Origin of the sequence: Elizabethkingia sp. YR214 (genome assembly GCF_003058195.1) — a bacterium.
Taxonomy (GTDB): domain Bacteria; phylum Bacteroidota; class Bacteroidia; order Flavobacteriales; family Weeksellaceae; genus Elizabethkingia.
The window spans coordinates 173,014-403,699 of record NZ_QBUH01000005.1 but is presented as its reverse complement, the minus strand read 5'-3'; the positions used below and the strand labels follow the sequence as shown (position 1 = coordinate 403,699).

General features: G+C 35.7%; 209 protein-coding genes, 2 pseudogenes and 2 riboswitches (2 of these 213 running past the window's edge). Of the genes and pseudogenes, 101 read left to right on the top strand and 110 right to left on the bottom strand.

Annotation, left to right across the window (positions count from 1 at the left end; genetic code table 11):
• The 6 genes from C8J95_RS12565 to C8J95_RS12540 all read left to right on the top strand — a co-directional run.
• On the top strand, positions 1–1,158 hold the 3' portion of the coding sequence (locus C8J95_RS12565; protein ID WP_107808641.1) for a M28 family peptidase. Its footprint begins 312 nt before the window's first position; 1,158 of the gene's 1,470 nt are visible here — the last part of the coding sequence; the start codon falls outside the window, past its left edge; the stop codon is at positions 1,156–1,158.
• Between the two features lie 45 nt (positions 1,159–1,203).
• Positions 1,204–1,557, top strand: a complete 354-nt coding sequence (locus C8J95_RS12560) for a hypothetical protein (protein WP_107808640.1) — start codon at positions 1,204–1,206, stop codon at positions 1,555–1,557.
• A gap of 33 nt (positions 1,558–1,590) precedes the next feature.
• Positions 1,591–3,717 carry a S9 family peptidase gene (locus C8J95_RS12555; protein ID WP_107808639.1) on the top strand — a complete coding sequence of 709 codons (2,127 nt, stop codon included), beginning with the start codon at positions 1,591–1,593 and terminating at the stop codon, positions 3,715–3,717.
• Between the two features lie 22 nt (positions 3,718–3,739).
• A complete protein-coding gene (tpiA, locus tag C8J95_RS12550) occupies positions 3,740–4,498 on the top strand; it encodes a triose-phosphate isomerase (protein ID WP_107808638.1) in 759 nt (252 codons plus the stop codon).
• 36 nt (positions 4,499–4,534) lie between these two features.
• A complete protein-coding gene (gene prmA / locus C8J95_RS12545; protein ID WP_107808637.1) occupies positions 4,535–5,362 on the top strand; it encodes a 50S ribosomal protein L11 methyltransferase in 828 nt (275 codons plus the stop codon).
• Between the two features lie 61 nt (positions 5,363–5,423).
• The gene (locus tag C8J95_RS12540; RefSeq protein ID WP_255412800.1) at positions 5,424–6,368 is read left to right on the top strand and encodes an SH3 domain-containing protein; all 945 of its coding nucleotides are present in this window, start codon (positions 5,424–5,426) and stop codon (positions 6,366–6,368) included.
• Between the two features lie 87 nt (positions 6,369–6,455).
• On the opposite strand, the gene C8J95_RS12535 is transcribed toward C8J95_RS12540, so the two are convergent.
• Entirely contained in the window at positions 6,456–7,301 is an 846-nt protein-coding gene (locus tag C8J95_RS12535; RefSeq protein WP_107808636.1) for a M23 family metallopeptidase, read from the bottom strand.
• Positions 7,302–7,490: 189 nt separating this feature from the next.
• On the opposite strand from C8J95_RS12535, the gene C8J95_RS12530 reads away from it, so the two are divergent.
• The 3 genes from C8J95_RS12530 to C8J95_RS12520 are packed head-to-tail and all read left to right on the top strand — an operon-like array spanning position 7,491 to position 10,610.
• Positions 7,491–8,501 carry an NAD(P)H-dependent glycerol-3-phosphate dehydrogenase gene (locus C8J95_RS12530; protein ID WP_078404388.1) on the top strand — a complete coding sequence of 337 codons (1,011 nt, stop codon included), beginning with the start codon at positions 7,491–7,493 and terminating at the stop codon, positions 8,499–8,501.
• Between the two features lie 28 nt (positions 8,502–8,529).
• Entirely contained in the window at positions 8,530–10,011 is a 1,482-nt protein-coding gene (mqo, locus tag C8J95_RS12525; protein ID WP_078404389.1) for a malate dehydrogenase (quinone), read from the top strand.
• The gene (locus C8J95_RS12520) at positions 10,011–10,610 is read left to right on the top strand and encodes a DUF1684 domain-containing protein (RefSeq protein WP_107808635.1); all 600 of its coding nucleotides are present in this window, start codon (positions 10,011–10,013) and stop codon (positions 10,608–10,610) included. Before mqo ends, C8J95_RS12520 begins: the two co-directional genes overlap by 1 nt.
• A 97-nt stretch (positions 10,611–10,707) precedes the next feature.
• Here the strand turns inward: C8J95_RS12520 and C8J95_RS12515 are convergent, their stop codons facing one another.
• From C8J95_RS12515 to C8J95_RS12505, 3 genes are all read right to left on the bottom strand, one after another.
• Positions 10,708–12,075, bottom strand: coding sequence for an MFS transporter (locus C8J95_RS12515; protein ID WP_107808634.1), 1,368 nt, complete (start codon positions 12,073–12,075; stop codon positions 10,708–10,710).
• A gap of 17 nt (positions 12,076–12,092) precedes the next feature.
• Positions 12,093–12,923, bottom strand: a complete 831-nt coding sequence (gene kduI / locus C8J95_RS12510) for a 5-dehydro-4-deoxy-D-glucuronate isomerase (protein WP_107808633.1) — start codon at positions 12,921–12,923, stop codon at positions 12,093–12,095.
• A 118-nt stretch (positions 12,924–13,041) separates the two neighbouring features.
• Complete coding sequence (locus tag C8J95_RS12505) at positions 13,042–13,806, bottom strand: SDR family NAD(P)-dependent oxidoreductase (RefSeq protein ID WP_107808632.1); 765 nt, start codon at positions 13,804–13,806, stop codon at positions 13,042–13,044.
• A gap of 195 nt (positions 13,807–14,001) precedes the next feature.
• Here C8J95_RS12505 and C8J95_RS12500 point away from each other — a divergent pair, with 195 nt between their 5' ends.
• Together C8J95_RS12500 and C8J95_RS12495 are read left to right on the top strand one after the other, a co-directional pair.
• The gene (locus tag C8J95_RS12500) at positions 14,002–14,478 is read left to right on the top strand and encodes an N-acetyltransferase (protein WP_255412799.1); all 477 of its coding nucleotides are present in this window, start codon (positions 14,002–14,004) and stop codon (positions 14,476–14,478) included.
• A gap of 110 nt (positions 14,479–14,588) precedes the next feature.
• Positions 14,589–15,065 (top strand): GNAT family N-acetyltransferase, encoded by a 477-nt coding sequence (locus C8J95_RS12495; RefSeq protein ID WP_107808630.1) that lies wholly within the window; start codon positions 14,589–14,591, stop codon positions 15,063–15,065.
• Here the strand turns inward: C8J95_RS12495 and mtaB are convergent.
• A complete protein-coding gene (gene mtaB / locus C8J95_RS12490; protein WP_059322630.1) occupies positions 15,062–16,408 on the bottom strand; it encodes a tRNA (N(6)-L-threonylcarbamoyladenosine(37)-C(2))-methylthiotransferase MtaB in 1,347 nt (448 codons plus the stop codon). The two genes, C8J95_RS12495 and mtaB, sit on opposite strands and share 4 nt — an antisense overlap.
• A gap of 328 nt (positions 16,409–16,736) precedes the next feature.
• Between mtaB and C8J95_RS12485 the strand changes: the two genes are divergently transcribed.
• Genes C8J95_RS12485 through C8J95_RS12475 form a run of 3 tightly spaced genes read left to right on the top strand, consistent with a single transcriptional unit; the run spans position 16,737 to position 20,016 of the window.
• A complete protein-coding gene (locus tag C8J95_RS12485; protein ID WP_107808629.1) occupies positions 16,737–17,777 on the top strand; it encodes a UDP-glucose--hexose-1-phosphate uridylyltransferase in 1,041 nt (346 codons plus the stop codon).
• A gap of 2 nt (positions 17,778–17,779) precedes the next feature.
• Positions 17,780–18,940, top strand: coding sequence for a galactokinase (gene galK / locus C8J95_RS12480; RefSeq protein WP_107808628.1), 1,161 nt, complete (start codon positions 17,780–17,782; stop codon positions 18,938–18,940).
• A 14-nt stretch (positions 18,941–18,954) separates the two neighbouring features.
• Positions 18,955–20,016: an aldose epimerase family protein gene (locus C8J95_RS12475; protein ID WP_107808627.1), complete on the top strand. Its 1,062-nt coding sequence runs from the start codon at positions 18,955–18,957 to the stop codon at positions 20,014–20,016.
• Between the two features lie 149 nt (positions 20,017–20,165).
• Here the strand turns inward: C8J95_RS12475 and C8J95_RS12470 are convergent, their stop codons facing one another.
• Positions 20,166–20,948 (bottom strand): hypothetical protein, encoded by a 783-nt coding sequence (locus C8J95_RS12470; protein ID WP_107808626.1) that lies wholly within the window; start codon positions 20,946–20,948, stop codon positions 20,166–20,168.
• Between the two features lie 127 nt (positions 20,949–21,075).
• Between C8J95_RS12470 and glgP the strand changes: the two genes are divergently transcribed.
• Positions 21,076–22,728: an alpha-glucan family phosphorylase gene (glgP, locus tag C8J95_RS12465; protein ID WP_107808625.1), complete on the top strand. Its 1,653-nt coding sequence runs from the start codon at positions 21,076–21,078 to the stop codon at positions 22,726–22,728.
• 111 nt (positions 22,729–22,839) lie between these two features.
• On the opposite strand, the gene C8J95_RS12460 is transcribed toward glgP, so the two are convergent.
• Both C8J95_RS12460 and C8J95_RS12455 read right to left on the bottom strand, forming a co-directional pair.
• Positions 22,840–25,038 carry a glutamine synthetase III gene (locus tag C8J95_RS12460; RefSeq protein ID WP_107808624.1) on the bottom strand — a complete coding sequence of 733 codons (2,199 nt, stop codon included), beginning with the start codon at positions 25,036–25,038 and terminating at the stop codon, positions 22,840–22,842.
• A 101-nt stretch (positions 25,039–25,139) separates the two neighbouring features.
• Entirely contained in the window at positions 25,140–26,411 is a 1,272-nt protein-coding gene (locus tag C8J95_RS12455) for a Y-family DNA polymerase (RefSeq protein WP_107808623.1), read from the bottom strand.
• A gap of 249 nt (positions 26,412–26,660) precedes the next feature.
• Between C8J95_RS12455 and C8J95_RS12450 the strand changes: the two genes are divergently transcribed.
• Entirely contained in the window at positions 26,661–27,092 is a 432-nt protein-coding gene (locus C8J95_RS12450) for a hypothetical protein (protein ID WP_107808622.1), read from the top strand.
• Between the two features lie 131 nt (positions 27,093–27,223).
• Here C8J95_RS12450 and C8J95_RS12445 read toward each other — a convergent pair whose 3' ends face one another.
• The gene (locus tag C8J95_RS12445; RefSeq protein WP_107808621.1) at positions 27,224–29,005 is read right to left on the bottom strand and encodes a DUF4091 domain-containing protein; all 1,782 of its coding nucleotides are present in this window, start codon (positions 29,003–29,005) and stop codon (positions 27,224–27,226) included.
• A gap of 188 nt (positions 29,006–29,193) precedes the next feature.
• Between C8J95_RS12445 and C8J95_RS12440 the strand changes: the two genes are divergently transcribed.
• Both C8J95_RS12440 and C8J95_RS12435 read left to right on the top strand, forming a co-directional pair.
• Positions 29,194–30,330 carry an acyltransferase gene (locus C8J95_RS12440; protein WP_107808620.1) on the top strand — a complete coding sequence of 379 codons (1,137 nt, stop codon included), beginning with the start codon at positions 29,194–29,196 and terminating at the stop codon, positions 30,328–30,330.
• 68 nt (positions 30,331–30,398) lie between these two features.
• The gene (locus tag C8J95_RS12435; protein ID WP_107808619.1) at positions 30,399–32,645 is read left to right on the top strand and encodes a family 20 glycosylhydrolase; all 2,247 of its coding nucleotides are present in this window, start codon (positions 30,399–30,401) and stop codon (positions 32,643–32,645) included.
• Between the two features lie 63 nt (positions 32,646–32,708).
• On the opposite strand, the gene C8J95_RS12430 is transcribed toward C8J95_RS12435, so the two are convergent.
• From C8J95_RS12430 to C8J95_RS12415, 4 genes are all read right to left on the bottom strand, one after another.
• On the bottom strand, positions 32,709–34,109 hold the full coding sequence (locus tag C8J95_RS12430) for a TolC family protein (RefSeq protein ID WP_107808618.1): 1,401 nt from the start codon (positions 34,107–34,109) through the stop codon (positions 32,709–32,711).
• A gap of 1 nt (position 34,110) precedes the next feature.
• Entirely contained in the window at positions 34,111–35,268 is a 1,158-nt protein-coding gene (locus C8J95_RS12425) for an HlyD family secretion protein (protein ID WP_107808617.1), read from the bottom strand.
• 2 nt (positions 35,269–35,270) lie between these two features.
• Positions 35,271–35,600, bottom strand: coding sequence for a DUF3302 domain-containing protein (locus C8J95_RS12420; protein ID WP_107808616.1), 330 nt, complete (start codon positions 35,598–35,600; stop codon positions 35,271–35,273).
• 186 nt (positions 35,601–35,786) lie between these two features.
• On the bottom strand, positions 35,787–36,392 hold the full coding sequence (locus C8J95_RS12415) for a Crp/Fnr family transcriptional regulator (RefSeq protein ID WP_255412798.1): 606 nt from the start codon (positions 36,390–36,392) through the stop codon (positions 35,787–35,789).
• 118 nt (positions 36,393–36,510) lie between these two features.
• Here C8J95_RS12415 and C8J95_RS12410 point away from each other — a divergent pair, with 118 nt between their 5' ends.
• From C8J95_RS12410 to C8J95_RS12380, 7 genes are all read left to right on the top strand, one after another.
• On the top strand, positions 36,511–37,506 hold the full coding sequence (locus C8J95_RS12410) for an isoaspartyl peptidase/L-asparaginase family protein (RefSeq protein WP_107808614.1): 996 nt from the start codon (positions 36,511–36,513) through the stop codon (positions 37,504–37,506).
• Between the two features lie 21 nt (positions 37,507–37,527).
• The gene (locus tag C8J95_RS12405; protein WP_107808613.1) at positions 37,528–38,085 is read left to right on the top strand and encodes a hypothetical protein; all 558 of its coding nucleotides are present in this window, start codon (positions 37,528–37,530) and stop codon (positions 38,083–38,085) included.
• Between the two features lie 17 nt (positions 38,086–38,102).
• Entirely contained in the window at positions 38,103–38,765 is a 663-nt protein-coding gene (locus tag C8J95_RS12400; protein ID WP_107808612.1) for a copper homeostasis protein CutC, read from the top strand.
• A 2-nt stretch (positions 38,766–38,767) separates the two neighbouring features.
• Positions 38,768–39,388 carry an SGNH/GDSL hydrolase family protein gene (locus C8J95_RS12395; protein ID WP_107808611.1) on the top strand — a complete coding sequence of 207 codons (621 nt, stop codon included), beginning with the start codon at positions 38,768–38,770 and terminating at the stop codon, positions 39,386–39,388.
• Between the two features lie 214 nt (positions 39,389–39,602).
• Positions 39,603–40,898, top strand: coding sequence for a serine hydrolase (locus C8J95_RS12390; protein ID WP_107808610.1), 1,296 nt, complete (start codon positions 39,603–39,605; stop codon positions 40,896–40,898).
• Between the two features lie 94 nt (positions 40,899–40,992).
• Complete coding sequence (locus tag C8J95_RS12385) at positions 40,993–43,479, top strand: glycoside hydrolase family 2 protein (protein WP_255412797.1); 2,487 nt, start codon at positions 40,993–40,995, stop codon at positions 43,477–43,479.
• A gap of 349 nt (positions 43,480–43,828) precedes the next feature.
• Positions 43,829–44,737: an AEC family transporter gene (locus C8J95_RS12380; protein ID WP_107808608.1), complete on the top strand. Its 909-nt coding sequence runs from the start codon at positions 43,829–43,831 to the stop codon at positions 44,735–44,737.
• Between the two features lie 211 nt (positions 44,738–44,948).
• Here C8J95_RS12380 and C8J95_RS12375 read toward each other — a convergent pair whose 3' ends face one another.
• Complete coding sequence (locus tag C8J95_RS12375; RefSeq protein ID WP_107808607.1) at positions 44,949–46,328, bottom strand: alpha-L-fucosidase; 1,380 nt, start codon at positions 46,326–46,328, stop codon at positions 44,949–44,951.
• Between the two features lie 171 nt (positions 46,329–46,499).
• Between C8J95_RS12375 and C8J95_RS12370 the strand changes: the two genes are divergently transcribed.
• From C8J95_RS12370 to C8J95_RS12345, 6 genes are all read left to right on the top strand, one after another.
• Positions 46,500–48,635, top strand: a complete 2,136-nt coding sequence (locus C8J95_RS12370; RefSeq protein WP_107808606.1) for a S9 family peptidase — start codon at positions 46,500–46,502, stop codon at positions 48,633–48,635.
• Positions 48,636–48,770: 135 nt separating this feature from the next.
• Positions 48,771–50,435: a peptide MFS transporter gene (locus C8J95_RS12365; protein ID WP_107808605.1), complete on the top strand. Its 1,665-nt coding sequence runs from the start codon at positions 48,771–48,773 to the stop codon at positions 50,433–50,435.
• Positions 50,436–50,617: 182 nt separating this feature from the next.
• Positions 50,618–52,327 carry a peptide MFS transporter gene (locus C8J95_RS12360; protein ID WP_107808604.1) on the top strand — a complete coding sequence of 570 codons (1,710 nt, stop codon included), beginning with the start codon at positions 50,618–50,620 and terminating at the stop codon, positions 52,325–52,327.
• A gap of 130 nt (positions 52,328–52,457) precedes the next feature.
• Entirely contained in the window at positions 52,458–53,972 is a 1,515-nt protein-coding gene (locus C8J95_RS12355) for a peptide MFS transporter (protein ID WP_107808603.1), read from the top strand.
• Between the two features lie 32 nt (positions 53,973–54,004).
• Positions 54,005–54,538: a thioredoxin fold domain-containing protein gene (locus tag C8J95_RS12350; RefSeq protein WP_107808602.1), complete on the top strand. Its 534-nt coding sequence runs from the start codon at positions 54,005–54,007 to the stop codon at positions 54,536–54,538.
• Between the two features lie 73 nt (positions 54,539–54,611).
• A riboswitch (SAM riboswitch) is annotated at positions 54,612–54,707 on the top strand.
• 64 nt (positions 54,708–54,771) lie between these two features.
• A complete protein-coding gene (locus tag C8J95_RS12345; protein WP_107808601.1) occupies positions 54,772–57,552 on the top strand; it encodes a TonB-dependent siderophore receptor in 2,781 nt (926 codons plus the stop codon).
• Between the two features lie 51 nt (positions 57,553–57,603).
• Here C8J95_RS12345 and C8J95_RS12340 read toward each other — a convergent pair whose 3' ends face one another.
• From C8J95_RS12340 to gldC, 7 genes and pseudogenes are all read right to left on the bottom strand, one after another.
• Positions 57,604–58,329, bottom strand: a complete 726-nt coding sequence (locus C8J95_RS12340) for a YqjF family protein (protein ID WP_107808600.1) — start codon at positions 58,327–58,329, stop codon at positions 57,604–57,606.
• A 1-nt stretch (position 58,330) separates the two neighbouring features.
• On the bottom strand, positions 58,331–59,632 hold the full coding sequence (locus C8J95_RS12335) for a serine hydrolase (protein ID WP_107808599.1): 1,302 nt from the start codon (positions 59,630–59,632) through the stop codon (positions 58,331–58,333).
• A gap of 262 nt (positions 59,633–59,894) precedes the next feature.
• On the bottom strand, positions 59,895–61,319 hold the full coding sequence (locus C8J95_RS12330; protein ID WP_107808598.1) for a CCA tRNA nucleotidyltransferase: 1,425 nt from the start codon (positions 61,317–61,319) through the stop codon (positions 59,895–59,897).
• 14 nt (positions 61,320–61,333) lie between these two features.
• Positions 61,334–61,882: an L-threonylcarbamoyladenylate synthase gene (locus C8J95_RS12325; protein ID WP_107808597.1), complete on the bottom strand. Its 549-nt coding sequence runs from the start codon at positions 61,880–61,882 to the stop codon at positions 61,334–61,336.
• 71 nt (positions 61,883–61,953) lie between these two features.
• A pseudogene (locus C8J95_RS12320) lies at positions 61,954–63,105 on the bottom strand (cystathionine gamma-synthase); the annotation flags it as partial.
• An 11-nt stretch (positions 63,106–63,116) separates the two neighbouring features.
• The gene (locus C8J95_RS12315; RefSeq protein ID WP_107808595.1) at positions 63,117–63,653 is read right to left on the bottom strand and encodes a hypothetical protein; all 537 of its coding nucleotides are present in this window, start codon (positions 63,651–63,653) and stop codon (positions 63,117–63,119) included.
• 29 nt (positions 63,654–63,682) lie between these two features.
• Positions 63,683–64,009 (bottom strand): gliding motility protein GldC, encoded by a 327-nt coding sequence (gene gldC, locus C8J95_RS12310; RefSeq protein ID WP_107808594.1) that lies wholly within the window; start codon positions 64,007–64,009, stop codon positions 63,683–63,685.
• Between the two features lie 206 nt (positions 64,010–64,215).
• Between gldC and C8J95_RS12305 the strand changes: the two genes are divergently transcribed.
• The 4 genes from C8J95_RS12305 (at position 64,216) to C8J95_RS12290 (ending at position 66,382) form a co-directional block, all read left to right on the top strand.
• Positions 64,216–64,719, top strand: a complete 504-nt coding sequence (locus C8J95_RS12305) for a GNAT family N-acetyltransferase (protein ID WP_107808593.1) — start codon at positions 64,216–64,218, stop codon at positions 64,717–64,719.
• Between the two features lie 7 nt (positions 64,720–64,726).
• On the top strand, positions 64,727–65,518 hold the full coding sequence (gene nadE / locus C8J95_RS12300) for an NAD(+) synthase (protein WP_107808592.1): 792 nt from the start codon (positions 64,727–64,729) through the stop codon (positions 65,516–65,518).
• Positions 65,519–65,589: 71 nt separating this feature from the next.
• Positions 65,590–66,081: a ribonuclease domain-containing protein gene (locus C8J95_RS12295; protein ID WP_107808591.1), complete on the top strand. Its 492-nt coding sequence runs from the start codon at positions 65,590–65,592 to the stop codon at positions 66,079–66,081.
• A 13-nt stretch (positions 66,082–66,094) separates the two neighbouring features.
• Positions 66,095–66,382, top strand: coding sequence for a barstar family protein (locus C8J95_RS12290; protein ID WP_034871055.1), 288 nt, complete (start codon positions 66,095–66,097; stop codon positions 66,380–66,382).
• A gap of 113 nt (positions 66,383–66,495) precedes the next feature.
• Here C8J95_RS12290 and C8J95_RS12285 read toward each other — a convergent pair whose 3' ends face one another.
• Together C8J95_RS12285 and C8J95_RS12280 are read right to left on the bottom strand one after the other, a co-directional pair.
• The gene (locus C8J95_RS12285) at positions 66,496–67,722 is read right to left on the bottom strand and encodes a hypothetical protein (RefSeq protein ID WP_107808590.1); all 1,227 of its coding nucleotides are present in this window, start codon (positions 67,720–67,722) and stop codon (positions 66,496–66,498) included.
• A gap of 23 nt (positions 67,723–67,745) precedes the next feature.
• Positions 67,746–70,352 carry a TonB-dependent receptor plug domain-containing protein gene (locus C8J95_RS12280; protein ID WP_255412796.1) on the bottom strand — a complete coding sequence of 869 codons (2,607 nt, stop codon included), beginning with the start codon at positions 70,350–70,352 and terminating at the stop codon, positions 67,746–67,748.
• Positions 70,353–70,528: 176 nt separating this feature from the next.
• Here C8J95_RS12280 and C8J95_RS12275 point away from each other — a divergent pair, with 176 nt between their 5' ends.
• The 5 genes from C8J95_RS12275 (at position 70,529) to C8J95_RS12255 (ending at position 75,569) form a co-directional block, all read left to right on the top strand.
• Complete coding sequence (locus tag C8J95_RS12275) at positions 70,529–71,206, top strand: response regulator transcription factor (protein WP_107808588.1); 678 nt, start codon at positions 70,529–70,531, stop codon at positions 71,204–71,206.
• A 9-nt stretch (positions 71,207–71,215) separates the two neighbouring features.
• Positions 71,216–72,244: a cell wall metabolism sensor histidine kinase WalK gene (locus C8J95_RS12270; protein WP_107808587.1), complete on the top strand. Its 1,029-nt coding sequence runs from the start codon at positions 71,216–71,218 to the stop codon at positions 72,242–72,244.
• A 127-nt stretch (positions 72,245–72,371) separates the two neighbouring features.
• Positions 72,372–72,950 (top strand): hypothetical protein, encoded by a 579-nt coding sequence (locus C8J95_RS12265; protein ID WP_107808586.1) that lies wholly within the window; start codon positions 72,372–72,374, stop codon positions 72,948–72,950.
• A gap of 128 nt (positions 72,951–73,078) precedes the next feature.
• Positions 73,079–74,362 carry an alpha-amylase family glycosyl hydrolase gene (locus C8J95_RS12260; protein ID WP_107808585.1) on the top strand — a complete coding sequence of 428 codons (1,284 nt, stop codon included), beginning with the start codon at positions 73,079–73,081 and terminating at the stop codon, positions 74,360–74,362.
• Between the two features lie 16 nt (positions 74,363–74,378).
• A complete protein-coding gene (locus C8J95_RS12255) occupies positions 74,379–75,569 on the top strand; it encodes a S41 family peptidase (RefSeq protein WP_107808584.1) in 1,191 nt (396 codons plus the stop codon).
• Positions 75,570–75,572: 3 nt separating this feature from the next.
• On the opposite strand, the gene C8J95_RS12250 is transcribed toward C8J95_RS12255, so the two are convergent.
• From C8J95_RS12250 to C8J95_RS12240, 3 genes are read right to left on the bottom strand one after another with little or no spacing between them, the layout of a single operon-like run.
• Entirely contained in the window at positions 75,573–76,634 is a 1,062-nt protein-coding gene (locus C8J95_RS12250) for a serine hydrolase (RefSeq protein WP_107808583.1), read from the bottom strand.
• Between the two features lie 49 nt (positions 76,635–76,683).
• Complete coding sequence (locus C8J95_RS12245) at positions 76,684–79,563, bottom strand: aminopeptidase (RefSeq protein ID WP_107808582.1); 2,880 nt, start codon at positions 79,561–79,563, stop codon at positions 76,684–76,686.
• A gap of 1 nt (position 79,564) precedes the next feature.
• Positions 79,565–80,197, bottom strand: a complete 633-nt coding sequence (locus C8J95_RS12240; RefSeq protein ID WP_021346471.1) for an alpha/beta hydrolase — start codon at positions 80,195–80,197, stop codon at positions 79,565–79,567.
• Positions 80,198–80,396: 199 nt separating this feature from the next.
• Here C8J95_RS12240 and C8J95_RS12235 point away from each other — a divergent pair, with 199 nt between their 5' ends.
• Together C8J95_RS12235 and C8J95_RS12230 are read left to right on the top strand one after the other, a co-directional pair.
• The gene (locus tag C8J95_RS12235) at positions 80,397–81,347 is read left to right on the top strand and encodes an isopenicillin N synthase family oxygenase (RefSeq protein ID WP_107808581.1); all 951 of its coding nucleotides are present in this window, start codon (positions 80,397–80,399) and stop codon (positions 81,345–81,347) included.
• 143 nt (positions 81,348–81,490) lie between these two features.
• Positions 81,491–82,357, top strand: coding sequence for a RimK family alpha-L-glutamate ligase (locus C8J95_RS12230; RefSeq protein ID WP_107808580.1), 867 nt, complete (start codon positions 81,491–81,493; stop codon positions 82,355–82,357).
• Positions 82,358–82,477: 120 nt separating this feature from the next.
• Here C8J95_RS12230 and C8J95_RS12225 read toward each other — a convergent pair whose 3' ends face one another.
• The 3 genes from C8J95_RS12225 to C8J95_RS12215 form a co-directional block, all read right to left on the bottom strand.
• Positions 82,478–83,119, bottom strand: a complete 642-nt coding sequence (locus C8J95_RS12225) for a hypothetical protein (RefSeq protein ID WP_107808579.1) — start codon at positions 83,117–83,119, stop codon at positions 82,478–82,480.
• Between the two features lie 128 nt (positions 83,120–83,247).
• On the bottom strand, positions 83,248–84,543 hold the full coding sequence (gene tyrS / locus C8J95_RS12220) for a tyrosine--tRNA ligase (RefSeq protein WP_107808578.1): 1,296 nt from the start codon (positions 84,541–84,543) through the stop codon (positions 83,248–83,250).
• Positions 84,544–84,650: 107 nt separating this feature from the next.
• The gene (locus C8J95_RS12215; protein ID WP_107808577.1) at positions 84,651–85,958 is read right to left on the bottom strand and encodes a hypothetical protein; all 1,308 of its coding nucleotides are present in this window, start codon (positions 85,956–85,958) and stop codon (positions 84,651–84,653) included.
• A gap of 190 nt (positions 85,959–86,148) precedes the next feature.
• Here C8J95_RS12215 and C8J95_RS12210 point away from each other — a divergent pair, with 190 nt between their 5' ends.
• The 15 genes from C8J95_RS12210 (at position 86,149) to C8J95_RS12145 (ending at position 105,409) form a co-directional block, all read left to right on the top strand.
• Complete coding sequence (locus C8J95_RS12210) at positions 86,149–86,709, top strand: RNA polymerase sigma factor (protein WP_107808576.1); 561 nt, start codon at positions 86,149–86,151, stop codon at positions 86,707–86,709.
• On the top strand, positions 86,702–87,574 hold the full coding sequence (gene lipA, locus C8J95_RS12205) for a lipoyl synthase (RefSeq protein ID WP_065080739.1): 873 nt from the start codon (positions 86,702–86,704) through the stop codon (positions 87,572–87,574). The genes C8J95_RS12210 and lipA overlap by 8 nt, the downstream gene beginning before the upstream one ends.
• Positions 87,575–87,983: 409 nt before the next feature.
• On the top strand, positions 87,984–89,540 hold the full coding sequence (locus C8J95_RS12200) for a tetratricopeptide repeat protein (protein ID WP_107808575.1): 1,557 nt from the start codon (positions 87,984–87,986) through the stop codon (positions 89,538–89,540).
• 35 nt (positions 89,541–89,575) lie between these two features.
• Complete coding sequence (locus C8J95_RS12195) at positions 89,576–91,141, top strand: helix-turn-helix domain-containing protein (protein ID WP_107808704.1); 1,566 nt, start codon at positions 89,576–89,578, stop codon at positions 91,139–91,141.
• Positions 91,142–91,157: 16 nt separating this feature from the next.
• Complete coding sequence (locus tag C8J95_RS12190; protein ID WP_107808703.1) at positions 91,158–92,696, top strand: tetratricopeptide repeat protein; 1,539 nt, start codon at positions 91,158–91,160, stop codon at positions 92,694–92,696.
• 506 nt (positions 92,697–93,202) lie between these two features.
• On the top strand, positions 93,203–93,331 hold the full coding sequence (locus C8J95_RS18990) for a hypothetical protein (RefSeq protein ID WP_255412795.1): 129 nt from the start codon (positions 93,203–93,205) through the stop codon (positions 93,329–93,331).
• Between the two features lie 48 nt (positions 93,332–93,379).
• The gene (locus C8J95_RS12185) at positions 93,380–94,972 is read left to right on the top strand and encodes a hypothetical protein (RefSeq protein WP_107808574.1); all 1,593 of its coding nucleotides are present in this window, start codon (positions 93,380–93,382) and stop codon (positions 94,970–94,972) included.
• Between the two features lie 215 nt (positions 94,973–95,187).
• Positions 95,188–96,021: a dienelactone hydrolase family protein gene (locus C8J95_RS12180; RefSeq protein ID WP_107808573.1), complete on the top strand. Its 834-nt coding sequence runs from the start codon at positions 95,188–95,190 to the stop codon at positions 96,019–96,021.
• 3 nt (positions 96,022–96,024) lie between these two features.
• Complete coding sequence (locus C8J95_RS12175) at positions 96,025–97,272, top strand: CinA family nicotinamide mononucleotide deamidase-related protein (protein WP_107808572.1); 1,248 nt, start codon at positions 96,025–96,027, stop codon at positions 97,270–97,272.
• A 140-nt stretch (positions 97,273–97,412) separates the two neighbouring features.
• Positions 97,413–98,081 (top strand): head GIN domain-containing protein, encoded by a 669-nt coding sequence (locus tag C8J95_RS12170; protein ID WP_107808702.1) that lies wholly within the window; start codon positions 97,413–97,415, stop codon positions 98,079–98,081.
• A 153-nt stretch (positions 98,082–98,234) separates the two neighbouring features.
• Positions 98,235–100,298, top strand: a complete 2,064-nt coding sequence (locus tag C8J95_RS12165; protein ID WP_107808571.1) for a M13 family metallopeptidase — start codon at positions 98,235–98,237, stop codon at positions 100,296–100,298.
• A gap of 108 nt (positions 100,299–100,406) precedes the next feature.
• Positions 100,407–101,657, top strand: coding sequence for a DUF2264 domain-containing protein (locus C8J95_RS12160; RefSeq protein ID WP_107808570.1), 1,251 nt, complete (start codon positions 100,407–100,409; stop codon positions 101,655–101,657).
• A gap of 91 nt (positions 101,658–101,748) precedes the next feature.
• Positions 101,749–102,327: a hypothetical protein gene (locus C8J95_RS12155; RefSeq protein ID WP_107808569.1), complete on the top strand. Its 579-nt coding sequence runs from the start codon at positions 101,749–101,751 to the stop codon at positions 102,325–102,327.
• Between the two features lie 74 nt (positions 102,328–102,401).
• Complete coding sequence (locus C8J95_RS12150) at positions 102,402–104,474, top strand: M13 family metallopeptidase (protein ID WP_107808568.1); 2,073 nt, start codon at positions 102,402–102,404, stop codon at positions 104,472–104,474.
• A gap of 92 nt (positions 104,475–104,566) precedes the next feature.
• Complete coding sequence (locus C8J95_RS12145) at positions 104,567–105,409, top strand: S9 family peptidase (protein WP_107808567.1); 843 nt, start codon at positions 104,567–104,569, stop codon at positions 105,407–105,409.
• A gap of 67 nt (positions 105,410–105,476) precedes the next feature.
• Here C8J95_RS12145 and C8J95_RS12140 read toward each other — a convergent pair whose 3' ends face one another.
• The 12 genes from C8J95_RS12140 to cls form a co-directional block, all read right to left on the bottom strand.
• Positions 105,477–106,397 (bottom strand): M28 family peptidase, encoded by a 921-nt coding sequence (locus tag C8J95_RS12140; protein ID WP_107808566.1) that lies wholly within the window; start codon positions 106,395–106,397, stop codon positions 105,477–105,479.
• 1 nt (position 106,398) lies between these two features.
• A complete protein-coding gene (locus tag C8J95_RS12135) occupies positions 106,399–107,223 on the bottom strand; it encodes a flavin reductase family protein (RefSeq protein ID WP_107808565.1) in 825 nt (274 codons plus the stop codon).
• Positions 107,224–107,287: 64 nt separating this feature from the next.
• On the bottom strand, positions 107,288–107,674 hold the full coding sequence (locus tag C8J95_RS12130; RefSeq protein WP_107808564.1) for a GxxExxY protein: 387 nt from the start codon (positions 107,672–107,674) through the stop codon (positions 107,288–107,290).
• A gap of 33 nt (positions 107,675–107,707) precedes the next feature.
• On the bottom strand, positions 107,708–108,955 hold the full coding sequence (fahA, locus tag C8J95_RS12125; protein ID WP_107808563.1) for a fumarylacetoacetase: 1,248 nt from the start codon (positions 108,953–108,955) through the stop codon (positions 107,708–107,710).
• Between the two features lie 96 nt (positions 108,956–109,051).
• Complete coding sequence (locus C8J95_RS12120; protein WP_107808562.1) at positions 109,052–109,543, bottom strand: hypothetical protein; 492 nt, start codon at positions 109,541–109,543, stop codon at positions 109,052–109,054.
• A gap of 42 nt (positions 109,544–109,585) precedes the next feature.
• The gene (gene hppD, locus C8J95_RS12115) at positions 109,586–110,716 is read right to left on the bottom strand and encodes a 4-hydroxyphenylpyruvate dioxygenase (RefSeq protein WP_107808561.1); all 1,131 of its coding nucleotides are present in this window, start codon (positions 110,714–110,716) and stop codon (positions 109,586–109,588) included.
• A 62-nt stretch (positions 110,717–110,778) separates the two neighbouring features.
• Positions 110,779–112,053: an acetyl-CoA hydrolase/transferase family protein gene (locus C8J95_RS12110; RefSeq protein WP_107808560.1), complete on the bottom strand. Its 1,275-nt coding sequence runs from the start codon at positions 112,051–112,053 to the stop codon at positions 110,779–110,781.
• Positions 112,054–112,077: 24 nt separating this feature from the next.
• Positions 112,078–113,232, bottom strand: a complete 1,155-nt coding sequence (locus tag C8J95_RS12105) for a homogentisate 1,2-dioxygenase (RefSeq protein WP_107808559.1) — start codon at positions 113,230–113,232, stop codon at positions 112,078–112,080.
• Positions 113,233–113,744: 512 nt separating this feature from the next.
• The gene (gene murC / locus C8J95_RS12100) at positions 113,745–115,082 is read right to left on the bottom strand and encodes a UDP-N-acetylmuramate--L-alanine ligase (protein WP_107808558.1); all 1,338 of its coding nucleotides are present in this window, start codon (positions 115,080–115,082) and stop codon (positions 113,745–113,747) included.
• A gap of 15 nt (positions 115,083–115,097) precedes the next feature.
• On the bottom strand, positions 115,098–115,916 hold the full coding sequence (locus C8J95_RS12095) for a 1-acyl-sn-glycerol-3-phosphate acyltransferase (RefSeq protein ID WP_059324085.1): 819 nt from the start codon (positions 115,914–115,916) through the stop codon (positions 115,098–115,100).
• Between the two features lie 61 nt (positions 115,917–115,977).
• Positions 115,978–116,604 (bottom strand): CoA pyrophosphatase, encoded by a 627-nt coding sequence (locus C8J95_RS12090; RefSeq protein ID WP_107808557.1) that lies wholly within the window; start codon positions 116,602–116,604, stop codon positions 115,978–115,980.
• 125 nt (positions 116,605–116,729) lie between these two features.
• Positions 116,730–118,208, bottom strand: a complete 1,479-nt coding sequence (gene cls, locus C8J95_RS12085; protein WP_107808556.1) for a cardiolipin synthase — start codon at positions 118,206–118,208, stop codon at positions 116,730–116,732.
• Between the two features lie 94 nt (positions 118,209–118,302).
• On the opposite strand from cls, the gene C8J95_RS12080 reads away from it, so the two are divergent.
• Entirely contained in the window at positions 118,303–118,875 is a 573-nt protein-coding gene (locus C8J95_RS12080) for an NfeD family protein (protein WP_107808555.1), read from the top strand.
• A gap of 4 nt (positions 118,876–118,879) precedes the next feature.
• Positions 118,880–120,469 carry a flotillin family protein gene (locus C8J95_RS12075; RefSeq protein ID WP_107808554.1) on the top strand — a complete coding sequence of 530 codons (1,590 nt, stop codon included), beginning with the start codon at positions 118,880–118,882 and terminating at the stop codon, positions 120,467–120,469.
• A gap of 57 nt (positions 120,470–120,526) precedes the next feature.
• Here the strand turns inward: C8J95_RS12075 and C8J95_RS12070 are convergent, their stop codons facing one another.
• The 3 genes from C8J95_RS12070 to C8J95_RS12060 form a co-directional block, all read right to left on the bottom strand.
• Complete coding sequence (locus tag C8J95_RS12070) at positions 120,527–121,327, bottom strand: endonuclease/exonuclease/phosphatase family protein (RefSeq protein ID WP_107808553.1); 801 nt, start codon at positions 121,325–121,327, stop codon at positions 120,527–120,529.
• Positions 121,328–121,419: 92 nt separating this feature from the next.
• Positions 121,420–122,976 carry a ribonuclease E/G gene (locus tag C8J95_RS12065; protein ID WP_045180483.1) on the bottom strand — a complete coding sequence of 519 codons (1,557 nt, stop codon included), beginning with the start codon at positions 122,974–122,976 and terminating at the stop codon, positions 121,420–121,422.
• A gap of 222 nt (positions 122,977–123,198) precedes the next feature.
• Positions 123,199–123,495, bottom strand: coding sequence for an HU family DNA-binding protein (locus C8J95_RS12060; protein WP_009085358.1), 297 nt, complete (start codon positions 123,493–123,495; stop codon positions 123,199–123,201).
• A gap of 47 nt (positions 123,496–123,542) precedes the next feature.
• Between C8J95_RS12060 and mutY the strand changes: the two genes are divergently transcribed.
• From mutY to C8J95_RS12005, 11 genes are all read left to right on the top strand, one after another.
• The gene (mutY, locus tag C8J95_RS12055; protein WP_107808552.1) at positions 123,543–124,574 is read left to right on the top strand and encodes an A/G-specific adenine glycosylase; all 1,032 of its coding nucleotides are present in this window, start codon (positions 123,543–123,545) and stop codon (positions 124,572–124,574) included.
• Positions 124,575–124,720: 146 nt separating this feature from the next.
• A complete protein-coding gene (locus tag C8J95_RS12050; protein ID WP_107808551.1) occupies positions 124,721–125,641 on the top strand; it encodes a PfkB family carbohydrate kinase in 921 nt (306 codons plus the stop codon).
• A 42-nt stretch (positions 125,642–125,683) separates the two neighbouring features.
• Complete coding sequence (locus C8J95_RS12045; protein WP_107808550.1) at positions 125,684–127,525, top strand: peptidyl-prolyl cis-trans isomerase; 1,842 nt, start codon at positions 125,684–125,686, stop codon at positions 127,523–127,525.
• Between the two features lie 65 nt (positions 127,526–127,590).
• Positions 127,591–128,964 carry a peptidylprolyl isomerase gene (locus C8J95_RS12040; RefSeq protein WP_107808549.1) on the top strand — a complete coding sequence of 458 codons (1,374 nt, stop codon included), beginning with the start codon at positions 127,591–127,593 and terminating at the stop codon, positions 128,962–128,964.
• A 157-nt stretch (positions 128,965–129,121) separates the two neighbouring features.
• Positions 129,122–130,054 (top strand): nitronate monooxygenase family protein, encoded by a 933-nt coding sequence (locus C8J95_RS12035; protein ID WP_185124602.1) that lies wholly within the window; start codon positions 129,122–129,124, stop codon positions 130,052–130,054.
• A 609-nt stretch (positions 130,055–130,663) separates the two neighbouring features.
• Positions 130,664–130,840, top strand: a complete 177-nt coding sequence (locus C8J95_RS12025; RefSeq protein WP_370446831.1) for a hypothetical protein — start codon at positions 130,664–130,666, stop codon at positions 130,838–130,840.
• Between the two features lie 33 nt (positions 130,841–130,873).
• Positions 130,874–132,514, top strand: a complete 1,641-nt coding sequence (locus C8J95_RS18985; protein WP_255412793.1) for a hypothetical protein — start codon at positions 130,874–130,876, stop codon at positions 132,512–132,514.
• A gap of 460 nt (positions 132,515–132,974) precedes the next feature.
• On the top strand, positions 132,975–133,151 hold the full coding sequence (locus C8J95_RS18785; protein ID WP_164474706.1) for a hypothetical protein: 177 nt from the start codon (positions 132,975–132,977) through the stop codon (positions 133,149–133,151).
• Positions 133,152–133,192: 41 nt separating this feature from the next.
• A complete protein-coding gene (locus C8J95_RS12010) occupies positions 133,193–134,776 on the top strand; it encodes a fimbrillin family protein (protein ID WP_107808699.1) in 1,584 nt (527 codons plus the stop codon).
• A 355-nt stretch (positions 134,777–135,131) separates the two neighbouring features.
• A complete protein-coding gene (locus C8J95_RS18780; protein ID WP_185124601.1) occupies positions 135,132–135,308 on the top strand; it encodes a hypothetical protein in 177 nt (58 codons plus the stop codon).
• A 32-nt stretch (positions 135,309–135,340) separates the two neighbouring features.
• Positions 135,341–136,831: a hypothetical protein gene (locus C8J95_RS12005; RefSeq protein WP_107808547.1), complete on the top strand. Its 1,491-nt coding sequence runs from the start codon at positions 135,341–135,343 to the stop codon at positions 136,829–136,831.
• A 79-nt stretch (positions 136,832–136,910) separates the two neighbouring features.
• Here C8J95_RS12005 and C8J95_RS12000 read toward each other — a convergent pair whose 3' ends face one another.
• Both C8J95_RS12000 and C8J95_RS11995 read right to left on the bottom strand, forming a co-directional pair.
• The gene (locus C8J95_RS12000) at positions 136,911–137,198 is read right to left on the bottom strand and encodes a rhodanese-like domain-containing protein (protein WP_107808546.1); all 288 of its coding nucleotides are present in this window, start codon (positions 137,196–137,198) and stop codon (positions 136,911–136,913) included.
• A gap of 12 nt (positions 137,199–137,210) precedes the next feature.
• The gene (locus tag C8J95_RS11995; protein ID WP_107808545.1) at positions 137,211–138,014 is read right to left on the bottom strand and encodes a 5'-nucleotidase, lipoprotein e(P4) family; all 804 of its coding nucleotides are present in this window, start codon (positions 138,012–138,014) and stop codon (positions 137,211–137,213) included.
• A gap of 85 nt (positions 138,015–138,099) precedes the next feature.
• Between C8J95_RS11995 and queG the strand changes: the two genes are divergently transcribed.
• A complete protein-coding gene (queG, locus tag C8J95_RS11990; RefSeq protein ID WP_107808544.1) occupies positions 138,100–139,035 on the top strand; it encodes a tRNA epoxyqueuosine(34) reductase QueG in 936 nt (311 codons plus the stop codon).
• Between the two features lie 219 nt (positions 139,036–139,254).
• On the opposite strand, the gene C8J95_RS11985 is transcribed toward queG, so the two are convergent.
• Positions 139,255–141,300, bottom strand: coding sequence for a pitrilysin family protein (locus C8J95_RS11985; protein WP_107808698.1), 2,046 nt, complete (start codon positions 141,298–141,300; stop codon positions 139,255–139,257).
• Positions 141,301–141,304: 4 nt separating this feature from the next.
• A complete protein-coding gene (locus tag C8J95_RS11980; RefSeq protein ID WP_107808543.1) occupies positions 141,305–142,618 on the bottom strand; it encodes a pitrilysin family protein in 1,314 nt (437 codons plus the stop codon).
• A gap of 140 nt (positions 142,619–142,758) precedes the next feature.
• Between C8J95_RS11980 and C8J95_RS11975 the strand changes: the two genes are divergently transcribed.
• Positions 142,759–143,247: a DinB family protein gene (locus C8J95_RS11975; protein WP_107808542.1), complete on the top strand. Its 489-nt coding sequence runs from the start codon at positions 142,759–142,761 to the stop codon at positions 143,245–143,247.
• A gap of 29 nt (positions 143,248–143,276) precedes the next feature.
• On the opposite strand, the gene C8J95_RS11970 is transcribed toward C8J95_RS11975, so the two are convergent.
• Genes C8J95_RS11970 through C8J95_RS11960 form a run of 3 tightly spaced genes read right to left on the bottom strand, consistent with a single transcriptional unit; the run spans position 143,277 to position 145,816 of the window.
• Positions 143,277–144,257 carry a YafY family protein gene (locus C8J95_RS11970; protein WP_107808541.1) on the bottom strand — a complete coding sequence of 327 codons (981 nt, stop codon included), beginning with the start codon at positions 144,255–144,257 and terminating at the stop codon, positions 143,277–143,279.
• Between the two features lie 8 nt (positions 144,258–144,265).
• Positions 144,266–144,919, bottom strand: a complete 654-nt coding sequence (locus C8J95_RS11965) for a DUF1345 domain-containing protein (protein ID WP_255412792.1) — start codon at positions 144,917–144,919, stop codon at positions 144,266–144,268.
• Positions 144,920–144,943: 24 nt separating this feature from the next.
• Positions 144,944–145,816 carry a bestrophin family protein gene (locus C8J95_RS11960; RefSeq protein ID WP_107808540.1) on the bottom strand — a complete coding sequence of 291 codons (873 nt, stop codon included), beginning with the start codon at positions 145,814–145,816 and terminating at the stop codon, positions 144,944–144,946.
• Between the two features lie 158 nt (positions 145,817–145,974).
• Here C8J95_RS11960 and C8J95_RS11955 point away from each other — a divergent pair, with 158 nt between their 5' ends.
• Entirely contained in the window at positions 145,975–147,144 is a 1,170-nt protein-coding gene (locus C8J95_RS11955) for an MFS transporter (protein WP_107808539.1), read from the top strand.
• A gap of 132 nt (positions 147,145–147,276) precedes the next feature.
• Here C8J95_RS11955 and C8J95_RS11950 read toward each other — a convergent pair whose 3' ends face one another.
• Both C8J95_RS11950 and C8J95_RS11945 read right to left on the bottom strand, forming a co-directional pair.
• Complete coding sequence (locus C8J95_RS11950; protein WP_107808538.1) at positions 147,277–148,218, bottom strand: MBL fold metallo-hydrolase; 942 nt, start codon at positions 148,216–148,218, stop codon at positions 147,277–147,279.
• 4 nt (positions 148,219–148,222) lie between these two features.
• Positions 148,223–148,621: a hypothetical protein gene (locus C8J95_RS11945; protein ID WP_107808537.1), complete on the bottom strand. Its 399-nt coding sequence runs from the start codon at positions 148,619–148,621 to the stop codon at positions 148,223–148,225.
• Between the two features lie 217 nt (positions 148,622–148,838).
• Between C8J95_RS11945 and C8J95_RS11940 the strand changes: the two genes are divergently transcribed.
• Entirely contained in the window at positions 148,839–149,255 is a 417-nt protein-coding gene (locus C8J95_RS11940; RefSeq protein ID WP_107808536.1) for a hypothetical protein, read from the top strand.
• Between the two features lie 85 nt (positions 149,256–149,340).
• On the opposite strand, the gene C8J95_RS11935 is transcribed toward C8J95_RS11940, so the two are convergent.
• From C8J95_RS11935 to C8J95_RS11875, 13 genes are all read right to left on the bottom strand, one after another.
• Positions 149,341–149,859, bottom strand: coding sequence for a YceI family protein (locus C8J95_RS11935; RefSeq protein ID WP_107808535.1), 519 nt, complete (start codon positions 149,857–149,859; stop codon positions 149,341–149,343).
• A gap of 48 nt (positions 149,860–149,907) precedes the next feature.
• On the bottom strand, positions 149,908–150,726 hold the full coding sequence (gene ygiD / locus C8J95_RS11930) for a 4,5-DOPA dioxygenase extradiol (protein WP_107808534.1): 819 nt from the start codon (positions 150,724–150,726) through the stop codon (positions 149,908–149,910).
• 71 nt (positions 150,727–150,797) lie between these two features.
• Positions 150,798–151,142 (bottom strand): tRNA-binding protein, encoded by a 345-nt coding sequence (locus tag C8J95_RS11925; protein ID WP_107808533.1) that lies wholly within the window; start codon positions 151,140–151,142, stop codon positions 150,798–150,800.
• Positions 151,142–151,720, bottom strand: coding sequence for a DUF1572 family protein (locus C8J95_RS11920; protein WP_107808532.1), 579 nt, complete (start codon positions 151,718–151,720; stop codon positions 151,142–151,144). Before C8J95_RS11920 ends, C8J95_RS11925 begins: the two co-directional genes overlap by 1 nt.
• 39 nt (positions 151,721–151,759) lie before the next feature.
• Entirely contained in the window at positions 151,760–152,368 is a 609-nt protein-coding gene (locus C8J95_RS11915; RefSeq protein ID WP_107808531.1) for an alpha-ketoglutarate-dependent dioxygenase AlkB, read from the bottom strand.
• The gene (locus tag C8J95_RS11910) at positions 152,355–152,600 is read right to left on the bottom strand and encodes an Ada metal-binding domain-containing protein (RefSeq protein WP_107808530.1); all 246 of its coding nucleotides are present in this window, start codon (positions 152,598–152,600) and stop codon (positions 152,355–152,357) included. Before C8J95_RS11910 ends, C8J95_RS11915 begins: the two co-directional genes overlap by 14 nt.
• A 1-nt stretch (position 152,601) precedes the next feature.
• A complete protein-coding gene (locus C8J95_RS11905) occupies positions 152,602–153,315 on the bottom strand; it encodes a 2OG-Fe(II) oxygenase (protein ID WP_107808529.1) in 714 nt (237 codons plus the stop codon).
• A gap of 10 nt (positions 153,316–153,325) precedes the next feature.
• Complete coding sequence (locus C8J95_RS11900) at positions 153,326–154,171, bottom strand: methylated-DNA--[protein]-cysteine S-methyltransferase (protein WP_107808528.1); 846 nt, start codon at positions 154,169–154,171, stop codon at positions 153,326–153,328.
• Positions 154,172–154,231: 60 nt separating this feature from the next.
• A complete protein-coding gene (locus C8J95_RS11895) occupies positions 154,232–154,756 on the bottom strand; it encodes a DinB family protein (RefSeq protein WP_107808527.1) in 525 nt (174 codons plus the stop codon).
• Between the two features lie 126 nt (positions 154,757–154,882).
• Complete coding sequence (locus C8J95_RS11890; protein WP_107808526.1) at positions 154,883–158,377, bottom strand: DUF2723 domain-containing protein; 3,495 nt, start codon at positions 158,375–158,377, stop codon at positions 154,883–154,885.
• 151 nt (positions 158,378–158,528) lie between these two features.
• A complete protein-coding gene (locus C8J95_RS11885) occupies positions 158,529–159,263 on the bottom strand; it encodes a DsbA family oxidoreductase (RefSeq protein WP_107808525.1) in 735 nt (244 codons plus the stop codon).
• 66 nt (positions 159,264–159,329) lie between these two features.
• A complete protein-coding gene (locus tag C8J95_RS11880; protein ID WP_107808524.1) occupies positions 159,330–159,989 on the bottom strand; it encodes a hypothetical protein in 660 nt (219 codons plus the stop codon).
• 112 nt (positions 159,990–160,101) lie between these two features.
• Positions 160,102–161,004 carry a sulfite exporter TauE/SafE family protein gene (locus C8J95_RS11875; RefSeq protein WP_249080765.1) on the bottom strand — a complete coding sequence of 301 codons (903 nt, stop codon included), beginning with the start codon at positions 161,002–161,004 and terminating at the stop codon, positions 160,102–160,104.
• Between the two features lie 213 nt (positions 161,005–161,217).
• Between C8J95_RS11875 and C8J95_RS11870 the strand changes: the two genes are divergently transcribed.
• Entirely contained in the window at positions 161,218–161,895 is a 678-nt protein-coding gene (locus C8J95_RS11870; RefSeq protein WP_107808522.1) for a TIGR02117 family protein, read from the top strand.
• A 202-nt stretch (positions 161,896–162,097) separates the two neighbouring features.
• A complete protein-coding gene (locus tag C8J95_RS18980; protein ID WP_255412791.1) occupies positions 162,098–162,277 on the top strand; it encodes a hypothetical protein in 180 nt (59 codons plus the stop codon).
• 115 nt (positions 162,278–162,392) lie between these two features.
• Here C8J95_RS18980 and hisIE read toward each other — a convergent pair whose 3' ends face one another.
• The 19 genes from hisIE to C8J95_RS11770 all read right to left on the bottom strand — a co-directional run bounded on the left by hisIE (position 162,393) and on the right by C8J95_RS11770 (position 181,156).
• On the bottom strand, positions 162,393–162,980 hold the full coding sequence (gene hisIE, locus C8J95_RS11860; protein WP_107808521.1) for a bifunctional phosphoribosyl-AMP cyclohydrolase/phosphoribosyl-ATP diphosphatase HisIE: 588 nt from the start codon (positions 162,978–162,980) through the stop codon (positions 162,393–162,395).
• On the bottom strand, positions 162,971–163,729 hold the full coding sequence (hisF, locus tag C8J95_RS11855; RefSeq protein WP_107808520.1) for an imidazole glycerol phosphate synthase subunit HisF: 759 nt from the start codon (positions 163,727–163,729) through the stop codon (positions 162,971–162,973). Before hisF ends, hisIE begins: the two co-directional genes overlap by 10 nt.
• 76 nt (positions 163,730–163,805) lie before the next feature.
• On the bottom strand, positions 163,806–164,462 hold the full coding sequence (locus C8J95_RS11850) for an N-acetylmuramoyl-L-alanine amidase (protein WP_107808519.1): 657 nt from the start codon (positions 164,460–164,462) through the stop codon (positions 163,806–163,808).
• Between the two features lie 30 nt (positions 164,463–164,492).
• Positions 164,493–165,209 carry a 1-(5-phosphoribosyl)-5-[(5-phosphoribosylamino)methylideneamino]imidazole-4-carboxamide isomerase gene (hisA, locus tag C8J95_RS11845; protein ID WP_107808518.1) on the bottom strand — a complete coding sequence of 239 codons (717 nt, stop codon included), beginning with the start codon at positions 165,207–165,209 and terminating at the stop codon, positions 164,493–164,495.
• A gap of 10 nt (positions 165,210–165,219) precedes the next feature.
• Positions 165,220–168,417 (bottom strand): S41 family peptidase, encoded by a 3,198-nt coding sequence (locus C8J95_RS11840; RefSeq protein WP_107808517.1) that lies wholly within the window; start codon positions 168,415–168,417, stop codon positions 165,220–165,222.
• A 15-nt stretch (positions 168,418–168,432) separates the two neighbouring features.
• The gene (gene hisH, locus C8J95_RS11835; RefSeq protein WP_107808516.1) at positions 168,433–169,011 is read right to left on the bottom strand and encodes an imidazole glycerol phosphate synthase subunit HisH; all 579 of its coding nucleotides are present in this window, start codon (positions 169,009–169,011) and stop codon (positions 168,433–168,435) included.
• 90 nt (positions 169,012–169,101) lie between these two features.
• Positions 169,102–169,455 carry a four helix bundle protein gene (locus tag C8J95_RS11830; protein WP_107808515.1) on the bottom strand — a complete coding sequence of 118 codons (354 nt, stop codon included), beginning with the start codon at positions 169,453–169,455 and terminating at the stop codon, positions 169,102–169,104.
• A gap of 86 nt (positions 169,456–169,541) precedes the next feature.
• Positions 169,542–170,675, bottom strand: a complete 1,134-nt coding sequence (hisB, locus tag C8J95_RS11825; protein WP_107808514.1) for a bifunctional histidinol-phosphatase/imidazoleglycerol-phosphate dehydratase HisB — start codon at positions 170,673–170,675, stop codon at positions 169,542–169,544.
• Positions 170,676–170,722: 47 nt separating this feature from the next.
• A complete protein-coding gene (locus C8J95_RS11820; RefSeq protein ID WP_107808513.1) occupies positions 170,723–171,097 on the bottom strand; it encodes a four helix bundle protein in 375 nt (124 codons plus the stop codon).
• Between the two features lie 132 nt (positions 171,098–171,229).
• The gene (gene hisC / locus C8J95_RS11815; RefSeq protein WP_107808512.1) at positions 171,230–172,264 is read right to left on the bottom strand and encodes a histidinol-phosphate transaminase; all 1,035 of its coding nucleotides are present in this window, start codon (positions 172,262–172,264) and stop codon (positions 171,230–171,232) included.
• Positions 172,251–173,570, bottom strand: coding sequence for a histidinol dehydrogenase (hisD, locus tag C8J95_RS11810; RefSeq protein ID WP_107808511.1), 1,320 nt, complete (start codon positions 173,568–173,570; stop codon positions 172,251–172,253). Before hisD ends, hisC begins: the two co-directional genes overlap by 14 nt.
• Before the next feature lie 104 nt (positions 173,571–173,674).
• Positions 173,675–174,529: an ATP phosphoribosyltransferase gene (hisG, locus tag C8J95_RS11805; RefSeq protein WP_146165456.1), complete on the bottom strand. Its 855-nt coding sequence runs from the start codon at positions 174,527–174,529 to the stop codon at positions 173,675–173,677.
• 230 nt (positions 174,530–174,759) lie between these two features.
• Complete coding sequence (locus C8J95_RS11800) at positions 174,760–176,169, bottom strand: DHA2 family efflux MFS transporter permease subunit (protein ID WP_107808509.1); 1,410 nt, start codon at positions 176,167–176,169, stop codon at positions 174,760–174,762.
• Positions 176,170–176,246: 77 nt separating this feature from the next.
• Positions 176,247–177,485 carry a beta-ketoacyl-ACP synthase II gene (fabF, locus tag C8J95_RS11795; protein ID WP_107808696.1) on the bottom strand — a complete coding sequence of 413 codons (1,239 nt, stop codon included), beginning with the start codon at positions 177,483–177,485 and terminating at the stop codon, positions 176,247–176,249.
• Between the two features lie 118 nt (positions 177,486–177,603).
• The gene (locus C8J95_RS11790) at positions 177,604–178,488 is read right to left on the bottom strand and encodes a pirin family protein (RefSeq protein WP_107808508.1); all 885 of its coding nucleotides are present in this window, start codon (positions 178,486–178,488) and stop codon (positions 177,604–177,606) included.
• Positions 178,489–178,507: 19 nt separating this feature from the next.
• Positions 178,508–178,810: a GNAT family N-acetyltransferase gene (locus C8J95_RS11785; protein ID WP_059324029.1), complete on the bottom strand. Its 303-nt coding sequence runs from the start codon at positions 178,808–178,810 to the stop codon at positions 178,508–178,510.
• A gap of 21 nt (positions 178,811–178,831) precedes the next feature.
• The gene (locus C8J95_RS11780) at positions 178,832–179,806 is read right to left on the bottom strand and encodes a zinc-binding alcohol dehydrogenase family protein (protein WP_107808507.1); all 975 of its coding nucleotides are present in this window, start codon (positions 179,804–179,806) and stop codon (positions 178,832–178,834) included.
• Between the two features lie 72 nt (positions 179,807–179,878).
• Complete coding sequence (locus tag C8J95_RS11775; RefSeq protein ID WP_107808506.1) at positions 179,879–180,754, bottom strand: pirin family protein; 876 nt, start codon at positions 180,752–180,754, stop codon at positions 179,879–179,881.
• A gap of 51 nt (positions 180,755–180,805) precedes the next feature.
• Positions 180,806–181,156 (bottom strand): hypothetical protein, encoded by a 351-nt coding sequence (locus C8J95_RS11770; RefSeq protein WP_107808505.1) that lies wholly within the window; start codon positions 181,154–181,156, stop codon positions 180,806–180,808.
• A 138-nt stretch (positions 181,157–181,294) separates the two neighbouring features.
• Here C8J95_RS11770 and C8J95_RS11765 point away from each other — a divergent pair, with 138 nt between their 5' ends.
• Positions 181,295–181,816 (top strand): hypothetical protein, encoded by a 522-nt coding sequence (locus C8J95_RS11765; RefSeq protein WP_107808504.1) that lies wholly within the window; start codon positions 181,295–181,297, stop codon positions 181,814–181,816.
• Positions 181,817–181,834: 18 nt separating this feature from the next.
• Here the strand turns inward: C8J95_RS11765 and C8J95_RS11760 are convergent, their stop codons facing one another.
• The 4 genes from C8J95_RS11760 to C8J95_RS11745 are packed head-to-tail and all read right to left on the bottom strand — an operon-like array spanning position 181,835 to position 185,172.
• Entirely contained in the window at positions 181,835–182,917 is a 1,083-nt protein-coding gene (locus C8J95_RS11760) for a serine hydrolase (RefSeq protein ID WP_107808503.1), read from the bottom strand.
• Positions 182,918–182,951: 34 nt separating this feature from the next.
• Entirely contained in the window at positions 182,952–183,755 is an 804-nt protein-coding gene (locus C8J95_RS11755; protein ID WP_107808502.1) for a class I SAM-dependent methyltransferase, read from the bottom strand.
• Between the two features lie 3 nt (positions 183,756–183,758).
• A complete protein-coding gene (locus tag C8J95_RS11750) occupies positions 183,759–184,304 on the bottom strand; it encodes a CopD family protein (protein ID WP_107808501.1) in 546 nt (181 codons plus the stop codon).
• A gap of 40 nt (positions 184,305–184,344) precedes the next feature.
• Complete coding sequence (locus tag C8J95_RS11745; protein WP_078404666.1) at positions 184,345–185,172, bottom strand: S-adenosyl-l-methionine hydroxide adenosyltransferase family protein; 828 nt, start codon at positions 185,170–185,172, stop codon at positions 184,345–184,347.
• 114 nt (positions 185,173–185,286) lie between these two features.
• Here C8J95_RS11745 and C8J95_RS11740 point away from each other — a divergent pair, with 114 nt between their 5' ends.
• The 5 genes from C8J95_RS11740 to C8J95_RS11720 all read left to right on the top strand — a co-directional run bounded on the left by C8J95_RS11740 (position 185,287) and on the right by C8J95_RS11720 (position 189,870).
• Positions 185,287–186,246 (top strand): PhoH family protein, encoded by a 960-nt coding sequence (locus C8J95_RS11740; RefSeq protein WP_107808500.1) that lies wholly within the window; start codon positions 185,287–185,289, stop codon positions 186,244–186,246.
• A 62-nt stretch (positions 186,247–186,308) separates the two neighbouring features.
• Positions 186,309–186,803, top strand: coding sequence for an outer membrane beta-barrel protein (locus tag C8J95_RS11735; RefSeq protein ID WP_035589203.1), 495 nt, complete (start codon positions 186,309–186,311; stop codon positions 186,801–186,803).
• 150 nt (positions 186,804–186,953) lie between these two features.
• Positions 186,954–187,445, top strand: coding sequence for a hypothetical protein (locus C8J95_RS11730; protein ID WP_107808499.1), 492 nt, complete (start codon positions 186,954–186,956; stop codon positions 187,443–187,445).
• 133 nt (positions 187,446–187,578) lie between these two features.
• A complete protein-coding gene (locus C8J95_RS11725; RefSeq protein WP_107808498.1) occupies positions 187,579–189,147 on the top strand; it encodes a hypothetical protein in 1,569 nt (522 codons plus the stop codon).
• A gap of 132 nt (positions 189,148–189,279) precedes the next feature.
• Complete coding sequence (locus C8J95_RS11720) at positions 189,280–189,870, top strand: porin family protein (protein ID WP_107808497.1); 591 nt, start codon at positions 189,280–189,282, stop codon at positions 189,868–189,870.
• 46 nt (positions 189,871–189,916) lie between these two features.
• Here C8J95_RS11720 and uvrA read toward each other — a convergent pair whose 3' ends face one another.
• Positions 189,917–192,709 (bottom strand): excinuclease ABC subunit UvrA, encoded by a 2,793-nt coding sequence (gene uvrA / locus C8J95_RS11715; RefSeq protein WP_107808496.1) that lies wholly within the window; start codon positions 192,707–192,709, stop codon positions 189,917–189,919.
• A gap of 262 nt (positions 192,710–192,971) precedes the next feature.
• Between uvrA and C8J95_RS11710 the strand changes: the two genes are divergently transcribed.
• From C8J95_RS11710 to C8J95_RS11690, 5 genes are all read left to right on the top strand, one after another.
• Positions 192,972–194,774: a TonB-dependent siderophore receptor gene (locus C8J95_RS11710; protein ID WP_107808495.1), complete on the top strand. Its 1,803-nt coding sequence runs from the start codon at positions 192,972–192,974 to the stop codon at positions 194,772–194,774.
• Positions 194,775–194,877: 103 nt separating this feature from the next.
• Complete coding sequence (locus C8J95_RS11705; RefSeq protein ID WP_107808494.1) at positions 194,878–195,597, top strand: DUF2490 domain-containing protein; 720 nt, start codon at positions 194,878–194,880, stop codon at positions 195,595–195,597.
• A gap of 102 nt (positions 195,598–195,699) precedes the next feature.
• Positions 195,700–196,830, top strand: a complete 1,131-nt coding sequence (gene dnaN / locus C8J95_RS11700) for a DNA polymerase III subunit beta (protein ID WP_107808493.1) — start codon at positions 195,700–195,702, stop codon at positions 196,828–196,830.
• 161 nt (positions 196,831–196,991) lie between these two features.
• The gene (pheT, locus tag C8J95_RS11695) at positions 196,992–199,391 is read left to right on the top strand and encodes a phenylalanine--tRNA ligase subunit beta (protein WP_107808492.1); all 2,400 of its coding nucleotides are present in this window, start codon (positions 196,992–196,994) and stop codon (positions 199,389–199,391) included.
• A 138-nt stretch (positions 199,392–199,529) separates the two neighbouring features.
• Positions 199,530–199,964: an META domain-containing protein gene (locus C8J95_RS11690; RefSeq protein WP_059155382.1), complete on the top strand. Its 435-nt coding sequence runs from the start codon at positions 199,530–199,532 to the stop codon at positions 199,962–199,964.
• A gap of 49 nt (positions 199,965–200,013) precedes the next feature.
• Here the strand turns inward: C8J95_RS11690 and C8J95_RS11685 are convergent, their stop codons facing one another.
• From C8J95_RS11685 to C8J95_RS11665, 5 genes are read right to left on the bottom strand one after another with little or no spacing between them, the layout of a single operon-like run.
• Positions 200,014–200,253 carry a hypothetical protein gene (locus tag C8J95_RS11685; RefSeq protein ID WP_009085191.1) on the bottom strand — a complete coding sequence of 80 codons (240 nt, stop codon included), beginning with the start codon at positions 200,251–200,253 and terminating at the stop codon, positions 200,014–200,016.
• Positions 200,254–200,307: 54 nt separating this feature from the next.
• Positions 200,308–201,201, bottom strand: coding sequence for a 3-hydroxybutyryl-CoA dehydrogenase (locus C8J95_RS11680; RefSeq protein ID WP_107808491.1), 894 nt, complete (start codon positions 201,199–201,201; stop codon positions 200,308–200,310).
• A 59-nt stretch (positions 201,202–201,260) separates the two neighbouring features.
• Positions 201,261–202,151, bottom strand: coding sequence for a CME family extended-spectrum class A beta-lactamase (gene blaCME, locus C8J95_RS11675; RefSeq protein WP_107808490.1), 891 nt, complete (start codon positions 202,149–202,151; stop codon positions 201,261–201,263).
• Positions 202,152–202,160: 9 nt separating this feature from the next.
• Positions 202,161–202,703 (bottom strand): hypothetical protein, encoded by a 543-nt coding sequence (locus C8J95_RS11670; protein WP_107808489.1) that lies wholly within the window; start codon positions 202,701–202,703, stop codon positions 202,161–202,163.
• An 8-nt stretch (positions 202,704–202,711) separates the two neighbouring features.
• Complete coding sequence (locus C8J95_RS11665) at positions 202,712–203,674, bottom strand: Gfo/Idh/MocA family protein (protein WP_034869164.1); 963 nt, start codon at positions 203,672–203,674, stop codon at positions 202,712–202,714.
• Positions 203,675–203,847: 173 nt separating this feature from the next.
• Here C8J95_RS11665 and C8J95_RS11660 point away from each other — a divergent pair, with 173 nt between their 5' ends.
• Positions 203,848–204,495 carry a protein-L-isoaspartate(D-aspartate) O-methyltransferase gene (locus tag C8J95_RS11660; protein WP_107808488.1) on the top strand — a complete coding sequence of 216 codons (648 nt, stop codon included), beginning with the start codon at positions 203,848–203,850 and terminating at the stop codon, positions 204,493–204,495.
• 141 nt (positions 204,496–204,636) lie between these two features.
• Here the strand turns inward: C8J95_RS11660 and C8J95_RS11655 are convergent, their stop codons facing one another.
• Positions 204,637–205,020: an acyl-CoA thioesterase gene (locus C8J95_RS11655; protein ID WP_034869160.1), complete on the bottom strand. Its 384-nt coding sequence runs from the start codon at positions 205,018–205,020 to the stop codon at positions 204,637–204,639.
• 89 nt (positions 205,021–205,109) lie between these two features.
• Positions 205,110–205,239, bottom strand: a riboswitch (cobalamin riboswitch).
• Between the two features lie 29 nt (positions 205,240–205,268).
• Positions 205,269–205,700, bottom strand: coding sequence for an MliC family protein (locus C8J95_RS11650; protein ID WP_107808487.1), 432 nt, complete (start codon positions 205,698–205,700; stop codon positions 205,269–205,271).
• Positions 205,701–205,995: 295 nt separating this feature from the next.
• On the opposite strand from C8J95_RS11650, the gene C8J95_RS11645 reads away from it, so the two are divergent.
• The gene (locus C8J95_RS11645; RefSeq protein WP_107808486.1) at positions 205,996–207,975 is read left to right on the top strand and encodes a urocanate hydratase; all 1,980 of its coding nucleotides are present in this window, start codon (positions 205,996–205,998) and stop codon (positions 207,973–207,975) included.
• A gap of 66 nt (positions 207,976–208,041) precedes the next feature.
• Here C8J95_RS11645 and C8J95_RS11640 read toward each other — a convergent pair whose 3' ends face one another.
• The 4 genes from C8J95_RS11640 to ggt form a co-directional block, all read right to left on the bottom strand.
• Complete coding sequence (locus tag C8J95_RS11640) at positions 208,042–208,374, bottom strand: multidrug efflux SMR transporter (protein WP_034869152.1); 333 nt, start codon at positions 208,372–208,374, stop codon at positions 208,042–208,044.
• A gap of 70 nt (positions 208,375–208,444) precedes the next feature.
• The gene (locus tag C8J95_RS11635; protein ID WP_009085173.1) at positions 208,445–208,942 is read right to left on the bottom strand and encodes an ecotin; all 498 of its coding nucleotides are present in this window, start codon (positions 208,940–208,942) and stop codon (positions 208,445–208,447) included.
• Positions 208,943–209,305: 363 nt separating this feature from the next.
• Entirely contained in the window at positions 209,306–210,283 is a 978-nt protein-coding gene (locus C8J95_RS11630) for a sterol desaturase family protein (protein WP_107808485.1), read from the bottom strand.
• 143 nt (positions 210,284–210,426) lie between these two features.
• Positions 210,427–212,124 carry a gamma-glutamyltransferase gene (ggt, locus tag C8J95_RS11625; RefSeq protein ID WP_107808484.1) on the bottom strand — a complete coding sequence of 566 codons (1,698 nt, stop codon included), beginning with the start codon at positions 212,122–212,124 and terminating at the stop codon, positions 210,427–210,429.
• Between the two features lie 101 nt (positions 212,125–212,225).
• Between ggt and C8J95_RS11620 the strand changes: the two genes are divergently transcribed.
• Together C8J95_RS11620 and C8J95_RS11615 are read left to right on the top strand one after the other, a co-directional pair.
• Complete coding sequence (locus C8J95_RS11620; protein WP_107808483.1) at positions 212,226–213,194, top strand: NAD-dependent epimerase/dehydratase family protein; 969 nt, start codon at positions 212,226–212,228, stop codon at positions 213,192–213,194.
• Positions 213,195–213,950 (top strand): polysaccharide deacetylase family protein, encoded by a 756-nt coding sequence (locus C8J95_RS11615; protein ID WP_107808482.1) that lies wholly within the window; start codon positions 213,195–213,197, stop codon positions 213,948–213,950.
• A 62-nt stretch (positions 213,951–214,012) separates the two neighbouring features.
• Here C8J95_RS11615 and C8J95_RS11610 read toward each other — a convergent pair whose 3' ends face one another.
• A complete protein-coding gene (locus C8J95_RS11610) occupies positions 214,013–215,221 on the bottom strand; it encodes a metallophosphoesterase (RefSeq protein ID WP_107808481.1) in 1,209 nt (402 codons plus the stop codon).
• The gene (locus tag C8J95_RS11605; RefSeq protein WP_107808480.1) at positions 215,218–216,282 is read right to left on the bottom strand and encodes a 3-oxoacyl-ACP synthase III family protein; all 1,065 of its coding nucleotides are present in this window, start codon (positions 216,280–216,282) and stop codon (positions 215,218–215,220) included. The genes C8J95_RS11610 and C8J95_RS11605 overlap by 4 nt, the downstream gene beginning before the upstream one ends.
• A 113-nt stretch (positions 216,283–216,395) precedes the next feature.
• Here C8J95_RS11605 and C8J95_RS11600 point away from each other — a divergent pair, with 113 nt between their 5' ends.
• The 9 genes and pseudogenes from C8J95_RS11600 to C8J95_RS18975 form a co-directional block, all read left to right on the top strand.
• On the top strand, positions 216,396–216,965 hold the full coding sequence (locus C8J95_RS11600) for a hypothetical protein (protein WP_107808479.1): 570 nt from the start codon (positions 216,396–216,398) through the stop codon (positions 216,963–216,965).
• 10 nt (positions 216,966–216,975) lie between these two features.
• Complete coding sequence (gene ubiE / locus C8J95_RS11595; protein WP_034869134.1) at positions 216,976–217,701, top strand: bifunctional demethylmenaquinone methyltransferase/2-methoxy-6-polyprenyl-1,4-benzoquinol methylase UbiE; 726 nt, start codon at positions 216,976–216,978, stop codon at positions 217,699–217,701.
• A 125-nt stretch (positions 217,702–217,826) separates the two neighbouring features.
• Entirely contained in the window at positions 217,827–218,129 is a 303-nt protein-coding gene (locus C8J95_RS11590) for a hypothetical protein (RefSeq protein ID WP_107808478.1), read from the top strand.
• Positions 218,129–218,422 carry a cell division protein ZapA gene (locus tag C8J95_RS11585; protein ID WP_059324579.1) on the top strand — a complete coding sequence of 98 codons (294 nt, stop codon included), beginning with the start codon at positions 218,129–218,131 and terminating at the stop codon, positions 218,420–218,422. Before C8J95_RS11590 ends, C8J95_RS11585 begins: the two co-directional genes overlap by 1 nt.
• 244 nt (positions 218,423–218,666) lie before the next feature.
• The gene (gene rny, locus C8J95_RS11580) at positions 218,667–220,238 is read left to right on the top strand and encodes a ribonuclease Y (protein ID WP_045180292.1); all 1,572 of its coding nucleotides are present in this window, start codon (positions 218,667–218,669) and stop codon (positions 220,236–220,238) included.
• Positions 220,239–220,333: 95 nt separating this feature from the next.
• Complete coding sequence (locus tag C8J95_RS11575) at positions 220,334–221,395, top strand: SMI1/KNR4 family protein (protein WP_107808477.1); 1,062 nt, start codon at positions 220,334–220,336, stop codon at positions 221,393–221,395.
• A gap of 43 nt (positions 221,396–221,438) precedes the next feature.
• Positions 221,439–221,915 carry a hypothetical protein gene (locus C8J95_RS11570; RefSeq protein ID WP_107808476.1) on the top strand — a complete coding sequence of 159 codons (477 nt, stop codon included), beginning with the start codon at positions 221,439–221,441 and terminating at the stop codon, positions 221,913–221,915.
• A gap of 186 nt (positions 221,916–222,101) precedes the next feature.
• On the top strand, positions 222,102–223,196 hold the full coding sequence (locus C8J95_RS11565) for a glycoside hydrolase family 18 protein (protein WP_107808475.1): 1,095 nt from the start codon (positions 222,102–222,104) through the stop codon (positions 223,194–223,196).
• Positions 223,197–223,275: 79 nt separating this feature from the next.
• Positions 223,276–223,404, top strand: a pseudogene (locus C8J95_RS18975) (IS256 family transposase); the annotation flags it as partial.
• 9 nt (positions 223,405–223,413) lie between these two features.
• Here the strand turns inward: C8J95_RS18975 and C8J95_RS11555 are convergent.
• The 7 genes from C8J95_RS11555 to C8J95_RS11525 all read right to left on the bottom strand — a co-directional run bounded on the left by C8J95_RS11555 (position 223,414) and on the right by C8J95_RS11525 (position 228,386).
• On the bottom strand, positions 223,414–224,238 hold the full coding sequence (locus C8J95_RS11555; protein WP_107808474.1) for a hypothetical protein: 825 nt from the start codon (positions 224,236–224,238) through the stop codon (positions 223,414–223,416).
• Between the two features lie 257 nt (positions 224,239–224,495).
• Positions 224,496–224,975, bottom strand: coding sequence for an SgcJ/EcaC family oxidoreductase (locus C8J95_RS11550; protein WP_107808473.1), 480 nt, complete (start codon positions 224,973–224,975; stop codon positions 224,496–224,498).
• A 14-nt stretch (positions 224,976–224,989) separates the two neighbouring features.
• Positions 224,990–225,649 carry an NADPH-dependent F420 reductase gene (locus tag C8J95_RS11545; RefSeq protein ID WP_107808472.1) on the bottom strand — a complete coding sequence of 220 codons (660 nt, stop codon included), beginning with the start codon at positions 225,647–225,649 and terminating at the stop codon, positions 224,990–224,992.
• A 117-nt stretch (positions 225,650–225,766) separates the two neighbouring features.
• On the bottom strand, positions 225,767–226,342 hold the full coding sequence (locus C8J95_RS11540) for a Crp/Fnr family transcriptional regulator (protein WP_107808471.1): 576 nt from the start codon (positions 226,340–226,342) through the stop codon (positions 225,767–225,769).
• A gap of 5 nt (positions 226,343–226,347) precedes the next feature.
• On the bottom strand, positions 226,348–226,914 hold the full coding sequence (locus C8J95_RS11535; RefSeq protein WP_107808470.1) for a cysteine hydrolase family protein: 567 nt from the start codon (positions 226,912–226,914) through the stop codon (positions 226,348–226,350).
• 30 nt (positions 226,915–226,944) lie between these two features.
• A complete protein-coding gene (locus C8J95_RS11530) occupies positions 226,945–227,658 on the bottom strand; it encodes a DUF2071 domain-containing protein (protein WP_107808469.1) in 714 nt (237 codons plus the stop codon).
• Positions 227,659–227,684: 26 nt separating this feature from the next.
• Entirely contained in the window at positions 227,685–228,386 is a 702-nt protein-coding gene (locus C8J95_RS11525; RefSeq protein WP_107808468.1) for a hypothetical protein, read from the bottom strand.
• Positions 228,387–228,521: 135 nt separating this feature from the next.
• Here C8J95_RS11525 and C8J95_RS11520 point away from each other — a divergent pair, with 135 nt between their 5' ends.
• Positions 228,522–230,686, top strand: the 5' portion of a protein-coding gene (locus tag C8J95_RS11520) for an ATP-dependent helicase (RefSeq protein ID WP_107808467.1). It continues 154 nt past the right edge of the window; 2,165 of the gene's 2,319 nt are visible here — the first part of the coding sequence; it begins with the start codon at positions 228,522–228,524; its stop codon lies off the right edge, out of view.

The following is a 230,686-nucleotide window of genomic DNA, read 5'->3' as shown; positions in this document are numbered from 1 at the left end:
CATGATTTAAAATTATGGAAAGACTTTCTGGTAACAGAGCCGGTAAATGCTAATATCAATGCCGATATGCTATATGCAGGAAATGCAGAACCTGAAGATCTACAGAAATTAAATATCAAAGGGAAGGTTCTTGTTGTTAACAGCTCAGCAAAAGGGATAAAACAAGATATGTTTCTTTTCCAGAGACGTTATCCCGGATTTGTAAAGGCAAAATACTATAATACAGCTTTTAAGCTTGGAGCAAAAGCCATTGTATTTATTACAGATGATATTGCTGAAAAAAGCTGGGCCGAAGTTTACCCGCAGATGACAAGGGGACTTTATGGTGTTGAAGGCTTAAGAGAAAAAGTAGAAAATAACATGCCTGTTGTGTGGATTAGAAAGTCTGATGCAGACCGGTTAAAGAATAACACCAAAGTTTCATTGAACCTGATGACTGAGACTTACAGATATCCTTCTGTAAATGTCATTGGTAAAATTGAGGGTACAGATCCAAAATTAAAAAAAGAATATGTCCTGATTAGTGGGCACCAGGATCATGACGGGATAAGACATCCTGTGAAAAATGATACAATCTATAACGGTGCAGACGATAATGCCAGTACTTGTGTAGCAATGTTGGCAATGGCGAGAGCCTATAAATTACAGCCTGGTAAGAGAAGTATTCTTTTTGTTTTTCATGGTGCTGAAGAAAGAGGATTGCTAGGCTCCAGATGGCATGCATCACATCCTGTAGTGGCAAAAGAACAGATTGTAGCAGTCCTAAACGGGGATATGATTGGTAGGAACAATACTGATGAAGCTGCTTTGCTGGGTGGAAATGCACCACATAAAAATTCTGAAGAGCTTGTAAAGATGGCTGAGGACGCTAATAATGAAAGTACAAAATTCAGATACCTGAAAGACTGGGATTCTCCTGAGCATGCAGAATATTTTTACTTCAGAAGCGACCACCTTCCATATGCAAGGATCGGAATTCCTGCAATATTCTATACAAGCGTTTTACACAATCAGTATCATACACCCCAGGACGAATCTGAAAATATCAACTATAAGAAGTTATATAAGATGACGGAATGGATGTACAGAACTTCATGGAAAGTCGCCAATGAGGCTCAACGTCCGGGACTGATTCCGAATTTTTCTTTGGAAAGATAGAATATGGAATTTTAATAACTAAATTTGAACAAGAAACATATATAAATGACACATAAATCGAACAAATCAATCGCAGGATATCACCTGTTAATGATTTTATCTGCAGTAGATTATAAATTTCATCCCGGAGAAGAAAAAGTAATTAAAGAATATATAGAAGACGAGTTTCCTTTTTTTGTAAGCCTTGATGCTGAAACAGAAATAATAGCTAATCTAAGCCCTGGTGAATGGGAAAAACATTTTGAATTCCATGCACAGTGCTTTTATGATGATTCTACAGAAAAAGAAAGAAAAGATTTTCGCCAGTTTGCCAAAAAACTGATTAAAGCAAACGACGAAGTGAGTGAAGAAGAACACCAGTTCTATTCCCTGATGAAATCTATCTGGAAGATGAAATAATACCAGACAACACACAACACCAAAAGCGAATATATGAAAAATAAATACTTAGGATTAATACTTATGAGTACGACTATACTTCAGGCTCAGCAATTCCCTGATATAAAAGCACCAGTTGCCGAAAAGCAGGAACATATACGGGAAATTCACGGCGATAAAGTAAATGACCCTTATTACTGGATGATAGATTACTTCAAAAAAGGAGCTAACTCCGAAAAAGTTGTAGACTATCTGAAAGCTGAAAATACATACTGGACAGGGATGATGAAGGATACGGAGCCTTTCAGGGAGAAACTCTTCCTGGAAATGAAGAACCGCATCAAGGAAAAAGATGAATCTGTTCCTGTTTTCAGAAAAGGTTATTACTATTATACTCGTACAGACGCTGGTAAGCAATATTTTAAATATTGCCGGAAAAAAGGAGACCTTAAAGCTCCCGAAGAAGTACTTTTGGATGTGGATAAACTTGCCGAAGGACATGCTTATTATTCTGCGGTGGGCTTTAGTATAAGTCCGGATAATAATAAAATGATCTACGGAGTAGATGATGTATCCAGAAGACAGTACAAACTTTTCCTGAAAGATTTGTCTACAGGAAAAACCTCTGATCTGGGTATTATAAATACAACAGGGGGAGCAACCTGGGCAAATGATAACAAGACTATTTTCTATACAGCAAAAAATCCGGAAACCCTTTTAACGGAGAAAATCTTCAGACATAGCTTGGGAACTGATCCTTCAAAGGATGTGTTGGTATATGAAGAGAAAGACAAAAGTAACTATATCGGTGTTGGGAAATCCAAGAATGAGAAGTTCATTATGATTTCTTCAGGGGCTACAACTTCCTCCGAAATCAGGTATCTTGATGCAGATAATCCTGCAGGAACATTCAAGGTGTTCCAACCAAGAATAAAAGATGTGATATATGATGTTACGCCTTTAGAAGACAGATTCCTTGTCACAACCAACAAAGATGCCTTAAACTTTAAAGTTGTAGAAACTCCTTTGGACAAAACAGGAGTTGAAAACTGGAAAGACTTTATCCCGCACAGAAAAGATGTGCTAATGGAAGGGATTACAGAGTTCAAAAATTATCTGGTATTCAGTGAAAGACAGAACGGACTTTCGCAACTGGTGATCTATGACAGAAAAACTGGTAAAAAAGAGTTTCTGAAATTTGATGAACCTGCATATACCGTTTATTCATCCGGGAACCCAGAATATAATACCGATAATTTCCGTTTCGGTTATACTTCTATGATTACGCCGAGTTCTCAGTTTGAACAAAACCTGAAAACGGGAAAAAGAACATTGTTGAAGCAGCAGGAAGTCCTGGGTGGTTATGATAAAAATAATTACGAAACCGAAAGACTTTTTGCTACTGCAAAAGACGGTACTAAAATCCCGATTTCCATTGTTTATAAAAAAGGATTTAAGAAAGACGGACAAGCTCCGTTGCTGTTATATGCTTATGGTTCTTACGGAAGCTCTATGGATGCTACGTTCAGTAGTACAAGATTAAGCCTTCTGGACAGAGGGTTCGCTTATGCAATAGCACATATCCGCGGTGGACAGGAAATGGGAAGACAGTGGTATGAAGATGGTAAAATGATGAAAAAGAAAAATACTTTTACCGATTTTATTGATGCCGGAGAATACCTGGTGAACCAAAAATATACTTCTCCTAAACATTTGTACGCTCAGGGCGGAAGTGCCGGCGGTCTGTTAATGGGAGCTATTGTAAACATGAAACCTGAACTGTGGAATGGTGTAATTTCCCAGGTTCCGTTTGTAGATGTTGTCAATACAATGCTGGATGAAAGTATTCCGTTAACTACAAATGAATATGATGAGTGGGGGAATCCTAATAATAAAGAAGCTTATTTCTATATGAAGTCTTATTCTCCGTATGAGAATGTAGAGAAGAAAAATTATCCTAATATTTTAGTCACTACAGGCTTACACGATTCTCAGGTGCAGTATTTTGAACCTGCGAAATGGGTGGCGAGATTGAGAGATATGAAAACAGATAAAAATGTACTAATGCTGAAAACCGATATGGATTATGGTCATGGTGGAGCTTCCGGAAGATTTGACTATCTGAAAGATGTCGCTTTAGTATATGCTTTTATGTTCAAACTAGAAGGAATTAATAAATAACTTAACAAAACTTATATAAACTATGAGAAAGAAAATCGTTGCAGGAAACTGGAAAATGAATAAAAATTATACTGAAGCTCAGGAATTAATGCATGAGTTAGACAGATATAAAAAGCATAATGCTATCAACTGTGAGGTATACATTGCGCCACCAGCGCTTTATATAACCACTGCTAAAAATATTTTCCTAAATGATAATGTAGGTGTTTTTGCTCAGGATATGTCAGAACACACCAGCGGAGCTTATACTGGTGAGATTTCAGCTGATATGCTGGCTTCTGTTAATGCAACAGGTGCTATTATTGGTCACTCTGAGAGAAGACAATACCACGGAGAAACTGACAGCCACTGCAACAGAAAAGTGAAATTAGCTTTAGATAAAGGTCTTGTACCAATCTACTGTAACGGAGAAACTTTGGAGCAGCGTAAATCGGGACAGCACTTCGAGGTTATTAAAAACCAAACTGAGGTTGCACTTTTCACACTTTCAGCAGAAGAGATTAAAAAAGTAGTAATCGCTTACGAACCAGTTTGGGCTATCGGAACTGGAGAAACTGCTTCACCGGAGCAGGCTCAGGAAATTCATGCACATATCCGTTCACTTATTGCAGCTAAATATGGGCAGGAAGTAGCTGATGAAATTTCTATCCTTTATGGTGGAAGTGTAAAACCGGACAATGCAAAAGAAATATTCTCCAAACCAGACGTAGACGGTGGTCTTATTGGTGGAGCAGCATTGAAAATAGAAGATTTTACTGCAATTATTAAGGCTTTTGACTAAACTTAAGCTAACTTTGCCAATTGCAACATTTTATAAATGACACAATACTTAGAATTCGATTTTAAAATAGAACCTGTAGAGCCTTGGAATGAAATTCTGATGGCTGAACTGATAGAGCAGGGATTTGACAGTTTTACTGAGAACCCGGATGGGATCTTAGCTTATATTCAGGCGGAATTACTTAATGAAGAAGAGCTTAAAAATCAGTGGCTGCTGAATCATAATGATGTGAAAATTTCTTATACCTATAAGGAAATGCCTAACATCAACTGGAATGAAGAATGGGAGAAAAACTTCCAACCGATTAATGTAGAAGATAAAGTTTTAATCCGTGCAGAATTCCATGAATCACAAGGATTGGAAGAAGAAATTATCATTCAGCCGAAAATGTCTTTCGGAACTGGGCACCATGCTACTACATATCTTATGATCCAACAGATGATGGATATGGATTTCCAGGGTAAAAAAGTACTGGATATGGGATGTGGAACTTCTGTTTTAGCTATTTATGCTAAAAAGAAAGGTGCTTCAGATGTTTTAGGAATCGATATTGATGAATGGGCAGTGGAGAATTCCAGAGAAAATGCAGAACGTAATAATACACCAATGCGTGTAGAATTGGGAACTGCTGATAATCTGGGACAGGAAAAATTCGAGATTATTTTAGCGAATATTAACCGTAATATTCTTATCTCCGATATTCCGCGATATGTTGAGGTATTGGAACCGGGAGGTTCTTTATTGCTTTCAGGATTATGTTTCTTCGATGTAGATGATATTTTACAGGTCTGCGAAGAACAGAATCTTCAGTTGCAGAAGAAGTTACAAAGAGAAGAATGGGTTTCATTACTTCTGACTAAATAAAATAAAGCCGAATCTAGTAAGATTCGGTTTTTTCTTATCTTTGAGAGCATTAATGATGATTATGAAAAAAACAATTTATTATTTTTTAGCTCTTAATATTTCTACCTTATATTTTGCTCAAGAAACAGCTGCTGTCGAAGTTGCCGTAAAGGCACGGGATGCTGCGGATAAAGCTGCAGCTATTGCTGTACCAGTGGAAGAAGCTTATGAAAATTATATATTTCACAAAGAGGTTGGAAGTACGGCTAAAATTTTTGTAGATAAAACCAATATCAGAGATCTTCCGGGGCTTACAGGGAATGTTGTGGATGCTTTACCACAAGGGACTTCTGTGAAAATTGTTCAGGAGACCAATATTATAAACAAGATACAGGAAAGAAGTGCCCAGTGGTACAAAATCCAGTATAATGGAAAAGAAGGATATGTCTGGGGGGCCAATCTAAGTGTAGCCAATAAACTAGTGGACGGAAAAGAATTCCTTTTCGGAATTAGCGGAACTCAGAAGGTTATAGATATAGAGGGCATTAGTAGCAATGCACTAAAAGGAGAGGTAAGTGTTCTGGAAAAAGGAGAATTTTTAGGTTCCGGAGTTTTCAATGCAGGTACCATGGAAAATGTAGCAGGAGTTGAATTTAAGGTTGACAGAACTAAAAAATTCAAGAATATTGACTATATCATAGATGTATCTGTTTCCGGTGAAGCTTGTGGTATACCTACTTATAAACAAACCTACTTTATGAAAAAGGAGGGATTCTTGGTAGCCTTACCATTGTTACAATCTGTAGGAGATGCTGGCGCTTATTACCATTCAGAAGATTATAACTTTACCGGGAAAACGGCAAATCAGTTTGTCATGACAACAGAAGAGGCAGAAAATGCTAATCCGGATAATGATGAGTATAAAATGGATGGATTTACCAAAACGGCTGTCTATGAATGGGATGGAGACAGAGTTATGGAAATGAGTTCTTCAGTCAAAAAGTTTAAAGGAAAAAAACTACAATAAGTATTTAGTATAACCGGATATCAATCTGGTTAACGATATATAAAGAAAAACCCTCACAGATGTGAGGGTTATATTTTTTAGCTCGGTTTATTTTATTCCCAAAAATAATCTTGGATTAACCGGAGTGTTATTCTTATGTACTTCGTAATGAAGATGAGGTCCTGTGGAACGTCCGGAATTTCCTGACTTTGCAATAACTTCACCTACTTTTATTTGCTGATTAGGACTTACCAATACACTGGATAAATGTCCATATAAGGTAGCCAATCCGTTTCCGTGAGATACAATAATACAGTTCCCATAACCACCTTTCTGCCCTGCAAATATTACAGTTCCCTGTGCAGCACTTCTTACATCAGAACCAAAAGGAACGGCAATATCCAAACCTTTATGAAACTGCATAACTTCCGGATCCTGGGCTGGTTTTACTGTAGCTGCTGCAGTCTCTGCAGAATCTGTTTTAGGAAGGTTTACACCAGCCATCACAATTCTTTTGGGTGGAATAGGATTCTTTCTGACACCAAAGTTGGAAGAGATCTCTCCATTGGTTGGAATCCCAAGAGGAATTTGCTGAAGCTTCGTCTGATAATCTACAAGAGCTTGTGTATATCGGTTAGCCTGCTGGCTTAGGTAAATACCGTTTGAAAGATTTTCAGCATCCAAAGATTCAATTTGTGGAGCTTCAATATTATTAGACGTTAAAAAGTTAGAAAGACTTTTTACAACTCTGTCCAGTTGGGTAAGATTGTTTTTTACTTCCGTATAATCCAGGCTGTCCTTTTTGTCTTTAATCTGTACCAGATTCACCTGATAAACTTTATCATCTTTTTTATTCATAAAGTAAATCATAGTTACTGCCTGTACCAGAACAACAGCTAATAAACCATATATAGTATATCTAAGATTCCTACGGGACGAAAAAAAATGTTTCATATCTCTGAAATGTTAGGGAGGCAAAAATAAATAAAATATTATAAAAATTTGCCGGACAAAAGTTATATTATGTTGTCAATCTGTTAATTAATGTTAAAAAAATCAGCCCTTTTTCCTCAATAAATAAAGGCTAAAGTCTTGAATGGTTTGTCGGTTAAGTTGTATATTTGTGGAACCTAAATTCTAATAATGGCTAAGAAGAAATCCGGGAACGGTATTAGCGTCGGCGTTGTAGGGAGCGGGAGTTTTGCTACTGCAATAGTAAAGATGCTGACAGAAAACTGTAAAACGATTCACTGGTGTGTAAGAAACGAATTTGTAAAAGGAGCGATTGAATTAAAGAAGCATAATCCTTCATATCTTACAGCTGTACTTTTTAACCTGAAACAGTTGCAAATAACAACAGATATCAATGAACTGGTATCTGCATGTGATGTTATTATTCTGGCAACACCTTCCATTTATCTTGGTAAAACTTTAGCACCTCTGAATGTTGATCTTCAGGGAAAACTATTTGTATCCGCGATTAAAGGGATTGTGCCGGAACAGAATGATATTGTAGCACATTTCCTGAGAGAGAAATACAATATTGGTTTCAGAAGTCAGGCTGTAATTTCTGGTCCTTGTCATGCTGAAGAAGTTGCGATGGAAAGACTTTCCTATCTAACGGTATCGGCTGCTGATCAGGATAATGCTTTAAAAGTTGCGAAGCTTTTGGAGTCAGACTTTATCAAGGTAAGCCAGTCTTCGGATATCTTAGGAAATGAATACAGTGCAGTCCTAAAGAATATTTATGCAATTGGTGCAGGTATAGCAGCTGGTCTGGGGTATGGAGATAACTTCAATGCTGTATATGTTTCCAATGCAATCCGTGAAATGGAATTGTATCTGGATGCAATATATCCTGAACCAAGAGACGTAAACCAGTCTGCATTCCTTGGAGACTTACTGGTAACTGCATATTCTTTGTTCAGCCGAAACAGAATGCTGGGGAATTTAATAGGTAAAGGATATACTGTGAAATCGGCAATCCAGTCTATGAGTATGGTGGCGGAAGGTTATTATGCAACAAAAAGTATTTATGAAATCGGAAAGGAAAAGAAATTAAAGCTTCCGATTGTTAATACAGTGTATGAAATCCTTTATGAGGAAAAGAATGCTGAAAAGCAGTTTAAGAAACTAACAGCGAAACTTAACTAATTCTATAATATAAAATTGTTATAATAAAATGAATCCGAAACCTAAATACGATGTCGTTCTTATTGGCGGAGGTATAATGAGTGCTACTTTGGGTACTATGTTACACGAGTTTGACCCAAACCTGAAAATTGCACTTTTCGAAAGATTAAAAGATGTAGCCCGCGAGAGCTCATCTGCGTGGAATAATGCAGGAACAGGTCACTCTGCTTTTTGTGAACTAAACTATACTACTGAGAAGAAAGATGGTTCAGTAGATATTAGCAAGGCTGAAAAAATTGCAGAACAATTTGAAATTTCAAAACAATTCTGGGCTTATCTTATTAGCAAAGGATATATTGATTCTCCCAGAGAATTTATCAACTCCTGTCCGCATATGAGTCTGGTATTTGGAGAAAAAGATATTGAGTTTCTTAAAAAGCGTCATGATACAATGATAAAGTCCCATTTGTTTGAAGGGATGGAGTTTTCTGACAATCATGATAAGCTAAAAGAATGGGTTCCTTTAATTATGCGTTCACGTAATGCTTCTGAAAAACTAGCAGCTACAAGAGCAACAATGGGAACAGACGTAGACTTTGGGGCTTTAACCAAAAAGTTGGTAAAACACCTTGAAGAAAGTTCTAATGTTGAGGTATTCCGTTACCACGAGATCAAGGATATTGAAGATAACAATGGTAAATGGAGAATGAAAATAAAAGACAGGCTAAACAACCACCCTGTAGAAGTTGATGCGGATTTTGTTTTCATCGGAGCAGGAGGATATGCATTGCCTCTTTTAGACAGTTCAGGTATTGAAGAAAGTAAAGGTTATGGAGGTTTCCCTGTTAGTGGACAGTGGCTGGTAACTAAAGACCCTGAGCTTATCGCAATGCATCATGCAAAAGTATATACACAGGCTACTGTAGATGCACCACCAATGAGTGTGCCTCACTTAGACCTTAGAATTATTGATGGAGAGAAAGCATTGCTTTTCGGACCATTTGCAGGATTCTCTACAAAATTCCTTAAAAACGGAAGCTACCTGGATTTACCAGAAAGTGTAAACTTCAAAAATATCCGTTCTTTATTCGGTGCATGGTGGCATAACCTGTCACTGACGAGATACCTGATCAGACAGGTAACAATGAATAAAGACCAGCGAATTGCACACCTTAGAGATTTTATTAAAGATGCTAATGCCGACAAGTGGGAACTGATGGTTGCCGGGCAAAGAGTACAGATTATTAAAAAAGACGAGGCTGAAGGTGGTAAACTGGAATTCGGAACTGAGGTTGTAACGAATAAAAAAGGAAATATAGCATCTCTGTTAGGAGCTTCTCCGGGAGCGAGTACAGCAGCTTTTGCTATGATCAATATCCTTGAAAAATGTTTTGGAGACAAGCTTCAGAAAGAATGGAGAGACAAACTTCTGGAAATGGTACCTACCTACGGAAGAAAACTAAAAGATAATGCTGAGCTTACGGATAGAGTAAGAAACTATACAAAAGAAAAACTTGAACTGGAATACTAATGAAGTATTTATTAGTTTTTCTGCTGAGCATCTTTGCTTTTGGACAAAAAGCTGAGATTAAAGAGATTCAGAAATTTCAGGCTGACCTGAATGCTGAGTACAAAAATCCTGATGAAACCCCATTACGCGGAAATTTACTAAAGGATTTTAAAGCAATACCATTTTTTGATATTGATCTTAAATACAGTGTAAAAGCTAAGCTTTTTCCAACAAAAGATGCAGAGGTTTTTGAACTGCCTACATCTTCCGGGAAAACGAAAAAGTATAAAGAATATGGTACTATTACTTTTTCTTTGGATGGGCAGCAGTATTCACTAAAAGTATACCAGAGTCAGGATCTGATTAAAAGAGCAGGCTTTGAAGATCATCTTTTTCTGCCGTTCAGAGATGCAACCAATGAAAAAGAAACATATGGCGGCGGACGTTATATCGATTTAAAGATTCCTAAGAAAGATAATCTTATTATTGATTTTAATAAAGCTTATAATCCTTATTGTGCATATAATGCCTTCGATTATAACTGTCCCATTGTCCCTATAGAAAATAAACTTCCTGTGGAGATAAGAGCAGGAGTAAAGTATGAAGATATTTATCACTAAAAAAATTCCCGGATATTTCCGGGAATTTTTTTTGATTTAACATAGACTCAAAATCTTATTCTTCTGAATCTTTTGTGGTTATATATTATATTCTTTTCTATAAATCCGTAATAGGTTTGTATTTAGGAACAAGAAGTTTCATAATGCTCCAGGCCAGAATATAAGCAATAGCACAGTAAGTGAACATAATAGTATATCCAGTTTCTATACTGCCTTGTTTTTCGTAAAAATCAAATAGAGGACCTCCGATTTTTGAGATAATTACACCGCCAATTCCGCCTGCCATTCCACCAATACCAGTAACAGAAGCTACTGTTTTTCTTGGAAACATATCGGACACTGTAGTGAAGATATTGGCGCTCCACGCCTGATGTGCAGAAGCACCGAGGCCAATAAGGATTACCGGAACCCAATAGCCAAATGATCCTAAAGGTTGTGCAGCCAAAACAATTAAAGGACACAGAGCTATAAATAGCATTGCACGCATTCTTCCGTCATATGCCTGATAACCCTTCTTGATAAAATACATTGGAAACCATCCCCCGGATATACTACCTACCATTGTCATACTATACAATACAAAAAGAGGGAGAGCAAGTTCTTTTCCACTCAGATGGTATTGTCCTTCCAGATATTTAGGCAGCCAGAATAAGAAAAACCACCATACACCATCGGTAAGAAATTTTCCTGTAGCAAATGCCCAGGTTTGTTTATACTGCAAAAGTCTGAACCAGGGAACTTTTTTAGCAGCCTCAGGATTTTCACTTTGATCCACACTCTGGTCTACATCACTACGGATATAAGCCAGTTCTTCAGGAGATAGCTTCTTCTGCTTTTCCGGTGTTTCATATAACATAAACCAGAAAATAAGCCATAGAAAACCTATGCCTCCGATAATCATAAATGTAGATTCCCATCCATATTTTTCTGAGAGAACAGGTACTGTAAGTGGCGCTAAAATAGCACCGATATTACTTCCGGAATTAAAGATCCCTGTAGCTAAAGCACGTTCCTTTTTAGGGAAATACTCTGCTGTCGTTTTTATTGCCGCAGGAAAATTTCCGGATTCTCCAATCCCGAGTACGCCTCGTGCAATAACAAATCCTAGTATAGATACAGGAACACTTGCCAGACCAATCCAGCCCATCACAGAATTGGCAGCATTGCCAATATCTATGGCATGAGCATGCATCATGGCACCAAGGCTCCATATAATAATAGCAATTGCAAACCCCCATTTTGTCCCTAGTTTATCAATAAACCTTCCCGCAAAGAGCAAGGATATGGCATATACAAACTGGAAGACTGCTGTAATATTTCCGTAGTCGCTATTGGTCCATCCAAACTGATGGGTGAGCTCCGGAGCGAGAAGGCTGAGAACCTGGCGATCTAAATAATTAATTGTTGTAGCAAAGAATAAAAGACCACAAATTGTCCATCTATATTTTCCGATACTTTTTTCCATAATCTAAACGCTTATGGTTATAAAAGTACATCTAAGGGGGCTGGATCCATATCATCATATCGTTTATTTTCGCCACCCATGCCCCAAATAAATCCGTAATTGGAAGTACCGGCACCAAAGTGTACACTCCATGATGGTGAAATAACAGCCTCGTGATTTTTCATAATGATGTGGCGGGTTTCTGTAGTTTCGCCCATCATGTGAAATAATCTCTGATCTGTATTCAGGTCAAAATAAAAATAGATCTCAGTTCTGCGGGTGTGGGTATGTGCCGGAATAGAATTCCATACACTGCCTTCTTCCAGAACAGTAAGTCCCATTACGAGTTGGCAGCTTTGGATACCCGCCTCGTGTATGTATTTGTAAATTGTTCTTCTGTTAGATGTTTTACCATCCCCCAGTATTACAGGAGCAGCCTGTTCTTTCGTATATTTTGTTGTAGGATACTCCTTGTGTGCAGGAGCCGATAATAAATAATAGGTAGCAGGGTCTGCAGGATTGTCACTGGAAAAAGTAACTTTTTGTGCTCCTTTTCCTACGTACAGACAATCTAATTTCTCCAGTGTATACTTTTCGCCATCTACTTCTACTGAACCTTTTCCACCTACGTTAATGATCCCTAATTCTCTTCTCTGAAGAAAGTAATCTGCTTTTAGTTCTTCATGAGTTTTCAGTTCTGTCGTTTGTTGTACAGGCTTGGTTCCACCTATAATAAGTCTGTCGTAGTGTGAATATGTAAGGCTGATGTTGTCCTCTGTCATAAGGTTTTCTACCAGGAATTCCCGGCGTAAAGATGCAGTATCCATCGTTTTGACCTCGCGGGGACTGCTCTCAAATCTAATTTGCATGGTTGTAATGTTTTTATAGTTATTAGTTTTTATCGTAGTTACCAAGAATATTGTACTGATTACATAGTATCTCAATACATATTCCTGACTCTATTGCACAGCTGATTATAGAAAGAACTTAACGTCCCATCCATCCGCCGTCAACAGTAAGAATTGTACCGTCAACATAATCACTGGCTGAAGATGAAAGAAAGACTGCAGGACCTGCAAAATCTTCAGGAGTACCCCATCTGCTTGCAGGTATTCTGTCCAGAATAGCTTTGCTGCGCTCCTCATCGTTACGTAAAGCTTCCGTATTATCTGTGGCAATATAACCTGGTGCAATGCCGTTTACGTTTACACCTTTAGAAGACCATTCGTTGGACAAAGCCTTGACTAAACTGGCTAGAGCTCCTTTACTGGCGGCATAGCCTGGAACATTAATCCCACCCTGAAAACTAAGTAAAGAACAAGTAAATATAATTTTACCTTTTCCTTGATCGATCATTTTTTTACCTATTTCACGAGCCAGGATAAACGGTGTATCCAGATTGATATTGATTACAGAATCCCAGTATTCGTCAGGATGTTCGGCAGCAGGTTTTCTAAGAATGGTTCCGGCATTGTTGATGAGAATATCTATGCGGGGATGGTTGGAGTTGAGCTTCTGAATAAATTCATAGACATTATCCCTGTTTTCAGCATCCATTTTATAAAAATGGAAACTCCTTCCCAGTTTTTTTACCTCTTGCTCTATCTCAGAATCGGCTTCTATACTACGGGATGCAATAATAATATCAGCACCTGCCTGAGCAAGGCCTATAGCCATTCCGCGGCCAATACCTTTATTGCCTCCTGTGACCAGAGCAGTTTTACCGCTAAGGTCAAATAATTTGTTCGTCATGGTTGGTTTTAGTTTTTCCAAATATATAAATTAATTACGAAGTATGAACGACTAAATATAACCCCTATTAATTATTCATTATAATGTGATAAAAAGATAAATGTATATCGTCATAATAGATATTTTTAACAATTTGTTAAAATATAAAATGGATTATTAGTCTAAATTTGAGACTAAAATCTGATGACAATTAATATGGTTAAAATTCTTGAATACCAGACAGAACATTTTGCAGACCTTACCTCTTATACATTACCCGAAGAACAAGCTATGTTTTCCAGAATACCGGCAGAAGTACTAAATAATCCTAGGATAGATGATGAAACAGATCGGTTTTACTATACAATTATGTATAATGATAAAGCTGTAGGATTTTTTCTTCTGGAGTTTGCGCATGACAGATGGTACAAGCCCCAGGATGACACTGCCGCATTGTTAAGGTCACTTACTCTAAATCCGGAATTTCAGGGAAAGGGAATTGCTAAGGAAATGATGATGCAGCTTCCGGATCTGATAAGAAAACAGTTTCCTGATGTCAAAGAAATTGCTTTTGGTGTAAATTTTAAAAATACATCAGCTTATCAAATGTACCTGAAAGCAGGATATCAGGATTCAGGTGAAAGTTTTGACGGACCTAAGGGGCCACAACATATTATGGTGAAGGAATTATAACCTCAAAGTTTTATCCTATTAGATTGCTTATATATCCTGAAATACCGAATAATTTGAAGAAGTTTGAATTCTGGTTTTTGGGAATATCGTAAATTCGTTTAAAATATACCATGACAGAAATTGTTCCTTATAATAATGAGCATTATGAAGCGCTCACATCCTATGTGTTAGATGAAATGCAATCTCAGTTTTCGCGAGTGCCCAGAGAAATTCTGGACAATCCTGAAATAATGGAGAATAAGAGACGCTTTCAGTACACTATCTTACATGAAAATAATGTGGCCGGTTTTTTCTCCCTCGATTTTTCTTCAGATCTTCAGGATTACTCGGATAATGCTAATGCAGTATTGCTCCGTGCTTTGTCTATGAATCCGGAATTTCAGGGAAAAGGAATCGCTAAGTCAGCAATGATTATGCTTCCTGACTTTGTAAAACAACATTTTCCTGAGGTTGAAAAAATTGTATTTGGTGTAAATGCAACAAATGAAAATGCCTACAAACTCTATCTGAAAACAGGTTATCTGGATTCAGGAGAAATTTATGAAGGAAAAAGAGGACCGCAGTATATAATGGTAAAGGAGCTTTAGGCCTTTGCCAGAAATGCATCAAAGGCAGCCAGAATACTTACTGTTCCGTCAGCTTCTATTTTGTCCAATTTTACCAATTCGATTTCGTTAATGCTCAATGCATCAAAAGGTTTCTGAACACGAACATAGTTCTCTGTGTAGCCATACATCAAACCATCTTTGTTTTCATGTTCCCAAAGCACAGGTAATGTTTTACCAAGTTGCGTTTGATAGAAAGCCATTTTCTTTTTTTCAGAAAGTATACGAAGCATTTTGTTTCGTTTCTTTCTTTCACCAACAGGAACAACGCCTTGCATAGCCGTAGCTTCGGTGTTTTCTCTTTCAGAATAAGTGAAGACATGCAGATAAGAAATAGGAAGTTCATTCAGGAACTGATAGGTTTTCATGAATTCCTCCTCAGTCTCTCCAGGAAATCCTACAATAACATCAACTCCAATACATGCATCAGGCATTACCTCACGGATTTTAGAAACTCTGTTTCTGTAAAGCTGTGTAAGATAACGGCGCTTCATTTTTTTCAGAACTTCATCACTACCGGACTGAAGCGGAATATGAAAATGTGGTACAAAACTTTTACTCTCTGATACCAGATCAATAGTTTCGTCTTTCAGTAAGTTTGGCTCGATAGAAGAAATTCTGATTCTTTCGATTCCATTTACCTGGTTAAGTTCTTTTACCAGATCAAGGAAAGTGTGTTCGTGTCTTTTGTTCCCGAATTCACCTTTGCCATAATCCCCAATATTAACACCGGTTAGTACAATTTCTTTGATATCCTGACCTGCAATTTCTTGGGCGTTTTTAATAACATTTTCTACAGTATCCGAACGGGAAATACCTCTTGCTAAAGGAATAGTACAATAGGTACATTTGTAATCACATCCGTCCTGAACTTTAAGGAATGCACGGGTTCTGTCACCTATGGAGTAGGAGCCAATAAAGAAGTCCGCTTCCTCAATTTCACAAGAATGTATTTCTGCAAGATCTTCAGACTTCTCTAAATCGTTCAGGTAGCTAAGGATGTTAAACTTTTCTTTTGCTCCCAATACAAGATCTACACCTTCAATTCCTGAGATTTCTTCAGGTTTTAGTTGGGCATAACATCCAATAATAACAACAAGACCATCAGGATTAGCTTTTAAAGCTCTTTTTACAATCAGTTTGCATTCTTTATCTGCATTTTCGGTAACCGAACATGTATTGATCACAAAAACATTTGCCGCATCATCAAACGAGACCTTCTTATAGCCTGCATCTGTTAATTGACGGGCAATAGTAGAAGTTTCTGCGAAGTTGAGCTTGCATCCTAATGTGTGAAATGCAACTGATTTTAGACCTGATTCCATAATTAAAAACGAGAATGCAAATTTACGAAATAATTATAAAATTATACCGGGGCGCTTTTATACTTTAATGGACATACAAATTGCTTTATCACATACAAAAGAGATATGCAGCTAAATAGCTGGGTATTATTTATTATCTATGATTGATATTTATACCTCAAATTCATTGATAAGCCTCATGTTTATTGCTAGTTAAAAGCTCTGTATTCTAATATGTGTCTTGTTATTTTTTCTGTAAACTATTTAGAATATATAATTTTACCTTTTGTGGTTAACTTAAATTCGCTTTAATTAATTTATTACATTTGTTAAAACTATTAACCAAAACATGAACTTTGACTCTAACGTCCCGCATACCCGTGTCAACATACTAACGGGTGAAAAAGTATTAGTGTCGCCGCATCGTAATAAAAGACCCTGGCAGGGGCAAACTGAGGCGATATCTTCTGAACGGAGAAATGAATATGAACCGGAATGCTATCTGTGTCCGGGGAATAAAAGATCTGACGGTACTATTAATCCCGATTATTCAGATCATTTTTCATTTGTCAACGATTTTTCTGCTTTACTAAAGGATACTCCCGATCATCAGTCAGATGAAGAAGGACTTTTTCTGACCGAGAATATTAAAGGAATCTGCAAGGTACTTGCATTTACCCCAAGACATGATCTTACTCTTGCTACGATGGATGAAGCTTCTATTGAATCTGTTGTAGACTTGTGGCAAAAAGAGTTTGAAGAACTTCAGTCAAACGATTGGATTAAATACATCCAGATTTTTGAAAATAAAGGAGCTGTTATGGGATGCAGTAATCCACATCCACATGGACAGATTTGGGCCCAGAATACGATACCTGTTGAGCTGGAAAAAGAGTCTGTACAGCAGAAGAAATATTTTGAAAAACATCAGAATACATTATTAAAAGCCTATCTGGAAGCTGAACTAAAAAAACAGGAACGGATTATTTATGAAAACGACTCTTTTGTTGTTTTGGTTCCGTTTTGGGCAGCATGGCCTTTCGAAACAATGATTATAAGCAAACGTGCTGTGCAGAATATATCAGAGTTTAGTGAATCAGAAAAAAAAGACCTGGCAAAGGCTCTTAAAGTTTTAACGGTAAAGTACGATAATCTGTTCAAAACTTCTTTTCCATATTCAGCGGGAATTCATCAGGCGCCTGTTAATTCCGGAGACTTCCCGGAATGGCACTGGCATATGCATTTTTATCCGCCATTATTAAGATCAGCTACGGTAAAAAAATTTATGGTGGGCTACGAAATGCTGGCCAATCCACAGCGTGATATTACGCCAGAGCAGGCAGCTCAGCAATTAAGAGAACAATCTTTAACACATTATTTATCTGTTTAAACATGACAACAATTTCAAAACAATATATAACGGAGAAATTTGAAGAAGTATTTGGCCAGGAACCAGATGTTGTTTCAAAATCTCCCGGAAGAATTAATATTATAGGAGAACATACGGATTACAATGATGGATTTGTTCTTCCTGCAGCAATTGATAAATACAGTTATATTGCTATAGGGCATCGTAATGATGATGAAATTCATTTGTATTCTCAGTTATTTAATGAAAAACTGAGCTTTAAACTATCAGAGATTAAGGCATTAGAAAATTCCTGGGCCAATTATATTTTGGGTGTGGTGTATCATATTCAGAAAAATGGACATCAGCTAAAAGGTTTTAATATGCTGATTGATGGAGACGTTCCTTTAGGAGCGGGTGTTTCATCATCTGCTTCTTTGGAAAGTGCTGTGGCAGTAGCTCTGGATAAGATATTCGATCTAGGTTTGTCTAAATGGGATATGACTAAAATTGCACAAACTGCAGAACATACCTTTGCCGGCGTAAAATGTGGGATTATGGATCAGTTTGCTTCTGTTTTCAGTAAAGAAAATAAGGTGGCAAAGTTAGACTGCAGAAGTCTGGAATTTGAATACTTTCCTTTAGAGCTTGGTGACTATACTTTGCTTTTGCTTAATACCAATGTGAAGCACTCTTTGGCTTCTTCGGCTTATAATGAGAGAAGAGAAGCTTGTGAAAAAGCTGTGGAGATTATCAGTAAGGATTTTCATGATGTAAAATCATTGCGTGATGTAAATAGCCAGATGCTTCGGGAATATTTATATTCTGATTATCCGGAACTTTATGTTAAGGCAAGTTATGTTCACGACGAGAATCAGAGGGTAGAAGAGGTGTGTAAAGCTTTGGAAAAAGGAGATCTGGCAACAGTGGGTTTGTTCCTGTATGCATCTCATGAAGGTTTGAGCGAACACTATGAAGTGAGTTGTGAAGAATTAGATTTTCTGGTGGACGAAGTAAGACAATATCCGGAAGTATTGGGTGCAAGAATGATGGGCGGCGGATTTGGTGGTTGTACACTGAATCTGATAAAGAAAAGCTTTGTACCGGAACTTATTGCTAAACTAAAACCAGCTTATGAGGCTAAGTTTAATCTGGAATTAACTCCTATAGAAGTTGTACCTTCTGAAGGAGGACATGTTCTTTAAAATTTGCAATATTAATGAATCAAAGACCTGAATCACGGAAATTCCAAAAGGAAAAAGACGGGAAGAGTATAGACCTATTCCAGCTTAAAAATAAAAATAATACAGAAGTTTTTCTAACCAATTACGGCGCCAGAATTGTAAGCTTTTTGTTTAAAGACAAGAATGACAATCTTGTAGATGTCAATCTTGGACATGCAAGTATAGATGAGTACTTGGAGCCTAAAGGCAATTTTTACGGATGTGTGATCGGTAGAGTGTGTAACAGGATTGGTGGAGCTGAGTTTACACTAAATGGTAAAGATTATCAGCTAAATCCCAATATCCCAAATAATCTTCTGCACGGTGGAGAAAATGGTTTTCATACAAAGGTTTTCGATGTGGAAAGTACAGGAGATAACTTTGTGAGAATGTCTTATTATTCGAAAGATGGTGAAGAAGGTTTCCCAGGTAATGTAAAAGTAAAGGTTGCCTATACTCTGAATGAAGAAGATGCTTTGGAAATTTTATTCGAAGCCGAATCTGATGAAGAATCACCTTTTAATATTACCAATCATGCCTTCTTTAATCTCAACGGAGAAGGGAGTGGTGATATGTTAGGACATCAGCTTCAGATTTTTGCAGAAAAATATTTACCGGTAACAGAAAATGTAGTTCCAAATGGGATACTGGAACCTGTGGAAAATACACCATTTGATTTCAGGAATGTAAAAACTATCGGTCAGGACATTAACGCAGAGAACCATCAGGTCATTTTGGGCAGTGGTTTCGATCATACTTATGTACTGAAAGAAACATTTGATTCGGAGTTGCTGCATGCTGCAAAAGCAACCGGAGATCTTACAGGAATTGTTTTGGATGTGTATACGGATCAGCCAGGAGTACATTTATACACCGGGAATTTTATGGATGAAACACATACTTTAAAGTCTGGTAAAACAGATGGAAGAAGGGAAGCCTTTTGCTTGGAAACGCAACATTTTCCGGACGCTGTTCACCATGATCATTTTCCTTCAATTATCCTGAAACCGGGAGAAAAGTTTACTTCCACAACAGTATTCAAATTATCCAATAAATAATACTGCATCTTATCGATTTTACACCTTATAGGTTTCCAAAACCTATAAGGTATGTATATTAAAATAAAGCCTTGCCAAGGTTCTGAACCTTGGCAAGGCTTATTAGCGTTAAATAGCCTAAGGAGTTGAATCTTGACAAAGATTGTCAATTATTTAATATACATCATCTGGCTGTATAAATTCTCAATATGCAGAATTCGGCTAAAAGGACTTTTGATAGAGGAAAGCGATTTGTTATGATTGATGTAGCTATAGCGGGAGGCTAGGTTGTTCATGTTGGAAACCAGAACCAGCCAGCATTCATCTACATCCTTTTTATAGATTCGGAATTTTTTATTTTTTTTATAAATGGCCTGTGCTATTTTTTCAGAATTCAGTTCGTCAAACAATGACAGGTTGTAATCTAAAACAAGAAGAACACCTTTATTATAGGGTGTTCTTCTTATTTTTTGTACGTATTTAGACTTCTTATTGTCGGTAATACAGCTGATAATTTCCTGTTCTACCATTTCTGGTTTTTTATGGAAATCATTATCATGTTCATTTAAGCTTAGATAATAGATTCCGGAAAAATTTTGTTGAGTTTTTTCTAAATATTTTTCAATATTCCGGAAGATTTTAGAGATCTGAGTTTCTTTTTTCTTGAGTTCAAAATGATTAATAATTTCTGAAACTTCTAAGCCTATTTTTTTTTCCTTGTATTTTATAATAAAGTCGGGGCTTTCGCAGATTAAGTTTTCAATTTCAATTTCCGGAAAGTGGTGGAAAAGGGAAGTGATGAGCAGTAATTCCAGCTTTTTCTGGTATTCCTCTCTTTCAGACAGACGAGCCCTCTCAATCTGCTGGTACCAAAGGTTGAGGTTGTTTTGGTTAATGTTCTGGCTGTTTACACACAGTTCCAGACTTTTTTGTAAATCCTGAAACGAAATCATAGCTGGCTGAATTTCAATTCTCTACTGATATAAAGCTAAACATTTTTTTTCATATAAAGGGCTATGTGTCAAAATTTAAGATTAAATTCATATTGTATATTTGTAAACAGAATAATGAAAAAAAAATATGGATTTTAGAAATTTTGCTATTCCTTTTGAAATCAATCCTGAATATAAAAAACGCGTAGCTTACTTTTCCATGGAGTTTGCAGTAGATCAGCCCCTGAAGATTTATAGTGGCGGATTAGGCTTCTTAGCCGGATCGCATATGAGAAGTGCTTATACACTGAAACAAGACTTAGTAGGTATTGGAATTCTATGGAAATACGGATATTATGATCAGGCCAGAAATCAGGATCAGACGCTTAATGTAACCTGGACAGAGAAGAGTTATAATTTTCTTCAGGATACCGGAATAAAATTCCAGATAGATATCCACAGTGCCCCGGTTTGGGTAAAAGTATGGTATCTGGCTCCGGAAACTTTTGAAACAGCTCCTATTTTCCTTTTATCTACAGATATTCCGGAGAACGATTATATATCACAAACCATTACACATAGACTGTATGATGCCAATCAGGCAACTAAAGTGGCTCAGTATATCTTATTAGGAAAAGGTGGTGCGAAGCTTCTGGATGAGATGAATCTTGGGAGGGATATCTATCACCTGAATGAAGCGCATGGATTACCAGCAGCCTTCTATCTGCTGCAGAAGTACAAAGATCTGAATGAAGTAAAGAAGAAGTTGGTATTTACGACACATACACCTGAAGAAGCGGGGAATGAGAAACATGATTTCCATTTGTGTTATAATATGTCTTATTTCTCAGGAATCAACGAAGAGGAAGTACGCAGAGTCTCCAGAACGGATGGTGAAGTATTTAACCACTCTCTGTGTGCCTTGAGAATGGCACATATAGCGAATGGAGTTTCTAAGTTGCATGGTGAAGTTTCCCGTGAGATGTGGGGTAAATATTCAGGAATCTGTGATATTAAATCCATTACCAATGCTCAGGATTATAATTTTTGGGCAGATGAGAAGCTTTATGCCGCAAAGGATGGTGGGAATGCTGCAGAATTTGATGAACGTAAGAAAATAATGAAGTACAGAGGCTTCAAAATTGTATCCGACCAGACCGGAAATATATTCAATCCCAACGTTTTTACAATGGTATGGGCAAGACGTTTTGCAGGATACAAAAGAGCTGACTTGTTACTGGAAGATCAGGAACGTTTCCGCAGACTGATGGAAAATACACAATATCCGATTCAGATTATCTGGGCTGGAAAGCCTTATCCGTTGGATTATCCGGCTGTTTCTACCTTCAATCGACTGGTGGAAGAAAGTAAGAAATATAAAAATATGGCAGTGCTTACTGGTTACGAGATCTATCTGAGTAAGTCATTAAAGAGAATGTCTGATGTATGGCTGAATAATCCACGTGTGCCACGTGAAGCATCTGGTACCAGTGGTATGACGGCTGCAATGAACGGATCAGTAAACTTTTCTACAGATGATGGCTGGGTTCCTGAGTTTGCAAAACCCGGAGAAAACTCGTTTGTAGTTCCTAAAGCCGATTATAACAATATGAGTACTTACGATCAGGATATGTATGATCTGAATAAGCTCTATGATCTGCTGGAAAATGAAATCCTGCCAAAGTATTATGATCGTCCGGATGAATGGCGGAAAATTGTTCAGCAAGGGATGGAAGATGTACGTTATGCCTTTGCAAGTGACCGTATGGCAGACGAATATTACAAGGAAATGTATAACTAAGATACCACTATAAATTGCTAAAACCTGTAGGGGTACGAAAATAATTAATATAAACAAAAAACAGACTGCCAGCAGCAGTCTGTTTCCTCTATATAGATGTTAATTGGTGTATTAACGGGTGAACAAAAGTTCTCTGTATTTAGTTAATGGCCAAAGTTCATCATCAACCATCATTTCTAATGAATCAGAAGCTTCTCTGATAATTTCGAATAAAGGTTTTACTTTGTTGCAGTATGCTTCTGCCTGCTTATGGCTATCTTTTGTGTTCTTAGCTTTCTCTTTTTCTGTTAATAAGTTGTCTACACCAATTTTGATGTTAGAAACATTTGCAGAAATCTGAGTAATAAGACTGATTTGCTCTTTTGCTAAATTCTGGAATTCTTTGTCACCAAATATTTCCTTTAATCCTTTAACGTTCTCAATTAATCTGTTCTGATAATTAAGTGCAGCAGGGATAATGTGGTTTCTTGCAATATCAGCCAATACTCTCGCTTCAATATCGATAACTGTAGAGTATTTTTCGAATTTAATTTCGTTTCTTGCTTCAAATTCTCTGTGAGAGAAGATGCCTAACTCTTCATAAAGATCCGCAAATTTCTTATCCATTTCTTGTTTAAGAGCCTCAGGAGTAGTCTTTAAGTTATTAAGACCTCTCTTTTTTGCTTCTTTAGCCCAGTCATCGGAATAACCGTCACCTTCGAAAAGGATGTTTTTCAATTGCTTGATATATTCTCTAAGAACGTTGAAGATTGCTTCATCCTTCTTCAGTCCTTTTTCAATTAAAGCATCTACTTCTGCTTTGAATACTTTTAGCTGCTTAGCAGCGATAGCATTCATTACAGTCATTGGCTCTGCACAGTTTGCAGAAGATCCTACAGCACGAATTTCAAATTTGTTTCCAGTGAAAGCAAATGGTGAAGTTCTGTTTCTGTCGGTGTTATCCAGAAGGATTTCAGGAATTTTTCCGACAACGTTTAGTTTTAATTCAGTTTTCTCTTCAGGAGATAATTTTCCATCAGTTACTTTTTCCAGTTCTTCAAGAACAGAGAATAGCTGGGTTCCGATAAATGCAGAGATAATAGCTGGAGGAGCTTCATTTGCACCTAGTCTGTGATCGTTGCTTGCAGAAGCAATACTTGCTCTTAATAAGTCTGCATAATCGTGAACAGCTTTCAGACTGTTTACAAAGAATGTAAGGAACTGTAAGTTTTTCTTAGGATTTTTACCCGGACTTAGAAGGTTTTCACCTGTATCCGTAGCAAGACTCCAGTTGTTGTGCTTTCCACTTCCGTTTACACCAGCGAATGGTTTTTCGTGGAACAAAATGTGGAAATGGTGCTTGTGTGCAACTCTTGCCATAACATCCATTAATAAAGAGTTGTGGTCAACAGCTACGTTTACTTCCTCGAACATTGGAGCAAGCTCAAACTGGTTAGGAGCAACCTCATTGTGACGTGTAGTTACAGGAATCCCCAGTTTCATACATTCAATTTCCAACTCTTTCATAAAGTTCATTACCCTTGTAGGGATAGAACCGAAATAATGGTCGTCTAGCTGTTGTCCTTTTGCCGGAGAGTGTCCTAAAAGAGTTTTTCCTGTTAGTACAAGGTCCGGACGGGAAATATATAAAGCTGAGTCTACAAGGAAATATTCCTGTTCCCAGCCTAGGGTAGGCATAACTTTCGTTACGTTTTTATCAAAATAAGCTTTACATACATCAGTTGCAGCTTCATCAACAGCACTTAGAGCTCTTAATAGAGGGGTTTTGTAATCTAACGTTTCTCCTGTATAGGAAATAAAGATAGAAGGAATACAAAGTGTAGTTCCCATAATAAATGCAGGAGATGTTGGATCCCATGCAGTATATCCTCTTGCCTCAAAAGTATTTCTGATTCCTCCGTTAGGGAAAGATGAAGCATCTGGTTCCTGTTGGATAAGCATTCCGCCATTGAAACGTTCGATAGCTCTGTCTCCTTCAATCGGAGTAAAGAATGAATCGTGTTTTTCGGCAGTAGAACCAGTTAATGGCTGAAACCAGTGTGTATAATGTGTAACACCTTTAGACATAGCCCAGTCTTTCATTGCAACAGCAACTTGATCTGCAATATGACGCTGTATCTGTGATCCTTTTTTTATAGCATCCATAATAGAGTTGAATGCTTCTTTGGTAAGATATTCTCTCATGGTGTATTCTGAGAATACATTAGAACAGAATAGTTCTGAAAGTTTTCCGGGAACTTCTACGAAATTGTCTTGTCTGTAATTTCTGAAAGGAAGTTCAGCTAAGGCTTTAAATCTTAATGTTGACATTGTTGTGTTGGTTAAGTGGTGCAAATTTAAATATTTTTTGAAATAAAATAGCAATACCCCTATTTTTTTTAGGGGTGTTGTGTGAAATTTAACATTTGTTCTTATTGGAACCTGTAATCAGCTTCGGGTAGAGTGTTGTTTTTTAAGAAATCTTCATAGTTGGCGGAAAGCTTCTTTCTACCATAATTACTTTTGAAATCCAGATTTCCAAGACGAATTTTATCCTTTCCGTAGCGGCGATTAAGCTTGTCCATAGCTTCCATAATATTTTTGTGCCTGTCGAAGTGGTCTTCTTCAAAAAGGCTTATGAGTCTTTCGTCTTCCGGAACAAAATCATTAATCCATACACCAGCTCTTTTGTAATGATAGCCTTCAATAAATATTTCGTCCAGAAGCTTTGCCGCAATTTTAGCAAGATCTATTGAGGAGCTTACAGGATTTTGGAAATGAAATGAAATAGCATTTTTATATTCCGGAAGATCTTTTCGGAATCGGTTGGTACCTACAAATACAGTAAGTGCTTTGCAGCAACTCTTTTGTTTGCGAAGTTTCTCACCTGCTGAAAAAGCAAATGAACAAATGCGTTCCTGTAATTCTTCTTTGGTAGTCACCATTTCCATAAAACTTCGGGTAACAGCAATAGATTTCTTGCCGGAAGTATTAGAGGTTTCCAATTGCGGGATACCTTTTAGTTCATTTACAAGGCGAATACCATTTATACCCATTTCCTTGCGTATCCATGGTTCCGGTTTGCCCAGAAGATCATAAGCTTTATAAATGCCGGCATCTTTCATACGGGCACCCAATCTGCGGCCAATTCCCCATACATCTTCTATATTCAGCCATTTAAGAGCTTTTTCTATATCTTCTGACTTTTCCAGAATAAAGAGTCCTTCAAATTTAGCCGGATTTTTCTTGGCAATTCTGTTGGCGATTTTAGCTAAAGTCTTGGTTGGAGCGATGCCTACACTTACAGGGATACCTTCAGTGTTCATTACATCCTGTTTTAGTTTTATACAGTGGTCTGCAATATTGATGTATTTAAAACCTGAAAGATTGAGGAAGGCCTCGTCTATGCTGTAAACTTCTACTTCAGGAGCATATTTCTTTATGATATCCATTACATGCTGGCTTCTGAAATTGTATAATTCGAACTTCGCAGAGAGGCTTACTACATTATTTTCCTGAAAGAATTTTTCATATTTAAAAGTTGGAGCACACATGGGTATGCCCAGTGCTTTTGCTTCCTCGCTTCTGGATATAACACAGCCATCGTTGTTGGAAAGTACCACAACAGGTTTGTCGATCAGATCGCTGTCCAGCGCCCGTTCGCAGCTTACAAAGAAATTGTTGCAGTCGACCAGAGCAAACATGAAAATTTTTGTGCAAGTTAACTCGAAAAAACAAAATAAAAATAAAGTTGTGGATAAAAACCGATAGGTATTCTGAATGAAAAATTGTCTTTTGATAAGGAATTTTTGTGTGATATAATTAATGCAATTCCTGAATGATAATCTGTACTGGATACTAAAAAATATTATTTGGGTACAGTATTGATCTTAATGATTAATTTGTAATTTTATAATTATAAATATCTATTCTTAATTACATAAATATATAATATGAAAAAAAGTTTTTTTGCTATTGCTGCTATTCTTTCATTTAGTTTTACGTTGCAAGCACAAATGCAACCTGAGCATATCTTTTCCGGAGATCTACAGTCGGGTACAAGTACTAAGCAGGAGGTTGATCGTTTTGCAGGAAAATATTCCAGCGAGGGAGAGAAAACAGGAGTTCTGGCTTTTGATATTTTACAAAAAGGAACTAATATAGAGGGAGTAGCTAATTACAGTACTTTTGGGAAAAAAGCAAAAAAGCTAACCTGGTCTGTTAATGGATATGTGAAAGGAGGTGTGGCGTATATCAAATTCAAAGACAAGAAAGGTTCTGTTGTAGCAGAAGGAAGGCTAAATGTAGACGGGGAAGATACTATTGTTTTTAAACAAACCACATCATACGGATTAATACCTCGTTATTCAGTATTACTTAGATAATTTAATCTGTTTTTTGTTCCTGGCTGCCCAAGAAATAAAAAAATTGAGTATAAAATTTTATAAACCGCAAAAGGCTCAAAAAAAGTTCTGTATTTTCAGAAAAGACATTTGAACCTTTTGCAGTTAGTAATTTACTTAGTTAACGATTTAGAGATCTTGTTCAGTAGCTCTTTAGCTGTATTCAGATCCTGATTCCAGCCATCATGCCGTTTGTCATTATTGAGTTTACTGATAGCTAAATCCAGTGCATTGAGATTTCCTGTATCTTTCTTTGCTTTTAAAAGCTTTTTTACAATCGATATTTTTTCATAATCCTGTATGCCTTCTAGTAATCGCTCGTAGCGGATAGATCCTCTGGCTTGTGGATACACAATATACGTGTCTCCGGCAGGCCATGTTCTAAATCTTGAGTCTACCAATGGATTTTCTACCCAGGAATTGAAAGCCCAACGCAATGCACCATTATATCCTGCAGCCATTGCATACCAACCCATATAGGTAGATTCTGCGGGGTCCGAGAATGTAAACTGGTTAGGGAAATTATTGCCACAATAAACATAGAAAGTTGTATTCAGTCCTCTGGAATTTCGATCTTTTAAATCCTGAGATGATAATGGATGTTGTACAGCTGTACTTACGTCTTTGCTATCAGGATAACGTTTGAAGGTTTGCTGATTGTCTGCATAAGAAACGCCCAAAGCGGGTGCTACTTTTTTTATAAGTGCAAAGGCTGCTCCCATTTCATTCTTGTCTCTTTCGTCCAAAGCTATATTGGTGATTTCCAGCCAGCCTTTTTTCTTTTGGTGCTTTACGAAATCTTTGAGAAAAGGTTCCCAAATTTTTACAAATTCGTCCGTACCCGGTTTGGCTATAACATCAACAAATTTACCTGTAGCAGCATCTTTATAATGGATTTCGTTATTCCACGGAACAATAGAGTAGCAGTTGATCATTTTTTTGACACCCAGATCCATCATGAAGGAAACCCATTTATCAAATACGGTATAATCATAAGACCAGCTTCCATTTTTTTCCTTTGTCCAGATAATCATATCTTCATAAGGGTCCTGGGTCTGAACATGCCATGGATCTTTATTTAGAGTAGTGGTGATTACTTTCTGACCCAAATTAGCCAACATCTGCATTTGTGGCTTTAGGGCTTTGAAGTGTTCATCGCTCCAGGCTGGTACATTGTTAACACGAGCTACAGCTGAAGGATGTTGCCATTGGTCAAGATGGAATGTCCATTTAGAAGGTTCCGGAAGAACCATGTCGATAACATCCAGGGATATGTCGAGTTTCTGTTGTTTTGTAGTAGGAGAAGTGATCTGTACGTTAGCATTATAAGTACCTTTTTCTACATTTTTTGGGATTGTTATTGTAATCCATACAGGTCTCGCTTCTTTTTTTCCTATACTAAATGATGTAAGGTCATCCAGCATATCCGGAGATAAAGATGCGCTGAAATCCTGGGGCTTTCTCCATCCACATCCGGGACCAAATTCATCTGTTATAACATAACGTTCGAATCTGGCATAGCCTGAAGGCGCTGTTTTCTTTCCGTTTTTAGAGGTGAAATCGGATACCTGTACTTTGATATCTGAAATAGGATCAGTTGTCCATAGTAATACCTGAGCAGATAAACGTTCTCCTCTCCATCCTTTTAAGGATATAGTATTGTTCTTTATCATGACAGGAGCCTGATCTTTACTGTAACGTTTATCAATACTCACAAAAGAACTGTGCAAACCAGAGGAAATACCTTTCCAGGTTTCTTCAGCATTCTTTGTTTTCATAGAGGCTTCTGTAAAGGTCTGGCCTTTGTTCCATTCTGTCTGTTGGGCAGGTGTCATATTGGAAAACCCTGCAAGAGCACTCAGACAAAAAAGTGCATACAATCTTATCTCATTCATAATTAATTAAATGATCATGGTTTAGTCGGATAAAATTATAGAAAACCGTCTTATATAACAAATTGTTTTATAGTTAATGTGAAACATGAGTTTTTTTACCGAATTGTAATTATAAACAATAAACTAGGATAGTAAATTGGTTTTTCTTCCTTATTTTAGTAGACTTAAAAACTAATTAATCCGAAAATATGAAAACTCAGACAGGACGAGTCTATATTCCCTGGATAGACTTGCTGCGCATTGTTGTGTGCTTTATGGTAATTATTTCACACAGTTGCGATGCTTTTGTCGGATCTTTTGATAACAGTTTCAGCTTTCATACCGGAGTTTTCTGGGGAAGCCTTGTAAGGCCATGTGTTCCGCTTTTTGCAATGATGTCCGGAATTCTCTTATTTCCCGTAACGACAGATTTGTCTACATTTTACAAAAAAAGAATCGGACGTATTGTAATTCCTTTAATCTTCTGGTCCGTTGTTTTGCCTTTGCTGTTCTTCCTGTATCTTAATTATATAAAGGCAAGTAACAGTGTGGTTATTGATCTTTCTAATTTTACATGGCAGGCTACACTAAAAAAGATAGGAACATCAGTTTTTAATTTTAATTATGACACAACACCCTTGTGGTATCTTTATATGCTAATAGGTGTTTATCTTTTTATTCCGATTATAGGAGTATGGCTAAATACTGCTTCAGCTAAAGATATTCGCATTTTTCTAGCCTTCTGGTGTGTTTCACTTATTGCGCCATATATCAAGATGGCTGCTCCTTTGCTGGGGTATACAGGTAATTATGATAATGCAGGTATTTGGGGCGTTTGCAATTGGAATGAATTTGGAACTTTTTACTACTTTTCCGGCTTTTTAGGTTATATTATTCTGGCTTATTATTTGGTAAAATATCCGCTGAACTGGACGTGGAGTAAAACACTTTCGGTTGCTGTACCTTTGTTTATTACAGGATTTGCAATCACTTTTGCAGGTTTTCTGATTACCCAAAAGTATTTTCCGGCTAATTATGCCAATCTGGAAATTGTATGGTACTTCTGCAATATTAATGTCGCAATGATGACGTTTGCGATGTTCATTGTTTTTCAAAAAATCAATATCAAAGAATCCAAAATGTTGAAAAATATATCATCGGCAACATTTGGTATTTTTCTTTGTCATTTTATCCTGGTACAGGCGTTTACAGATGTATTTCTTCATTTGGATTTTCTCCCTGCAACTGTCAAAATTTTGGGTATTGCCATTATAAGCTTTCTAACAAGTTATGGGGTGACAATATTGCTAGGCTCTAATAAAATAACAAGTCGTTTTGTGAAGTAATCGGACTCTTGAGTTAATCGTTACTAAGAATAAAAAAAATTAAACTATCTTTGGTTAAAATCTGTAACATGAAAAAACTAAATTCCATGGTCCTGTTGGCTGCTTTATCTATGGGGACAGCAGCATACGGGCAAAACTCAATTATTCCCAAACCCCAGAAAATAACAGTTCAGCAATCTGCCTATAATTTTAATAATATTTCCATACAGTCTTCCAAAGCTATTCCGGAGGCAGTATACTTACAGAAACAACTGAAAAGTATTACCGGACAAGACTATAAACTATCTCCAAAAGCTAATGTAACTTTTACACTTCTGAAAAAAGATGCAAAACAGAAGGAAGGATACTATACATTAACCATAAATGATAAAGGGATTAATATTGCCGGATACGATAATCAGGGATTATTTTATGGTGTACAAACCCTTTTGCAGCTTGTGGAAGAGCATAAAGATGATCTGAAGATTCCTTACTTAGAGATTGAAGATTATCCAAAATTTGCTTACAGAGGAATGATGCTGGATGTAAGCCGTCATTTCTTCAATGCAGATGAAGTTAAAAATTATCTGGATTATCTTGCGGCTTATAAATACAATAAATTCCACTGGCATCTTACCGATGACCAGGGCTGGAGAATTGAAATAAAAAAATATCCTAAACTTACAGAAGTTGGCGCATGGAGAGATGGTTCACAGGTTGGCCGTTATACTGACATGAAGTTCGATGATAAAAGATACGGGGGTTTCTATACACAAGAGCAGGTTAAAGATGTTGTTGCCTATGCAAAGAAGCTTCATATCGATGTCATTCCGGAAATAGAAATGCCGGGACATGCTCAGGCAGCTTTAGCAGCTTATCCTAATCTGGCATGTACGGAAGGACCGTTTAAAGTTGGAAAGACCTGGGGAGTGATGGAGGATATTTTCTGCCCTAAAGAGGAAACTTTTAAGTTTTTAGAAGGTGTACTGGATGAGGTTATTCCACTATTCCCGTACCAATATATTCATATCGGTGGAGACGAAGCTCCGAAAAAACGTTGGAAGGAAAGTAAGTTTGCTCAGGATCTAATCAAGAAACTGGATTTGAAAGACGAACTTCACCTTCAAAGTTATTTTATAACCCGTATGGAGAAATATATTAACTCTAAGGGAAAACAAATTATTGGCTGGGATGAAATTCTGGAAGGAGGCCTTGCACCAAATGCAACGGTGATGAGCTGGACAGGTATTGAAGGTGGAATACATGCTGCAAAGACTGGTCATAAGGCTATTATGACACCTACGTCTACCAACTATTTTGACTACTATCAGGGAAGTCCGGATACCGAACCAATTGCTATTGGTGGTGACCTAAGGCTACCTAAAGTATATGCTTATAATCCGATCCCGAAAGAACTGACTCCAGAACAGGCGAAATATATCTGGGGAACACAAGGAAATCTATGGACAGAATATATTCTGGATTTTAAACATGTACAACACATGATCTTCCCAAGAATGATGGCTCTTTCTGAAGTGGCTTGGGGAACATCCAATCCGGATGAATACAAAAATTTTGAAGGCAGAGTTATTCAGCATTTCAAAATCCTGGATAGAAAAGGAATTGATTATAGCAAAGCGATTTATGAGGTAGATGGTAAATCTACTTCTAAAGACGGAAAGGTTTTTTATAATCTTACTTCTGCAAATAAACCTGAGAATATCCGTTATACAACAGACGGATCAGAGCCTACTTTACAATCTAATGTATACAGTAATCCAATTCAGGTTGATAGAACAATGACTGTAAAGTCTGCATATTTCGAGAATGGAAAAAAAGCAAGTGCTGTAACAAGTCAGGATTTCTTGATCACTAAATCAACCGGAAAGAAAATCACGTTGGAAAAGCAACCTAGCGAAGCTTATTCGACAGGTGGAGCTGCTTCTCTTGTGGATGGAATCCGCGGAAATATGAAGAATCATGGTAAATCTTGGTTAGGCTTTTCTGGTAAGGATGTTGTGGCAACTATAGATTTTGGTGCTAAAACAGATTTTACAAGTGTTCAGTTTTCTACATTGGAACGTCCGGGAAGCTGGATCTACTGGCCATCGGCGGCTAAGGTTTATGTTTCTGATAATGGAACAGACTTTAGAGAAGTAAAAGGAGTAGATGCTGCTACTATTCAGCAGAGCAACGGAGTTATTACAATGAGTTTCCCACAACAAACAGCACAGTTTATAAAAGTGGAGATTAAAAACATGGGAAAAATTCCTGACGGAAAAGATGGATCAGGGAATAAAGCGTGGTTATTTGTAGATGAAATCGCAGTAAATTAATTATTTATATAACAGTTTATATAGAAAAGGAGTCAGATTATCTGACTCCTTTTTTTGAAAAAATTATAATGATATGAGGTTTTCTGCACCTAAATCCATATACAAATTGATGCGTTCTATTCTGTTTTGCAGTTCCAGATTAATGAGATTCATTTCATTTTTAAGAAGATCCCGTTGTTTTCGGATTAGTACAAAACTATTACTGGTACCCACTTTTATTTGTTTATGAGTTAATGTAATATTATTTTTAAGCTCATCTATAGCATTTTGACTATAGCCAATTTGCTTTTCGACAGAACGTAAATTTGCTAGAGCAGATTCTGTTTCATTCAAAGCATTCAGAACTGTTTTTGAATATTCTTCGACAGTCTGCTTTTGCTGGGAATTTTTTATCTCTACATTCTTTTTTAGTTTTCCATTGTTAAATAACGGAGAAACTAACCCACCGCCCACTTTTAATAGTGGATTGGAGAACAAAGAATTTATAGCATCTACATTACTTCCTGCAGTTCCGAAAGAGGCACTTATATTAAGAGAAGGAAGTCTTGCTGCATTGGCTTGTTGTACTTCATAGAAGGCTTTCTCTATTTTGAAATGCTGGACTTGTATATCAGACCTTTTTTCTAAAAGACTTAATGGGATAGATTCCGGAATTTTATTTTTTACAGGATTAAAAGAATCCTGTGTTGTGAGTTTCCCTTCCGGGTATTTTCCTGTAAGTAATTCAAGAGTTCTTCTGGATTGTATATTGGCATTTTTCACTTTTTCCAGATATCCTTTCAAAGAAATAATCTCAGCCGAGATATTTGATAAATCCAATGCATTAGCTGTACCTACTTTTTTCTGTATGCTGTATAGTTTTTCCAGATTTTGAGATTCCTGAATATAACTTTCAATTTTATCTTCCTGAATATTACCTGCTATATTCAGAAAATAAGCTTTGGCAATCATACCGGCAATGGACTGGCGCAGCAGGATATTTTGATGTACTGCTGAAAAATAATCACTAGTACTGGCCATTTGTGAAGATTTTCTTTTCCCCCAGATATCTAATTCCCAATTGGCTTTTAGAGCCAGGCTTCTAATCTGGCTGCCACTAACAAGGTTGTTAGATGTATTTGCAACGGCATTAACGCTTGGATAGAGGTCGGTTCCTGCAATTTCCATCGCTAATTCGACCTGATTAAGTCTTTCTTTTGCAATGATAATATCTGCATTGTACAGCATTCCTTCATTAATCAGTGCTTCTAATTGAGGAGACTTAAGGTCATTAATCCACTCATAAGAAAATGAATCTGAGGTAACATTTCTATTGAAAATCCAGTTATCTGGAATTTTAATATTGGAAATGATTTCACTTTTTTCTTTTAAATGATCTGTTGTTTCTTTAGTTGCTTCTTTGTATCCTATACAAGACATTAAGCTCACAGAAATTATCCCCGATATAATTAACTTTTTATACATGTTAGTGAAGTTTAGGAATCAGGAAGTTTATTTTACTGTTCACACGCACCATTACTTTTCGGATAAGATGCAAGGGTTTTATATGATCGGAATATATTACTGCTGTTCCTCTTGCTCCAACAGTTAGTTGTTTTTGACTATCTTCTAATACAAATTTTGCAATAAGCTTTCCATCTGTTTCAGGAAGTACTCTGGCAGTGTCTGGCAGCCCTGCAGTAGAACCATTTCCTCCCAGCATTCCTCCTGCGTTATTCATAATACCTTGACTGGTAGCATCAATTACATATTCTAATCTGGCTTTGACAACTTTTCCCGGTTCAGTTTTGAGGGCCAGTTCGACTTCATCTCCTTTTTTTACTGTTTCTAATTCATTCTGAGCAAAAAAACCAATTACAGATTGTTGCTTCTGGATGAGAACAAAAGCAGATTTAAAAGGTGCCATAATAGCGCCTTCGTTTAGCTGGACGTTAGGAATTGTCCCATCTGTAGGTGCTAAAACAATGGTTTGAGAAAGATTCCATTTTGCCTGATCCAGTTTTGCCTGAATTTCAGATACCGAAGAATTTTCTCCGTTATAAGATGCATTATATTTGGTTTCTAATGATTGTTGTTGGGATTGTGCAGCGCTTATACGGGATTGCAAATCACGAGCATTTGTAATAGCCTGCTCCAGATCAAATTTATTAGCTGCTCCGGCAGCAACGAGTTCCTGATATTGGGTTACTCTTTTATTAGCCAGTTCCAGCTGAGATTGTAATCCTGTAATATTTTTAAGAGAAGCTTGGATGTCAGCATTATATGAGCCAACTGTAGCCTTTGTATTGCTCAATTTAGCCTCAAGAGATTTAATTTCTTGTATAAAAGGTTCTCTGTCCAATACGAATAAGGTATCTCCCTTTTTCACTTCCTGATTGGTACTTACATATACCTTTTTTACTTTTCCCAGTATTTGGGTTGTAATATCTACACTTCTGTTTCCTACTTTAACATCAGATGTTATGGGACAGTAATAGTTAAGACTTAGTATCAGAGCAATGCTTCCAAATATAGGAAGGGAATAAACAACTACCTGTGTAGTGAAAGTCCATGGAATAAGTTTTAGTTTTTTTATAAGTAACCAGCATATTCCGGCATATATAGCGACAAGTAATTCCAGCATAATTAATTTTCTTCAGTAATGTTTGTGTTATCTTTTTGATCCTTGTAATTATAGTTAGCCCATATTAATGCAATTGGCCATAGCAATCCTCCGAATATTAGGGATAACAGGCACATACTCTTAATGGCATTTAACTGAGGATGGTTCTTTTTTTCGGCTACCTTTTCCGGATAAATATGAACTTTCCAGAAAAGATAAATTCCTGCAATTGGCAATAGCAGTAAAATGAACCATGACGCAAAATCTGCTATGTTTTCTTCAATGTTGCCTGTTGCTGCCTGCACAAAATTGCATGATAGTAGCAGGCAGAGAAAAATGGATATTCTTTGCATAGTGAAATAATAATATTGATAAGGTTGTAGTAAACAAGAATGGAATTAATCAATTCCTGATTTGTTTCCGCTAATTCTAATAAACCTGATTAATTAAAATGTTGGTAAACAGTTTTCTTCTCATTTTTATTTATGTTTTCAGTAAGCAAAAATAGACTGAACAAAATGAGAAAAAATATTCTTAAGTTATTTTTTTCTTTGATTTCTCTTCTGGTGAATTCTTGCTGTCATACGTGAAAGCGAATTTGGGGTAATGCCCAAAAAGTTCGCAATATGCTTTCTGCTGGCATTTTGAGAAGTGAAGGGACGATCTCTTAAAAAGTCTTCATACCGTGAATGCGGAGATGAAGAACATAATTGCTCTGTGCGTGTTTTTAAGATACTGATGATTTGTTTCAGAGATTTTATATACAGATCATGGATCCCTCTGTATTTGAAAGCAGCTTCTTCAAACTCGTTTTTGTTGAACAGAAAAATCTGAGTATTAACAACAGCTTCAATTGTGTACCTTGTTGTGTTCTCATAAGAATAAGCTTCGGGATTTTCTATTATAGCAGCTTCTTTTTCAGATGGTAAGAAGAGATTGTTTTCAACGCCGTTTTCATCATCAAAGAAAAATCTGAGTAGACCGTTAGAAAGAATAAAAAGGTAATTAAAAGATTGCCCCGGAGCAATTAATTTTTCTTTTTTATGAAGTAGTTTTGGAGTGGCTATGCTTACTAAAATATTAATTTCTTCGTCAGATAATTCCTGAAAGAAGCTAATATTCCTAAAAGTAGTGAGAATGTCCATTATGCGAGTAAAGATAAATAAAAATGCAGCATAAACTTCATTAAATGACTTTGATAATTTTATCAGAGCATTTTTTTTTAGATATTTGTTAAGCGTATTAAGAGATAAGCAATAAACTATGAACAATAACCGAAGAAATTTCATCAAAAAACTGGGAATTGCAACTGCTGCAATCGCTATTAATCCATTAGAAGCTAAAAACTTATTAGATATTTCTGAACCAAAAACGACCAACAAGCCAATTGTGCTTTCTACATGGAATTTTGGTCTTCATGCTAATGTAGAGGCCTGGAAAGTTTTATCTAAAGGAGGTAAAGCATTGGATGCTGTAGAAAAAGGGGTAAGATTGGTAGAAGATGATCCTACGGAAAGAAGTGTAGGGTATGGCGGACGCCCGGACAGAGATGGCAGAGTAACGCTGGATGCCTGTATTATGGATGAAAATTATAATATTGGTTCTGTTGCATGTATGGAACATATTAAAAATCCAATTTCTGTAGCCCGCGCTGTAATGGAAAAAACGCCGCATGTAATGTTGGTGGGAGATGGAGCTTTGGAATTTGCATTGTCTCAGGGATTCAAAAAAGAAAATCTTCTTACAGCCGAATCTGAAAAAGAATGGAAAGAATGGCTGAAAACAAGTCAGTATAAGCCTATTGTAAATATTGAAAATCACGATACTATCGGGATGATTGCTTTGGATGCACAAGGGAATCTTTCCGGAGCTTGTACAACAAGCGGAATGGCGTATAAAATGCATGGCAGAGTAGGAGATTCACCAATTATCGGAGCCGGACTTTTTGTAGATAATGAAATCGGAGCTGCTACAGCAACCGGACATGGAGAGGAAGTAATCCGTACAGTAGGAACTCACCTGGTTGTAGAACTAATGAATCAGGGAAGAACGCCTCAGCAGGCATGTAAAGAAGCTGTTGAGAGAATCGTAAAGATTGTAAACAGAAGAGGCAAAAACCTTAAAGATATCCAGGTCGGTTTTATTGCTCTGAATAAAAAAGGAGAATATGGCGCTTACTGTATCCAGGACGGGTTTAATTTTGCAGTACACGATCAGAAAGGAAATCGTCTGGAGACACCTGGCTTTGCTCTGAAGTAGTAACCATTATAAAAACATAATATGACGAAAAAAATATTTATTATCGGGGCTTTTGCTATCCTTTCCTGTAAAGAAAGGCCTAAAAAGGATACTGCAGAAATTAGTGTACAACAATCGGGAAGTGCAGTGTATGATGATGAGAAAAAAGAAACTGATGAAGCACATAATTGGCTGGAGACACATATTGAAAACTATTTTGCCGGAGATTTGGGTAATTTGGATAAGATGATGAAGGATATGACAACCAAAGACTACTATGACTACAAGAGTGATGCAATGAATGTAGATATGGACGTTGATGGAAGTCTTACCCGAAAAGAATTTGAACAAAAATGGAAAGCCAAATTTGATGCCAGTAAAGCCGGTGTTGGTACAGGCTTTTTAATTACAGGGCAGGATTGGGAGACTGTAAAAGTTGTAAAGTGCCAGCTGATTTCGCAAAAGGGAGAGGAGTTTCTATTTGATGTAATACTTTCCGATGCTTCCCATCAGCTTAGTTATCCTATAAAAGTGAAAGTAATAAAGGAAAATAATGAGTTTCTGATTGCAGATGTATTGCAGGAAGATATCCAACCATAAAAACTATAAAAATATTCATGACAAAAATAGAAGTAGCTTGTTTCAACGAGCAGTCCGCTCTTATTGCAGCGAAGGAAGGTGCAGACAGAATAGAACTATGTGAGAACTATGCAGAGGGAGGTCTTACACCTAATCGTGAAACGCTAGAGCAGCTTAAAGCAGGTTTTTCAACTCCGGTTTTTACAATGATTCGTCCTGTAGGCGGAGGTTTTCTTTATACTGATGAAGAATTTGAAGTGATGAAATCGGAATTACTTAATTTAAAAGAAGCTGGTGCAGATGGTTTTGTATTTGGATTTCTTACCGAAGATAATAAAGTTGACAAAGAAAAAAATTCGGCTTTAGTGCAATTAGCAGATGGTTTGCCTTGTACTTTTCACCGGGCTTTCGACAGAATACAAGACAAAGAAGAAGCTTTGGAAGATGTAATCGATTGTGGTTTTGCTACAATTCTGACTTCCGGAGGCGAACATCCTGCAATGGAAGGATTATCCAAACTTAAGCTTATTCAGGAACAGGCTGACGGCAGAATTACTATTCTTGTAGGAGGCGGAGTACGTTCATCTAATGCAGGTGAGCTTAAGAAGTATTTTGGCTTTATACACTCTGCTTGTATTACAGACGGTACTGAGAATATAGATGCCACAGAACTAAAAGCCATTAAAACAGTAATACAATAACAATGATTAATTGTCTGTTTTTTGGAGATAGTATCACTTATGGCGAATATGATGGTGTCTTAGGTGGTTGGACGGATATATTGAAGCGTTATTTTCACTCCAGGTTTATCAACGAAAATATTGAGGAACTGAATGTTTTCAATTTGGGCATAGGTGGCGAAACAACAGATGGACTTGTAAAAAGATTCAGTACAGAAGCTGCTGCACGTACATCTCCGGATCAGAATCTTATTTTCTTTGCTTACGGAGCTAACGATGTTGCCTTGAAAGAAGGTTACAGAATGGTAAACCCGGAGAAATTTAGAGCGAATCTACAGGAAGTAATAGAGAAAGCAAAAAAGATTACTTCATACTTATACATCATAAGTATTCTGCCGGTTGCTTCTGCTATAGATGGTATTACAGTTCCTTCCGGAAAACAAAGATCTAATCAGGCAATAACAGAATACAATAGGTTGCTTAAAGAGTTTGCTGCTCAGAACGGAATTGTATTTGTAGACTTGTACAATCTTTTTTTTGCAGAGAAAGATATCTTTTTATCAGGTGATGGGGTACATCCAAATGATAAAGGCTATCAGTTTATTTCGGAGCATATAAAACCTCTTATAGAAAAGTTTCTGTAAGAAGTTTATGATATAAAAAGCCTGCTTTCAATACTTTGAAAGCAGGCTTTTTCGTTTTGCCATAGTTCATTTTCTCTATAAAATTCATCAAAGGTTTAAAAAAAAATATTTGAATTGAATATTAAATAATAACTTTGATAATCAGTGGTTTACTGTGAATTAACTCATTTGTAAACATAATAGTAGAGTTAAAAAACAAATACATAATATTAGTATGAAAAAGCCCCTTTTCTTATTGATGCTTTTTATTGGAGTATACATCAATAATATTATTGCGCAATCAAAAACCGATAGTGAAAAACTGGACGAATATTTCACAGCTTTAACAGCAATAAAAAACTTTAATGGAAATGTTATTGTTGCCAGAAAAACTAATATCCTTCTGGATAAATCATATAATATTGCTGAGAATGTAAATGGATTGAAAATAGAAAAGGATAGCAAATTTATTATAGCATCTGTCTCTAAAATATTTGTAAAATATGCTATACTAAAGCTTGCAGAGCTAAATAAACTAAAGTTATCGGATAAGCTGGATAAGTATATTTCTGGATTTGAATATGGAAATAAAATTACCATTGAGCAGCTTATATATCATCAATCTGGCCTGCCAAGAGAGCTGAAAGATTATGAAAAATATGAAAATATCTCAATGGCACAAACTATAGAGTTGGCCCGAAAAGAAAAATTACAATTTGAACCAGGTACACAAACTCTTTATTCGAATATAGGATACTTATTACTTCATTATATAATTGATAAAGTATCTGGCAATTATTGGAATTTTATGAATAAAAATATCTTGCAGGAATATCAGATGAAGAATACCGGTGAATTCAATGCAGTAAATAAAATTGATCATTTTGCATATGGTTATAATTTGGAGAATGGAAAAATAACCCCTGTTTCTAAAGAAAATATTAATCGTTTTGAGACTGGTAATTATTTTTCAACCGTTACCGATTTATATAATTTTAGTAAACAGATACTTTCAGGGAAATTTCTGAAAAAAGAACTGGCTCTGAAAATGTATGAGAAAGAAAATATTCTGACTCAGGCAGGAGGAAGACCGGGATATAGAGCATATTATTACCAAAATCTATCATCAGGTATAACCTTTATTTTTACATCAAATTATACAGATATCCCTTTTCAGCAGGTTACTACAGATATTATAAATCTGATGGAAAATAAGCCTTATAAGATTCCTGAAAAGACAGAGCGTAATGCAATTACACTGCCGGATAATATTTTACAACGTTATACAGGCAAATATGCTTTAGAAGCAGATCCTTCACAAGTTTTTACTTTCTCTTTAGTGAACCATAAGTTAGTGATCACTGACAAGGACAATGAGAAAACAATTTTATATCCTGATACTGAGACTACTTTTTTTGACAATCCTTCTTCTCAGGATAGTTATAATTTCTCCATAAATACTCAGAGTCAGAAATATGACCTTACTATTATTTCCACGGGAGTTAAACTTAAAACTAAAAGATTACAATAAAATAGCGGAATATTTTTTCTAATTATCCTCCATTCTGCTGTAGTCCTTTTATTTTACAGTAAAACTCCTTATTTTCGTGCTTCATCCATCAATTATGAAGCGTATTTACTTGTTAATGACATTGGGATTGATGTCAAAAGGGTTTGGACAAGAGACCACAAGAAGTCTTTCCGGGGAGAACTGGAAGTTCAAAAATGCAAAAGAAGCTAACTGGCTTACTGCCTCGGTGCCCGGAACTGTGCACACCGATCTTATGTCAAATAACAAAATTCCGGATTCATATCTGGATGAAAATGAAAAGGAAGTACAGTGGATAGAAACGGAAAACTGGGATTATCAGACAACTTTCAAAGTTTCCGATGCAGAACTTAAAAATGAGCAGGCAGAGCTTATCTTCGATGGTCTGGATACTTATGCTGAGGTTTTTCTGAACGGGAAACAGATTCAGAAGACCGATAATATGTTCCGCCAGTGGATTGTCCCTGTAAAAGGTATACTGGTAAAGGGAGATAATGTTTTACAAATAAAATTTAAATCCAGCGTAAATGTAGGAAATGAACTGGCTAAGAAAGTAGCATTTAAACTGCCGGAAAGCCCAAGAAGTATGGTTCGTAAGGCGCAGTACCAATTTGGATGGGACTGGGGACCACGCCTGGTAACAGCAGGTATATGGAAGGATGTGAAACTTAACTTCTGGAACAATGCTAAAATTCAGAATATTCAGCTGGAACAAAAATCATTGACTACAACTAAAGGGCAACTATCGTTTAATATAGAAGTTTTTGCAAATAAGCTAGGAGATTATCAATTGGCAATAAACGGTCTGAATCCAAAAGCGTTTAGATTACAAAAGGGACTGAACAAAATTTCTGTACCATATGAAGTTAAAAATCCAAAATTATGGCAACCTAGTGGATGGGGAAAAGCTGAATTATACGACTTTAAAGTTGTATTGACGGAGAAAGGAAAAAAACTGGATGAAGAAAGCTTAAGACATGGTTTCCGTACGGTAAAGCTTGTTCAGGAAAAAGATGCTAAAGGTAAATCATTCTATTTCCTTGTAAATGGAAAACCGCTTTATGCAAAAGGAACCAATTGGATTCCGGCAGATAGCTTTTTGCCAAGGATAACTAAAGAGAAATATTATAAACTGGTAAAAGATGCTAAAGATGCTAATATGAATATGATTCGTATCTGGGGCGGCGGAGTTTATGAAGATGAAGCATTTTATAAGGCATGTGATGAAAACGGAATATTGGTATGGCAGGACTTTATGTTTGCCGGAAGTTTTTATCCATCGGATGATGCCTTTACAGAAAATGTAAAAGAAGAGGTGAAATATCAGGTAAGACGTTTACAAAATCACCCGTCTATTGCTTTGTGGTGTGGAAATAACGAAGTAGATGAAGCTATTGTAAATTGGGGTTATCAGAAGCAGTTTAAATACACCAAAGAAGATTCTTTGCAAGTGTGGAGAGATTACCGCAAAGTCTTTCATGAGGTTATTCCACAGACATTAAACGAAACATTAGCTCCGGGAAATAATATCTACTGGCCAAGTTCACCATCAATAGGTTGGGGGCATAAAGAAAGTCTTACCAAAGGCGATTCCCATTACTGGGGTGTATGGTGGGGAGAGCAGCCTTTCGAAATGTATGAAGAAAAAGTTCCACGTTTTGCTTCCGAGTACGGAGTGCAGGGAATGCCAAGTATGGAAGCTGTAAAATCGATGTTCTCGGGTAAAGCAGATTTAAGTTTGCAGAATCCAGTAATCAAAGCACATGAAAAGCATGCAAGAGGCTGGCAGATTATTGATGGCTACATGGCGAGATATTATACTCCACAAACCGATCTTGTAAAATACAACTATCTTTCTCAGCTATTACAGGCGCGTGCAATGCAGGTTGCTATTGAGGCACACCGCCGTGCAAAGCCTTACAATATGGGATCGTTATACTGGCAGATTAATGATTGCTGGCCAGTGGTATCGTGGTCGTCAATAGATTATCTTGGAAATTGGAAAGCAGCACATTATCAGATCAAAAGAAGTTTTGAGCAACAGGCCATTTTTGCAGAAGAAAAAAAAGGTATTTTAAATTTTTATGCTGTTAATGACGGTCTGAAAAAATTTAATGATGTTAGGGTTGAAATTCAGGTTATTAAATTTGATGGAAACATTTTAAATGAAATTACTACTGTACCAACAGGAAAAGTATTAGACGATATTATCAAATTTGAACCAATTGAAGTAGACAATTTAATTCCTGATTTATCGAAAAATGATGTATTTCTAAAATTATCGTTAATAGATGAAAATGATCATCAGCTGGCTGAAAATAATTTTTACTTCGTTCTGCCTAAAGATTTGAAACTAACGAAACCGAATATTACAGTTAAAAAGATTTCGGCTACCGAAATTGAAGTTTCAACAGATGTTCTGGCGAAAGATATTTACCTGATGGGTGATACTCAGTTTAGTGATAATTTCTTCGATCTGATGCCAAATACAAAGAAAAGAATTACACTAAGTAAGCCTTTAGAAAAAATAGAAATAATGAGCCTTTGGGATACTAAAAAGTAAACTGGATTAAAAGCTTAAAATAAAAGAAATTACAAGAAATAATGCCTCACTGATCTGTAGATTGGTGAGGCTTTTTCTTTGAAAATAGCAATACTATTGGCTTCTGATAAATAAACAGAATATTGGTTTGTGGATTTTGTAAGGATGGTTTTTTCAAAAAAACACACTCAATATTCATGAGTATTATGTTTCAGTGGATTAATAATAAACCAAGCTAGTGACGAATATTAAAATATAAAATCAGGCAGAAAAATGATTGAAATAGGTAATGTGTTTTTTATAAAATATCGATACTGTTTTTGGGAATTATTTAAATGTCTGAAGTACCTTTGCACTTTAAAAATACGTGATGATTAATTTTGTGCTGATTGTGGTTTGTATTTTAGCGGGGATGATTTTTAAAGCTACTAAGTCCATTCATCCTGACGCACACAAAGGTATCAATACCTGGATTCTTTATATTGCCCTTCCGGCAGTTTCTTTTAAATATCTTCCAAAAGTTCAGTGGTCACAGGAAATGCTATTTCCCATAGTTTCTACTTTTCTTATCGCTATAGGCAGTTGGTTTTTTATGCTGTTGTACAGTAAGAAAAAAGGTTACTCCGCAAGATCCAGAAGTACGCTGGAATTGGCAAGTGGTTATAGTAATACTTCCTTTATAGGTTTTCCTCTTATTAGTGCATTATATGGAGAAGGATTGCTTAGTATTGCTATTATCTGCGACCAAACTATGTTTCTGGCGCTTTCTACACTAGGGATTATAGCGGCTTTAAGAGGCGGAAGCTCATCCGGAACTATAAGTGCTAAATTTATACTCAAACGTTTATTTACTTTTCCACCATTTTTAGGTTGCATTAGCGCTCTTATTCTCTCACAGGTTGTGAATCTGGAACCGGTAGAACCTTTCTTTGATAAGCTTGCAGCTACTGTAGGTCCATTGGCCTTATTTTCTGTAGGTCTGCAATTAAAATTTAATGGTTGGAAAAAACTTATTCCACAGATTTCTACCTCTATGTTTTACAAACTTTTGCTGGCGCCAGCTGTTGTATTGGGATTAGCATTACTTTTCGGAATAAAAGGAAATGTAGCGAAAGTTAGTATTCTGGAATCTGCTATGCCTACATTAATCTCTTCCAGTATCATTGCCGAACAATTCAAGCTCAATACAAAACTCACCAATCTGATTATCGGAATTAGCATCGTAGTAGGTTTCTTCTCAATACTCTTGTGGTTTGGGATTGTGGAATACCTTTTCTAAGTACTTCTAAATACGAAGTTAGAAGTGCGAGGTGCAAATATTACCGGATAAGTAAAAAAATAACGAATCTACGTAGTTTATAACCTGCTGTCACTCTGAGCGTAGTCGAAGAGTATAGTATCAGTACAACTAAGGTTTAAGATCCTATATAAAAAAACCTGTCAAGATATAGAACCTTGACAGGGTTTTCCAAAATCATATAGTTTCTGATTTATTCCATTTTGAAAACTACAGCATGTGGCTGTTGTTTGATATCGGAAGTTTGGATACTGATATTATTACCCTTTTGTTCAAATTTTACAGCTTTGTTATTTCCTAAAACAGAAATCTTCCTAAACTTTTTAGGAAAAGAGAATTGTAAATTTTGTGGCAGTTGAAGATTATTTTCCGGAACAAGATAAAAAGCATAAACAGCATTTCCTTTTTGAGTGAAGCGGAAATTATCTTCGGCATAAGGAGCAACTGGCTTTGTTCCATAGACAGCCTCACCATTTGTTTTCATCCAGCTACCAATTTCCTTTAATGTCTTGGTTACTCTTGGATCAAATTCACCATTTCCGTCCGGGCCAATTCCCAAAAGATAATTACCGCCTTTGGAAATAATTTCGGCTAATGTATGGATAACCTTATTCGTCGATTTCATAGGATCATTGGGAACGTATCCCCAGTTATCGCCCAGAGGATCGCAAGCCTCCCACGGATAGTTTAATGGCTTTTCCGGAATCTCTCTTTCGGGAGTTGTATAGTTTTCATAGATGCCATGTACCGAACGGTCTACAATAATAAGATCCTTTTGGTGCCCACGAAGCATACCCGCTATCTTATCCATGTTGATATCCTGACTTCCTTTATAGCTTTTATCTCCTTTATATTTTTCCGGATTAGAAGGCCTTACCCAGCCGCCATCCAGCCAGAACAAGTCGAGTTTGCCATACTGAGAAGCAAGTTCTTCCAACTGATTATAGGTATATTGTTTGAAGGCATTCCAGCGTTCAGGGTTTTTATCTATACTATAATTGTTATTTCTGTTGGATGTAGCATAATATGGCCACCAATAGTTTTCCGAATGCCAGTCGGGCTTAGAGAAATAAGCGCCAACCCATAATCCCTCTTTTCTGAAAGCATTAAATACCTCTTTAGCAATATTGCTTTTAGGGTTTTTAGAAAAAGGAACCTCGGGATTGGTTATTTTAAAGTCAGTTTGTTTGGTATCAAACATATTGAATCCGTCGTGATGCTTGGTGGAAAATACAACATATTGCATACCCGCATCTTTAGCCATTTTTGCCCAGGCTTCCGGATTGAATTTTACCGGATTAAATTGCTTGCTGAGCCCCCAATACCATTTCTTATAATCGTCGTAGTTAGTGTCTTTTGGCCGGGGAATCCAGTCTTCTTCTTCAGAACTAAGATTCCAGGATTCTACAATTCCGGGAATACTGTAAAGTCCCCAATGAATTATAATACCAAATTTTTTGTCCTGCCATTGTTTTAGCTTCTGCTGTACTTCCTGCTCTTTAGGCGGAATATAGTCCTGAGCTGCTGCTCCCAAAGAAGAGCATAGTAAGAGTGATAGAATAATTTTTTTCATGGTTAGTAAAGTCTTTATCTACAAATATATTTTTTTGTTAAAGACAAAGCAATTATTCTTGTCTTATTTTGTGATTATATTAATGTTTAAAAGAGCTTTATTCAGTGTTTTAGCATGTTTGCTAAAAAGCTTATATTTACGAACTTTTAGTTAAAAAAATCAATAAATAATATGAAGAAGAAGATTTTTGGTTTGCTAAGTATTGCGGTTGTTGCCTTTCATGGGGTGTCGGCGCAGGAAATTACTCTGGACAAAATCTATTCCGGATATTACCGTGCAAAGGGTATTACAGGAATAGCATCATTAAATGACGGAGAAAACTATGCAACAATTGAGCCCGCAGGAATAGCTAAATACTCTTATAAAACCTCTCAGAAAGAGAGAAATATTGTAGATGGCAGGTTCGAGGGTTATACTTTCTCTAATGATGAATCTAAAATATTATTGCAAAAAAGCAGTGAACCTATCTACAGACATTCTTTTCTTGGGAAATTCGATGTTAAAGATCTGAAATCAGGTAAGGTGGTAAGCCTAAACGATGATAAATGGATTCAGGAACCGAAGTTTTCTCCGGACGGAAGCAAAGTAGCTTTTATTGCAGAAAACAACCTTTACTATCAGGATCTGAATAGTGGTAAGATCACTCAGATTACCAATGATGGTAAGAAAAATGAAATCATTAATGGTCTTGGAGACTGGGTATATGAAGAGGAATTCGGACACCCGGATTACTACCAGTGGAACAAAGCCGGAGACGCTATTTTATTTGTAAGATTCGATGAGCGTAAAGTTCCGGAAATTAATATACCTATCTATTACCAGAATCTTTATCCAAAGATGATGACTTATAAATATCCGAAAGCAGGAGAGGAAAACTCAGCTGTAACGGCTCATTTATATCAGTTAGCGGGAGGAAAAACTACTCAGCTGAACTTAGGCAGCTTTGAGAACTATTATATCCCACAAATATTCCAGACAAATGCTGGTGATGAAATTGTTGTAGCAACATCCAACAGACATCAGAATAAGGTCGATCTTCTGAGAGTAAATACAAAAACAGCTTCTGTAAATAAGTTGTTTACAGAAACCGATGCTGCCTGGATAGAAACCGATAATCTAACGATGGAGTTTCTGGATGATAATTCTTTCCTTTGGGCTTCTGAGAGAGACGGACACAGACATCTTTACTTGTATGATGCTAACGGAAAATTAAAAAAACAAGTCTCTAAAGGAGATTGGGAGATTATCAATTACTATGGTTACAATCCTAAAACAAAAGAGGCTTACATACAGACAACTGAGAAGGGAAGCATAAACAAAGTAGTTTCCAAATTAAATATCAGTTCCGGGAAAACGCAGCTACTTTCCAATGCGGAAGGAAATAACAGCGCTGCTTTCAGCAAAACCTTTGATTACTTTATCAATACATCTTCTACAGCAAAAGTTCCGACCAGTTATGTGCTAAAGGATGCTAACGGAAAAGATGTAAAAGAATTACAAAACAATAATGACTTACTGGGTAAGCTAAAAACAGATAACTTCCTGAATAAGGAATTCATTTCAATACCAAATACAGCGGGAGATCAAATGAATGCATGGGTTATTAAACCTAAAGATTTCAATCCTGCTAAAAAATACCCTGTATTTATGTTCCAATATTCAGGGCCAGGTTCTCAGCAGGTATCTAACAGCTGGGATGGAGGTAATGGTATCTGGTTCGACATGCTGGCACAAAAAGGCTATATTGTAGTCTGTGTAGATGGACGTGGAACAGGTTTCCGTGGAACGAAATACAAAAAAGTTACTTATAAAAATCTTGGTAAATACGAAATAGAAGACCAGATTACTGCTGCAAAATGGCTAGGTAATCAGTCTTATGTAGATAAATCCAGAATCGGTATCTTCGGATGGAGCTTTGGTGGCTATATGGCTTCTTTGGCAATGACGAAAGGTGCAGATGTTTTCAAAATGGGGATTGCGGTAGCACCGGTAACCAACTGGAGATTCTATGATAGTGTGTATACCGAGAGATTCTTACAGACACCTCAGGAGAACAAAGATGGTTACGACCTGAATTCTCCTACAACATATGCAAAACTATTAAAAGGGAAGTTCTTATTAATTCATGGTACAGCTGATGATAATGTACATTTTCAGAATTCTATGGAATTCTCCGAAGCATTGATTCAGAATAAGAAGCAATTCGACTTCATGGCTTATCCGGATAAGAACCATGGAATTTACGGAGGTAATACACGTCCGCAATTGTATGAAAAGATGACCAATTATATTTTGGAAAATCTTTAAAAGTACAAAATAAACGTGCGGTAGGATACAGAATATATTCTATAACTCTTACCGTATGTTCTGATTTGGAAACAATACATTGTTGGCTGCATATTGTCCAATGTAAATATTTACTGTAAACTAAAAATTAAAAGAATGAAGAGCAAGCATCCTAAAGGCTTACCCTACTTATTTTTTACTGAAATGTGGGAACGTTTTGGTTATTACCTGATCCTTGGAATTTTCGTACTATACATGATTGACCCGGAAGGGGCAAAAGGAGGACTAGGTTTTCCTGATAAAATGGCCGACGATATTTTCGGGACTTATATTGCATTAACATATCTTACACCGTTTTTGGGAGGTTTTCTGGCTGACCGTGTTTTAGGATATATAAAATCTATCTATCTGGGCGGAATTTTAATGGCTGCAGGATATATAGGACTGGGACTCTTTAAAGAGCCAGGATTATTTTACACCTCTCTGGCACTAATTATTATTGGAAATGGTTTCTTTAAACCAACAATTTCTACTGTATTGGGGAACCTTTATAGCGAGGAGCCTTACAAAGCAAATAAAGACTCGGGTTATAATATCTTCTATATGGGGATTAATATCGGAGCATTTATCTGTAATATTATTGCAGCCTTTATGAGAAATAAATTTGGATGGGGCGAAGCTTTTATTACTGCAGGGGTAGGAATGTTACTAGGTTTGATAATTTTCAGTTTAGGTAGAAAGCATATCCGTCAGGCTACTGAAATGAAGCCTGCTGAAAAAGGAGATACCAAAATATCCGATGTACTGATAAAAGTATTTGTACCTGCAATTATTGCTGGTGTTATAGGTTGGGTTATTCCGGGAAATATCTTTGGAAGCGATAATACAGATGCATTTATTTTTGCATGTGTACCTGTAATCTATTTTTATATTTCATTGTACTTCAAAGCGAAGTCGGATGAAAAAAGACCTATTGGAGCACTGTTACTAATCTTTATGGTTTCGATGTTCTTTTGGGCAATCTTCAAGCAGAATGGGACGGCACTTACCCGTTGGGCTAATTACTATACCGACAGAACAGTTCCTGCTGCCGCTGAAAAACCATTAGAAAATATTTATCTGGTCGAAACTAAAAGCTATGAGACCAAAGAAGTTACAGCATACGATGAACAATTCCGGGCAAAGAAGGATGCAGATGGAAAGACTGTAAAAGAGCAAGGTAAAGATGTTTACTTTAAAAATATTTCCCCTGAAGAACGGGCTGAACTTGAAGCTGCACCTGCGGATAAACAGAATGTTTTCCTCTATAATACAGAATTGTTCCAGTCGATTAATCCATTCTGGGTTATTGTACTGACTCCTGTTGTTGTTGGCTTCTGGACATTATTACGCCGAAAGGGCAAAGAGCCATCCACGCCGACTAAAATTGTACTGGGGCTATTTATTACGGCATTATCCTGTCTGGTAATGGTAGGAGCCGCTTATGTAGGAAGTAATGGTGAAATAAAAGTTTCTGCATTATGGCTGGTGGCCAGCTACGGGGTGGTAACCGTAGGGGAGTTATGCCTTTCTCCAATGGGACTGTCAGTAGTATCCAAACTCTCTCCACCAAGGATTACAGCCTTAATGATGGGTGGTTTCTTCCTGGCTAACTCTGTAGGAAACAAGCTTTCCGGTATTTTGGCAAGTACATGGTACAACTACGAAAATAAAGAATACTATTTCTTAGTTAATTTCGGACTGTTAATTTTCGCCTTTTTTATAGGCCTATTAATGCTGAAATTTTTAAATAAAGTAATGAAAGAGAAAGGACTAAACTAAAAATTGTCCGGATAAAAACCATCCGAAATAAAAGATGGTTTTTTTCTTTTTATATAGCTTTTTCCGGAATATAATTAACTATAAAGTTATTACAGCAACGTGTATATTGAATATTATTCCGGCTTACTTACTAAAAAAAACTATATTTGCTCATCTTAACAAAAGTTAACATTAAATAAAATATGGAGACAGTTCAATCTCAGTCGAGACATCCAAAAGGTTTATGGGTATTGTTCGGCACAGAAATGTGGGAGCGTTTTAACTTCTACGGAATGCGTGCTATTCTCACGCTTTTCATGGTTCACGCTCTTATGCTTGGCGAATCAAATGCTTCGATCATTTATGGAGGTTTCTTAGCACTTTGCTATTTAACACCGCTTTTAGGCGGATTTATTTCCGATAAGTATTTAGGTAACAGAAATTGTATTATTTTAGGTGGTTCTCTAATGGCTGTAGGACAGCTATTATTGTTTTATAGTGCTTGTATTTTTGATACAGGTTTGGAATCTTCTAAAAATGTATTCTGGCTAGGGCTACTTGTCATTATCTTCGGAAATGGTTTCTTTAAACCGAATATTTCTTCAATGGTAGGAAGTTTATATCCACCACAAGAAAAAACAAAGCTGGACTCAGCATTTACTATTTTCTACATGGGTATTAATATCGGTGCACTTTTAAGCCAGTATTTTGTACCAATGTTTGCAGATGTAGTTACAGATGGTAAACAAGATGTGCATGCATTCAAATGGGGATATCTAATGGCAGGTATTGCTATGATGCTGGGAACTATACTGTTCTTTATTCTTAAAAATAAATATGTTATAACACCGGAAGGTAAACCTATTGGAGGCCTTCCTTCAAAGAATGCCGCAGATGGTGAAGTTGTAGAACAGGCAAAGTTCACAGGTTCATCTTTAGCAGTTTTCCTTGTGCTTTTAGTAGCATTATTCTTCGGATTCAGATACCTTTTAGTAGATGAAATATTCTTTAGCAGCTTCGAGATTGGGACGTTAGTAAAAGGTATTATTTATCCTATTATTTATGCTTCGGGAATATCATTGGCCGTTCTTATTTTATTGGATAAAACTCTTACAAAAGTTGAAACTCAAAGAATCTTAGTAATATATATTATTTCATTCTTTATTATCTTCTTCTGGGCAGCATTTGAGCAGGCTGGTTCTTCCTTAACCTTTATTGCTTCTAACCAAACAGACAGAACATTCTTATTCGGATGGCAAATGCCAGCTTCTATGGTACAAATCTTTAACGGTATATTTGTCGTAATCTTAGCTGTACCTTTTAGTTTGCTATGGGATAAATTAAGAGCTTCAGGTAAGGAACCTGTTTCCCCATTGAAACAGGCTTTTGGACTTGCATTAATAGCATTATCTTACTTTATTATAGCATACAATGTTAAAGATCTTGGAAGTTCAGGTTTATTAGCGATTAAGTGGTTAATATTACTATATTTTATTCAGACTTGTGGAGAGCTTTGTTTGTCACCAATTGGCCTTTCTTTGGTAGGTAAATTAGCACCTAAAAGATTTGCTTCATTGTTATATGGTGTATTCTTTATTTCCAATGCTGCAGGATATGCTTTGGCAGGTATCTTAGGATCTATTCTTCCGGCAACAGGAGATAAATTTAAAAAAGCACAAGAGCTAGGAGTTAATCTTCAGGATGTTTTAGATAAAAAAGTTACCCTTACAGCAGCGCAAACTGATTTACTGACAAAGAATCAAATTCCTTTGGAGAATCATACATTTGCCGGATTTGAAATCCATAACTTATTCGAATTCTTTATGGTTTTTGTGGTATTATGTGGTATTGCATCTGTAATATTAGCTTTAATATCTCCTCTTTTAAAGAAAATGATGAATGGTATAAAATAAGATTATACTATTTCATGGCAATATAATTATAAAAACCTCTGAGCAATCAGAGGTTTTTTCGTAATTTGGTCAGATTGTTTTTTATCAAAAAAAACAACTTCACGGAGATTAATTAAATATGTAATGATTAATGAGTTTAACATTAGAGCAAATTCAGGATTTTAAAGGCAAATATCCAAGACAGATTTGGAGTCTTTTCTTTTCTGAAATGTGGGAACGTTTTTGTTTCTACGGAATGAGGGGGATGTTGGTGTTTTTTATGATTCACCAGCTAAATTTTGCAGAAGTGCAGGCTAACCTTCAGTATGGAGCTACACAAGCTTTTGTATATGCGTTTACATTTGTAGGCGGACTTTTTGCGGATAAGATATTAGGTTTCCGCAAATCTTTATTCTGGGGAGGTTCTTTAATGATTGTAGGAAGTGTCCTTCTGGCAATAGATCCCCACAAATTTTTCTTTTTCGGTCTGGCCTTTATTATTATTGGTACAGGATTTTTCAAACCGAATATCTCCACAATGGTAGGAGAACTTTATAAAGAGGGAGACCATCGTACAGACGCGGGTTTCTCTTTGTTTTATGCTGGGATTAATCTTGGTGCTTTCCTTGGAGGCTACATATGTGTAGCCATAGGAAAAGGCTATATGCTGTCTTCCATAATCGAAGAACCACACCGTTGGAATGTAGCCTTTGGACTGGCGGCAGTAGGAATGTTGATTAGTCTTATTAACTTTAATTTTACAAAACGCCGTTTAGGTCCTATTGGATTACAACCGGGACACCCTGACGCAATAGTAAAATCAAAACCACTACCTAAGTGGTCTGAATATGCTGTGTACGCTGGTACATTATTATTTATTCCTTTGATCCAGATTATGGTTTCCAAAACTGAGTATACTGACTATTTTATGTATACAATCGGACCATTGACCTTGCTTTATCTTTTCTATGAAATGACAAAAGTAACTGCTAAAGAAAGAATGAAGTTGATCGCAGCTTTAGTATTTATTCTGTTCTCTATTATCTTCTGGGGTATTTATGAGCAGAGTGGTGGCTCACTAAGTATTTTTGCTGCAAAGAATCTGAACGATTCATTATTAGGAGTTACTGTTGACCCTAATGGGGTGAATAATTCGGGCGGAGCTTTCTTCATTATTCTATTAGCGCCTTTATTTGGGCTATTATGGTTATGGTTAGGGAAAAAGAAATTTGAACCTAATACAATTATTAAGTTTGGTTTAGGTTTTATATTTTTAGGATTAGGGTATTATGTATTATTTGCGACAAGATTCTTTTCTGTAAACGGAATCTCTTCACTTAATATATTTACTCTGGCAATGTTGGTAATTACTTTTGGTGAGCTTTGTTTGTCACCGATTGGATTGTCTATTATGACGAAATTATCTCCGGCAAGACTGCAGGGTATTATGATGGGAATGTGGTTTCTGGCTTCTGCCTATGGACAGTATGTAGCTGGACTTATTGGTGCAGGATTGGCGCAGGCTAAAGAGAATGCAGCACCGGCTGAATCACTGTTGACTTATACAGAAGGTTATAAAATGTTGGGTATCTATGCATTAATAGCCGGAGTGGTATTGATTTTGATATCGCCTGTGGTGAAAAAATTAATGCAGGAAGTGCGTTAATATATTCATAACAATGCCTAAATTTGAATAAGATGAAGAGAATAATTTTATTTTTCAGTGTACTTTTTATAAGCTTTGGATATAGTCAGGTTAAATGGATGACTATGGCGGATGCTATGGACGCTATGAAGAAAAAGCCTAAGAAAATTCTGATTGACTTTTATGCTGACTGGTGTGGGCCTTGTAAAATGATGGACAATCAGACTTATACAAATCCAATTATTTCTAAATTTATCAATGATAATTTTTACCCGGTAAAATTCAATGCGGAAGGAAAAGAGAAATTATTTTTTAATGGTAGAGATTTCGATAATCCTAATTTTAAAAAAACACCGGGCAGAGGAGTACAACATGAGTTTGCACGATTCATGAATATATACTCATATCCGTCTACAGTTTTTATGGACGAAGATTATATGCAGATTACAAATCTTATGGGGTTCTTTACTCCGAAAGAAATGGAACCATATCTGAGCCTTATTTCTACGGAAGCTTATAAAACGATAAAGACGAGAGATGAATGGGATAAATTTCAGTCAAAGTTTAAATCAAAAATAAAAGAATAAAATAACTCCTATCAAATTTGTAGTATTTTAGATTTTTTATATCTTTGTACCGAAATTATTTCACAGAATTAATAGCTTATTAAGAAAGACGGAGGGAACTGAACCGATGAAGTCTTAACAACCTGCCGAAAGGTAAGGTGTTACATTCAGCCGAAAGGGAAAATAAGTAAAGATATAATGCAATGCCTCATTAGCTTTACTAATGAGGTTTTTTAATCCAAAAATATTAGAATATGATAAAGAAAAACATTTTGACTGAAAAAAAATCCAGAGTTGTACTTACAGCTTCTGTTCTGTTTTTTGTCGGTTTTGGGCAAGTATACGGACAGGAAACAAAAAAAGACAGCCTTAAAGATAAAAGTATTGACGAGGTTGTTATTGTAGGTTCACGTTCCGGAGGGCGGTCTAAAGCAGATAGCCCGGTTCCGGTGGATGTTTTCAATCTTAAAGAAACATCTTTAGTATTACCACAAACCAATATTAACCAGATTCTTAATGCTGTAGCGCCATCTTTTACGTCTACAGTACAAACCAATGCAGATGGTACCGACCACCTGGATCCTGCACAGTTAAGAGGTTTGGGGCCAGACCAGGTTTTGGTTTTGGTTAATGGTAAAAGACGACATACTTCAGCTTTAATCAATGTAAATGGTTCTCCCGGAAGAGGTACTGTAGGAACCGACCTTAATGCAATCCCTTCTTTTGCTTTAAGCAGAATCGAAGTGTTGCGTGATGGTGCTTCTGCGCAATATGGATCAGATGCTATCGCAGGGGTTATGAACTTACAGTTAAAAAGAGATACAGGGAAACTTACAGGGCAGGTTAGCTATGGAGGTTATTTAACAGATGCAGCAAAGAATCATACAGGGAACTGGGATGGAGATCAGATTCAGGTAGACCTTAATTATGGTGCTAAAGTTGGCCGAAAAGGAGGGTTTGTTAATGTAACTTTTTCTTCCCAGTACAGGAACCCTACTTTCCGTGCAGGTGTTGAAAGCGGAAATATATACAATGCTTATAATGCTATCGAAAAGAGAGCAGCCGAAGGAGGTGTAAACCTTTCATCATATTTTACACGTATGGATCAGCTTAACAACCAGCAACAGCAACAATTGATTGGAGTTATAAAACAATATGCACAAAAAGTAAATTATTTTGATAATGCTTATCAGCAACAAATTCAGAATGCCGGTAGTATTTCAGCACTTCAGGGACTTTTAGGAAATAATTATACAGATCAGGAACTAGCCTACAGAGGACAGGACAAACGTGACTTTAATATGTGGGTTGGGCAGTCCAAACTGAATAACAATCAGATTTTTGTAAATGCCGAAATCCCGTTAAATGATACCTGGAAAGTATATACATTCGGTGGTTATGGATACAGATACGGGACTTCAGGAGGTTTCTTCAGAAAGCCAAATCAGTCCAGGACATTTACAGGGCTTTATTTAGATGGTTATTTACCTAAGATTAATACAGATATACAAGATGTATCACTTTCTGCAGGTGTGAAAGGAACATGGGATGGCTGGAATGTGGATTTTAGCAATACTTTTGGGCAAAACTCTTTTGATTATACTATCAGTAATACAGGGAATACCAGTTTAAGATTTAATTCTCCAAGTAAATTTAAAGCAGGGGGACTTAGATTTTTACAAAATACCATTAATCTGGACTTTAGTAAAAAGTTTGATGTTTTTGAGGGATTAAACTTTGCTTTTGGTGGTGAGCAAAGACACGAAAATTTTAAAATAAATGAAGGGGAGCCAGCTTCTTATCTTACATATGATATTAATGGAAATCCGGTTACAGACTATGTAAATCAACTAAGGCCAACAGATTTTTTTGGTAATGCATTGCCTGGAGGATCACAAGTATTTAGCGGATACAGAAGTGTGAATGCAGTAAGTAAAAATCGTAATTCTTATGCTGCTTATGCAGATGCAGAAGTTAACTTTACCAATTGGTTATTGGTAGACGGAGCTGTGCGTTATGAAAATTATTCAGACTTCGGCAATACAGTTAACTTCAAGTTGGCTTCCCGTATAAAGCTTACTAAAGATCTTAACTTTAGATTTGCCGGATCTACAGGATTCAGAGCGCCATCTATCCACCAGATTTATTATAATACAACATCAAGTTTATATGTTACAATACCTGGAAATCCAATAGGGGAAATTCAAGAAGTAGGAACATTTAGTAATGATTCTCAAATTGCAAGAGGTTTTGGTATACCGAAGCTAAAGCAGGAAACTTCTCAGTCTGTAAGTGCAGGATTTACTTATAAAATCCCGGCATTAAACCTGAATATTACGGCTGATGGTTACTGGATTAAAGTAAAGAATAGAATTGTACTTACTGACTTATTTTCTAAGTTTAAAGGAACAAATCTTACTCCTGAGCAACAAGAAGTAAATAATACTATGAATGCTTTAGGTGTTGACGGAGCTCAGTTTTTTGCTAATGCTATAGATACTGAAACCCGTGGAGTAGATGTTGTAATCAGTCATAACTATAAAACAGCAGGCTTTTCTTTGAAAAATGATTTTGCTATTAACCTGAACAAAACAAAAAGAGTAGGAGATATTCATTCATCAGATCTATTGCATAACGCTGGTTTAGACAATGTGTATTTTTCTGAAAAATCCAGAGTTTATTTAGAAGAAGCGGTGCCAAGGGTGAAGGCCAGCCTTGCGCATACTTTGCAATTTGGTAAGTTAGATGTGTATGTAAGAAATACTTATTACGGTAAGGTTACAGGGGCAGATGTAATTGTACAACCGGATACTCACCAGATTATGTCTGATAGAGTTATAACTGACCTTTCTGTAGCTTATGGATTTAGCAAAAACATTAGTTTGACATTGGGAGCTAACAATGTATTTGATGTTTATCCTTCCAGAAACCTTCCGGTATCATCCAACAACGATCAGTTTGTATATACCAGATCCACATCGCAGTTCGGAATGAATGGACGCTATGTGTTTACAAGACTTAATTTTAATTTCTAATTGATACATTAAAAACCCGCATCAGATTCTGATGCGGGTTTTATTTTGAATTTAATCCAGAATTTCTGCTTTCCAGGAAAGCACTTTTACTCCCGGAGAATAATGATAATCTATAATGTTTTCTACATTAAGGCTGATCGTTCCGAAACGATAGTCTAAAGAAATTTCGGATTTGTTCACCGAATACAAAGGCCATTCGGCATGGTGAATATCATACCTTAAGGTTTTGTGATCTTTGGTAAGGTAAAGACAGTATCTTTCTGTTAGCCATAAATCTAATGCAGTTTTACTTCCTATTTTTTCATGAGGTTCAAAATGTGCCACAAGTGAGAACTCTTTTTCTGTATTTCTGTTGTTATACAGATTTGTACTGCGCGTTATTTTTGATTTCTCATAAGGGAGGCCAGAAAGCGTTCTGGCTACAAAAGCTGAAAGTTGTTTTTCAGCTTCAATATTGAGGAAATACACACCCTGCTTATCATCATTGTTTATATAAGTACGGACATTTATTTCATAGAAATCTGAAATAAAACCTATTGATGGAAGATTTCTTGGACGTATTTTTTCCATCTTGAAAGCGACGACAGAGATGTAATATTTTCCTTCGAAGCTGTCAATATTTAAATTATCAGGAACAAGCTTTCTGAGAAGACTGAAATCTACTTCAAAATGCAAGAATAAAGCATCGTTCCACTCTTGATAATACTGCCATTTTCCTTTTGGTAATTCCCAGGGTCTGTGATCGGTATCGGATATTATATTCTGAATGTGATTCATGTTATTCTTTGACAAATTTGTATTTCTGTCCTCTTTGTTTTAGGATCATCGTTTTTTCAGAGGTTTTAAATTCAAGAATTATTCCAGCAGAAAAATATTCAAACTTATTTTCCCCGATTCTATCTAAAGGGAAAGCAGACTGGTCCGTAGCTTCGGCTTTTAAAAAATTATTTTCGTAGTATATCTTTAGTTTAAAAGGTAATTCAGCAGAACTGTAAGAACCTGCGTATAAGTTAGCCTGATTTTTGGTAATCTGTCTTTCGGATAGCTTTCTTTTATTTTTATAAATAATGTTCAGGAGATAAAATACAAAATCATCTTTGCTTAACCTTTCTCCATTTAAGACTAAAGAGATTGCTATTTTATTTTGGGGGTCATATAATACAAGACTATGAGAACCATAGGTATCTCCATGATGACCATATAACTGATTACCTCCAAATGAGACACTGATCAATCCTCTTCCAAAATATTCTTCACCAGAAGGGAGCATTTTATGGAATGATTTTTCTGAAAGAATTTTATTTGTAAATAAATTAGAAATAAAAAGATTCGTATCATGCATTGTTGATGCAATATCACCTACACCTATTACATTTCCAAAATAAAAATCTTCTATTTTTTTCCATCCATTATCATAGTTATATGATAATGAAATATTGTTATAATTTGTATTATTGAATGAAGCAAAGTTTCGGAGTCTTAGAGGATTTATTATTTCTTTTTTTAGAATTGTACTATAGTCTGACTTATAGAGCTTTTCTACAATATTTGTAAGTAAATAGTACCCCGAATTGGAATAAAGTACCTTTTCATTAGGTTGGAATGCAATACCTTGGTGTATAATTTCATCTATAATTTCTTTTTCGGAAACTTTTTTTGTTAGCCATGCGATACTATCATTTTTTACGATAAAGTTTTTTAACCCACTTGTGTGCTCTAATAGATTTTTAATAGTAATGTTTTCTGAATTAGGTATCGCCGGATAGTATAATGAAAGTTTATTTTCTAATTTAATTTTATGATTATCTACCAACTTAAATATTAAAGCAGCGGTTATCATTTTAGAAACAGAACCAATATTATATTTTAAATCAGGGTTTCGAGATAGTGCGTCTACATTTATTGTTCCAAAAGTTCTGCTATAAAGTTCGTTGCCATTTTTAAAAACTGAGATGGATCCTAGACCTTGATTGTTATTTTCAACAACGCTTACTAAACTATCTATTCTCTGTTTGTTTATATTTTGAGAATATACTTTTAATGAAATTAAAAGTATAATAAGTAGTGTTATTCTTTTCATATTGGTGTTTTCGTGTTCTCTACTATAATGGATTGTAGATGATGATATTAACTATTTTATATAAGTAGGTTTTATTTATATATTGTTACTTATAAAATATAAAAATCATTAAGAAAAGTCTGTTAAAGATAGATCAGTACTTTGTGAATGGAAATATTTCGACCAAGCTCTATATAATACCTTTTGAAGCGGCCTCATTGAAGCTTTTATATTGGTCTTAATACAAAAAAAGCGTTTCATATTTATGAAACGCTTTATTTGTTTATTCTTTTATTTCAACACCTATTAGTGCAGCTTGTTTTATAACGAAAGTTCTGGCAGCTTCTTTGTCATTGGGGATATCTCCTTCCAGAATAGCTTCTTTTACTTTTTCTTTCAGAATGCCGATTTCCTTACCAGGCTTCAAAGAAAACATTTCCATAATTTCCTCTCCGGAGATAGGAGGCTGGAAATTACGTACATGATCTTTCTCTTCTACTTCCTTTATCTTTTGCTCCACGTACTCGAAATTCTTCTTGAAGCGTTTTTGCTTACTCGAATTTTTAGTTGTAATATCAGCTTTACACAAAGTGAAAAGATCCTCAAGGTCCTTACCTGCATCAAAAAGAAGTCTTCTTAATGCACTGTCGGATGTATCATCCGTAATTAGGGCAATAGGACGGGAGGATAGCTTTACCATTTTCTGTACATATTTCATTTCGGTACCTAACGGAAGTTTTAACCTTTGAAACAAGGTTTTTACCATTTTAGAACCCAAAAACTCATGACCATGGAAGGACCATCCTTGCTCAGGCGTAAACTTTTTGGTAGGTGCTTTTCCCACATCATGAAGCAATGCAGCCCAGCGTAACCATAGATTGTCTGTATTTATAGAAATATTGTCTACAACTTCCAGCGTATGATAGAAATTGTCTTTGTGTGTTTGACCTTCTATTTCTTCAATACCTTTAAGAGCAGTAATTTCAGGCAGAATAATATCGAAAAGCCCTGTTTTTTCCAGAATACTTAGTCCTGTTGATGGTTTTTCGGAAAGCATTATTTTGTTGAACTCTGTGATAATGCGTTCCATAGATACGATTTCTATGCGTTTAGCCTCTTGCTTAATGGCCTTTAATGACTTTTCTTCGATCTTAAAGTTAAGAGTAGAAGCAAATCTTATAGCACGCATCATACGCAAAGGATCATCAGAATAAGTTTGTACAGGCTCCAAAGGAGTACGCAGGATTTTATCGCTTAAGTCCTGCATCCCATTGAAAGGATCAATCAGTTCTCCGAAATTTTCCTTTCCCAGAGATATTGCCATTGCATTAATGGTAAAGTCACGGCGTTTTTGGTCATCTTCTAAAGTCCCAATTTCTACTTCCGGATTACGGCTGTTTTCAGTATAACTTTCTTTACGTGCTCCGACAAATTCCAGATCGAGATTCTGGTGCTTGATCATAGCAGTACCATAGGTTTTGAAAATAGAAACCTTAGGTTTGGGATTAATATTTTCTGCTACGGTTTCTGCAAGTTTAATTCCACTGCTTTCCGTTACAAAATCGATATCTGTTGGTTCCTTCCGTTGCATAAGCAAATCACGGACATACCCACCTACAATATAAGCAGATTGTGCATTTTTCTCTGCAGCTTCAGAGACCAGTTTGAATATTTTTAAGTGTTTATTTTGGTTAAGATTGATCTTCAAAATATATCTTTTCGTTATTCTCTAATGATTTTTATTTTCCCATCCTGACCGATTTTAATCACGGATGATCCAGGATATTCAGAAACAACATCGTGAAACTCTTCTACAACATAGTCAACCTTTTTCAGGATCTCAGAATCTATGTCTGCAAATTTTAGCGGACTTTTGCTGCCACTAAGGTTAGCCGAAGTAGACACCAATGGCTTGTTGAGTTTAGAGATAAGTTTCTTACAAAAATCATTTTTTACCAGACGAATTCCTATACTGCCATCCTCTGCTAAAAGCTCTTTTGGGAGTCCTTTAGGATTATCATAGATAAAGGTAATAGGCTTTTCGCTAAGGTCCATCATTTCCCATGCCAGTTCAGGTACATCTACCAGTTCCTGAAGACGGCGTTCGTTTTCTACGAGGATGATCATAGATTTATTGGCATTACGGTGCTTTATATCGTAGATTTTTTTTATTGCTTCGATATTAGTAGCATCACAGCCAATTCCCCATATCGTATCGGTTGGGTACACAATGGTGCCTCCGGATTTTAGTATGTTGATTATCTGTTCCATTTATTTTTATAGTAGAGACGGGTTTTAGCCCGCCTCTAATGATATTTAATTATAATTTTTTGCCAACGGGCTTATAGAGCATTTAGGGCCTGCTCCAAGTCTTGTAAAAGATCTTCGATATCTTCGATACCAGCGCTCAGACGTACAAGATCATCAGTAATACCTAATTCTGCACGTTTTTCAGCAGGGATAGAAGCATGTGTCATCATAGCAGGGTGATTTGCTAAAGACTCTACACCACCAAGAGATTCCGCTAATGTAAAAACACGAAGGCTTTCCAAAAATTTCACAGAATCTTCTTTTTTACCAGATTTGAAAGTAAAAGAAACCATTCCACCAAAATCTTTCATCTGCTTTTTAGCTAAATCATGCTGCGGGTGACTTTCTAACCCCGGATAAAATACCTGTTCAATAGCCGGGTGTTTCTCAAGGAATTGTGCTACTCTGATTCCGTTTTCAGAATGTCTCTGCATTCTTAGGGCTAGTGTTTTGATACCTCTTAGTACTAAATAAGAATCATGTGGACCTAAAATACCTCCGGATGCAAATTGGATAAAATGCAACTTTTCTCCAAGCTCTTCCGTTTTGGCAACTAATGCTCCGGCAACAACATCGGAGTGTCCGCCAAGATATTTAGTGGCAGAATGCATGATGATATCTGCACCTAAATCTAATGGTTGCTGAAGGTATGGTGATGCAAAAGTATTATCTACAGCTAAAAGAATGTCTTTCCCCTGGATAAGGTTTGCAACAGCTTTAATGTCTACCAGCTTCATCAACGGATTGGTAGGCGTTTCTAACCAGATTAGTTTTGTTTTGTCATTTATAAGACCAGCTATTTTTGAAACATCATCGAAGTTAACGAAAGTAAATTTTAACTGATATTTTTCGAAAAGACGGGTAAACATTCTGTATGTCCCACCGTAAAGATCGTCTACAGCAATTACTTCATCACCAGGATTTAATAATTTAAGTACACAATCGATAGCTGCAAGACCTGAACCGAAAGCTAAGCCTCTGGCTCCGTTTTCTATGCTTGCCAAGGCATCTTCTAATGCCTGACGTGTTGGGTTTGCACCACGGGAATATTCGTATCCTGCACGTAATTGCCCAGGGCTTTTTTGTGCAAAAGTTGAAGTAAGGAATACCGGGACATTTACAGAACCTGTATGGGGTTCAGCATGTTGGTTTCCATGAATTACTTTAGTATTGAATTTCATTTTTTTATTTGTATTTACAGACCTCCGGTAAAGTAGTCTCTTACTACAGTACTTTGGTCAGAATTTCTGATAATTGTTATTTTTCCCTCATAAGCATACGTTATAACATCTATTTCCTGCGGTAGTTTTTCAGGTATTACGGATGTAAAGGAAAGTTTGTACTCGTTGTTAGCATACTGATCTTTTCCGGTTTCCTTAAGAGCAACAATCTTACCATCCGCTTTTATAAAAGCTTTTTTCAGAGAAAGATCAATATAAACAACATCTAAAGGAGTTCCTTTGATAAAATCTTTCATACTCGGAACTAATTCCATTATAGATTCTCCTTCCATATCATATGGATGTGTACTGCCTTTTAGCATCTCAGTCGGAATATCACTCGGTTTAAAATCTACAATATTCAATTGAGTAGTCGGAGTAGCTGCTTTAGCTGCCTGTACAGTATCTTTTTTTGTCGTAATACTATCTTTAGTACTTACTTCTTTAGTTTCTGCTTTTTTCTGGCAGGCAAACAATGAGAGTATGCTTAACGCTAAAACTATTTTTTTCATATTTAATATTTGGTGTTGGTTGGTGATTATTATCCTTTGATCTTTGCAAGAGCAGCAAACTCTTCAGCAAATTCTATTACTTTTTCAGCAACATCTTCTTCACCGGTAGCTCTTTGATAAGTGTGGCCTAATGAAACAAGGATCTGATGAAAAAACATCTTCATCTGGTCAACAGGCATTTCTTTAGTCCATAGGTCTATACGTAGCGCTTCATGTTTCTTTTCATCCCATACAGACATCATAACAGCTTTAGTCTCCTGGTTGTCTATACCTCCGTCCTGAGCATTCCATGTTAGTTTTTCCGGTACGTGATTCTCGTCTAGTTCTACATTGATAGATATCTGTGTTTGTCTCATAATTTCTACAGTCTGTTTAATCTGAATATTTTCCGAAATTGAACCTCTAATCCATTTATATTACTAATAAGGAAAATAAAACCTTACCAAAAGGGAAAACAGATATAAAAGTTTTCGAAAAACTTCTTTACTTTTACATTATATTTTAATGTGCAAAAATAATAAATTCTAAGGACAAAGTGCAGTTAGAAACCAACCGATTAATAATGAGACCATTTGAAGAAACAGATGCAGAAGATCTCTTTCTTTTAGACTCTAATTCTGAAGTGATGAAATACGTTGGCGGCGTAGTTTCGACAGAAATCGAACAGAGTCGCCAAGTGATTGAATTTATACAAAAGCAGTATAAAGAAAATGGTGTTGGAAGACTTGCTGTAATCGAAAAAAGCAGTAATGTTCTAATTGGATGGAGCGGACTAAAATACCTGACAAAAGAGATAAACGGTATGAAAAACGTATATGAATTAGGATATCGTTTTTTACCGGAATACTGGGGAAAAGGTTATGCTACGGAAACTGCAATTGCAGCGCTGAATTATGCATTTAATGAAATAAAAACAGACATCGTATACGCCATGGCTGTTACCGAAAATGTAGGATCTAACCGTGTTTTACAAAAGTTAGGCTTTGAGGAACTCGGAACTTTCTTAGACAATGGCGATATGTGTTACTGGTATAAATTAGAGAAAGAAAATTACAAAAAGAACTAAATAAAATATGCAATCAGAAAAAGTTATAGAACATATTGTAGCATGGCTGAAAAACTATGCAGAAAAAGCAGGCATGAAAGGTTTCGTTATCGGAGTATCCGGCGGAATTGATTCAGCAGTAGTTTCTACACTAGCAGCGATGACAGGTATGAAAACTTTGGTTTTAGAAATGCCTATCCGTCAGAAGGAAGATCAGGTAAACCGTGCTCAGGAGCATATTGATTTTCTGAAAAATAAATTTCCAAATGTAGATGGCTTTAGAGTAGATCTTACTCCTACATTCGATACTTTTCAGAGTCAGGTCGATGTAAACGATGCAGATTTTCCGAACGAACAACTGGCTTTAGCTAATTCTCGTTCCCGTTTGCGTATGATTACACTATACTATTATGGACAGATTCATAATCTTTTAGTTACTGGTACAGGAAATAAGATTGAAGATTTTGGTGTAGGCTTTTTCACTAAATATGGTGATGGCGGGGTAGATATCAGTCCAATTGCGGATCTGGTAAAAACACAGGTATACGAGGTAGCAAGACATTTGGATATCGTAGAGAGTATTCAAAAAGCAATTCCTACAGACGGATTATGGGACGAAGAAAGAACTGATGAACAACAAATGGGAGCTTCTTATCCTGAACTGGAATGGGCAATGAGTGTTTATAATACTCATAAAGCTGATGATTTTTTTGGGAGAGAAAAAGAAGTTTTTCAGATTTACGATAGATTGCACAGAGCAACCCTGCATAAAATAAATCCTATACCAGTTTGTGAAATTCCTGAAGCCTTATTGAATTAATAAATAGAGGTTGATAGCCAATATTTGGAGAAAATAAATATTGGTAGCCAACAATTATAAACTATAAAAGAATGAACTCTAAGTTTTTAAAGATTATGCTTCTTTTCGTTGTTGCTTTTACAGCAGGAATAGGAGTGATGTCTCTGATTAACAAAAATACAGGAAAGAGAATGCCTACTGCTGATGAGGTAGTAAACTATGATCCTTCAACTTCTAAAAATACACAAACAGATATAGCTAGGCTAACAAATGAAAAAGTTGTAGCAGATTATGTGAAAAAAAATAAAAGACTGCCTGATTATTATATCACTAAAAGAGAAGCCCGAGAAAAAGGTTGGGAGCCATCTAAAGGAAATCTTTGCGATGTTTTACCAGGCAAGGCAATTGGTGGAGATTACTTTGGAAACAGAGAAGGAAAACTGCCCAAAGAAAATGGCAGAAAATACTTTGAAGCCGATGTAAATTACGATTGTGGAAGAAGAGATGCTGAGCGTATGGTATTTAGTAACGACGGATTGGTGTTTATAAGTAAAGATCATTATAAAAGTTTTGAACAGAAATAACGAATAGAAACAAATGAAAGAAGTATTCATAGATTTTAGTCAGATAGGTGACTATGAAGAATTTTACGAACAACTAAAAGAGAAACTTCCGTTACCTGATTATTTCGGAGATAATCTGGATGGTTTGTATGATGTATTAACAGGTGATCTGGAAATGCCTTTGCATATTGAGTTCGTTAATCTTAGTGTAGACCAGCTGGAGACTTTTGAAGATTTGTTGGAGACGATGGAAGATGCTGAAGAAAATGTTGAAGGTTTTACTTTCTCTTATTTTCTGGAGCAATTTGAGGATGAAGACTAAACTAATGTAGCAATATAAGATCCAAAAAGAAATCTTTAGACTATATAATATAAAATCCCGAAGTTATATAACTTCGGGATTTTTTGAATTTGAACTTATGAATAAAAAATTGATTATTTTTTTAGAGGTGCTAGTAAGTCTACACCATCTACAGTAGCCCATGCCCCTGATACAAATTGAGATTTCTGAATCTTAGTATCAGCTGTGAATTTTATAGGATTTGCAACGTCTGTGTATGCATAACCCCAAACACCTAAATTATCAGAATTTAGATAATTAATAGGAGAAACTTCAATTTTCTTCTTAGCAAACTGATCAGTCTCAGTAGCTTTGTCCTGAATTAATACAGCAAAAGCTTGTTGTTTATCTAAGTTTTTATAGCCCTCTGCATAAACATTGGTGAAGATTCCTGAACCTTGCTTTTTAAACTGTATAGCTGAAATTTCCGCAGATCCTGCAACCTCAGGTTTTGTGCCTGCAGCTCTTATTAAAGTAATACCATTTATTTTTGGTGCAGTATTGTCGATATTAGAAGAAGCTTCGATTTCCATACCAAAGTTTCCTACTTCAGTTTGGTAAGCATACCAATTGGAGTTATTCTGACCTGACCATGCATCTTGCCAGTCAAAAGAATCATCGTAGTTACCATAAGAAATAAGATTCTTAGCACTTGCAGTACCACCGAAGAATTCGAAACCATCATCAGTTCCTTTATAAGCAACAAGATTTTCCAGAATTGTACCTGCTCCGGTAGAATAGAATGTAAAAGAATTCGTTTCAGATTTACCATCACCAATTTTACGGCCTCCGTATTCAACTCTTACAAAACGCATTACTCCTGAATTATCATTAGGGTCATCTCCTCCGTAATATTGATTGTTTCCGTCCTCAGAAAGAGCAGTAGCTCCACCTCCCAAAGCTTTTATAGGGGCATTTCCATAAATTGTAATACCACCCCAATCACCTGGCTTTTTAGTATCAGTTGTAAATACAATTGGTTGATCTGCTGTACCTTCTGCTTTTATTTTAGCTCCTTTTAGAACTACTAAGCTACTTCCGGCACTACTTACTGCTGTAAAGTTAGCTCCGGCTTCAATTGTAAGTGTTGCGCCATTAGCTATTGTAACAATACCTTCAAGTTTGTAATTACCCTTTTTTACTAATAAATCTTTTGTAATAGTACCACTAAGTGTACCAGTACCATTTAGTACATTTCCTGGGATTTCAGTTCCACCTCCTCCATTAGGATTGTTTCCGTTATCCTCATTAATTTCCACTGTACATGAATTAATTGAAAATAAAACGCCTATTGCTAATAGAGATAAAATGTTCTTTTTCATATTGTTAAATCTTTTTTTAGTTATTAAAATGTATATCCGATAGTTAAATTAAATGTTGTTCCTCTTTTGTAATCAGTCATTCTCAATGAAGCTGCATCTACCGGAATCAAACTATCCGGTCCCAGGTCTAATTTATAAGTAGAGTCCAGAATGTTCTGAATTCCTAATTTTAAATTCCAGTTTTTAGTTAACTGAGCAGCATAAATTATGTCTAGCTGATGAAATGGTAATTCGTATATGTTATCCAATTTCTGGAATCCAACACCATAAATCTTCTTTCCGGATACATTATATACCAAGGACACGGTATGAGTTAAATTGCTTCTGTTTTTGAACTCATATTTTAAATCAGCATTTACAGTCCATGGAGCAGCACCTTGTAAAGTTCTGTTTCTATTTGCAATAGCATCAGTTTCTTCAGTTTGGTCCACACCTCTGGTTACTTTCGAATACATAAATGTTGCATTAGCTCCAAGGCTCCACTTATCCAGATTTTCGCTTATTCTGCCTAAGTTCATTAAACCTTCAATTTCAATCCCTGCCAATGTTGCTTTTTTAGCATTATAAAAAGTTATAGTTTGCCCGTTAGAATTTCCGGATGTTATGAAAGATCTTTCAATAGCATTATCAATCCTTTTAGCAAAAAGGTTTACAGCAAACATTTCTTTTGAAGTAGGGAAGATCTCATATTTTAAGTCCAAATTATAGTTTTCACTATTTTTTAGATCCTTATTACCAAAAATATTCTCATTATCAGGATTGATATATACAATTGGCATATATTCTATAAGAATAGGGCGGGTAATGGTTTTGCTGGCTGCAAATCTTAAGTTAGATTTTTCGTTTACAGCCATTTTTACAGCTAAAGATGGGAGAACAAAGTATTGGTTTTTTGTTAGATTTCTGAAAGGATCAGTTGCTCTGTCTCCGGCTTGCTTGTAACGTGTAATGTTCATATTGTTCTCAACACGCCCGCCTACTAAGATATCCCATTTCTCAGACGGTTTGAAATTTACATTCAGATAACCAGCATTTACAAACTGATAAATATTACTTTTAAATGCGTATGAATAAGCATCCTCTCTGTAGTATAATGCATTGTTTCTGATTGACTGATTGAAGACTTCCTGAGGCCTGTCTATATTTACGTGTACAGTGCTCTGTGAAAGATCATTTGGATATCCGTAGATAAACCTGTATGAATTACTTCTTCTGTCGAAGAATCCATTATATCCTACCGCAAGAGTCCATGGGAACTCTTTTTTATCTCCTTTTTCACCTAATCCTACTGAATATTCTGCAAATGCCGACAGATAATCCTTACCATTTACATCAAGATATTGACGGATAAGGTTATTCCCACCATAGTTTAGCATAACCTCGTTCGGATTTCCTGTTGGTTTAGAGTTGTCAATAATCTTTCTGTCTGGTTGACTAAATGTGTTGATTACCCAGCTAGCTCCTGCCTTTAGTAAGTGCCTTTCTCCAATTTTCTGAGAAGCGGTTAATTGCAAGTCTAAGAACCTTGAGATATCTTGCTGATTTACTCTGAAAAACTGTGTGTTCTGGACTTCATTATTTCTATACCCTAAATAGTCCTGAATAAGATTTGCTGAGTTTTGTAAGAATATCCCGTTGAAGTTAATATTAGTTCCCTTGTTCTTATAGCCAAGTCCTAATAATACAGAGGATTCTAATTCATAGCTATATTCTTTTCTATTAAGGTCGTTATTTAGAATAATACTTGATCCAAGTGGTATAAACTGGTTTTTAACACCATTTTGATATCTGTATTTGCTTCCATGGTTCAAAGAAAATAATAAACCTAAAGTTCCGGATTCCCCTGCTTTAAATTTTTGTGCAGTTGTAAACCCAAAGCTGGTATTAGGCATAGACTTTACATTGTCTACATTCCAGTTGTCTTTAAAAGAATTAATGGACTGATCTTTGGAGAAACGGTATCCGCTTGGGATATCATTTCTAACTTCTGAAGGAAGACGTTTGTCATGAGAATTAAGCCCAATATATCCTTTCATAGTATTGGCATTCTCACTGATCTTAAAATCATTTTTGAAAGTACTTAAAGTATTTACTCCGATTCCGAATTCTACTTTTGTAAAAGCTTTCTCAAAACTCAACGTTTCAATTTCAAATGTAGCTCCTGCAAAGTCCGCATAGAGGTTAGAGTTGAATGTTTTGTAGATGTTAAGCTTGCCAACCACATCTGTTGGAAATTGCTTTAATGCAATAATCTTCTGGAAAGGATTATTAGAAGGAGAGCCAAGCCCGTTAATCAAAAGATAGTTATAACGTTCTTCAAGCCCCCGTACGAAAAGACCTCTTCCCTCAACGGTATTTATCCCTGTTATTTTGGTTAAGCCCTGCTCTATGTTAGAAATTCCTTTTCTGGAAATTTCTTCAGCTCCCATGGCTTGTTTTTGGATAACAGCTTTTTTCTGGTCTTGTAAAATTGCCGTTTCGGTTTTTTTATTCCTTTGGCCTTGTAATTTTACGCCTTCAATATTTTTAGCCTCATTCTTTTTAATGGTATCCTGTGTTGTCTGAGCCATTAAAGATGTGGTAGAAATAAAAGCGAAGAAAACACCAATTGAGAGTTTAGTTATTCTCATTTTACTTTTCATTTATTTTATTGGGGCAAAGAAACCAAGAATTGATTAAGTTTTTTTTAAGCCATATTTAAGTATTTCTTAAGTTTGTGTTAACAGAATGTTGTTAATATTAAATTATCGTTAATGAAGCATTGATTTATTAAAATTTGTTAATTTTGGGTTTTAAAAAAGTAAACATGAGCACTAAAAAAATCCTTTTAATTGATGATGAACCGGATATTTTAGAATTATTATCCTATAATCTTACCAAAGAAGGATATTTGGTTGAAACCGCTAAAAACGGAGTAGAAGGAATCGAGAAAGCAAAAGAGCTTATCCCGGATATGATACTTCTAGATGTAATGATGCCTGAGAAAGATGGAATAGAAACGTGCCAGGATCTGCGTAACGTTAAAGAGCTTGAAAAAACTTTAATTATTTTCCTTTCTGCACGTGGTGAGGAATTTTCTCAACTAGCAGGTTTCCAGGCTGGTGCTAATGATTATATTACGAAGGTAATAAAGCCAAAAGTACTTATCTCAAAAGTTAATGCACTGATGGAGCTTACTACACGTGTAGCAACACAAGCACAACAATTGAAAATCGGAAGCCTTATTATAGACAAGGATAACTTCAGAGTAACAAAAGGAACTCAACAATTTTTATTACCAAAGAAAGAGTTCGATTTGCTTTATCTACTAGCATCCAACACTCAGAAAGTTTTTAAAAGAGACGAAATTTTAGAAAAAGTTTGGGGTAATGATGTTATTGTTGGCGAAAGAACCATCGACGTACATATTCGTAGACTTAGAGAAAAATTAGGGATAGATACCATTCAGACGCTTAAAGGTATCGGATATAAATTGGTAGTGTAATTTTTCACTATGAATGTAAGCCCCGTTAAAATTATTTCTGCAATATTTCTCACGCTCTGTATGGCGGCAATAGCCATGCTGTATGAAAAATTTCATCACCTTTACGACAGCAGAAATATCACATTACTACTTGTAATAATAGCCTTACTTATAATTACCGGAATCAATTATGTGGTTCTGGTTTTCCTTTTCAGAAACTACGATCAGCGACAGATACGTAAAATTTCCCAGACATTTCCGGAGTACTTTATTCAGGAAGAAAATCCTACTACCTTTACCGAACTCGGGGAGAAAATTACCGGGATGCGGGAAGAGGCAGATGCCAGAATGGTAACCATGAAGGAAATGGAAAACTATCGTAAAGAATATTTGGGTAATGTAGCTCACGAACTGAAAACACCACTGTTCTCCATTCAGGGATATGTAGAAACATTAATGGATGGTGGAGTGGATGATATGAATATCCGCGATAAATATCTGGAAAGGATTGATAAATCGGTTGAGAGAATTCTGAATATCGTTCAGGATCTGGACATGATCAGCCGACTGGAATCTGGGCAGATAAGCCTTTCTTTATCCAAATTTGATATTAATATTCTTGTCCGCGATATATTTGATCTTCTGGATCTGGAAGCCCATAAAACAGGTGCTAAGTTTTTGCTTACGACTTCACAAAATGCAGTAATGGTAAATGCAGACCGTAATAAGATCTCTCAGGTGCTTATAAACCTTTTGGCTAATGCAATCCATTATGCAAACCGGGAAAAAGCACAGATTGTTGTAAATACAATTATTACAGGTAATGAAGTCCTTGTTGAGGTAAAGGATAACGGAATGGGAATAAAACCTGAAAGCCTTCCCCGTATTTTCGAACGTTTTTACCGTGTAGAATCCAGCCGTAGCCGTAAAGATGGTGGATCTGGATTAGGACTTGCCATTGTAAAGCATATTTTGGAAGCCCATAAGAAGAATATAGATGTTAAAAGTGTTTATTTGGAGGGAACCAGTTTTAGTTTCAGACTCGATTTAGTGAAATAACTGGCCCGGAAAATAGGCAAAATTATTTTTGAAAAAAAGTCTTCTTTTATACAAACGCTGTTTTATATTTGTAGCTGAATTTAGACCTTAATTTAAACAGTAAAGTAAAATAGACAAGTAATCCAAAATGATTTACAAAGTAAGAGTAATTTTAGATGCTAAAGACAGTGTTTTCCGTGATATAGAAATCAAGGACAAACAAACTCTATGGAATTTGCACTTAGGAATTAAAAGTGCTTTCAGCCTGCAGGGAGAAGAACTTTCTTCTTTTTATTTTTCAGATGAAGAATGGACAGAAGGGAATGCAATCCCATTAGAAGATATGTCAGATGAAGGAGATGGGGAAACCATGTCGGATATTTATTTAAATGAAGCATTTGCTGAGAAAGGAGCAAAAATGCTTTTCAAGTATGGCCTTCTGGACCTATGGGAGTTCTTCTGCGAATTGCAGGAGATAACCGAAGAAAAGCCAGCAGTTAATTATCCTATCACAGCATTTAGATTTGGAAATATGCCATTAAAGGCACCATCTAAATCTGGTAACGGAGGTGGTAAAATGGTAATGCCTATGGCGGATGATGAGTTTGGAGACATCTCTTCTGATTTTAAAGGAGACGATTTTGACGACTTTGACGATGATGAGGAAGAAGAAGAAGGAGGATATGGAGACGATCTTTATGATGAAGAAGATCTCGATAAAATCTAAAAGAATATTAAACCGGTTTTTAACCGGTTTTTTTATTATCTTGAAGTTTCAACCTAGCACCTGAATATGACAAAAACTGCTTTGTTGACATCGGTGTAATTTCATATAAATACAATTCCTGAAAAACTATGATTGGACAATTACCAACAGATTGGAAGCATACAGCCAATATTTATGAGGTTAATGTAAGGCAATATACAGAAGAAGGAACTTTCAAAGCTTTTGAAAAGGAATTGCCCCGGCTAAAGGATATGGGAATACAAGTATTATGGTTTATGCCCATTACTCCCATTGCTCAGGAGCAGAAGAAAGGGAGTATGGGAAGCCCTTATGCTGCACAGGATTATACATCTGTTAATCCGGAATTTGGAACTTTACAGGATTTTAAAGATCTTGTGAATACAGCACACGACCAAGGCTTTAAAGTAATTATAGACTGGGTAGCCAACCATACGGGCTGGGATCATATATGGACCAAAACACATCCTGAATATTATTTGCACGATGCCGACGGAAGCTTTCACAAAGCTTCAGGGATGGACGATATTATAGAACTTGATTATACAAATCAGGAAATGCGTCGGGAAATGATTGAAGCAATGAAATTCTGGGTAAGAGAAGCTGATATAGACGGTTTCAGATGTGATTTGGCATCCTGGGTAGAAGCTGATTTCTGGGAGCAGGCACGCCCTGAAACAGAAAAAATAAAACCTTTATTTTTTATTGGTGAATACGATGAACTGGAAAATCCTGAATATGGAAAGACATTTGATGCCAGCTATTCATGGAAATGGATGCACCTGACAGAAGACTTTTATAAAAACAATTTACCACTTTCGAATCTTATAGATCTGTTAAAGCAATATTCAGGTATTCAGTATTCCAGTATGCGGGCTTGGTTTACATCCAATCACGATGAAAATAGCTGGAATGGTACCGAGTATGAGAAATATGGTGATATGGCTAAAGCATTAGCCGTGTTCAGCATTACATGGGACGGAATCCCTTTAATTTACAGTGGTCAGGAATTACCTTTGAGAACCAAAAGACTGGAATTTTTTGAAAAAGATCCTATTCCGTGGAACGGAACTTATGAAATGGCAGCATTTTATAAAAAACTACTGACTTTAAAATCTAATAATCCGGCTTTAAGGGGTGCTGATAACAATGTTGCAACAATTCTGCTTCAGAATACAGCTTCGGATAAGGTATTTTCTTATCTGCGCAAAAACGGAGATGATGAGGTTCTGGTAATTCTTAATATGTCCAGAGAGGCAGAGCTTAGTTTCAGTCTTACAGAGTCGTATGTTTCAGGTATCTTCAGAAGTCTGTTTTCTGATGTGGAGCATGATTTTACCAGTCAAAAAGAATTTACAATGCAGCCTTTTGAATATATGGTTTTTGAAAAATAATATATAATAGTATAGAATGGTTAAACGAATTTTACTTTTTTGCTTTTTATTTTCTTTAAATACAATATGGTCGCAAACTAAGTATCAGAAGGATTTTAACGAATTTTGGAATGATATAAATCAGAAATATGCTTATCTGAACGACCAGCAAATTAATTGGCAGAAGGTAAAAGAAATCTACAGTCCGAAAGTAGTGGAAATCAATAATACTTATGTATTTGTTCAGTTATTGGAAAAAGTTCTTAATGAACTTCACAATGGTCATTCGTCTCTGAATACTAACCTTGATATTTCAAATAAGCTAGTCCCATCCGGGCAAGATATATACGTTCAAAAAGAACAAAATAAATATATAATAGCTGATGTGAGAAAGGGCTCTGGTGCAGAAAAATCCGGACTGAAAGCAGGAATGGAAGTAAGCTTATTTAATGGAAAGAATATAGATGACCAGTTAAAACAATTCCTGCCCAAATATACAGATCAGTATACATCTGCAATGTATCAATATGCGTTGGATATGCTTTTTGCAGGTACCCATAATGTGAAAAGAGAAATTGCAATATCTGAGAATGGTAAATCAGTAAACTTTTATCCTGATAATTTTAGTGCTCAGTTTGGTAATAAACAACTTTTAGAAAGCAAAATACTAAATAAAAATACAGCTTATTTAAAAGTAAATAACTCATTAGGAGATAATAATTTAATATCAACCTTTGATAAAGCACTCGATTCATTATTAAATTACAAAAACGTAATAATTGATTTAACCGAAACGCCTAGTGGCGGAAATACAACTGTTGCAAGAGCTATTATGGGAAGGTTTACAGATAAGATGCTTCCATATCAGGTACACGAATTTGATGAGGTAAAATATCAAACTAAAAGACATTGGGTAGAATACGTTGTACCCAGAGACAAAACTTACAAAGGAAAACTTTATATTTTAGTAGGGCATTGGACCGGAAGTATGGGAGAAGGAATAGCGATTGGCTTTGACGGAATGAAAAGAGCTAAAATAATTGGGACAAAAATGGCAGGGCTAATAGGTGCTATATCGGGATATCAGATGACTGAAACCAAGATTGGATATCAATTTCCTACAGAAAGGTTGTATCATGTAAATGGAACACCCAGAGAAGATTTTGTTCCCGGAATACTTACTAAAAATACAGAAGAAACTTTCCGTAAAGCTCTTAAAATAAAATAATCTTTATTTCTCTTTTTTCAGATACTTTCGTACAATGTTTAAAATGGCTGTATGATATCTGAAGCTTTCTTTAAATCCACCGGAATTATAATCTACATTACTAAGAACAGTAACGCCAACATGGTTTTTCGGAAAATAATAATTCTCTGTAACATACCCAGGAACAAATCCGGTTTGGCCTACCATTAGGAGGTTATCACTTGTATCAATAGTAATACCCAGTCCATATTCTGTTAATCCAAAAACAGGATGATTTCTTACTGAATTCTTTTGCTTGGTAAACAATTGTTCCATTGTATTCTTTTTGAGTAGTTCTCCCTCAAAATAAAGTTGATTCCACTTACCCAGATCTAATGCTGTTGTTATAAAACTTCCACCTGCAGGAGCGTAAGAATACATAAAGCTGTTGGTTTCAATATCTAATTGTCCGGTTTTATTTTCCGTATAGGAAGTTGTTAGTTTCGTGTACTTTTTGATGTCCGGATGATAGGTGTCTTTCATTCCACATTTTTGAAATAATGCGACTGTGATTTCTGTGAAAGATTTATGATAGAGCTTTTCCAGTATTTTAGTCAGAAGGTCATAAGTAACAGTAGAGTGTGAATAGTCGAACTGAGTTCCTGGTACAAATAATGTGGGTTTATCCAAAGCTTCTATACCGCTGGTATGATTTAGAAGCAGTCTTATTGTGATTGTATCTTTCCAGGATTGTGATAATTCAGGCAGATATTTTTGGATGGGAACATCCAGAGCCAACAAATTATCTTCATAGGCCTGTAATACCAAAGCAGAAGTAAATTGCTTTCCTATAGATCCACTAATGAATTGGTCATCTGCTTTTAAAGGTGTCTTGTTTTCCAGGTTAGAATATCCTTTTGCTTTTAAATACAGATTTTTTCCGTTTTGAGAAACCAGAACTATACCATTAAAAGGTTTAGTGGTTTCAGCACCGAGCAATGAATCTATTTTGTTTTTTATAATATTTCGCCCTTGCTGGGCATTGATATACGAATATGAAAAAATTAAAAGTAATGTAATTAATACTTTTCTGTTTAAATGCTTCATCAGATTTTTTAAGTGTAGAGATTATATTTCCTATTTCGTACTTCTAACTTTAAAAGACTCCTCTTCTGAAGTATCCAATAACAGCACCCAGATTAAGATTCAGCATATATCGAATTCGGCTTCCGTATCCTTTGAATCCTGGTTCGAACCCCAGGGAAGACTGAACCGGAAAATAGATTTCCAGAAAATCAGGAATTACTTTTAGTTTGATACCACTATCCCAGATAAATTTCATATTCTGACCTTTATTTTTGTATAAACCAGCATCTGCATAAACGTTGAACATTTTCCATAAGTGGGCATCCACATTGGTGGAAACAACCCAGTTGTTCACATAATTTTTAAAATCTGATTTAAATCCTCCTTCTGCAAGGATAAACTGCTGAGAAAGTACCCCATCTGTAGCAGACTGTCCCAATAGACCATAGCTAAATGAATAATTGGAAACTCTGGAAAGACCGAAATTGAAAAGGTTATTTCGGGTTTTATTTTCTATAAACAAACCTCCGAAAGCCCTTAGCATTATTTTCTTATCCTTAGCATATTCCCAACGGTAATAATATTCTGCCGATAGCTTCTGGAAATCTTCCATCCATTGAAGATTAGTCATCAGATAATTTTCATGAATAGCTTTGTTGTCAGAATATGAATAAGAGATATTCCACAAGTTATACTTATCATAATCATTTTTCGCAATGAGAGCAGGCGAAAGTGTTCTTTCAAAATAGCTGTAAGAGAATCCTAAGTTTCGGCTTACCTGGCTTCTTGGATCTTTTGCAAAATTGATACTGGTAAGAAGGTTTACCTTTTTGTATGGAAGATTATAATCGTAATGGAAATAGGAACCATTAGCTGCAAATAACCAGCTTCTAAAGAAAGAATCAGCGGGCATAAACTGATAACTGGCTCCCGCAGAACCTGTCAGCTGACTGGTTCCGGTACTGTAATATGGAACAAACGAGTAAACAAATTTACGGTCTATAAGGCTTTTGTTTGTAAACTTCATTCCGAGAAGGAATTTATCATAGTTGTTCCATGATAATATCGGAGCTACATAGACTTCATTATACTCCGGATTAGGAATGTCAGTAAACAATTTGAATCTAATTTTTTTCATATTAGAAAACATTCCTTTTGTATAAAGATAGTTATCTCTGAAATTGGCTTCAGGGAAAGTATAATCGTTATTTATAGAAATCTTTTTAGTACTGTCATTTGGTATTCTGTAAACCTGTTTGTCAGTGCTTTCAGTAGTGTTGAACCAATAAGATTTTATTTTCCCATTGAAGTCTTCAGCTTCTACTTTAAAAGGAATCTTTAGTGGTGTATTCTTAGATACTCTTAACTCCAGCTGATTGTCGTCTGTCTTTTTAAACGACCGGAGATTAAAGTTTACCCTGTTTTTATGCTGAACAAATTTTTCTAAAAACTCACTTGTATGATTAGTATAAGAATCCAGCTGGGTCATGAAGTCCTTACTGTCGATTCTCTTACCTCTATTTTGGGATAAATACTGTTGGACAAAGCTGTCAAAGTTTTGCGTCTTATCATTGAGCATACTGAAGATAAGCCCGGTCTCAAAATTACTGATGGCCGTTATATTAAACTTACTAAGATCTTGTAAATGGGTATTTATGCTTTGGTCTAAATTCTGATTGAGAATATAATCATATGCAAGCCCATAACGATCTGTAAGCTTTATTTTTGAAACTTCGAACCATTTCAGAGGTTTTATTTTCCATAATCTGATCTGATCTGGAAGATTTCCGGCAAGTTTTTTATCACTATAGTTTTTATTCAGGTATTCTATTTCCAGATAGGTTCTTAATCCGTTGTACAACCAGTGGTCGGTATTTTTATCAGCTAAAAAAGATTGATTAACAACATTCTGGGAGATGACACTAAAGTAATTAAAATCGGATTTTTCAGGATCAGAAAATAATTTGAATTTCCATTTGCGGAACTTTATGTCATCACTTCCAATAAACTCATTTCGGTATCTCGCCCGGTCAGAAATAAAAATTTTACCGGGTAGAAAACCGATTTTATCTTTAATAAATTTTAATTGTAAAGGAACCAAAAATGCAAGATTGGCCTGTTCTTCCGAGGATATTGTATAGCCTAAATCCAGTGTGACTTTTTGTTTGTCTACATCAAAATCCATTTTGGTATTTTCTGTATGCGAGATCATAAATTCCGGATCTTCATACAGGGAACCTTCAAAGTTATAGTTGTCTTTCTGATGCAGGTTGGACTGAATAATATAAGGACCTTTTTCAAAATTAATATTCCAATAGCTGCCGTTATTCTGATTTTCATCCAAATCCAGATATGATTTTTCAGATAGTTTAGAATCTTCAAAACTATCCGGAACAATGAAGAAATATTTCAGAAGCATCTGATTGTCTCCATAACCGTAACCTGTAAAATCTGATGCAGGAATATGGATATCATACTCCAGATTTAGTGTTACTTTCCCGTTTTGTGGAAGAGATTGTTTTAATCCAAGATATATATTTTCGCCCCTTTCATCAGAATAAGACTTTATGTCTTTCGAGAAATCTATTCTCAGATTCTCTATATACCCCAGTTTTTCTTTGTTACTGAAGTATAATGCGGTTTTCCTTTCCTGTAATTTTCGCTTGCCTAAAGGCGTTCTCCTGTTTCGGTAGGCATTTGCCCACGATAATAATTTTATAGAATCTACAGGGCGCGAAAGTTTGTTATGATAGACAATTTTCTGCTGTATGTGCGCAACATATCTATTTTCGTTCAGCTTTATCTGCAGACTTATGCTATCCCTCTGAGCCTTTACACAGAAAGAAGAGAACAGAAAAAAACAAGCAATAATTTTCGGGACAGGATGTATTCCTGACTGTATACTGATTTCCCGAGTTGAAATATTTTGATAGATTTCCCGAATTTTCATTTTAAGAAAGAAACGCCATTAAGTCCATGTAGTTTTTCTGATTGATATTGTGTCCGCTTACATATTCCCGGAATGAGAAAAAACATCCGAGATCATACAACATATCTGCTGCTGCTCTCCCCATATCCAAAGGGATTACAGCATCTTCCATTCCGTGGGAAATAAAGAAACGCATTTCTGTAAATGCTTTTTTATCCTTGCTGATATTCTGAAGGATCTTAGTCTCAGGATAAGCACTAAGTATCGCAATTTTATTAAATAGTTCAGGATAGGTTAATGCCATAGAATAGGATAAAATACCACCTTGACTGAATCCCATTAAATGAGTTCTTTCAGTAAGCTGATATTCCTCTTTTATATCTCGGATCAGGTTCAGGATGCTTTTCATAGCATCAGTAGCTTCCTCTATATCGATAAATCTGTCTGCAGAAGAAAAATCTATGTCGTACCAAGAATATCCTCCGTAAGGAGAATCCTTAGGAGCTCTTAGGCTAACGATTAACCAGTCTTCCGGCAGGGTAGGTACAAAGCTAAAAAGGTCTTCTTCATTACTTCCGTAACCGTGAAGCATAACCAAAAGTTGTGTTTTTGGAGTGATAACTTCAGGTTTTCTCACCAAATAATTTATGTTCATACCACAAATATATATTAAGTTAGGCAATATTTTGATTAAAGATAGGTTAAGATCGTGTTTTTTAGCCAAAAGCTGTATCTGTGCATTATATACAAGGTATTTTAGTTCATCAAACGATAACTTGAATAACTGTTTCAGTAATTATTCCACTTATATTAAAAAAATGTAAATTTACAGCACGAAAATTTCTAAATATAAAATGGATAAAATCCCAAGTGTAGACCTGCGTGATTTCCTTTCGGATAACCCGGAACGCAAACAGAAATTTGTAAATGAAATCGGAAAAGCTTACGAAGAAATTGGATTTGTTGCCCTTAAAGGACACTTTTTGGACGACAATCTGGTAGACAATCTCTACGGAGAAGTAAGAAATTTCTTCGAACTGCCACTAGAAACTAAACAGAAGTACGAAATCCAAGGAATTGGAGGACAACGTGGTTATGTTGGTTTTGGAAAAGAAACGGCAAAAGGTTTTAAAAAGGGAGACCTTAAAGAATTTTGGCATTTTGGACAATACCTTCAGGAAAGTTCCAAATATGCAACTGAGTACCCTGACAATGTAATTGTAGATGAGTTACCTAAATTCAACGAAGTTGGAAAAGAAACTTATCAAATGTTGGAGAAAACAGGACAGTATGTATTAAGAGCTTTGGCTCTTCACCTTGGATTGGACGAGTTTTACTTCGACAAGTACATTGCAGAAGGTAATTCAATCCTTAGACCAATTCATTATCCGCCAATCACTCACGAACCAGATGATGCGGTACGTGCTGCAGCACATGGAGACATTAACCTTATTACGCTTCTTATGGGAGCACAAGGAAAAGGTCTTCAGGTTCAGAATCACAATGGTGATTGGATCGATGCTATTGCTGAACCAGATGAATTAATGATTAATGTTGGAGATATGTTGTCCAGACATACCAACAACAAACTGAAATCTACAATTCACAGAGTTGTTAATCCGCCAAGAGAATTATGGAGTACTTCCAGATTTTCTATTCCTTTCTTTATGCACCCGGTGAGCGAAATGCCACTAAATGCATTAGAAAACACGATTGATGAAAACAATCCTAAATTGTATCCTGATACAACTGCCGGAGAATTCTTACACGAAAGACTTGTAGAATTAGGATTGATTAAGAAGTAAATTTAATTGCTTAATTATAGCAGAGCCTCCCTTTTTGGGAGGCTTTTGTGTTTTAAAACTGTGTCTATTTAAAATAATAAAACTGGTACTGTGTTTATCGATTGCTCTCCCTTAAATTTGTTTTATCAAATACAAACTGAATTATGAAATTAGCATTTGTAGGTAATAAGCTACAGGAAAAATTTTCCACGGGAACAACTAATGATGAAGATACAGATCTGTTGAATTTTCTGAAAGAAAAAGGACTGGATATTAGTTTAGCTATATGGAATGACAGCAATATAAACTGGACAGATTATAATGTGGTTATTATAAAATCTCCATGGGATTATCATGAGCATATTACTGAATTTTCGAACTGGCTGGATTCTCTTCACAAGCTACAGATTAAAGTTTTGAATCATGTAGATACTATTAAATGGAACAGCAATAAACATTATCTTAAAGATATTAGTAGCAAAGGGCTTCCGGTGATTCAGACGGAGTATATCTCTAAAGGTAGCGAATTTCAGGATGAATTTTTTGAAATATTTGGTACGGATAATCTTGTTGTAAAACCTTGTGTAAGTGCAGGAGCTAAAAATACGGTAACAGTAAGTAAAGAGACTATTTCCGATAAAAGAACTGAAATAAATACTTTGATTTCAGAAGAAGATTATATGGTTCAGCCTTTTGTAAATGAGATAAAAGAAGGGGAGTGGTCATTTTTGTTTTTTAATGGTAAGTACAGCCATTGTGCGTTGAAAAAGCCAAAGCAGGGAGACTTTAGAGTGCAACACTATCATGGTGGAAGCATCAGCTATCCCGATGTAGATCCGAAACATGTCGCTCAGGCAGAAGAGTATCTGAAAGTAGTTCCTCAGCAAACGCTATATGCCCGTGTAGATGGAGTTCTTATAGATAATATATTTCAGCTAATGGAATTAGAGCTTATAGAACCGTATTTGTTCTTGAACTCAGATACTGCATTATTTGAAAATTATTATCAGGCTTTGCTACAGAATATTTAATCAATTTAATAAGTAAATAGTAGTAATAAGAGGAAAGAGGTTGCTTTTTTAGAGGCAGCCTCTTTATTTTTTTATCCGGATAATATTTAATAGAAAATCCACCAAAATGGTGGATTTTTTTTATTTCAATTTGATCTTTACAACTTCGCCATCAGTTTTTACTTCAACAAAGGTTTCTAAAAATTCATTATAGTCTTTGCTGTAAGAACTCGGTGAATAATAATCGATTCTGCCATAATTATCATATCCGCTTCCGGTATATTTGTTATAGTTATAATTCAGACTATAATCCATGCTTCCGTAAAGATAATATTTCCCAGGCTTCATATTGGGGAATGTAAATTCTCCATCGCTGTTGGTTATAGCTTCTATACGATATCTCATCGCATTTCTGTCCATATAAACGTATCTGTTTTTCTTAGGGTTATTTTTGCTTTTATCACTCCAAAGCTTGTAATACTCTTCAAAGTAAGGAGTAACAGGGAATAGAATTACTTTTATCTTATTGGCTTTTACTTTTCCTAAAATTTTCATTCCGTATCCGTTCTTTTGTCTGGTAAAAGCTTCACCTACAATTGTTCCTTTTCCCAGTGCAAGCATACTTTTAGCTTGTAGCGAATCAAATTTCTGAGTGGGCATAGTGATTATCTCAGATGCCTTTCTTTTAGCAGCTTCTTTGTCTGCCTTTTCAGGTTCTACATACTGAGCTTTAATAATAAGCCCGAAGAATAATAAAGATATTAAAGGGAGTATTTTTTTCATTTTATCATATTTTTTGAGTGTTATGAATGTGAAATTAGAAAAAAGTTATAATACTAACAAAAATATTTTTTGCACAAAAAAAGCCATCCCGAAAGAGATGGCTCATTGTTATTAATATAATTTATAAATTATACAGTCTTTACGATAAAGTAACTTTTCTTTCCTTTCTGTAATAAAAGGAATTTGCCATCAATAAGATCCTTTTCTGAAACTTCAAAAGTATCGTTCACTTTCTCTTTATTTACAGAAATAGCATTTCCGGTAAGTTCTCTTTTAGCTTCACCTTTAGATTTAAGGAAACCTGATTTATCTGAAATAAGATCTACAATATTACTTCCGATAACTTCTGATTTTGCAACTTCTTTTTGCGGAACACCATCAAAAATCTGAAGGAATAGCTCTTCATCAAGGCTAACTAAGTCCTCAGCAGTAGAACGACCAAACAAAATTTCAGAAGCTTTAAGAGCTCTTTCATATTCATTTTTGCCATGTACCCATACCGTAACTTCTTCCGCTAATTTCTTCTGAAGTTTACGCTCATGTGGAGCTGTTCTGTGCTCTTCGATTAGTTTTTCTATTTCTTCTTTTTCAAGGAATGTATAGAACCTGATAAATCTTTCACCATCTTCATCTGTAGCATTTAACCAGAATTGGTAGAATCTGTACGGAGAAGTTCTTTTAGCATCCAACCAGTAATTTTCACCACTTTCAGATTTCCCAAACTTGGATCCGTCTGCTTTAGTGATTAATTTAGTGGTAAGTGCAAAAGCTTCACCCTGTGCTTTTCTACGAATAAGTTCAGTTCCTGTAGTGATATTTCCCCACTGGTCAGAACCTCCCATTTGTAATTTTACACCTTTCTCTTTATATAAATGCAGGTAATCGTAACCTTGCAATAACTGATAAGTAAACTCTGTAAAGCTCATTCCGTCTGCACCATCTTCTCCCGAAAAACGTTTTTTTACGGAATCTTTAGCCATCATGTAGTTTACAGTAATGTGCTTTCCAATATTTTTTGCAAAATCAAGGAAAGTAACATTTTTCATCCAGTCGTAGTTGTTTACCAGCTCAGCTCTGTTAGAGCCGTCACCTTCAAAATCTAAAAATCTTGACAGCTGATTTTTTAAACAGTCTACATAATACAATAAGGTCTCCTCATCTAACAGATTACGTTCTGCGGACTTGCCGGATGGGTCACCTATCATTCCTGTTGCACCGCCTACCAAAGCAATTGGTTTGTGGCCGTGACGTTGAAAATGAGCCAAAATCTTAATCGGAATAAGGCTCCCAATGTGTAACGAATCTGCTGTTGGATCGAAACCGATATAGGCTGTAGTCATCTCTTTGTTGAGTTGATCTTCAGTCCCCGGCGTCATGTCAGCCCATAGCCCGCGCCATTTCAGTTCTTCAATAAAAGCATTCATTATATAAAAATTTTAAGATGCAAAGGTACAAAAATGCTTTTGCACGGGCTTATAAAAAGATTTGATTTTTTCAGGAACTTTAGATTATTGCCGTTTATATACTAAAGTTAATAAGTGTATTCTAACCAAACTGTGTTTTTCCTGTTATTCTCGTTCCTCTGATAAGACTCTAATAGACCTTTATCATTCAGCTGGTAGATTGCTTTTCTGACATTGTTATCTCTTGTATACTGGCTTTCGTATAATACAGGTGATTTTTTCTCAATTTTGTATTTCGTTTCCTGCATTAATTTTCCGTCCTGATAAAAAGAACTGGTATGGGTAAAAGGAAATTCATTAGCATTACTGCTACAATTAGAAGTTTGTATAACATTGTCTATATAGAAATTGGTACAGGATTTTTCTATTTTTTCATCAGTAGCGGCATTCATATTATCACTGACATCATCTTTCATTATAATATAGCTTTTTCGTAATAACTCATTTTTTTCCAAACGGTATATCTCCGTTTCTATACCTCCGCCCAAATCACTGGAAGTAATCATTCTGTCATTATCATAGCTTATATTAGTAGTATTTACAGGTGTCTGGATATTTGTGAGAATACCATCTTTATAGGTAAACTTCTGAACCGATTTTTCATCAGATCTGTATTCCGTAATCGTAATGGGATGACCTAATTCATTAAGCTTCGTAACCAGATATTTTTGCTTTTTGCCATTATCTCCTGTAATATAGGTGGTAATTGCTTTTACTTTGGATTGGTCTTTATTAAAAAGCATTGTATTTTCAATAAAGCAAATTTTGGGTACAGCAAGATGTTGTAAGTATGACAGCATTACTTCTGCTGACTTTTTGGTAAAATTATTCTTACCCTGTAAAGATTTAATTTCCTCTTTATATTTTTTGCTGTTCGTGATATAGGAAGATTCTTTTTGCTGTCCCAGCTGAGTTGCAACAAATTCTGTTGCCATTTTTTTGCCTTCCTGTGCTACAATATTATCGTCCATCTTTCCGCTCCAGTAGGCAACAGCCTGATAAGTATTGCCATCACCTGTAAGATCAATATATTGACCATTTTCAGCAAGTACATAGGTATAAGTGTATAACTGAATAATTTCCGGTGTGTTTTTTCTGAAATTCTTTATTAGTTCATTCTTTTCCTGATCGTCCCCTCCTACGGTTACTCCTTTCATATTGGGAGCAACATCTATTAATAAAACATACGCTTTGCCTGCTTTTAGCCTTAAAGTATCAGCTTCGGATTTATCAGAAACAGCATCAGTAACTCCTGCAATATCTACCATAGTAGCTCTTCCGGAAGATTTTTTAGGTTGTTTTTTTGTGGTTTTTCTCTGTGCGGAAATGCTTATTGTTACAGCGCATATTAAAAATGTACATAAAATTTTTTTCATACTATAGTTATTCATGTTTGTATTGCAGTTGCTTTTCAGACTGTTATTGGGTGTTAAATTAAAGAAAAAAAATAAATGAATTAGATGACTATCGTTATCATCTCTTATAGCGATATGGAAAAACGAAAAACGCTGACTTTTTTTTCAGCAAACTCTTCAGTATCTTTGTATTGTTTTTTAGAAAAAAGTTTTGAACGAGGAATCCTTAATCCATCTTATCCGGAAAGCACAAAGTAAAGATCAGAAGGCGCAAACCCAATTGATCAATATGTTCTGGGTGGATGTTTTTTCTTTTATAATGAAAAAGGTTCAGGATGATGTCCTGGCAGATGAAATTACAGTAAATGTATTTTCCAAAGTTTTGACAAAGCTGGATTTATTCGATCCGAGTTTTCAGTTTAAAACGTGGATTCTGACGATTGCACAGAATACTGTGATCGACTACTGGAGAAAGAAAAGCCGTGAGGTAGAGGATGCTACCGGAGATCTGGAAGAAGTAAAAAATGTTTTTGTAAAATCACCGGAAGAACTATTGATTTCTGAAGAAGAAAATGATGAAATCCTACAAATTGTTGCCTCTATGGATGCAAATTATCAGGATATTATCAGACTTAGATTCTTTGAAGAAAAAAGTATAAAAGAAATTGCTGAAGAGCTGAATCTCTCAGTTGCTAATACTAAAGTCAGAATTATGCGGGCGAAAAAAGTATTGGCAGAATTATTAAAAAATAACGAGTTATACAATGAGTAACGAGACATTAACTAACGATACTACAACTCAAAAGCCTAAATGGATTAGGGTAAAACTACCAACAGGGAAAAATTACCGCGAGTTAAGAACACTTGTAGATAAGTATAAACTAAATACAATTTGTCAGAGTGGAAGTTGCCCTAATATGGGTGAGTGTTGGGGAGAAGGAACAGCAACTTTTATGATTCTGGGGAATATCTGTACCAGAAGCTGTGGATTCTGTGGTGTAAAAACCGGAAAGCCACTAGACGTAAACTGGGATGAACCTGAAAAAGTAGCCCGTTCCATCAAGTTAATGAAGATCAAGCATGCTGTATTAACTTCTGTAGACAGAGATGACCTTAAAGATATGGGATCTATCCTGTGGGCAGAAACAGTAAATGCAGTACGAAGAATATCTCCTGGGACAACAATGGAAACATTAATTCCGGATTTTCAGGGAATAACAAAACATATTGACAGACTTATAGAGGTAGCTCCGGAGGTAATTTCTCATAATATGGAAACTGTGAAAAGACTTACCCGTGAGGTACGTATTCAGGCAAAATACGAAAGAAGTCTGGAGGTACTTAGATATATGAAAGAGGCAGGACAGCGTCGTACCAAAACCGGAGTAATGTTGGGACTTGGTGAAGAAAAAGATGAAGTTTTCCAGACTATTGAAGATATCAGAAATGCAAATGTAGACGTTATTACACTTGGGCAATATTTACAACCTACGAAGAAACACTTACCGGTAAAAAGATTTATTACACCGGAAGAGTTCGATGAATACGGAACTTTTGCGAGAAGTCTTGGCTTCAGACATGTGGAAAGTTCCCCACTGGTGCGTTCTTCTTATCATGCAGAAAAACACATCCACTAAAATTTAATTTGTGAAATGATACCCTTCGGAATTCCGAGGGGTATTTTTTTAACTTACATTTATAAAGGATTTTTAAGTGTCGTACTGTAGTAATAGTCTCATTTATAAAATTTTATTTCTGTTTTTTTTGAATTTTCTCAAAAATTTTATGTTACATTTTTTTAATATAAGCATGCGTTTTTTGTGCTTATGTTTATTTAAATTATTGGTCTAAGTTATTTTTATTCAATATGTTTTTGTTATAAGTACATTGTTTGTATACATTTGCAATCTGAATTGACTATTGTGTACAGATAAATGTATATTGTAATTTTATTTTAAGGAAATTAAGATGGATTGCTGAGCAAAATCTGAGATCATAAGTTAATCTTGCTAAAGTTATACAAACTCGTTAGGTTAAAAATACTTTATGTTGAAGATAAAAATTTGCTTTCTTGGCCTGTTTCTTATGTTGATAGTGAAAGGTCAGGATGCTGAAGCTTTTAATAAAATATATGTAAAAACATATCTTGAAACTTCTCAGAAAGATTTCAAAAAAGCCGTGGCTATTTCAGACTCTCTCTTTAATATTTCACAAACTCCTTTGTTACAGACAAAGAGTCTTATGCTTTCTGCTACTTTATATCAACAGACTCATGATCTCAAAAGATCCGTAGACTATGCTTTGAGAGCAGAAAAAATTATAGAACAGACAAGTGATGCATCTTGGAATACGCGGGTTTTAGGTTTTCTTTCCACTCAGTATCGTCTTTTGGGCTTGTTTAATAAATCCAGAACTTATTCGGAAAAGGCATTGGAATATGCCGGAAAAATAGAAAATAAAGAAGCAGCTAGTAGTGCAAAAGGTCTGGTGTCTCAGGAGTTGGCTTATTATAATATAGCAGTCCAGAAATACCGCAAGGCTATCAAAAATATAGAAGCTTCGCAAAAGTATTTTGATAATATCAGTCAGAATAAAGATTTTATGACAGCTGGTAATAAGCAGCTTTTAGGCTTATGCTATTATAATCTAGGGAATACAGAGCGTTCACTCAAATATTATAATGATGCCTTAACATTACTAAAAAATGGACCAGAAAATTACCTTACCGGAATTGTTTATTCCGGAATTGCTGAGGTATATATGAAGACAGATGAGCTGGATAAAGCTAAAATATATCTGGATAAAGCAGTGAAAATAGCAGATAAATCAGAATATTTGCAATTGAAAAAAGAGGTTTACAAAAGAACTCAGGAATATTACAGCAAAGTACAAGACATTGAAAATCTTCGTAAAATCAGTGATAAGAAAGATGTTGTAGAAGATAAAATCTCCAAGAAAACAGATGCCTTTATCAACAACGCTTATGTTCAGCTGGAAAATAATAATATAAAAACAAAAGAAACCGGTTCTCTGAAAAATATAGTAATTCTGATGACAGGTTTAGGTATTTTGTGTGGAATATTAGTTTTTACATTCTATCGAAGAAGGCAAAAGCAGCAATTAACCAGAATGCAGCATATTCTGAATCAACATAGAAAAAGACAGAAGAAATCTTATACGTCCTTAAATTCAGTTGCGCCGGAACATAGCGCTGCAAAAGAAAAAGGCACACAAATGATGCCTCCGGAAACGGAAGATGCCTTGTTGGAATCTTTGCGCAAATTTGAAAAACAGCAACTTTACAAAGATAAAAATGCCTCATTATCCTATGTTGCCTCTTATATGGAAACCAATACAAAGTATCTTTCCTATATCATTAAAAAGCACAGGCAAAAAGATTTTACAAACTATATTAATGAACTTAGAGTTGATTATATTATAGAAAAGCTAACAACAGATCCGGTGTACAGACAATACAAAATAAGTGTACTTGCAGATGAGGCTGGCTTTTCTTCCCACAGCAAGTTTGCCACAATTTTTAAAAATATTACAGATGTATCTCCTTCACATTTTATTAATTACATAAGCCAGAAGAAGATCTGACGTTTCTATTTATAAAAAGGCTAATAATACAAATGATGCTCCGGAAGATTTATACATGTATAACAATTCTTTCTTTATTATTGTTGAAGGCACAAAATGCCAAAAATTATGATAAAGTATATTCGAAAATATTGCATGAGACTTACCAAAATAATTTTGATAAAGCTATAATTGCTGGTGACTCATTATACAGGAGTTCGGCTAAACCTGCTTTTCAGGTTAAAAGTCTTATGTTATTGGCTCTACTATATCAACGAAAAGGAGATGTAGAGAAAGCTGTTAACTATGCGGAGAAATCCGAGGATATTATTGAGAAGTTTCAAATATATGACTCTAGTGCGAGGGTGTTTGGCTTCCTAGCGTCACAGTACAGAATCATCAATCTGTATGATAAATCAAAATCCTATACTGAGAAAGCACTAAGTGCTGTGAAGTATATCAAAGATCCTGCTGAATCAAATAATGTTACAGGCTTGATGTTACAGGAATTAGCTCATTATGATATTAAGACGAAGCAATACAAAAAAGCAATTTTTAAATTGAAGAAGGCTCAGGAGAAATTCAGTCTTCTTCCGGAGAAGGATTTCTTTATGGCTACAAATAATCAACTGATGGGTGTCTGCTATATTGGTGCAGAAGTATATGATAAAGCGATTGCATGCTATAAAGAAGCTTTGGTATATGCCGAAAAAAATATTCCCAAAAGTACTCTTGCCGGAAAGGTTTTTCAGGGATTGGCGTTAGCTTATATACGCAACGGAGAGTTGGATAAAGCGAAAGAGTATCTGGACAAAGCTGAAGAATATGTAAAGAATTCGAAGTACTTGGGGCTTAATCAGGAAATTTACAGCACATCACAGGAGTACTATGCAAAGAAAAATGATGCACAGAACTTTACATTGGCTACGGAAAAAAAAGATTCTTTATCCGAACTGATTACTTCTCTTAATACGCGTTTTCTGAATCAGCAATTCTCAAAGCTTGAAAAACAGAATACTGAACAGGAGGAAAAAAATTATACTAAGAGTATATTTATTGCAATAAGTGGTGTTTTTATTATTGGGAATCTGTTATTCTTCTTTTTCTACAGCAGAGCAAAAAAGAGGCAAATATTAAAAATCAGAAATATTTTAAAAAATCAGAAAGAAAAGAATAATGAACAAGCTGAAATAGAAATAATAGGGAAATCTGATAATAATACAGATGCAGGTACAAGTCTAATGTCTTTAGAAACTGAACAATTGCTTTTGACAAAACTTGAAAATTTTGAGCGAGGGCAATTATTTACAGACAAGAAAGTTTCACTTTCCTATGTTGCAACTCATATAGGAACCAACACAAAGTATTTGTCCTTTGTTATAAAAAAGTACAAAGGGAAAGATTTTACGACTTATATCAACGAACTCAGGATCAATTATATCTTGGACAAGCTTAATACAGAACCTGTATACAGACAATATAAAATAAGTACACTGGCAGAAGATGCCGGTTTTTCTTCCCACAGCAAGTTTACAACAATCTTTAAAAGTGTTACAGATGTATCTCCGTCATATTTTATAAAATATATAGAGAATAAAGATAACCAAGGTACAATTGAATAGTTGGATGATTAAAGCTATGATTCATAAAATTTATTTACTTGTTATATGCTCTTTCATATTATTAGTGAAAGCTCAGGATTATGAAGCTTATAGCAAAGTTCATAAAAAGATACTCCATAAAATAGCTCAGGAAGATTTTGACAAAGCACTTGTAGCTGCAGATTCATTGTATAAGAGTACTGTTATACCTGCATACAGAGTCCGCAGTTTATTGCTCATTGCAACATTATATCAACAAAAGAATGATATGGATAAAGCAATAAGTTATGCTGAAAAAGCTGATGAAATTATAAGAAGTACCGACGATTATGCATGGCAAACCAGAGTAAATGGTTTTTTAGCATCTCAGTACCGGTTTCTGAAACTCTATGATAAATCCAAGTATTACTTCCAAAAAGCATTGACGACAGCAAAGAAAATCAATAATCCTGTTGATGCTTATAAAGTGCAGGGACTTATGATGCAGGAACTAGCTCATTTCGATTTTGAACAACACCGTTATAAAGAGGCTATTAATAAGTATAAAGAAGCCCAAGGATATTTTGATAAATTTTCTTCAAAAGATTTTTTTATAGCTTCCAATGATCAATTGATGGGAATATGCTACATCAATACCGGAGAATACAAAAAAGCCATCGACTGTTACAATAGAGCATTACTCTTCACAGATAAGAAAATGCCGGAAAGCGCTTTGGCAGGAAGAATTTATCAGGAATTGGCATTGGCTTATATACGGAATGATGAACCAGATAAAGCTAAAATCTATCTGGACAGAGCTGAAGAATATGCCCGCAAGTCTGTATACATAGATCTGGATAAGGATATCTATCGCACGGTACAGGAATACTATACTAAGAAAAAAGATGCAAAAAGAATTTTTGCGGCTACAGGGAAAAAAGATTCTCTTTCTGCAGAAATAGAAGATCAGAATGCAGAGCTTATTAATAATGAATACCTCAGTCTGGAGAAAGAGAGTGCGGAAAAAACTAAGAAAGGACTTACTAAAGGTATATTGGTATATGTAGCAGTCCTTTTTATATTAGGAAATATATCGTTTTTTATTGTATACAGATACAGACAAAAAAAGCGCATTAATAAAATTCAGGATATACTGAATAAGCTTACTGAAGAAAATAAGTGGATGAAAACTAATCCAAAAAAAACTAAAAATAATATAACTTCAGCCATGTCAGAAGAGACGGAAAAAGCACTTCTGGAAAAACTAAATATATTTGAAGAGGAAGTGCGTTTTATAGATAAAAATATGTCATTGTCTTATATGGTAACCTTTATGGATACCAATACTAAATATCTCTCTTATATTATTAAGAAATACAGAGAAAAAGATTTTACTACCTATACCAATGAACTTCGGATTAAATATATTTTAAAAAAATTAAATACTGAACCAGTATACAGACAATATAAAATAAGTGCACTAGCTGATGAAGTAGGAATAAGTTCTCATAGTAAATTTACAACTACCTTTAAAAATATTACAGGTGTTTCACCCTCGGAGTTTATTAAGTTTATTAATGAAAATGAAAAAGCCTGACATTTTTTGTGCCCCAAATCTATCAGATTATACTTCCTCAATGCAATTTATACCATAGTACAAGTGCTTTATTCATATATTAAATTTTTTAATTCTCATTCTTAATAATATAAAAGGGATGTCTACAAAATAGGCCTTAATTATATTTTACAATTTTACATTACTGTATATCAGTATTTTATGTGAAAGCTGTTTTTCAACCTTTATTTGCCATTTTCCGGATTTTGACAACAGTAGTACTTTCGTGGTAGTCTTTATTACTAGTATTTTTGCACGTCTTTATCGATCGCCAAAGACAGGTGATAACAAACATTAGATTTAATCGTATAGGATACTCTGCATAATAAACTTTAGCAGGGTGTCTAAATAATATTATGGTCAGTAGTCAAAAGTTACTGTCTGGTTATTTCTAGCGCTCTTATCCCATAAAGAAGAATATTACAACACAAACAAATGTATTAATGAATGATTTAAAAAAAGAGGAGTATGTATCTCCAAGATTTGAGATGTTCCTAATAGAGATGGAACAAGGAATAGCTGCTGGTTCAGCTAAAGTACTTCCACCAAATTCAGGTGGACAAGTTCAGGAAGAATGGACTCAGGGGGATGACGATAACAGAACCATTGAATGGTAATCGGATTGTAACAAATAAATATGAAATAAATTTATTACCTCACAAACAATGAAAAACTTAAAAATAACAATTGCGGCTTTTATGTTATCCGGTTCACTTCTGATAACATCATGCAGAAGCTCAGACAACGCAATAGATAATCCAGGTGATAATCTAATCACAAATGGTTCTGCTCTTATAAAGATGAACTTACTCGGAAGTGAATTTGAAAGCGAGACTATTTCAACTAATATGGCATCCGCCAGGCAGTTAAAAGTAGGCTCAACTGTAAAAGAGCAGGTAAGCACTTTTATGGCTGGAGAACAACCTGTTATTGCTACCCTTACTCCTGTTATTACATCAGCAATTGCTACGCAAGCTGCAATTAATCCTATGGCAGACGTCGTTAGGAATCCATTAAAAGGACCTAATGTAAAATACCGTGTGATTGCCTACAGAACAAGTAGCGGAGCCAAAGTAGCCAGTAATGTATATACAATAGATGCTAATGGGGGTTCTACAGCAGATAGTGGAGATATGATGTTAGATGGAGATACTGAAGCACTTAATAAATACGATTTTGTAGTACTGTCATATAATTCTTCAACTGTTCCGGCTGATGTTACCGGAAATATTTCAACCGCGACTTTGCCAAGTATTTCAGGAGATAATGACCTAATGTACTTCCGTACCAATAATGTAAGGGTATCCAAAGGAGATAATGTATTGAATGTTATATTGACACATAAATTCAGTCAGATTACTACAACTATAGATGCTTCTGCTGTAGCACCGGGAACTCCTATTTCTTCTATAGGTAATGGGATCACTTTTGACAAACATCGTGGAGGAACGGTTAATAGTATAAAATTATCTGACGGAACTGTTACTTTTGGAGCTGCAACAACTACAAAAGTGGTTGGTTTTACTGCACCAACACTAGCCAGTGCAATTTGGACAAGTAATCCTACATTATTAGCTAATCCGGGAGCTGCAGCTGGGGATATGTCAACATTGAACTTTCCAAATACAGCAGGCGGAACAATTACTGTAGGGTCTAAAACTAAAAGAAATTTTACAGTCAATAATTTAGTTGTTACTCCAGGAGTGAAATATAACCTTAAGCTGAAGTTTGCATGTACAACAAATGCAACACCAACCTGGCCTTTTAATATGTCTGATTCCGGATCAGGAACAAGACTGACAAGAACATTCAATGCACCAGCTGCAGATGCTGGTTTTATATTTGATGTTTATGAGCTGGATAACTCTTTTAACATGACAATTAATGGAGTTGATCTTGCTACTCAGGAAATTCAGTTTCAGTCTGGTGTAGTTGATTATCCCCAAAATATCAGATTTAAATCAGATGGGTCACGATGGGGTGAAAACGGAGTACCACAGATATACTCCTTAGGAAGTTCAACAAATTCAACTCCGATTATCAGGATTACAATCGGACCGGATGGTTCAGTTTCTATGATGGGAAGAAGAAGCTTGACTTCTAATCTGGAGCCTCTTGAATTGTATGGTGGCACCCGTTTCAATACTGTTACATGGAAAACGACAGGTTCAAATACTGTTGATGCAACCATGTTGGTAACCGGAGCTACTGTAATGCGAGGTTTAGGAGTAGGTAAGAAAATAGTACCTTGTCCTTAAACAATAAACTCAATCACTTATTACTTTCCATAAAGAAGAAGAAAAACTGTTAATATCCGGTGCTTATTTGTCATCATCCTATTTTTGTTAGTTAACAGTCTGAAGGCAGGCATCCGTAAGGATGCCTGTTTTTATTTATTGTGATGAATAAAAGAACATAAATAAGCTTTATTAAAAGCATATTTTTTAATTTTACTTTACCAAGAAACAATAATATGAAAATACAAATCTTGTCCGTGTCATTATTGCTTTTACTGTCAGGCGCAATAGCTTGTAAGAAAACGCCGGAGAATACTGATGCTAAATACAGAACAAATCTACAGAAAGAGATTACTACCGAAGATCTTACGTATTCCGAAAACGGTAAAACGTTTAAATCTTTTCTGGCTTTTGATAAAAATAAGCCCGGAAAGCTGCCTGTAGTGTTTATTATCCCGGAATGGTGGGGCATGAATGATTATGTGAAAAACCGCGCAAAACAACTGGCAGATTCAGGATATATGGCTATAGCTGTGGATATGTATGGTGAAGGAAAGATGGTTGATAATCCGGATGATGCCGGAAAGCTGGCGAAACCATTTTATGGTAATGCAGATCTTGCAAGGCAAAGTTTTGAAGCAATATTGAAACAGATTGAAAAAAATGAAAAAGCAGATACGGGTAAAATGGCAGCAATAGGCTATTGTTTTGGAGGAGCTATGGCTCTTAATATGGCCAGAATTAATGAACCGCTGAAAGGTGTGATAAGTTTTCACGGAAATCTGATGACCGGAGTGAAGCCTTTAACGAATAAGATACCTATACTCGTACTGAACGGAGAAGATGATACATTTGTATCCAAAGATGAAATAGCATCATTTAAAAAGCAGATGGATTCTGCCGGAGTTCAGTATAAATTTGTTAACTATCCAGAGGCAATACACTCTTTCACGAATCCCGACGCTACAGCGGTTGGAAAAAAATATAAACTGAAGGTTGCCTATAATGAAGCCGCAGATAAAGCTTCATGGGAAGAGATGATAACCTTTTTTAATAAAATCTTTAAATAAAAATTGAAAACAGCGACGATTATTACTATTGGTGACGAGATTTTGTCTGGGAACACCGTAGATACCAATTCCAACTTTATAGCTCGTGAGCTAAAAGATATCGGAATAAAAGTTCAGCAAATTTTCACCATTTCAGATGAGGTTTCTGAAATTGAAAACTTTTTAAAAACAGCATTAGAAAATAGTGATCTTGTAATTACAACCGGAGGCTTAGGGCCAACAAAGGATGATAAAACCAAAAAAGCCTATGCCGGTTTTTTTCATGATGAATTAGTTTTTTCCGAAGAACTCTATGAGAAATTAGGAAAATACTTAGAAAAAAGAGGCCGTCTTGAGTTATTAGAACGCAACAGAAACCAGTGTGAGGTATTATCAAAAGCAACAATTTTTGATAACTATTATGGTACAGCCCCATGTCAGATGGTGGAACAAAGCGGTAAATTTATCTTTTGCTTGCCTGGTGTACCCTTCGAAGTAAAGCCACTAATAAAGGATCAGATTATACCATTTCTGAAGCAGCAATGGGAACTTAGTTTTATTCATACACGTATTATCAGTGTTGTAGGGGTTCCCGAAAGTCTGCTTTCCGATACTATTGAAGACTGGGAATTAGCATTGCCTGCGAATGTGAGTCTGTCTTATCTTCCGGTAGGAACAAGAGTGAAACTTAGATTAACCGGAACCGGGGAGAATCAGACCATACTTGAAGAGCAACTGGAGCAGTTGATACAACCGTTGAAATCTCTAATCGGAGATCATGTAATTGCCTGGTCCGAAGATGCTATAGAAAATATTCTGGCTTCTCTTTTATTCGATAAAGCGCTAACAGTTTCTACTGCAGAGAGTTGTACTACCGGACAATTAGCAAGGTTACTGACTTCTGTTTCGGGAAGCAGTAGCTATTATAGAGGAGGGATTATTCCTTATTTTACTGAAATGAAATCACAATTGTTGAATGTTTCGGAAGACACTATAAAGGAACACACTGTAGTAAGTAAAGAAGTAGCTATAGAAATGGCAAAATCCTGTCAAAAGCTTTTTAGTTCTGATATTGCAATATCCTCTACCGGTGTTTCTGGTCCCAATAAAGGGGAAGATGGTAAAGATATAGGAACCGTTTATTACGCAATAGCAAAAGGAGATGAGGTAAGAGTTTTTCATTTATTTTTGCCCGGTTTTGAAAGAAATGACTTTGTGAATTTTGTTTCTCAAAAAATTATAGAAACACTTATTGTGTGGTTGGAGGAATAGAAGTTTTTTATTTTAGTGTATTGTTGTTTAGTTAGTTGTGATTTAAAATGGTGATTAACTTAAAACTAATTTATACTTGTTTAATATTTTTCTAACATTTTATGGCAGGAATATTGCGGTCTGTTTTTAAAATAACTATTATGAAAAATATTTTAGCAGGTGCTATCGCCATAGTTGCAGTTCAGTTTTCTTTCGCACAAACGGTAAAAGATGTTGGAACATTTAGTTCCCTGAAAGTTTACGATAAAATTCCGGTAGTACTGGTTCCTTCTACATCCAATAAAGTAGAAGTAAAAGGAAAGAAAGCTTCCGATATTGAAGTTGTCAATAAAAACGGAGAGCTAAAAGTAAGAATGACAACAACTAATCTTTTACAGGGAGATGATGTGAAAGTAAGAGTATTCTATGATAGACTAAATGATATCCAGGCTAGTCAGGGAGCGACGGTAAGTAATGAAGGAGTATTAGAAGGCAATAAAATTGTACTTACTGCCAATGAAGGATCCTCAATCATCATGGGGCTAAAAGCCAAAACATTAGAAGTAAAGTCTAATACTGGTGGACTTATAACACTGTCCGGGCATGCAAACAATCAAAGCGCAATTGTAAATACAGGTGCCAAATATTATGGTAAACAATTGACAACTGCCACTACAAGTATTACTGTAAATGCCGGAGGTGAAGCGGAAGTTTCAGCAACGGAATCTGTAGATGCTAAAACACGTGCCGGAGGTAATATCACGGTATATGGTAATCCCGCAGATAAGAAAACTAAGAAAATTGCCGGAGGTAACATTAGTTTTAAATAAACTAAGAAAATAATAACATCAAAAAAAGCTGCTGTGAAACTTCACAGCAGCTTTTTTATGAATTAAGGTACATGCAAAATAATAGGTTATAATTATGTTAAGAATTGTTTAAAAATAATTAATATCTTTATCTGATTGATTAAATCTGTGTATATGAAAAAAATAACTTTTGCAGCATTAGCTTTTTCTCTTTGTTTTACAGGAGTTCAGGTAAATGCTCAACAAAAAAAAGGAAAGACTGTGGCGACAAAAACGCAAAAGGACGAGGGGCTAAATCTTAGCTACAGGGATACATCTGTACGCCCGCAAGACGACTTCTTTAACTATGTAAATGGCGGTTGGCTGAAAACTGCAAAAATCCCTTCTGATAAATCTAGTTGGGGATCTTTTAATCAGTTAAGAGAAGATACTGATAATAACTCCATGAATATTCTGAAAGAGATTCTGAAATCTAAATATCCTGCAGGATCTGAAGGTCAGAAAATTCAGGCACTCTATACAACATATACTGATTGGACTAAAAGAAATGCTTTAGGAATATCTCCAATTAAAGCTGATCTTGATAAAGTAGATGCTATTAAAGATCTAAAAAGTTTCCAGCAATATATCGATCAGGCAACCCTTACAGGTGATAATCCATTCTATGGATGGGGAGCCGGTGCTGATATGAAAAACTCCAAAATGAATGCCGTTTATTTGGGAGGACCAAGATTAGGATTAGGTAAAGACTACTATCAAAAAGAAAATGAAGCGAATACTGCAATTTTAGCAGATTATAAAAACTATATCACAACATTATTAGGAGTAATTGGTTATCAAAATTCAGCGTCAGTAGCTCAGAATGTTTTAGATTTTGAAAAGAAAATGGCTAAAACATTACTAACGAACGAGCAGGCAAGAGATGCCAATCTTCGTTATAACCCTAAGACGGTAGCTGAACTTCCTGTTTTGGTTAAAAATGTAGATCTTCCTGACTATTTAAAAACAGTTGGTGTAAATACTGATAAGGTAATTATAGGTGAAATTAATTATTATAAAAACCTGGATTCTTTTATCAATCAGGAAAATCTTCCTTTAATTAAAGATTATCTTAAATACAGAATTATAGCTTCTAATGCTTCTGATCTGGATCAGAAATTGGATGATATTCAGTTTAATTTCTATAGCAAGAGAATGCAGGGCCAACAAGAACAGAGATCTATGGACAAAAGAGGTTTATCTTTTGTAAATGGTATTGTAGGTGAAGCTTTCGGGAAACTTTATGTAGAGAAATATTTCCCCGCAGAGGCAAAAGCTGAGATGGTGGTATTAGTAGATTATGTTAAGAAAGCATTTGCAAGCCGTATTAAAAAACTTGACTGGATGTCTTCTGTAACTAAGGAAAAAGCATTGGATAAACTTAATAAGTTTACTGTAAAAGTTGCTTACCCTGATAAATGGAAGGATTATTCTAAATTAACATTGAAGTCTGATGCAGATGGTGGTTCACTTTATAGCAATCTTCAGGAGATTTCTAAGTGGCAGTACCAGAAAGGCCTTGAAAAAGTAGGTAAACCTGTAGATAAGACAGAATGGGGAATGACACCACAGACTGTTAACGCATATTACAGTTCTTCAAACAACGAGATTGTATTCCCAGCAGCTATTCTTCAGCCTCCTTTCTTCAACTTTAAAGCAGATGCTGCTGTTAATTTTGGTGGAATCGGAGCTGTAATTGGACACGAAATTTCTCACGGATTCGACGATAGTGGTTCTCGTTTCGATGGTGATGGTAATCTGAATAACTGGTGGACAGACGAAGACAGAAAGAAATTTGAGGCAGCAACTCAAAAATTGGGTGCGCAATATGATACTTATGAGCCGGTAAAAGGATCTCACGTGAATGGTAAATTTACAATGGGAGAGAATATTGGGGATTTAGGTGGAGTTAATGTTGCCTATGAAGCATTACAAATGTACCTTAAAGATAAGGGTAACCCAGGTAAAATCAGTGATCTTACTCAGGATCAAAGATTCTTTATGTCTTGGGCAACTGTATGGAGAACTCTATCTACTGACCAGTACAAAGTGAATCAGGTTAAAACTGATCCGCATTCACCAGGAGAGTACAGAGCTTTTGCACCGTTGGTAAATGTTGATGCATTCTATAATGCCTTTGATATTAAACTAGGAGATAAACTTTATAAAAAACCAGAAGACAGAATTAAAATCTGGTAATTATAAACCATAAAATAATACAAAAACCATCCTAAAGGGTGGTTTTTGCTTTTTGTAGTAATAAAAATGTTAACTTAGTCAACCATAAAAACTAACTAAATAACCAACATGAGAAACATCAAATTAATAATTGTGATGCAGTTTGCTGTATTAAGCTGTGCATCTCAGTTATTCGGACAATCCTCCAAAGGATATGTACCCAAAGATGGTCAGGAAGACCGTAAATTCTGGGTGAAAACATTAGATAAAATTGCTTATCCTGTAGTTCATAATCTGGCAGAAGGTACTCTTCGGAAAAATATGCCGGTGGAAATACCTCCTGGGCTAAAGCCAGACTTCTTTAATAAAGTAACACATCTTGAAGCTGTAGGCCGGACTATGGCAGGTATAGCACCTTGGCTGGCATTACCGGATGACAATACGGAAGAATCCAAAGTAAGATCCAGACTAAGAACTGAACTCTTGAAAGGCCTTAAAAATGCTGTTGATCCTCAGAATCCGGATTATCTTAATTTCAGAACAGAAAAGCAGCCGATTGTAGATGCCGCTTATATGGCACATGCCTTTATAAGAGCGCCAAAAGCATTATGGGAACCTTTGGATGAAACGACTAAAAAAAGAGTAATTGAAGAATTTAAAGCACTTCGTACAAGATCTGGAGCATATAATAACTGGTTGTTATTTGCAGGGTTAAATGAAGCGTTTCTACTAAGTGTAGGAGAGCAGCCTGATCCAGTCCGTATTGAGTTTGCTAAAAGAAAAATATTGGAATGGTACCAGGGAGACGGCTGGTATAGTGACGGGCCAAGTATGAGTATAGACTACTATAATTCCTATGTTATCCATCCTATGCTGGTAGATTTTTTCAAAGTTTTGCTGGATCGTAAAATGATCCGACAAGAAGAATACGATCAGGCAGTAAAAAGAATGGTTCGTTATTCAGAGTTTACAGAACGATTTATCAGCCCTGAAGGTACTTATCCACCATTCGGAAGAAGCATTACTTACAGAACAGCTGCATTCCAGGCACTAGGACAAACGGCACTGATGCATAAATTACCTGATTATATAGACCCTGCACAGGTAAGATGCGGGCTTAGTGCGGTTATGCACAGAATGTACGATCATGCTAATAACTTTGATAAAGCAGGATGGCTGGTACTAGGATTTAATGGTCATCAGCCGGGAATAGCGGATTATTATACATCCACCGGAAGTTTGTATATGGCAACGTTAGGTTTCCTGCCTCTAGGATTGCCGGCTATGGATAAATTTTGGACTAACCCTCCCGCTGCATGGACTGCTAAAAAAGCTTGGGCAGGAGAGCCTTTTCCTAAAGATTACCATGTAGAATATTAATATTTTAAAACCACTCTGATCACAGAGTGGTTTTTTTGTAACAGAATATTTATAAATGAACAAAATAAATTATTTTTATAAAAAATAATTTATGAAGGAATTTCTACAGAATACTTATAATCGATTGTTAAAGGATTTTCAGACTATTTTATCTATAGCTTATTTATTCGCAGTTGGTATAGGAATGATTTTCAATTACCGGAAATACAGTCATTTTAATATCAATATATTTGATTATGCTGATATTACAGATTTTCTGATTGCACCGTTTGCCGATTACAGAATTTTTCTGTTCACATTTATATCTGTACTTATTTTAGGAGCTATTTATAAACTAGATTCTTATATCAAGGAAAAGCGTCCCAGAATTTACAAAATCTACAGTTTTCAGAACTATACATCATGGTTTTCATCTATGTATTACAATGGGATTTCGATTTTACTGATTATTCCGTTTTATATATGGCTGGCGGCAGGAGTATATGGGAAATTTTCTCAAAGAAAGATAATAAAAGATCAACCAGTGAGCTTTTTGTATTCTGACAATACCGAAGAGCAGGCAAAATTAATTGGGAAGACTAAAACCGTTTTATTTCTGTTGAAAAATGATGAGGTAAAGGTTGTGCAGCTTTCTTCAATTAAAAGCTATAAATTACAGAAAGAGTTGTAACTTTTCAGTGATTTTATCTACTCATTGTGTAAATTTATAAAGCCTATACATAGGCTTTTCGTTAAAATAATATTATGAAAAAATTGACTACCAGTCTGTTAGTGGCCGTTTCACTTCTTTCAACAGGAGTAGTAATGGCTCAAAAAAAGAATACAAAAACAATTCAAAGTACAAAAAGTTCGACAATGAAAGATGAAGGCCTTCATCTGGAAAATATGGATAGAAAAGTACGTCCACAAGATGATTTTTACAATTACGTAAACGGTAGCTGGATGAAAACAGCAAAAATTCCTTCTGACAAATCAAGTTGGGGAGCTTTTAATGAACTTGCTGAAGCTACAGACAATCAGTCTCTGACAATCTTGAACAATATTCTGAAAGACTCTTTTTCAAAAGGTAGTGAAGGTCAGAAAATTCAGGATCTCTACGGGACTTTCATGGACATGAATAAGAGAAACGCAGATGGTATTAAGCCTGTTCAGGCTGACTTAGCAAAAATTGATGCTATTAAAAACCTTAATGATCTGCAGTCTTATCTAAAAGAATCGACAAGACAAGGGTTCAATCCTTTCTATGAGTGGGGTGTAGATGCTGATTTAAAAGATTCTAAAATGAATGCTGTTTACCTTGGTGCAGCAGATTTAGGTTTAGGTAGAGATTACTATCAGAAAGAGAATGCTGAAAATGCTAAAACAGTAGCTGAATATCAGAAATATATTGCTTCAATTTTAGATATTTTAGGGTATAAGAATTCAGCTGAAACTGCTAAAAATATTTTTGCTTACGAGAAAGATATGGCGAAGTCATTGCTTACCGTAGAGCAGATTCGCGATGCCAATCTTCAGTATAATCCGGAGACTATGGATCAACTGAAAGGGTTGGTAAAAAATGTAGACTTACCAGCTTATCTGACAGCTGTAGGGGTAAATACAAATAAAGTTATTGTAGGTGAATTAAACTATGTTAAAAACCTGGATAAGTTCCTTACAGAGCAAAATATTCCGTTAATTAAAGATTACCTGAAATTCCACCTTATTTCTTCTAATGCCGGGCGTTTAGATCAAAAACTGGATGATATTCAGTTTAACTTCTACAGCAAGTATCTAAGAGGACAAAAAGAGCAAAGAGCAATGAACAAAAGGGGACTTTCTCTTATCAACGGAGTTCTTGGAGAAGCTTTCGGTAAACTGTATGTAGAAAAATATTTCCCTCAGCAGTCTAAAACAGAAATGCTAACGCTAATTGATTATCTGAAGAAAAGCTTTGCTAAACATATTAATGATTTAACATGGATGTCTTCTGAAACTAAAGTAAAAGCTTTAGATAAACTGAATAAATTCACTGTAAAAGTAGGATATCCGGATAAGTGGAAAGATTATACTAAGCTTGAGCAAACATCAGTGAAAGATGGTGGCTCTTTATATGCTAACCTTCAGAAAGTATCCGAATGGAGCTATCAGAGAGAATTAAATAAAATTGGTAAGCCAGTAGATAAGGCAGAGTGGGGAATGTCTCCACAAACTGTGAATGCATATTACAATCCTACAAACAACGAGATTGTATTCCCTGCAGCAATTCTACAGCCACCATTTTTTAACATCAAAGCAGATCCTGCGGTTAACTTTGGTGGAATTGGTGCTGTAATTGGTCACGAGATGTCTCATGGGTTCGATGATAGTGGTGCTACTTTCGATGGTGACGGAAATTTGGTTAACTGGTGGTCTGATGCTGACTTGAAGAACTTTAAGGATGCTACAACAAAGCTGGCAAAACAGTTTAGTCAGTACGAGCCAGTAAAAGGAACGCACATCAATGGTGAGTTTACTAATGGAGAAAATATTGGTGACCTTGGTGGCGTAAATGTGGCTTATGATGCACTGCAGATGTACCTGAAAGATAAAGGTAATCCAGGAAAGATCAGTGGATTTACACAAGATCAAAGATTCTTTATGTCATGGGCTACCGTATGGAGAACATTGATGACGGAGAAAGCTACAATCAATCAGATTAAAACTAATGAGCATGCCCCGGGAGAATTCAGAGCTTTTGGTCCATTAGTAAATACTGATGCTTTCTACAAAGCGTTTGATGTGAAGCCAGGTGATAAATTGTATAAGAAACCTGAGGACAGAGTTAAAATCTGGTAATCAAATAATAATTTATATAAGCGGAAAGTTGCTCTTTTAAAGGGCAGCTTTCTTTTTTAGATGGAATTCATTGTTTAACTTTAAAAATAAAAATGAACATCATAACAGAAAAAAATATCCTTATAGAAAACCCTGAAACCCAAAGATTTCTGGCAGATGCTTATTATCCGGAAACTGAAGAAAAGTTACCCTTAGTAATCTTTGCACATGGTTATAAAGGCTATAAAGATTGGGGAACCTGGGGACTAATGGCAGAAGCATTTGCAAAGGCAGGATATTTCTTTGTTAAATTCAACTTTTCACATAACGGAACAACTATAAATGATCCGGATAATTTTGGTGATCTGGAAGCTTTTGGAAATAATAATTATACAAAAGAGTTGTCCGATTATCAGAAGGTTATCAATTATTTTGAAAACCATCCTAAGGTGGATGCTGAAAAGATTTCAATTATTGGGCATAGCAGAGGTGGTGGTGATACTGTTTTGCAGGCGCAAAGGGATCCAAAAGTTAAGGCATTGATTACATTAGCAGGAGTTAATAATTTTGTAACCCGATTCCCGAAAAATGATCGATTAGAACGATACAGAGAAAATGGAGTTTTCTATGTAACTAACGGGAGAACAAAGCAGGAAATGCCTCACTACTGGCAGTTTTATGAAAACTTCCGGGAAAATGAATCCGAATTAGATATACAAAAGGCAGCACAGAATCTTCAAAAGCCTTATCTGATTATTCATGGGACTGAGGATGAAGCAGTAAAAATAAAAGAAGCTGAGCTGTTACACAAGTGGGCAAAGAATTCTGAGCTAAAAATTATTGATGGAGCGGATCATGTTTTTGGTGGAAGAGAACCATGGAGTAATGATACTTTACCAACGGATTTGGAAAAAGTAATTAATTACTCAACAGAGTTTCTTGATAGAGTACTATAAAGAGTGTGAAAACATAATTGCTTATTGTAAAATAAAAAAAGGATGAATAATTTCATCCTTTTTTTATTTATTGAAGTGGCTTTACATATTTAGGTTTAAAGTCCTTTTTCATCAGTTGATCAATTGTTTTAGCAAAACTATTAACAATCTGAGTGAGATTCTGAGTATTGATGACATTAATATCATCATTTACCTGATGGTAATGATTTTGATGTTCCATATCCACAGTAGAGAAGGAGTGGGCAACAATACCTTTCTTTACAAAATTTACATTGTCGGAACGGAAGAATAATTTCTCAGATAAGTAAGGATCAGGAGCTACTTCGAAGCCTTTCGGAGCATTGGCATTAATAATCTCGTCCAGATCAGACTGATCGTGCCCTGTCATATATACTTTATTTAATCCAAAAGCAGAAGGTGTTCCCAGCATTTCGAAATTGAACAAAGCTTTTATTTTAGGAATATAAGTCTGGAATTTTTCGTCATTAGCCAGATATTTAGAACCCACTAATCCTATTTCTTCACCATTAAAGGCCATAAAAATAAGTCCTTCTTTGGTCTTTTTTTCTTTATAATAATCGGATAAACCGATAACTGTACTTACACCGCTGGCATCATCATCTGCACCATTAAAGATTTTATCCTCACCTTCTTTTGCCTCTCCAATGTGATCAAAGTGAGCTCCGAAAGCGATATAGCTATCCTCAGTTCCTTTTTTTACACCACATACATTGTAATAAGTTTTTCCGTCTTTATAGGTAAAAGGTACAAGATAGGAATCACCATAGCAGTAATCCAGCTTGTTCTGCTTGAATTGCTCAGCGATATACTGGGCAGCTTTCAGATTTTCTTCAGTACCAAACTTTCTGCCTTTCATTTCATCAGAGGCCAATGTTGATACAATTTCTTTAATTCTTGTTTCCTTTATTTCCTGAGAGAAATATAAGCCTGAAGCCAGACCAAATGCAAGTATTGCAATATTTTTCATATTAACTGATTTTTAAAATTTTCCAGGCTTCTTCAATATTATTTTTTAATAATAATTCCTGAGCCTTCTCATGAATCTCTTTCTGATCGCTGAAACTTCCTTCCGGCAAAGATTCGATATTAGCCAGCATTCCAAGATCGTTTCCGGTGAAAATAATGCTGTATCTTATTTGTTTGGGTAATTTGTCAAGACCAATTCCTTTAGTAACTAAAGGCTTCGGAACTTCAAAAAGATTGTCGGCTGTATTACGGGAATACCAATTTCCGCCTAACCGTGCAACCAGATCTAGTTTTCTCTGATCCAGATTTCCTTCTTCATTCAGATATTCTTCACGGATGTGAATTTTTATAACTTCACATATCACCAAATTTCCGGCACCACCTTCTTCTCCCAATGATTTTATTTCATTGATTTTACATTCGAAATTTACAGGACATTCGGCAATTAATGGTGGTTTTACAAGGTCTGCAGGCTTCATTGTTAATCCTGCTTTTATAAACTCATTTACACCCTCTTCATATTCTGTACTTGCCAGAGAAACTTGTTGTACAATCGGGAAATTTACAATTCCGATTACTACTTCAGGAGTATCGTGTACATTATGCAATGTATGTTTTGTAGTATTATCTCTTACCCTTCTGGAAGGAGAAAAAATAATAATCGGAGGTTTAGTACTGAACATATTGAAAAAGCTAAACGGGCTTAAATTTACATTGCCCTCAGCATCTACAGTACTTGCAAAAGCAATAGGCCTTGGTGCTATTGCTGTCTGCATTATTGTTTGTAATTGTTGTCCGGGTATATCTTGTGGCAGGATTGACTTCATATTATTATTTAACCATAAAAGTTACAAAAGTTTAGTAGAGTTATTATTTTAGTTGTTCAAAATATTAGCTCACAAAAGTTTCTTGTCCTTCATGGTAGAGGTTTTTTACATTGAAATTTATTAATATTCCTTTAGGCTTCTTCATTAAATTGATATAGCTGATTAATTGAGCTCTGTGTATATCATTAATTTCTGAAACCGACTTTAGCTCTAAAACTATAGCATCTTCAATTAGAAAATCACAAAAGAAATCACAGTTCAGGAATTTACCTTTATAGTTTAAAGAAATTTTGGACTGAGAAACAAAGGAAATATTTCTTAATTTAAATTCTTCTTCCAAACATTTATGGTATATACTTTCTAAAAGTCCAGGACCTAAAATTTTGTGAACTTCAATACAAGCTCCGTTTATTTTATAGGTTAAGTCTTTTAGATAGTCCTGAGTAAGCATTCTGGAATGAAACTTTTGTGTCTTTTGTGGTTATTAAGTTGATGGAAGTATTTTCGCTTTTACCTCGCCGAAGCCTACACGTTTTCCATCTTTTTCGTTATACGCTCTCATAATAACAGTGTCATTATCTTCAATGAATTTACGCTCTGTACCATCGGAAAGTTTTAGTGGATTAGAACCTCTCCATGTCAGTTCCAGCATAGAGCCAAATGATTTAGGATCTTTTCCGGATATTGTACCACTGGCATACATGTCCCCAACTTCAATATTACAACCGTTTATAGTATGATGAGCAAGTTGCTGAGCCATATTCCAATACATATACTTGTAATTACTTTCTGAAATAAGATTTTCAGCTCCGTTTTCTGGCTGAATATAAACTTCCAGTTGTATGTCAAAATTTTTGTTTCCTTCGAACTGAAGATACTCCAATACTTCAGGATCTTGTTTAGGAGACTCTATACGGAATATATCCAGTGCTTCCAGGGTGACAATCCATGGAGAGATAGAAGATCCGAAATTCTTGCCTAAAAATGGCCCTAATGGTACATACTCCCAAGATTGGATGTCTCTTGCACTCCAGTCATTGAAGATTACCATTCCAAAGATAGCGTCTTCAGCATCTTTTGTAGAGATAGATTCCCCCATCTCGGTGTCTTTATTGGTAATGAAAGCCATTTCCAGTTCGAAATCCAATTGCTTAGACGGACCGAATATTGGTTTGTCCTGATCTGCCGGTTTCATTTGTCCTTTTGGTCTGTGGATATTGATTCCGGAAACTACAATTGAAGAAGCTCTTCCGTGATAACCTACAGGAAGATGTTTCCAGTTTGGAAAAAGCGCATTTTCCGGATCACGGAAAAGTGAGCCTACGTTAGTTGCATGATCTATGCTGCTGTAGAAATCTGTATAATTAGGGATATGCAGAGGCAGCATCATTTGTACGTCTTCAGAATCGAAAAAGCAGCTTTCTATAGCTATCTCGTCTTTTGAAAGAGTAGAACCCTCTGTTAATAATTCCTGTATTCTTTCTCTTACTTTTGTGGTAATAGGTTTACCCAATTCTATAAAAGGATTTAGGGTATAAGCTTCAAAGATATTATCATCCAGACCGTCAATGTTTTCGAAGTAGCCTTCGTCGTAAAGAGTAGCAAGATCAATTACCTGATTGCCAATTCTTGTAGCGCACGCAATGTATTCCTGGTTGAATACTGCAACACCAAAAGGAATATTGTATATTGAAAAATCTGTTGATTCGGAATTTTCTACGAATGATTTCATAAATTAAATAGAATTTTATTTAATAAAAAGGTTCAAAAAAATGTGTACTAAAAATACAACATTTCCTTGAACCTGAGTTTTGTTATTTATCGAAGATTATTTTCTCTTCTGTACTTTTTTAGATTCTTTTGCTTTATCCAGATAATGAATCTCAATCCATTTTTCACGGGTATTGATATTAGTAAAGTAATAGTAACCTTTACGATGACTTAGTAATAAATTATAGGTTAAAGGATAGCTCATTGCTTTGTCTTCCAGTTTATCAAGCCTTATAGATACCGCATTGTGATTTCTTACGACATCACCTGTAAAGATGTTGGAGTATTCCTGTTTTGTACTTTTATCTTCAATAATCTCAATCATTGTAACCTGATTGTTCGGACGGAATTCCAGGATATGCTTTTCAGAATGATCTGTAGAATCTTTTACAGTAATGAATTTCTTTCCTTCCAGAATAAATTCATCATAATCCTTTCCTGAATTTTCACTGCTTAGCCTGTCCAGCTTTTTGATAATAGCACCATAACTCTGAGCCTGTACTATTGTACCGGCGGTAATAAGAGTTAAAACCAGAAGTATTTTTCTCATCTTATAAATTTAGTAAAACTAAGACAAAAATTAATCCAAACATTATAAATTTCCTCTTCTTGCTTGTTCTTTTTCTAAAGCTTCAAATAGAGCCTTGAAATTACCAGCTCCGAAACTCTGGGCTCCATGTCTTTCGATAATTTCAAAAAACAGGGTAGGACGGTCTTCTACAGGCTTAGTAAAGATCTGAAGAAGGTAACCTTCCTCATCACAATCGATAAGGATTCCAAGATCCTGAAGTTTTTTGATGTCTTCATCGATGTGGCCAACTCTGTCAGGTACCATGTCATAGTAAGCTTCCGGAGGTGGAGAAAGGAATTCTACACCACGCTTTTTTAGTTCGCCTACAGTATGAATAATATCTTTTGTAGCTACAGCAATGTGTTGTACACCTTCGCCTTCGTAGAAATCCAGATATTCTTCTACCTGAGATTTCTTTTTACCTTCTGCAGGTTCGTTGATCGGGAATTTTGCATAACCATTACCGTTAGACATTACTTTAGACATTAGTGCCGAATATTCTGTATTGATTTGCTTATCATCAAAAGATAGAATATTTACAAATCCCATTACCTTTTCATACCACTCAACAGTCGGAACCATACGATCCCAGCCTACATTTCCGACACAGTGGTCTACATATAATAGACCTGTTTCAGTAGGATTATAATCGCTTTCCCACTTCTCATAGCCAGGCATAAATGTTCCGCTGTAATTCTTTCTTTCTATAAACATATGTACCGTTTCGCCATAAGTGTAGATTCCGGACATTCTCACTTCACCGTATTCATCGGTTAAAGTAACAGGTTCCAGATATGGTTTTCCACCTCTTTTAGTAGTTTCTTCAAATGCTTTATAAGCATCATCCACCCAAAGTGCTAAAACTTTTACACCGTCACCGTGTTTCTTTACATGTTCTGAAACCGAACTATCTGATCTAAGTCCTGTAGTAAGAATCAGACGAATTTTTCCCTGCTGAAGTACGTAAGAAGCACGGTCTCTAACCCCAGTTTCAGGGCCTGCATATGCAATTGACTGAAATCCGAATGCTGTCTTATAGAAGTGTGCGGCTTGTTTGGCATTACCAACATAAAATTCAATATAGTCTGTACCATTGATTGGCAGGAAGTTTTCTGCCTGCGCAATCTTTTCGGCGAATGTTAATGTAGACATTTTTTTACTTTTAGATTATGAAATGCAAAATACTATTTTTTAGCGAATGCCACTAACAATTGTTAGTTTTTAAATCTTTCATGAGCAGCTCTTTCCAACATCTCTCTGTCATCCGGATGAGAGATATCTATAAGTGCTTTAGCTCTCTGTCTCAGATTTTTACCATACAGGTAAGCTGTACCATATTCAGTTACTACATAATGAATGTGACCTCGGGTTGTTACTACACCAGCTCCTTCCTTCAGGAATGGAACAATTCTCGGAACACCTTTTTTTGTACGTGAGGTAAGCGCCATAATAGGTTTCCCGCCTTCACTAAGCGCAGCTCCTCTCATAAAATCCATTTGCCCCCCAATACCGCTGTACTGGTAAGTGCCAATAGAGTCCGCGCAAACTTGTCCTGTAAGATCAATTTCTATAGCGGAATTTATGGCATGCATTTTATGATTTTTCATAATATTGATAGGGAAGTTCACATGCTGAACGTCTAAGAAAGCTATAGAAGGATTATCATCTACAAAGTCATAGAGTTTTTTAGTCCCAAAGCAAAAACTGGTAATACTTACGTTGTCATGAAAACCTTTGTATTTGTTGTTAACAATATCATCTTTAATAAGGTTAATAACACCATCACTCAGCATTTCTGTATGAATACCCAAATCCTTGTGATTTCCCAGACATTTAAGGACAGCATCCGGTATTGTACCAATACCCATTTGTATTGTAGCTCTGTCATCAATAAGTTCAGCAACATGTTTTCCAATCAGTGCCTCTTCCTCTCCAACTTTAGATCCGTAATCTATTGTCATTAGTTCTTCCTCATGCCATACCATTTTGTCGATTCTGTTCACATGAACCATTCCGTCACCATGAGTTCTTGGCATTTTAGGATTGACAATAGCGATAACTATTTTAGCCGAGTCTACAGCAGATCTCGCAATATCAACTGAAGTTCCCAATGTACAGTAACCATGTTTATCCGGAGGAGAAACTGTAATAATAGCTACATCCAGCGGTAGTATATTATTTTTGAAGAGAATCGGAATTTCGCTAAGGAAAATAGGGACAAAATCGCCTCTGTCCGAGTTTACAGCCTCTCTTACAGGAGTCGACACAAACAGGGAGTTGATATGGAAATTATCTTTATATTCTGGTCTTGCAATAGCTACAGCACCTTGTTGGGTGATGGATACCATTTCTATATCCTTAAAGCGGGAAGACTGATTGGCAAGTTCGTTTAATAAATAATTGGGAGTACAGGCACTACCGTGGGAAAATATTCTGTCACCACTTTTAATAACAGATATAGCCTCCTCGGCACTTACATATTGATACATATATTACTATTATAAGTTATTATCTTAATCTAACCATGAAGTTTTATAAGTAGGATCTTCTACCTTCAGCGCCTCTTCGGTTAATTTTAAAGGTCTGAAAGGATCTACCATTACAGCATATTCATGGGTTTCTTTTTGTCCTATGCTTCGTTCCATAGCACCCGGATGAGGTCCGTGTACAATACCTCCGGGATGAAGAGTAAAATCACATAAATCAATATGATTCCGGCTCATAAAGTCACCTTCTGCATAGAAGAGCACTTCATCGGAATCTATGTTACTATGGTTATACGGAGCAGGAATAGACAGAGGGTGGTAATCGTACATTCTGGCTACAAAAGAGCATACTACAAAGTTATGACCTTCGAAAGTCTGATGTACTGGCGGTGGTTGATGAATCCGGCCTGTAATAGGCTCGAAATTCTTAATATTAAATTTGAAAGGGTAAAAATAACCATCCCATCCAACAACATCGAAAGGATGTGTTGCGTAAACAAAATCGGTAATCTGATTTTCTTTTTTTACTTTTATAACAAAGTCACCTTTTTCATCTATCGGATCAACATGGACAGGAGCTTCTATATCCCTCTCACAGAAAGGAGAATGTTCTAGTAGTTGCCCAAATTCATTTCGATACCTCTTTGGAGTATAAATAGGTGAATGACTTTCTATAAAGAACAGAATACTGTCTTCATCTTTAAATTCTATCTGATAAATGGTACCACGAGGAATAATGAGATAATCTCCATATCCAAATTCAAGATTGCCTACGAATGTTTTCAGAATACCTGAACCTCTTTGTACAAATAATAATTCGTCGCATTCTGCATTCTTATAAAAATATTCTGTTACCGATTTCCGAGGTTTGGCAATACCCATTTTAAGATCATTATTCAGCATAAGAACCTTTCGGCTATCCAAAAAATCATCCTCGGCCTGTACTTTCATGCCCTGAATTCGTCTCGGGATGATGTTTTTCTCCACTGCGATTTTAGGGGTAACATCTTTTACACCTCTTATTTCTTTAATTTGGGTAGGTCTGTGTGTATGATATAGTAAAGAAGAAATTCCATGGAATCCTTCTGTACCAAACAGTTGTTCGTAATAAAAATTACCTTCTTCAGATTTGAAGATGGTATGTCTTTTCTGTGGAATTTTTCCGTTGTGATGGTATCTCATAAATCAGGTTGTGACTTTCTCAAATTTACTCAAATTATCACACGTGAAGAAAAAATAGCCCAAGAATATGGAATGATATACTTCATAGTATCGTTTATTTGTTTAAAAAAAATGTTCTGGTTAGGTGTTTTTATGCGGTATCATGTGTATGAGTAATTTTGGGAGTGTAACTTTATCGAAGAAGGACTTCATTGAGAATAGAATAGTCAAATTGAAAGAAATACGGTGCTTTTCCACTAACAAAAGTTATTGGATAAAACTTTATTTTTCTTTACATTATTCTCAATTATATTCAGCTGCAGATCTGGTGATTCCAATAATCTGAATGAAAACCCAACGAGCTTAATCATAGATTTAAAATTTAAATTATCGTACAAATGTCTATAGATAATTTAGAGATTACTGAAGAGTAAAAATAACTGCTATGTTATTTTCAAGTTCTTACTAATATTGAATATAACAACGCCCTGATTCAAAGGAATCAGGGCGTTTGTATGTATTATAAGTTGTACTTATTTTGTTAAGTCCAAACCTCCAAAGTTACCGGAGCTCATCATCATATAGACTCCGTCAGTTTTGTCAAGTGTATCCCAATAAGAATGAAGATCCTCGGCATTGGTGAATACTTTTAAATCAGAATTTTTAAAAGAATCTTTAATCATCTCCGGAGAAATAGGCTCCATTCTTTTTATTTTCAGTGCATCTTCTGAATAGAATACTATAGCTTCTTCAACACCGTTCATAGAGCCTTCATATTGTTCCAGGAAAGCAGGATTAAGGCTGCTGTAGGTATGCAGTTCCAGAAAAGCATGCTTTTTTTGTTTAGGGAATTGCTCTATAAATGCTTTCACAGATGCTTTTACCTTAGAAGGTGCATGGGCGAAATCTTTATAAAGAGTACCTCCATCTGCTCTTCCTACTTTTTCCAATCTTTTAGATGCCCCTTTAAAGCTCATAATAGCATCATAGAACTCTTCTTCCATAATGCCTAATTGCTGGCATATAAGACGCGCTCCTTCCATATTCAGAAGGTTGTGCTGCCCGAAAACAGATAAAGGAATATGACCAATGCTGGTGATAAGATTTACCACTCCGTTTACAATCTCATATTCTGGTGTTTTGTAAGGTAATTTGCGGAAATAATTCTCTGCAGCGTCTACTACCTTTACCACCTCTTCATCTTCCTCGTTATATACCAACACGCCTCCCGGAGTTATGGTCGCAACAAATCTTCGGAACTGTTCTATATAGTCGTCAAATGTTTTGAATACATTAATATGATCCCATGCAATACCACTCATTAGCGCTATGTTAGGCTGGTACAATAAGAATTTTGAACGGGGATCTAAAGTAGAAGAAAGATATTCATCTCCCTCTAAAATCATAAAGTCATTGTCTTTAGTAAGCTTTACCATTACATCGAAACCTTCCAGCTGTGCGCCAACCATGTAGTCTACATCTTTCTGATGAAAGTGCAGTACATGAAGAATCATAGAAGTAATAGTTGTTTTACCATGAGAACCACCAATTACAACACGTGTCTTATTTTTGGACTGCTCATACAGAAACTCAGGATATGAATAGATTTTTAGGCCTAGCTCCTTTGCTCTGGCTAATTCCGGATTATCTGCATGTGCATGCATCCCCAGAATTACAGCATCGGTATCGGCTGATAATTTTTCCGGAAACCAGCCCATTTCATTTGGCAAAATTCCTCGTTTGTCAAGACGGGTTTTCGATGGTTCAAAGATCGCATCATCGGAACCTGTCACATGGTAACCTTTTTCTTTTAGGGCAATAGCAAGGTTGTGCATAGCGCTGCCTCCTATAGCAATGAAATGGATGTTCATAAATTTATTGTGGTTTTATTCACCTTCATTTTTGTTTTGCTGCTTTTCGGCATTCTTTTTAGCAACAATTTCCTGATCGTATTCATGGAGAACATTGTGTTCCGGAGTCTGCTCAATAGCATGCATGATTTTGCTCAGGATATCAGCAGCACTGTCATTATCATAATCTATATCCAGTGCAGGTTTAAATTGTAAGGTTGGTTCTATACCTGTTACTTTTATTTTTAAGCCTTTTTTATCAAAAGCCCTGCGGAAACCATTAATTTTAATAGGAATAACGATAGGTCTTTGATTTTTAATCAACTTTGCGGTACCTTTTCTTCCCTGTGCAAATGCAGAAGTAGTCCCTTGTGGGAAGGTAACAACCCAGCCATTATCCAAAGCTTTCATGATATTTTCTACTTCGCTAAGGTCTACCATTCTGTTTACCGCTTTTCCTTCAGCTCTCCAGGTTCTTTTAACGGTTACAGCACCCGCAAGTTTAAAGATTCTTGCCAGGATACCATTGTTCATGGTTTCTTCAGCAGCTACATAGTAGAAATCAATCTTAGGGTTTAGCAGGTAAACCGGATTTTTAATTGTATTGATATAGCCATTGTTCACGCTGCAAAAAACGTGGTACATTGCTGCAACATCGGCGAAATAGGTTTGGTGATTCGATACAAATAGTACATTTGTTTTAGGCAGGTCTACCAGATTTTCAGAACCACTTATTTTTAATTTGTTGAAGCCGTTAAAACGACGGTATGAGACCATACCGAGTACGAAGATGATGAATCTTTTTAGAAAATAAACATTGCCAAAAGCATCGGTAAATATATTTTTCTTTGCCATTTTTATGCAAATCATACAAAAACCCGGAATGGTTAGTCGGGTTTCATAGTAAAGTGCAAAATTAAACTTTTTTCATTAAGTCTCTAAATTCTGACAAAATCATTGATGTTGCTCCCCAAATAATATAGCCATTGTAGTCAATTACAGGGACTTCTGTTCCTCTTGTAGAAGCCAGTATTTTCATCTCCGGTTTGTCCGGTAAATTGAAAAGTGAGCTTACTGGCATTTCTATAAGTTCCTGTGCTTCAGATTCTTGAAGGAGGAATTTAGGCTTTTTGGCTACCCACGACACATATGCATGGACATAAAAATTACTTGGCGGAACATAAATAGGAGTAAGGGTTTTAATAATTGTCATGCTTTCCATAACAATACCAAGTTCCTCAAAAGTTTCCCGCTTGGCTGTAGTTTCAAAGTTGCCATCGGATTCTTCATATTTTCCGCCAGGCAGGCTTATCTGTCCGCTATGGCGGTCATGCTGATTAACACTTCTTACCATTAGAGGGAAGTACCATTGGTTTTCTTTCGGATATAAAAGAATATTTACAGCGGCCAGTTTAGGGTCCAATGCCATAATCTGGTCTGTTGAAAGTAGAGGGCGATAAGGAGGTGAATATAGCTGATGGGAAACTGTCCCGTCTAATTCTGTTTTTGCAAATCTTTCTATAATATTCGACAATCTTTTCATCCTGTATCTTCTGTTGTATAAAGTTAAATAAAAATAGCGTAACGGGAAAACTTTTCTGGATTGCAGCAACAGAAACAGTATGGCTTAGTTATTACGTATTGAATATTACTCATTGTCCATTAGTACTATAGTAGCGGAGCCAGTAATCTGCATACGGAGGCAAGTCCTCTTTTGAAAACAGAAGTTTTGTTCCACATTTCAATTGTCATAAGGGATGAAACTTTTTTGTCTTCCTCAAACTGCTGATCAAGCTTTTTCAGTACCTCATGATCGTGTACAATAGCATTGATTTCAAAGTTGATCAGAAAGCTTCTGTTGTCCAGATTTACAGTTCCTACATAAGCAAGAGCATCATCTATATTCACTGTTTTAGCATGGAGAAAGCCTTTTTCGTACAGATAAAGTTTTATTCCCCGTTTTAACAGAGGTTTCATAAACGAAAGTGATGCGTTTTGTACAATAAAAGAATCGCCTTCTTTTGGAATCATCATTTCTACTTCAATGCCTTTGGATACAGCAATGGATAAGGCTGTTTTAAAAGAATCAGTAGGAATAAAATAAGGTGTACAAATCTGTACTTTCTTTTTGGCAAGTGTAATCCCTAATATTAAAGATTCCATCGCCGACTGTATTTCATCACCAGGCGCTGTTACTGCAAAACTTACGATGCTGCTGCCTTGTGTATGTGCATACCAATCACAATAATACCTTGGGTCTTCCAATGCATATGGAGCCCCGTCAGTCATCATCCAGCTGAGCCAGAAACGCAGCTGCAAAATATTTACCGAAGCTCCTTTTATCATTACCGAAGCATCGCGCCAGTAAAGCTTGTCAGTATCGGGATGGTTTATGTATTTATCACTGATATTGATTCCGCCTACAAATGCAATGCTGGCATCTACAATCAGTATTTTTCGGTGATTACGGAAGTTAGAGTTTGCCAGTGAGGTGAAATGTACAGGCAGGAAAATCTGAAATTCGATGCCTGTATTCTCGAAGCGCTTGTAATGTTTTGCCAGTGTGGGGGAACCAAAATCATCAATAATCATCCTTACTGTTACACCTTGCTGAGCTTTCTGAATAAGCAATTCTATAATCTCATTGCCTATGTCATCTTCTTCAAAAATATAGTATTCCAGATGAATATGGTCCTTTGCACTACGTATTGCCTCTATAAATTTAGGGAATTTTTCTTCACCATTTATCAGCAGCTCAGTTTCATTATAGAAGCTGGGTGGAGAAATTCTGGTTTTGTTCAGAAACTGATAAACCTGCGCTAGGTCACCGATTTCATTTTCTATATCCAACATGTTTTGCTGTATAGAATCGTTCAGGTTTTTCCATTGGTCCAGAATATATTGCCTTTGCTTTTTATCTATTTTCTTAAAATATTTTTCCCGCTGGAAATCTCTGCCGAAAAAAAAGTAAAGGATAATGCCGATGACCGGTACAAAAACGATGATCATAATCCATGCCAGGGTTTTTGGCGGATTTCTGTTTTCTATGAGTATAGTAACAATAATAACGATGTTGGCTATTGTAAGTGGTACCCAATACCATTTTTCAATAAAAAGCCAGGCTGTGTGCAGGTGTTCGGTAAACATAAAAACAGAAGTTGCTGAATTTTGTTAGTTGAATTTACTAAAATTAATCCACAGAAAATATTATATTTGTTGGAAACACTGAAAAAACATTAATATGCTTGAATTTTTAAACGGATTGGAACCTTTGGAGAAAGGTTTTTGGTATGTAGCGCTGATTAGTAGTGCAATATTTGTCATACAATCAATTATGACTTTTGTTGGCGGACATGATGCCGACGGAATTAATGCTGATTTCAGTGGGGATCTGGATCATGTAGATGCGCCATTTCAGTTTTTCTCATTCCGTAATCTTATCAACTTTATGCTGGGATTCGGCTGGACAGGAGCCGTTTTTTACAATACAATAGGAAATAGGTTTGTATTGATAATTTTGGCGACACTAGTTGGTTGTCTTTTTGTATACCTTTTCTTTCTGATGATTCAGCAGATTATGAAGCTTTCGGAAGATAATACCTTCAATATAGAAAATCTGGTAAATGCCAGCGGGCAGGTTTATATTCCTATTCCTGAAAATATGAATGGAAAAGGAAAGGTGCAGATTAGTGTAAAAGGTGCTCACCACGAGCTGGATGCTATGACAGAGGGAGGTGATAGGCTGACTTCTGGTACTTCCGTTATCGTTGAAAAAATTAAAGACAAAATATTAATCGTTAAGAAATTAAATTAAAAGTATGTTGGGAGAATTTACATTGGTTATTGTAGCAGTAGTTGTACTCTTTGTTACATTTATTGCGCTTATTTCACGCTATAAGCGTTGTCCTTCGGACAAAATTTTAGTCATTTACGGAAGAACAGGGGGCAAATCTGCAAGATGTATTCATGGAGGTGGTGCATTTATCTGGCCGGTAATTCAGGATTTTGCATACCTGGATCTAAAACCTATGTCTATTGAGGCTAACCTTACAAACGCTCTTTCACGTCAGAATATCCGTGTGGATGTTCCATGTCGTTTTACAATCGCTATCAGTACAGAACCTGAGAGTATGGGGAATGCTGCAGAAAGATTGTTGGGGCTTTCGCCTGAACAAATTCAGGAATTGTCTAAAGATATTCTTTTTGGTCAGCTTCGTTTGGTTATTGCAATGATGACAATTGAGGAAATTAACTCGGACAGAGATAAGTTATTGGAGAATATCTCGAATAATGTAGATACCGAATTAAAGAAGATTGGTCTGAAATTAATCAACGTAAACATTACGGATATTAAAGACGAATCCGGTTATATCGAGGCTCTTGGTAAAGAAGCTGCTGCAAAAGCAATAAACGAAGCTAAAGTGAGTGTTGCTGAGCAGGAAAAAATGGGAGAAACTGGTAAAGCAGATGCAGATCGTCAGAAAGATATTCAGATTGCTGAATATAACAGAGACCGTGATGTGAAAATTGCGATTACAAGTAAAGATAAAGAGGTAAGTATTGCAGCGGCAGATAAAGACCAGGCGATTGGTAAAGCTGAAGCAGAAAGAGATGCGAGGATTTCGACCTCAATGGCTAACTCCCTGGCTGTAAGAGGAGAAAATGAGGCTAAAATTACTATTGCAAATTCAGATGCGGAAAGAAGAGAAAGAGAAGCGGAAGCTTTAAAACTGGCTACAGCTGCAGAAAAAGTACAAGCGGCAAAAGCTTTGGAAGAATCTTATGTTGCAGAACAGAAAGCAGAAGCTGCCCGTGCGGAAAGAGAGCGTTCTACACAAAATGCTAATATTGTTGTACCTGCAGAAATTGCCAAACAAAAAGCGATTATTGAGGCAGAGGCTCAGGCAGAAAAAATCAGACTTCAGGCAAAAGGAGAAGCCGATGCTATCTTTGCAAAAATGGATGCTGAGGCAAAAGGTTTATATGAAATCTTAACAAAGCAGGCTGAAGGTTATGATCAGGTTGTTAGAGCAGCAGGTGGTGATACAAATAGTGCATTCCAGTTATTGATCCTGGAGAAATTACCTGAATTGGTTAAAACGCAGGTTGAAGCCGTTAAAGGTATTAAGATTGATAAAGTTACTGTATGGGATGGTAATGGTAACAATGAAAACGGAAATACCTCTACAGCAAACTTTGTATCGGGTATGATGAAATCTGTACCACCATTGAATGATCTTTTCAATATGGCCGGACTAAATCTTCCAAGCTACCTGAAAGGTAAATCTGAAGAGAAAGAAATCGTTAAGATCATTGAACAAAAAACTCAGGATAAAAAGAATTTCGATGATATGAGGGATAAGTCTCAGGATAAAAAAGATGAAGGTCAGAATCCTGAACAGAAATAGAATAATGATTATTAATCATATTAAGGCCGGAGATTACTCCGGCCTTTTTTTATAAAATTAGTTCAGGCTTAGAGTCACCAGAACCGGCATATGGTCTGAAGCATCATTTTTAATAACTTTTACATCTTTTACTTTCCACTTGCTATTTTTATTTAGGAAAATATAATCTAGTCTGTATTTAGGCTTATGATAAGGAAACGTAAGATGAGGATTACCATGCAATATGGCTGCATCATTCATTTTTGCTGTAATTGCTTTGTAAGGTTTGCTATCCGGAGTGATATTGAAATCACCGAGTATAACTGTGGGAATACCCTTAGTTGTAGCAATAGAAGCAACTTGTTTGGCTTGTGCTATACGGTTTTCTTCAAATTCATGGCATAAATGAGTACCTCCGAAAATAATTTTTTGACCATTTGGGAAAGTATGTTGTATAGTAATTAGAGCCCTTTCTTCTCCTCCTTTAGGAATGGGAAGCTGATAAACAGTGGGCTTGTCCGGAAATCGGGATAGAATACCCTCACCATAACCACCATTATCGTAATTCATTGCTTTTCCAAAGTGCCCGTACATTCCTGTTAATTTTGCCAATTCCTGTACCAGATCTTTGCGTATACCATTATTAAATGCTGCAGTTCTTACAGTCATGCTGTCTACTTCCTGCATGGCAACAAAATCGGGTTTGTATTCGTTGATAACAGCTGCAATAGCTTCGAGATTGCTTTCTCCTCTTTCATAGTTTTTTTCGCCATGGTAGATATTGTAGGTAAGTACCTTGATTTCCTGAGCCTGTAGCAGCCCAAAGCAAAATAATAGCAGAAAAGAGCTTGTAATGGCTCTTCTGATTGATTGTGTCATGTTTATTAAGTTTTTAGTATGCCGAAGATAGGAAATTGCTGAAAATAAAGAGCATAAAAAAAAGCTCCGGAATTCCGGAGCTTTGTATTTTTTTAATTAGAGTCACTCATTAACTCTTTCTTTTTCGAATTGTATAAGGCGTATTCCAAATATTTAAAGGAATCGCGAGGGATAACAGTAACCCATTTCTTATAGCGTAAAAACCACTTGTTCTGTATGCTCATTACACCTTTGGTAAGATAAGCTTCTACAAAGGGATGTACATGTAAGTACAATCTTCCTTTTTCATTAGTCAGGAAGCTGCGGATTGCTTCTTCCATCTTTTCTACAGTAACAATAGGGGCTACAATTTCGCCATCTTTGTTAGGGTTTTCCTCTTTAGTTTCGATCTGTTTTTCAGGGCGGACACGCTGTCTTGTAATTTGTATCAGTCCAAATTTACTTGGTGGAAGGATTTTGTGTCTTGCTTTGTCCCGCTTCATTTCTTCCTTCAGATGTTCAAAGAGTTCTTTTCTGTGCTCAGGATCCGTCATGTCAATAAAATCTATAACGATAATACCACCCATATCCCGTAGTCTAAGCTGTCGGGCAATTTCTGTAGCCGCCATTTTATTCACGTTTAGTGCGTGAAGCTTATTGGTCTGACTGGCAGAAATATTGTTTCCTGAATTAACATCTATAACGTGTAAAGCTTCAGTATGTTCAACAACCAGGTAAGCACCTTTTGAGCTTGGGATGTTTACATGTTTGCCAAAGGACTGTTTTAGCTGCTTTTCAACATTATAGTATTCCAGAAGTGGGATGTGAGAATCATAAAGCTGAACAATATTTTTACTTTCCGGAGCTATAACCTCCAAATAGTTTTTCATATCGTTTACCATTTGCTCATCATCGCATATGATATTTACGAAGTCCTGATTAAAGTTGTCCCGAAGTATAGCAGAAGCTTTGTCTTCTTCGCTCAGAACTTTAGACGGAACTTTATTTTTCTGAATGTTTTTGAAACAGCTTTCCCATTTGGTAATTAGCTGGTTCATATCATTATGCAGTTCTGCTACTTTTTTTCCTTCAGCAACGGTACGGATTATAACTCCGAAACCTTCCGGTCTTATGCTTTCAATAAGCATCTTCAGACGCTCTTTTTCCTGATTGTTTTTAATCTTTTTGGAAATAGAAACTTTGTTGTCGAATGGAATTAGTACCAGAAAACGTCCGGTTAAGGAAATCTGTGTAGAAATCCGCGGACCTTTGGTAGAAATTGGCTCTTTAGTGATTTGTAAAAGTACACTGTCTCCGGCCGCTAAAACTTTGTCTATAGTACCGTCTTTGGGAATTTCCTTTTGTACGGCAAAGTTTTTCAGACTGGAGTTCTGTTGTTTTTTAGAAATAGTATCTTTTACAAATTTCTGATAGGAAAGAATCTGTGGTCCCAAATCCAGATAATGCAAAAAAGCATCCTTTTCGTAACCTATACTTACGAAAGCTGCATTTAAATTGGGAGCGAGTTTTTTTATTTTACCCAGAAAAAGATCACCTACTACAAACTGATTGTTCTGTTCTTCCTGATGTAGTTCGAACAAACGACCATCTTCCAGCAGGGCTATTTTAGAGGTGTCATCTTCATGTGAAATAATCAGTTCTTTCTTCATAAAATATGGTTATGACTAACCGTTTATAAAATAAAAATATAGCTAGTGAAGATAATAAATAAAACACTAACTATATTATATTTTATTAAAAAACTAAAAAAGATTATTTTTTCTTTTTGTGTCTATTTAATCTTCTTCTTTTTTTTCTCTTGTGAGTCGCTACCTTGTGTCTCTTTCTTTTTTTTCCGCTAGGCATAGTTTAAAAATTTTTATTAATAACAATTATTTATTTTCTACTTTCACTTTAGTTTTTACTTTCTCAGCAAACATTTTTGAAGGTTTGAAAGAAGGGATATTGTGTGCCGGGATTTCGATAGCTGTATTCTTAGAAATGTTTCTACCAGTCTTTGCAGCACGAGTTTTAATAACAAAAGATCCAAAACCTCTTAAATAAACGTTATCGTTGTTATAAAGAGAAGTTTTGATTTCCTGCATAAACGCTTCAATAACTTTCTGCGTATCATTCTTTTCTACCCCTAGTTTATTGGAGATGGTGTTCACCAATTCAGCTTTTGTCATTTTCGAATTTTGTTTTTATTTTTGGACTGCAAAGATAAAATATTTTTTTGAAAAATAATATAGAAAAAGCTTATTTCCTGAAACTTACCCGAAAAATTCTTTCCTGGTATAATCTCCACAGCCGTAATTTGCCGTGGCGGGAAACCCAAAAACCATATAATATATGGATATCAGAAATCATTCTTCAGCAGACGAGAGTTGAGCAGGGATGGAATCATTACGTCAATTTTATAAAAAGGTTTCCGACTGTAAAAGAACTACATGAGGCCGAAAATGACGAAGTCTTGTTGTATTGGAAAGGCTTGGGATATTATTCCCGAGCACTCAATCTGCATAAAGCTTCTCATCAGATTATAGAAGAACATAACGGAGAGTTTCCTGATACATTTGCTGGTCTTCAGAATTTGAAAGGAGTCGGAAAATATACAGCAGCTGCTATTGCCAGCATTAGTTACGGAGAAAGAGTGCCAGCTATAGATGGTAACTTTTATCGTGTTTTTTCCAGAATATTAGCCGATGATTTCGATATAGCCTCACCTAAAGCATATTCTTATTTCTACGAACTGATCTTACCATTTGTAGATAAAGATCGTCCGGGTGATTTTAATCAGGCCGTTATGGATATTGGTTCTCAGGTTTGTAAACCAAAGAATCCTGATTGTCCAAATTGTCCGGTAAATGAAGAATGTCTGGCTTATGCCACAAACCGAATACAGGAGTTACCTGTTAAATCGAAAAAAGTAAAAGTAGAGATACTGGATCTGCATTATTATTTTGTGAAGTATGGAGAATATTTTCTGATCAGGCAGCGTGATGAAAGTTTTATATGGAAAAAACTCTATGAATTTCCGGATAAAATTCCGGATGAATTAAAAGATTGTATTGTCATTGAAAAAACTGTACAGCATAAGCTTACCCATAAAACACTGAATATAACATTCAGCAGGGTAGAGCCAGGGGACGAAAAGAGTTTCGAGGAGCTTCGTGCTAATGGTAATTATGTAATTGTTGATGTAGAACAGTCTCATCAAAAATCTTTTCCTAAACCATTAGAGAATATTATTAAGGAATGGGATTAGTTTTTTTACAACGATAATTATAAAATAGCTATTTTTGCCGGATGCTTAAAAAAATAAGTTCTTTTTGCAGTTTTATTTATCATTAAAAGATTGCATACGAGACTTATGAGAAAAAATATTAAAACAAAATTTTAGAATAATAGAAAATGAAACTTCTTTCAGTAGGTACTGTAGCTTTTGATGCTATCGAAACACCATTTGGTAAAACAGATAAAATATTAGGCGGAGCAGCAACTTATATCGGATTGGCAGCTTCTGTTCTTGACACTGATGTACATTTGGTTTCAGTTGTAGGAGGCGACTTTCCTGATGAATATCTGGACATGATGAAGGGGAAAAATATCAATGTAGATGGCGTTGAAGTTGTTGAAGGTGGTAAAACTTTTTTCTGGGCAGGTAAATATCATAATGATCTGAATACCCGCGATACCTTGGCTACTGAGCTAAATGTATTAGAAAATTTCGATCCAAAGATTCCTGAAGGTGGAGCTGATGCAGAGATATTGATGCTTGGAAACTTGCATCCTGCAGTTCAACTGGCAGTTTTGGAAAGAATGAAAGAGCGTCCAAAATTAGTTGTTTTGGATACAATGAATTTCTGGATGGATCTTACATGGGATTTGCTAATGGATGTTATTGCTAAAACAGATGTTATTACGATCAATGATGAGGAGGCAAGACAATTGTCTGGAGAATATTCTTTAGTAAAAGCAGCTAAAAAAATTCATGCTTTAGGTCCTAAATATGTAATCATTAAGAAAGGAGAGCATGGAGCTCTTCTTTTCGAAGACGGAAAAGTATTTGCTATTCCTGCTTTATTATTAGAGGATGTTTTCGATCCTACAGGAGCCGGAGATACTTTTGCCGGAGGATTTGTGGCTCATCTTGCTAAATGCGAGAAGTTTGATTTCGAAAGCATGAAAACAGCTCTTATTGTGGGAAGTGCTTTGGCTTCATTTACAGTAGAACAATTCGGAACAGAAAAAATACAGACTGTAACTCCTGCAATGCTTAAAGAAAGAATTAAGCAATTTAAAGAACTAACAACATTTGAAGAACTGGTTTAATTACCGGTTTTTCAGGTTTTATTAAATACTTACATCAGATACATGAAAACTAAATCTTTAATCTCCCTGCTAACTATAGCTGCAGCGCATTTAGGCTTTGCACAAAGCATTGTTATTAATAATGATGCAATGCCTGTTGCAAAATTTTCAAAAGAATATGAAGCGGGACTGAAGAATCAGGGAATAGATCAAACAATTGATTCCTATATTAATTTTAAACTGATTCAGGATTTCTCTAGATCGCTAAAGGCGGATACAACGCAGAACTTCAGAGCTCAGATTGGTACGCGTCTTAACGAATTAAAGAAAGAAAGCTATTATCCAAAGGAATTAGAAACTAAGTTCCTAAATGATTATATGGCTGCCAGTCAAAAAGAAAAGCAGGTTCAGGTTTTCTTTGCTAAAAAAGAAGAGGGAGTAAAGAAAGATTTTCAAAAGATTTATAATGATGTAAGGTTAGGAAAAATGACCATGGATCAGGCAATCCAGACAGAAGCAAAAGGAGACGCTAAGCCTTTGTATATTAAAGCTGGTGTATTGAGCGCTGAACTGGAAGCTGATGTACAAAAACTTTCTATAGGAGGTTATTCGAAATTAATTGATACTCCGGATAATGTAATGTTCGTAAAGGTTGTAGGAGAAAGACCTTCTTTAGGATATCTTATTTTCGGAACATTATCGTATCCTAATGATGCAAATGCAGAAAAAGCAAAAACCGAAATTTATAAAGCTTTAGCTTCTGGTAAAAAGTTTAATGAGGTTACTGCGGAATTCGGAAGTAATGATAATGAGAAAAAGAATGGTGGTGTTGTAATGGGATCTCCTGTTTTACCGGAGGAAGCTTATGCACAACTAAAAACTCTTAAAGAGGGTGATTATACAAAAACACCTATTCTGATTGAGAATAAATGGTTTATATTCAATATTTATTCAAAGAGACCTTATCAGATAACTCCGGATACAAAAGAGTTTTTCTTCACGGATATGATGAACTCTCAGTACGGAAATGCTTTTTATGATGCATTTATAGATAAACTGAAGAAATCTCCAGGCTTCAAAGAATCCGGATCTGCAGGTAAAGCAAAAGCTTCTTATGCAGAATTTAAAAAACTGATGAACGATAAAGAGGCGTTGTATACATACAATGGGCAACAGTTTACTGTAGGAGATTTCAAAACCCAGATCAAAGATCATACTGCTGATGTCGAAAAAATGGACAATAAGAAATGGGGACAGCTGGTAGATATGATGGGCAGAAATTTCCTGATGAGAGCCTATACCGTTGAATTCGAAAACAGACCTGAAGTTAAAAATCAGCTTGATGATATTAAGAAGAATCTGTATTCCAATTTTTTCTATGCGGAATATCTGAAAAAAGAAATTTCACTTCATCCTGAATGGACTGCTGATTATTATAATAAGCATAAAGATCAGTTTAAAAAAGAAGCAGCGGCTAAAGGAAGAGTTGTTATCCCAGGTAATGAAGCGGATGTTGATAAATTTGTAAAAGCAATAAAAAATCCAGCTGATTGGGAAAAATTGCAGGCAGAATACAAAGGGAAGACAAACGATAAAAAACAACCTCTGGCGAACTTTAATGAAGGTGAGATGGTAGAGTCTGCGGAAGTTTTCAAAAAATATAATGTCCCTTTCAAAACGGGTGTTTATACTGCTAAAATAGGTGGAAGAACTCTTGTTATTGCAAACGATGAAATTCTTCCGGCGGGAGTTATGGCTCAGAAAGAAGCTGAAGAATCAGGTGAGCTTGAAGAACTGGTTACATCTGAGCAAATTAAAAAGATTCTTGCAGATTTAAAATCTAAGGCAAAGATTACAATCGAACCCGGATTTGTATCTGCACTACAAAAGAATTTTAAGAAATAATTATAATAAAAAATAAGGTTTAATTCGGGCAGAATTCTAATTTTGCACCATTATAAAAAATAGATATGACAAAAAACTTTCGTTTTTTCTTTATCCTTAGTTTCCTTGTAACCACTTTTGCGGGTACACTACTAAAAGCTCAGTTAAAACAGGGACAATTAGTCGATGGTATTGCTGCGGTAATTGGTAATGAGATTGTTTTGGAATCTGATATTGAAGAATACATCAACATGTCCAAACAACAAGGATCGCCGGTAGGGGATAAATGTGAAATTATAGAGAGTATTATTCACAATAAACTTTTGCTTTTTCATGCAAAAAAAGATACCCTTATTCAGAACAGAAGTAAAGAATTAAAAGCTGATGCGGATAACAGATTCCAGCAAATGCTTTCTGGTTTCCCTTCTGAAAAAGATATGCTTGCTGCTTATAAATACCGTACAGCATACGAATTTAAAGCAGCTATTGAGAAGATCTCTTCTGAGCAATACTATCAGGGTGAAAAATATAAATTGATCACAAAAGGCGTGGATATTACACCAAGTGAAGTTTCCGCTTTTTATGATACTTATAAAACTCAGTTGCCGCAGGTAAATGATGAAGTTAAGCTAAGCAGAATCATCATGTATCCTAAACTAACAGATGCTCATAAACAGGAGATTATTGATAAGCTAAAGAAGATAAAAGCTGCCATTCAGGGTGGTGAATCTTTTGAAAATCAAGCAAGAATTTATTCTGAAGACCCAGGTTCGGCTTCTAATGGAGGTCTTATTAATAATGTTGCAAAAGGGATGATGGTTAAGCCATTTGAAGCTGCAGCACTAAACCTTCAGGAAGGAGAGATTTCTGATCCTGTAGAAACTGAATATGGTTACCATATTATTCAGCTGATTAAAAAGTCTGGTAAAATCTACGATGTAAGACATATTCTTATTGCCAGTACACCGAATGCAGAGGAAATAAAAGCTGCTAAAGCTGAATTGCAAAAAGTTAAAGCACAGATTGTTGATGGTACCATTTCATTTAAAGATGCTGCTTTAAAGTATTCTGATGATAAATCTACCAAGTTTAATGCTGGTGTAATGACTGGTCAGGATGGTTCTGATAATCTTGAGAAAACAAAAATGGATCCTGTAGATGCTTACCAGATCGCAGGTCTTAATAAAGGTGATATTACTGAGCCTTATGAAATTGAAGAAGGACAAAATAAGAAAAAAGCAATTGAGTTAATCCAAATTAACGAGATTGTACCTGCGCACACGCTGGATATTACAACAGACTATGAACGTATAAAGTCTATAGCCCTGAACCAGAAAAAAGGAAATATTGTAGATCAGTGGATTAAATCTAAACTACCAGATACTTTTATTTCTATCAATAACAGATATAAAGACTGTAAATTTAAAACAGACTGGAAGAGAGAATCTTTAATGAAATAAAGAGATCAATAAACTAAAATATAAAAACCTGTAGCGAATGTTACAGGTTTTTTATTTACAGCCAATTTCAATATAAATGGAGGAAGTAAATGTCTCTCTTTGCAGATTAAATAGCTGATTTTCGTATATTGAAAATCGATTGTCATTATTAAATATTATGAACAGAATTAAAGAACTTTTTGATATTAAATATCCTATTATACAAGGCGGAATGATCTGGCATAGCGGATGGAGACTAGCTTCTGCTGTTTCCAACTGTGGTGGATTGGGGTTGCTCGGTGCGGGGAGTATGTACCCGGATATTCTGAAAGAAAATATTACTAAATGTAAAGCAGCTACAGATAAGCCATTTGGAGTAAATATACCTATGCTCTATCCTAATTTGGATGAGATTATTAATATTATTCTGGAAGAAAAAATTAAAATTGTTTTTACGTCTGCGGGAAATCCTAAAACCTATACAGAGGTTCTTAAAAAAGAAGGTATAAAAGTAGCGCATGTGGTAAGCAGTGTGAAATTTGCACTAAAATGCCAGGAGGCAGGTGTAGATGCGGTAGTTGCGGAAGGATTTGAGGCTGGTGGGCATAATGGAAGGGAAGAGACAACAACACTCTCTCTTATTCCTAATGTTAGAAGACAAGTTGATTTACCTTTGATTGCAGCGGGTGGTATTGCTTTGGGATCTCAGGTAAAGGCAGCTATGTTGTTAGGAGCTGATGGTGTGCAAATAGGCTCAAGATTTGCCGCTACCAAGGAAGCTTCCTCACACGATAATTTTAAACAAAAGATTGTGGAGACACAGGAAGGTGGAACGCATTTGACATTAAAAGAACTGGCTCCGGTTAGGCTTATTAAAAATAAGTTTTATAATGATATAGAAAAATTATACGAATCGGGAAGAGACCAGGATGCTCTTAGATCTGTTTTAGGACGCGCAAGAGCTAAAAAAGGAATGTTTGAAGGAGATCTGGAAGAAGGAGAGTTAGAAATAGGGCAGTCTTCTGCTTTAATCGATAGTATTTTATCAGTAGAAGAAGTATTTGAAAAACTATTAAAAGAGTTTAGAGAAAGTAGTTGTCCTGAATTATAAAATAATATTGATAATATCTTTTTTTTAATATAATAAGAATTATAAAGAGTATCTGTTTTAAATAATTTTTTGATCAAGAATTATTGTTCCCTCAATTATATAATTGAGGGAGTTTTATTTTATAAAAACAATAGTCGTTATGAATTTAATCTATTGCAATTCCTTGTTAAAGCTCCTTTGTAATTTGGTATAATTATACGTTATGGTATTCATAATAATATAGTTTAAATTTTATTTATTTTGTTTTTGACTTCTAGCAGGGGTAAAACGAGATTGTGATAATGAGGCTGTTTAAATTTGTTCAATAATACTACTAAAATTAAATAAAGTTTGGTATGTATTTTGAAAATATGGGTCAGCTACTTCAGAAAATAGGAATGTATATTTTTTATTATGTCCTGAATATAAGTTCTTTTTTTATAATTATTATAAATGAGTAATTTTGCACCCCGAAAATATAAACTATAAGTTTTCTGTTTTGCAATTACTTGCATTAAAAAAAAGACTGATTTTTTTGAGAAATAATTTCTAATATACCACACTGATAGGATATTTGTGGTGCGTTAGAATAAATGCGAATGAAGTTATAAAATATAAATGATAGAAAAAATGAAAGAAAAAACACAAAAAAGCGAATACGTTTCTCCTAATATAAAAGTATTTTTTGTTGAAATGGAACAGGGAATTGCAGCAGGTTCTGCCAAAGTTGTTCCTCCTAATAATGGTGGTTTAGTCCAGGACGAATGGATCCAAGGTGACGACGATAACAGAACTATTGAATGGTAATATTCTGATAACAACAAAAAAAATGATAGAGAAATGATGGAAAAAAATACAATATTTATAAGCAGAATAGCATTGCTTTTCTTGGTAGCGATAATGGTTTTTTCGTGTAGAAGTAATGATGATGTAGTTGGTGGAGGTGATAAGCAGGCTACTCTGAAAATTAACCTGCAGGGAATAGATTCTGGTGTTCAAAACCTTTTAGGTAATGGTGCTATGAAAATGGCATCTGTAGGAATTAAAAATTTTGCAGGACCAACGGAACAACGTTCTGAAGTTACTTTTAATAAAGACTTTAAACTTATTGCCACACTTGCGCCAGTAACTTCTTCGGCAAGAAATACCGCTCAGGCAGCAATTAGTCCTATGGCTGCAGCAGCGCCTGCGGGGCCTCAGGAATTAAAAATAGGAACTAAATACAGAATTATTGTTTATTCGGCAGATGGTGCATGGTTAGGGGCTCGTAATTATATATATGGGCAAGATTTACCAGAAGAAGGAAATCATTTTCCTGTAAATGTGGGTGAGACTTTGACTTTTGTTTGTCTTTCAGCTAATAGTGATACGGTTAGTCCTAATTTTACGCCTACAGGGAATAGTTATGCTTATAATGATATTCAGGTAAGTAATGCCGATTATGATTTGTTGCTTTTCAAAAAGACTATAACGATTGCAGAAGGGACAAACTATTTAGATGTTGTTTTTAAACATGCTTTTAGCGAAATTACAACAACTATTAATACTGCAGCTATAGGTAATATTGAAGCGATTAGTGATGGAGTTGTTTCTCCGAATTATGCTTCTGCAAATGTTAAGATATCAGATTATTTCAATACCGATAATACGGTTAATGCTAATAATATTATATGGAATGGGGCTGCAGGTTCAGTATCTGTTAACTTTACAGGAACTCTTCCGGGTACGGTAATTAAAGCTACAACTATTCTGCGCAGTCCTGTGACAACAAGTGGAGAGATGATTATTCCTTCTATTACTATTGCAGGAGTTACAAAAACTAATTTTAAAATTAGCGGATCAAAAGGATTGAATATAACTCCTGGTGTACGTTACAATCTTATCCTTACTCTGGCTCCGGCTTCCGGACATGATGTTGGTGGAGATATTATTTGGGCTCCGGCTAACCTTATTTATAATAATGGTAACTATGGATTTGCTGCTAATCAATCTGAATTTGGAGATCATTGGTATTTCAATGCGGTTAAACCATTGGAAACAGCTAAAGATGTTACAGAAGCGTATAGATTGCCAGCTGATGTAACCGGAACGAATGTATATCGTATTGAGGAAGATCCTTGTGCTAAAGTTACTGCCTATGATGGTGGATGGAGATTGCCAACTCAAAAAGAAGTTGTTGATTCGGCAGGTAAAAATGTATATACCTTCCCTGGATATTATAATGGTGTGAAGGGGATTTTTATTGGAACGGATACGCAACCTGCTCCTGCGGATTATGATAAATACCTATTCTTGCCTTTGGCGGGTTTTGGTAATACTTACAATGCTGTTAAAGCTTCTGTAGAAGCAAGGTATTGGACAAGTACTGAATTGTCTGCTGAAAATTTTTATGATTTTAGTTTCAATAGTGGTGGGGTAACAATAGGGACGGGTCAATATTATAAATATGGTGAAAGTATCCGTTGTGTGAAACGAAAATAATATGTTGATGATGTTGGTAATGCAGGTGTACATGTAGGTGTAGATGATGTTGGATATAAGCTCCTTTGGTCTTTTTGACTAAAGGAGTTTTTTATTTAGAATAAAATAAAAAAAGAATTTCTTAGATAAATTTGTTTGAATTTTATTTATAAAATACATATTAGTTATTTTTTTACTGTAAAATAATATTAATATTTATTAATTAATAATTACATTATATGTTTAAATTAATATTTGTATAATATTTAAATTTTTGATTATTTACAAATAAAATATAAATTTGTAATTGAATTTTATCTTCTGATAGAAATTGATTATTAAGTATTTATGTTCTATGGTTGAAAGGTTATGTAGTCTCTGCTGAATTGCGATTAATATATCATTGAATTTATTGGAGTAAAGTTTTTGTGATGAAAATCTGACTTTGACAACAAATGAATAATAATATAAACAAATTTTAATGATGAGTAATTTTCAAAAAGAAGAGTATGTCTCTCCTGAACTCGAGTCTTTGCTTGTAGAGGTCGAAGAGGGGATTGCAACGGGGTCGGCAAGAATACTGCCACCTGATTCTGGTGGTAATGTACAGGAACAATGGGATCCTGATACTGATGATGGTAGAACTGTAGAATGGTAAAACCTATAAAGAATGATATAAAACTACGAACTTACAAACAAATGAAAAATATAAAAATTACTACAGCTATGGCAATGCTATCATTGTCTTTTTTTGCTGTGTCTTGTAGAAGTGCTGATAGTGCTGTTGATAATAATGGAGGAAATGAAATGGTGAACGGTTCTGCTCTTCTGAAATTTAATTTAACTGGAGAAGATTATGAAGGTAAGGATATAGAGCCGCTAGCATCAACGAAGAATGTAATCTCTGTGGAGAAAGAGCAAGTTAGAAATCTTATAGTGGGTGACCAGGCATTTATTGTAACTATGACTCCTGTTTCTAAAGAAAGTACAGCTCAGGCATCTGTTAACCCAATTGCTGCCGGAGGAATTAAGTTGGTTCAGGGTGTAGTATTTAGAGTGGTGGTTTATAGAGGAGATGCTTATATAGGACAAAAACTTTATACAATTAATGCATCGGGTGGATCTGTACCTACTACAGGAACCTCATCTACTAATACGGATATGATGTTGGATGGTGATACTGAATCACTCAATAAATACACTTTTGTCGTATATTCTTTTAATAGCTCGGTAGACCCAGGTGCTGCTCCAACAACGAATCTTTCGGCAACTTCTTTGTCAGGGGTATCTGGAAATAGTGATTTAATGTATTTCAGAGCAGATAACATTAGAGTTAGCAAAGGTGATAATTTGTTAAGTGTACTATTTAAACATAAATTTAGTCAGATTACAACAATTATTGATGCTAGCGATGTTTCTCCGGGAAATGGTATCCAGTCAATTAATACACCAGTTATGAGTAATCATCGTGCTACAGGAAATGTAATGAAGTTTTCTGATGGTACGGTTACCTTTGGGGCGGCGGGTATTGGTAAGGCACTTAGTTTTTCTGGGAACTCCACAAGTAACGCTGTGTGGACAAGTGCGCCTTTGCTCTTCGCTAATCCAGGGGCTGCAACTAGTGATATGGCTACTCTGACAATTAGTTCTATGCAAGTTGGTGCAAAGACCAAGAATGCTATCTCAATTCCTAATATTGTTGCGAAGCCAGGATATAAATATAATCTGAAATTAAAATTTGCGTGTACTGCTGTAGCAACGCCTACATGGCCTTTTAGTATGTCGGATACTGATCCTGGAAATGCTGGTAAGACAGTGATAACTAAAACTTTTGATAATGCACCGGCTGCAGATGCGGGCTTTGTTTTTGATGTATATAAGATGGATAATTCTTTTAACCTGAATATTAATGGAGTTAATTTATCCAATCAGGAAATTCAGTTCCAAAGTGCGGTTGCAGCTTATCCTAGAAATATAAGGTTTAAATCTGATGGTGGAATGTGGGAATTAAATGGAATTCCTGCAATTTATAATATTGATGGAACAGCTACATCAACTCCAATTGTAAGAATTACAATTGGGCCAGATGGGTCTGTGTCAATGATGGGGCGCAGGTCTTTAGGTTCTGCATTAGAACCGTTGGAGCTGTTTAATGGTGCTTTGTTTAATGTAATAAATTGGAAAAAAACAGAACCTAATGCAGTTATGGCAACGATGGTTGTGACTGGTACTACTGTAATGAATGGTTTAGGAGTTGGGCGAAAAGTTGTACCGTGTCCATAAATAAAAGATATATTATCTAAAAGGTCTCTGGTATTCCAGAGACCTTTTTTGTTTAAATCCTTTATAAAGGTTATTTGATTTTTTTTGTTTTATATATGTTTATTCTAAATAATATGACTTTTGTTTCATTTTAATTTATTTACTTTTATAAACTAAATAAAAAGTGTAAATTGCATTCCTGTTTTTATTTTTATATAAAATATTGATTTTCAATTAGTTGTGTTTTTAATTTGTTTAAAAACAATCTTATTTTATTTCAATTGTTTTATTGTAAAGTATTTTTGGTGATTTATTTTACTTTAAAAATATAAGAATAGAAACTAGATGATGATAATTTACAAACAATAAAGACGAAATGATGAAAAATGATCAAAAACAGGAGTATTCTGCTCCTGTGGTGGAAGTTTTATTTCTTGAAATGGAGCAGGGAGTTGCTGCTGGATCCGCGAAAGTAGTTCCGCCTAATAACGGCGGAGTGGTGCAGGAAGAATGGATGCAAGGTGGAGATGATAACCGTACTATTGAATGGTAATATCCCTATAAACTAACACAAAAAACAAATAAATGAATTTTAAATTACAGGCTGCGGGCTACTCGCTGCTCGCATTATCCTTTGCTGTAACTTCATGTAGAAGTACTGATAACAGTATTGATGAGAGCGGAATAAACAAATCTGCTTTCAATGTAAAGATCAATTTAAAAGGGATTGAAAACGTTGAAGATTTACCGGTAATGCAGGCTTCTGCAAATCATAGAGGAATAAATCCAGGAGTTGTTCAAAAAGCAATTGTTCCTTTCGACGGAGATACTTTTGTAACTGCTACTCTTACATCTAAGTCTTCTATACAGACTCAGGCTGCAACTAAATCCAGAGCCGCAACTGTTGTTCCGAAAGAACTGGCTGATGGAGTAAAATACAGAGTTATTGTCTACGATAAAAATGGTGCATATAAAGATTATAAAGAATTTACCTATAAAAAGAATGAAACAGATGGCTTCCTCCTAGATGGTGATGGTAGTTATACTTTTGTTGCCTATTCTTTAAATACGAATGCAGGTACACCCAATACTGTAGTGGATAAATCACCATTAAATACAGCTAAAATATCTGGAATTAGTGGGGATTTGATGTATTTTAAAAAGAATATGACTGTAACAGGTAATAAAGATAATACACTTGATATTGTATTGAGACATCAGTTCAGCAAAATTACAACGAAGCTGGATGCAAGACAGGTGGGGAACATCTCTGTTGTCAATAATGCGGTTCTTACCCCGGCATTTACTTCTGCCGAATTGAATTTTGCAACAGATGCTATAACTTATAGTAATCCAATTACAGGTGGGCAAACGATTAATTTTCCTGCGCCTCAGAATCAGTCAACAGTAACCAGTAATGAGACTCAGATTATTGCAAAGACTAATACAACATCTCCGGAAGGTATATTAAATATAGGGACAGTAACACTTGATGGTGTATCCAAAAGCCTAAAGGTTGACAAAGTAAACATTACTCCCGGAGTAAAGTATAATCTAAACCTTAGATTTGGGCCTTGCAGAGAGGATATTAATCCGAAAGAATTTGCCGTAAAGGATGGAGTTACTCAGGATTTTTCATTCCCAGCAACAGACTTTGGATTTGTATTCGATATTTACTCATTAGACAACTCATTTAATCTTACAATTAATGGTGTTCAACTTGCTACTAATGAAATTCAGTTCCAGACAGGTAATGCAACTTATCCTCAAAATATTAGATTTCAGGATGGTGCAGCGTGGCAAAATGGTACTGTACCCCCTATTTATAATATGACTGGAACCAAAGATACTCCTTTGGTAAGAGTTGTTATTGGTAAAGATGGATCTGTCTCTATGTTTGGTAGTAAAGTAAGTAATGGGCCTCTGTTTCCTCTTGTATTAAATGGGAATAGTTTTAATAAGATTACATGGAATACGACAGGATCAAATACTGTTAGAGCAACTCAGAGAGTTGAAGGTGCAACTAATATGTCCGGGCAGGGAACCGGAAAAAGAATTATTACTTGTACTCCTTAAAAACAGAAATAATATTTTAAATCATAATAAAAAACTCCCGACTCAGAAAAGTCGGGAGTTTTTTATTTATAGAAGTTAGTTACTGTACATTGTCCAGAGACTGTTGCATATCTTCGTAACCACCACCATTGTAAACATTATCCAGTCCTTGAGCTTTGAAGAATTCTGTAGCTTGTCCGGAACGGTTACCAGAGCGACAGAAGAAAATTACATTACCTTCAAGACCTTTTATTTCATCCTGTCTTTCTTCGATTTCTCCTAATGGAATATTGGTAGCTTCGTCGATAGCACCATTCATTTCAAGTTCCATAGGTTCGCGTACATCGATAAGATGATAATTTCCTGCTTTTAATACGTCTTCAATCATGTTATAAGATTTTTATTGATTAATATTTTGAGTTGTAAAAGAACGCAGGCTTTTCATTTTTACCTGTTCGTTGCTTAATTTTTTGTCTGTATTCTTTTTATACATAGAGCTTTCCCAGTCTCCATACATTGCATTTGGAAGGATAATAAATTTGCTTCCAAATAATTCAGGATGCTCCAGAACTTTTTCGGATGAAGTTTTATCTTCGTTATTATAATAATACATATCCGAAAAATCGCTTAGGTTGTCTCCAAAGAACAAAACGATGTTGTATTTTTCAGAAAGTTTCTGGCGTCTGCTTTCCTTGCTTGATTTATCTGTTTTCAAGATAAGGTGATCGTTATCTGCATATGGAAAGTTTTTCTTCTGAAGGTTTTCAAGAGTTGGAATTCTTTCTGCTTCACTTCTGTTGGAAACATAGAAAATCTCTACACCATTATTTTTTGTAAAGTTCAGGAAATTTAAAGCTCCTGCAATAGGTTCTGCCTGAGCAAGTCTTGTCCATTTGTTCCAGTCTTCCTGGTTGAAGTTTTTTTTGTTTTCAATCTGATAAGCCTGATAAGGAGAATTGTCCAGTACAGTCTCATCTATATCCAAAACAATAGCTCTTGGCTTTTCCGATGTCTCCTGTGTTATGATTTGTGCTAAGCGAATTTGTGCTAGCTGATAAGCCTGAATGGTTAAGGCTTTATATTCTCCGGCATTTTGCATCCATGTGGTAGCATTAACTAAATCTTTGGTGTCGTGATCTGCTTTTTGAGCAGAGCAGGAAATAAAAGATAAAATTAAACCTCCTGTAAGCAATATTTTCTTCATAATCTAAAATTTCTTTTTCAAAGCTTTGCAAAATTACAAAAACGTAAAATGACAGAAGTATAATTTTCTCAGTATTTTTGTACCTATGAATCTGGCTGAAAAAAATACAGCAATTATAAAACAGAAAGCAAAAGACTTTGGCTTTCTGGCTTGTGGTGTTTCCAAAGCTGAGTTTTTGGAAGATGAAGCGCGTTTTCTGGAAAACTGGCTTACAAGAAATCTGAATGGCGAAATGCGCTATATGGAAAACTATTTTGATAAACGGTTGGATCCTCGTTTGCTGGTAGAAGGAAGCAAATCTGTAATTTCATTTTCATACAATTACTTCCCACGTAAAGTGCTGAATACCGATGATAGCTTTAAAATATCCAAATATGCTTATGGTAAAGATTATCATGAAGTAATTAAAGAAATTCTTGGAGATTTTGTTGCTGAATTGCAGGAAGAGGTAGGAGAGTTTGGATTCAGAGTTTTTGTAGATTCCGCACCGGTATTAGAAAGAGCTTGGGCAAAGAAATCCGGAATTGGATGGGTCGGAAAAAATGCAAATCTTATTACAAAAGGAGAGGGGTCCTTTTATTTTTTGGCTGAAATTATCTGCGAGTTGGAATTAGTGCCGGATACTCCGGTAACTGATCACTGTGGAAAATGCCGAAAGTGTATTGAAGCCTGCCCTACAGATGCTATATTGGATAATCAGATTATAGATGGAAGCAAATGTATCTCTTATGCAACCATAGAATTGAAGGAAGAGATTCCTGAGCATTTTCATGGGAAAATGCAGAATTGGATGTTCGGGTGCGATATCTGCCAGGATGTCTGTCCCTGGAACAGATTCTCAAAGCCGCATCAACAGCCTCTTTTTGACCCTAATGAATCGCTGCAGAACTTTTCCAAAAAAGAGTGGAAAGAACTTACACAGGAAATTTTTTCTGAAATTTTCAGGAAATCTCCTGTGAAGAGAACAAAATATGCAGGCCTAAAAAGAAACATTGACTTTCTGTCGGATAAAAATCCCTAGAAAATCAATGCTTTTTCTGTTGTACTCTTTTAGGTGCAGTTTTTACTCTGAATTTGAATCTTTTTACTGATTTACCTTTCTTAATCATATTCAGTTGTGGATTTTGGTTTTTCTAATTTACAAAAATTAGTTTGAGATTCCACATATTGTAAACAATATTTAACAAAAAAAGCCGGTACATTTTTTTGCACCGGCTTTTCTTTATTTTCAAAGAATAACTTATTTGAAATCAGTATCCTTAGCTGTATTGAATGAATAAGATTTGATATTGGTTACCAAATCCTGTCCCATCATGCTTTGAGAAAGAGTATGAGGTAGTTTTACACCATTTACATCTTTATAATTGCTATAAACAGTTGGAATTGTCATTTCCTGCCCATTCATTTTCTGTGTTTTGGTTTCTCCGGTTTTTAGCCCGCTGCTTACACTGTAATAGTAAATATTATTACCATCCTTAACGACGTAAGAATCTTCTCCACCAATTTTTTCTATACCAGACACTTTTAATTCTGGCTTTTTAGCAAAGTCCAACTCTTCAAATAATGAAGTGTTTTTTAGCAAAGCAGTTTTTATATCTTCAGGAAGAGGCGTTTTATTCCCCATCATCATCATATAACCATCTTTTCCGTCAAACGCCATTTTCTGAACAGTATTTCCCATAGCACTTACCTCTTGCAATAGTTTACCACCAAGAGCTTTTTGGCTTTTAATAATAAGTTCCATTCCCTGCATAGTAGCTGAACCTTCAGAAGATATAGAAGTCAGTTTTGCTATAGCAGCTTTGCCACCTAAGGCATTGATATATTTATCAGCAATGCTGGCAACAGATACATTGGCATCTACTTTTTTAGCAGCAGGCTTCTCTGTTTTATTAGCATCTTTATCATAATAATTTACAGGATAGCCCAATTTCTCTAATCCTTCGGAAATATCTGCAGTTTTCCCTGCAACGAATATTCTGCTTTGATTAGGTAAAATATTAGTCTTTGCAGCATTCTGAGCATCAGCTATTGTTACATTGTCAATAGATTTAAGATAATTGGTATAAAAGTCTTTCGGTAAGTTCTGAACGGAAGTATTTATAGCGAAACTTGCAATAGTGCCAGGCTCTTCCATGGAACGAATAAAATTACCTTTTAGTTTTGCCTTTGTAATAGCCAGTTCTTCAGGTTTAATAGTTTTAATGCCATTCAATTCATTGATGAACTCTTTTATAGCTTTATCCGTTACGTCATTTCTTACACTTGCTCCGGCAGAAAAAGATGGAGAATATTTCGAAGTACTTATTGAAGAATAAGCTCCATAAGTAAATCCATTTTTCTCACGAAGATTCATGAAAAGACGAGCCTCTCCACCACCACCAAGAATATCATTTGCTATTATTGCTGAAAAGTATTGTGGATCTTTCATTTTTAATGTTGTAATATTCTGTAAAGAAACAATAGACTGTACAGCATTTGGAACATTTATGATATTGATCTCTGTTTTAGCAATGTTTTTAGCTACATCTATGTTTGGAATAGTATAATTGGACTTTTTCCATGCATTAAAACTTTTTTCAATAAGTTTTTTAACCTCATTAAACTTAACATCTCCTACAATAGCTAAGTAGGCATTATTTGGCGAGTAATATTTGTTGTAGGCATCTTGCACATCTTTTAGCTGTATTGCTTTTATGGTCTCTTCTGTCTCGAATTCTCCTTTTGCTGTATTTTTGCCATAAGTAATAGCATTTGAAACTTTAGATGCTATAAATTGTGCATTTTTTTCGTTGCTTTTCAGGCCTTCAAGAGATCTTTCTTTAGCCTTCTGAACTTCCTCCAAAGAAAACTTTGGATTTATTGCAGCATCAGCCATTAAAGCTAATGTTTCTGGAAAATATTTAGAAAGTGAATTAGCAAAAGCACCAGTTGAGCTGAATCTTATGGTAGATCCCATAAAATCTACACGTTTATTAAAATCATCTTTAGACATTGTCGTTGTACCACTACCTAACTGGCTTGCCAAAATGCTATTAACTCCAGCAATATTTCCTTCATAGACAGGAGGCCTGTCCATGCTTAAGGTGACATTTACTCTTGGAAGTTTGTGATTTTCTACAACAAGAACTGTAAGTCCATTGCTTAGTTTGAATGATTGCGGATTAGTAATATTAATAACAGGTGTAGGCCCTGGTTTAGGCATTGCATTCAGATCTATATTCTGAGCTGCCATCATTCCTGAAATCAGAAAACCTGCAGCAATATATGTAATATGTTTTTTCATGTTTTTATTTTTTTTCAGGAACATAGTTAATAATAATTCTCTGGTTCGGATTTAGATATTTTTTCGCTGCATTTCTTATATCTTCTTTAGTAATTCCCCGATAAATATCAATTTCTTTATTAATTAGATTTGTATTGCCTGTAAGAGCATAATAGGTTGCTAAGGATTCTGCTCTGCTATGAATGTTAGAGTTTTGGTTCACAAACTGATTTTCAAATTTATTTTGAAGTTTTTGTAAATCCTCATCAGAAATAAGGTCAGTCTGTAGCTTCTTTATTTCATTGTCTATGGCACTTCTCAATTCGCCTTCAGGTGTTTTTCCCATAGGGATAGCTATACATGCAAATACTCCAGCCTTTTCAAATGCTAATGATTCTGCGCTTACCTGAAGAGCTTTTTTGTCTTGATCAACCAATTTTTTATATAAAACAGAAGATTTTCCTCCACTAAGGTATGATGATACTAAATCCATAATCTTTGAATCTCTAGTTGTGTTACCCGGAGTTCTGTAAGAATAAAGATACATTGGAAGCTGAATGTTTGGATCAGTAAATGTTACAGATTTTTCTTGTGTAATAGGAGAGTCCTCTGTGAAATTTCTTGTAATAGATGCTCCTTTTGGAATTGTAGAAAAATAGTCATTAATCCATTTTTTTGTCTGTGCAGGCTTAATATCTCCGGCAACAACGAGAACAGCATTGTTAGGAATATAGAATTTTTTATAAAAATCTTGGAACTCTTCTAATTTAGCAGAATTCAGATCATCCATGGAACCAATTGGTGTCCACCCGTACTGGCTGGCAGGGAACATAGTCTGTGTTATTGCAGTAAAAAGATTTCCATAAGGTCTGTTGTCAAATCTTAACCTTTTCTCTTCTTTAACAACTTCTCTTTGTGTATCTACTCCAATCTGGCTGATTACAGCATGGCGCATTCTTTCAGCTTCCATCCATAATCCCAGCTGTTCGTTGTTGGAAGGGAAATCTTCATAATAATAAGTTCTGTCGTTATCAGTCGTAGCGTTGTTACCACCTCCGTTAGAAGATACAATCTTGGACCAGTCACCACGTTTAATATTTTTAGTTCCTTCAAAAAGAAGGTGTTCAAAGAAGTGAGCAAAACCCGTTCTTCCTTTTGCTTCATCTTTAGATCCTACACTATAATATACAGAAGTAGTAACTAAAGGAGAAGAATTATCCTGGTGTAGAATTACATGCAAACCATTTGGGAGATCATACTCCTCAAATTTAATTTCCTGAGCACTCATCAGCGCTCCTAAAAAAGCCAATGAAGCAAATGATAATATTCCTTTTTTCATATTTAATTAGATAATTGTCTACAATTAGTAGCTGAAAATTGTTTTTTGTTACATTTTTAATAAAAAAAATACTGTTGACAAACTGTTGTCACAAACCCGAACTACTTTTGGATTAGAAATAAAATTTAATCTCAAACAATATGGAAACTACACAAATTTCAAAACAAGAAACATTTATGGGTAAAGAAGATTTGCTTAACCATTGGCTTGGCCACAGAAATCTTACAAGAAGAGTGATCGAAAAATTTCCGGAAAAAGAATTATTCGAATTCTCAGTAGAAGGTATGCGTCCTTTTTCGGATATGGTAAAAGAACTTCTTTCTATTGCTGGTCCTGGATTACATGGAATAGTTAATAGATCTGAAGAAACATATAATCATGACTTGAATCTGAATACAAAAGCAGCGTTATTAGCAAAATGGGATGAAGAGACTCCGGTAATTGTTGAGTTATACAATAAAATTCCGGAAAAAGATTTTCCAAAAAATTATAATCTTTTCGGGCAATATAACTTTCCGATAAAAGATAATATTCTGTATTTTATAGACAATGAAATCCACCACAGAGCTCAGGGCTATGTTTATTTAAGAGCATTAGGAATAGAACCTCCTTTTTTCTGGGAAAGATAAACATCTTAACACAAAAATTAAACTCCGGCTTATTGGCCGGAGTTTTTTATTCTTTCTAACTGGGTTTCCAGTAAGTCTTGTATGTCTCTTTTTAGAGATTCAGGCTTTATAATGGTAAGGCGGTCCCCAAACATTAACAACCATCGGGGAAATCCATTATCTATATCCCTTATTGAAAATACCATCTCAGTTTCCTTTCCCAAATCTTTTTCAGAGACAAAGCCATAATAATGACGGTCCCATTTCATATAGCCAGCAAAAGAATTGTGTACTCTTATAATAGCTTCGGTACCTTTATGTTCATTTTTTTTCTCTGGTAGAAGCTGTTTCAGGTGGGGATGTTTTTTAGAAAAACCTATTTCCATTATCTGAATTCCTGATACTCTGTCAGTACGGAATTGTCGGTAATCATTTCGTAGAAGGCAATAAGCCTGTATATACCAGTGCCCTTGCTCATAGAATAGCCCTACAGGCTCTATTATCCTTTCCTGGCATTTGCTGTCCTGCACACCTTTGTAGTCTATTTTTACCTGCTTTTGCTGTGCAATAGCATTAAACAGTGTTTCCATCGTGTGGTCAGGAGCCTTTTGTGTTGAAGTTGTGTATGCAGGTCTCTGAATAATAATCTGGTTTTCCAGAGTCGACAGTAAATCTTTTTCAGACATCCTCAATACAGATTTTATCTTGTAAGTTGCCGAAAGAAAATTCTGTTTCAGACCCTCATCAATAAATCTATCCATTAATTTTTCCGCTGCAATAAAGCTTAGGGCCTCTTCCTGAGAAAACATTACCGGAGGAAGTTTGTATCCTTCCATTAGCTCATATCCGGTTCCTGCTTCGCTATAAATAGGAATGCCAGCCTGTTCAAGACTTTTTATATCTCTGTAAATTGTTCTTAGGCTTACCTCAAAACGATCCGCTAAATCCTGCGCACGTACTGTGCGTCTGGACTGCAGATGAATGAAAATGGCCATAATACGGTCAAATCTTTTAACAATATCTGATGACATAATAGTTTTTAGTGAATAAGACCTGCAATAATATTAATAGTTAATGCTACAACAAAAGTATTGAGAGCAAAAGAAAGTAATCCGTGAAACAATGCTACGCGGCGAATTTCCTTAGATGAAATTTCGACATCAGAAACCTGGAACGTACATCCCATAACGAAAGAGAAGTAAGCAAAATCCAGATAATCGGGTTTCTCATCTCCCGGATAGTCTAAACCTTTTCCTCCTTTTGTCCTATAATACAAATGTGCATAATGAAAGATGTATAAAGTGTGTACCAGCGCCCATGAAGAGATCATACTGCCAATAGCAATAATGACCATAAACCATTGGCTGATATTTTTATCACTAAATCCCATTACCATGAGAAGTACGGTGAATAGACAAGCAAAGGACGCGAGTATAACAAACAGAAAAACAAACGCTTTGCTGCCATCTTCTATACTGGCCTTTCTTATTATTTCAGTAACGCTCATCGTATATATTGTGGTCCAGCATATTATGATGTAGGTTATAGCAAACCCCAACCATGTAATTAGTATCCGTGGAAGTACAGGAAGTTCAGAAGGAACAATAATAAAAATAAGAACTGAAATGATAATGGCAAGCATCACCCGATGGATCGGGCGCATTTTTTTAATCATATTTAGTATTGAGCTCATGACTGGTTTTCAGATTATGTATTTTTAAATCAGTTCTCCGACATGTTTCTTAATGTTTACAGCCATTTTCTCAATCGGTAAATCGTCTGCATCTGTACCAAAAGGATCTTCTATGGCCTCCGCGATAAGCTCTAAAGAAGCCAGAATATAGAAAATAAAAGGAACAACCAAAGTTACAAAGTACCCCATAGAGAAGACAAAACCGAAAGGCAGTGTAATAACATAAAGAACAATAAACTTTTTGATAAACGAGCTATAAGAATAGGGGATAGGTGTATTTTTTATACGCTCGCATGCACCACATATATTTGTAAGGTCTGTAATATCCTGATTAATATTGATAAACTGTGCATCAGTTATAACTTTGTCTTTATATAACTGATTAACGTTATTGTATATAAGGTTTGCAACCTGATTAGGCCCGTGTTTGGAGTTGAAGTTAAGTTCCGAATGCTGGATATCATCAAGCATGAAGGTAGAATAATCGGAGCGTAAAAAAGAAAATAAAGCTTGTGGGTAAAGCGCAATTGCCTTTCTGTAAAAATTCCTGTTCTTAGTGTCTTCTTTGGGTAAATAAGCATTAAGCTTTATAGCCAGATTTCTGGAAGTATTGGTTAGAGCTCCCCATTGTTTTCTGGCTTCCCACCAACGATCGTATGCAGAATTGGTACGGAAAACAAGTAATAAAGATAAAACAAATCCCAGAAGGCTGTGAACTGTGGTGATATTCTTTACCCAGCTTTTGTCAGAAAGCTTAAGACTCTCCAGTTCCCAATAAGCAATTCCCCAGGAAATAATACCCATGAAAATAATATAGGGAATAAGTTTTCTGAAGGTATCGGTTTTATGGATGAATACTACAGCCTTAAACCATTCTTTTGTATTATAAATAGTCATACACAAAAATAGAATTTTTCCGATTCTTTTCCGATTTTTTAAACTGCATTCTTAGTATGAATAAATCTTAATAGACTTAATCTATATCAATTTGGTAGATATTGCTCCGAAAGGCCGTAAATTTGCACCTTCAAAAAACGAACAGAAATATTAAGGTGATGAAAAAGGGATTATTGGCACTTGCTTTTGGCGGTCTATCCATCGGGATGACGGAATTTACAATGATGGGAATTTTACCAGATATTGCCGGAGATATAGGTGTGAATATACCTGTAGCGGCGCATCTTATTGCATTATATGCATTAGGGGTATTCGTTGGTGCACCTGTTCTGGTTTTATTTACCAGTAAATTTCCACCGAAAAAAGTACTTATTTTACTAATGTTGATGTTTTTTGTATTCAATGGTCTTTTTGCTATTGCTCCAAATCACTGGAGTATGCAGATTACCCGTTTTATGTCCGGATTACCACACGGAGCCTTCTTTGGTGTAGGATCTGTGGTTGCTGCTAAAATGGCACCAAAAGGTAAAGAAGCCCAGTATATTTCTATTATGTTTACAGGAATGACAATCGCGAACTTGTTGGGTGTTCCTTTAGGTACATTCCTTGGGCATCATTATTCATGGAGGCTTACTTATGGAATCATTTGTTTCCTGGGATTAGGAACGGCTTTATCAATTTTCTTTTGGCTGCCTAATATTGCCTCAAGTAATTCTGAAAATATTTTCTCACAGCTTTCTTATTTTAAAAGACCAGAAGCCTGGTTACTTATTGTTCTAATCTCTGTAGGAACGGGTGGCCTTTTTGCATGGATCAGCTATATAGCACCATTAGTTACAAACGTTTCGGGAATTGCTGCAGGAAAAGTTCCTTTTATTATGATTTTAGTAGGATTGGGAATGTGTTTTGGTAATTTATTGGGTGGAAAGCTTGCAGACTCTATTTCACCAACTAAAGCAGCAATGGCTTGTTTCTCTTCTATGGCCGTTTGTCTTGTTGTGGTATACTTTACTTCACCAATAGAATGGACAGCTTACCCAATGGCATTTATTACCGGATTAATATCATTTACTATAGGAGCTCCTATACAGATAATGCTGATACGTACTGCTGAAGGAGCAGAAACGCTGGCAGCAGCAGCTGGGCAGGCTAGTTTTAATATGGGAAATACATTAGGCGCATATTTAGGTGGAATTCCAATTACTTTAGGATTTGCTTATAATACTCCGGTACTTGTAGGGTCAGGAATGGCAATAATGGGAGTAATGTTAACATATGCTTTTTACAAAACAATTGTTCTGAAAAAATACAAACACCTTACCCGTTAATATTCAGATATACGATACAATAGTATATAGTATAAAATAAGCCCTACCGAATTTTTCAGTAGGGCTTATTTTATATTTTAAGAAAAATCTTTTGTTGCTTTTTTGGTTAAAATATATACTATAGTCTGAAAACTATAGCTGAATTTTCTTTCCTTGCTCTGGGAAAATTAACTGAACTTTTAGCGGATTATTTTCTGTAAGCTCCTTTTTGATAGTCTCAATTCGGTTACCTCCTGGCTTTAGATGGGTGATAATGATTTTTAAATCTTTCAGGTCTTTTTGCTGAGCAGTTTTAGCCAAAATAGAAAGCTCCTCATTTAAAAGTTTTGGTGTAAGGTGTCCGAAAAGGGCATTTTCAGCACGCTCATTTTCAAAAGAAACCTCAATAAGAATAGCTTTTAACTTTTTGTTTTTTATCAATGGCGCAATATTTTGCCAAAGATTTTGCAATGCATTGCTTTTTTCCACTCTGTCAGCACCCGTATCTCCCAAATAAAGAACACTTTCCTGTTGTACATTGGAAACCAGAATTGCAGAGCTCTTATATGGATTTACATGGCTTAGCGGAAAAATGCGACCAGTGAAATTAGTCCCTTCAATAGAAAAAGGAGCATTTGTATCCATTTTTCTATAAGTATATTTGCCTAAAGTGGGTTTGTCTCCCTCATTTGCAAAGTTGATCCAGGCATCATTTGTAAAATACCTGTTTTTTAATATTTCGGCAGTTTCTGGGATAGAATAGATATTCTTCTTGCTGTCATCCGGAGAATTGATCACCATGCCGGATAAATGATCCAGGTGTCCATGGGAAATAAAATATCCCATGATGTAATCTTTCAGTACAGTTTCATTACTTACAGAAAATACTCCTTTTTCTATAGCTTTATCTATACCAGCCCTTACTGTCCCTGCATCCATGCACAAAAAAGAATTTTTTCCGGATTCACCGATGAGATAAGAACTTAAATTATTTTCTTCTCCGCCACCATGTACACCTAAAGGAACAAGATCAAATGACTGAGCGTTTGAAAATATCTGTGAACAGAAAAATAGGCTAAGTAATACTTTTTTCATGGGTTTATTTTACAGGATTTTGTTCTTTTTTTATCATTCTTTGGAAATAAATGTATCCTAACAGCAGGCAGGCAAATACACTAAAGAATGTAATGGAAGTGTTTTTTAGCTGCTGAGGTGTACTTCTTGCTGTTTCGAAAATGTAAATGATTACCGGCCACAGGAAAAAGGTCACAAATCTTAGTAAAGGTTTTTGTCTTATCCATTGGTAAACATTGAGAAATATGGGAATTATAGAAATGCACATAACGGCAATTCCCTTATAGATGGCACTCTGATACTGATCAAACAAGTTACCGTAGAGTTCTTTTTCATTTCCGATATTGGCATAAAGTAATATTCCGGCCAGAATAAAGCTGCCTATACAGATAGAAATATATAATACTATTATTTTCTTTACCATGTTTATAATTTCCGGACAAAGATAATCATCTTTTGTGGTTCGCCGAAGAATAACCTGCTGATGGTTGTTTTGGATAATTTTATGTCACATATTATGGAAAAATATAATGTAAATGAAAATTTTCATAGAAAGTTTCCATCGAATAAAGAAAAAAAACACCTGCATCGAATATAAAAAATGCTACATTTGATATAGTTAACCAACAAATACAAAATATATGAAGAGAATCATTTTGCCTTTGGCTGTTTTCGCTCTTGTAGTTTCATGTAACAAAAAGACAGAAACAACAACTACTACATCAACAGATTCACTTACTACCAAAACGGAATCTGGCACTACAACTTCAACTACAACTACAACTACAGAAGTTAAGGCAGAAGTTCCGAAATTTTCTAATGAAGACGTGAACAAAGGATTAGCAGAATATCAGCAATTACTTACTGATTATAAAACAGCTATCGCAAATAAAGATCAGACTAAACTAACAGAATTAGCAACCAAGTTCCAAACATGGAGCCAAGGAGCTGCTGCTTGGGCTTCAAAATTAAAGCCAGAGGAGCAAAAACAATTTAGTGATTATCTGATGAAAGCTAGCAAAGAGTGGACAGATGCTGCTCAGAGTGCTGCTAAATAGGTAGTCGAAACTTCACAGAACGTTAAACCAAATAAAAAAGCTTCTCACCAAAATGAGAAGCTTTTATTTTATTCAGAATATTATCTTACTGAGCTTTTGTAAATTCTACATTAGCAATAAGTTTAACTTCGTCAGAAACAACTAAGCCACCAGCTTCAGTAGTCTGGCTCCAAGAAAGTCCGAAATCTTTTCTGTTTATTTTTCCTGAAATTTCGAAACCTGCTCTTACAAATCCGAAAGGATCGTTGATTACACCGCCAAAGTCAGCCTCTAATACAACTGGCTTGCTGATACCTTTAATTTCTAAATCTCCGGCAATCTTACCGTTTTCTATACCAGAAGTGCTGGTAAATTTAATTTCCGGATATTGATTGGCAGCAAAGAAATCATCACTTTTTAGGTGATTGTCTCTGTCTTTGTTTTTTGTGTTGATAGAGTTTACGTCTGCAGAGAAATTAATCTTTGCATGGCTAAAATCATCATTTTCAGCTTCGATAGCCGCATCGAAAATCTGTAATTCACCACTCACGGTAGAGATTACCATGTGTTTTACTTTAAATTGTACTTCAGAATGTGAAGGATCTAAGTTCCATTTAGTTGCCATAATTTCTTAAATTTTAGTGATTAAATATTTTGTTAAAGTTTGTTTTTATTATCCTATCTGAAAGGAAAGCATTCCGATCGAACCATAGATTAACTGGTCATTAAATAGTTTTATACTATCATTATTTTCTCTTAATGCATAAGCGTACAGAGAAGGTATATAATGTTCGGGGGTTGGCACAGAAAGTTGGTTTGCAGAGCTGATGGTCTGAAATTTCAGTAATTCATCCTGTTTGTCCTGCAATAAATAATTCTTGAAAGTGTCGTTTGCTTCTATTGCCCAGTCGTAACCAGTTTCCGGCTCGCGCCAGTTCATCATGTGAAGATTGTGGACTATATTGCCACTTCCTACAATTAAGACTCCTTTATGTCTCAGATATTGTAATTCTTTTGCAAGTTCATAATGTTCTCTGGGAGATTTGTGAACATCTATACTGAATTCAATTACCGGAACATCAGCATCAGGATACAGGAATTTTATAACACTCCACGCTCCGTGATCCAGTCCCCATATTTTGTCCAGTCCTATCATTGCAGAATCTATTACATCCGATAATTCAGTTGCCAGTTCCGGGCTTCCGGGAGCGGGGTACTGAACAGCAAAAAGTTCTGGTGGAAATCCGTAAAAATCGTGTATGGTTTTTGGATGAGGTACTGCTGTCACCTTGGTACCGGATGTTTCCCAATGAGCAGAAATACATATAATAGCAGTTGGTTTTGGAATTGACTGACCAATTTTTCTCCAACCATTAACAAAATCATTTTCTTCAATAGCATTCATAGGGCTTCCATGCCCCAGAAAAAGGACCGGCATTTTTTCGGTATTGGGAAGTCCGTTGGTGAATGATTTTAAATGATTAAGTTCCATTGTATTTGTCTCATTTGATAAAGCAAAAATACAACGGAACTGATAGCGTGTTCATTGATGTATGATAACTTCTACGCTATAGGTAATCCATTTGTAGCTTTTTGCTCCGGCTGTAATAAGGTAATGACCTGATTGGAGCCTACAATGCCCAGTACAAGGCATTCACTGAAAAAATTGGCTATTTGCTTTTTCGGAAAGTTTACAACAGCTATAATCTGTTGTCCTATTAGTGTATCTGTATTATAAAGATCGGTGATCTGGGCAGAAGATCTTTTTATTCCCAGTTCCCCGAAATCTATTTCCAGCTGGTAAGCTGGTTTTCTGGCCTTCTCAAAAACTGTCGCAGAAATAATTGTTCCCACACGCATATCAATTTTCTCAAAATCCGACCAGGTAATCTCAGGTTTAATATCCATTATTTATTATTGTTTGTATTTAATGTTTCGTCTGTAAAATGTTCTCTGTGCTTGGGCTTGTTAAACATATTCTGATTGTAATTGGCAGAAGCATTTCTTGGAATAGAAAGGCTTTCCCAGTTCTGATTGCATATCATTTTTCCAATAAAAACAATTTGTCCTACATGATAAGGATAGTGGGCAAGCTGCCTGTTGATGGCTTCTAAAACAGTATGTCCCTGGTTTCTGATATAGATGATTGTTTCTAAATCCTCATTAGTAAGAGATTCCAGAGTTGTTTGGAAAACGTTCCAACCTTTTTCCCAGAATTCAATCAGTTCGTTTTTGGTATGGAAATCGTTCTCAAATTCGGTATCGCGATCTCTCCATTCCTTTTCTCCGTCTGTGGTGAATATATCTGTCCATCTGGAAAGCATATTGCCTGCCAAATGCTTAGCAATTATAGCAATGCTGTTGCTCTCTTCATTATATTGCCAGAATAGTTGTTCTTCAGTAAGTTGGGCAAAAGTTTTTTCTGCCAGAGCTTTGTAATAAGAAAATTGTTTTTTTACACTTTGTAAATAACCTTCATTGCTCATCTTGGTAAGAATTAATCTATTAAAGATAAGAAATAACTTCTATTCAACAATGGTGCGAAAGGTTAAGTTTACTCTTTCCTTAAAGAATTTTTTTGTAGGAGGAAGTCTATGCAGCCAGAAGTCCTGAGTTTGATCTTTCATTACAAGAAGGCTGCCGTGTTCCAGTATAAGTTCCACTTTTTCCTGTGTCTTTTTATGTTTAAAAGCAAATTTCCTTTCTGCTCCAAAACTCATAGAACCAATGGCTCCATGTTTTTTCAAATCTTTTTCACCATCACTGTGCCATGCCATACCTTCTTCCCCGGAATGGTAAAGATTCAGTAGACACGAATTATAAGTTTCACCAGTAGTTTCTTCGGCAATTTTTTTTAAAATCAAAAGATTGTCTGTCCAAGGAATTGCTGTTTTAGTTGCATTGGAATAGGTGTATTCAAAAGGTATGTCTCCATACCAGGCAACTTTTCTTTTTGTCAGAATTTTTTTTCCAAAAATTATAGCTTCATCATTCTGCCATTCGACTTCGGATAATAATAGATCATAATAATGATCAGCCTCTTTCTTAGAAAATATTTTTCCGTAATAATTAACTGTTCCGTCCTTTGGAAGTAAGTTTAAAGTACTGTCTGTTTCGCGTTCAAATAGTTCCATTTTTCCACTTGCTGTATTGTTCTTTCATGCAATGCCCACACGGGCGGTATGCGTTCTCAATGGCTTCATTTTCTGATGAGAAGAAAACTCTGTTCTCTCTCTTCATCCGTTTTCCGGATTTACAAGATAGAGTACCATATATTCTGAGTCTAGAATTGCCTCCAAACCGAACTTCTCTTTTTTTAATTTTATTTTTAAGCTCTCTGTCAGAAATTTCAGTATGTTTTATCATGCTAAGTTAGTGCATCGTGAAATATAATACCTAATGTATATCTGTTACCACTTTTCACTTCACTTACGCCATGTTTCATATTGACTCTGTAATAGCCTTTTGTACCTTTTTCAGGTTTAAAATTAGTAGTGAAAATCAGTAAATCTCCTTTGTTGGGATTTAACACAATAGCTTTTGACTGTGCTCTCGGAATCTGCTGGGTAAGAACAAATTCTCCACCAGTGAAATCTTTTCCGGGTTGATTAAGCATTAAAACAGCCTGTATAGGAAAATAAATATCACCATAAAGATCCTGATGCAAGGTATTAAAACCTCCTTTAGCATATTTCAGAATTAGTGGAGTAGCCTTTTTTTGTTCATTTACATGGCATTCATCTAACAGTACGTTATGACTTAAAGAAAATTGCTTGTCAATCTGCAAAACTTTAAACCATGTATTGGCAATTGGAGCCAGATGTGGATAGACATGAGTTCGTATATTTTGAATAATGTGGGGCAGGGGATAGTCGTAGTATTTATATTCGCCCAAACCAAATCTGTGACGTTCCATTATTACTCTTTTCCTGTATAGACCAGCTTTTTCATAATCGGTTTTTAAATGTTCACATTCTTCATCTTTAAGGAAATCTGGAATAACTGCATAGCCATTTTGGTGCATGTTTTCTGTTATTTCTGCCCAATCTATATCCTTTATCTTCTGGATAAGTGTTGTCATGGTTCAGGAACTAAAAATCAGCATTTACTCTTGCCTGCTCCCAACCAATAATGGCTGTTTTGCGTGTAGGTCCCCACATATAACCCCCGATTTTTCCGGTAGACTGAATTACTCTGTGACAAGGGATAAGAAAAGCTACAGGATTGCTTCCGATTGCGGTTCCTACGGCTCTGGAAGCTTTTGGATTATTGATTTGTTCTGCCAGATAGCCATAAGTTGTTAACTCACCCAAAGGTATTTTAAGAAGAGCTTCCCATACTTTTAGTTGGAAGTCTGTTCCTTTCAGGTGCAGTTTTATTTTATTGATCTGTTGCCAGTCTTTGCTGAAAATTGATAAAGCATTTTCCTGAAGAATATCTCTTTTTTCATGTAGAGAAGCATTTGGAAATTGCTTTTTCAGCTGCTGGATGGCTTCTGCTTTATTTTCATAGAAAGCCATAGCACAAATACCTTTAGTAGTAGAAGCTATAAAAACAGAACCAAAAGCGCTATCGAAAAAGCTATAATTAATGTGTAAACTTTCGCCTCCATTTTTATATTCAAAAGGAGTCATGCCTTCTATATTAATAAAAAGATCATGCAGTCTTCCTGTCCCGGAAAGTCCTGTTTCATAGGCTGCGTCAGCTAATGTTGCATTTTGTTTTAGCAAATCTTTAGCATGTTGGAGGCTAATGTACTGAAGGAATTTTTTGGGAGAGGTACCAGCCCAGTCACTGAAAATTCTCTGAAAATGATAAGGGCTTACGTGTACATTCTCTGCAATGTCTTCCAGACTTGGCTGCTCTCTGAAGTGTTGCTGGATATATTCTATAGCTTCCGCAACACGCTGAAAGTTAATATCGGATTGTGGTTTCATCTCTGTTATATTTGAAACAAATTTCTGATAAACTGTGCCATAATAAAACCCGAATCTTGCTTAGTTTTGTAATAAAGGGAGGTATCTTTCTCTGATGATATTAAAATGGTGAATCTGGTGACCAACCATTGTAAAGCCCATTGCCAAAACTGACATTTCTGTATTATAGTTATTGCCGGAATGCTGTATTGTTTCATCGTCAAAACCTTCAAACATTGCCTTGCTGGCAATACGGACACTTTTTAATTCTTTTAGAAGACTCTCCAGTGTGCGGTGACTGACTTTAGCATTATCAGCGAAAAGATTTTCATCGAATCCCTGAGGTGTGACACCATCCTGACGTGCAAAACGTGTAGTCCTTTCTGTAAAGATTCTCTCAGTATCTATAATATGTTGTATAATTTGTTTAATCGTCCATTTTTCAGGAGCATAAACATTATCTCCCAGTTGAAGCAACTGATCGATATCAATCCGATCAATTTGCTGGATACTCTGCTCGAAAGCATCCAGAATTTCAATGTCATCTACCAGATTGATATAGCGGTCGTAATATCCGGGCATTTTTGTGATATTGGATCTTTTCATGTGTTAAGATTATAGATACAATATTAGGAGATTTAATTGTATTGTACAATGTAACAAAGGGTAGATATTAGAAGTTAGATATTAGAGGTTAGAACATTCACTATTCACCTATTGACCATTCACTTATTAATGATTCAACGCTTTCATAATATCGGTATTGATTTGTTTCATTCTGTTGGATGCATAAGAAGAGTCATAAGGCTGCATTGCATCGAATAAATACTCGTAGAAAGGCGTAATTTCCTGTACCTGATCTACCTTTTTCTGCTTATTCTCAGCCTTTGTATTCTGAAGTTGTACCAAATAAGATCTAAATTCCGAATCAACAGGTTTTAATGCATTCAGGAGATATTTTAAACCTTTTTCTTTTTCTCCGTTTCTGACATACGCATCAGCAATGCTCTTGGCAATCATCGAGTAATAGTAAGGTTGTGATGCTATATCCCCCTTTAATGTTTTCTGATGTTTTTTATCCAGGCTTCTGTAATATTTATAGTCTCGTAATGTATTGCTTTGTACTTTGGCTGCCAGTTCCAATGCTTTTTTCTCATTGCCAGCTAATAAATAGGAATAAACCATATCATCTACTGAGCGAGGATCATTATATTTCTCAAAAGGGATTTCTGAGGAAGCTAAATCCAATATTTCCAAGGCTCTTTTACGATCTCCTTTATCTACCAACGCCTGTGCTGTGCGGGAAGCTGTTAAGCGATAGCTCATAATATTGCTTATTGCAATGTCGTCATAATGATTATAAAGATTCTTGAAATTTCCCCATTTAAAATTCTTGACTGTTTTATAGAGTTCTTCAGCATCTACGCGTCCGATATCACCACGTGTGGTATCTTCCTGTGTTGTTTTTATAGGAACTAAACGATAGGAGAATCCGTCAAACTGCAGATAATCTTTTAAAAAGAACATATCCGCTGGGTCTGCCATTCCGGTTGCAGAGAAGTTTATAGGTCTTTTCCAGTCGAAATTAGCCAGCAAATCCATCAGGAAAACATTGTATTTGTACATGGTGTTATCCTTGTAGTCTACGACAAGATTTTTTTCAGTATGTGCGGCATTTTCAGGTTTTATGATTCCGGCCTCTACTGCGTTTTTAGTATTTACAGGAAGGGTGAAAGTATGCACGGGCAGAAAGTTTAGTTTTGCATATTTATCACCTGCAAAGATCATTTGAAGAATTTGGTCTTTGTCTTCAGATTTCATTTTTAGGAAAGCTATGGCTTCCTGAAATGTCATGGAATCTTGTGTTATGTATTTTCTGAACGAGGCTAATGCTTTCGGATTTTCTCCCTGAGCATCCAGATTATCAAAAATATTCTTCCATTCTTCTTTACTCATCAGGTATACCTGCTCATTAGTTCCTTCCTGATATTCTTCCTGAGTCAAATGTAGAGGAAGCTTCTCGGAATTGTTTACTTTTCTCATGGTCTGATTAATAAACCAGGATTTCGATACTAATGCCTGATGTACAATTCTGACATCGTCGCGGAAATTCTCGGTTTGTTGTAATCCAAAAGTAGGATAGGTATCATTATCCGCATAGGTAATCATTACACTGTCTTTCGGTAAGGACTTCAGGATAGAGTAAGCACTATCATATGCTGCAGTTTTCTGACTTCTGTCGTGAGGGCGGTAATTCTGAAAGCCCATCATAAGAGGTATTCCTAATAGAAGGGCTCCGACAGCCCAACTGATATTTGTTTTTCTAAGCTTTTGCTGTATCAGATAAAAAAGAGCTGTAGCACCTAATCCGATCCATATTGCAAAGGCATAAAAGGAACCAACTACGGCATAATCTCGTTCACGAGGCTCAAAAGGCTTTACTCCGGTATAATAAATGATCCCGACACTGGTTAATATAAATAAAGATAGTATGGCATAAAATCTTCCAAAGTCTTTATTTAACTGGAAGAAGAAACCGATTAAACCTAAAATTAAAGGAATAAAAAAGAATTTAACGGTAGATTCATTTCTAAACTGGGATGAAAGCTGCTCCTGATCACCATACAAAGCGTTATCCAAAGCTGAGAATCCGCTAATCCAGTTTCCGCGGTTATCCTGTAATTCTCCCTGAATGTCGTTTTGTCTGCCTACAAAATTCCATAAAAGATACCTGACAAAATAATAACCATTCTGAAAAGAAACGAAATAGTTAAGGTTCTGTTCAAAGCCAGGTTTTTTAACATGGATAAGGTTATACTTTTTGGCATTTACGTAATCCTGATAAGCAATACTTCCTTCATCATATTTTTTCTTTAAGGCTTCAAATGCTGCATATGCATCTTTGTCATTAGCGATGTCTTCATTATCATAATTGAAGCTAAACTCTGGCGCACCGTACAAAGAAATATAGTTCGGAATAACAGTTTTATCATTGCTGAACATTCTCGGTAGAAAGCCAACCTGATTTTTATTATACACAAGATCATCACGGGTGTCGATTAAATCATATCTGCTTGTTTGTTCATTCTTTACATAAACACTACCTGTTTTTACTGTTTTATAACTTCCATCATCATTTTTCTCAATACCATCCGGATCTAAATATGCTGTATAATTCTCCCCATAAGTAGTAGGCCAGTCTCCATACTGAACACGATTATAGTAATCCAAAAGGCCAATAGCACTATCAGGATTATTAAGATTGATTGCAGGGTTGGCATTGGCGCGAACCGGTAAAACCATCCAGCAGAAAAAGCCTATGATAAGAAATACAGAGCTTAGAGTAATGGTCTGCAGTATATTGCTCGCTCTTTTGCGTGCAAATCTTAATATATAGTAAGATGCAGTAGCTAATGCTAAAAATGAAAAAATGGTTCCTGAATTAAAAGGTAATCCAAATCCATTGACAAAAGTAATTTCGCTTCTGGAGAAAATGGTCATTAATGTCGGGAAAATTACCTTGAATACCATTACAAGAACGACTAAAGTAATAAGATTAGCCAACAGAAAGCTTTTCCACGTAAATTTATATTTTTTGGTGTAATAGATCAGACAAACGGCAGGAACAGCAAGCATACACATCATATGGACACCTAATGAAAGTCCTGTGATAAAGAAAATCAGGATAATCCAACGTTGATTATCTTTCTGGTCAAAGTCTTCCTCCCATTTACAGATAAGCCACAGAATAAGAGCAATAAACATACTTGCCATAGCATATACTTCTCCTTCTACTGCGGAAAACCAAAAAGTATCGCTAAATGTAAAAGCTAATGCTCCAATAACCCCGGAAAACAGAATGCTAAATTTCTGATTGGCATTGAATTCTTTATTAGTATTCTGAAAAAAGCTTTTGGCAAAATGAGTAATTGTCCAGAATAAAAACAGAATAGTAAATGCACTGCATAGTGCTGACATTCCATTAATAATTAAGGCATAATTCTGTCCATTACCGAATGCGAAAGCAGAAAGAGTTGCACCTATAAGCTGAAATAAAGCGGCGCCGGGAGCATGTGTTACTTGTAACTTTATAGCAGAAGCAATGTATTCGCCACAGTCCCAAAAGCTGAGTTTGCGATCCATGGTAGAGAAATATGTAATCAGCGCAATTCCAAATATCAACCAGCCTAATGAGTTATTCCATTTTCTGAATGTCCAATTTTTCATGAAAAAGTGAATTAATAGTTTTGGCGCTAAAATAACTCAATATTTCGTATGAAAATAAAAAAAGTAATAATTATTTTTAGGAAATTCTGTTTGTTGTAGTGATTATAATAAAAACCTCACAGATATTATATCTGTGAGGCCTCATGTTTATTTAATCACAATTTCCGTTAATATCGCATGAAGCACCTTGCTCCGAAACGTTAATAAACGGTGTTGTTTTTTGTTTCGCTTTCCAGTCGTCATAAGAAGTCTTCAGTGTATTAAGAAATGCATCCGAAGGTTGTGCTCCCGATACTGCATATTTACGGTCGAAAACAAAGAAAGGTACTCCTGTTACGCCCAGCTCATATGCTTCCTGAATATCCTGTTTTACTTTATAAGCATACTCATCATTACTGATTGCATCATTGAAGTCGTCCTCAGTAAGCCCTATTCTTAGCGCTTCAGCTTTTAATACACCGGTATTACCAAGGTCTTGTCCTTTTTCGAAGTAGTCTGAAAAGAAAGCTTCTTTGGCTTTATCACCCAATCCTTTTTCTTTGGCTTTATGAAGTACTCTGTGCGCCTGAAATGTATTGAAGGTAACTGCTTTTTCAAAATCAAAATCCAATCCGGATTCTTTGGCTGTATTGGCAATTTGTTGTTGCATTGCATGTATAGCTTCCACAGGTCTGTTGTATTTTTTAGCAAGACCTTGTTCAAGATCATATCTTTCTTCAGGTTGTACAAACTCGGGATCCAATTGGTAACTTTTCCATTCCAATACAACATCATCTGCATGCTCGAATTTTGCTAAAGCCCGCTCGTAATGTTTTTTTCCGATAAAACAGAAAGGGCATACCACATCACTCCAAACTTCAATATGTAATTTATTATCTGTGCTCATATTTATTTTTATACAAAGATACTATCGAAAGAGGGGCAATGTCAACTATGTTATTCATCTATGAAATCAATAATGAAAGGTTTTTGCTTTTATGGAAGTCTTCTTGATCCAATAAGAGATATAGAAAGATCCCAATACAGTGGGTGCCAGCCAGCCAATAATATTGCCATAATGCAATCCGGCTACAATGAATGCTGTAGTAGAGGCGATAAGTGCTCCTGTCATTTTTCCAATATGATGATGTATCCATTTTCCCCGTACATCTTTCAAATTTTTATAAAAGATAAGATCTCTGCTGCTCATCAGGATACCAATACAACCGAAAATAAGATATAAAAGGGAAAACTGGAGATTAGATTTCCATGTGATTACGGCCATTATAACCATAAGAAGTCCACTTATAAGCATGGTAATCGATATGGTATAATCTTTTGTATTGGCGGTCTCTTTTGACTTGGATTTAAAGCTTAATGCTGCATTTCCGGCAAGTATCATGTAAATGGTAAAAATCCCAATGAGGAATAAAAATAAGTTTTTATGATGTGGCATTTGGGCGATAATCAGTGATAATAAAGAGCTCACTAACATTCCGATTGAAAATACTTTTCCATAGAGTTTGTGCCGGGTAGAGCCTTTCTTTACAATAATTGTTGCATAGCCTGCTAAAAGTCCAATGCCTCCGAAAAATGCGTGAATGTAGATGAGTGTTTTAATAAATGTTTCCATAGTTTTTTATTTGATGAAATAAAATTCAGCAAATACACTCAGCTTATCAAAAACAAATAACCGACTGGAAGATTTTGTTTACCGAAAGGATAGAGAACTTAGTTGAATAGTTTTAAAGAATATGCATACTGGCAATCAGAATACGGATACCAACAAGTGCCAGAGAAATAGCCAGGGCCTTTATAATGAATTTCCCTTTTACCTTTCTGGAGAAATAAGCACCAAGGAAAGCTCCCGGAATAACTCCTAAAATAAGAGCTGCAACCATTTTTAGGATTTTGGGATCGTTGTAACTGCCTTCAAAGTAATGTACAATAACACTAACTGTGGACATAATAGCCAGAATGAAGTGTGATGTTGCTGTTGCAATATGTACCGGAAACTGTAACCATTCCACCATGGCCGGTACGTGGATAATGCCACCGCCGATACCCAGAAGAGGGGAGAAGAACCCAACAAATATGCTTAGAGCTATTCCGTATTTCATATTGTAGATATACTCATAAGTTTCACCATATTTATCGGTAATTTTTTGATGAATACGTCCGGTAACTTTCTTTTCAGAGTTGTTTTTCTTTTCTTTTCCGCCTTTCAGAAAAAGAAATATGGAAAGAATGATAAGTACAAAACCAAAAATATTATCAAACTGATGCTTCGGAATATGTTTGGTGGTCAATACTCCTAGTATAGATCCCGGAATCGTTGCAATTGCGAAAATAATTCCGGCTTTATAATCTATTCTTTTAGTTCGCATATAGGCCATGGAGCCCACTGATGCATTGGCAGCTACTACTGCCATTGAGATTGCTGTGATACTTTCTGGTGACAAATCAGGGTAAAAGAGAATAAGAATAGGTACAAGAATAAAACCGCCGCCGGCCCCAATTAATGTTCCTAATGTTCCGATACCAAATCCTAATAGCATTAAAAGTACAAAGCTTTCTGTCATGTAAGTGTCTCCTGTAAGTAGTTTAGTGTAGCAGGCGCTAAAATACAGAAAATTTCGATTTTCCAAAATAAGATAAATACGAACTTCAGAAAAATATAGTTTTTCTTGGAGATATTAATGTTTAGAATGCTTATTAGCGTATAATTTTTAAAGTTATTTGTATGTTGGAATGGTGATGAATTTTTATGTATAGAGGGTTTTAATTGAAATAAAATAGAAAAATATAAAATGTCCGGATTAAAATTTTATTTTTATAAGATGTTAATATGATAAAAGTATATGCGCAAAGTTTTAGTATGGTCGCTCAAATTGGTAGGGAGTATTATTGGTATAGTGGTTTTGTATTTGTTACTGGGATATTTTATTCCTTTTATTCCGGTAAAGGCGGAGAAAACGGATGATCCCAAAATAATAGAAGCATATATAATGACCAATGGTGTTCATACAGATCTTGTTGTTCCGGTAAAAAATGAATTAATGGACTGGAGTCAGAAGATTCCTTTTTCTCAGACTAAGGGGAAAAGCACAGATTTTAATTATATTGCTTTTGGATGGGGAGATAAAGGTTTTTATCTGGATACCCCAACATGGGCAGATCTTAAATTTTCTACGGCTTTTAAAGCTGCTTTTTGGATGGGACAGTCTGCAATGCATGCTACCTATTACAATGGTGTAAAAGAAGGAGAGGATTGTAAGAAGATTATGCTTACCGTAGCACAGTACAAAAGACTTGTGGCGTTTATAGATGATAAGTTCGATCAAGACCAGCAAGGGAACTATATCTTTATACCTACTAATGCTGTATATGGAAATGATGATGCTTTTTACGACGCCAGAGGGAGTTATAACTTTCTATATACCTGCAATACTTGGGCTAATAACGGTTTGAAAGTTGCCGGGCAAAAAGCGGCATTATGGACACCAAGTGATTTCGGAATTTTCCAACATTATAAATAATTTCTAAAACTTTGTAATCAACATGAGTTACGATATTCAGTTATTCAGAAACGAAACCAAAGAGCGGGAGCAACTGTCAAAAGATGAGAATTTTTTCGATCACGAAGAAAATCTTGAACCTTTTACGGAAGAGTAGGTTCGTAAACTAAAAAAGAGGCTCGTAAACTATGGATATGAATTCATTAAAGAAGGCGAGTCCGGTTTGGAATATAAAAATAAAGAACATGGGGTAGATGTATTGCTTACTGACAGGGGACTATACTTTATTGCAGTATGGAGTCAGGATGCTATTTTTGAAGCAGGTATGACGGCTTCAGAATTTACAGATACAGAAGAGTTTGTAAAATATGATCCACAAAATGGAGGATGGGAAGAATTTTAAAAAAAATAGCACGGAAGAGACCATGCTATTTAGCGAAAAGAGGTTCTGTTTTTATATAAAATAAGTACCTCTTTCTTTTTTTATTAGTACTTCTAACTTCTGATTCTGTACTTATTTAATGTCTTTCCCGTAATACCGCTTCGATATCTTCTAGTGAAAAACCTTTCGCTTTTAAAAGAATAAGATAATGATAGAGTAAATCTGCTGATTCATTTTTAAACAGCTCATCATTATTGTCTTTTGCTTCAATTACAACTTCCACAGCTTCTTCTCCAACCTTCTGAGCTACTTTATTAATACCTCTTCTGTACAGCTGGTTGGTATAGGAACTCTCGATATTATTATCTATTCTGTCAGAAATTACCTGCTGCAATTCGTAAACAAAGCCTTTTTTAGATTGATTACCAAAGCATGAGGTACTGCCGGTATGACAAGTAGGACCATTGGGTTTTACTTTTATCAGTAAAGTATCCTGATCGCAGTCCAACAAAATTTCTTTTACTTCCAGAAAATTGCCGGAAGTCTCTCCTTTGGTCCATAATCTGTTTTTTGAGCGGGAGAAAAAGGTAACTTTTCCTTCTTTTTCAGTCTTGTTATAAGCTTCTTTATTCATATAACCCAGCATAAGAACCTGCTCGGTCAGGTAGTTCTGGATAATAACCGGAACTAAGCCTTCTTTGTTTTTATTAAAATCTATTTCCATCTTACCGGAATGTTTTGTTGGGTTAAATATTGTTTGAGTTGTGGAATCGGAACTTCACCGAAATGAAATATACTTGCTGCTAAGGCACCACTGGCTTTGGTTTGTTCAAAAACCTCTTTGAAGTCTTCCATTTTACCGGCTCCTCCGGATGCAATGACAGGGATATTGACCAATTGGGAAATTTGCTGTGTAATATCCAATGCAAACCCTGCTTTTGTACCATCAGCATTCATAGAAGTTAACAGGATTTCTCCGGCGCCCAGCTTTTCTGCTTTTCTTACCCAAGCCAGAGTTTCATATTCTGTTTCTGTTTTCCCGCCGCTTACAAATACTTTTTCTGTACCGTTAATACTTTTAGTATCTATAGCGACTACTACGCACTGACTGCCAAATCGAGCTGCAAGATCACTTATTAGCTGTGGATTTTTTACAGCAGAAGAATTTACAGATATTTTATCAGCACCAGCTTTTATAATAGTTGCTGCGTCTTCCACTGAATTAATTCCACCACCAACAGTGAACGGAATATTAATTTCCTGCGCAATTCTTTCTACAAGATCAGATAATGTTTTGCGTTTTTCCTGTGTAGCAGAAATATCCAGAAATACCAGTTCATCGGCACCTTCTTCTACATATTTTTGAGCCAAGACTACCGGATCACCAGCATCGCGTAAGCCTTCGAAATTAATTCCTTTTACGGTCCTTCCGTCTTTTATGTCCAGACAGGGTATAATTCTTTTTTTTAGCATGTTTTCTTTGTTATTTCTTTACGTTATTAGTCTATATTCTAAGCTTTTATTATTGCTGAGACTTCACAAACAGTTATTAAGGTGCACTTTTCAGATGAAGGTCCTGAACTTTGGCTCTTACTTTTTCCATAAAACCAGCTCCGGGATCATACTTTACCGTAAAGTAATTTGGATTTTTTTCTTTCCATAAAGAAGAATTTTTAAAGACACCGTATTCAGAGTGACCTATAAGATACTGTATTCCGTATTTTTTGGTAAGATAACGTATCAGTTTTGCATTGGCTTCTACCTGAGCCTCTGTTAAAGGCTGTTTGCTGCCACCAATATTTTCAATGCCTATTGCACAGTAATTGAGCCCTATCGTATGTCTTGCAAACTGAGTAGGAGGCATAAGCTGATAGATACTACCATCACGATCGATAATGAATTGTGAAGAAACATTCAGTGCACTTTCACGGGACAGATTTCTGCGTCCGTTGAGGTAGGTATTGCTAAAATACCGGATATTATGCTCTAATGTTCCGACTTCTGTATAATGAAGAACAATCATTGATGGTGTGATCGTTGGTGTTTTTTGAACAATACCATAGTGAGCCCGCATATAATCGAGGCTAAGAGCAACCCGTTCCTGATTAAATTCTATTGGTCTCTGAATAATGTTGATGGTTTCAGTCTGCGCTTTTGCCCCTGCAGAAAATAAAAGCAGTATAAATAACAGTTTTATATATTTCATCCGTTTACTTTAAAATTTGCAAAACTTCATTTATGAAATCAACTCACGAAGTTCTTTTAGTTTTATTCTTCCTTCATAGATTGCCTTACCCAGAATAGCACCTTCACATCCTAATTCTTTAAGAAGATAGAGGTCTTCAATCCCGGAAACACCTCCGGAAGCAATAAGTTTTACTTCTGTATCGTCTAAAATCTCTTTATACAACTCATTAGATGTTCCTTCCAGCATTCCGTCTTTTGCAATATCTGTACATATAACGTAAGAAATTCCTTTTTGCTTATAATCCCGGATAAAATCTATAACATCCAGCTCTGAAGATTCCAGCCAGCCGTGGGTCGCAATCTTACGGTTTTTGCAGTCCGCTCCCAGGATAATCTTTTCTGATCCATAAATATCAATCCATTGTGTAAACAGATCAGGTTCCTGTACCGCAATACTTCCTCCGGTAATTTGCTTAGCACCACATTCAAAAGCAATATCTATATCTTTTTGGGATTTAATACCTCCACCGAAGTCAATCTGTAATGATGTTTTTGATGCCAGTTGTTCCAGAGTTTTGTAGTTTACAATCTGTTTGGATTTAGCACCATCCAGATCTACAAGGTGTAAATATTGGATACCATGATCTTCAAACTCCTTTGCAACCTCCAGAGGGTTTTCATTATAAGTTTTCTTAGTGTCATAATCTCCCTGTGACAGGCGTACACATTTTCCTTCAATAATATCTATAGCCGGGATTATTCGCATTTTGTTTTTTTTATTTTTTCAGGTCTTTTAATATTTCCTGAATGGCCCGGTCCAGTTGTGGATCATTCCCTTGTAGTCGGTCCATAAAGGTGTTTTTAATATAAATATCAGGTTTCACACCTGTTTTTTCAAGATTCTGCCCATCCAGAGTGTAAGTTCCCCAAGAAGGTAGTCTGTAAGAAGATCCGTCTACAAGACCTTTTCCTGAAGTAAAGATGATCCAGCGGTAAGTATCCTGACCTATAATTTTTCCAAGTTTCAGGGCTTTAAATCCGGCTGCTGTCATCTCTGCATCACTCAGAGAGCTTTCGTTAATTAATAGTACAATCGGCTTTCCGGAAGGAGCAAAGTTGGGCTGTGTCGTCATTTTTCCTTCACGATATTTCCATTGCAGATAAGGTTTTTGTGATAAGAAGTTGAGTACTTTATCATGAACATTTCCGCCTGTGTTATATCGCAAATCAAGAATAACAGCATCTTTTCTGTTTTCCTGTTCCACCATGTCCAGAAGGAAACGGTCCAACTCATCTGTAGACATATTTTTCATGTACGAATAAGCAATGCGATTGTTACTAAGCTGGTTGACACGTTGGCGGTTGGTAAAAATCCAATCATCATAGAGTAAACCTTTTAGCTCCATATTTGAAATAGGGTGCACTTTGGTTGTGATGCTTTTTCCACTACGGCTGAAAGTAAGAACTAGTTCATCCAGTTTTTTAGGAGTAGCAAAATAAGATTCACGGTTTTCACGAGTATCAATATTTTTACCATTTACGGCTGCTAACTGATCTCCCGGTTTAATATCGACACCAGACAGGAATGCAGGCGATTTTCGTACAATACTTTCTACTGTATAAGGCTGATCTTTCTTAAAGATAATTCCTGTTTCGTTTGTAAAGTAATTCAGATGTCTGGCTTCTTCTTTTCCGACTGAAGAGAATCCTGTATGTGAAGAGTTCAGTTCACCCAAAAGATCATTCAATAAAATCCTCAGGTCATTTCTGTTGTTTACATATGGGACATACTTCGCATATTGTTCCTTTTTGGCTTTCCAGTTAATGCCGTGGAATTTCTCATCATAGAAGTTTTCCTCAACACCTGTCCAGGTTTCATCATACATCTGGGTGAATTCTGAAGCCAGGTCTTTATTGAAAGTATACTGAATGTTTACCTTTTCAGGCTTTAAGGCGGTTAAAGACATTTTATAAACATTGCCTTCTATTAGTGCAAAAAGGGTTTTATTATTTTTTGTAATATAATAAGCTGCTTTGTCAAATACCTTCTCGGATTTCGCAGGTTCAAAATCTGTGAAAACCTTTTTAAAGAGTTGTCTTTTTCCATTATCCTGATTGGAATTATACAACAGAATTTCTTTTTTATCATCAGCAAAAACTGTTGGGTCTTCCTGATAACCATATCTGTCCGTTACCAGTTCAATTCTTTCCAGGGCATATTCCGGATTAACCTTTAATTCTTTAATTACAGGTTCTTTCTCTTCTTTTTTATCTGTAACTTCTTCCTTTTTAGTTTCTTTAGCCTTTTTGTCTTTACTGTTTTTTGTATCCTTTGCAGTGCCTGCAGGTTTCGTTTCTTTTACTTCTTCTGTAAAAAGTTTATCAAACTTCTCAGATTTATAAGGTTCGTCAAACCAATCCAGAGCCATACGGTAAATATTGGATTTCTGCATGCCCAGAGGGTAGGATGGGTTGGTTCTGTCACTTGCAAAGTAGATATACTTGCCATTTGGAGACCAATAAGGATCTTCCTCGGAAACTCCGGTATTGGTAAGGTTTATGGTTTGTCCTTTCTTAATGTTGTAAACAAAAATATCCAGTTCAAAATTTCTTTTTGCAGAGAATAGTACATATTCATTATTTGGTGAAAAAGAAGGTCTTGAGTTTTGGAATGCCCAAATCTCATCTTTTACAATAGTATTGGAATTGAAGGTTTTTAAATCCAGTAACCTGACTTCGTCACGACCACTTAGATAAACCGCTTTTGAAAGATCATTATTAAGTGTGATACTACGGTTATTGCGGGCATCGTGAGTTAGTTGTTTTAGTTGTCCTTTTCCGTCTGCAGAAATTGTAAACCAGTTTTGGTAACCTTTATCGGTCTGACTGAAAAGTAATGTGCGGTTATCTTTTAGCCATTTTACTTCCATTACCCGCTCTTTGCCATCAGAAACTTGTTGTGTGAATTTTCCTTCAACATCAGACACAAACAGTACGCCTCGGCTTACAAAAGCCATTTTTTTACCGTCGGGTGAAACATCGTAATAGGAAATAGTATTGTCTACACCAAAGTTCTGCTCTTTTTCCAGTGTCTTATTTGTATTCAGACTGGCATTTAGTAATTTTGTGCTTTTTGAAGCTACATCATATATGTAAAGTTGGTAGTCTTTTTCGAAGATTACTTTAGATCCGTTTGCTGCAACAAAAGGTTTTTTGATAGAGGTATCAAACTGAGTTAATGCGAGCTTTTTGCCATTTTCAATTTTATAAAGGTTGTATTCATTATTATTCTCATCAGAGATAAAATAAATAACACTATTTTTATCTACACTCGGATTGAAATCTTTTCCTTCGTAGTTGGTATATTGTTTAAAAGAGTTAGTCTTTGGACTATAGCCCAGTATATCAGGATTATTTTCTCCCTTGTAACGCTTACGGTAAGTCTGGTTGGCACTTTCCATAGAACTTGTGAAAAGATATTCTCCTGCAGGAGTTTCTGCCAGACCATTAGTATTATTGAAATAGTTATTGAAAAGCTTTTGTGGAGTTTTTCCTTCTATAGTTGTTTTAAAACTACCAAAATTATTATTTCTGCTTGAAGTAAAATAAATGGTTTTACTGTCCCATCCCCAGTTTTCCATTTCGTCTTTACCGGTATGGAAAGTTAACTGTTTTATTGTTCCGCCTTCGGCTGGCATTACATATACATCATAATTTCCGTACTGATTGGAGCTGAATGCAAGCCATTTTCCGTCGGGTGAAATACGTGGATTTATCTCTTCTCCTTCTAAAGCGGTAATTCGGGAGGCATTTCCACCATTGGAGTCTACTTTCCAGATATCTCCGTCATAGGAAAAATAAGCAGTTTTTCCATCCGGACTTAGTGAAGGACCTGATAAAAAATAAGACTTTTCTTGTGCCGAAATCTGAATAATAGCAAAGGCAGCCAACAATGAAACATAAAGTTTTTTCATATACAGTTAATTTTTTTATAAACTTAGAAAATTCTTTAGGATTTCTTCACCTGTTGATGCGGATTTTTCAGGGTGAAACTGCGTTGCATAGAAATTTCCTTTCTGAAATGATGCAGAAAAGGGCAGGATATAATTTGTAATAGCAGCTGTATCTTTGGAAAGCTCACAATAATAGCTGTGTACATAGTAAACATCTTTATTTTTTTCAATATTATTGAAAATAGCACTATTTAGATTGGTAAGAGTATTCCAGCCCATGTGCGGAACAATATCCTCGGCCGGAAATTTTCTAACTCCGGCATCGAATATACCCAGACAATCTACATTTCCTTCTTCAGAGTTTTTGCATAGTAACTGCTGGCCAAGGCATATTCCCAAAACTGGCTGTTTTAGATTTTTAATAATTTGATCAAGCCCTCTTTCCTGTAAATATTTCATAGCTGAACTAGCTTCCCCAACTCCGGGAAATATTACTTTATCAGAATTTTGCAGGATCTGTGGATCATCGGTAATAATAGCATCATAACCCAGTCGGATTACTGCATTGTAAACAGATTTTACGTTTCCTGCATTATATTTAACAATAGCAATCATGTTTTTAATTTAAATTATGAAATTAAAAGTTAGAAGTACGAATTACGAAGTAAGAAGTACGAGGTTAGAATTATGAATGTGAAAAATCATTTATTGATTATTTCTGGCTTTATTGATTATTGTTACAATTATTTTTAAAATTTCTTCTCCTTCCTGATGAAGAATAGATATTTTATCCGAGTAGTTTGAATTAAAACTACTTAGTACTTCAAGAAAGTACAAACATTCATCAGCTTCTTCCTCTACAATCTTTAATTTATTGATAAAATCAGCATTTGATTTTGCCCTCTGTGCAGCTCGGTAATTGGCGCCTACTGATAAACTTGCTCGGGTTAACTGATTGGTAAAAGCTATATAAGGATATTTTTGTGGAAGAGTTTCCAGAAAAAACAACATATTGATAGCGTATTGTTGTGTACGTTTCTTTAGATCAAACTCTTTCATAATTTATCAGTTTTTTATTTCGTACTTCTAGCTTAATTTAAATCGTTTATTTTACATTTCGTACTTCTAACTTCGTACTTCTAATTTTATAACATTCCTTTTGTTGAAGGAAGAATCATTTTCTCCGGATCACGTTTTACAGCAGATTTTATAGCTTTGGCGAAAGCCTTGAAAATAGCTTCTATTTTATGGTGTTCATTTTGTCCTTCAGCTTTGATGTTGAGATTAGCTTTTGCCCCGTCGGTAAAAGATTTAAAGAAATGATAAAACATCTCTGTAGGCATCTCTCCGATTTTTTCTCTTTTAAAGTCTGCATCCCATACCAGCCAGTTTCTTCCACCGAAATCTATGGCGGCCTGTGCCAGGCAATCGTCCATAGGTAGAGTAAAACCATAACGCTCAATTCCTAATTTTGTACCCAGAGCTTTGGCGAAAACTTCCCCTAATGCAATAGCCGTATCTTCTATGGTGTGGTGTTCGTCTACTTCCAGATCACCAGATATCTGTATATCTAAGTCCATTTGTCCGTGGCGGGCAATTTGATCCAGCATATGGTCAAAGAATCCAAGTCCGGTTTGTATATTAGATTTTCCGGTACCATCCAGATTCAGATTGATTTTTATTTTAGTTTCATTGGTATTTCGCTCAACTGAGGCTGTACGTGATTCCAGTTTTAGGAATTCATAGATTGTTTTCCATGAAGTTGTTTTCAGAGCAATATATTGCTCAAGACTCTCTTCTTTTGATATTTCTTCAGCACCCAGATTCTCATCATTAGCAATAAAAATTCCCTTTGAATCTAAGTTTTTAGCCAATTTTATATCAGTAATCCTGTCACCAATAACAAATGAGTTTTGTAAATCGTATTCCGGGCTGTTAATATAGCGCGTAAGTAATCCGGTATTGGGTTTTCGGGTAGGAGCATTTTCAGCAGAGAAGGTTTTATCAATAAGAATCTCTGAAAAATAAATGTCTTCATTTTCAAGAGCTTTGATAATAAACTGATGTACCGGCCAGAAGTTTTCTTCAGGGTGAACATCGGTGCCTAACCCATCCTGGTTGGTAACCATTACCAGCTCATAATCGAGCTCACGGGCAATTTTTGAAAGATACTGAAATACTTCAGGGTAGAATTCTAATTTTGTAAAACTGTCTACCTGATAGTCTTCTGGTTCTAAAACTAAAGTTCCGTCGCGGTCTATAAATAGGACTTTTTTCATTTTTCTAAGGCTATAAGTTATAAGGTTATTAGTTATAAGTTTTTTAGTTATAAGGGGTTGGGTTTATTGTTTTGCTTTAAAAATTTTTCATATCCACTGATGAGTTTTCCGATTTCCTCAGCACAATTAAATAATTTTAAAAATATTTCATTACTAATATATTGAAGGTCTTTCGAGAGAATTAAAAAGTATTTTACTTCTTCCAATGAACCTTCCGAATGGGAAAGAAAACTTATTTTATGTTTCTGGGTTTTCTTTTTTCTGCCTTCTGCTATATTTGCTGGAATAGAGTAGGATGCTCTTCTTATTTGATTGGTAATTCCATATATTTCTTCTTTAGGGAAATTTTTAGTGGCTTCATAGATTTTTAATACCAATTCATGTGATTTTTGCCATACAATAAGATTTTGAAATGTGTTCATAATTTTGTGTGTTTTTGGTTATAATATTTTAATTCTAAAGGTTTTAATTTATGATCAGTTTTTAAATTTAACTATTCTCTATTTTAATTATCCTTATAACTAAAAGCCTTATACCTTAACACTTTATTACGCTTAGCTATTTTTATAGGCCTTTAAGGCTGTTATCAGCTGGTTGTTTTCTTCTGTTGTTCCTATGGTAATTCTTATACAATTGGCAATTACATTGTTTCTGTTTCGGGTAATGATTTTTTGCTGAACTAAATTATTATAAATTTCATCAGCGTCATTCACTTCTGCCAAAATAAAATTGGCATCAGACGGATAGATTTTTTTGATCACTGCAAGTTTCAGAAGTGCTTTTTTCAGGCGTTCTTTTTCTCCAAGAATGGTTTTTATTTCCGATTGGTATTTTTCATCATCTACCAAAGCTATCAAAGCAGCTTCCTGATTGAGTTGGCTTACATTATAGGGTGGTTTTGTTTTATTTAACAAGGAAATAATTTCCGGAGAGCTATAAGCAATACCAACACGTACAGCAGCTAGTCCGCGAGCTTTACTAAAAGTCTGACTAATGACAAGATTAGTATATTGTTCAAGTTTTTCGGTCCAGCTTTTTTGAGAACTAAAATCTATATAAGCCTCGTCTACAAATACAATTCCGTTGAAATTTTCCAGAATAAAATCTACATTCTCTATACTATTTCCTGTAGGATTATTGGGAGAGCATATAAAAATAAGTTTTAGATTTTCATCTTTCAGAAATGGGATAACTGCTTCTTTGTCAATTTGAAAGTCGCTGTTTAGAGGTAATTGTAAAAGTTCAGTATCGTTAATATTTGCCGATACTTCATACATTCCATAAGTAGGAGTGAATACCAGAGCTTTGTCATTACCTGGTGTACAGAAAATTCTGAACACCAGATCTATGACTTCATCACTACCATTACCCAGAAAAATTTGAGACACAGGAATGTTTTTCAAAACACTTAGTTTTTCCTTTACTTCTTTCTGATAGGGGTCGGGGTAACGGTTGAGAGTACCGAAAGGGTTTTCATTGGCATCCAGAAAAATACCCGTATCACCGTTATACTCGTCTCTTGCGGAGGAGTAAGGCTTTAGTTTCAGGATATTGGAGCGAACCAGGCTTTCTAAATTAAAATTTTTCATCTTTTATAATTGTGTTGTTTTGGGAATTAAGTGATTTCAGGCGAACAGAAACTGCATTTTTGTGTGCAAACAGTTCTTCTGCTTCAGCCATCTTTTCAATACTTGGTCCTATATTCTGAATCCCTTTTTCGGTAACTTTCTGGAATGTGATCTTTTTGACAAAACTATCTAGTGATACACCGCTGTAATTTCGGGCATATCCGTTAGTTGGTAAGGTATGATTGGTACCTGATGCATAATCGCCGGCGCTCTCGCATGAGAAATTCCCTAGAAATACAGATCCTGCAGAGGTAATCCTATCGGTATAATTTTCAGCATTTTCTATAGCGAGAATCAAGTGTTCCGGTGCATAGAGGTTGGAGAATGCTATACATTCTTCAATACTACTTAAAACAATACCGCGGCTTTGTAAAAGCGCCTGAGATGCTATCGATTTTCGTGGTAACTGAGTTAGCTGGTTTTCTATCTGAGATAAAGTAAGCTGCAGAGTATTTTCATCCGTTGTCAGGAGTATGACTTGTGAGTCACTACCGTGTTCAGCTTGTGAGAGTAAATCTGCAGCTACAAATTCCGGATTGGATGTAGCATCTGCTATTACCAGAACTTCACTAGGGCCAGCAGGCATATCTATTGCCACACCAAAGTTCTGAGCAACCTGTTTTGCTGCAGTTACATATTGATTTCCGGGACCAAATATTTTATCCGCTTTTTCAATAGTTTCGGTTCCGAAAGTCATAGCTCCTATAGCCTGAATACCACCAACTTTATAGATGTTTTTAATTCCGATAAGATTGGCTGTATAAAGTATAGCCGGATTTATATTTCCATTTTTATCAGGCGGAGTGCATAATGTAATGCTTTTACAACCTGCTAACTGAGCTGGTATTCCCAGCATAAGAACTGTTGAAAATAATGGCGCACTTCCTCCGGGAATATAAATGCCTATGTTTTCAATTGCTCTTGCCTCCCGCCAGCAGTTTACACCTTCAGTTGTTTCAATGATATTTTTACTCTCTTTTTGTGAAGCGTGAAACTTCTCAATATTAGACGCTGCGATCTGAATGGCCTGTTTGAGTTCTTTAGAAACCAAACTTATTGCAGTTTCTATTTCATCAGCTGTTACTCTAATATTAGCTAGGTCTGCTTTATCAAATTTTTTAGTGTAATCAATTAATGCCTTGTCTTTTTCATTTTTGATATCTTCAAAAACAGTCAGTACAATATTCTGTAAGTCTTCAGCCTTTTGTACAGGACGCTGAATAAGATTTTTCCATTCTGAAAGAGACGGATTTATATAAGTTTGCATAAGTGTATAAGTTATAAGGTGTGTAGTTCTAAGATCTGGTTTTATAAAAGAAATGTGTTAGTAGTTGAATTAGTGAATACTGTATTTTCGTACTTCGTACTTTGTTAAAGAATCATTTTTTCAATTTCCAGAACAAGAATACCTTCTGCACCAAGATCCTTCAGCTGCTCTATAATTTCCCAGAACGTATCTTCTTTAATTACAGAGTGCACCGAAGACCAGCCCGCAGTAGCCAATGGAAGGACTGTAGGTGCTTTCATTCCGGGTAAAACATCTATAATTTCCTGTAATTTTTCATTAGGCGCATTCAGAAGGATGTATTTGTTTTCAGCTGAATTCTGAACGGCTTTTATTCTGAATAATAAGCGGTAGAGAATCTTTTGCTGAGCTTCCGAAAGATTTTTATTTGCGACAAGTACGGCCTCACTTTTCATAACGGTTTCCACCTGCTTTAATCCGTTGGTAAGAAGAGTAGAACCTGTACTTACAATATCGAAAATTGCATTTGCCAATCCTATGCTGGGAGCTATTTCCACGCTGCCACCAATTTCTTCAATTTGTACATTTATGTTCTGTTCCTGAAAGTATTTGGTTAGAATTTTAGGATATGAGGTAGCAATTTTTTTTCCTTCAAAATAACTGATCTCGTTATACTCTTCATCTTTAGGGATGGCCAGGCAAAGGTTGCAGGCAGCAAAACCCAGTCGGGAAATAATAGCTATATTTTTATCTTTTTCCAGTACCTCGTTTTCACCAAGTATACCTATGTCTACAACGCCCTGTTCTACATATTGAGGGATATCGTCGTCACGAAGAAATAAGATTTCGATTGGGAAATTTTTTGCTGTGGCCTTTAGGATTCTGCTTCCGTTGGAAATATTAATGCCACATTCTTCAAGTAGTTTAAGTGAAGTTTCGCTAAGTCGTCCTTTTTTCTGGATTGCAATTTTCAGATTCATGTCTAATTTTTGATGTTTGGATCTGAGCAGCAATGCAGAAAAATAAAAACCCGTCATGACTACTCAGACGGGTTTTATATATTTTAGGTGTACACACAACTAATCAACTCGCCTTGCAAGAATGATGATGGTGATGATGTACAGCGTTTAATTGCATTTTTTTGTTTTTCTATTATGCAAATCTATAACTTATTTTTGAACTGCAAAATATTTTAGATAATTTTTTTTAATTAATGCTTTACACCAGTCAAACTATCGCCATCGGAGCTTTTTAGGCGAAAGAATATAAGGCTGGCTAATGCTGTCAAAATACCCATAGTAAGGAAAGTATAGCGGAATACGGTTATGGAATTTGAATGATCTACCCATGGAAGATCACCATATTTATTCAAAAGATAAGCACCCACAGATATCCCCAAACTCATGGACAATTGTTGCATTACCATCAGAAGACTGTTGCCATTACTAGCATTTTTATTATCCAGATCTGATAGCGAAAGTGTATTCATAGTGGCCAGCTGGATCGAGTTAACAGCACCATAAATAACCAAAAGCGGAATCAACATTGGTAAAGGCGTATTCTGGTCTGGTATAGCAAATAGTGAAATAATAATAGCAATGAGAATTGTGTTGATAATCAATGTTTTTTTATATCCGAGCTTTTTTACAATCGGAACAACCCACGGTTTTACCATAATAGTTGTAATAGCTGATGGAATAAGCATCATCCCCGATATAATTGCTGTATGTTTGAAGCCAACCTGAAATAAGAGAGGTAAAAGCAACGGCATTCCGCCAATTCCCAGTCGGGTAAGAAGGTTTCCAAAAACGCCGATTCTCAATGTTCTTATTTTAATCAGATTAAGATCTATAAGAGGATTATCTACTCTTTTAAAATGGCGGTAATACATATTCATTAAAAGTATACCTGCAAGAAATACCAAAATGAGCCACCAGCCATTAATTACTTTTTCAGAGCCAAGCTCTATAGCAATGGTTAAGAGTAGGAGAGAGCCACTAAACAGGAGCATTCCGGTAAGATCGAATTTTTTGCCTTTGTTTACATAATCCGGCATATACTTACGGGCGAAAAGTATTCCGGCAATTCCTATGGGAATATTGATCAGGAAATTCCAGTGCCAACTGGCAACATCTACAAGCCATCCACCTAGCGTAGGGCCTATAATCGGACCCACCAATCCGGGTATGGTAATGAAATTAATAACACCCAGAAGTTTATCTTTAGAGTAGGTATACAAAATCGCCAGACGTGAAACCGGAACCATCATCGATCCTCCAATAGCCTGAATAATTCGGGAGAGTATGAGGAGCCCTAAATTAGTAGAAAGAGCACAGAATAATGAGCCTACGGTAAATATCCCGACAGCCCATATAAATATTTTTTTTGATCCAAATCTATCCGACAACCAACCACTAAGTGGTATCAATAATGCCAGAATCAAAACATAAGAGATGATAATGGACTGCATGGTTAGCGGAGAACGGTTCATGTCTTGTGCAATGGAGGGTAATGCTGTATTAAGAATGGTTCCGTCCAGTGACTGCATGAAAATTGCCAGAGCAGCGATCCATGGCAGAAATTTATAAGTATTGTTTAAATCTTTATTCTGAGCATTCATCGTATTTTAGATTACTCTTGTATTGTTTTGTTAAACGTCTCTTTCTCTCAAATTTAATAATAAAAAAAGAGCTTTAATTAAAGCTCTTTAAATACTACTGTACTGTTATGTCCCCCGAAACCAAATGCATTACTCATCGCTGTTTTCACTTCTTTGTGTAATGATTTGTTAAATACAATCTGTATTTCTTCCGGAATCTCAGGATCCGGTTCTGTCATATTGATTGTAGGTGGAACAATATTATCATTAATTGCTTTAATAGAAATAATGGCTTCAATAGCTCCTGCGGCACCAAGAAGGTGTCCGGTCATGGATTTTGTAGAGCTTACATGAAGATTTTTTGATTCTCCAAATACTGTTTTTACAGCATTAACTTCTGCAATGTCACCAATTGGAGTAGATGTTGCGTGAAGATTCAGGTAGTCAAGCTCCTCAGGTTTTACTCCCGCTTCTTCCAATGCCAGCTGCATAGATTTAGAAGCACCCAAACCTTGTGGGTGAGGCGATGTGATATGATAAGCATCTGCAGTCATCGCAGCACCTACTACCTCAGCATATATTTTGGCACCTCTTGCTTTTGCATGCTCATATTCTTCTAATATCAAAGCAGCACCACCTTCTCCCATTACAAAACCATCACGGTCTTTATCAAAAGGCCTGCTGGCAGTTTGTGGATCATCATTTCGGGCTGTCATTGCTTTTAGTGCTGCAAAACCTCCGAAAGAAGCTGGGGTAATTCCTGCTTCAGATCCTCCGGTTATAAAAGCTTTTGCTTTACCAATACGGATGTAGTTAAAGGCATCCATAATAGCGCTGTTTCCTGTAGCACAAGCGGATACAGGAGTATAGTTGATTCCCTGTAAACCAAATTTCATAGAAATAAGGCCTGACGCCATATTGACTAATAATTTTGGAATAAAGAAAGGATTGAAACGTGGGTTTTTGTCCCCATTTATGTAATTCTCAACTTCATTTTCAAAGGTCTGCATTCCGCCTTGCCCTGTTCCCCAGATTACACCAAAATCGAATGGATCCATTTTAGACAGATCGAAATTGGCGTCTTCCATAGCCTGAGCAGCACTATATAATGCATATTGTGTAAAGAGATCACTACGTTTGATCTCATTTTTATCTAAATATTTTAGCGGGTCAAAATCTTTTACTTCGCATGCTACCTGAGTTCTGAAACGGGTAGAATCAAAATGTGTTACTTTATTTCCTGCACTTTTTCCGGCGGTAATATTACTCCAGAATTCTTCAACGTTATTTCCTAAAGGATTTATAGTTCCTAATCCTGTAACAACAACTCTTTTCATTGTAAACTTTATATAATAAATCTGGGCTTTTAAAAAAACGAAATGCAAATATACGGCAAGAAGCATAAATTATGCTATAGATAATATATATTGCGCTAAAAAAGCTTTATAAAAAGTGTTATTTCAAAGATGTTGCGGGTAGAGGTACAAACTCTGTTTCTCCTGGTACTTTAGGGAATTTTTGATCTTTCCAGTCATGTTTTGCCTGTTCAATTACTTGTTTATCAGAGTTTACGAAGTTCCAGTGAATGTATCTTTCTTCCGGAAAAGGTTCTCCACCAAAGATATAAACAGTGGTATTTGCATCCATTTTAAATTCACATAATTTTGCATCTTTTGCTATTAAAATGAATTTTGGCTCGTAAGTATTGCCCTCACTTTTGATATTACCTTCCAGAATGTACAATGCACTCTCACCATAAAGATCATTTCCTATGCTGATCTTAGCAGGTTTGTCTCCGGTTTTAATCTCTATGAAGTATAATTTGCTGTGTACAGGAACGGGCGATGTTTTACCAAAAGCTTCACCTGCGATTAGTTTGTAATGTACACCATCTGTTTCCCATGCTGGTATATCAGCTGCTTCTGTATGATGGAAACTTGGTTCACTGCCTTCAAGATGTTTAGGAAGTGCAACCCAGATTTGCAATCCATGTAATCTTTTATCAGTATGGCGAAGATATTCAGGAGTTCTTTCTGAGTGTGTAACACCTTTTCCGGCAGTCATCCAGTTAACAGCACCAGGCTGAATTTCTACTGCGGATCCTATACTGTCACGATGGAAAATTGAACCTTCAAATAAATAAGTTAATGTAGAAAGGCCAATGTGTGGATGTGGTGGTACATCCAGATTTTGATAATCTTTTAAGTTTACAGGTCCCATATGGTCAATAAAGACGAATGGTCCCACAGATCTTTTTTCAATAAAAGGAAGTAATCTTCCTACCATAAAATTACCAATATCTGCAGCCCTTTCCGGGATGATGATTCCTATATTTGACATATTTGCTTGTTTTAATTTTTTATAAAGAAGTTACATTATCGGCTACGATTCTTTTCCATTCCGGATGTCTCTTGATATAAGCAACTACCAAAGGACAAAGTGGATTAAGTTTTTTGCCGCTTTCTTCTATTGCTGCCAATGTTTTTTCGATTACAGCTGTAGAGGCGCCCATTCCCTGTAATGCAGGCTCCACTTCGGTATGAAGAAGCGTAATAGTACTGCTGCTTTCTCTGTATGTAATAAAGGCTTTACTGCCATCTATTTCGATTTCGTATTGTTGAGGTGCTTTAATCAACGGAATGTTTTCAAATTCTGGTTTCATAATATTTTGTTTTTTAAAAGGTTAATCTGCTATTTTAATGACCAGACGCTTACCTGGTTCTGTTTCTTTAATCCATGCATTTTCAATATTGGAAAGAGGCTCGATATCTGTCTCAATTTTTAGTTGGCCTTTGGCAGCCAATAAAAACATCTGTGGAAGTATATTCTGATTGAAATTTTCTAAATCTTTTTGAGAAAGACTTCCAAAGCCTGAGCCCATAATTTCTATATCGGAACTTCTTAAAAATCCTGAACCTAAATTGATGGTAGGACCTGCCATTTCTCCTACAGTGACGATTCTTACTTTGCCGGATTCATGAGAAACACTGCCTCCTTTTACCGACTTTAGTATCAATTCTACAGGTTTTCCCCAAAGATAATCGATGACAATATCTATGTGGTTTTCCGCATGAATAGCTTTAAGCTGATTGATGATATCATCATCATTTTGTTTTAGAGAGACACTAATGTCCGCACCCAGTTGCAGTACCTTTTGTAGTTGCTCTTCATTCCTTCCGGTTACAATAATTTTGTTGGCTTTATAGTGTCTGGCGAGTTGTACAGCGATCATTCCTGTAACACCAGTTGCTCCATTGATAAGGATATTCTGACCTTCTTTTATTTCAGCGCGGATCAGGAGTGCCATAGCAGATCCTATCACAGCATTGGGTAATGCGGCAGCTGTTTCATAATCGATACCGAGAGGAAGCTCTGTTATCTGACGTGGAGAAATAACGGCTTTTTCAGCAATCATTCCGGTTAAACCCTGGGCATAAACCCGCCTTCCGTCTTCCAGAATACCCACACCATCTATACCAATTGTTGTGGGAAGATTTTCATAACTGGCATAATGAGTACCGCTGGCTCTTGCTTTGTCTAAATTTTTGACGGCAGCAGCTTTAACGCTGATTAATAGTTGACCTTCACCAGAAATAGGATCTTCATAATCACCATATACTGGAGGTAAACCTAATTGATTGAGAATAGCGGCTTTCATTTATCTGTTCTTTTGATGTTATATAAAACAGCAGGCTTATCAAGCTTAGACTTGATAAGCCTGCTATAGATATTAGTCTTGTAAAGTTCCGAATTTTCCTCTGTTAAAATCATCAAAAGCTTGAATAATTTCTTCGCGGATATTCATTACAAACGGACCATGAGCAAAAATTGGCTCATTGATAGGTTCTCCGCTCATAATTAGAACAACTGCATTTTCTGTAGCTTCAATAGTGAAATCTTCACCATTGTTTTCAAAAAGTACAAAGTTATCGGTTGGCGCATCCACTCCGTTTACCTTTACACTTCCTTCAATAACCAATGCTGCTGTGTTGTAATTCGCTGGGAAGCTAAAGCTTGCTTTTCCGCCTGTATTCAATTTAGCATTCATTAAGTTGACCGGAGTAAATGTAAAAGCCGGGCCCTTGTGCTCATTATAATTTCCGGCGATAATCTCAATACTTCCGGCCTGATCAGGAAGATCAACTTTTGTCATATCAGCATTAGTGATTGCCTGATATTTTGGAGCTGATGTTTTATCTTTTGCAGGAAGATTCACCCACAATTGTACCATCTGAAATTCACCACCAGTACGGTTGAAATTTTCTTCATGGTATTCTTTGTGTAATATACCGGAGGCAGCTGTCATCCACTGTACATCTCCTTCACCGATAACTCCGCCACCGCCGCTGCTGTCATGGTGAGCAACACGGCCTTTATAAGCTATGGTAACGGTTTCAAATCCTTTGTGTGGATGCACGCCAACACCTTTTAAATGTTCACTAGGCGGGAATACAAATTTAGAGTTGTAATCCAGCATAATAAACGGGCTCATACGCTGCATGCTAAGTCCTGATACGCCAGGGATAAAGTTATGTACACGGAATCCGTCTCCTACGAAGTGTGTTCCTTGTGGTGCTATTACTGCTTCTATTTTTTTAGTGTTCATGATGTCTGATTTATAAGTTGTGATTGTGAATTAATTTTGTCAACTGCTGATTTAGTTACTGCAATACAAAGGATGGCTGGCAAACATATTATCTGTAAAAGAATAGTTTTGCTGTTTTTGTATTTTTAACTCTTCTGCAATCAGATTGCTTTTCTCAGTAATATCTGCAGCAGATGAAAAAGGAAATACAAGTACATCACTTTGCTGAAAGCTAGCTATTTTCTGTAGTTTAGAAACTGAATCTTTGTCAAAATTGTTTTCCAAAGCAATGAGGTTGAAATCAATGCTCTGAATTTTTTCAATAGCAGTTTCTATATTGTCTACTAATGTGATTTTCCAGTTGTTGAACTGGCTTAAATCGATTTGTTGGTTTGTTACCAAAAGCATTTCTAAAGTTTTCATAATAACTCTCATTTTGTAGTACAAAGATATAATGACAGAAAAGCGAATGAATTGATGTAGGATAAGATGTGCAGGTTTTCTAATAGAAGGGAACGATAGCTATTTTCTATTAAATAAAAACTACAGTATATTTACCTTATGAAGAAGTGTATAAGACTAAGCTTATTTCTGCTGATTATGATAGCTGCTGTTTCTGTAAAAGGACAACAGAAATATTGTGATTCTCTGCGAGGGGAAATACCGCGTTTTTGCAAACTAATAGAAGATGAAGCGATTGAAGAATTTCCAAAAGATTATACCAGAATAGGGAAGTGTATAGAAATAGATGTTGTAATACCTGTGCTGCTTAATTTTAATATGATGAAGCTAAAAGCACTTGAACTTCAGAAAAAAGAGGATCGCTTATTTACTTATGGTGACTGGATGGTAATTATTGAAAAATATAAAAAACTTCCAGAATATTATGATGTAAAAGAAGTAATGGAACTGCTTGATCATAAAATAAATACTACTGACTGGAACAAAATTGAAAAGGTGATCCGAAAATATGTATTACAGGTTTATTTGAAGAAAATAAATTTGGATGAGGTAAAGAAAAAATTGTTTTCTCCTGAGAATAAAGAAAAACGTTTTGTAGACATCCTTGGGGGATTAAAGTAATACTGTTTCTTATTTGTTTTAAGGATATTGCTTCTTAAGGAGTTTTAAAAATTTAAATAAACCATCCTGAGCTTGTCCACTGCCATTATTGATTAAAATAATATAAGCTTTTGATTCTGATCTGTTTATAAGTGTATAAGCAAAGAAAGTTCCGTCTGATCCGGCATGTTCTGAATATTTTACATTATTCAGGAAGCTATTTCCCCAACCAATACTATAATGGTCGGATGAATTGAATAAATACTGATAAGTTTTTGCTTTCAAAAAGTTATCCTTTCCTGCCAATCCTTGTAAATTGAGTTGGATGTATTTTGAATAATTGATGATATTCATGCTGATATCTCCGGCAGGTTCCGCCATGCTCAGATCATATTTGGTTTCTGGGGGAATACTAACCAGCTTAGTATCTATCCAATGTCCCCACGGCTGATTGATATTGGTTCTGTTAGGCCATCCCAGATTATATTGTAATTTTAATTTGTCCTTTAAAACATCCTGAACCAATTGCTCCCATGTTTTTCCGCTGGCTTTTTCCAGCATTACGGCGGCAATGCTATAGCCAGCATTAGAATAATTGAAGGGTTTCCCATTTTCTACCGGAGGGAGTGTTAGAACATATTTAGCAAATGCTTGCCTTTTCTCAGCTTTGTTTCCTTTAAATTCAGGAAGTTTCTGGTATTCGGCTCCTGATGTATAAGCCTGTATTTTGGCTTTATGTTCCAGAAGCTGACTAAGTGTAATGTTTTGATATTTAGGATTACTCTTATCTTTTAATTCAGGAAACAAGTCGAAAAATTTTGTGTCCCAATTAATCTTATTTTGTTCGGTTAAATAACCGGCTATGAAGCCTGTGATAGCCTTTGTATTGGATCCTAAATGAAAAAAATCATTGATTTTGGCATTGGGTTTTTCATCGATTTGCTCAATTCGGTGATGACCAACTACTTTCTGTATCAATATTTTATCAGGTGTTACAACTGCATATGCCATTTCAGGAATGTGATTGGCTTTGATAATACTATCAGCGGCTTTTTCTAAACGCTGCTGAGCACTAAGATTTAGAATTAGTAACAGAAATGAAAAAGATAATTGTTTTTTCATTAGATAAATATTTGTGATTTTTATTGGTTTATGCTTACTCTGATTTTATTGCTAAGAGAGAATACACCATAGGGATATTGTTGCCCAAGTGCTTTATTCTGAATTTTTTAGGTTCAAATTCTTCTGTATGGCTAAAGCAATTATAAGGAGAATAATTGAACTCATTGAATGCCTGAATTTGCATTTTATTCCCTATAAGGCTTGTGAAAACTTCAGATAAACCATGATTCCATGAAATACTATTGAGCTGTATTTCTGCTTCTTTCTCGGCGTAAGTACCTGTATTAGTTTCCACAATAGCACCACTTTTAAAGTAATTGTAACCAATTCCTTTAAAATCATCATCAAACATCCATACTACCGGATGAAATTCTGCAAAAACAAATTGTCCGCCGGGCTTCAAAAAGTGATTAATAATACTGGCCCATTGATCTAAGTCGGGCAGCCAGCCTATAGTACCATAACTGGTAAATACAATATCAAATTGTTCCTGTAAAGCATTTGGGAGATTGTAGACATCACTACATATAAATTCGGTGTCAGTACCTGCCTGCAGGGCTAATTTTCTTGCTTTTTCAATAGCCTTATCAGAAAGGTCAATTCCTGTAACCTCAGCGCCCATCCGTGAAAGAGAAATGCTGTCCTGTCCGAAATGGCATTGAAGGTGTAACACTTTTTTTCCGGTGATATCTCCAAGCAGATCCAGTTCTATACTATTGAGAGAGGTAGTTCCTTTAAGAAAACCTTCTACATCATAAAATTCAGAATCGAAATGAGTGTCTACTCTTTGGTTCCAGGATTCTTTATTGACTTCTAAATATTTATCTTCGGGGTTCATTTATTACTTTCTTTTGCGGTTAACCAACTTAACCACTAAAGTAATAAAAATAACAAGTCCTACAAATCCTAAAGCCAGCTGCCACCAGTATTCTAGTAATGCGTATTTTAGAATAATAGTAAATACTACAAAAAAGAGAATGAATGTAGCAATTTCGTTAGCCTGTCTTAGCGCAATATTTTTGGAAGGTAATGTTGCATTATTGAGCTTCTTCAACTGAATAACTTTCTTCCAGCACCAATAATGATAAATAGCCAGACCTACTAATGCTGTAAGCTTTAAATGAAACCATGGCATCTTAAATAATGCCGGATTCATACAGATCATCGTAATGCCAAAAATTAGCATGAGTGCTCCTCCGGGTACGGTAATAATATTCCATAACCTGCTGGCCATAAAGGCATATTGCTCACGAAGAATATCTCTTTTAGGATTGTCGAATGCGTCGGTATCTTTATAGTAAACAAATAATCGTACAGTATAGAAAAGCCCTGCGAAATAACTTACCATGAAGATAATGTGTAATGCTTTGATAATGAGGTAGGCCATTTTAGAATAATAAATTATTGGTTATAAATGATACAAACACTTAGCTGAACTCTATAAAGATACGCTCACCAACACTAAGTCCAAGCAGACTGGAGGCTCCGTTTATGCTGCTGCCTTTATAAATAGCAACTTCCAGAAGATCACTTTCATTGAATATAGCAGAAACACTTCCATGGTACTGAGGCTCGTTTTCCCAGTCTTCTACAACATCAGTGTAATGGTTGTTTACTTTTGACATAACAAAGTTCCTGAACTTTAATTCAAAACTGTCGTAAGATTTCAAAGTATTGTTGAAGAAATTTCTGCTGACGTTGGAAATAGCATTTCCAAAATTGTCGATATACATGATTTCCCCTACAATAATGCCTTCAGTCTCATTTAGAATAGCTCTTGGGAAGGAGTTTTCCTTTATTTCACCTGTCTTTTTACCCACAACTTCAGGTATTCCGCCTTTTGCCAAATGTGCTGCAACAGGAACGAAAATATCTGTTGAGGTAAAGCTCACCTGATCATCAAAACGGCTCCCAAGTGTTATTTCATAGATGTCGTCCGGATTAATGTCGAAAAACATTAAACTCAGAAGTCCATTGTCTGCACAAATAAAATAATGATCATCTACTTTAGCAATAATATTCTTCCGGTCTTTATGATAAAAAGAATCCACGCTAATGATGTGTATTGTCCCTTTTGGATAATATTTGTAAGAACTTCTGATGATATAAGCTGTCTGCTGAAGGTTATATGCCTGTATCTGGTGAGTAATGTCGACTATGTTTATAGTCGCCAGTTCATTGTATATACTACCCTTAATAGCAGCAACCCGGTAATCGAGTGTTCCGTAATCAGAAGTTAGTGTAATAATCGGCATATACTGCAAAGATAGAAAATACAGAGCAGTCCTGATAAATTAACAATTCTTTTATCTGTATTTTTTTCGGAATCGTTATATTTGTTTAGTTACACACGTAAAAACAAGTATTGGATGTATGAATTAAATTATGAACTGAAGGATATAGATACCAAGCAGTTTTATGGGGTACAGAATCAGTATTTCAATCTGATTAAGTCCTCATTTCCAACATTAAAAGTTACCGGAAGAGACAATTTTATCTTTGCTATGGGAAATAGTGAAGCGCTAAAAGTCCTGCAGGAAAAGCTGGACGATATTGTTTCTTTTATATCAAATAATAACAGCATAGAGCTAAAAGATGTAGAAAGCATCCTGAAAATAAGAGATGAAAACGAAAAACAACTCGTTTTTGACAGCGATATCTTATTAAAAGGTGTTGGCGGAAAGATTATTAAGGCTAAGACAACTAACCTTAAAAAGTTGGTTAAAGTTTCCGAGAAAAAGGATATGGTCTTTGCTATAGGACCTGCAGGAACAGGTAAGACCTATACAAGTGTAGCTTTAGCGGTAAGAGCTCTTAGAGATAAGCAGGTTAAACGGATTATATTAACCCGTCCGGCCGTAGAAGCAGGTGAGAGTCTGGGTTTCCTTCCGGGAGATATGAAAGAGAAGCTTGATCCATATATGCAGCCTTTATATGATGCTTTGAGGGATATGATCCCTTTTGAAAAGCTGGAAGGTTATATCGAGAAAAAGGTAATAGAAATTGCTCCTTTGGCTTTTATGCGTGGACGAACGCTGGATGATGCTTTTGTAATTCTGGATGAAGCACAGAATACAACGCATTCTCAGATGAAGATGTTCCTTACCCGTATGGGGATGAATGCCAAATTTATTATTACAGGAGACCCTAGCCAGATAGATTTACCAAAAAATCAACAATCCGGATTAAAAGAAGCGATGTTTATCCTTAAAAATATTGAAGAAATAGGCTTTATACATCTTACTGACGAAGATGTGGTAAGACACCCGGTGGTGAGAAAAATTATTCAGGCTTATAGCAGCGAAGAGGGTAGAATGCAGGAAAAATAAAATTTTAACATATTTTAGCATAGTATTTGTAATTGATAACCCACAGTTATAAAATTAATATTATGAAAAAATCATTATTGTTAGGTGCTTTTGCACTATTAGGGTTTGCTGCAAGTGCACAAACTACCGGACAATTGAAAATTGGAGCTAATATTGGTATCCCTGTTGGTGATATTTCTAATACTACTAGTTTTACTATGGGATTAGATGCGGCTTATCAGTGGAGATTAGCAGAAAATTTTGACTTAGGTATTGCGACTGGTTATCACCATTACTTCACAAAGTCAAAGTTTAAAGATATTGGTGGTAAAGATTATGGATTTATTCCAATTGCAGCATCTGCGCAATATTCTATCGATCCGAAGTTTTTTATCGGTGCTGATTTAGGGTATGGGATTTCTACTAATTCTGATATGACTAAAGGAGGTTTTTATTATCAGCCAAAAGTGGGTTATCAGCAACCAGACTGGGAACTTTATTTAGGATATAAAGGGATCTCAGTGGATGGTGGAAATGTAGGGTCTGTAAATCTCGGATTTAACTTTAAATTTAGATAGGTCAAACAACTTACTATAAATAAAACCTTCGTTGAAAAACGAAGGTTTTTGTTTTCTATTATAGCATACAGTGATAATGAAATATTAAGATAATTTAACTTATTAAATATTTTTATATCTTCACGCGGTGAAATAAAATTTTAAACTATTATGAAAAAAACATTATTGCTGGGTGCATTTGCACTTTTAGGTTTTGCTGCAAGCGCACAAACTACTGGACAATTCAAAATTGGAGCTAACGTAGGTATCCCTGTAGGTGATGCTTCTGATGTATCAAGTTTTACTTTAGGATTAGATGCAGCATACCAATGGAGATTAGCAGAAAATTTTGATTTAGGTATTGCAACAGGTTATCAGCACTTTTTCTTAAAATCCGATTGGAAAGATGCGGGGTTTTCTGATTTTGGATACATTCCATTGGCTGCATCTGCACAATATTCTATTGACCCTAAATTTTTTATTGGTGCAGATCTAGGATATGGCTTTGCGACAGGTAAAAATTCATCAGGAGGAGGATTTTATTACCAACCAAAAGTGGGTTATCAACAACCAAATTGGGAGCTTTATTTAGGTTATAAAGGAGTTTCTGATAACGGAAATATTGGATCCGTAAATTTAGGATTTAACTTTAAGCTGAAGTAAATTATATTTTAATATAGATTTAGTCCTCCGTTGAAAAGCGGAGGATTTTCTATATGATAAATATCATATATTAATATTGTTAATTATTTTAATGTGTTTTAATATATTTGAATTAATCAAATTATATTAAAATATGAAAAAAATTCTATTATCTGCTATTTTGCTTTCCAGCATTATAGCTTGCCGTGAGGAGTCTTTGTCTAACCGAGATGCTCAATTACAGGCTCAGCAAAATTTACTTGATGTAAAATCAGTTTATAAACAGGAATTCTCGATAGCATTGGCTAAAGCATTAGCTTCTAATGCTGATTTAAGAGACTTTATTAAAAAAGAAGCACTTAAAAAATTTGATAATGACTATGATATACTCTATCAAATAGTTAAGGATCGAATGGTTGGAGGAAAAATATTTAAGGATATTATCGCAGAGCAATATGATAAAAAAGAAAATCTAGAAGCTTTAGAAAGGCTGTATCCCACACTTACTATTTTTGTTCCCGAATTGCCAATGGATAGTTTTTCGGCAGAAAAATGGAATTCTAGAACTGAGATTCCACAAGTCGCCTATACTTTGGATACAACTAATGATACCCCAATAGTAAATGAAAAAGGGGAGGAATTTTTTTTAGAAGCTAAATACACGCCATCATTCCCGGTTGTAGTAGTAAAAGAGAATGAGAGAGTTAAAATTAGTACTAGTAATTCAATACGAAATAATACTGTAGCTTCTAATTCACCAGCAGTAATACAAGATAATGTATTGAAGGGAAGCTCTTATAATTTTGAATTTTTAGATGATGCTTTTAATGGGAATAAATCAAATAAAATTCTGAAATCTGCTTCAAAAATACAATCTGGGGCAATCATAAATTCGATAGAGTCCTTTGATTCTAAGATACAACAAGCTTACGAAATTTATAAAAATAATGATGGATGGCAGAGAGATTATATTTATTATGACATTACGCCTGGTCAGCAAAGAGGCCAATTTAAATATGATTTTAAAGAGTATTTAACTTCGTTTAGAATGAATAAAGGTAGTGATGTCTCAATTATATCTGGGGCAACAGGGGATCCTACTAATAATCCTAATTATGTAGAAGGAAAAGGCTTTACTACTGATATGCCAAGATCTCCATGGTCGGGAGGTCAATTTGAGTTTAGAGTGAATGTATTAGTTAATGCAAGTAATGGTATTGGAAGCTCTATTGTAAAATATTTTAGCGCTACACCTGATGAACTTTTTAATACAGAATATGAATTAGCTAAATATGTAAAGAAATTAGGGGTAGAAATGAAATTTTTTTCATTAAAAAAAATTGAACCAAGAACAATACCTTTAAATATCCCTTTGTTTAGTTGGGATCTCAATCAATATGCTTCATCAATTAAAATTAGTATTGAGGAGGTAGATTTTACCGAAGAAATAACAACTTCAGATACAAGAGATGTTAAATATGCTACTAACTTTGGTATTGATACGGATGGGTTAATAAAGAAAATTGGAATTAAATTTGGTGCTAGTTTAGAAAGAAATCAGTCTTCAACAGTAACACATAAAATAACAAAATCTAGTAATCAGCTTGGAGATGTTATTATTGCTTTTGGTGAAAAAATTATAACAGATTTACCATCAAGAGTTCGGGAAGATTATAGATCAGATTATTATACAATTACTGTAGAGCCTAGAAGAGTACAATAATTTTAAATTTACCCTCCGCTGAAAAGCGGAGGATTTTTATTTTAACAAAGAAGGATTCTAAATTATAAAATATCACAAAAGGATTAATTATATTTTATATCTTCGCGCGGTGAAATAATAATTTAAACAGTTATGAAGAAAAATTTATTGATTGGTGCATTTGCACTATTAGGATTTGCTGCAAGTGCACAAACAGAAAAAGGAAGTTGGGTTGTAGGGGGATCTACTACTTTAGGATTCAACAATGTAACAACTAAATTTAAAAGCAATAACGTTTCTATGGATGGCCCGAAGGTTAATTCATTTACAATTACACCTTCTGCTGGTTATTTTGTAATTGATAAGCTATCTGTGGGTTTAGATTTAGGCTTTACAAGTACGACTACAAAATATGATGATGCTAAGAGTACAAATAATACATTTGCTATCTTACCTACTGCTACCTATTACTTTACAGATAATACTGTAATTAAGCCTTATCTAGGAGCGGGTATAGGTTATTCTTCTATAACTGAAAAAGAAGAATACAGAGGAAGAACAAATGAAACTACATTTGATGGCTTTGCATGGAAAGTAAAAGGAGGTTTTGTATATTTCTTTACTCCAAGTATTGCAGCTGATTTAGGATTATCTTATTCTCAGTTTTCAAGTAAGAACAGTGGCGTTACAACAAATGTAAATTCCTTTGGAGTAGGAGTTGGTTTATCTGTATTCTTTAAATAGAAAACATATTACAACAAATAGAAAAGCCTGCAGAAGCAGGCTTTTTTTATTTTAATTTCTCTTCTATAAACCTTGCGGTATGTGAGGTTTTGTTTTTTATCAGTTCTTCAGGAGTTCCGGCGAATACAATTTCACCACCATACTTACCCGCTTCCGGACCTATATCGATAATGTAGTCTGCACATTTAATAATATCTGGCTGATGCTCAATCACAATAACAGAATGGCCAAGATTAACCAGCGCCTGTAACGAAATCATTAACTTGTTGATATCATGGAAATGGAGACCTGTAGAAGGCTCGTCGAATATAAATAAAGTCTTGTCGTGACTTGTACCTTTCACAAGGAAAGAGGCCAATTTTACCCTTTGTGCCTCACCTCCGGAAAGAGTAGAAGAGGATTGTCCTAATTGAAGGTAGCCTAACCCTACATCTTGAAGTGGTTTTAGTTTCTGAACAATCTTATCCTGATGATTGTCTTTGAAGAAATCTAAAGCTTCGTTTACCGTAAGATTAAGGATGTCCGAGATATTCTTTTCATCGAATTTTACATCCAGAATTTCATCTTTAAAACGAGAGCCATGGCAGGTTTCACATTGTAATTCAATATCTGCCATAAACTGCATGGAAACAGTAATTACACCTTCACCTTTACATTCGTCACAACGGCCGCCATCTACATTGAAAGAGAAATGTTTCGCTTTCAGTCCCATGTGCTTGGACATTTTCTGTTTAGCGAAAAGATCACGTATATCATCGTAAGCTTTCAGATAAGTCACAGGGTTGGAACGGGATGATTTTCCGATTGGATTCTGATCAATCATTTCGATATTCTGAATCAGCTTTTTCGGGAATGCTATCGAGTCAAAATCCGCTTTTTTACCTCCTAATTCCAGTTCTATCTGAACCGCTTGTGCCAGAACATCTTTCATTAATGTAGATTTTCCACTTCCCGAAACACCTGTTACTACAACTAAGCTTTCTAATGGGATATCTACATCAACATTTTTAAGATTGTTTTCTCTGGCTCCTTTTATATGGATAAATTCCTTCGGCTTTCTTCTGTGTTTGGGTACCGCAATTTCTTCAACACCGTTTAGATAATCAGAAGTTAGTGTATTTGCTTTTTTTATTTCCTCAAAGTCACCACTAAATACAACTTCACCACCCAGATAACCAGCTTCCGGACCTATATCTATAATATGATCTGCAGCACGCATCACATCTTCATCGTGTTCTACCACAATAACGGTATTTCCTAAGTCACGAAGATTTTTTAAGACTTCTATAAGGTTTTCTGTATCGCGGGAATGAAGTCCGATACTAGGCTCGTCCAGAATATAAATAGACCCGACTAAACTACTTCCTAAAGAGGTTGCCAGATTAATACGCTGACTCTCTCCTCCGGATAGGGTATTTGAGTTACGGTTAAGGGTAAGATAGCCTAAACCTACTTTTACTAAAAATTCTAAACGCGAAACAATTTCGTATACCAATCTTTTGGCAATAGCAGCATCGTGCTCGTTTAGATTCAGACTTTGAATACGTGGTAATAATTCATCTAATGGTAATTCAACCATAGACTGGATATTATGACCATCGATTTTCACCCAGGAGCTTTCTTCTCTTAGACGCAACCCTTCACATGTCGGACATGTTGTTTTGCCTCTGTAGCGGGAAAGCATTACACGGTACTGGATTTTGTAAAGATTTTCTTCAAGCATTTTAAAGAAATTATCTACACCAGGGAAGTTTGCTGATTTATCACCGCGCCATAAAAACTGACGCTGTTCTTTGGTAAGTTGAAAATAAGGTTTGTGTATTGGGAAATCCTTGGCTACCTTTTTTATAAAAGCAGCTTTCCATTCTTTCATGGTTTCACCGCGCCAAGGTGCAACAGCATCCTCATAAACCGAAAGGTTTTTATTAGGAACCACAAGGTCTTCATCGATGCCTATTATTTTCCCATAACCTTCGCAGGTAGGACATGCACCATAAGGATTGTTAAAGCTGAAAAAATGAATATTTGGTTCATTAAAAACAATGTCGTCCAGTTCGAATTTATTCGAAAACTCTCTGATTTTCTCGTTATCAGCATTTTTGATAGAACAATAGCCTTTGCCTTCATAAAATGCCATTTGTATAGAGTCTGCTAAACGTTGCAGGAAGGTTTCGTCATCTTCATATTTAAAGCGGTCGATAACCAGAAAGATTTCGGTTCCTGCTTCGGGTACAAATCCAAAGCTTTCCAGGTCTTCAATGCTGGCAACATTTCCACCAATTTCAAGTCTTGTAAAACCTTGTAGTTTTAAAGTCTTAAGCTGTTCTGCAAAATTTTCGGATTCATAATGCCATGGCGCTCGTAAAATAAGTGTAGGTGCATTTTTCTGAGCTTTAATAAAGTCAATGACATCGGTAACGCTGTCTTTTCTTACTTCTTCTCCGGATATAGGAGAATAGGTGCGTCCAACACGGGCGAATAATAATTTAAGATAATCATATATCTCTGTGGTTGTTCCCACTGTGGAACGAGGGTTAGAGGAGATTACTTTTTGCTGGATAGCAATTGAAGGAGCAAGTCCTTTAATATCATCTATCTTTGGTTTTTCCAGCTTCCCGAGAAACTGTCGGGCATAGGAACTTAAGCTCTCTACATAACGTCTTTGGCCTTCAGCATAGATTGTGTCGAAGGCTAAGGAAGATTTACCACTACCGGAAACTCCCGTGATAACGGTAAGCTTATTTTTCGGGATGGAAACATCAATATGTTTTAGATTATTGAGATGGGCGTTTTTAACAAAAATCTCTTTTTTAATATCTATATTGTCCTGGTGTGCCATAATAATTATAAGGATGCAAAATTACAAAAATTAAAGCCTAATACGAAGTAGATATTGGAATTGTAAATCATAAAAGATGCTAAATTATATAGTGAAGGGATATCCAAAATAAAACGGGAAGTTTACAAGTAAATGGATTAAAAAATGAGTAAACCGATGCAATCTATTAAAAACTAACCGGACTAGCACTTATCATAAAATCCGGATCCGGATATTTAGATGAGACTCCAGTACCTTTGCCGACTTAAAAATTACTGTTATAATGAAGAAACTATTACTAAGTGCTATTGTGTTGATTCCTACTGTCGGTATTATGGCCCAGGAAAAAGCGATTGATGAGGTAGTGATAGACGGGAAGTTCTTATCGCTTCCGTATAAAAAAGTAAGTGAAAATATTGAGATTATCACCAAAGAACAGATCGAGAAAGCACCTGCGCAATCTATTGAGGATCTGTTAGCTTACTATACAGGTGTAGATGTCAGAAGACGAGGCATGGCAGATACTCAGGCTGATGTTAGTATAAGAGGTAGTTCTTTTGAGCAGGTACTGATGCTGGTTAATGGTATCCGGATGAGTGATGCCCAAACAGGACATAATATGATGAATGTACCGTTCAGTTTAGCATCTGTTGAAAGAATAGAAATTATAAAAGGACCTGCAGCCCGCAGATTTGGACAAAATGCTTACGCTGGGGTTATTAATATCATTACAAAAGCTTCCGGTAAGGGTGAGTACAGAGTTTCTGCAACAGGAGGTGATTATAAAACATGGTCACTAGGAGCCGCAGCTGATTTTGGTAATGAGAAGTTTGGGAACTTTTTACAGGTAAATAACTCTGAATCTGCAGGGTATCGCTATAATACCGATTATAAAATTAAAAATTTCTGGTATCAGAACCAGATGAAAATAAAAGACGGAAGCATTAAATTTCAGGCTGGTTTTGTAGAAAAAAAGTTTGGGGCCAATGGCTTTTACTCGTCACCGGCAGCTAAAGATCAGTATGAAGAAACGCAAACTTCACTGGTAAGTGCAATCTATAATCAGAAATTTGGAAATTGGGGTGTAAATGCCAATTTATACTGGCGTAGGGCACAGGATATGTATCTTTTCGTGAGAAATAAGCCTGAAATCTATCGCAATATGCATATTGGTAATAACTATGGCGGGGAACTAAATTTAAGTTATAAATCGTCTCTTGGAGTTACAGGTATTGGTGCGGAAATGCATCAGGAAGATCTAAGAAGTAACAATCTGGGAGCTCGTGGGCGTTTTGTTACTCAGATCTTGGCGGAACATCATTTTTCTTTTATCAATAACCGATTGAGTATAATTCCGGGGGCAAGCTGGGTAAATTATACAGGTACAGGAAATTTCTTTTATCCCGGGGTAGATGTAGGTTTTGATATAGATAAACAAAACAAAGTATATGGTAATGTTGCAAAAGTACACCGAGTACCAACTTATACCGATTTGTTTTATCAGAGCAAAACAGAGCAGGGAAATGCTGATCTGAAACCTGAAAATGCTCTTTCCTATGAAATTGGTTACCGTTTCAATAGACAAAAATTCTTATTTAAAACAAGTGTATTCGGTAGGGATTCTAAAAATGCGATTGACTGGACAAGGACAGATGCAACGAGTATCTGGATGGCGGAGAATATTTCTGATGTAAAAACCAAAGGATTGGAAGTAGAAGCTTCGCAAGGCTTTAACAGTTTCGTGAAAAACATATCTGTAGGCTATACTTATCTTGATAGCAAAGCTAAAAACAATGATAAGGGTGAAAATTCACGTTATGCTTTGGAGAATCTGAAGCATCAGTTTAATGCAAAATTGACACTGGGGTACTGGAAGTTTACAAACGAACTTGTGTATCAGTACAACCAGCGTGTAACATTAGGAAGTTATAATCTTTTGGAAGAGAAGCTTACATTTAGTACCAAAGATGTTGATATTTTCTTGTTGATTAACAATATTACCAATGCAAAATATACCGGTGCAAGCCTTGTACCAATGCCGGGAAGATGGTTTCAGCTAGGCTTTAATTTTAAAGGTAAATTCTAGGTTCTTTTTTATTACTTTTGCCGAATGGAATATTTCATGTACAGAGTATTCCGTTTGATAAAGTAAATTTAGAATAAAAAGGTCATTAATTCCGGTTATACGAATGAAAAAACATTTTGTTTTTGTGCTGCTTACTTTGGCAGTTATAGGGAAAGCTCAGAATAAAGAGCATATTTCTTCTTTCAATATGTTATCAATTACTTATAAGTTTTCAAAAAAATGGATGGCTTATACGGAATTTCAGACCAGATCTATTGAGGATTATACCAATATCGATTATTACGAAACTAAAGGTGGTGTAGGGTATAATATCAACCGCGATAATCAGGCTTTTGTAGGAATAGGACGTTACGGAACTTATAAAGAACAAAAGATTTCTCAGGAAGAACTAAGGTTATGGTTACAGTATACTTATAGTCATAATATTGGACGTATAAATATTGATCACAGGGGACGTGCTGAACAGCGGTTTTTCCATATGTCGCAAACTGGAGAAAACACAACTGATAACAGATTCAGGTATCGTCTGAGTGCTACTATGCCGATTAACAATCCAAAGATGCAGGCCAATACTTTTTTTGTTAACGCATTTGAAGAGCTGTTTGTTGGTCCGAAATCTGATTTCCTAAAGAGAAACAGGCTGTTTACAGGATTTGGATATAAATTCAATAAATCGGTCAGTACTTCAATGGGGTATATGTGGCAGAGAGAATTTTCACCTAACGGAAACAAAAATTTACATTTTCTTTACATGGCGCTTAATTTCACTATTGATCACAGCGATGATGAACATGCCAGAGTAATCATTCCTGTAGTGGATTAGAGAATGTGCAAAAAAATACAATAAAAAAGGAAACTAAATCATCATTTAGTTTCCTTTTTGTATGGAGAATCATTATCTTTGTCTGCGTTATAAAATTATTTTATGAAATTTATTGTTGCCAGCGGCGAGTTACAAAAAGCCTTGCAGACGGTAAGCGGAGTAATTTCTGGTTCCCAGTCAAGACCGATTTTAGAGAATTTTCTTTTTGAACTGGAAAATGACAATCTAAAAATTACCGCTTCCGACGGAGAAACAACTTTAATAACTTCTATTCCTGTAAAGTCTGAAGACAACGGGAGAATGGCTGTTCCGGCTAAAATGTTTCTGGATGTAATTAAATCATTCGGAGATCAGCCTCTTACTTTTGTAGAAAAAGAGTCTGAAAACGGAATTGGCAGTCTTCTTGAGATTTTGGATGAGAAGGATAATTACTTCGTAGCATTAGACAATGCTGAGGATTATCCTGAGTTGCCAGAATTTGATGCTTCTAAAAGCGTGAAAATTCAGGCTGGAATTTTGTCAGAAGCATTGGTTAACACTCTGTTTGCAACAAGTAACGACTCACTAAGACCTGTAATGACAGGTGTTTTGTTCCAGTTTAATGAGAACGAAGTTAACTTTGTGTCTACCGACTCTCACCGTTTGGTAGTATACAACAGAAAAGATGTAATGAATATTGACAATATTGAATTCATTATGCCGAAGAAACCTTTGGCTATCATCAAGAACATCCTGTCCAATACAGACGATGAAGTTCTTATCGAATTCAATGAAAATATGGCTAAGTTCAGCTTCCAGGATAATATCTGGATCTGCCGTCTTATCGACGGTAAATATCCTAACTATACAGCTGTTATCCCGAAAGAGAATCCTAATGTATTAACGATTAACAGAAACTTATTACTAAGTTCTATCAGAAGAGCATCTATCTTCTCCAACAAATCGACTAATCAGGTAAGATTCAAACTTTCAGGAAATTTACTTCACCTTCACGCAGAGGATACCGAATATGCAAACAAAGCAGATATGCAGATTCCATGCGAGTACAACGGAGAAGATATTAATATCGGATTCAGCTCTAAGTTTTTAACAGAAATGCTTTCTGTTTTAGGATCAGATGATATTACGATGAAGATGTCACAGCCAAACCGTCCGGGGATTATAGAACCAGTAGACGGTCTTGAAGAAAATGAGAGCATCCTTATGCTTTCGATGCCTGTAATTGGCCTATAATTTTATTTTAATATAGACAAAAAGCTTCATCTTTATTTGATTGGATATAAAATATCGGATCAGATGCAGGATGAAGCTTTTTCTTTTATTAAATTTGCAGTTCAAAATTTTGTAATAAAAGCTGTGCGAAATACAGCAGCTAAATAATAAGAAAATAATACATGAAAATTTCTGATAAGTGGCTTAGAACTCACCTTGAAACAGATTTGTCAGCTGAAAAGCTTGGAATAATTCTTACAGATTTAGGTCTGGAAGTGGAAGGAATAGATCCTTATGAATCTGTGAAAGGAAGTCTTAATGGAGTAGTGGTTGGAAAAGTGCTTACTTGTGAGCAGCATCCTAATGCAGATAAACTGAAAGTAACTACTGTAGACATTAATACCGGAACACCTTTACATATCGTTTGTGGTGCACCCAATGTTGCTGCAGAACAAAAAGTAGCAGTGGCTACAATAGGTACTACAATTCATCTGAATAACGGAGATTCCTTTAAAATTGCTAAATCCAAACTTAGAGGAGAGGTGTCAGAAGGAATGCTTTGTGCTGAAGACGAATTAGGTCTTGGAGAAAGCCATGCCGGAATTATGGTATTGCCGGAAGAATATGAAGTTGGAAAGTCTTTATCCGATTATATTAAAGTAGAGCAGGATGAGGTTTATGAAATCGGACTTACACCAAACAGAACAGATGCTATGTCGCATTATGGTGTTGCCAGAGATCTTCAGGCTTATTTATCTTTGAATAAACTAAAATCTACATTCAACAAGCTTCAGGCTCCTGTAATTAACGGCGAAGGAAGCCATAACTTCAAACTTGAAGTTGAAGATACAGAATTAACACCTCGTTATTTAGGTGCTGTTATCGAAGATATTAAAGTTGAAGAATCTCCGGAGTGGTTAAAAAATCGTCTGAAAGCTATTGGCCTTGGACCTATTAATAATGTTGTAGATATTACCAACTATATTTTACATTCTTATGGACAGCCTTTGCATGCTTTTGATGCTGCAAAGATCAATGGACATGTAGTGAAAGTAGGAGTGGCTGCTGAAGGAACGAAATTCAAAACTCTGGATGGTACGGAGCGTATCTTGAATAGTACCGAAATTATGATCAAAGACGGAGATAATACACCAATGTGTATTGCCGGTGTTTTTGGTGGTGAAAATTCAGGAGTTTCAGAAGGAACAACTTCTGTGTTCTTAGAAAGTGCATATTTCAACCCTGTAGCAGTGCGTAAAGCTGCTAAGGCACATGGACTAAATACAGATGCTTCTTTCCGTTTCGAAAGAGGTGTAGATCCTAATATTACTAAAGATGCTTTATTAAAAGCAGTAGAGATGATTCAGGAAATTGCTGGCGGAAAACTAAAAGGAGAAATCCTTGAATCTTTCCCTAAGAAAGTTGATTATTTTCCAGTTATCCTTAGATATTCCAAAGTAGATCAGATTCTGGGAATTAAGATCCACAGAGAAACAATAAAAGAAATTCTGAAATCTCTTGATATATTAGTTCTGAATGAGATTAAAGACGGACTGGAAATTTCTGTTCCGCCATACAGAGCTGATGTAACCAGAGAAATTGATGTTATAGAAGAAATTCTTCGTGTTTACGGATATAACAAAGTAAGCTCTCAGGAGAAAATAGCATTTACACCAGTTCGTTTAACATTAGATGATCAGGATTCTCTGGAAAATTTCTGGGCGAGAATGTTACAGTCCAATGGCTTTAATGAAGTAATGAATAACTCTCTGACTTCTCTTAAAGAAGAAAAAGCAGATGCAGTTACCTTACTAAACCCGTTGAGTAATGAACTTAGCACAATGCGTCAGTCTTTATTAGAAGGATTATTACAGAACGCTGATTACAATATCAAGCGTAAGAATCAGGATATTAAATTCTTTGAGCTTGGAAAAATCTACTTCAAAAAAGAGAAATTTGAAGAGCGCAAACAATTGGCAATTCTTGTTTCCGGTAATAATAACCCTGAAAACTGGATACTGAGTAAGTCTCCGACGGATTTCTTCATCCTGAAAGGTTATGTTCAGTTATTGCTGGACAAATTAGGACTGAATACTACTGAAAAAGCTTTAGAAGATACACGTTTCTCAGATGCTTTAGAAATTGTTGCTGAAGGAAAAACTATTGCCAGAATAGGTGTTGTAAGCAAAGCTTTATTAAAAGATGCGGATCTTTCTCAACCTGCTTATTATGCAGAGATAGAACTGGAAGCTTGCCAGGCTTTAAGAAGCACAACTAACTTTAAATTCGTAGATATTCCGAAGTTTAATAAGATAAGAAGAGATTTAGCGTTATTAGTAGATAAAACTGTTTCTTATAACGATTTGCTTCAGGCATCTAATGATATTTCTTCTAACCTTAAGAAGATTCAGTTATTTGATGTTTACGAAGGTAAAAATCTTCCGGAAGGGAAGAAGTCTTATGCTCTAAGCTTTGAATTATTGAATACAGAGAAGACGTTAGAGGAAGCTGAGATTACAAATATTATGAATAAGCTGATTAAGAAGTATCAGAAAGAATTTAATGCTGAATTACGTTCTTAAATTCATTTATTGAAAAAAATAGTATTTTTACAATCTGCTAAAAGATTATAATTATGAAATCTGGACTGGTACAGTGGTCTTTTTCAATAGATTAAAGATTACTGTATTGGATACAGACTAAAAGATAAAAATTTACATATGAAAAAGCTTTTTTATATAGCCTCAATAGGAATTTTAGCTGCAGTGTCATCCTGTACTTCCACTGCTAATTTGGGAAATGTTTCTAAGATCGGAACACAGCAGCCTACATTGTCCAATACCCGTTGGGAGGTTATGGATAACCTTCAGACCAATGCAAAGCCTTATATAAGCTTTGATCCTGAAAAAGGAATGAGCGGAAATGCAGGTTGTAATAAAATCTTTAGTCAGGATATTACAATCCAGTCTAAGCAAGGAGATTTCTCTATAAAACAAATTGGTTCTACCAGAATGGCTTGTCCTAGTATGGATATGAAGATAGAGAGTAATTTTATTAAAATACTGGAGTCTGCCGATAAGTATGTTGTTGTAAAAAATACTCTGGAGCTCTATAAAGGAAATATGCTCTTAATGAAATTTCAGAAAGCAAACTAAAATAAAAAATCCGCTCGTAAGAGCGGATTTATTTTTTTAGATTTTACAATTAAGCTTCGTCTTCGTCGTCATACTTTTCCAACTCAGCATCACACCATTTGAAAGCTTCTTCTACAACTTTAGTAGCTTCTTCTGCTACTTGCTCTTCATCATCACCTTCTAAATCGTCTAACCATTCTACTTCTTCCTCCTCAACATTTAGGATAAAACGTGGATACTCAGTATGAACTACAAAAAGATCCTCTGGAAAGTCTGAATTGTCGGCTAATAAAAACTTAGGTAATTTCATTTCTTTAATATTTGATATTTCAAAGATAGGGAAAATTTTTTCGGCTTTCCTCGTTTACTTTGCAAATTGTTTGGAAATTTTTTCGGCCTTCTTACTCTCACTATAATCGTAAAAGCCTTCTCCTGATTTTACACCTAACTTTTTAGCTGTTACCATATTAACTAAAAGTGGGCAAGGCGCATATTTAGGATTTTTGAAGCCGTCGTATAATACATTCATGATAGAAAGGCAAACATCCAATCCGATAAAGTCAGCCAACTGTAATGGTCCCATCGGATGAGCCATTCCAAGTTTCATTACAGTATCTATTTCTTCTACTCCGGCAACACCTTCGTATAATGAATAAATAGCTTCATTAATCATAGGCATTAATATTCTGTTCGCTACGAAACCAGGATAATCATTTACCTCTACAGGTACTTTGCCCAGGGTTTTGCTCATTTCATAGATAGCACTGAAAGTTTCCTTGGAAGTAGAGTAACCTTTTATAATTTCTACAAGCTTCATAATAGGAACCGGATTCATAAAATGCATTCCGATTACTTTTTCCGGTCTTGAAGTTACAGACGCAATTTTAGTAATAGAAATAGAAGATGTATTGGTTGCTAAAATACAATCAGCCGGAGCGGCAGCATCCATTTGTTGGAATATTTTAAGCTTTAAATCTATATTTTCTGTAGCAGCTTCTACAATAAGATCGGCATCTTTAACAGCATCTTCCAAAGCTGTAAATGTAGAGATGTTTGCTAGTGTATTGGATTTCTCTTCTTCTGTAAGATTTCCTTTAGCAATAATTCTGTCCAGATTGGTGGTAATAGTTTTAATACCTCTGTCCAACGCTTCTTGTGAAACATCTACTAAATTTACTTTAAATCCGGTCTGGGCAAAAGTATGAGCAATTCCGTTACCCATAGTTCCCGCACCAATTACTACAATATTCTTGTTCATAATTTTTATTTTTTATTAAAGAATTTACGAACCTTTCGGTTTTTTTATGAGGGTTTATTTTATTTTTTATTTAAGGTATCCCAAACAACTTTCGAGATCTGGGCTATCATTCCGCAATTGACTTCCTCAGTTTCCATAGAGTTTTTTACAAATACTGCAATTGCATAATGTTTACCACTGCCTAAAGTTACAATTCCTGAATCGTTTTCGGCAATAGTCAATCCATTTTTCATTTTACCAGAAGAACCTGTTTTTCTGGCCATCCTAACTTTTGGAAGCAATCCCGGAAGTTTTGTCATCCCGGTATTGGTCTTAGTCATAATCTCCATTAAAAAAGCTGTGGATCTTTTTGATAAAAACATTCCTATATAAAATGCTTTCAGTGTTTTCACCATGGATGCTGTGGTCGTGTAATTTGCATAAGGCGCTTGTACACCTTTTTTAGCCATCTCTTCTTCATTGTACTTTACCTGAAAGTTTTTTACACCATTTACATCCATTAGTTTCTGTACGGTTTTAACCCCGCCAATTAGTCTTAATAGTATGTCGCAACCATTGTTGTCGCTTTGGGCTACGGTATAAGTAATAATTTCACTTAAAGGAAGTTCTACATTTCCATCCGGATACTTTTCACGTATCGGTGACCAAGTATTCTCTAGTAGATCAGATTTTTTAACCAGTATTTTCTGATCCAGAGCGAGATTTCCTCTGTCAACCTGATTCAGAACTGCTAATGCAATATGGAATTTAAAAACGCTCATCATTGGCATTTTTAAATTACCATTGGCATTACTAAACTGAAAGTCGTTTTCTATTCCCAAAACAGAAACAGCTATGGTCGCTTTTTTACCTTTTGTAATTGAGTTTATTTTCTCTAGTAGCTCAGGTTTTGAATGTTGAGAAAAAACAAAAAGAGAGAAAAATAGAAAAATAATACTAATTCTTTTCATAAATATTTTTTAGGAAATCCATACCATATCTTCTTTTACAATTTTCCATCGATTATTTTCTTTTAAAAGTTTTATCAATATACCTTTTCCACATCTTCCACCACATTGAAAATTAAGCATAACAAGAGCTTTATTACCTGTAAATTTAATCTCGGAAAAATAATACGCAGCAGTAAAATAAGGATCACAAGAATCCATCATTTTATCTTTACAAGGAATATTGTCTATTCTATTAATTTCTAAAGATTGTATCTTACTGAGGTCTATTTTTTTATCTTTTATTATAGTTCGTCGAGAACTTGTGGTGTCTAGCTTGTCTATGGATGAATGCAGATAATAGGTTAGTTTTCCCGTATGAAGAAGGCTGTCATTAAAATGTTTTCTGATTTTTTCATCAGAATAGCCTTTTTTAGGGAAAATTCTTACACTATAAGTATTAACATGTTTTTTAAGAATAAGATTAATAATTTCATATTCATCTTTCTGTTCATTGCCTTTGGAACATTGAACCAAATTAAGTGATAAAAGAAGAACAAAAATTAAAAATCTCATCAAAAATATTATTTAATCAGCTCCATTATTTTCAGTGCTACTTTCAATGCCTCGGTTCCGTCATTTAAACTTACTTCAATAGGTGTATTTTCTTCTATAGCCTGAGCGAAGCTTTCCAGTTCATCCAGAATAGCATTGTTCGGCTGAATATTTGGATATTCGAATACAATCTGGTTCTTTTCACCTTCAGCATTCTCTATAATCATATCGAAATCTGATGGTGTTTCCGGAGCTGCCTGCATACGGATAACCTCTGCCTTTTTCTCCAAGAAATCTATCGAAATATAAGCATCTTTCTGGAAGAATCTGCTCTTACGCATTGCCTTCATAGAAATACGACTGGTGGTAAGGTTTGCTACACAACCATTTTCAAATTCTATACGGGCATTGGTAATATCTGGTGTTTTACTTACAACCGATACACCACTTGCATGGAGGTGTTTTACAGGTGACTTCACAATACTCAGTAATATATCCAGATCATGAATCATTAAATCCAATACTACAGATACATCTGTACCACGAGGGTTAAACTCAGCCAGACGGTGTATTTCAATAAACTGAGGATTGCTCAGGTAGCTCTTTGTTGCAATATAAGCAGGGTTGTAACGTTCAACGTGACCTACCTGTACTTTTATATTTTTTTCCTCGCAAAGACGAATCAATTCTTCTGCCTGCTCCAGAGTTTGAGTAACCGGCTTCTCAATAAAGAAATGAATTCCTTTTTCTATTGCTTTTTTTGCATATTCGTAATGGAAGAGGGTAGGTGTTACAATATCCAAAACCTGAATTTCACTTAATAGTTGGTCCAGATCGTTGTAGTATTTATAACCAAATTCCTGTTCTAATTTCTTTCCGTTTTCAGCATCACTGTCGTAAAAGCCTACCAATTCATATTTTTCAGATTGATTCAGAAGTTTCAAATGAATTTTTCCTAAGTGGCCGGCACCTACTAATCCCGCTTTTAACATGTAATTTTAAATTTTCGTAAAGATAATAAACGCTTAGGAATTATGAGTTATAACTTGTAAGGTATTGATGTGTAAAGTTGTATTCCAACTATAGCATGTAAGTGTGATAATATCAGGTGTAAACTATCAATCAATAAAGGTAAACTAATAAGTATTTTCCCTATTTTTGCCGTATGAGAGATAGTTTTGTGCATAAGGGAAAAAGAAGACACCTGGTGAATTATTTGATGTCGAAAGGAATTTCGGATCAAAATGTTCTTCAGGCAATAAACAAAATACCCCGCCATCTCTTTTTGGAAAGTATTTTTGAAGATTATGCTTATGAAGACAGAGCTTTCCCTATTGCTGCAGACCAGACTATATCTCATCCGTCCACTGTAGCAGAGCAAACACAGCTTTTAAGAGTAAAGGAACAGGAAAAAGTTTTGGAAATAGGCACTGGAAGTGGCTATCAGACTGCTGTTTTAATTGAAATGAAAGCCTTTGTATACACTATTGAAAGGCAAAAAGATCTATATGATTTTTCAGAAAAAAAGTTACGGGAGATAGGACTTAGACCAAAGTTCCAAAGCTTCGGTGACGGTTTTGCCGGCTTACCGACCTTTGCACCATTTGATAAGATTTTGGTGACCTGCGGAGCAGCTGTTTTACCTATTGAGCTATTAAAACAGCTAAAAATTGGTGGATTAATGGTTATTCCTTTAGGAGAAGGAGATGAGCAGATTCTCACGCGTTTCAGAAAAGTAGGAGAAACTTCTTTTGAGAAAGAAGAATTCGGGCTTTACAAGTTTGTTCCGATGTTGAACAATACGAATAAATAGAAGTACGGAGTTAGAAGTTAGAAGTGTGAAATGTAAAATAAACAATTCAACGATTTAACTGTAAATTAGAGGTACGAAGTTAGAAATACGAAGTAGGTATGCTAAAAGAGCTTTTAACTTCGTATTTCTAACTTTTTAATTTTATTTAATGCTTACAGGTTTGCCTTCTTCATCTACGGAAACCAGGGTAAATTCACCAGATACAGCCAGATCACGACCTTCCTGATACATTTTTTCCGTGAAGATATCCACATGTACTTTTACACTGGTGTTTCCTACATGTTTTATAGATCCAATAAGCTCTACAAGAGTACCTGAAGGAATTGGCTTTTTAAAGTCAATTTTATCACTACTTACCGTTACAATTCTTTTTCTGCTAAAACGTGTAGCAGTCATAAAAGCAACTTCATCCATCATCTCCATAACCGTCCCCCCGAACATTGTATTGTGGTGATTTGTAATCTTTGGAAACACTACTTTAAAGACATGCGTTTCCGAATTCTGAATTTTTTCTTCTAAATTCATAATTAAATTTTAAATTAAATTATATAAGTTGAACAGGAAAATAAACCTAAAAGAAAAAAATTAGGAGCATTTTTCTACTTCAAACCGCGAAAGTATTTACCGAATTTTTCAGGGATCTGACTCATGTCGAAGGACATACACAGTTGCGCGACAGTTCGTGAATTACACACGATTCACCTTTTCGAAAATTCGAATGCAAAAATAAGGATATTAAAATAAAAACGGAAGTATTTTACGAATATATAATTTTAGTGCTCTTCCTTAGGCTTACCAGCGATAGATCCTTCAGCAACAACTTTATCGGCCTTACCAAAGCTAAAGTCATCTCCTTTCAGCCAGAAATAGTTGCCATCCGCATCCTGATATTTTTCGCCACTTGCACTAATTACTCTTTCCATATCGTAGATTCTGCCGCTGATATCGTTGCGCAAAAGAATTTTTGCAGGCTTGCTATCATCCTGTTTAGAAATGATACGGAAGTGGTATTGTTCATCTGAAGAAATGTATAATGAACCGTCGTTATCTATATCTATTTTTGTGTTTACTGCTGTACTATCCTTTTTCTCCACAGCTACAGAATCATTTTTTGTAAGTGTTTCAGCTTCGGATTTTTCTTTTTTACTGTTACAGGCAGCGACAATAATAGCTAGAGCGGCAATTCCAAAAAGTACTTTCTTCATTTGTAAAAAATTTCAATAAAAGTACTGAATTTTTATCTTTTTTGCAAGAAAAAAATGGCCTTTCTATAGACAGTTTGATGTATAAAGCTCCTGTATAAAGGTGTTCTGGTATATTCTTTTTTGAAGTAAACTTTATATAAATAAGCTCACTTTTTAGAGATAATTATTTCTTTTCATAGTTAGGAATGTAAGTTTGGCGAAAGATATACCGGGATTATTTGTTTCATATTTTTCATTTTGAATATATTTAGGTTTTTAAACCAAGTTGAAAGCAACTTTAAATTTTGAATATTCAATGACTTTTAAAGAACAAATCCAACAGGGCATTCCTGCGATTTTACCAAATCCGAAAGCATACGATACTACAGTAAGTCATGCACCGAAGCGTAAAGAAATATTATCTGAAGATGAAAAGAAACTGGCACTGAAAAATGCATTGCGTTATTTCGATACTCAGTACCATGCTACATTAATTCCGGAATTTAAAGAAGAGCTGGAAAAATACGGACGTATCTACATGCATCGCCTTCGTCCGGATTACGAAATGTTCGCACGTCCCATAGAAGACTATCCGGGAAATTCGCAGCAGGCAAAAGCAATTCAGTTAATGATCCAGAATAATCTTGATAAAGCTGTTGCGCAGCATCCACACGAGCTGATTACTTACGGTGGAAACGGTGCTGTTTTCCAGAACTGGGCGCAATATCTGTTAACGATGAAGTATCTGTCCGAAATGACAGATGAGCAGACATTGGTAATGTATTCGGGACATCCGATGGGATTATTCCCTTCTCATAAAAATGCACCAAGAGTTGTAGTAACAAACGGAATGATGATTCCTAATTATTCTAAACCGGATGACTGGGAGAAATTTAATGCATTAGGGGTTACACAATATGGACAAATGACAGCGGGAAGCTATATGTATATAGGTCCGCAGGGAATTGTACATGGTACAACAATTACTGTACTGAATGGTTCCAGAAAAATAGATGATCAGGGAACTGCCGGTAAACTATTCGTAACTGCAGGCCTTGGCGGGATGAGTGGTGCTCAGCCTAAAGCCGGGAATATTGCAGGTGTAGTATCGGTTACAGCAGAAGTAAATCCGGCTGCAACCTATAAGAGACATGATCAGGGCTGGGTAGATGAAGTAATCTCGGATCTGGATGAGTTGGTAGTAAGAGTAAAAAAAGCTAAAGAGAATAAAGAAGTTGTTTCTATTGCCTATGATGGTAATATTGTAGATGTCTGGGAGAAGTTTGATCAGGAAGATGTTTATGTTGATCTCGGATCGGATCAGACATCCCTTCATAATCCGTGGGCAGGAGGGTATTATCCTGCAGGAATTTCGTTTGAGGAGGCCAACAGAATGATGGCTGAAAAACCAGAACTGTTTAAGGAAAAAGTACAGGAAACACTGCGCCGTCATGCAGCAGCAGTCAATAAACATACGGCAAAAGGAACTTATTTCTTTGATTATGGTAATGCTTTCCTTTTAGAAGCTTCTCGTGCAGGTGCGGATGTAATGGCAGAAAATGGAATCGATTTTAAATATCCATCTTATGTACAGGATATTATGGGGCCTATGTGTTTCGACTATGGATTCGGACCGTTCCGTTGGGTTTGTGCTTCCGGAAAACCAGAAGATCTTCAGAAAACGGACAATATAGCATGTAAAGTACTGGAGGAGATTATGAAAAATTCTCCAAAAGAAATTCAGCAGCAGATGCAGGATAATATTACATGGATAAAAGGAGCCCAGGAAAACAAATTGGTAGTAGGCTCACAGGCACGTATCCTTTATGCGGATGCAGAAGGGCGTACTAAAATTGCTAAGGCATTTAATGATGCAATTGCAAACGGAGAAATAGGACCTGTTGTGTTAGGAAGAGATCACCACGATGTATCCGGAACAGATTCACCTTTCCGTGAAACGTCAAATATTTATGATGGTTCCCGATTTACAGCTGATATGGCTATTCATAATGTAATTGGAGATAGTTTCCGTGGTGCTACATGGGTTTCTATTCACAATGGAGGTGGAGTAGGCTGGGGAGAAGTGATCAACGGTGGATTCGGAATGTTATTGGATGGGACTTCTGAGGCGGAGCAACGTTTGAAGTCAATGCTGCACTGGGATGTAAATAATGGTATTGCCAGAAGATCGTGGGCCAGAAATGAGGAAGCGATATTTGCAATTAAAAGGGCTATGGAAGAAGAGCCTTTACTAAAAGTGACATTGCCTAATATTGTAGATGAATCTTTATTGTAATAGATATTTGATAAAAAAAGTAGCTTCTGAGACCAGGAGCTACTTTTTTTTATTATTATTTAGTCTTTAATGAGAAGACATTTTAGAAAACAGATTAATGATAACAACACCGGCAATTATAAATATAAATCCTATAATGGCTGGAAGATCCGGAATTTGCTTATAAACCAAAGCTCCTACAGCTGCAATAAGAACAATTCCTACTGCCGACCATAATGCATAGGCAATTCCCACAGGTATTTGTTTTAATGAAAGACTTAGGAAATAGAATGCACCGGCATAGCCTAAAATAGTAATAATACTGGGAATAAGCTTGGTGAATTGTTCAGAACTTTTGAGAGTAGAGGTAGCAACTGCTTCAAATATAATGGCAATAAAAAGATAAATATAGTGCTTCATCGTTATTCAAATTTATACCAAAAATAAAAGTTTCCCTTGGGAAACTTTTATTTTAGTAGAGAAAAGATACTTATTTTTTCTTTTCCATAATTTCCGGAGCGCTGTATAGCTCAGGACTAGCTTCGTAAATTTTGTATTTAGCCTCATATCCTTCAGGGATATAAAGAACGATAGGCATTCTTCCGTTGTATCTTGTAAGGTATCCTCCGGACATTACAAACTCCATTTTTGGTTTTGCTCCCGGGCAAGCCATTAATGTAGATGGTGTACTACCGTTGGTTGTAAAAGTAAGGTAATCGTATCCCCATCCTTTCAGTTCGCTGCTTTTAAACTCTCCGCTTAGGAAGGTCTTATTGCAACCATCTGTTTCCATGGTTTTTCCAACAAAAATTTCAATCTTCTTGTTTCCATCGTTTTGAGAATGTGGAACCTCAATAACAACTTGCTTTTGTCCTTTTTCTGGTTTTGGGAATGGTGCTAAATCAACTTTATAAGTTGTTTGTGCCATCAGTGAAACTGACATTAAACTTAGTCCTAAAAAAGCGCTCGCAAAAATTGTTTTTTTCATCATCGTAAAATTTGGGATTATTTTAATTGTATTTGTATAGACAATTTGCGTACCAAAAATTATAATATTTCTTTTTTTACGAAGAGTTAATACAGGTTACTTATTTCATAAAATCCCCTGAATATGGAATTTGTATATTGTATTTTATAAAAAATAATCGCTGAATATTTTTAACTAATTTACAGGGAAACAGTAGGTAAACGATAATACTTGTGTCATATTTTATGCATAATAATAGATAGGTGAATAATGAAAAAAAAACATCAAAAAATATTTATTATTAATTTTAATTAAAAAATAAATTGATGTGATAAAATAAAAAATGACCAGAAGAAATTCCGGCCATTGCTATTATAATTAAAACTAACTTACTTTTTTTACGACTTCATTTTCGGCATTTTTAGCAGCCATTTCAGCGGCTTTTCTTTTTCTCTCTCTGCGTTTTAGCTCTGCACGTTGGTAGTCTTTTACGGTTTTACCTGTACCATCATGTCTCCATCCCGGTGAATAGAAAATATACCTGAACCTGTCCATCATACTAAGGTTAGGCTGGGCAAGATCCCGGGCCAGTTTTTTCCATTCATAGAATACAACATTAATAGGTCCGCGGTCTTTAGCCTTAGGGTATATCCCGTACTTTACAGGAAGATTTGGATCTTCTTTTTCAAAGGTTCCGAATAATTTATCCCATACAATAAGCATCATGCCCATATTTTTATCCAGATAACGGATATTGCATGCATGGTGCACACGGTGGTGAGAAGGGGTTACCAGAATATATTCTAATATACCCATATTTTTAATTGTTTTGGTATGTACCCACGTTCCGTATACCTGTACTATAGCATATACTACCATAATATGCCAAGGATTGAATCCTAAGAAGGCTAACGGTGAAAAGAACATATAGCGGTACAATGGTTCGAAAACCGAAGATCTGAATCCTGTAGAAATATTGAATAATTCCGAATTGTGATGGGTAATATGTACAGCCCAGAATACGCGGGATTTGTGATCTACGAGATGCAGAACGTAATAAACGAAATCCTGTAAAAGGAATACCGCAATCCAGTACCAGGCATTTTCTTCCCATGTAAAAAGACGATAATGATAAAAGAAGAACATTACTCCCATCGCAAAGGCCTTCATCAGAATATCCAGCCCGTAGTTTAGAAGAGCTAAATAAACATTGGTAATGGTGTCCTTTGTTTCATAAAGTTTTTCTTTATTGAAGTGGCTGTAAATCATTTCGCCCAATATCACCGTAAGGTGAATCGGGGCAGCCCAGGTGTAAACTACACCTTGTCCGTTTTCAGTAAACAAATTATTCCAATCAATCATCCTGCAAAGTTACTCAATAAAATCCCTGATATAGGCTTAAAAATGGCTTAATATTATAAATAACACCGATAGATAAAGGCATAAAAAAACTGTTGCTTATAGAAGTTAAGCAACAGTTTGTAAAAATTTATGCAAAGTTGGGTTTATTTCTCCATAGAAACGGAGTCGTCTCCGCGGCCATCGGCTACAGCATGGTAGTTTCCGTTAGGATCTACTACGATCATTTCTACGCGACCGATTTTATCACGTCTTTCGAATTTGTAATTTTTCTTTTCCAGTTCTTTAATTGTATATTCCGGAAAACCCTTTTCCACAGCTACAGTTTCCGGTAGCCACTGATGGTGAAATTTAGGTGCATTAACAGCAATGTTTGTATTGGTTCCAAAGTCAATAACATCTACAATCGCCTGGAATACAGAAGTTGGAATTGTAGTACCACCTGGTGTCCCGACTACAATATATGGTTTTTTGTCTTTTAATACAATGGTAGGAACCATAGAGCTTAACATTCTTTTGTTAGGCGCAATGGCATTGGCCTCACCACCTACGGCACCGTACATATTCGGAACTCCTGGTTTTACAGAGAAGTCATCCATTTCATTATTTAAAAAGAAGCCCGCACCGCTTACAACCGTTTTGCTTCCGTAATAACCGTTCAGGGTTGTGGTTACAGAAACAGCATTTCCTTCTTTATCCAGAATACTGATGTGTGTAGTTTGTGTACTTTCTTTTCCCGGATTGATGATTGTACCTACATCTTTGCTTGGTGTAGCAAGATTAGGATTATAATTAGCAAATCTTTTCTTTAGGTAATCAGTGCTAATCAGCATGGCTGTTTTATCCTGAATAAAATCGGGATCTCCCATGTATTCTGCTCTGTCTGCATAAGCACGTCTTTCAGCTTCCACCATTAGCTGTACTGCTTCCGGAGAGTTAAGCTGTTTATCCTTTAATCCTACAAAATCAGTCATAGTAAGCATTTGTGCCAGCAAAATTCCACCACTGGAAGGCAAAGGCATTGTAACAACTTCGTTTCCTTTATAATCGAAGGTAATAGGTGTTCTGAATTTTACTTTATAATTTTTCAGATCATTATGAGTAATGATTCCGTTACCTCTTTTCATTTCAGCAATAATAAGGTCGGCTGTTTTTCCTTCATAAAAGCCTTTTAATCCTTCTTTCTGGATTCTTCTTAAGGTTTCTGCCAGATCTTTTTGTACAAGGATATCTCCTTCTTTCCAATCGGTATCTTTTACAAAAACAGTGGCATTTTTATTATTGTTCAGGAAGTTTTTCTTTGTAGAGTTTAGCAAGTTGGCTTCGGCCTGGGTAATAGCAAATCCTTTTTCAGCAAGATCAATAGCAGGCTGAATTAGTTTTTCCATAGGAAGCTTTGCATATTTATGCATTTCGTATAGCCCCGCTACAGAGCCAGGAACACCAACAGCAAGCCATCCGTACTGGCTAAGATCTGTATTGGCATTTCCTTTTTTATCGATATACATATCTTTATGGGCCTTTGCCGGAGCTGTTTCGCGGTAGTCTAATGATAATTTTTTTCCGTCCGCAGTTGTGGCAACCATAAATCCGCCACCGCCAATATTTCCTGCCTGAGGATATACTACCGCAAGAGCATACTGGGTTGCAATAGAAGCATCAAATGCATTCCCGCCTTCATTCATTACCAATGTACCCGCTTCGCTGGCAAGCGGATGTGCTGATACAACGACACCTTTATTTTTTACTTTCACTTCTTTTACCACTCTTACGTCAGTATACTGAGCGAATAGAAGGGTAGAAGTAGTTGAAATAATCCCAATAGTAAAGAGTAATTTTCTCATAAGATCAATTTGTGTCTACAAAAATAAATAAACCTGTCAGATTCTTTATTATGTTTTAGATAATAATTAAATTTGCTTCTTAAAATATTGAAACAATAATTATGGAGTCACACACGGAAAGAATTTTGATTACTGGCGCATTAGGCCAGATAGGTACTGAATTATGCATTCGCTTAGCAGCAATATACGGAAGAGAAAACATATTCGGGCTTGGGCTGGAAGATGAAAGTAAAGCCGTCGATTCTGCAGCAGGTACTTATATCAAAATGGATGTGACTGATTCTGCATCTATCGAAAAATTTGTAACAGAGAACAAAATTACAACGGTATACCATTTAGCATCTCTTTTATCAGGAACCTCAGAGAAGAATCCGCCATTAGCGTGGAGAATTAACGTAGATCCGTTAATTCACTTCCTGGAAATGGCAAAAGATAAGAAGATCAATAAACTTTTCTGGCCAAGCAGTATTGCTGTATTCGGACGCGAAATTCCTAAAACAGATGTAGGGCAGGAAGTACCATTAAACCCTTCTACTGTGTACGGAATTTCTAAACTGGCAGGTGAGAAATGGTGCGAATATTACCACAATAAATATGGTGTAGATGTAAGAAGTATCCGTTATCCCGGACTTATTTCATGGAAAGCTCCTGCAGGTGGTGGAACAACCGATTATGCTGTAGAAATTTTCTATAAGGCTATTGAAGATGGTAAATACACCAGTTTTATAAAAGAAGATACAGCAATGCCAATGCTGTATATGGACGATGCAATCAATGCAACATTACAGTTAATGGATGCTCCTAGTGAGCAATTGTCAGTAAGAACGTCTTATAACCTTGGCGGTATGTCTTTTACTCCGGCAGAATTGGCAGCTGAAATTAAAAATGAAATGCCTACATTTGAAATAAGCTATGAACCTGATTTCCGTCAGGCGATTGCAGACAGCTGGCCTGCAAGCATAGATGATGCTGTAGCTAAGAAGGACTGGGGGCTGAAATATGATTTCGATATTACCTCTATGACCAAAGACATGTTAGAGAATTTAAAAAAGAAGTTGGCCAAAGCCTAAATGATATTATTAACATTCAATCTTCGAAGTTTTCAAGTCCCTACTGAAAAGCAGGGACTTTTTTCAATGAAAGAACTGGATGAAATTAGTGTTAAGGGAACGCAGAGTCTTCTGCGTATTTTAGAAAATGCTGAAATACAAGCCACTTTCTTTATCGAAAGCCATTTTGCAGAGCGCAATCCGGAGCTTATAAAAAGTATCGTCGCTAAAAACTTTGGAATAGCCCATTGGTATACCGAAGAGAATATAGACCAGTTGGCAGAATCTAAAAAAATATTGGAAGAGATATCCGGTAAGAAGATATTCGGAATCCGATATGCTCCCCATTGTGATGTTTCTGCTCAGGATCTTAAAAATCTGGATTATGTATACGATGCCAGTTTCGAACCGCGTGACATATCCCAATATCTCAAAAAGATAACCCGAAAAACAATCCAATATGTGAAGGATGATATTTTATATCTTCCGGTTTCACAATCTCCAATGACAAGATTGCCATTTAGTGACTTTTCTTTTCAGTTCTTACCATTGCGTTATTATGAAGGGATGGTACTGGAAACAGTCAATCAGGACGAGTATACTTTATTGTACTATTATCCATGGCAGTTTATGAATGTAACGTCTCCTGACTATGGGCTGGTCTTCTACCGAAAATATAATTTGGGGGATAAAATGTACCATAAGTTCTCTGAATTCCTGAAATGGATTAATGAAAACGACTTTGCGACAGCAACCCTGAGAGAGTATTTTTTCTAAAGGTTTTATAAAAAAATCACACTACAAAAATAGTGTGACTCTATATTAATTACTGAAGCATTTTAGCTTAATTCAAATACTGTGATTTCTGGTTTTACACCGACTCTTCCCGGATAACCAATTACACCAAATCCACGATTAACATAAAGGTATTTTCCCATCGATTCATATAAATCTGCCCATTTTGGATATTTATATTGTACCGGAGACCATTTAATGTTCTTTAAGTCTAATCCGAACTGCATACCGTGTGTATGTCCGGATAAAGTTAAATGGATATTAGACGGATGTTTTTTTACAATCTCGTCAAAGTGGGTAGGATCGTGAGACATCAGGATTTTTGCTGCATCATTAGGAATACCCTGTGTTGCTTTATCCAGATCTCCATATTGCGGAAATGGAGGAAGCCCCCAGTTTTCAACACCTACTATATAAAGTTTTTCACCGTTTTTCTCAATCATTCTAAACTCGTTACGAAGCATATCGAAACCAGCCCGTTTTTCCAGTTCTATAAGTTTTGGAATATTCTGATCATGCTCTGCCTGACTTTTCCATGTTCCGTAACCACCATAATCATGATTACCAAGAACTGCGAGTTTTCCGTCTTTAGATTTTATAGTGGAGAACAGTTCTACAAAAGGAATAAATTCTTCGGCATAAGCATTCACCATATCTCCTGTAAACAAGATAAGATCAGCATTTTGTCCATTAATCATGTCTATTGCGTGTTGCAATTTAGCCGGATCGGAGTAACTACCGCTGTGTACATCGGAGATTTGTAAGACTTTATAGCCCTTAAAGCTTTTTGGAAGGTTAGGGATTTTTACCTTAATGTTTCTTACAAAATACCTGTATTTACCCCATACCATTCCGTCGAAGAAAGAATAGGAGAGTGCTGCTCCCAGTCCCAATGCTGTTAGGCTTAGGAATTTTCTTCTTTCAGGGAAAGTTTTTGCAGGTTTTGTAAAACGCTGTAAGGTGTATTCTGCAATGCGGAAAATATCGCCCAGAAGGAGAATAGCGGTAATTAATACTTTCGGTACCAGAAACATGGTAAATATAGCGGCAAGCCAATGTACTTTGGTCTGGTCTCGGGATCCCTTTTCGAAAGTAAGCATAAGGGTAATAATAATACCGTATAGCAGTATTGTTATTACCCAGTATGTTAATCTTATTTTTTTATTCTTAGTTATGTTTTTTATGGCCTGATATACATATAATTCTAATATCAGGATTATTCCGAAAACATAAGGGAAGATTTTTTGAATCATTCGTTTTTATAAATGAGGCAATTGATGTTCATGCCGGCACCTACTGAAGCCATGGCAACATAACCACCCTTCTTGAAAGAATGCCCCTGCATTTTGTCTTTTTTAATCAGATCATACATCGTAGGCACAGTCGCTACTGAAGAGTTACCAAATTCCTGAATAGTCATTGGTGCAATCTCTTCTCTGTATTCTTTACCGTAAAGTTTGAATAGTCTGTGGATAATAGCGTGATCCATTTTAGCATTCGCCTGATGGATAAGGATTTTGTCGATGTCTTCGATGTCTAATCCTGCTTGACTGATGGTGTCTTTTATAGCATCCGGAACATTTTTCAATGCATATTCGTAAATTTTACGACCACGCATTCTGATAAACATTCGGTCCTGTCCTACTTCAGGATTTAGTGAACATCCATTGCTTAGGTATTCTAATTCAACATCATTATCACAAATTGTATTAGAAGTTATAAACCCTTCCTCGGTATTTTCTTTAGCCTGCAGAATAACAGCTCCCGCTCCATCAGCAAAGATTAATCTGTCTCTGTCATATATATCTACTACACGGCTTAGGGTTTCTGTACCTACAACCAGAATAGTTTTTGCTCTCTTAGCCTGAATAAGATCGTTGGCAAGGATCATTCCTTCTACCCATCCCGGGCAGCCAAAGATCATATCGTAATTAACGCATCTGCGGTTTTTAATCCCCAGTTTACTTTTTATTCTTGCAGATACTGAAGGCATAAAGTTAGCCAATCCGTTTTGTGTAACTTCACCAAAGTTACTTGCTGCAATAACATAATCTATAGTTTCCGGATCTATTCCTGCCTCTTCGATAGCTTGCTGGGCCGCTTTAGCACCAATATCGCTGTTTAAAAGATCATCCGTAATGTAGCGGCGTCTTTCAATTTCTGTGATTTCAACAAACTTCTTTACAATCTCCTCATTAGATTTTTCAATCTTATTACCATTCTCATCATAGAAAACAGCGTCATTAAAGTATGATCCGTCAATTACTCTTTCAGGAAGGTAGTGACCAGAACCGGTGATTACACTTTTAAGCATCAGTTTTTAATATATAAAAAGTAAATTATTAATAGTTGGCAAAGGTAAGAATTAAATATATATAATAGTGAAAACAAAATTATTATTAACTTTGCAGAGCTTATTTTTGACGTATGAAGAAGCTTGGTGCATCGGCGAAAGGCCTTATTTTTTCAGTGTTGGCTGCAGTCGTAGCTTTTGCTGTTTACTATATCTATTTGAAAAAAGAAAACCATTACCTGGTAGACAATCCCACTCCTGATACTTTTTACTTTAAAGTGAATAACGGGGAAGAGAATATTATTGCTTCCGGACAGTATGTAACAGTAGACCTTAATAAAGGTCAGAATAACATAAAAGTATTTGATAAAAACAAGAAAATGCTTTATGATTCTGCTTTTACTGTAAATAAACTGCGTGGATTACTGAACATTGCTCACAAGGACTATTATGTAAACAGACAGTACTACGGATACAATCTGAATAAAGATTCGCTTCGGGCAAAACATAATATTGTTGTAGACGGAGAAACTCTTTTTACCGATGCTAAGAAGGTCAATAAACTGTATACTGAAGATTTCTATTACAATGTCAATGAAGAATATGATAAGGTGATTAAGAATATTCAGAAGGTAGAATCCAGAACAAAAATATTCAGAAAGCAGGACTTCTTAAACTACTACAAAGATTATTATAACGAATAAAAACAATATTTTGGAACATAATACAATAACCCCATATAATTCAGAACAAAGTAAGAAAAATCAGGTAGAGGAAATGTTTGATAACATTGCCCCTAAATATGATTTGCTTAACCACGTTTTGTCCATGAAAATAGATGTTACATGGAGAAACAAACTGGTAAAGTGGCTTAAAATTGACAGTCCCAACAGAATTCTGGATGTAGCAACAGGTACAGGAGATCTGGCACTGACCATACAAAAAGGAACAGGTGCTGATGTTGTTGGATATGACCTGTCTCAGCAAATGCTGAATGTTGGGGTGGAGAAAGTAAAAAAAGCAGGACTTCAGGACAAAATCCAAATGATAAAAGGAGATGCGGAGCATATGCCTTTCAAGGATAATGAATTCGATGCGATTACAGCTGCATTTGGTGTAAGAAACTTCGAAAATCTGGAAAAAGGACTTGCTGAAATGAAGAGAGTTGTAAAAACAAACGGAAATGTATTTATTTTGGAATTTTCCAAAGTAGAAGGTTTCTTAGGGCCGTTTTACATGTTTTATTTCAAAAATATCCTACCAAATATAGGAAAGCTCATTTCTAAAGACAGCCGTGCATATACTTACCTGCCGGATTCTGTAAATGCATTTCCTTATGGTGAGAAGATGAAAAATATATTGCTGAATTTAGGATTTTCTAAAGTTGAGTATAAAAAACTGACTTTCGGAATCGCAACTATTTATAAAGCAACAAAGTAAAAAATAAACAGATCAGCTTTGTCTATTGGGGCGATAGGCTGATGAAATAAAATTGAAGCAAACATTAACAAATGTTAAATTAATTTGTTACTTTTGCTATTAGGTTAGAATTATAAACTTCGAAAATGCTGAAGGATTTAGAAAGCAACTTTGTATCACTGGAGAAAAAGATTCTTAGGTTAACAGCTAATTATAAGAATCTTTCAGAAAAATATGCAGAGCTTTCGGATAAATACGAAAAGTTGAGGATGAAATATGAAGATGAAAGCAGCAAAAATGGAGAACTACAGGAAGAACAGAGAAGAATAAAATTAATGTCTGCTATATCAGGAAATCCGGAACATAACCGATTGATGAAAAACCACATCAACAGGTTGGTAAAAGAGATAGATTCTTGTATAGCACAACTTCAAAACACAGGCATATAATGGATTTTAGAAGAATAACCATCAATATAGCCGGAAGAAATTATCCGTTGAACGTTCCCGCAGCTGAGGAAGAAACACTGCGTAAGGTTGGGAAACAGATAGAAGACATGATAAAGGAATTTGAAGCGAATTTCGCCGTTAATGATAAACAAGATGCTATAGCAATGTGTGCCTTAAGACTGGGTACCAATGCGGAGATCAATAAACTTAACGACGAGAAGAATATAAGCATTTCGAATGAAAAGTTAATTCATTTGAATAATTTATTGCAAAACGAATTAGAGGAATTATAATATTCGTCTTTTAACGACTGCCTACATTAGTTCTAACACAAGCAGGTAAACTCAACGCAAACAATTTGCCGAGCGAATGTTTACTGAATGGCGTGCCGGATTTATCCGGATTACAGACAGTAAAAATCAGCTCAAATCGTGTAGATTCGGAGTTTACTCTAATCATAGAGCTGATGTGGGCTTTTTTTATGGTGTAAAAACAGAAACAAAAAAGGAAATAAAAAAAGAAAATTAAACTATATATATGACAACCACTATTATCATTGTCGGCATTTTATGCCTCGTTATAGGAGCACTGGTTGGCTTTTTACTATCGAAAAGTTCGCTAAACTCCAAAGCCCGATTTATTATTGAAGACGCCAAAAAAAGTGCAGAAAACCTTGTAGAAAAGGCAAATGTACAAGCAGAAAGTATAAAGAAGGAAAAAAATGTACAGGCAAAAGAAAAGTTTCTTGAATTAAAAGCCGAGCATGACAGCAATATTCAGCAGCGTGAAAAGAAAATGCAGGAGGCTGAAAAAAGAACAAAGGACAAAGAAAATAAGCTTAATGATGAGCTTTCTAAAGTTGGGAAATTAGAGAAAGATCTTACCCGTCAGAATCAGGATCTGGAAAAGAAAATTGAGCAAATGGAGATCCGCCAGCAGGAACTGGCTACTGCTACTGCTCAGAAAGTTGAATTATTACAAAAAATTTCAGGATATTCTGCTGATGAAGCTAAGGCTGAATTGGTAGAGGCAATGAAAGGAGAAGCTAAATCCAAAGCACAGGCTTTTGTTACCAATGTAATGGATGAAGCAAAACTGAATGCGAAAAACGAAGCTCGTAAAATTGTTATTCAGACCATTCAGAGAATTGGTACAGAGCAGGCAATTGAGAACTCTGTTTCTGTATTCAACATCGAATCTGATGAAATTAAAGGTAGAATTATCGGTCGTGAAGGGCGTAACATCAGAGCTTTGGAAGCTGCTACAGGAGTAGAAATTATTGTAGACGATACTCCGGAAGCTATTTTGCTTTCATGTTTTGATCCGGTAAGAAGAGAAATTGCAAGATTATCTTTACACCGCTTAGTTACCGATGGACGTATTCACCCGGCAAGAATTGAAGAAGTTGTAAATAAAACAACGAAACAAATCGAAGAGGAGATTATTGAAGTAGGTAAGAGAACAATCTTAGATTTAGGTATCCACGGTCTTCATCCGGAATTAGTGAAGATTGTAGGTAGAATGAAGTACCGTTCTTCATACGGGCAAAACTTATTGCAACACTCCAGAGAAGTAGCAAATATTGCTGCTACAATGGCTGCAGAATTAGGACTAAATGTTAAACTGGCTAAGAGAGCAGGTTTATTACACGATATAGGTAAAGTTCCGGAGCAGGAATCAGAACTTCCACACGCACTTCTAGGAATGCAGTGGGCAGAGAAGTTTGGTGAAAATCCAGAAGTTATTAATGCAATTGGAGCTCACCACGATGAAATCGAGATGACATCTTTATTATCTCCGATTATTCAGGTTGCCGATGCTATTTCAGGTGCAAGACCTGGTGCGAGAAGACAGGTACTGGAATCTTACATGCAGAGACTTAAGGATCTTGAAGCTGCAGCATTAAGCTTTGACGGAGTATCTAGTGCATTTGCAATTCAGGCAGGTAGAGAACTTCGTGTAATGGTTGAGAGTGGTAAGGTGAATGACGATGTAGCAGCACAGCTTTCCTATGACATCTCTGAAAAAATTCAGAATGAATTAACATATCCTGGACAGGTAAAAGTAACGGTAATTCGTGAAACAAGAGCTGTAAATATCGCAAGATAACAGACTGAGTTACTCAGTTAAATAATAAATATAAAGCACCGCTATTGCGGTGTTTTTTTGTGTTTAAATGATTATATTCGCTAAAAAGAGTATATATGACCAGAATCTGTTTTACAGCTGATAGTTTTGATATTAACGGAAATTCCATCGCTCTTCCGCTGCCTATAAATGAACTGGAAAATATCCTGGGTGAAGCCCGCGTTTTTACCGGAGAGCATAACACGGTTTATACATGGTCGGAATTAGGACTAAAAGCATATTCTAAGGAAGGAAATTTGGCGGAGACTGTTGATGTGGTCTTCGAGGCAGAAGATTATGAGCATTCACCGGAAAAGGTTTTTACCGGAGAGCTCTTACTAAACGGAACAGATATAAAAGAGTATTATATCAATAATAAAGATAAACGGGTAAAATTATGGGATGATGATCCAAACGGAGCATTTGTTTTTAATAACCATAGTCTGTGGCTGGATATAGAAGACGGAGTATTTAATACAGTTTCTATAGAAGCCTATACAAAAGGAGAGGCAAAGACTTTGGAATCGTTACCATTGGATGCGGGATTCGAAGATTTGGCTGTAATATGGAATAAATGGATTGCTGCCATCAAAGAATATGTAGATGAAGACAATGCATATTATAATCTTACCCACGGAGTTACCGCTGGGCAAATGCATGAAACTGAAGTGCAACTGGAGGTTCCGTTACCCGGGGTTCTGTTGAATTTCTATAAAGTGCATAATGTAAGATGGAATGCAGTAACTTCAGCTTTTAGTTTTAGTGTAAACGGATGGAGTTACGATTTTTTGCCATTTGAAAAAATTATAGATGAATGGGAAGAAATACAGGACTTGAATGATGATGATGTATTGGGGGCAGAAATGAAGGAAGGATATTCTGATAAAGTAAAGGCTGTTAACTATGCAAATCCACGATGGATTCCTTTTGCGGAAGGACGAAATGGTGATTATCTACTAATTGATACGGATCCAAGCGAGAAAGGAACTTTCGGACAAATTATTGAGCTACAGAATGAAGGCTGGACAAGGAATGTAATAGCTTCTTCGCTCGAAGAGGTGATAAAACAAGAGATAGAGATTATTAAAAACGAAGGTAATAATAGATTCGGATTTATTCAGGAAAATGGTAAGTTTTAATTTTCAGATATAAATATATAATCGGTATAAAATCCAAATAAAGATGAAATACAAAAGCTATTATTTAATGTTATTGGGCTTATTACTTCCTTTGGCTTTTAGTGGCCAGCAAAAGGATTTAACAAAAGCTCCGTTTGAGTGTGATCTGCTAAAAGCTTATGCAGAGCCTATAAAGGGTCTTAAATTTGAAAGATGTGAAGAACCTAAGGAACTTTCTCAACTTATGACAACCGCTTACTATAGCGTAGCAGGTAAAGATCATGCAAAGATTGAGACGCTTTTGCGAGAAAAATACAAAATGCCGAAACTAGTGCCTTTTATGGGACATTATGAAACGGAGCACGGAGGTAGTGGTATCATAAGAAAACAAGAAGGTGAGAACGGATCCCTATATGAGCTTGATGTGAAAATGTCGGGTAAGATGAAATCCGGAACAGATCCAAAAACTGGCAAGTATACTGTAGACAGTAACAATGATTTAGCGGAGTATACAGTTGCCGTTTCCATATGGGAGTTATAAAGGATACTAAGTCGGTTGATCGTTGAAAAGTTTTCTACTCCTATTAATTTTAACCGCAAAATAATTTATAGATCTTATAAAAACGTCTTGTCAAGGTTTCAAACCTTGACAGGGCTAATAATAAGTTTTTTTACTTTTATTTCGTTTTGTTTAAATTCATTATCTTTAGTCTGGAAAACTAATATTATGAATGACAACTTTACAATTTCTTTTAGGAAAATAGTTTTTTTCCTGTTTCTTACATTCAGTTTGAATATAGCTTTTGCGCAGCAAAAACAATATAAGGTAGTGGCTTATATTTCTTCGGATAGTACTTCTTTAATGCAGTATGATCTGAAGAAAGTTACCCATCTTATCTACGGATTTGCCCATTTGGATAATGAAGGAAAGATTAGTATCAACAAGAAAAAAGACACTGTGATGCTAAGAACCTTTGCCGAACTAAAGAAAAAGCATCCCAAACTAAAAACAATGATTGCCTTAGGTGGGTGGACAGGATGTTTTACCTGCTCTGCAACTTTTTCGGATAAAAGCAAAAGAATAGAATTTGCAAAATCTACGAAAGCTTTTATAGATTATTTCAAATTAGATGGTATAGATCTGGATTGGGAATATCCTGCGATAAAAGGACCACCAGAACATTTATATCAGGATCAGGATAAACCAAATTTTACAGATCTTGTAATGCAGTTGCGTAAAGAATTGGGTAAAACAAAACTAATTACATTTGCAGCTGGTGGATTTGGTGATTTCTTTGAGAAATCTATAGAATGGCAGAAGGTGAATCCGTATCTGGATTTCGTAAATCTTATGAGCTACGACCTTGTGCATGGTTACTCTACCGAAACAGGTCATCAGTCTGCGCTATATTCTAACAGATCTCAGGATGAATCTATAGACAGGGCTGTAGATTTTTTCAGGAAGTATAAATTTCCTTTAAATAAAGTTGTTGTTGGTGTACCTTTTTATACGAGATATTTTCAAGTTGAAGATGCAAATGATAATGGCTTGTTTAAAGCTGCAAAATTTGTAAGTGGCAAGGACTATAAACACAACAAAGACACTATGGAATCCGATGGTTTTGTTGCTTACTGGGATTCTACAGCATCAGTACCTTACTGGTTCAATGCGGAGAAAAAGCTTTTTGCTACAGGTGACAATAAAAAATCGATTAAAATAAAAACAGATTATATTAAAAAACAACGCTTGGGTGGTATTATGTTCTGGGAACTTGCCAGTGATGCCCCTACAGATGGATTGCTGGATGCAATCGAATTTTAAATAGAAATAATACCCTCAATTAAAAATTGAGGGTATTTTTATATTTCGTTGTAAGTACCCTTGTGCAATACAGTCTTAGCAGAACAATTGGGAGAAATTAACCGTATTCTTTTACTTTCATCTTGAAATCAGAAAATCATTTATACCACAAATTTATATTGAAAATTTAAATGGGAAAATTAGAAAGTATACCAAGAATAAAATTAATTAGAAGGATTTAAAATCTTTTTAGAGTATAAGTAGGCTCTATTGTTATTTCTTTAAATATACCAAAGTTATTATAAGCCTCAATCTTTAAAGATCGATTAATTATCTGATATTCATATCCATCAATTGTATCAGCATATTCACCAGTAGTTTTAAAAAGAACATTATTTATTTCATAAAAAGACTTCTTTTCGTTTATACTTTCAATATAAGTTTTGGTAACCTTTTTTTCCGAGTTCAGAGCAGGTGCTTTAATAGTATAGTTAAAGATATATTTTACACTTGTTATATAAGCATTATCTGTTGTTTGCACTTTAAATAATCTGGAAAAACCATCAAGCCAAAAAAATGACTTTCCAGAAATATAATCAAATGAAAATTCAATATTAGCAGAAGTGGAACCATTAAAAGTAACCGTAGGATATTGATTATATGATATTTTAAAATCTTTTTTAACCTCAATACCTTTTTCATTGTAAATTGCAAACTTCAAATCATGTTCACCAGTTATACTTCCAGTATATTCAAATGTATTATCTGTATTTGAAAATACATAATCTTTATCAGGTTCTATAATATTGCCATTTAATTTTAATATACCACTTAAATTATTGCTAAACCTAAAATAGGTTTTAATCTTTTTAAAATCATAATTGATCATCAAATCAAGTTTTATATTATTCAGGTTGCCAACTGTTTTTTCCAAAAAATTATTTTCACCTTGTATCTTGATACTAAAATCCTCAGTGGTTTTAGGTAATGGATCATTTTGTGAGTCACTTCTGCAAGAAAATAGTGTTCCCAAGCAAACAAGAATAATAAGTAAGTATTTCATAATCAGTGTTTTTTTTGAAAGTAAATATAATATTATATAATTGAAAAATACTATAAAACAAAAAAAATGATTTAGTTTCAAAGCCCAAGAGGAAGTAGGTTCTACTGGGGAACACACGAGAAAAGAACGAAGTTCTTGCCAAAGACTGCGAGCGAAGTTCATGCCAGCAATAGGCTTTTAAATATACGGAAAGGGAGACCTAAAAGGTCTCCTCTTTTAATTTGTAGCGAATCTATTGTTATAGCACAGTTGATAGTCTACTTCGATTTGTTAAACATGTATCTGGATATCTTCCATTCTCCATTTTCTTTTTTTAGGAGAAAAAACTCTCTGTTTTCCTCAGGTAGTGTCTGATTAGTGGCATTTATTGTTACATTTCCTTTTGAAGATGTGCGTACAAATGCCCAATCTCCATTAATCAAAACTTCCTCAATATTAAACTTTACATTTAGTTGTATTGTCTTAAAAATATTGGTGTATGATGCTTTCAATTGTTCTGCCCCTGTTGCAGTAGGAAGTGTAGTAGGCATAAATATTCCGTCGTGCATGTATACTTTTAAAACTTTGTTTACATCAGCTGTATTTAATGCTTCTCCATAAGTATATAATACTTCTTCAATAGATGCTTTTTCTGTTGAATTTTCCATATTGATTGGGCTTTTACTAGTTGTTTGCTTTTCTGTTTTATTCTGACATGATATTACCGATAATAGCAAGGCTATAACTAAAATTTTCATATGGTCTATTTTAGTTATGAGATAGTTACCAGATCTTTTGCTTCTTCTAATGTAACGGTTTTTCCAAGTGCCCCGAATTCATGAAGATCTCCAAATACTTCAATCCGTATAGACTGATCAATACCTCCAATATGAAAAGGTGCAAAGCCACTTGCTGTTAACAGCTCTTCTATAATGTTGTTAATATTGGTATTATCTGAAGCATAGAAAAGAACTTTTCTTTCAGGAGTACTAAAGGCAGCATTCACTAATGTGGCAGCTCCCAATGTACCAAATGCTTTTACCAAAATAGCGTTTGAGGGTATTAATTCTGAAAGAATTTTTCCGGCAGATTGATTCTGATCAATAATCTTCTTGAATCCTCCATTATCATCCGGAGCAATTGGATTAGAAACATCTATGATAATTTTTCCCTGAAGCTCCGTAGCATAAGTTTTAAGAAATTCTTTTATTTTGTCATAATAAATTGTAGGAATAATAACATCAGCCTGTTTAATGGCTTCTGTTATTTCCTTTGCAAGTGCTAGATCACTCAACTGAAGCGAAAATTCTTGTGCTTTACTAAGTTCTCTGGAGGCAATAATTACCGGATGATTACCCTTTGTTAAATTAGTAGCAACGGCTTTCCCGATGTTACCTAAGCCAATAATGGCTACTTTTGTTACTGTGTTCATCTTATTTATATTTTGAAAATTATATGTCAAAACTGACAATACAAAGCTATAATGAATGAACAGTGGAAGCCTATAAACTAAATTAAGAAATAGGCTTAATATAGATTAAGGGTAGACTTATTTTCGAACTCTTTCATTTCTTATTTTACTTAGAAACTCAGGTGTTATTCCTAGATAAGAGGCGATCTGTGTATTTGGTATTCTGTTGGCAAGATGAGGATACTGCTTCAGGAAGTCCTCATACCGTTCATAAGCTGTGGCACTAAAAGTGAGGAGTAATCTGTTTTGAAGCTCAATATATTTATTTTCAATAATCACACGAAAGTTACGGTCGAATTTCGGGAAGTTTGTATATAAATACCATAAATCTCCTTTGGAAATTTGTAGAATCGTAGAAGGCTCCATAGCTTCTATAAATAATTTTGAAGGCTTCTCTTTGTGAAGGCTATCGATATCCGAAATCCAGTCATCTTCTGCAGCGAAAGTCAGATTGTGCTCTGTACCAGAATTATCTACTCCGTACATCTTGAAGCAGCCTTCCAGAATATAAGTGAAATATTTACAGGTATCTCCTTCCTGCAAAATAAATTGTCGACGCTTTACTTTTTTTTCAATCAAGCGATTGTTTAAAGCGTTTATTTCTTTTTCATTTAAAGGTAAATATTTATCGAAATGTTTAATAATACTATTCATGCAGCTTATAATTCATTCAATAATTTATCAGAACTCCATACTGTAGCAAATTCGTCATTCAGATTGGCAAGAGCTGTTAAATGGATTAATTCTGAATCATATTTTTCACTGTTGATTCCTGTTCTATTGAAGGTTGCAGTAGCATCGGATATTACATAAGTTTCATATCCATAGTTACCAGCCATTCTTGTTGTAGTAGATACACAATGGTTGGTAGTAATACCTGCAATCACCAGCGTATTTATTCCCGCTTTGTCCAGTCTTTCTTTCAGATTCGTTCCTATAAAAGCACTGTTTACTTCTTTTGTAATAACAGGTTCATTATCTATAGGCATAACATATTCATTGAACTCGAACCCTGGATTTGATTCATGTAATTTTGAATTAGGATTTACAGAACTATGTCGGATATGGAATATGGGAAGATTCAGTTCCCGCCATTTGTTCAGGATTGTACTACTTATCTCTTCGGCATTTTTATTATTTCTGTTGCCTCCCCAGTATTCTTCTTCCAGAAATCCTTTTTGAATATCGATTAAAATAAGAGCTGGTTTCTTTTCCCGTAATTTCATGTAATAATTTTAAGTAGATTTTATTTACAGTCAATGGTTAATTAATGGAAGAGATTTCCATTCATGTTCTATGTTCTCCATCAGAAGTGCGTTATCAAATTGTATTGTTCCCTCCGGGAAAATGTTTCTGTCCTCAAAAAAACTTGATCTAATATTTATGACTTCCAAAGGTTTTACTTCCCATTTATAGGTTTCCAGTTTTAAACCTTCAAAATCATTGCCATTAGGAGAGTAGCCTGCAGAGCCCTTTTTAAAAAAGTCAGAGACATTATCAATAGTTTTAAAAATAGAATCTTTATTCAGTTTGTCCGATAATTTTGCATCTATTTCAATAGTTGTATGATCAGAGCTTACAAAGTCTAAATGATAATGATTGTCCTTTTCATCGACATTAAATTTGGCCAGATAATGCTTTCCGGGAAATATTTTTCCACCGATAAGAGAGTTTAACCTAAGCGAGGTATCTCTGCGTGGAATATAAACACCTTCCTTAGTTACATTATCTTCCTCCCATTCCACAGCAATTCGGTGAGCTCCATTTTCCGAATTTACTCCTATAATATTGGGAAACCCTTTAGGCTTTATGTTTTTTAATCTTATTAAGCAGATTCCAACTATAGCTTTCCCGTTATATAGCTTAGGTCTGAAAGGTTTTGGTAGTATTTTGTGTACGTACTCCGGATCAGCAGTATAATTTGCGAGAATTCTTCTTTCTATAATGCCGTGAATAGTTGGTATTTTCATTCAGAATAAAATTAAAATTTATGGGGTTAGAATAAACTCTGTATAAAACTTTTAGCTTCTATGTATTCGATATGGCAGCTTTGCGGGATTTCGGTACCAGTTTCATCAAAGAAATGTATAATAAGAAATTGCATTAGATTCTGCGGATGCTCCTGTCGCTTTTTAAAACTGTATTTTTTCTTCTGATCCAGCGGTTGTATTTTTAGTATTTGCTCAGTGACCTGAAAGGTACTGTGTTCCATATCGGTATCAATATTTTTCCATTCAGCACTGAATTGTACAGCATTTTTAGGAAAGACAACAAATTCCAGACGATGTTTCTCAGGATCAAAAGAAATAGCTGATGCATCGTGTTCATTCCATTGAAATCCTTTCATTAAGGCTAATCCTTCGTTATTCAATAATCCTTTTTCAGTAGTTTTCTTACCTGGCTGAGATTCCGGATCATGTTTCATAATATCATATAGTAATTTAGCAACCCGGCGGTGGATATTTTTATCCTGTATATTTTTCAGTTCATTTTCCAGAGCCGTCCGTAAAAGTTTTCCCATGCGGGAACATCTTCCGAATTCCGAGGCATTCTGGGTAACTTTACTGTATTTGGGATCATTTTTAAGATCACCTTTTTTGAAACCACCTGCCCGGCGGATTACCAGTTTACCATTCATATGGTAGAAAGAATAGCCTTCTTTCATGGCTTCACGGATAAGGTCTCTGTTAATTTCCATATCTGCTGTTTTTACAAATGTATATATTTTTTCAGTATAGATATAGTATAGAGATATTTACGAATTAATTTTACCGAATTCCAACTGCCAAAACTTTTCCTTAAATTTGTATTCCTAAAAAATTGTAGAGACAGAATGGATTATCTGAAAGGACTTAATGAATCACAGTATGAAGCGGTAACAACTATCCAGGGACCTTTGATGGTGCTGGCGGGAGCGGGCTCCGGCAAAACCCGGGTACTGACAATGCGTATCGCCCATCTGATACAAAATGGTGTAGATCCTTTCAATATTCTGGCACTAACCTTTACCAACAAAGCAGCACGTGAAATGAAAGAGCGTATTGCAAGGGTAGTAGGGGATAGCGATGCTAAAAGTATATGGATGGGAACATTTCACTCCATATTTGCCAGAATACTTCGTATGGAAGCTCATTATCTGGGATTTCCGTCCAATTTTACGATTTATGATAGCCAGGATGCACTGAATGTTATTAAAAAAGTGCTGAAAGAGATGTCTATCGATTCAGATTTGTATAAACCTAAAAAAGTATTGAGTAGAATTTCTCAATATAAAAACAATCTGATTACAGTAAATGCCTATTTCAATAATCCGGAACTGATGGAAGCTGATGAAATGGCTAATATGAAGCTGCTAGGTGAGATATACCGTAAGTATGTTGAAACATGCTACAAATCCGGAGCAATGGATTTTGATGATTTGTTGTTACGTACCAACGAGCTTCTAACCAGGTTCCCGGAAGTACTGGCAAAATACCAAGATAGATTCCGTTACATTTTGGTAGATGAGTACCAGGATACCAACCACTCCCAGTATCTTATTGTAAAAGCATTGGCTTCTAAATTTGAGAATTTGTGCGTGGTAGGAGATGATGCACAGTCAATCTATGCATTCCGTGGGGCGAATATCTACAACATTCTGAACTTTAAAAAAGATTATCCGGATGCGGTTACTGTTTCCCTGGAACAGAATTATCGTTCTACACAGAATATTGTAAATGCTGCAAATGATGTTATTGCTAAAAATCAGCAGCAGTTTAAGAAAAATGTTTTCAGTGAAAACGAACCGGGAGATAAAATACAGGTTTACCGAAGTCTCTCCGATGCAGATGAAGCTAACTTCGTTGCTGCACAGATCTTGGAAAACAGTATGCGAAATCAGCGTAAATACAGTGATTTTGCAATTCTATATAGAACCAACTCTCAGACTCGTGCATTTGAAGATGCATTGAGAAGAAAGAACATTCCGTATAAAGTATATGGTGGACTTTCATTCTACCAGAGAAAAGAAATCAAGGATTTAATAGCTTATTTAAGACTTCTGGTTAATGAAAACGATCAGGAAGCTTTGCTTCGTATTATCAATTATCCAACAAGAGGTATCGGTGAAACGACGCAGAATAAACTAATTGTTACTGCTGATCAGCTGAATATTTCGATGGCTGAACTGCTGAATAACCTTCAGATGTATGGGCCACAGACAGGGTTTAATGCAGGTACACTCAATAAGCTTTCAGAATTCTGGAATATGATCAAAGCCTTTCAGGTAATGATGAAGACAGAGACCGTTTATCAGGTGGCTATGGATGTTGCACAGAAGAGTGGACTACTAAAGCTACTAAAGGACGACCAGACTCCTGAAGGTGTTTCCCGTATGGAGAATATTCAGGAATTAATGAACTCCTTACAAGGATTTATTGAGGAACAACAGCAATTAGAAGACGGTGATCCCGGACTTTCTAATTTCCTTGAAAATATTGCACTTTCTACAGATACTCAGGATAAGGACGATGACAACAATAAAGTCTCTTTAATGACCATTCACTTGTCAAAAGGTCTGGAATTCCCTGTAGTACATATTGTAGGTCTGGAAGAGAATCTTTTTCCGTCGTTTATGAGTGCTAACACCCGAGAAGAGTTGGAAGAAGAAAGACGTTTGTTTTATGTAGCGCTTACAAGAGCTGAAAAACAGGCTATATTCTCGTATGCAGTTTCCCGTTTTCAGTGGGGTAAAATTACAGATTCCGAACCAAGCCGTTTCTTAAGCGAAGTAGATACAATGTATCTGGACTTCCTTAATCCGGCAACTGATACACGATTCAGAAATTCTTCAGGACTTACCTCTAGTCTTTTTGATGATGCACCACCTCCACGCCTGGTGAAGAAAGATACTCCGAAGAAGTTAACGCCTTCTCCGGCTTTAACACCTAAAAACCTGAAACCTGTAGCTTCTGCTCAAATTAACAATCCATCTGGTGGAACTACAGATCATATTGAAGT

What these genes read in the sequence shown, in the direction of transcription:
- C8J95_RS11575 (WP_107808477.1), top strand. Translation starts at nt 220,334, where the DNA reads ATGACCAGAATCTGTTTTACAGCTGATAGTTTTGATATTAACGGAAAT.
- C8J95_RS11535 (WP_107808470.1), bottom strand. Translation starts at nt 226,914, where the DNA reads ATGAAATTACGGGAAAAGAAACCAGCTCTTATTTTAATCGATATTCAA.
- C8J95_RS12450 (WP_107808622.1), top strand. Translation starts at nt 26,661, where the DNA reads ATGAAAAAAAGTTTTTTTGCTATTGCTGCTATTCTTTCATTTAGTTTT.
- C8J95_RS12240 (WP_021346471.1), bottom strand. Translation starts at nt 80,197, where the DNA reads ATGAACATAAATTATTTGGTGAGAAAACCTGAAGTTATCACTCCAAAA.
- hisIE (WP_107808521.1), bottom strand. Translation starts at nt 162,980, where the DNA reads ATGGAAATAGATTTTAATAAAAACAAAGAAGGCTTAGTTCCGGTTATT.
- C8J95_RS12285 (WP_107808590.1), bottom strand. Translation starts at nt 67,722, where the DNA reads ATGAAAAAGAACATTTTATCTCTATTAGCAATAGGCGTTTTATTTTCA.
- C8J95_RS11670 (WP_107808489.1), bottom strand. Translation starts at nt 202,703, where the DNA reads ATGAGATTTTTAATTTTTGTTCTTCTTTTATCACTTAATTTGGTTCAA.
- gldC (WP_107808594.1), bottom strand. Translation starts at nt 64,009, where the DNA reads ATGAGACAAACACAGATATCTATCAATGTAGAACTAGACGAGAATCAC.
- C8J95_RS12025 (WP_370446831.1), top strand. Translation starts at nt 130,664, where the DNA reads ATGAAAGAAAAAACACAAAAAAGCGAATACGTTTCTCCTAATATAAAA.
- C8J95_RS12445 (WP_107808621.1), bottom strand. Translation starts at nt 29,005, where the DNA reads ATGAATGAGATAAGATTGTATGCACTTTTTTGTCTGAGTGCTCTTGCA.
- C8J95_RS11630 (WP_107808485.1), bottom strand. Translation starts at nt 210,283, where the DNA reads ATGATTGATTGGAATAATTTGTTTACTGAAAACGGACAAGGTGTAGTT.
- C8J95_RS12375 (WP_107808607.1), bottom strand. Translation starts at nt 46,328, where the DNA reads ATGAAAAAAATTATTCTATCACTCTTACTATGCTCTTCTTTGGGAGCA.
- C8J95_RS11910 (WP_107808530.1), bottom strand. Translation starts at nt 152,600, where the DNA reads ATGATAAAACATACTGAAATTTCTGACAGAGAGCTTAAAAATAAAATT.
- rny (WP_045180292.1), top strand. Translation starts at nt 218,667, where the DNA reads ATGACAACCACTATTATCATTGTCGGCATTTTATGCCTCGTTATAGGA.
- C8J95_RS12415 (WP_255412798.1), bottom strand. Translation starts at nt 36,392, where the DNA reads ATGGACATTCTCACTACTTTTAGGAATATTAGCTTCTTTCAGGAATTA.
- C8J95_RS11940 (WP_107808536.1), top strand. Translation starts at nt 148,839, where the DNA reads ATGAAGAGAATCATTTTGCCTTTGGCTGTTTTCGCTCTTGTAGTTTCA.
- C8J95_RS11925 (WP_107808533.1), bottom strand. Translation starts at nt 151,142, where the DNA reads ATGGATATTAAACCTGAGATTACCTGGTCGGATTTTGAGAAAATTGAT.
- C8J95_RS12005 (WP_107808547.1), top strand. Translation starts at nt 135,341, where the DNA reads ATGAATTTTAAATTACAGGCTGCGGGCTACTCGCTGCTCGCATTATCC.
- galK (WP_107808628.1), top strand. Translation starts at nt 17,780, where the DNA reads ATGACAACAATTTCAAAACAATATATAACGGAGAAATTTGAAGAAGTA.
- C8J95_RS12180 (WP_107808573.1), top strand. Translation starts at nt 95,188, where the DNA reads ATGAAAATACAAATCTTGTCCGTGTCATTATTGCTTTTACTGTCAGGC.
- C8J95_RS11740 (WP_107808500.1), top strand. Translation starts at nt 185,287, where the DNA reads ATGTATGAATTAAATTATGAACTGAAGGATATAGATACCAAGCAGTTT.
- C8J95_RS11880 (WP_107808524.1), bottom strand. Translation starts at nt 159,989, where the DNA reads ATGGAAACATTTATTAAAACACTCATCTACATTCACGCATTTTTCGGA.
- C8J95_RS12075 (WP_107808554.1), top strand. Translation starts at nt 118,880, where the DNA reads ATGTTGGGAGAATTTACATTGGTTATTGTAGCAGTAGTTGTACTCTTT.
- fabF (WP_107808696.1), bottom strand. Translation starts at nt 177,485, where the DNA reads ATGAAAAGAGTTGTTGTTACAGGATTAGGAACTATAAATCCTTTAGGA.
- C8J95_RS11685 (WP_009085191.1), bottom strand. Translation starts at nt 200,253, where the DNA reads ATGAAATTACCTAAGTTTTTATTAGCCGACAATTCAGACTTTCCAGAG.
- C8J95_RS11900 (WP_107808528.1), bottom strand. Translation starts at nt 154,171, where the DNA reads ATGAAACCACAATCCGATATTAACTTTCAGCGTGTTGCGGAAGCTATA.
- C8J95_RS12350 (WP_107808602.1), top strand. Translation starts at nt 54,005, where the DNA reads ATGAAGAGAATAATTTTATTTTTCAGTGTACTTTTTATAAGCTTTGGA.
- C8J95_RS11650 (WP_107808487.1), bottom strand. Translation starts at nt 205,700, where the DNA reads ATGAAGAAAGTACTTTTTGGAATTGCCGCTCTAGCTATTATTGTCGCT.
- C8J95_RS11610 (WP_107808481.1), bottom strand. Translation starts at nt 215,221, where the DNA reads ATGATTCAAAAAATCTTCCCTTATGTTTTCGGAATAATCCTGATATTA.
- C8J95_RS12495 (WP_107808630.1), top strand. Translation starts at nt 14,589, where the DNA reads ATGACAGAAATTGTTCCTTATAATAATGAGCATTATGAAGCGCTCACA.
- C8J95_RS12035 (WP_185124602.1), top strand. Translation starts at nt 129,122, where the DNA reads ATGAACAGAATTAAAGAACTTTTTGATATTAAATATCCTATTATACAA.
- C8J95_RS11985 (WP_107808698.1), bottom strand. Translation starts at nt 141,300, where the DNA reads ATGAAAAAACATATTACATATATTGCTGCAGGTTTTCTGATTTCAGGA.
- C8J95_RS12065 (WP_045180483.1), bottom strand. Translation starts at nt 122,976, where the DNA reads ATGAAGAAAGAACTGATTATTTCACATGAAGATGACACCTCTAAAATA.
- glgP (WP_107808625.1), top strand. Translation starts at nt 21,076, where the DNA reads ATGGATTTTAGAAATTTTGCTATTCCTTTTGAAATCAATCCTGAATAT.
- nadE (WP_107808592.1), top strand. Translation starts at nt 64,727, where the DNA reads ATGCAATCAGAAAAAGTTATAGAACATATTGTAGCATGGCTGAAAAAC.
- C8J95_RS12435 (WP_107808619.1), top strand. Translation starts at nt 30,399, where the DNA reads ATGAAAAAACTAAATTCCATGGTCCTGTTGGCTGCTTTATCTATGGGG.
- C8J95_RS12160 (WP_107808570.1), top strand. Translation starts at nt 100,407, where the DNA reads ATGAGAAACATCAAATTAATAATTGTGATGCAGTTTGCTGTATTAAGC.
- C8J95_RS12155 (WP_107808569.1), top strand. Translation starts at nt 101,749, where the DNA reads ATGAAGGAATTTCTACAGAATACTTATAATCGATTGTTAAAGGATTTT.
- C8J95_RS12070 (WP_107808553.1), bottom strand. Translation starts at nt 121,327, where the DNA reads ATGACACAATCAATCAGAAGAGCCATTACAAGCTCTTTTCTGCTATTA.
- C8J95_RS12270 (WP_107808587.1), top strand. Translation starts at nt 71,216, where the DNA reads ATGAATGTAAGCCCCGTTAAAATTATTTCTGCAATATTTCTCACGCTC.
- C8J95_RS12295 (WP_107808591.1), top strand. Translation starts at nt 65,590, where the DNA reads ATGAACTCTAAGTTTTTAAAGATTATGCTTCTTTTCGTTGTTGCTTTT.
- C8J95_RS11565 (WP_107808475.1), top strand. Translation starts at nt 222,102, where the DNA reads ATGAATGACAACTTTACAATTTCTTTTAGGAAAATAGTTTTTTTCCTG.
- C8J95_RS12515 (WP_107808634.1), bottom strand. Translation starts at nt 12,075, where the DNA reads ATGGAAAAAAGTATCGGAAAATATAGATGGACAATTTGTGGTCTTTTA.
- C8J95_RS12360 (WP_107808604.1), top strand. Translation starts at nt 50,618, where the DNA reads ATGGAGACAGTTCAATCTCAGTCGAGACATCCAAAAGGTTTATGGGTA.
- C8J95_RS12080 (WP_107808555.1), top strand. Translation starts at nt 118,303, where the DNA reads ATGCTTGAATTTTTAAACGGATTGGAACCTTTGGAGAAAGGTTTTTGG.
- C8J95_RS12390 (WP_107808610.1), top strand. Translation starts at nt 39,603, where the DNA reads ATGAAAAAGCCCCTTTTCTTATTGATGCTTTTTATTGGAGTATACATC.
- C8J95_RS12150 (WP_107808568.1), top strand. Translation starts at nt 102,402, where the DNA reads ATGAAAAAATTGACTACCAGTCTGTTAGTGGCCGTTTCACTTCTTTCA.
- C8J95_RS11830 (WP_107808515.1), bottom strand. Translation starts at nt 169,455, where the DNA reads ATGAAAGAGTTTGATCTAAAGAAACGTACACAACAATACGCTATCAAT.
- C8J95_RS11945 (WP_107808537.1), bottom strand. Translation starts at nt 148,621, where the DNA reads ATGGTAAAGAAAATAATAGTATTATATATTTCTATCTGTATAGGCAGC.
- dnaN (WP_107808493.1), top strand. Translation starts at nt 195,700, where the DNA reads ATGAAATTTATTGTTGCCAGCGGCGAGTTACAAAAAGCCTTGCAGACG.
- C8J95_RS12385 (WP_255412797.1), top strand. Translation starts at nt 40,993, where the DNA reads ATGAAGCGTATTTACTTGTTAATGACATTGGGATTGATGTCAAAAGGG.
- C8J95_RS12535 (WP_107808636.1), bottom strand. Translation starts at nt 7,301, where the DNA reads ATGAAACATTTTTTTTCGTCCCGTAGGAATCTTAGATATACTATATAT.
- C8J95_RS12060 (WP_009085358.1), bottom strand. Translation starts at nt 123,495, where the DNA reads ATGACAAAAGCTGAATTGGTGAACACCATCTCCAATAAACTAGGGGTA.
- C8J95_RS12395 (WP_107808611.1), top strand. Translation starts at nt 38,768, where the DNA reads ATGATTAATTGTCTGTTTTTTGGAGATAGTATCACTTATGGCGAATAT.
- queG (WP_107808544.1), top strand. Translation starts at nt 138,100, where the DNA reads ATGAATCTGGCTGAAAAAAATACAGCAATTATAAAACAGAAAGCAAAA.
- C8J95_RS12120 (WP_107808562.1), bottom strand. Translation starts at nt 109,543, where the DNA reads ATGAGAAAAATACTTCTGGTTTTAACTCTTATTACCGCCGGTACAATA.
- ggt (WP_107808484.1), bottom strand. Translation starts at nt 212,124, where the DNA reads ATGAGAAAATTACTCTTTACTATTGGGATTATTTCAACTACTTCTACC.
- C8J95_RS12400 (WP_107808612.1), top strand. Translation starts at nt 38,103, where the DNA reads ATGACAAAAATAGAAGTAGCTTGTTTCAACGAGCAGTCCGCTCTTATT.
- C8J95_RS12145 (WP_107808567.1), top strand. Translation starts at nt 104,567, where the DNA reads ATGAACATCATAACAGAAAAAAATATCCTTATAGAAAACCCTGAAACC.
- C8J95_RS11640 (WP_034869152.1), bottom strand. Translation starts at nt 208,374, where the DNA reads ATGAAGCACTATATTTATCTTTTTATTGCCATTATATTTGAAGCAGTT.
- C8J95_RS11890 (WP_107808526.1), bottom strand. Translation starts at nt 158,377, where the DNA reads ATGAAAAATTGGACATTCAGAAAATGGAATAACTCATTAGGCTGGTTG.
- C8J95_RS12235 (WP_107808581.1), top strand. Translation starts at nt 80,397, where the DNA reads ATGGATAAAATCCCAAGTGTAGACCTGCGTGATTTCCTTTCGGATAAC.
- C8J95_RS12455 (WP_107808623.1), bottom strand. Translation starts at nt 26,411, where the DNA reads ATGTTTGCTCTGGTCGACTGCAACAATTTCTTTGTAAGCTGCGAACGG.
- C8J95_RS12345 (WP_107808601.1), top strand. Translation starts at nt 54,772, where the DNA reads ATGATAAAGAAAAACATTTTGACTGAAAAAAAATCCAGAGTTGTACTT.
- C8J95_RS11775 (WP_107808506.1), bottom strand. Translation starts at nt 180,754, where the DNA reads ATGAACACTAAAAAAATAGAAGCAGTAATAGCACCACAAGGAACACAC.
- C8J95_RS11690 (WP_059155382.1), top strand. Translation starts at nt 199,530, where the DNA reads ATGAAAAAGCTTTTTTATATAGCCTCAATAGGAATTTTAGCTGCAGTG.
- mtaB (WP_059322630.1), bottom strand. Translation starts at nt 16,408, where the DNA reads ATGGAATCAGGTCTAAAATCAGTTGCATTTCACACATTAGGATGCAAG.
- hppD (WP_107808561.1), bottom strand. Translation starts at nt 110,716, where the DNA reads ATGTCTACATTAACATTCGCCGAAAAGATTGCGCAGGCAGAAAACTTC.
- C8J95_RS11850 (WP_107808519.1), bottom strand. Translation starts at nt 164,462, where the DNA reads ATGAAATATATAAAACTGTTATTTATACTGCTTTTATTTTCTGCAGGG.
- C8J95_RS12225 (WP_107808579.1), bottom strand. Translation starts at nt 83,119, where the DNA reads ATGAAAAAAATACTCCCTTTAATATCTTTATTATTCTTCGGGCTTATT.
- C8J95_RS11770 (WP_107808505.1), bottom strand. Translation starts at nt 181,156, where the DNA reads ATGAAAACTTTAGAAATGCTTTTGGTAACAAACCAACAAATCGATTTA.
- C8J95_RS12230 (WP_107808580.1), top strand. Translation starts at nt 81,491, where the DNA reads ATGAAATTAGCATTTGTAGGTAATAAGCTACAGGAAAAATTTTCCACG.
- C8J95_RS11955 (WP_107808539.1), top strand. Translation starts at nt 145,975, where the DNA reads ATGAAAAAGGGATTATTGGCACTTGCTTTTGGCGGTCTATCCATCGGG.
- hisF (WP_107808520.1), bottom strand. Translation starts at nt 163,729, where the DNA reads ATGCTAAAAAAAAGAATTATACCCTGTCTGGACATAAAAGACGGAAGG.
- uvrA (WP_107808496.1), bottom strand. Translation starts at nt 192,709, where the DNA reads ATGGCACACCAGGACAATATAGATATTAAAAAAGAGATTTTTGTTAAA.
- C8J95_RS12420 (WP_107808616.1), bottom strand. Translation starts at nt 35,600, where the DNA reads ATGCAAAGAATATCCATTTTTCTCTGCCTGCTACTATCATGCAATTTT.
- C8J95_RS11620 (WP_107808483.1), top strand. Translation starts at nt 212,226, where the DNA reads ATGGAGTCACACACGGAAAGAATTTTGATTACTGGCGCATTAGGCCAG.
- C8J95_RS11935 (WP_107808535.1), bottom strand. Translation starts at nt 149,859, where the DNA reads ATGGCAACTAAATGGAACTTAGATCCTTCACATTCTGAAGTACAATTT.
- C8J95_RS11555 (WP_107808474.1), bottom strand. Translation starts at nt 224,238, where the DNA reads ATGAAATACTTACTTATTATTCTTGTTTGCTTGGGAACACTATTTTCT.
- C8J95_RS11725 (WP_107808498.1), top strand. Translation starts at nt 187,579, where the DNA reads ATGAAAAAAATTCTATTATCTGCTATTTTGCTTTCCAGCATTATAGCT.
- C8J95_RS12165 (WP_107808571.1), top strand. Translation starts at nt 98,235, where the DNA reads ATGAAAAAAATAACTTTTGCAGCATTAGCTTTTTCTCTTTGTTTTACA.
- C8J95_RS11585 (WP_059324579.1), top strand. Translation starts at nt 218,129, where the DNA reads ATGGATTTTAGAAGAATAACCATCAATATAGCCGGAAGAAATTATCCG.
- ygiD (WP_107808534.1), bottom strand. Translation starts at nt 150,726, where the DNA reads ATGGAACTTAATCATTTAAAATCATTCACCAACGGACTTCCCAATACC.
- C8J95_RS12190 (WP_107808703.1), top strand. Translation starts at nt 91,158, where the DNA reads ATGATTCATAAAATTTATTTACTTGTTATATGCTCTTTCATATTATTA.
- tpiA (WP_107808638.1), top strand. Translation starts at nt 3,740, where the DNA reads ATGAGAAAGAAAATCGTTGCAGGAAACTGGAAAATGAATAAAAATTAT.
- C8J95_RS11705 (WP_107808494.1), top strand. Translation starts at nt 194,878, where the DNA reads ATGAAAAAACATTTTGTTTTTGTGCTGCTTACTTTGGCAGTTATAGGG.
- C8J95_RS11950 (WP_107808538.1), bottom strand. Translation starts at nt 148,218, where the DNA reads ATGAAAAAAGTATTACTTAGCCTATTTTTCTGTTCACAGATATTTTCA.
- lipA (WP_065080739.1), top strand. Translation starts at nt 86,702, where the DNA reads ATGAGTAACGAGACATTAACTAACGATACTACAACTCAAAAGCCTAAA.
- C8J95_RS11720 (WP_107808497.1), top strand. Translation starts at nt 189,280, where the DNA reads ATGAAGAAAAATTTATTGATTGGTGCATTTGCACTATTAGGATTTGCT.
- C8J95_RS11785 (WP_059324029.1), bottom strand. Translation starts at nt 178,810, where the DNA reads ATGAAACCAGAATTTGAAAACATTCCGTTGATTAAAGCACCTCAACAA.
- C8J95_RS12325 (WP_107808597.1), bottom strand. Translation starts at nt 61,882, where the DNA reads ATGGAACAGATAATCAACATACTAAAATCCGGAGGCACCATTGTGTAC.
- C8J95_RS12470 (WP_107808626.1), bottom strand. Translation starts at nt 20,948, where the DNA reads ATGATTTCGTTTCAGGATTTACAAAAAAGTCTGGAACTGTGTGTAAAC.
- C8J95_RS11755 (WP_107808502.1), bottom strand. Translation starts at nt 183,755, where the DNA reads ATGAACCCCGAAGATAAATATTTAGAAGTCAATAAAGAATCCTGGAAC.
- C8J95_RS18985 (WP_255412793.1), top strand. Translation starts at nt 130,874, where the DNA reads ATGATGGAAAAAAATACAATATTTATAAGCAGAATAGCATTGCTTTTC.
- C8J95_RS12000 (WP_107808546.1), bottom strand. Translation starts at nt 137,198, where the DNA reads ATGATTGAAGACGTATTAAAAGCAGGAAATTATCATCTTATCGATGTA.
- C8J95_RS11840 (WP_107808517.1), bottom strand. Translation starts at nt 168,417, where the DNA reads ATGAAAAAACTTTATGTTTCATTGTTGGCTGCCTTTGCTATTATTCAG.
- C8J95_RS12365 (WP_107808605.1), top strand. Translation starts at nt 48,771, where the DNA reads ATGAAGAGCAAGCATCCTAAAGGCTTACCCTACTTATTTTTTACTGAA.
- C8J95_RS11680 (WP_107808491.1), bottom strand. Translation starts at nt 201,201, where the DNA reads ATGAACAAGAATATTGTAGTAATTGGTGCGGGAACTATGGGTAACGGA.
- C8J95_RS11790 (WP_107808508.1), bottom strand. Translation starts at nt 178,488, where the DNA reads ATGTCAAATATAGGAATCATCATCCCGGAAAGGGCTGCAGATATTGGT.
- C8J95_RS12195 (WP_107808704.1), top strand. Translation starts at nt 89,576, where the DNA reads ATGCTCCGGAAGATTTATACATGTATAACAATTCTTTCTTTATTATTG.
- C8J95_RS11905 (WP_107808529.1), bottom strand. Translation starts at nt 153,315, where the DNA reads ATGACAACACTTATCCAGAAGATAAAGGATATAGATTGGGCAGAAATA.
- prmA (WP_107808637.1), top strand. Translation starts at nt 4,535, where the DNA reads ATGACACAATACTTAGAATTCGATTTTAAAATAGAACCTGTAGAGCCT.
- C8J95_RS11965 (WP_255412792.1), bottom strand. Translation starts at nt 144,919, where the DNA reads ATGAGCTCAATACTAAATATGATTAAAAAAATGCGCCCGATCCATCGG.
- C8J95_RS11525 (WP_107808468.1), bottom strand. Translation starts at nt 228,386, where the DNA reads ATGGAAATTAACAGAGACCTTATCCGTGAAGCCATGAAAGAAGGCTAT.
- C8J95_RS11605 (WP_107808480.1), bottom strand. Translation starts at nt 216,282, where the DNA reads ATGCTTAAAAGTGTAATCACCGGTTCTGGTCACTACCTTCCTGAAAGA.
- C8J95_RS12520 (WP_107808635.1), top strand. Translation starts at nt 10,011, where the DNA reads ATGAAGTATTTATTAGTTTTTCTGCTGAGCATCTTTGCTTTTGGACAA.
- C8J95_RS12560 (WP_107808640.1), top strand. Translation starts at nt 1,204, where the DNA reads ATGACACATAAATCGAACAAATCAATCGCAGGATATCACCTGTTAATG.
- C8J95_RS12255 (WP_107808584.1), top strand. Translation starts at nt 74,379, where the DNA reads ATGGTTAAACGAATTTTACTTTTTTGCTTTTTATTTTCTTTAAATACA.
- C8J95_RS11530 (WP_107808469.1), bottom strand. Translation starts at nt 227,658, where the DNA reads ATGAAAATACCAACTATTCACGGCATTATAGAAAGAAGAATTCTCGCA.
- C8J95_RS11920 (WP_107808532.1), bottom strand. Translation starts at nt 151,720, where the DNA reads ATGAGCAATGAAGGTTATTTACAAAGTGTAAAAAAACAATTTTCTTAT.
- C8J95_RS11780 (WP_107808507.1), bottom strand. Translation starts at nt 179,806, where the DNA reads ATGAAAGCCGCTATTCTCAATCAATTAGGTTTACCTCCAGTATATGGT.
- C8J95_RS12460 (WP_107808624.1), bottom strand. Translation starts at nt 25,038, where the DNA reads ATGTCAACATTAAGATTTAAAGCCTTAGCTGAACTTCCTTTCAGAAAT.
- C8J95_RS11975 (WP_107808542.1), top strand. Translation starts at nt 142,759, where the DNA reads ATGGAAACTACACAAATTTCAAAACAAGAAACATTTATGGGTAAAGAA.
- C8J95_RS11635 (WP_009085173.1), bottom strand. Translation starts at nt 208,942, where the DNA reads ATGAAAAAAACAATTTTTGCGAGCGCTTTTTTAGGACTAAGTTTAATG.
- C8J95_RS12380 (WP_107808608.1), top strand. Translation starts at nt 43,829, where the DNA reads ATGATTAATTTTGTGCTGATTGTGGTTTGTATTTTAGCGGGGATGATT.
- C8J95_RS11760 (WP_107808503.1), bottom strand. Translation starts at nt 182,917, where the DNA reads ATGAAAAAACAATTATCTTTTTCATTTCTGTTACTAATTCTAAATCTT.
- C8J95_RS12315 (WP_107808595.1), bottom strand. Translation starts at nt 63,653, where the DNA reads ATGAAAAAAATAGTTTTAGCGTTAAGCATACTCTCATTGTTTGCCTGC.
- C8J95_RS12110 (WP_107808560.1), bottom strand. Translation starts at nt 112,053, where the DNA reads ATGTATCAATATGTAAGTGCCGAGGAGGCTATATCTGTTATTAAAAGT.
- C8J95_RS11960 (WP_107808540.1), bottom strand. Translation starts at nt 145,816, where the DNA reads ATGACTATTTATAATACAAAAGAATGGTTTAAGGCTGTAGTATTCATC.
- hisA (WP_107808518.1), bottom strand. Translation starts at nt 165,209, where the DNA reads ATGCGAATAATCCCGGCTATAGATATTATTGAAGGAAAATGTGTACGC.
- C8J95_RS12045 (WP_107808550.1), top strand. Translation starts at nt 125,684, where the DNA reads ATGAAAACTAAATCTTTAATCTCCCTGCTAACTATAGCTGCAGCGCAT.
- C8J95_RS12260 (WP_107808585.1), top strand. Translation starts at nt 73,079, where the DNA reads ATGATTGGACAATTACCAACAGATTGGAAGCATACAGCCAATATTTAT.
- C8J95_RS12530 (WP_078404388.1), top strand. Translation starts at nt 7,491, where the DNA reads ATGGCTAAGAAGAAATCCGGGAACGGTATTAGCGTCGGCGTTGTAGGG.
- C8J95_RS12275 (WP_107808588.1), top strand. Translation starts at nt 70,529, where the DNA reads ATGAGCACTAAAAAAATCCTTTTAATTGATGATGAACCGGATATTTTA.
- C8J95_RS11710 (WP_107808495.1), top strand. Translation starts at nt 192,972, where the DNA reads ATGAAGAAACTATTACTAAGTGCTATTGTGTTGATTCCTACTGTCGGT.
- hisG (WP_146165456.1), bottom strand. Translation starts at nt 174,529, where the DNA reads ATGAATCTGAAAATTGCAATCCAGAAAAAAGGACGACTTAGCGAAACT.
- C8J95_RS12335 (WP_107808599.1), bottom strand. Translation starts at nt 59,632, where the DNA reads ATGAAAAGAATAACACTACTTATTATACTTTTAATTTCATTAAAAGTA.
- C8J95_RS11660 (WP_107808488.1), top strand. Translation starts at nt 203,848, where the DNA reads ATGAGAGATAGTTTTGTGCATAAGGGAAAAAGAAGACACCTGGTGAAT.
- C8J95_RS12430 (WP_107808618.1), bottom strand. Translation starts at nt 34,109, where the DNA reads ATGTATAAAAAGTTAATTATATCGGGGATAATTTCTGTGAGCTTAATG.
- C8J95_RS12405 (WP_107808613.1), top strand. Translation starts at nt 37,528, where the DNA reads ATGACGAAAAAAATATTTATTATCGGGGCTTTTGCTATCCTTTCCTGT.
- C8J95_RS18785 (WP_164474706.1), top strand. Translation starts at nt 132,975, where the DNA reads ATGATGAGTAATTTTCAAAAAGAAGAGTATGTCTCTCCTGAACTCGAG.
- C8J95_RS12555 (WP_107808639.1), top strand. Translation starts at nt 1,591, where the DNA reads ATGAAAAATAAATACTTAGGATTAATACTTATGAGTACGACTATACTT.
- hisB (WP_107808514.1), bottom strand. Translation starts at nt 170,675, where the DNA reads ATGAAAAAAGTCCTATTTATAGACCGCGACGGAACTTTAGTTTTAGAA.
- C8J95_RS12130 (WP_107808564.1), bottom strand. Translation starts at nt 107,674, where the DNA reads ATGCTTACTCAGGACTATCTAAAAGACTTAACCTATAAAATAAACGGA.
- cls (WP_107808556.1), bottom strand. Translation starts at nt 118,208, where the DNA reads ATGTTTACCGAACACCTGCACACAGCCTGGCTTTTTATTGAAAAATGG.
- C8J95_RS12265 (WP_107808586.1), top strand. Translation starts at nt 72,372, where the DNA reads ATGATTTACAAAGTAAGAGTAATTTTAGATGCTAAAGACAGTGTTTTC.
- murC (WP_107808558.1), bottom strand. Translation starts at nt 115,082, where the DNA reads ATGAACATCCATTTCATTGCTATAGGAGGCAGCGCTATGCACAACCTT.
- C8J95_RS11730 (WP_107808499.1), top strand. Translation starts at nt 186,954, where the DNA reads ATGAAAAAAACATTATTGCTGGGTGCATTTGCACTTTTAGGTTTTGCT.
- C8J95_RS12340 (WP_107808600.1), bottom strand. Translation starts at nt 58,329, where the DNA reads ATGAATCACATTCAGAATATAATATCCGATACCGATCACAGACCCTGG.
- C8J95_RS12215 (WP_107808577.1), bottom strand. Translation starts at nt 85,958, where the DNA reads ATGAAAAAAATTTTATGTACATTTTTAATATGCGCTGTAACAATAAGC.
- C8J95_RS11540 (WP_107808471.1), bottom strand. Translation starts at nt 226,342, where the DNA reads ATGAATAGTATTATTAAACATTTCGATAAATATTTACCTTTAAATGAA.
- C8J95_RS12505 (WP_107808632.1), bottom strand. Translation starts at nt 13,806, where the DNA reads ATGACGAACAAATTATTTGACCTTAGCGGTAAAACTGCTCTGGTCACA.
- C8J95_RS12040 (WP_107808549.1), top strand. Translation starts at nt 127,591, where the DNA reads ATGACAAAAAACTTTCGTTTTTTCTTTATCCTTAGTTTCCTTGTAACC.
- hisH (WP_107808516.1), bottom strand. Translation starts at nt 169,011, where the DNA reads ATGATTGCTATTGTTAAATATAATGCAGGAAACGTAAAATCTGTTTAC.
- C8J95_RS12305 (WP_107808593.1), top strand. Translation starts at nt 64,216, where the DNA reads ATGAGACCATTTGAAGAAACAGATGCAGAAGATCTCTTTCTTTTAGAC.
- C8J95_RS12250 (WP_107808583.1), bottom strand. Translation starts at nt 76,634, where the DNA reads ATGAAGCATTTAAACAGAAAAGTATTAATTACATTACTTTTAATTTTT.
- C8J95_RS11645 (WP_107808486.1), top strand. Translation starts at nt 205,996, where the DNA reads ATGACTTTTAAAGAACAAATCCAACAGGGCATTCCTGCGATTTTACCA.
- C8J95_RS12500 (WP_255412799.1), top strand. Translation starts at nt 14,002, where the DNA reads ATGGTTAAAATTCTTGAATACCAGACAGAACATTTTGCAGACCTTACC.
- C8J95_RS11765 (WP_107808504.1), top strand. Translation starts at nt 181,295, where the DNA reads ATGAAGAAGTGTATAAGACTAAGCTTATTTCTGCTGATTATGATAGCT.
- C8J95_RS11545 (WP_107808472.1), bottom strand. Translation starts at nt 225,649, where the DNA reads ATGAACACAGTAACAAAAGTAGCCATTATTGGCTTAGGTAACATCGGG.
- C8J95_RS12010 (WP_107808699.1), top strand. Translation starts at nt 133,193, where the DNA reads ATGAAAAATATAAAAATTACTACAGCTATGGCAATGCTATCATTGTCT.
- C8J95_RS11980 (WP_107808543.1), bottom strand. Translation starts at nt 142,618, where the DNA reads ATGAAAAAAGGAATATTATCATTTGCTTCATTGGCTTTTTTAGGAGCG.
- C8J95_RS11750 (WP_107808501.1), bottom strand. Translation starts at nt 184,304, where the DNA reads ATGGCCTACCTCATTATCAAAGCATTACACATTATCTTCATGGTAAGT.
- C8J95_RS11870 (WP_107808522.1), top strand. Translation starts at nt 161,218, where the DNA reads ATGCGCAAAGTTTTAGTATGGTCGCTCAAATTGGTAGGGAGTATTATT.
- C8J95_RS12245 (WP_107808582.1), bottom strand. Translation starts at nt 79,563, where the DNA reads ATGAAAATTCGGGAAATCTATCAAAATATTTCAACTCGGGAAATCAGT.
- C8J95_RS12095 (WP_059324085.1), bottom strand. Translation starts at nt 115,916, where the DNA reads ATGGCAAAGAAAAATATATTTACCGATGCTTTTGGCAATGTTTATTTT.
- pheT (WP_107808492.1), top strand. Translation starts at nt 196,992, where the DNA reads ATGAAAATTTCTGATAAGTGGCTTAGAACTCACCTTGAAACAGATTTG.
- C8J95_RS11800 (WP_107808509.1), bottom strand. Translation starts at nt 176,169, where the DNA reads ATGAATGCTCAGAATAAAGATTTAAACAATACTTATAAATTTCTGCCA.
- C8J95_RS11895 (WP_107808527.1), bottom strand. Translation starts at nt 154,756, where the DNA reads ATGAAAAGATCCAATATCACAAAAATGCCCGGATATTACGACCGCTAT.
- C8J95_RS11615 (WP_107808482.1), top strand. Translation starts at nt 213,195, where the DNA reads ATGATATTATTAACATTCAATCTTCGAAGTTTTCAAGTCCCTACTGAA.
- C8J95_RS11915 (WP_107808531.1), bottom strand. Translation starts at nt 152,368, where the DNA reads ATGGAACTATTTGAACGCGAAACAGACAGTACTTTAAACTTACTTCCA.
- C8J95_RS12185 (WP_107808574.1), top strand. Translation starts at nt 93,380, where the DNA reads ATGAAAAACTTAAAAATAACAATTGCGGCTTTTATGTTATCCGGTTCA.
- C8J95_RS11745 (WP_078404666.1), bottom strand. Translation starts at nt 185,172, where the DNA reads ATGCCGATTATTACACTAACTTCTGATTACGGAACACTCGATTACCGG.
- C8J95_RS12440 (WP_107808620.1), top strand. Translation starts at nt 29,194, where the DNA reads ATGAAAACTCAGACAGGACGAGTCTATATTCCCTGGATAGACTTGCTG.
- tyrS (WP_107808578.1), bottom strand. Translation starts at nt 84,543, where the DNA reads ATGAATGCTTTTATTGAAGAACTGAAATGGCGCGGGCTATGGGCTGAC.
- C8J95_RS12370 (WP_107808606.1), top strand. Translation starts at nt 46,500, where the DNA reads ATGAAGAAGAAGATTTTTGGTTTGCTAAGTATTGCGGTTGTTGCCTTT.
- C8J95_RS11550 (WP_107808473.1), bottom strand. Translation starts at nt 224,975, where the DNA reads ATGAAAATTTTAGTTATAGCCTTGCTATTATCGGTAATATCATGTCAG.
- C8J95_RS12050 (WP_107808551.1), top strand. Translation starts at nt 124,721, where the DNA reads ATGAAACTTCTTTCAGTAGGTACTGTAGCTTTTGATGCTATCGAAACA.
- C8J95_RS11570 (WP_107808476.1), top strand. Translation starts at nt 221,439, where the DNA reads ATGAAATACAAAAGCTATTATTTAATGTTATTGGGCTTATTACTTCCT.
- C8J95_RS12485 (WP_107808629.1), top strand. Translation starts at nt 16,737, where the DNA reads ATGAACTTTGACTCTAACGTCCCGCATACCCGTGTCAACATACTAACG.
- C8J95_RS12170 (WP_107808702.1), top strand. Translation starts at nt 97,413, where the DNA reads ATGAAAAATATTTTAGCAGGTGCTATCGCCATAGTTGCAGTTCAGTTT.
- C8J95_RS12475 (WP_107808627.1), top strand. Translation starts at nt 18,955, where the DNA reads ATGAATCAAAGACCTGAATCACGGAAATTCCAAAAGGAAAAAGACGGG.
- C8J95_RS11735 (WP_035589203.1), top strand. Translation starts at nt 186,309, where the DNA reads ATGAAAAAATCATTATTGTTAGGTGCTTTTGCACTATTAGGGTTTGCT.
- blaCME (WP_107808490.1), bottom strand. Translation starts at nt 202,151, where the DNA reads ATGAAAAGAATTAGTATTATTTTTCTATTTTTCTCTCTTTTTGTTTTT.
- C8J95_RS11665 (WP_034869164.1), bottom strand. Translation starts at nt 203,674, where the DNA reads ATGTTAAAAGCGGGATTAGTAGGTGCCGGCCACTTAGGAAAAATTCAT.
- C8J95_RS11820 (WP_107808513.1), bottom strand. Translation starts at nt 171,097, where the DNA reads ATGAACACATTTCAAAATCTTATTGTATGGCAAAAATCACATGAATTG.
- C8J95_RS12200 (WP_107808575.1), top strand. Translation starts at nt 87,984, where the DNA reads ATGTTGAAGATAAAAATTTGCTTTCTTGGCCTGTTTCTTATGTTGATA.
- hisC (WP_107808512.1), bottom strand. Translation starts at nt 172,264, where the DNA reads ATGAAAAATTTTAATTTAGAAAGCCTGGTTCGCTCCAATATCCTGAAA.
- fahA (WP_107808563.1), bottom strand. Translation starts at nt 108,955, where the DNA reads ATGAAATCATTCGTAGAAAATTCCGAATCAACAGATTTTTCAATATAC.
- C8J95_RS12135 (WP_107808565.1), bottom strand. Translation starts at nt 107,223, where the DNA reads ATGAAGTCAATCCTGCCACAAGATATACCCGGACAACAATTACAAACA.
- hisD (WP_107808511.1), bottom strand. Translation starts at nt 173,570, where the DNA reads ATGCAAACTTATATAAATCCGTCTCTTTCAGAATGGAAAAATCTTATT.
- C8J95_RS12355 (WP_107808603.1), top strand. Translation starts at nt 52,458, where the DNA reads ATGAGTTTAACATTAGAGCAAATTCAGGATTTTAAAGGCAAATATCCA.
- C8J95_RS11600 (WP_107808479.1), top strand. Translation starts at nt 216,396, where the DNA reads ATGAAGAAGCTTGGTGCATCGGCGAAAGGCCTTATTTTTTCAGTGTTG.
- C8J95_RS12425 (WP_107808617.1), bottom strand. Translation starts at nt 35,268, where the DNA reads ATGCTGGAATTACTTGTCGCTATATATGCCGGAATATGCTGGTTACTT.
- C8J95_RS11995 (WP_107808545.1), bottom strand. Translation starts at nt 138,014, where the DNA reads ATGAAGAAAATATTGCTTACAGGAGGTTTAATTTTATCTTTTATTTCC.
- C8J95_RS12140 (WP_107808566.1), bottom strand. Translation starts at nt 106,397, where the DNA reads ATGAAAAATATTGCAATACTTGCATTTGGTCTGGCTTCAGGCTTATAT.
- C8J95_RS12280 (WP_255412796.1), bottom strand. Translation starts at nt 70,352, where the DNA reads ATGAGAATAACTAAACTCTCAATTGGTGTTTTCTTCGCTTTTATTTCT.
- C8J95_RS12290 (WP_034871055.1), top strand. Translation starts at nt 66,095, where the DNA reads ATGAAAGAAGTATTCATAGATTTTAGTCAGATAGGTGACTATGAAGAA.
- C8J95_RS11970 (WP_107808541.1), bottom strand. Translation starts at nt 144,257, where the DNA reads ATGTCATCAGATATTGTTAAAAGATTTGACCGTATTATGGCCATTTTC.
- C8J95_RS18780 (WP_185124601.1), top strand. Translation starts at nt 135,132, where the DNA reads ATGATGAAAAATGATCAAAAACAGGAGTATTCTGCTCCTGTGGTGGAA.
- C8J95_RS18990 (WP_255412795.1), top strand. Translation starts at nt 93,203, where the DNA reads ATGTTCCTAATAGAGATGGAACAAGGAATAGCTGCTGGTTCAGCTAAA.
- C8J95_RS12410 (WP_107808614.1), top strand. Translation starts at nt 36,511, where the DNA reads ATGAACAATAACCGAAGAAATTTCATCAAAAAACTGGGAATTGCAACT.
- C8J95_RS12105 (WP_107808559.1), bottom strand. Translation starts at nt 113,232, where the DNA reads ATGAGATACCATCACAACGGAAAAATTCCACAGAAAAGACATACCATC.
- kduI (WP_107808633.1), bottom strand. Translation starts at nt 12,923, where the DNA reads ATGCAAATTAGATTTGAGAGCAGTCCCCGCGAGGTCAAAACGATGGAT.
- C8J95_RS11655 (WP_034869160.1), bottom strand. Translation starts at nt 205,020, where the DNA reads ATGAATTTAGAAGAAAAAATTCAGAATTCGGAAACGCATGTCTTTAAA.
- C8J95_RS12540 (WP_255412800.1), top strand. Translation starts at nt 5,424, where the DNA reads ATGAAAAAAACAATTTATTATTTTTTAGCTCTTAATATTTCTACCTTA.
- C8J95_RS11885 (WP_107808525.1), bottom strand. Translation starts at nt 159,263, where the DNA reads ATGAGCACAGATAATAAATTACATATTGAAGTTTGGAGTGATGTGGTA.
- mqo (WP_078404389.1), top strand. Translation starts at nt 8,530, where the DNA reads ATGAATCCGAAACCTAAATACGATGTCGTTCTTATTGGCGGAGGTATA.
- C8J95_RS12090 (WP_107808557.1), bottom strand. Translation starts at nt 116,604, where the DNA reads ATGAAAAGATTGTCGAATATTATAGAAAGATTTGCAAAAACAGAATTA.
- C8J95_RS11590 (WP_107808478.1), top strand. Translation starts at nt 217,827, where the DNA reads ATGCTGAAGGATTTAGAAAGCAACTTTGTATCACTGGAGAAAAAGATT.